We start from the raw sequence: 230,686 nt of genomic DNA, 5'->3' as shown, positions 1-230,686 counted from the left end.
TTTAGTGGTATGAAAGTTTATCTATTTACTACACAAATTGAATTTTGGCTGAGTTTACCTCACTACCAAAATCTTATTTTTAATACTGGCATTAGTATTGGTGCTATCAGCCTAGTTATTGGTGGTAGTTTAGACTACCTCGCCGTTCGCAAGACAGTACAACAATAACCCTTTCTATACTTTTCTCATTAACCCAACGATTACCTAAATAAAGTTTATTTATTTAGGTAATTTGATCTTTACCTATAAATTAGATCCAAATAACAAAACAAAGCGATAATGTCAAAATATCGTGATTGCGATCACTTCATACGTGCAAAATATTTCTTAATTGCAACTTTCAAGTCTAATATATCACAAGTTATAAATTGGTTAGCTAAAATGTTAATAACTAACGCTTTACTAAACCCCATTAATCTATAAGTGAAAATAATCTATATATGAAAAAAATCATTTACATTGCCACCTTAATTTCTCTAGCAGGTACGGCATATTCTGACGATATTATTGGCTATAAAAATGGCTTTGCTGATGTCAATGTAAACTATTTAGATTGGTCACATCGTACTGAAAATAAAACAGAAAATACGACACGTAAAAAAGACTTTGCCTATATTGAACTTGAAGGAGGTGCCAATTTTAATTGGGGGGAGTTATATGGTTTTTTTGATCTCGAAAACCCATTCCACAGCCAACACACCGATTCAGGACGAAATAAACGTTATACCATTAAAACAACAGGCCGCTTTTATTTAGGTGACACTGGTTTCAACCTATATGGCCATGTTTATGGTACTTGGTCATTACCTGGTGCCAAATATGGTGGTAATTTCCATGATGTGAACACTTTATATGGTATTGGCTATAACACGGCATTCGGTGACTTATGGTTTAAACCTTTTATTGCCCTTAATTACACCGACCAGACATTCTATTCAGGTAATAATGGATATGTCGCGGGTTGGGTAGCCGGCTATAATTTCAGCGTATTTGACGAAAATTTCATGATAACGAACTGGCATGAAATGGAGTTTGCTAGGAACAAACGCTATAACGGAGGCAAGAGTAATGGCATAAATGGCGCTCTCGCTTTTTGGTGGAATGCCACAAACCATGTTTCTGCTGGGGTACAATACCGCTATGCTGATAATAAATTAGGCGATACTTTCTACCAAGATGCAATCATTTATACATTAAAGTATACCTTTTAGCGCTCGATAGAGAATTGTATCAGAGTTAATAGTTTTCTTTTTTTTATCAGTAAAATAAGAATTTTTTTTATGATTTAGCCGATAAAGCAACCAAAATAGCTTTATCGGCAATAAAAACTGTAACTTCCCTTAGCATATTGCTAATCATTTATATCAGTTTCACTGTTTTTTCATTTCTTTTGTATATATTTTTCTTTGAAAAATTACTAAGATAATTTACTATTAATTGAGTTTTATCAATGCATACTTATAAATCTCATCAATTTTAACGTTTTCTTTATAAGCTCTTTACATGTGATCATATTAACATAAAGAGCTAACAATTCCGTTTCTTTGCCTTACAATCATTTACACTCGCATAACCTTACCGTAAAATGCCCGCACTGATGAAACGACAATTAGAATCTTTGTCATTTGGGGTCGTGGATGAGACTTATGAACTACAAAAAAAGCATTGGAGCAATCTCACTCGTTGTAGCTACCTTACTATTAGGTGGTTGCGATATGGTGTTGATGGATCCAAAAGGCGCCGTTGGCGTTAAACAAAAAGAGCTAATTCTTATTGCAATTGGCTTAATGCTACTTGTTGTTATTCCTGTTATTTTCATGACGATTATCTTCGCAAGAAAATACCGTGAATCCAACACGTCAGCTACTTACCGTCCTAACTGGGCTCACTCGAATAAAATTGAGTTAGTCTGCTGGACTGTTCCTATCATCATTATCATTATTCTGGGTGCTATCACTTGGAAGACGACACATGAGCTGGACCCGTATCAGCCATTAGTGAGTGATCAGGAACCTGTCACTATTGAAGTTATTTCCGCTGACTGGAAATGGATATTCATTTATCCAGAGCAAGGAATTGCAACAGTTAATGAAATCGCATTCCCTACAGGTGTGCCAGTTAACTTCAAAATCACGTCAGATTCGGTGATGAACTCCTTCTTCATTCCATCTTTAGGTGGCCAAATCTACGCGATGGCGGGTATGCAAACAAAGCTTCACTTAATCGCTAACGAACCAGGTACTTATAAAGGCTTCTCTGCAAGCTACAGTGGCCACGGTTTCTCTGATATGAAGTTTAATGCTATTGCAACTCCAGATCGTCAAGGTTTTGATGAGTGGGTACAAAAGGTAAAAGCTTCTCCTAAAACAATGGACACCATGCAGGCATTCGACGAAGTCGCTAAGCCAAGCATGAACGTTCCTGTTACCTACTTCTCTAGCGTGAAGCCTAAACTTTATGAAGATATCGTTCTGAAGTTTGGTCATGAGCACCATAAAGGTCACGCTCCTGTAGAAAATCAAAGTCATTCAATGAATGACCATAACGATGCTACAGGCAATTCAATGCAAATGAGCCACAGTGCTCATGCAGCAGGCGCTGAGGAATAAGGGCATGTTCGGAAAATTAACACTAGATGCAGTTCCGCTCCATGAGCCGATTATCGTTGTTACACTGATTGCTATTGTCCTTGGTGGGCTTGGCTTAGTCGGTGTGATCTCCTACTTCGGTAAGTGGAAATGGCTGTGGAAAGAATGGTTAACCTCTGTTGACCATAAGAAAATTGGTGTCATGTACATCATTGTGGCGATGGTCATGTTATTCCGTGGCTTCGCTGATGCAATCATGATGCGTGGGCAGCAAGTTCTAGCTTCTGCTGGCCAAGAGGGTTTCTTAAATCCTCATCACTATGACCAAATCTTTACCGCGCACGGCGTTATCATGATTTTCTTCATGGCAACTCCATTCGTTGTTGGTCTGATGAACTTAGTTGTACCTCTGCAAATTGGTGCACGAGATGTGGCGTTCCCATTCCTTAACTCATTGAGCTTCTGGTTCTTTGTTGTTGGTGTTGTATTAATCAACATCTCTCTAGGGGTAGGTGAATTCGCACAGACTGGTTGGTTGGCTTATCCGCCGTTATCAGGCTTGGAGTACAACCCTGGGGTCGGGGTCGATTACTGGCTCTGGAGTCTCCAGATATCCGGGATTGGTACACTATTAACAGGGGTTAACTTCATCGCGACTATTATCCGTATGCGTACGCCGGGTATGTCGATGATGAAAATGCCTGTATTCAGCTGGGCTGCGTTATGTACTAACGTATTGATTGTTGCTGCTTTCCCTATCTTAACTGTTACATTAACGCTTCTGACGTTAGACCGTTATTTAGGCACCCATTTCTTCACTAATGATATGGGCGGCAACATGATGATGTACATCAACCTGATTTGGGCATGGGGTCACCCTGAGGTGTATATCCTTGTTCTGCCTGTGTTCGGTGTATTCTCTGAAGTTGCAGCAACCTTCTCGAAAAAACGTTTATTCGGTTATACCTCATTAGTTTGGGCGACAATCGTGATTACCGTTATGTCCTTCATCGTTTGGTTGCACCACTTCTTTACGATGGGTTCAGGAGCGAACGTTAACGCCTTCTTTGGTATCGCCACAATGATTATCGCAATCCCTACAGGGGTTAAGATTTTCAACTGGTTGTTTACCATGTACCAAGGTCGTATCGAATTTAAATCACCTATGCTGTGGACTATCGGTTTCATCATCACCTTCTCTGTCGGTGGTATGACGGGTGTTCTGCTTGCTGTTCCAGGTGCAAACTTCGTTCTGCATAACAGTTTATTCCTGATTGCTCACTTCCATAACGTTATTATTGGTGGTGTTGTATTCGGATGCTTCGCGGGTATGACTTACTGGTTCCCGAAAGCATATGGCTTCACGCTAAATGAGAAATGGGGTGTTCGTGCCTTCTGGTTCTGGATCATCGGTTTCTTCATGGCCTTTATGCCACTGTATATTCTTGGCTTTATGGGTATGACCCGTCGTTTAAGTCAGAATATTGACCCGACTTACCACACAATGCTAGTTGTTGCTGCGGGTGGTGCTGCGTTAATCGCAATCGGTATTGCATGCCAAGTTATCCAAATCATCGTGAGTATCCGTGACCGTCATGAAAACCGTGATTTAACCGGTGACCCATGGGGTGGACGTACACTTGAGTGGGCGACATCTTCTCCACCACCATTCTATAACTTTGCGATTGAACCTCACGTTCAAACTCGTGATGCGTGGTGGGATCTAAAAGAAAAAGGCCTTGCTCACAAGAAACCGGCTTCATATGAAGAAATTCATATGCCGAAAAATACAGGCGCTGGCGTTATTATCGCTGCATTTAGCTTGGTTTTAGGTTTCGCAATGATCTGGCACATCTGGTGGCTCGCAATCATTGGTTTCGGTGGAATGATCGTAACTTGGATTGCAAAAAGCTTCGACGAAGATGTTGATTACTACGTACCTGTGGCTGAAATCGAAGAAATCGAGAATAAGCACTTTGAAGAATTGCGTAAGGCAGGTGTGAACGATGTCAACTAATACAATGACTAACCAAAATATCGCCCATGCTGAGCATGGGCACCACGATACAGGTGGAACAAAAGTATTCGGTTTCTGGCTCTATATTATGAGCGACTTGATTCTGTTTGCTTGTTTATTTGCTACCTATGTTGTTTTGGCCGATGGAACTGCCGGCGGACCAGCTGGTAAAGATATCTTCAGTCTGAAGTTCGTATTAGGCGAAACCTTCTTACTGTTAGTGAGTAGTATTACTTACGGCTTCGCAATGATCGCGATGCATAAAGGTAAGATTGCTGCCGTTAACTTATGGCTGTTTGCAACGTTCCTGTTAGGCCTTGGCTTCGTGATCATGGAAGTCTATGAGTTCCATGAACTGATCGCAGAAGGCTTTGGCCCTGACCGTAGCGGTTTCTTATCTGGCTTCTTTGCACTTGTTGCAACACACGGTCTACACGTAACAGCAGGTCTGATTTGGATTATCATTATGATGATTCAAGTGACTCGCCGTGGCTTAACTGATGTCAATAAAACACGTTTAAACTGCCTAAGTTTGTTCTGGCACTTCTTAGACGTTGTTTGGATTTGTGTATTTACCGTTGTTTATCTTCTGGGGGCTATTTAAATGAGTCATGCAAAAGATGCTCACACTGGAGCAAGCCACGGTAGCGTTAAAACATACCTAATTGGCTTTATTCTATCAGTTATCCTGACAGTGATTCCTTTCTGGATGGTGATGGAAGGTACAGCGTCAACCTCAGCAATCCTTTGGACTGTAGTAGGTATGGCTGTTGTGCAAATTCTAGTTCATTTGGTTTGTTTTTTACATATGAATACATCATCAGATGAGCGCTGGAATTTAGTTGCCTTCCTGTTCACGATGCTAATTGTTGGTATCGTGGTCATCGGCTCGCTGTGGATTATGTACAACCTGAACATCAATATGATGCTCGACTAAAGAGTTGCCGATATGTTTAAGCAATACCTGCAAGTGACCAAACCAGGAATTATATTCGGAAACTTGATTTCTGTGATCGGTGGTTTTTTATTGGCTTCAAAAGGGTCAATTGATTACCCACTGTTCGTTGCGACTTTGCTGGGTGTATCACTGGTCGTGGCTTCTGGTTGTGTTTTTAACAACTACATCGACCGTGATATCGACCGTATCATGGAGAGAACGAAGAATCGCCCTTTAGTTAAAGGGTTGATTGATCCGAAAGTTAGCCTGATTTACGCTGCTGCATTGGGTATTGCTGGTATGGTGCTGCTACTTGTAGCAGCCAATGCGCTGGCAATGCTGCTTGCAGTTATCGGTTTCATTGTTTATGTAGGTGTTTATAGCCTATATATGAAACGTAAATCCGTTTATGGCACGCTGATTGGCAGCCTTTCAGGCGCAGCACCACCGGTTATCGGTTACTGCGCTGTTACAAATGAATTCGATATGGGTGCTCTTATCCTGTTATTGATATTCAGTTTGTGGCAGATGCCTCATTCTTATGCCATTGCTATCTTCCGTTTTAAGGATTACAAAGCCGCAAACATTCCTGTGTTACCGGTTATTAAAGGAATTTCCGTCGCGAAGACGCACATTTTCCTGTATATTCTAGCGTTTATGGTCGCAACATTAATGTTAGCTATCAGCGGATACGCGGGCTATAAGTACCTCATCGTAGGTGCAGCAGTCAGCTTATGGTGGCTAGGTATGGCAATTTCGGGTTTCAAAACCGAAAATGACGACCGAGTCTGGGCAAGAAAACTATTCATCTTCTCAATCGTAGCAATTACTTCATTGAGTGTAATGATGTCAGTTGATCCTATAGTCTCAAGCGATACTGTTATAGCTCTCGTCAGATAACTTATCTGTTTACTGATGATAACAATGTCTAAACGGCGGGCCTTCCCCGCCGTTTTTATTTGTCTCTAACTGCTTTTACAACTCACTTTTACTTATTCTGCCTATCCTTATGAATCTATTTTATGGTTAAATAGCCGCTTGCCATTGATAAGCTAGATATTAAATGCACTATTAAAATTCTAATAGATTGATACTAAAAATATAACACCACAACGTACTGCATATTTGTTCAAGTTGTTGTATTTACTAATATGTGACCTAAGTAGCAGAGAGAAGCCAACACCGCTACAGCACGAAATATGAAGAATAAAAATGAATGATAACAAAATGACATCCGCAGAGCTTAGATCCACTTGGGGATTAGGCTCTGTTTTCTCCTTGCGAATGCTTGGAATGTTTATGGTATTACCTATTTTGACCAGCTATGGGATGCATTTACAGGGAGCTAACGAGTTCTTAGTAGGTGTCGCTATTGGTATCTACGGTCTTAGCCAAGCTATTTTCCAAATCCCTTTTGGTTTGATGTCAGACAAAATCGGAAGAAAGCCTTTAATTATTATTGGGTTAGTCATTTTTATTATCGGAAGTATCGTTGCAGCATTAAGCGATTCTATTTGGGGAATTATTATTGGGCGTGCTTTACAAGGCGCCGGAGCAATTTCTGCTGCTGTTATGGCGCTACTCTCTGACCTAACTCGAGAGCAAAATCGGACTAAAGCCATGGCATTTTTGGGTATTAGTTTCGGTTTAACTTTTGCCATTGCCCTAGTTCTTGGCCCAATACTCACCAACGTGGTGGGGTTAAGTGGCCTATTTTGGGGAATTGCACTACTTGCAGCTGGTGCTATTGCAGTGACTGTTTTTATTGTTCCTAGTACCAATACTCATGTTCTAAACCGTGAGTCTGCATTTGTGCAAAGTAATTTAAAAACGGTTTTAATGCACCCTCAGCTACTCAAATTAAATATAGGTATCCTCAGCTTACATACCCTACTGATGTCCAGTTTTGTGGCTCTACCTCTTATTATGACTGATTCTGGTTTTTTAGCGAAAGACCATTGGAAAGCCTATTTAGTCACGATGTTAATCGCCTTTGTTACCGTACTTCCTTTCATAATTTATGCGGAAAAATACCGCAAAATGAAGCAGGTCTTCTTATTTTGTATTGTCGTTTTGGCATTGGCTGAAATTACCTTATGGTTTTCTGGTAATCACTTATGGGTGATTTTCTTAGGTATCCAACTATTTTTTATTGCTTTCAATATTATGGAAGCCATTTTACCGTCACTCATAAGCAAAGAGGCACCTGCTGGCTATAAAGGAACTGCCATGGGCGTATACTCCACCAGCCAGTTTTTAGGTGTTGCCATTGGCGGTATTGTCGGTGGGTGGTTGTACAGCTTTGAAGGTGCTAATACGGTTTTTATTGGCGGACTAATATTAACCATTATCTGGTTTATCATTAGCTTAACTATGCAGCAACCTCCGTATGTCAGCAGTATTCGTATTGAATTACCCAATCATATTGGAGATACAAGGGCTCTTGAGAAGAAATTACAAGCCCAGAAAGGGGTGATGGAAGCACTCGTCGTTGACGAAGAATATAGTGCTTATGTTAAAGTTGATAGAAAAATCATCAATCGAGAACAACTTGAAGCATTAATAAATCAGTAAAAATTAGCCCGCTAGCGCGGGCTTTAAACGAATACTTGAAAAATAACTAGTCGCGGAAGTTATTAAACTGAAAAGGTTGGCCTAAGTTCCCGCCACGTACTAATGCCATAACCGATTGTAAATCATCACGGGCTTTGCCTGTCACACGCACTTGATCACCTTGAACTTGTGCTTGGACTTTCAATTTACTGTCTTTAATCAATTTAACGATTTTTTTGGCAATTGCAGCATCAATACCTTGTTTGAACGTAACTTCAACGCTATAGGTTTTTCCACTATGAATGATATCTTCAGGCACATTCAATACCGCACCATCAATACCACGTTTTGCCATTTTTTCTCTTAAAATATCAACTAACTGAAGTACCTGGAAATCCGATTCACTAGTGATTTTAACTGATTCATTTTTGTCATTGAGCTCAAAACTGGCTTCAACATTTTTAAAATCCCAACGGCTGGTTAACTCACGCTGCGCATTCTCCACAGCATTACGTACTTCATTCATTTCCACTTCAGATACAATGTCAAATGATGGCATAGCTAGAACCTCACTGATAATTTTTAGATTGTGCGCATGATAACGTTTTTACTCACATTACTTCAAGTTATCGGAGCCTATGATATTTCGTTAACTACAACTTCGTATGGTAAAAGGTTATACTGGTGATAAATCACTTCCGCCTTACCTTATAAGACGTTAAAGTCCCATATTCAAAGGGGAAACAATGAAAATAACTCTAATTGGTTGTGGTGCGATAGGTAAACTGTGGCTTGCTTCACTTGCAATACAAGGGCATGACATACAAGGTTGGCTACGTGTTGCACAGTCTGATTTATTCGTCGATGTTAATGAACCTGATGGACGTACTTTCCGAGAACTGATTCCTTCTAATAATATTAACCACTTACAAACCAGTGAATTAATCATTGTCTGTTTAAAAGCATGGCAAGTTTCTGATGCTTTATTACCTTTGATTAATGCTATCCCAGAAAATACGCCTATTTTATTACTGCATAATGGCATGGGAACGGTTGAAGAGCTGACGCCTTTACGCCATCCTATCTTAGCGGGCGTCACAACCCATGCGGCTTGGCAAGAAAATAACCAAGTATTTCATGTCGCAAATGGGATCACACATATTGGCGCTATCAATTCCCAAGCACAAGCATACTACCCAATAGCAGATATCTTGCATGAAGCCTTACCTGATGTGGCTTGGCATAATAATATTTTAACCACTTGCTGGCGTAAATTGATTGTAAACTGTGTCATTAACCCACTAACAGTAGAACATGACTGTAAAAATGGTGAATTAATCCAACATTCTGCACAAATATCTCGGATCATTGATGAAATATGTCATGTTATGGCGGCAGAAGGGCTGCATACGGATAAAGCAGAGCTAACAGAGTATATTTACGGCATTATTAATAATACCGCTGATAACTATTCTTCTATGTTACAAGATATACGAAACAATCGCCGTACAGAGATTGATTACATCACTGGCTTTTTAATCAAACAAGCACGAGCTCATGGGATCAGTACACCTGAAAACGATCGCCTTTACCATTTAGTCAAAAATAGAGAACAACAATATGACGACATCCGTTCTAATCTGCATCGCTCATGGTAGTGAAGAAATTGAATTTACCATTACTGCTGATTTATTAGTTAGAGCAGGTATTGATGTGACTATAGCGAGCGTGACGGAAGATGGTTCTTTAACCATTACCGCTTCACGAGGGCTAAAAATTAGTGCCGATACCCCATTGATTAAAGTTGCTGATGAACCTTTTGATGCCATTGTACTGCCTGGTGGTATGACTGGAGCGGAAACATTTCGTGATAGCCCACTGGTTGTGGAAAAAGTTCGCCGAATGCATCTTGATGGTAAAATTGTGGCGGCTATTTGTGCGGCGCCAGCGCTTGTACTTGAATATCACCAATTGTTTCCGCTAGGTAATATGACTGGTTTTCCATCAATGAAAGATAAAATTCCAGCCCATAAATGGGTCGATCGCCGAGTCTACTTTGATGAACGCGTTAATTTATTAACAAGTCAAGGGCCCGCAACGTCCTTTGATTTTGCCTTAAAATTGATTGAGTTATTGGTCGGGCGCGAAATTGCAGGCCAAGTTGCAGCCCAATTAGTTTTACCTAATGGTATTAATGATTATTTAGAGGATTAACGGAAAAATCCGCTATTAACAACTAATGATTAAAATCATTTAATCATTTGAATAATAAAGGATTAAAATAAAAACCCTCAACAAAAAACCTTTGTTTATCACCATTTTTTGCTATGATTGTCGCGGGTGCTTGGATCATTTTAGTTCAAGCATTTGTGAGAGCCAAAAAGACGAAAGCCCCGAATTTAGATGTTAATCTTAATCCGAGGCAGTTTCCAAATCTCAACAATTTGATTCTGTCTCCTTTTAGAAAAGGAGTCAAGAGGAATGGCCAAAATTGCCCTTCTGGGGCTAGTTACCGTGTGCCTTACGGTGTTGTGTTTTTCGTTATTGATGCAAGAAAGGCTGTGCTCTTTCAGTATCAGTAGCGGAAACACACTGGTTCAAGCTACGTTATCTTGCGATAACTAGTCTTGTGGGGGAAACTTTCCCCCACATTTCTCTTTAGTGATGATTTGGTGGTACAAGCACCCTGTTATTCTTCTACACGCTTTTTCATTGCTATCTCAGCTAAATCAACAATCATATTAATACCAATGATTATCAAAATATCTTAATTACATGAATTTAAACAATTTATTATCGAGACTTAGCTGTAATTAGATTTGTTTATCGCCATTTTTTGCTATGATTGTCGCGGGTGCTTGGATCAGTTTGGTTCAAGCATTTGCCAGAGCCAAAAAGACGAAAGCCCCGAATTTAGATGTTAATCTTAATCCGAGGCAGTCTCCAACTCACACAACTGGATTCTGTCTCCTTTTAGAAAAGGAGTCAAGAGGAATGGCCAAAATTGCCCTTCTAGGGCTAGTTACCGTGTGTCTTACGGTGTTGTGTTTTTCGTTATTGATGCAAGAAAGGCTGTGCTCTTTCAGTATCAGTAGCGGAAGCACGCTGGTTCAAGCTACGTTATCTTGCGATAACTAGTCTTGTGGGGGAAATTCCCCCACATTTCTCTCTGATTGTGAATTGGTGATACAAGCACCCTGTTTTAAGCTATGGGCGATAAACCTTTATATTTTCATAACCTTGCTCTTTTAAGTATAGCGCTTGCAAGCGGCTCATTACCCCACGGTCACAATATAATAAATAGGTTTTATCTTTTGGTAAGTCACCAAATTGCGTGCTCAACTTATAGAATGGAATATGCTTAACCTCCATTCCATCGACATTCAGTGGCTTGTCTTCAAATTCATCAATTGAACGAATATCTAAAATCACTTCATTTTCAATTGAAAGCTCACTCACCATTTCAATTTCAGGAACTTTTTCAAGGCTTTCTTGTGCAATTTGTCGAATATCAATATTTTGCGCTTGCTCAACCACCGACTCTAAGATACCAAAATCAAAATTGGCCTCTTCTGCTTCAATACGCGCTTTCACCGCTTTAACGGTTGGGCTTTTTGAAATCACACCGCAATATTCGGGCATGGTTTTTGCGAAATCTTCAGTGCCAATTTGGCGAGCTAGTTTGATAATGTGTTCTTTATCATGGGAAATTAATGGCCTTAATATTAAGGTATCAGACGCATTATCAATCAAACGTAAGTTTGTTAGGGTTTGGCTGGAAACTTGCCCAAGTGCTTCACCCGTGACAATCGCCTGCACGCCATAACGCTCTGCAACTTTAGATGCAGCTCTTACCATCATACGTTTGAGCACAACCCCCATTTGGCCATCATCAACTTTTTCTAAAATTTCAGCGACAACAGGCTCAAAATTTACAGCAATAAAACGGACTTTATGGGAGCTACCAAAACGGTTCCACAGATAATGTGCGATTTGCTTCACACCAATTTCATGAGCTGCGCCGCCTAAATTAAAGAAACAGTAGTGAACACGACAACCACGGCGCATCAACATATAGCTAGACACACCTGAATCAAAACCACCAGAAATGAGTGATAACACATCTTCTTGAGTCCCAATAGGGAAACCACCGATACCTTCAATACGTGCTTTAACTAAAATAAGTTTATCATCTTCGATTTCTAAGTGAATCGTGGTATCAGGGTCTTTAAGCTTAACTTTTGCAGAGGCAATGTGTTGATTTAACCCACCACCGATATACCGTTCAGCGTCGATAGATGAAAATTCATGTTTACCACGACGTTTTACCCGCACACAGAATGTTTTATTTTCTAATGATTCACCATAGGCTTCGTGTGTCATTTCGTAAATATGATGTAGACTGGTAAACGGTTTTTCTTCCACTTCGAGAATATGGTGAATACCTGGAATGCGCCCTAGCATGTCACAAATTTCGTCGTGTTTTGTTTCTCCCTTCACACGCACTTCAATGTTATCCCAATTACGGACAACCGAAATCTCTTCGCCAAGCGGTTTAAGCACGTTACGGATATTACTGGTCAAAATTTTAATAAAACGTAGCCTAACAGTTTGGCTTTTAATGGTAATTTCTGGGAATAACTTAATGATAAACTTCATAATAGCTGCATGTTCATGGTGGTTGGGGGCAAACGAATGTGCCTTAACAGAGACACATGACACGTTACCAATTGTCAATAAAGAGGCGTATTATAACACTATCTTGCGGGTTGAATCTAAAAACCCTAATAATAAATTGTAACCGTAGCAAGACTGCGTTAGTCTGCTGAATATTTAAAATCCCTCGAATTAACTGATTTCACATTAGTGGCTAAAGACTATGGCTAAAGAAAAAACTCAGCAAGTTCCGACTGTTAGTTTTGAAAACTCGCTTCAAGAGCTAGAGCAGATCGTCGCTCGCCTAGAATCCGGTGAACTTCCCTTAGAAGATGCCCTTAATGAGTTTGAACGTGGTGTTCAAATTGCTAAACAAGGTCAAAAAGTATTACAGCAAGCAGAGCAACGTGTACAAATTTTGCTAAGCGATGACGAAAATAAACCTCTAGCCGATTTTTCACCTGATACAGAATAAATTATGTCTGAACAACATTTAGATAGCTTTACGCAGCAACAAAAGCAAGCCTACGACAGAGTCAATCAATATCTATTAGATGCCTTAAATGCGCTGCCGTTTGCAGACCTCCCACTTGCTCAAGCGATGCGCTATGGCACATTATTGGGTGGAAAGCGCTTACGCCCATTTTTAACTTATGCCGTCGGTTCTATGTTTGGTGTTAGCCAAGAAAACCTTGACGCTCCAGCTGCTGCAGTCGAATGTATTCATGCTTATTCATTAATCCATGATGATTTACCTGCAATGGATGATGATGATTTGCGCCGTGGCCAACCGACTTGCCACATTAAGTATGGTGAAGGCAATGCAGTGCTTGCTGGAGATGCATTACAAACATTGGCATTCCAATTACTGTCATCTGCACCAATGCCGGATGTGACAGACAAAGACCGCATAGCGATGATTGCAGAGTTATCATACGCAAGTGGCTTAGCGGGAATGTGCGGCGGGCAAGCTCTTGATTTAGATGCAGAAGGAAAGCAAGTTGACCTTGAATCTCTTGAGCGCATTCATCAACATAAAACAGGGGCATTAATTCGTGCAGCAATCCGTCTTGGTGCTTTTGCTGCAGGTGAAAAAGGTCAAAAATTACTGCCTGTTTTAGACAAATATGCACAATCCATCGGTCTTGCCTTTCAAGTACAGGACGATATCCTTGATGTTATCGGTGATAGCGAAGTCACAGGTAAACGCCAAGGAACGGATGCCGAACATGAAAAAAGTACCTATCCATCGCTATTAGGGCTTGAAGTTGCTCAGAAAAAAGCACGTGAGCTATATCATGATGCGGTAGACGCTTTAGAGACTCTCCAGTCCCATGGATATAATATAGAAATGTTAAGCGCTTTAGCTAATTTCATTATTGAACGTAAAAGCTGACAATATGCTTTGCCTTTTGGCTACAAGAAGATCGATAATTACGGCAATTTATTACCCTAATGCATCTTCGAATCATTCCTATAACCAAAAAAATAGATGGATTACTTCTTAATCACTCGAGTTATAGGCAGACGATAAACGAAGGCAACCCAACAGCAGATAGAAGCTTTATGCTGCTAAATACTGAGAATAGTCATTTTACTGTGGCTAAGTAAGTTGGGTTTTTTATTAATTATAAGTGAGCAACTAATGAGTATTGATATCGCTAAATATCCCACGCTAGCCTTGGCAGAGACACCAGATGAGCTTCGTCTGTTGCCTAAAGAAAGTTTGCCTAAGCTTTGTGATGAACTCAGACAATTCTTGCTGAGTAGCGTGGGTCGCTCTAGCGGTCACTTTGCTTCTGGCCTCGGTGCTGTTGAACTCACCGTCGCATTACATTATGTCTATAAAACTCCATTTGATAATCTTGTTTGGGATGTCGGCCACCAAGCCTACCCACATAAGATATTAACGGGTCGCCGTGACCGTATTGATACCATCCGTCAAAAAAATGGTCTACATCCCTTTCCATGGCGCGAAGAAAGTGAATATGACATTTTAAGCGTTGGCCATTCCTCAACATCCATTAGTGCCGGTTTAGGTATGGCCATTGCTGCAGAAAAAGAGCAACAAAACCGTAAAACAGTTTGTGTGATTGGTGATGGCGCCATCACCGCTGGAATGGCATTTGAAGCAATGAATCATGCAGGGGATGCCGCACCTGACATGTTGGTTATCTTAAACGATAACGAAATGTCTATTTCAGAAAATGTTGGCGCACTAAACAATCACTTAGCTCACTTACTTTCTGGAAAGCTCTATACAACATTACGTGAAGGTGGGAAAAAAGTTTTTTCTAACATGCCACCTATCAAAGAATTATTGAAAAAGACAGAAGAACACATTAAAGGCATGGTCGTACCGGGGACCATGTTTGAAGAATTAGGTTTTAACTATATTGGCCCCGTTGACGGTCATGATGTTGTTGCCTTAGTTCAAACGTTAAAAAATATGCGTGACTTAAAAGGACCGCAGTTTTTACATATCATGACCAAGAAAGGTCGCGGTTATGAGCCGGCAGAAAAAGACCCAATTAGCTGGCATGCAGTTCCTAAATTTGACCCAAGTACATTCACTTTGCCCAAAAGCAAAGAGACCGGGCCGACATTCTCTAAAATTTTTGGTGATTGGCTGTGTGAAGAGGCTAAAGATGATGGCAAGTTGATGGCTATCACGCCAGCGATGCGTGAAGGCTCTGGTATGGTTCGGTTTTCTAAAGAATTCCCTGATCAATACTTCGATGTCGCGATTGCCGAGCAACATGCAGTCACCTTTGCCGCTGGCCTTGCTATTGGTGGCTATAAGCCTATCGTTGCTATCTATTCGACTTTCTTGCAACGTGGTTACGACCAAGTCATTCATGATGTGGCTATCCAAAAGGTGCCTGTCATGTTTGCGATCGACCGAGCCGGTATTGTGGGGGCTGATGGGCAAACTCACCAAGGTTCTTTTGATATTTCATTCCTGCGCTGTATACCAATCATGGTTATTATGGCTCCAAGTGATGAAAATGAGTGCCGCCAAATGCTACATACTGGCTACCATTATCAAGATGGTCCATGTGCGGTGCGTTACCCTCGAGGCACAGGAACAGGCGCTGAGTTACAGCCGCTATCACCGCTGCCTATTGGTAAGGGTATTGTTCGCCGCAAAGGTGAAAAAGTCGCTATCTTATGCTTTGGTACCTTATTAAGCCACGCATTGGTCGCTGCTGAGCAACTTAATGCAACTGTTGTTGATATGCGCTTTGTGAAGCCTTTAGACGAAGCGCTTATCCTTGAAATGGCCAATACTCATGATGTACTTGTCACTCTCGAAGAGAATGCCATCATGGGTGGAGCAGGTAGCGGTGTGAATGAATTCTTAATGCATGAGAAAAAAATCATTCCAACCTTAAACCTTGGCTTACCTGACTATTTTATTTCTCAAGGTACCCAAGAAGAACTTATTGCTGAACTGGGCTTAGATTCCACAGGTATTGTTAATTCTATTAATAACTACTTAGCCAAATAATTTTTATCTCTAGGAGGGCATTGCATCAACACGCAATGCCCTATTCAATCACAAAGCCAATCACTCTTATTCTCTTTCTTAATATATTAGAAAATTATTTAACTCTTTGTAATTGCTTACTCGCTAATATTCAATTAAAAAAATCACCCATGTCACATTTTTATTATATTTCAAGATCATTATAATCAAATATAAAACCAAATATAATCAGTTTATCTACAACGATATTCAGTTATTTACCTAGAATCTGAATATAAACAAAACTTTTGTCTTGAATGTAAATTTTCACAATAAAGGCATGCAAATCATTTTGAAATCCATTAATATGAAGTTTGTCACTGTATGACGGCGTAATTTAGGCTCTGAATTATATTCGACACCTATCATTATGAAATATAAGTTTTTATATTAAAATAATGATAATTAACATTAAAAACGAATATATTATTTTAACAATTTTAACCAGAAGTTAATAATTAATTATTTTGTTTTCTTAATTAACAAACCAGGAAACAAATAAACGCTATTCCAACTACAATTTGCATATAGTTTCTTTTTATTTAGCCAATTTTAATAAATAGATTTGGGAGCGCTTATGTGTGGACAATATATTAATGAACCCTTGTATTTATCTATCGCAAACTGGGTAATGAAACAAGGCCATTGGACTACAGCTAGAGAAATATCTAATCACTTTGATATTCCGCATCCTAATGCTGTCAATATTGTTTCTTATATTTTATCTGATGTTGCTGAAATTCAGTGTGAAGTAAAAATGATCCCAAATAAATTATCGGGACGAGGCTGCCAATGTCAGCGGCTTATTAAAGTTAAGAAAATTGATAACCAGCTTTATGCTCGTTTAAGAAGCCATCAAACTGAAAAAGTCACTATCGATTCCCCAATGAAAGCGGCCTCTATGCCACCAAGTGAATTAAATCGAGAGCAAAAATGGCAATGGATGCTATCAAAAGCACAACGTCGTTAAACTTATTTTTCAGTTTTATACCAATAAAAAACGCAGACTTCACCATCTGCGTTTTTTATTTTACGGCCTTTTAGTGAATCACTGGCCCTTAGGTTTTACATCTGTTGTACCAAATAATTTGGGTCGATTAACTTCAAGCTCTGTCAGCGGTTGGGTTTCCTGTAATTGTTGATGATATCGGCCTGCTAAGTCTTGATATTCTTTCGTATTTAACCGTTTCCAATGCAGTTCTTCATCAGTCACTGAGCGTAAAAAGCGCGCAGGACTTCCGACCAACATCTGACGATTTTCGCCTTGAAAACCGGCCTTAACAAAACTCATCGCAGCAACAATACTTTCCTCACCAATCACTGCGCCATCCATAACGACACTGTTCATTCCGACCAAAGCATCACGGCCAATAATGCATCCATGTAAAATAGCTCCGTGGCCTATATGCCCACATTCATGGACAATGGTTTCGACATCACTATAGCCATGCATAATGCAGCAGTCCTGAATATTTGCCCCTTTTTCTATGATCAAGCGGCCATAATCCCCACGTAAAGAGGCATTCGGCCCAACGAAAACCCCTTCACCAATAATCACATCACCAATCACTACCGCTGATGGGTGAACATATGCAGTAGGATGAACAACCGGGATAACACCTTCAAAAGCGTAAAAACTCAAAATTCACCTCACTGCTAGATTAATTAGCGACCTTTCCAGTTTGGAGAACGTTTCTCAGAGAAAGCCAATGGCCCCTCTGTGGCATCTTCGGAATGAAGAACCGCAGGATAATGAGTCAGTACACCACTGCGCATTAATTTATAGCCCTCTTCGACAGTAAGCTCTCCTGTCGCGCGGAAAATTTCTTTTAGAGCAGCAACTGCTAATGGCGCACTTTGCGTAACTTGTTCTGCAAGTTCACGGGCTTTATCCATCAGACTCTCAATAGGCACTACATCGTTAGCTATTCCCCAACGTAAAGCTTCTTGTGCATCCATTCTTCTGCCTGTCATCACCATTTCATTCACGATTGGCGCAGGTAAAATTTTAGGTAAACGTAAAACCCCCCCGCTATCTGGAACAATACCGAGCTGAGCCTCAGGTAATGCAAAACTGGCATTTTCAGAACAAATTATCATATCTGCCGCTAAAGCCAGTTCAAAACCGCCACCAAATGCATATCCATTCACCGCCGCAATAACAGGTTTGTTTAAATTAAAAATTTCAGTCAAACCGGCAAAGCCACCTGGGCCAAAGTCAGCATCAGGGGCCTCACCTTCTGCCGCCGATTTTAAGTCCCAGCCTGCAGAGAAAAATCGCTCTCCTGCCCCTGTGATAATTGCAACACGCAACGAAGGATCATCGCGAAAATTAAGGAAAACCTCCCCCATTTTGAAACTGGTTTTTGCATCTATTGCATTAGCTTTAGGTCTATCGAGTATGATTTCTAAAATAGCGCCATTTCGGGTAATTTTTAATGATTCGCTCATAATATAATCCTTTCTTCGTCGTGCAGTGACGCTTCAGGTTGCAGGTATGCAGCCCGAAATGTATGCAAAATTAATCACGTTTGTCGATTATTGCAGATGTTTTTTCAATACTTTTCCAGAGCAGTTACGCGGTAAATCTTTACGTACCTCAACACACGTTGGCACCTTAAATTTCGCCATTTGTTTTTCACAAAAAGCAAAGAACTCTTCCTGAGTTAAGGTTTCCCCTTCTTCAAGCACAATAAAAGCTTTAATCGCTTCATCTCGGATGTCATCCGCAACGCCGATCACTGCTACATCCACAATGGCAGGGTGTGAGGCAATAATATTTTCAATTTCACTGCAAGAGACATTTTCTCCACCGCGTTTGATCATATTGCTGCTTCTATCGACAAAATAGAAAAAGCCATCTTCGTCTTGGTAGGCAAAGTCCCCCGTGTGCATCCATCCCGCTTCATCAAAGGTTTTTGCGGTCGCTTCAGGGTTGTTGTAATACTCTTTAAAAAGGGTTTTACCACGCTCACCTTTCACACAGAGCTCACCAATAACCCCGGCACCAACACGCTGGTTATTTCTGTCCCGAATTTGAGCCTGATAACAAAAACCCGGGCGACCAATGGACGGCCAGCGACGCATATCGCCAGGCCGGTCACCAATCAAACCAACAATAGTCTCCGTCATTCCATACGAAGTTAAAAACCGCTTCACCCCAAAACGGGCCATAAACTGGTCGCGTTCTTCTTCACTTAAATTGAGGTAAAACATGGCTTCTCGTAAACAATGATCTTTTTCGTTATCCGCCAGCGGCTGGCTTAATAATGTGCGGATCATCATGGGGATAAGTTCGATGACAGTCGCTTTGTATTTCACCACTTGTTGCCAAAAACGGCGTGCGCTGTATTTCTCTAATAACACAAACGTTGCACCGACAGAAAATGCAGCCATAGAAGCTGTACATTGGCAGTCAATATGAAAAGCAGGCATGACTGTTAAATAAATATCATCAGAGCGTAAGCTGTTTTGCCAAGAAGAGTAATAACCGGCAAAGCGGAGGTTATAGTGGGTAATAATTACCCCTTTAGGCTTCGAGGTGGTTCCAGAGGTAAATAAAATCTCGGCCGTATCATCGACACTCAATTCAACAACCTGAGTCAATTGCGTATGTTGTTGTGACTGTTCAAACCAAAAGTCAGAAATATGCTCTACGGGTTCAATTTGTGTGTCTGTAATCAAAAAAATATGTTTTAGACTTGTCGCTACGTCAGCGAATACTTGTTGATAAATATCTAAGAAAGAGGAACGAGTGACTACCATTTTGGGTTGGCAGTTCTGCATGATCCAAGCACTTTCATTGTATTTATAACGCGCATTAATTGGGACCATAATCGCCCCAATTTTAGCCAAGCCAAACCAGCAAAAGAAAAATTCCGGGCAATTATCTAAATGTAAAGCCACTTTATCGCCTTTTTGAATGCCATAGGCTAAAAAGAGATTGGCGGTGCGATTAATGTGCTGGTTCATTTCTAAATAGCTGAACTTGCTAGTTTTTCCATCGCAGGATTCAAAGATAAGCGCCTGGCTGTTTCCATGGGTTAACGCTAAATCATCCCACATTTGACGCAAATTTTGTTTACCGATTACATCCATTAATTGTTACCCATCATTTCCCTGATGAATACTCAGCTCAATAGTCATCATTGACCTGAGTACCCATTCAATTAATCAACTATTTTGGCTAGCCCTTTATCGACTAACCCCCGAATATCAGTTTCGCTGTATCCAATATTTTTTAAGATATCTGTCGTGTCCATACCGTGTGATGGCATGCCTCGCCAAATTTGTCCGGGGTTATTTTTGAATTTAGGCATGACGTTAGGACCACGACAGGTTTTTCCTTCCATTGTTTGCCAACTGGTAATAGATTCGCGTGCAATGTATTGAGGATTGGTTTCTAACTCAGGAATAGTAAGGACTTTGGCGCTAGCAATATTCAATTCCGCGAGTCTTGCTAACACTTCATCAATCGAACGTGAACCTAGCCATTCATCGAGTTTTTCTTCAACTAAAGGCCCATAAGGGCATTCCACACGGTGAATTAACTGTGTGCCTTCCGGTATTTCTGGTGTACCTAACAGATGCGCCAACCCAATATCTTTAAAAATTTCCTGAATTTGCGTGATACCAACAATTTCCATCACGATATAGCCATCATTACAACTATATAGGCCACAACCTGCGTAATAGGGGTCTTTCCCTTTTGTCATACGTGGGCAGATCTCTCCACCATTGAAGTAGTCCATCATGAAGTATTGCCCCATACGCAACATCACTTCATACATAGCAACGTCAATGCTTTCACCTTTTCCAGTCTCACGTGCTTTATACAATGCAGCCAGTGCGGCAGTTGTCGCCGTCATGCCAGAAAAATAGTCTGCGGTATAAGGAAAAGCCGGCATTGGCTGGTCTTTATCACCGTTTTGAATCAGATAGCCGCTGAAGGCTTGAGCAATGGTGTTATACGCTGCGAGGTTGGTATATTGTGGGTCACCGTACTGCCCAAAACCGGATAAGTGTGCAATGACCAGTTTAGGGTTATGTTCCCAAAGTACTTCGTCCGTGATACCACGACGAGCAAATGCGGGGCCTTTACTCGCTTCAATGAAGATATCGGTTGTTTCCATCAGTTTTAGAAACGCGTCACGCCCCTCATCTTTGAAAATATTCAATGATAACGCACGTAAATTACGCCGTGATAGCTGTGGGTAGTTGGGTTGAACGCGAATAGTGTCTGCCCAGGCGACATTTTCTATCCAGATCACTTCAGCGCCCCATTCTGCAAACATTTGCCCTGCAAATGGGCCAGCAATTTCAATTCCTGAAAATACCACTCTAACCCCAGCTAGAGGGCCAAATTCTGGCATAGGTAGATGCTCTGCCATGTTCTTATCTCCTGTGAAGCAGGGTTGGCCTTCTCTTGAAAACCATCCCATTACGTTCAGTTATTAGCGGTATTGTTTCAGTACGCTACGGCCTAATGTCAGTATTTGCATTTCATCTGAACCACCTGATACGCGATCCACACGAAGGTCACGCCAGAAACGGGCGATCCGGTGCTCACCTGCAATTCCTACACCACCGAGTACTTGCATCGCAGAGTCCACGACTTCAAATGCCGCATTTGCACAGAAGTATTTACACATTGCTGCATCACCAGAGGTGATCAATCCGTTGTCACTCTTCCATGCAGTTTCATATAACATGTTGCGCATTGAATTGAGCTTGATCGCCATATGTGCAAATTTTTCTTGAATTAACTGAAAACGACCAATGGCTTCACCGAATTGAACACGCTGGTTAGCGTAACGCGCCGCATCTTCGAACGCACACATCGCGGTACCATAGTTAGTTAATGCCACTAAGAAACGCTCATGGTCGAACTCTTCTTTTACACGGTTAAAACCGTTACCTTCGCGGCCAAACATGTCTTTTTCATCCAGTTCGACATTATCAAAGGTAATTTCACAACAGCTATCCATGCGTAAACCCAGTTTTTCAAGTTTATTCACCTTGATACCTGGTTTGCTCATATCTAAGAACCATTCGGTGAAAACAGGTTTGTCTGGTGAATCCGCATCGCGACTCATCACCACAATGTATGGGGTGTAAGCACTACTGGTGATAAAACATTTGCTACCGTTCAAATACACTTTGCCATTACGGCGTTGGTAGGTGGTTTGTAGGCTACCAACATCAGATCCTGCACCCGGTTCAGTGATCGCCGAGTTCCACATTTGTTTACCCGTACCACGGAACGCCATGATTTTGTCAATTTGCTCTTGAGTTCCTTCTCTAAGCACCGTATTAAAACCGCCCGGTAATTGATACAACACATAGGTTGGTGCACCTAGGCGACCAAGCTCCATCCATACCGCAGCAACGGTGATAAACCCTGCATTTAAGCCGCCATGTTCTTCTGGGATCAGCAGGTTATCGATTTCCATATCCGCTAAGGCTTTGACAAAGCGTTCAGGATATTTACTGTCTCGGTCACATTCGGCGAAATAGCTTTCCCAGTTTTCACTGGCCATCAGTTCACGGATCCCTGCGACAAACAGTTCCTGCTCATCATTCAATCTAAAATCCATATCAATAACCTCTTACATGTTGTTTTTGAATAAATTAGTCATTTTTCCAATGCACTTTGGCATCTTTAATAAAGGAGAGCGTTACCATGATGTTGACGAAAAAAAGTGGGCATCCTCCGGCAATTATCGCGGTTTGAATTGGTTTTAATCCGCCTAAAGCCAGCAAGACAATGCCGATAACGCCAACTAAGACAGACCAACCAATGCGCACTAATAACGGTGGCTCATCGCCATCTTTAACTGCGCGACAAGTTGACATCGCAAGTGTGTAAGAACACGCGTTGATCAGTGTCACCGTGGCGATAAAGCAGAGGATGAAGAAGCCCCAAATTGTTACAGTGCTCAAAGGTAAAGCAGCCCATGTTTCAATGATGGCGCGTGCGACGCCGAACTCTTCGATCAGCTTTGGAATGTTAATAATGTTTTGGTCTACCAGTTGTAGGGTATTACTACCTAATATTGTCCAAATTAGCGTAGTTCCTGCCGTCAAGCCTGCTACCATACCGATACACAGCTCACGGACGGTACGGCCTTTAGAGATACGTGCGAGGAAAATACACATTTGGATGGCATAAATTACCCACCACGCCCAATAGAACACGGTCCAACCTTGTGGGAAACCGCCTTTGCCGACTGCATCTGTATAGAACAACATGCGTGGCATATACATCATTAGAACCCCGATAGAATCGGTAAAATAGTTCACAATGAAGCTAGCGCCGCCAACAATAAATACCCATCCCAGCATCAAGAAACTCAAGTAGCTACGGACGTCACTGGCGATTCTCACCCCTTTTTGCAAACCAAAAGCCACACAAATTGCATTCAGGATGATCCAGCAGAAGATAATGATGGCATCGAGCTCAAGAGTATGAGGAATTCCAAACAGGTATTGAATACATTCGGTAACCAGCGGTGTCGCTAGCCCTAAACTCGTCCCCATTGCTAAAATCAATGCGACCAAGTAAAAGTTATCAATAATGGTTCCAAACCAGCCATTTACGTGTTTCTCACCCACTAATGGAACCAGCGTACTACTTGGGCGAATAACATCCATTTTACGAACGAAGAAAAAGTAACCAAATGCGACCGATAAGAAGCTATAAGTCGCCCATGGGAGCGGTCCCCAGTGGAATAAGCTATAGGCTAACCCGATATTTTTCGCTTCATTTGAATAAGGCTCAAAACCAAATGGAGGCGCTGATACATAGTAGAATATTTCAATCGAACCCCAGAAAAGTACGGCAGCTGAAGTACAAGATGCGAACATCATGAAAATCCAGCTTGCTCGGCTAAACTCAGGTTTTTCTTCCCCTAAGCGCTTCTTCGCATAAGGCCCTAAAATCAACCAAAACCAGCCACCAAACATGACAACCATATACCACTCAAATGCCCAGCCCCACACATTGGTGACATAGCTGAAAACTTGGTTGATAACTTCATTTGACGCATCTAAATCACGAACAGTTAACCAACACAGTAGTCCAACAATGATCAACGGTGGAAAAAAAACCTTCGGTTCGATCCCACCTTTTTTATTTTCTTTGCTCATAGTTCGGTCCCAATTTATTATTTAATATATAAGTTTTAAAATAGATATTATTCTCATTACCTAATATCTATATGCATTTAAAACTTATATTTATTATTAAATCCCAACAAACCTAATTAAGTATTAATTCAAATTCTATCCAAATCATGTCTAGTCCCCATAAACAATTCTGTTATTAAGGTCACAATATTATTCGTGATAAATAATTGTTATTAACTTTAATAATTAAAACACCAATAAATACATAGAGATAAAATATTGTGTAACGTTAATGTTATTAAATACCTTCAGTATTGGTGATTCCAGTAGCAATATTGAACATTTCATTGATAACTAGATGATTTTTACAGTATTGGTGAGTAGGGTATCAGTATGAATATTTAAACCCACTTTAATTTAAGGTTTTCAATATTGGTGACTTAGGTTTTATTTTTAAATATCCAGTTCATGATAATTATATAATCCGAAACCGAAACGGATCATATTTATTAATATTATTTTAGGAGATGTAATGAATATTATTACATGCTATAAATCTGTTCCTGATGAACAAGATATTATTGTAAATAGCGCAGATGGTTCTTTAGATTTTTCACGTGCCGATACCAAAATCAGTCAATATGATTTAAATGCAATTGAAACCGCTAATCAAATAAAAGCACAGCAAGCTGACAGCAAAGTGATTGCGTTAAGTATTGGTGGTAAAGCACTCACGAATATGAAAGCACGTAAAGATGTGCTATCGCGTGGCCCAGATGAGCTCGTTGTTGTGATTGATGACCAACTTGAGCATGCACTTCCCCATCAAACTGCCATTACCCTTGGTGCAGCGGCACAGAAAGTGGGCTTCGATTTAATTATTTGTGGTGATGGCTCCGCAGATCTCAATGCACAACAAGTGAGCATTTTATTAGGTGAAACGCTGCAAATTCCTGCCATCAATGGTGTGAAAAAAATTGTTTCCATCACAGCTGATACGGTCATTGTAGAACGTGAGCTAGAAGATGAAATTGAAACGCTATCCATGCCATTACCGGCCATTATCGCTGTAACCTCCGACATTAACGTTCCTGTTATTCCTTCAATGAAAGCCATTTTAGGTGCCGCTAAAAAACCCGTCCAAGCCTGGACGATGGCAGATATTGGCTTAGATAACGTTGCCGCATTATCGTCTCAATCTATCGCCGCGCCGAAACAAAAAGTCCGCCAGCGGGTCATCATTGAAGGTGATGGCGATGACCAAATTGCGCAATTTGCTGAACATTTAAGAAAAATTATTTAATTGGAGGAGTTATGAGCAAATTATCAACCGTTTGGGTATTTAGTGATATGACTTCTCGCTTACCTGAACCTATCGGTGGTGCCCTCTCGCTTGGCGAGCAAGTGAATGTTTTTGCCCTTGATGAAGCACAAAGCGCACAAGCTTTCCAACTTGGCGCTTCGCAAGTCTTTCTATTAACAGGTAAACCCGATGACCGCATTATTGAAGACTATGCGGACACGATGGTTTCCACCATCAAACAACAAAGCGATAACGGTTTACTGTTGTTACCAAATACCCGCAGAGGAAAATTACTTGCAGCACGCTTAGGCGCGAAACTACAAGCCGCGGTTTCCAATGATGCCGCCGCAATCACAATTGAATCTGAAAAACCGCTGATTAAACATATGGTTTATGGTGGCTTAGCCTTCGGCCAAGAGACCCTAGATAGCGCATTTTCAATTGCAACCCTTACCTCTGGTACATTTGAAGCGGCACCGAGTGATGCATCACGTAGCGGCACAGCTCAAGCTACACAATGGGTCGAACCAAAACAATCTATTGTACGTACCTCGATTCAGAAAAAAGCAGGTAACTCAGTGGAATTAGACAAGGCACGCTTAGTTGTCAGTGTCGGGCGAGGTATTGGTAGCCAAGAAAACATTGCGATTGCCAAAACGCTTGCCGATACCATCGGTGCTGAAATCGCTTGTTCTCGCCCAGTCGCAGAAAATGAAAAATGGATGGAACATGAGCGCTATGTGGGTATTTCTAACTTAATGCTCAAACCTGAACTTTATCTTGCCGTCGGCATTTCAGGGCAGATTCAACATATGGTCGGTGCGAATGGCGCACAAACGATCGTCGCAATCAACAAAGATAAAAACGCCCCTATTTTCCAATTTGCAGACTACGGGATCGTTGGCGATCTGTTCAAAATCTTACCTGCGTTAACGCAACAACTGGCGAAATAAACTCAATAACAGTGAGGCATTTTCCTCACTGTTTTCGTGACCTTTGGAGAAACTATGTCCGATGATATTTTTGATGCAATCATTGTAGGCGCAGGTCTAGCTGGCTCTGTAGCTGCATTGGTGCTTGCCCGTGAAGGTGCGCAAGTTCTCCTAATCGAAAGAGGAAACTACGCGGGCGGCAAAAACGTAACAGGTGGGCGAATGTATGCCCATAGCTTAGAACGCATTATTCCAGGCTTTACCCAAGAAGCGCCTATTGAGCGCATGATCACACGCGAAAAACTGTCATTTATGACCGAAACTGGCGCTGTTACAGTTGATTTCCAAAATGGCTCAGAACAAAGCCCTGATGAAACGTCTTGGTCTGTACTACGCGGTAAATTGGATCCATGGCTAGTTGAACAGGCCGAAAATGCTGGTGCACAGTGTATTACGGGTATTCGAGTTGATAAGTTAGTTGAACGTGATGGCAAGGTAGTTGGTGTTGAGGCTGATGGTGATGTACTTGAAGCTAAAGTGGTCATTTTAGCGGATGGCGTCAACTCACTGCTGGCTGAACAACTTGGCATGACTAAACGCGTCAATGCAGAACATGTCGCTGTTGGTGTAAAAGAGCTCATTGAACTACCAAGAGATGTTCTAGCTAACCGTTTTAACCTTAAAGACAAAGAAGGTGTTGCTTGGCTATTTGCTGGCTCACCAACCGATGGCTTGATGGGCGGTGGGTTCCTCTATACCAATGAAGATACCGTTTCACTCGGCTTAGTTTGCGGCCTACACCATATTAAAGATGCTAAAAAATCTGTTCCGCAAATGCTTGAAGACTTTAAACAACATCCGGCTGTTGCACCTTTGATTGAAGGTGGAAAAATGGTCGAATATGCCGCGCACGTCGTCCCTGAAGCGGGTTTAAAAATGCAATCCGAATTGGTTCGTGATGGTGTATTAATTGCTGGTGATGCCGCGGGTATGTGTATGAATTTAGGTTTTACTATTCGTGGTATGGACTTAGCCGTTGCTTCAGGTGAAGCCGCAGCAAAAGCGGTACTTAGCGCAATGAAAACTGACGATTTCAGCAAGCAAAATTTAAATCAATACCTCGCACTGCTCAACGAAGGCCCATTACGGGACATGAAAATGTACCAAAAAATGCCTGAGTTTTTGGATAACCCGCGCATGTTTTCTGCTTACCCAGAAATGGCGGTTGGTATTGCAAAAAAACTCTTCACTATTTCAGATGAAACTCCTGTGCCTTTACGTAAGACCATGTTACAACACGCGAAAAAAGTGGGCTTTATGAACTTGCTCAAGGATGGAATTAAAGGAGTCAGAGCAATATGAGTAATCCAGTCAACGTTGATGTCAAACTCGGTATTAATAAATTTAATGTCGATGAAGAAAACCCACATATTGTGATAAAAGAGCATCCAGATATGAATGTGCTCGACACATTAACTAAAGCTTGCCCTGCGGGATTATATAAAAAACAAGAAGATGGCTCAGTACGTTTCGATTATGCCGGCTGTCTCGAATGTGGAACCTGCCGCATTCTTGGCTTAGATAGTGCATTAGAAAAGTGGGAATACCCACGCGGCACTTTCGGTATTGAATTTCGTTACGGCTGATTTATTTAGCATCGCTCTCGAAGCTAATAACTTCGAGAGTTTTCAAGCGTTTATTTGCGCTGATCAGGGACACACCCATAATGAAACCAAAAAGTTTTGATGATATTCAATTTTCCTCCGTTCACCGACGGATCATGCTGTGGGGTAGCGGTGGGCCTTTTCTGGATGGTTATGTATTAGTCCTGATCGGCGTTGCATTAGAACAACTCACCCCCGTATTAAGTTTAAGTAGTGAATGGATTGGCTTATTGGGCGCTGCAACATTGGCAGGCCTATTCATTGGTACTTCTCTATTTGGCTATATTTGTGACCAAGTCGGTCGTCGTAAAATGTTTTTAATTGATATTGTTGCCATTGGTGCCATTTCAGTCGCGACCATGTTTGTCTCAACACCGATGGAGCTGCTTATCATGCGGTTCTTAATCGGGATTGTAATAGGTGCAGACTACCCAATTGCAACGTCAATGATCACCGAATTTTCCAATACCAAACAACGTGCATTTGCTGTCGGGTTTATTGCAGCAATGTGGTATGTCGGTGCCACCTGTGCCAATCTCGTCGGCTATATGCTATATGACGTGGAAGATGGCTGGCGCTGGATGCTTGGTAGCTCAGTGATCCCCTGTATTATTATTTTGATTGGTCGTTTTGATTTACCTGAATCACCTCTTTGGCTGATTCGCAAAGGGCGCGTTAAAGAATGTGAAAAAATGATGGAAAAGTTATTTGGCCAACCCGTAATATTTGAAGCCGAAGAACAACAAAAAACACACTTTCTTCAATTATTCACTAAGAGGCATTTTTCTTTCGTCCTATTCACCGCCATTATTTGGACCTGCCAAGTGATCCCGATGTTTGCAATTTACACCTTTGGACCACAAATCGTTGGGCAGTTGGGGTGGGATCAAGGAAAAAACGCTGCACTCGGTAACGTAGTTATCAGCTTATTCTTTATGCTAGGCTGCTTACCTGCGATGTATTGGCTGAATAAAATGGGACGGCGACCATTATTGATTGGTAGCTTTGCCATTATGACCCTCGCACTTGCCATACTTGGGCTATTTTCAAACCTTGGTATTTGCCTTGTGATTATCATGTTTGGGATTTACGCTTTTTTCTCAGGGGGACCCGGTATTTTACAATGGCTTTACCCTAACGAACTGTTTCCAACCGATATTCGCGCATCCGCCGTTGGGATCATTATGTCTATCAGCCGTATTGGCACTATTTTTTCAACATGGGCATTACCGCTATTTATCACTAAATACGGTGTCAGTTCGGTGGTATTGATGGGTGCAGGCGTTTCTTTGCTTGGACTGATCGTTTCGATCCTATTTGCACCAGAAACCAAAGGCTTAACCCTAGCACAAACCTCAGTGATGGGTATTCGGCGCAAAAAGACATAAGAGAAGTAAAAGAAGTTACTACGATAAACAATCACATCAAATACACTAAATAATTCGTGCTGCACCAAGGCAGCAAGAGAAACTAATCCCTAGGAGCATAGGAGAGTATGTGACTAGGGTAACGCAGTGGCAGTAAGAAGTATAACGCGTATTTATACGCTAAATAGTTCAGATTGTAGGTAGGCGGCAAGCGAATAAGACCCTAGGAGCATACACAAGTATGTGACTAGGGCGAATAAGCGAAGCCAACACCCCTACAATTTGAAATATGACACGTATTTATACGCTAAATAGTTTGTGTTGTGGCTAGGCGGCAATCGAGGTTATCCCGATGAGCATACACAAGTATGTGATTCGGGTAACCAAGTGCGGCCAACAACGCCACAGCGCAAAATATGACGCGTATTTAGTTGGTAGAGAATGGCATGATGTCATACCATACCAACAACCAAATAGTCACATAAGCAAAAATTGCCGCAATAATATCGTCAATCATGATGCCAAAACCGCCGCTGACTTTTCGGTCAAAAATCCTTATCGGCCATGGCTTCCACATGTCATAAATGCGGAAAATAAAGAAGGCGGTGATGACCCATTCATAATCAACAACTGGGATCGCCATGAGAGTAATCCACATCCCGATAAATTCATCCCAAACAATGCTGCCGTGGTCATGAATTTTCATATCATCGGAAGTGCGCTGACAAATTAAGCAACCAATCCAAAAACCCGCGATAATAAGCACCCACAGGCTCCAAATTGGCATGTTGGCCATTAATAACCAGAAAGGTATCGCAGCAAGAGAGCCCATTGTGCCTGGCACAATAGGTGAAAGGCCGCTACCAAATCCTGTAGCCAATAAGTGCCAAGGATTACGCATATTCAGCCGTTTTTTTGCTTCTGCTTTTTCTTGGCGACTAGCCATTCTATGCACCTTCCGAAACAAAATGATCGAAACCTTTTAGGTTTACATCAACTTCTTGGTTATTGCAAAAGTAGCTAATTCCTTCAGACTGCGGCTTAATTTGCCCAATACACGTAAAGCCTGAGCCTGTGTGTGCAAGTGCCATCTCTAGCGCTCCACGGTTAATTTCAGGAACGGTAAAGCAAAGTTCGTAGTCTTCACCACCACTCAAAGACCATAAACGCCCTTGTTCGATACTACAACTTTGTTTCAACGCTTCTGATTGAGGCAATGCATCTAAATTAATGCGCGCACCACAACTGCTCGCTTTCAAGATGTGGTTGAGATCAGAAACTAAACCGTCAGAAATATCAATCGCAGAAGAAGCCAGGTTTCTCAATGCTTGGCCTTGTAAAATCCGTGGCTGTGGACGTAAATGGCGCGCAATTAGCCATTCTTGATGTTCTACATTTTTAACATTCAGTTTATCTTGTAAAATAGCAAGGCCAGCAGCGCTATCACCGAGAGTCCCCGTTACATAAATCCAATCGCCATTACGCGCCCCCGCACGGGACATCGCTTTGCCGTTTGGCACTAAGCCATGAACCGTGTAGGTCAAGCTCATAGGGCCTCGGGTTGTATCACCACCAATTAATTGCATGCCATAATAGTTAAGCTGTTCAAACAAACTATCACTAAAAGATTGTAACCAATCACAATCAACACAAGGCAATGTAATTGCCAAAGAAACCCATGCAGGGTCTGCGCCCATCGCTGCGAGGTCACTTAAATTAGATGCTAATGATTTATAAGCAAGATCAGCTGGTGAAATGGTTGGTAGGAAATGAATACCAGAAACGAGAGTGTCAGTGCTTACAGCAAGTTGCTGTTTTTCTGGAATGGTCATCAACGCACAGTCATCCCCAATACCGATATTAACATCACGTCGGTTAGTGGTTTGACGGTTAAAATAACGCGCGATGAGGTCAAATTCGCCATATGACATGGTAGATTTTCCGTTTTCGCTATATCTATTTTCGTTTAAGACGAAGCAAATAATTTACACCCTAATAATTCAATAATAGGTAAATAGCACTGAATTGCTAACCTGAAGAGTCTATCTAATTGGCTGCAATTATTCTTCGCTCACCGGCCATTGAAATATCGCGAGCATATAAACACAAAGGTAGACTGGAACCCAGGCTACCTATTTATTACCGTAGTGCTACAGGAGGGAACCCTGATATTATTATTTTTTACGGCGTACCGCAGGTGCAGCTTTGTCTAATACACCGTTAACGAATTTATGGCTATCTTCTGCGCCAAAAACTTTCGCTAATTCAATACCTTCGTTGATTGCGACTTTATAAGGTACATCTTCACGGAAACTTAATTCAAACATGGAGACGCGTAAAATCGCTTTTTCTACCTGCCCTAACTCTTCGAGCTGACGAGATAAATAAGGCGCCATCTGTTGATCTAGTTTTGTTGCGTTAGTCGCAACACCTGATAACAGTTCACGAAAATAGTTTACGTCGACGTCTGACATGTCCTGTTCAGCAATAAACTCATATTCGACTTCAGCAATTGGATTGCCAGATAATTGCCATGAATAAATGGCTTGTACAGCACACTCACGAGCGCGGCGACGAGCAGCAGGTTTCACAAGATTCCCCTTAAATTTAAAAACTGTACACAATAAATACTTGTTGCATTGCGTAATCTACACCGTAGTGGCGAAAAAATAGCAACATAGAGCAAATTGTGTATTATTTGCCTTTGATGGCCTTAATTACATTAATCATTTCAAGTGCTGTCAGTGCAGCTTCAGCACCTTTATTACCTGCTTTAGTACCCGCACGTTCAATAGCTTGTTCAATATTTTCAGTGGTTAACACACCAAAAGTCACTGGAACTTCACTGTTCATCGCAACATGAGATAAACCGGAGCTACATTCACCTGCAACGTATTCAAAGTGAGCAGTACCACCACGAATCACAGTACCTAATGCAATCACTGCATCATATTTATTCGTTTCAACCAATGCTTTTGTGGTCAATGGCAGCTCATAAGCGCCTGGAACCCACACAATTGTAATATTGTCATTTGAAACCTGACCAATGCGTTCTAACGCATCAACAGCACCTTCCAGCAGACTATCATTAATAAAGTTGTTAAAACGAGCGATAGCGATAGCAACACGCGCTTGTGGAGCAGCAACAACACCTTTAATTACGTTCATAGCCTTCCTCTAATATTAATTATAACCCGCGGGGCGCGGATTTTATCACATTCTTTCGTGTATCGTACGTATGATTTTCAAAAAAACCACTTACCATACGGGACGAAGCCTGACACGAAGGTCTGGCCCGACTTGCTTCACTTCTGTAAATTCAAATTTTGGCGCATCAACAAGGGCGTTAAGCGGCGGAAAGTCCACCAAACCTCGAGCGCTGTCACCTAATAATTTAGGTGCAATATAGACAATCAGTTCGTCAACTAAACCTAGCTTAAGTAATGAGCCTGCGAGTTTTGCTCCCGCCTCAACCCAAATGCTATTCACATTACGTTTAGCCAGCTGCATCATCAAAATAACCAGATCGGTGCCGTTTTCATCTGCTGGAATAGCGATTTGCTCAATTTTTCCTTGCCATACCGCATTTTCATCTGGGGTTGAGCGCACTAACCAACATTCACCATCTAATTGAGTAACTTTATGGTCAGGAGTCACTCGATTGTGATTATCTAGCACAATACGAATGGGTTGGCGTACTTGGCTTTCTGGATACACTTGTTGGATATCTGATGGGAGCTCATTCCAACGTACCGTTAAAGAAGGGTCATCAGCAACAACCGTGCTGCTCGTACTTAAAATAGCACTTGCCTCGGCTCGAAGAGCTTGTACATCTTTGCGAGCTGCCGGGCTGGTAATCCATTTGCTTTCCCCAGATTCAAGGGCGGTCTTGCCATCAAGCGAAGCAGCAAGTTTCAACTGGATATAGGGAAACCCGGTACGCATACGTTTTAAAAAGCCACGGTTCGCCGCTTCAGCATCGTCTAATAAAACATTACTACGTGTTTCAATTCCTGCTTGCGACAACATATACAGACCACGGCCTGCAACCTGAGGATTTGGGTCTTGCATCGCCGCTACAACTCGGCTTACACCTGCATTAATCAGTGCTTCTGCACAAGGCGGAGTGCGGCCGTGATGACTACAAGGCTCAAGGGTGACATAGGCCGTTGCCCCTTGCGCTTTTTCTCCTGCCATACGCAATGCGTGAACCTCAGCGTGGGGTTCCCCTGCTTTCTGATGATACCCTTCACCGACAATGGCACCATCACGCACAATCACACACCCGACATTTGGATTAGGTGATGTAGTAAAACGCCCTTTTCGTGCCAATTCAAAAGCACGAGCCATATACATGTTGTCTTGTTCAATCATTGGCGTTAATCCTGTAATTTAGCGATTTCTTCGCCAAATTCGCGCACATCTTCAAAGCTGCGGTAAACAGAAGCAAAACGGATATAGGCAACTTTATCGAGCTTTTTCAGTTCATCCATAACCAAACTACCAATCAATTTAGACGGAACTTCACGTTCCCCCGTAGCCCGAAGCTGAGATTTAATAGAAATAATAGCTTGCTCAATGTCATCAGAACTTACAGGCCGTTTTTCTAATGCCTTTTGCATACCTCGATTAAGCTTTTCTTCATCAAAAGGTTCACGAATATCGTCGCTTTTAATGACTCTAGGCATGACAAGCTCAGCGACTTCAAAAGTGGTGAAGCGTTCATGACAAAGTAAGCACTGGCGGCGTCTACGGACTTGGGACCCTTCACCGACCAGACGCGAGTCAATAACTTTCGTATCTACAGCTGAGCAGAATGGGCAGTGCATAGCGTTTCCTGAATCTATTTAGGGGGAGATAGTTTACCCTACTGTGCGAGAAAAAACACCCTAGAAGATGCCTCCTAGGGTGTTCTCGTTGCTCTTCATATTTCGCGTTGTAGGGGTGTTGGCATCGTTTATTAACCCTAGTCACATACTTTTGTATGCTCCTAGGGATTAATTACACTTGCCGCCTACCTACAACACGAACTATTTTGAGCACTAATTGGCTTAACTCTTTATTATTCCCGTTGTAGGGGTATTGGCATCGCTTATGAACCCTAGTCACATACTTTTGTATGCTCCTAGGGATTAATTACACTTGCCGCCTACCTACAACACGAACTATTTTGAGTGCTAATTAGCTTAGTTACTCATCATTTTTAAAACTAAGGCAGTAATGACTCTTGGTCTGCGCCTTCTTTTTCGACTTTCGCTTGCATCAAGTGTTCACGCTTCATACCCATCTTCAGTGCTAATGCAGAAGCCACATAAATAGATGAGATAGTACCGATAGTTACACCGATTAACATAACCAATGAGAAGCCTTCTAACATTGCGCCACCGAACAGGTATAGCATCAGAACCACTAATAATGTGGTGGCTGATGTCATGATGGTACGGCTCAATGTTTGCGTCAAAGAGACGTTCATGATTTCGTACGGTGTACCACGGCGTATTTTACGGAAGTTTTCACGGATACGGTCTGATACAACGATACTGTCGTTCAGTGAGTAACCAATAACTGACATCAATGATGCCACAATAGTCATATCTATCTCTATATGGAACAAAGACAGAATACCTAAAGTGATCACCACATCATGCGCAAGAGATAACACGGCACCCGCGGCCAAACGCCATTCAAAACGGAAACCAACGTAGACTAGGATACAAATCAACGCAGTTAACAGAGCCAAAGCCCCTGTTTGCGCTAATTCAGCCCCAACACTTGGCCCCACGAATTCAATGCGTTTTACGGTTGCTTTATCATCCACATTTTGGTTGATAATCGTGATAATTTCTTTACCGACTTCTTGACCAGCAGTGCCTTCAATTGGCGGAATACGGATCATGATATCGCGGCTGCTACCAAAGTTTTGGATTAATGGATCTTTATGATTCGAGTTAGACAAGCTATCACGAATTTTATCCAAATCAGCTGGCTGACTTAAGTTGATTTCAATTACCGTACCACCGGTAAAATCTAAGCCCCAGTTAAAACCTTTGACGCCAATAATCACAAAAGAAGCTATCAGTAATACGATAGAAATGCTAAAGGCAACGTTGTCCCAGCGCATAAAGTCATAAACTTTACGGCCATAGTTCAATTGTTCAACAGTATAATCCTGTGCCACAACGTGCTCCTTAAATTGACAGCTTGTTAATACGTTTACCGCCGTAAAGCAGGTTCACGATAGCACGTGTACCAACGATAGCTGTAAACATAGAGGTTGCGACACCAATCGCTGTCGTAATCGCAAAGCCTTTAATAGACCCAGTACCCACTGCATAGAGAATAATCGCAGTGATCAGTGTCGTTAAGTTTGCGTCTGTAATACTTGAGAAGGCGCCTTTATACCCTTCATGAATTGCTTGCTGAACAGATCGACCGTTCTTGAGCTCTTCTTTAATCCGTTCGTTAATTAGAACGTTCGCATCGACGGCAACCGCAAGGGTTAATACGATACCGGCAATACCAGGCATAGTCAGTGTTGCGCCCGGTAATAAGGACATCACCCCAACAATTAACACCAAGTTTGCCAACAGCGCGCTACTCGCAATCAGACCAAATTTACGATAGTAAATAATCATAAATAGGATAGAAGCTAACAGACCTGCGATACAGGCTTTCAGCCCTTGCTCGATATTTTGCATACCTAGTGTTGGGCCAATGGTACGTTCTTCAACAATTTGGATTGGCGCAATCAACGCACCTGCACGTAACAGTAATGAAAGCTGGCGAGCTTCAGTGCCGTTAGTAATACCAGTAATACGGAATTTGCTACCAAAACGTGCAGAAATACGTGCCGCATTGATGACTTTTTCATCTTTCACCAAAATTGAACGGCCCGTTACATCTTTCTTGCCACTGTCTTTGTATTCAACAAACAGCGTTGCCATCAGCTTGTCTTGGTTATCACGTGTAAAGTCAGACATGATAGAACCACCAGAACTATCAAGACTGATACTCACTTGTGGTTGACCGTTTTCATCCGCATCAGATGTTGAGTCGGTAATATGGTCACCCGTTAAGATCACACGCTTATATAAGACATAAGGCATGCCTTCACGGTCATATTTAACTTCTGAATCACCTGGTACACGGCCACTTTCCGCTGCAGAAGAATCCACAGCGGTATTCACTAGACGGAATTCTAATGTCGCAGTCGCACCTAAAATTTCTTTTGCGCGCGCGGTATCTTGAATACCCGGTAATTCAACCACAATTCGGTCAGCGCCTTGGCGTTGAACGAGTGGCTCCGCAACACCTAATTGGTTTACACGGTTGCGAATAATAGTAATGTTCTGAGAAACCGCGTAGTTACGTGCTTCACGTAAACGCTCGTCGGTCATCACTGCGATCATGGTGTTATCGCTGCCATCACTAAAGACTAAGTCTGGGTATTTACGAGACAATGCTTTTTCAGCTTGGCTACGATCATCCGCGTTACGGAAACGAACTTCCACGCTATAATCATTGCCTTTACGAATAGAAGAGTACGCAATGCCTTCTTGACGCAGGTCATTACGCAAACCATCCATGTTTTGTTCCTGCAATTTACCTAATGCAGTGTCCATATCAACTTCCATCAGGAAGTGAACCCCACCACGCAGATCAAGACCAAGCTTCATCGGTTCACCACCGATAGCTTCGAGCCACTTAGGCGTTGCAGGTGCAAGGTTTAATGCAACAACATACTGGTCACCCAGTGCATTCATGATCACTTCACGCGCACGTAACTGAACATCAGAGTTGTTGAATCGGGCTAAAATGGCCCCATTTTCTAGAGAGATAGATTTACTCTCAATTTTATCGTCTTTTAACGATTTCTGGACTTGGATCAGCGTTTGTTCATTGGCGGCGGTTCCCCGCACGCCAGTGATCTGAACAGCCGGATCCTCACCATATAGGTTTGGAAGTGCATAAAGCAAACCGATGAGGATCGCGAAGATCAACATCAGATACTTCCACAAAGGATAACGGTTTAGCACGGCAGTTCCCTTCGGGAGAATCAGAATTAAATTGCTTTCATTGTGCCTTTAGGTAAAACAGCAGCAACGAAATCACGTTTGATGGTTACTTCTGTGTTCTCACTCAGCTCAAGAACCACATAACCGGTTTCAGACACTTTAGTTACACGTCCGATTAAACCGCCAGTTGTTAAAACTTCATCACCTTTAGTGATAGATTCCATCAATTTACGGTGTTCTTTCGCACGTTTTTGCTGTGGACGCAAAATCATGAAATAGAAGATCAGCGCGAAAACAACAAGCATGATAACCATAGTGTACGGGCTACCTTGCGCTGGTGCACCTGCTGACGCCGCTGCTTCAGAAATAAAAAAACTCATTCAACTTTCCTCATTGTTTTATTGAAAGCAATTTTACATACAAAAAAGCTAAGTTTGATATGCTACACAGATTAATGGCATTTCGCACTTAAATTCATTCGATATTTAATGAAGGTTCAGGTTTACCAATCTTTTGGTAAAAATCTTTAGCAAACTCTTCAAAATTCCCATTTTCAATGGCTTGGCGAATACCGGCCATCAAGCGCTGGTAATAACGTAAATTATGGATGGTATTGAGCCTTGCACCAAGAATTTCATTACATCTATCAAGATGATGCAGATAAGCGCGGCTATAATGACGACAAGTATAGCAATCACACTCAGCATCCAGTGTTGATGTGTCTGATTTATACTTAGCATTACGAATTTTTACCACGCCATTTGTCACAAATAAATGCCCATTTCGCGCATTTCGTGTTGGCATCACACAATCGAACATATCGATTCCGCGACGAACCCCTTCCACTAAATCTTCAGGCTTACCAACCCCCATTAAGTAACGAGGTTTTTCCGCTGGAATTTGCGGGCAGACATGTTCTAAGATTCGATGCATATCTTCTTTCGGTTCGCCAACGGCTAAGCCGCCTACAGCGTACCCATCAAAGCCGATTTCCACCAGCCCCTTAACTGAAATATCACGTAAATCTTCGTAAACACTACCTTGAATAATACCGAATAAGGCATTTTTATTGTTAAGTTCGTCAAAACGTTGGCGGCTACGTGCAGCCCAACGCAGCGACATTTCCATTGATGTCTTTGCATAGTCCCAATCTGCTGGATATGGCGTACACTCGTCAAAAATCATGACAATATCTGAACCGAGGTCATACTGAATTTCCATCGACTTTTCAGGACTTAGGAAAACTTTTTCACCGTTGATTGGGTTACGAAAATGCACACCTTCTTCTTTAATTTTGCGCATCGCACCAAGACTAAAGACCTGAAAGCCACCTGAATCGGTTAAAATTGGGCCTTGCCATTGCATAAAGTCATGGAGGTCACCATGCAACTTCATAATTTCTTGCCCAGGGCGCAACCACAAGTGGAAAGTGTTCCCTAATAAGATTTGAGCACCAGTCTCTTTAACTTCTTCCGGTGTCATGCCCTTAACAGTACCGTAGGTTCCTACTGGCATAAATGCAGGGGTTTCCACCACACCGCGCTCAAAAACTAAGCGACCACGGCGTGCATTGCCATCGGTCGTTTGTAATTCATATTTCACGTTTGCCTCCTAGCAGCAGAAAAACAGTCTGTTGCTATTGATAATATTAATTTGCTAAGCAAGCAGCCGATGCCACCGCTTCAAACTGATTACTCACCAATTTTCTCGAATCGAGCATTTGTATTGGGGGTAATGAACATAGCATCACCATAACTAAAAAAGCGGTATTTTTGTTCAACGGCTTCTTTATATGCATTCATGGTGTTTTTGTATCCAGCAAACGCAGAAACCAACATAATTAATGTCGATTCCGGTAAGTGGAAGTTGGTGATCAGTGCATCTATCACCTGATATTCATACCCTGGATAAATAAAGATTTGGGTATCATCAAAAAATGGAGCAATTAAAGCATCTTGGCTCGCTTTTGCGGCACTTTCGAGCGACCGAACGGACGTTGTTCCAACAGCGATAACGCGGTTACCTCGTGCTTTACAGGCTAAAACAGCGTCTACGACCTCTTGTGGCACTTCTGCATATTCAGAATGCATAATGTGATCTTCGATAGTATCAACTCGTACAGGTTGAAAGGTACCGGCTCCCACATGCAATGTTACAAACGCCATTTCTACGCCTTTTTGGCGCAATGCTTCAAGTAACGGTTCATCAAAGTGTAAGCCCGCCGTTGGTGCTGCAACAGCCCCTGGTTTTTCACTATATACGGTTTGATAAAGTTCTTTATCTGATTCTTCATCAGGACGATCAATATAAGGCGGGAGAGGCATATGACCAATTTGGTTTAGAATGCTTAATACATCACGTTCATCGTCAAAACGCAGTTCAAACAATGCACCATGACGCGCGACCATCGTCGCATTCACGCTTTCATCTTCGCCTAGCAGTAATTCAGCCCCTTCTTTTGGTGCTTTTGATGCCCTAACATGAGCGAGCACGCGGTGTTCATCCAACATACGCTCAATCAGAACTTCAATTTTACCACCGCTAACTTTGCGCCCAAATAACCGTGCGGGGATCACGCGAGTGTTATTGAACACCAGCAAGTCACCATGCTCCAATTTTTCTAGAATATCGGTAAAAACACCATGCGTGAGCTGCCCTGAGCCGCCATCTAGGCTTAATAAACGGCAAGCACTACGCTCAGCCTGCGGATAATGGGCAATCAGTTCTTCAGGTAATTCAAAAGTAAAATCAGAAACACGCATTGTATTGACATCAATCTAAAAAAACAGGCGACTAGTCTAGTGCCGCACTGACTTTGGCGCAAGAAATAAGCGCAAGATCGGACAAAAAACCACCATTTTTTAACAAATAATTTGTTAGCAAAAAATTCTGCATACTATTTATCCATTCAAAGAATGAATGATTTCAATTTCAATAAACTTTTATAACAAATTGATTTCGACTTTTTTCTACTCGATAGGTATACCCATGAATTTCAAATTAGAGGAATTCTTTATTCCTCTGTCAAGTAATGTCCTGTGAGTTTCGAATTCAACATAATTACTGCTATAGTTTGAGCAATCAAAAAGTTAGCTAAGCTGCGTTGCATGTCCTATGGATTTCGAATCACAGGTAGGCAACTTACATAGATTCGAACTATCAAGAATATTTTTTCTTTTGTTTCTCAATGTTCATACCCCATGAATTTCGAATTAGAGCAAGGCAGCAAGCAAATTGATCCCTAGGAGCATACATCAGTATGTGACTAGGGTCGATTTGTGCAGCTAACACAGCTATAATTTGAAAGGCATCGGGTATATCATAGGAGGATGAATTACCTAGCTCACCTCCACCTGGCCCATCTCGCTGGCAGCTCCTTACTCGGCAACATCATGGCTGACTACGTCCGCGGTAACCCTGTGGGCCTTTACTCCCCCGAAATTGTCTCTGGTATCTTTATGCATCGAACTGTCGACCGCATTACAGATACTCACCCTTTAGTCAAAGAAGCTAAATTGTTATTTCGTGATGAATATCGCCGTGTTGCCCCCATAACATTGGATTTAGTTTGGGACCATTTTTTATCGCTGCATTGGTCAACTATTGAGCCATCAATACCGCTAGTAGACTTTGTACGTGACTGCCGAAAAATAATTGAGCCGCAGCTTTGTCATACCCCTGAAAAATTCCAGGAGTTAAATGAATATCTCTGGCCTCAACAGTGGCTAATACGCTATGCAGATAAAAATTATATTGGAAAATCACTGAGTGGGATGGCAAGAAGACGCCCCAAGCTCAGTGCGCTAAGTGGTTCATTTGATGATTTTTTATTGCAGTATGATGCGTTAGAAACTATTTTCTTTCAATTTTATCCGCAAATGATGGCTAATGCGCTGCAACATTTTTTTGTACAGACTGTCACAATTAACACAAAGGAATAAATTAAAGCTTGCACTTTAGTGGAATAAAACTATCTTATTGATATTAATTTGATAAATCAGTATTATTGATAGTTAAAACCTATCACAATAATCGGTTTAAATGACTTTATTGTCAAAAGATCTTTTTCTATTCTTTCAGAAGTCTAAATCCACACTATTTATCAGTGATTAAATAGACAGGACAAAAAACTTTAATTCAAACTCATAGGAGTAAATTATGGTTCTGGTAACACGTCAAGCCCCTGACTTTACTGCAGCAGCTGTTTTAGGTAACGGTGAAATCGTTGAAAACTTCAACTTAAAAAAACACATTGCTGGTAAACCTGCTGTCATCTTCTTCTGGCCAATGGATTTTACTTTCGTTTGCCCTTCAGAGCTGATCGCATTTGACCGCCGCTATGAAGAATTCCAAAAACGTGGTGTAGAAATCATCGGTGTTTCTTTTGACTCTGAGTTTGTTCATAACGCATGGCGTCAAACATCCGTAGATAAAGGCGGTATTGGTGAAGTTAAATACCCAATGGTTGCTGATATCAAACGTGAAATCATGGCAGCATACGGCATCGTGCACCCAGATGCAGGCGTTGCCCTGCGTGGCTCTTTCCTCGTTGACAAAGACGGTATTGTTCGCCACCAAGTGGTTAATGACCTACCATTAGGCCGTAATATCGACGAAATGCTGCGTATGGTTGACGCGCTGCAATTCCACGAAGAGCACGGTGATGTTTGCCCAGCTCAGTGGGAAAAAGGCCAAGAAGGTATGAATGCATCTCCAAAAGGCGTTGCTGACTACCTGACTAAAAACTCTGCAAAACTGTAATTCGTTACGCGAGTTTTAGAAAAGCGGGCATCAAGCCCGCTTTTTACTTTTGTGAACCAAGTCTATCTTTTCTCTTCCTACTCGCAATTATTCCACTCAGTTAACAATTCTTAACTCAAATACTCAATGTTTTGTATTATTGTGTGCTATACATTAAAAACACAAATAATTAACAAACTATTCATATTGAATATTTGTGCGATAGAACAACTCAATTAACCCTAACTGGGAGATACGAATGATAAAAACATCATTACGCCCTGCGGTTCTATTTCTTTCCTTACTTGTTTCTAATCAGCTGTATGCCGCTTCTGAACCTGCCGTTGAAGCAAAAAAAGGTATGGTTGTTTCCTCCCAACATTTAGCATCACAAATTGGGGCTGATATTCTAAAATCAGGCGGCAATGCTATTGATGCCGCTGTTGCGGTAGGATATGCACAAGCCGTAGTTAACCCTTGCTGTGGCAATATCGGCGGTGGTGGCTTTATGACTATTCATCTAGCCGATGGCAAAGATTTATTTATTAATTTCAGAGAAACCGCGCCCGGTGCCGCTAGTGCAGATATGTATTTAGACAAAGACGGTAAGTTAATCAAAGATGCGAGCCTATATGGATACCTCGCGTCAGGTGTACCAGGTACCGTTAAAGGCCTAGACTATGCCTTAGAAAAATACGGTACGATGAGCCGCCAGCAAGTAATGGCGCCGGCTATTAAATTAGCAAGAGAAGGCTTTGTGCTGACTAGAGCGGATACTGATGTCCTCGACACCACGACAGAACGTTTTAAACAAGACCCAGAAGTCGCACGTATCTTCTTAAAACCGGATGGTCGTTCTTTCCAACCCGGTGACTTGTTAGTTCAGACCGATTTAGCTAACACCTTAGAAAAAATTGCCCAAAATGGCCCTTCTGCTTTTTACAAAGGAGAAATCCCCAAAATTGTGGAAGAAGCCTCTAAGAAAAATGGCGGCATCTTAACCGCAAAAGATTTTGCAGATTTTACTATCACAGATACAGCGCCTGTTAGCTGTACCTATAGAGGCTATCAATTTATTTCTGCACCACCACCAAGTTCAGGTGGAGTGACTATCTGCCAAACGCTTAATATCTTAGAAGGGTATGACCTCAAAGAAATGGGCTTTAACTCCGCGGACTATATTCATACTCTAACGGAAGCGATGCGCCATGCTTATATGGACAGAAATACCTTCCTCGGTGATCCTGAGTTTGTCGATAACCCAACGGAAAAGCTACTCAGCAAAGCCTATGCAGAAGAGTTACGCAAAGAAATCAAACCCAACCAAGCAACGCCATCCACGCAAGTTCAACCAGGAATAGGGCCTCACGAAAAACCGGAGACCACGCATTACTCTGTCGTCGATGAAAAAGGAAATGCGGTTTCAACTACTTACACGATTAATGGTCGCTTTGGCTCTGTGGTGATCCCGCCCGGAACTGGCTTTTTCTTAAACGATGAAATGGATGACTTCACCACCAAAGTAGGTGAAAAAAACCTGTATGGTTTAGTACAAGGTGAACGCAATTCTATTGCACCAGGTAAGCGCCCACTGTCATCCATGAGCCCAACTATCGTGACGAAAGATGGCAAAGTATTTCTAGTTCTCGGTTCACCCGGAGGCTCACGAATTATTTCGATTACGCTGCAAACCGCTTTAAATATTATCGACCATGGTATGCCACCACAAGAAGCCGTTAATGCACCGCGTATTCACCACCAGTGGCTCCCTGATGAGGTTTATTATGAGCAAAGAGGCGTTTCTAAAGACACCTTAGCACTACTCGATAAAATGGGTTACCAGATGGTTGAACAAACACCGTGGGGTGCCGCCGAGCTGATTATGGTCGCGATCCCTGAAGGAGCTGGTGTTAGTGCCAAATCTTCGGGTAATGATTCCGCTGTTTCAGGGAAAGTTCGCGAAGGTTTCATTTATGGCTCTAACGATGTACGTCGCCCAGCAGGGAGTGCTGTCGGTGTTGATTAATGGCCTAATAAAATAGAAAAAGGAGCTATTTAGCTCCTTTTTTGTAATTTCAATTAATTACACTTGCTTATGCTGTGCAGCAGGTGACACAAACTTATCGCATAAAATAGCCACGACCATCACAACAACAGTTGGTAATACCCAGACTAAGTCTTGTTTATACAGTGGCATTGCTGTCATCCATTCAGGAATATAACCTTTAAGATGGTCTGACGCTTTTACGGCACCGATTAAACCGACGACAAAGCTAACTAACATTGTCGGCGCAATCACTATCGTTGGGTTTTTCCACCACTTCAAAGTAAAGCTTAATAAAATTAAGACAATACAAGGTGGATAAATTGAAACTAGCACGGGTAATGAGAAGGCGATTAACTTACTCAAACCTAAGTTTGAGATCACCATGGAGAACACACCCAAGATCAATACCAGTTTACGGTAAGAAATCGGTACATAGCGGCTAAAGAACTCGGCACAGGCACAAGTTAAACCCACGGCAGTTACCATACAGGCAACAAAGATTAATACCGCAAGGAAGAAGCTACCGTAATTACCAAAAGTATATTGAACATAGGTATGTAAAATATCAGCGCCATCAGCAGGGTTTGGAATTAACGAACCGCTATTCTCACCAAGCTTAAACAAGGACAAATAGACCAGAGTTAATAATACCCCTGCAATTAACCCTGCCCACATAGTGTAACGGGTTAATAGTGAAGAGTTTTCGATACCCCTTGAACGCGCCGCATTAACAATAACGATACCAAATACCATAGCACCAAGGGTATCCATAGTTAGATAACCATTGATAAAGCCATTCGAGAAAGCCATCTCACGGTATTCTATTGTAGAAGGGATCGGATCCCCCGCAGGCCACATGACAGCCGCAATACCCAAAATAGCCAAGGCTAACATTTTTACAGGTGCTAAAATGTGCCCAACGCTATCGAGCAGTTTTCCGGGATATAGTGAAATACCGATAACTAAAACGAAGTAAACTACGCTGTAGATAAGTAACAGCATATCGGACTCACCACCGAATAAAGGTGCGATACCGACTTTATAGGATACAGTCGCCGTTCTTGGCGTTGCAAATAGAGGCCCTACAGACAAATAAGCAACAACCGCCAATAGTAACCCTGCCGTTTTGCCAACGGGTGTACTGAGCGCTTCAATGCCCCCACCCACTTTAGCTAGCGCAATAACGGTTAAAACAGGTAAACCCACGCCTGTAACCAAAAACCCTAGTGCCGCAGTCCAAACTTGTTCCCCTGCCTGCAAGCCAACCATGGGGGGAAAGATAATGTTTCCTGCCCCTACGAATAACGCAAAAGTCATAAAGCCTAATGCGATGATATCTCTTGATGATAAACGATGAGCCATATTATGTTATTTTTAAGTGACAAAATAGAAAATTATGGGTTTACACTTAGCAACCCTTTGAAATATATATAGCGAGATAGAATTCTGATAAACATACTGTTAACAATATAAAAAAGCATGTTTGTTTGTATCATACGAAATGAAAAGTCAAAAAACAGAAAAATTCGCCAATAACTGACAACAAGTAGAACTTTTATAGGGCAAAAAGGCAATAGCAAACCGAAAAACAAGAATAAATAACTAAACTAATTTTCAGAACTAGTGATTACTTTCAGTAAAATCCCAATACTCGTTATATGCTTTGCTCGAAAAATGAACAACTCGTCTTTTTCTGGTGATTAAAATTGATTATTTAACAGAATATATAATTAATGTGATAGCAATAATCAGCATTAAATATATATGTTTTGAATTTAATACAGGTATGGATTGATAAATAGAAATAATCCACTTTATTAATATTTTGATTATATTAACAAAGTGGAATTATTTACCCATTTTTAAGTTTTTTGTCATCAACAATAAATACTGGCGGTAAAGTAAATGAAAACTCACTCCCTTTACCTAATTGACTTGTTACCACCAATTGGCTGCTATGGTGCTGTAATGCATGTTTAACAATAGCCAACCCAAGGCCGGTACCTCCACCGCCTTGGCGGGAGCGTGCTTTATCTACCCGATAAAACCGTTCTGTCAAACGAGGAATATGCTCTGTAGGTATCCCTTGCCCGTTATCTCTCACACTAAAACGAGCACCCTGACCATTTCTTTGCCATTCAACCCAAATTTTGGTGCCTTCTGGCGTATGGCTGATTGCGTTATAGACTAAATTCGCCACTGCACTTCGTAATTGTTCTTCATTACCATGGACACGCAATTTTTCATCAACATGAAATTCAAACTGGTGGCGCCCTTGGCTTAAACTTAACGCTTCTTGCTCAATCATTTTGAGAATGACAGGGATATTCACTTGCTCATCAAGGTTAATTTGAGGAGCAATTTCTATACGTGATAACTGCAAAAGCTGTTTAACCAAGTTATCCATACGATGAGTTTGCTCTTGCATGACATGCAGTGCTTTTTTATTGGCCGCAGTGACATTTTCTTGGTCATCCATGACTTCAAGGTAGCCTTGAATGACAGTAAGAGGAGTTCGTAATTCATGGCTTACATTCGCAAAGAAGTCCCTACGGGCCTTTTCCAAACGGCGTTTTTCTGTCACATCTCGAGCTACCATCAATAACTGCCCTTCGGTATACGGCAAGATACGAAATTCAACAATTTCACCACTATTGAGCTCGATAGTCAGCGCTTGGTCATAACGCTTAATGGTGAAGTATCGGCTAAAATCTGGGTAACGTAATAAATTAAAAATATGTTGGCCATTATCTTCAGGCCAACGGAAACCGAGTAAAGCCTGCGCATGACGATTACACCAGAAGATATTCCCTTCTGTTGTCATCATAACCACGGCATCAGGTAGTGATTCTGCACCACTACGAAACCGTTTAATTAACTGGCCTAGCTCACGACGGCGTTTACGATTACGTTGTTGCATCTGGTAGATGCCATAAAATATCGGTTCCCACCCTCCTTTCCCCTCGGGTGGTAACATGCTTTTATCGAGCCACAACCAGTAAGAAAGTTTAAGTAGGTTATACCCATGCCATGTCAGTGCAGCAAGTAGCGATATCACTAATAGCCACGCTAGGTGGCCAATAAAAACCGATAAGATAAGGGCGGGTAAGATAAATAAAAACAGCCCCCAAATCAGCTGCTTAATCGATAAACGTTCAAGCACGCATGCCTCTCCCTTTGTGGTTTTTAGTAACGGATAGAAAAACGATAACCTGTACCGCGTACAGTTTGTACCATTTTATCATGACCTTCCGTCTCTAGTGCCTTTCTTAACCGCCGAATATGGACATCAACGGTTCTATCTTCCACATACACATTGGCTCCCCATACATAATTTAGTAGCTGTTCTCTACTATATACGCGTTCAGGGTGAGTCATGAAGAAATGCAGTAATTTATATTCAGTTGGCCCCATATCGATAGGGATTTCATTGCTGGTCACACGATGAGAAGTAGGGTCTAACGTTAACCCATTCATTTCAATAATATCTTCCGTCGCCATTGGTGAAATACGACGTAAAATTGCCTTTACCCGAGCGATTAATTCCTTTGGTGAAAACGGCTTAATCAGATAGTCATCCGCGCCAACTTCCAAACCTTTTACGCGGTCTTCTTCTTCTCCTCGTGCGGTTAACATCATGACAGGAACGTCACGTGTTGCGCTATCACGCTTCATATGCTTAATTACTTGGATACCGGAGCCCCCTGGGATCATCCAATCCAGTAGTACGAGATCGGGTAGAGGGTCAACGAGTTGTGCAATCGCACTGTCATAATCATCAGCTTCAATAGGCTGAAAACCATTCTGTTCTAATACAAAACAAACCATTTCTCGGATGGGCGCTTCATCTTCAACAACTAGAATGCGTCTTGCCATGATTGTTCCTGTAAAATTAAGAAGACATTTAAAATGTGAAAGTATTATGCGTCACTTTTATGACAGAATTATGAATATCAATGAGCAAAACTCATATTAATCTTTATTTTAGCGGTTAAATGTCATTTAAGTGAAATATTTCCGCAACATGGTAATAAAGCCGCAAACATCCCTCAACGAGTTATCTGGATCAGGTATACTTAGTTATCGAACGCTCGTGCACATTATTGTTGATAGGAATTGATAGCTCATGCGCATTATTCATACTTCAGACTGGCACCTTGGTCAGTATTTTTTTACCAAAAGCCGTGCGCCTGAGCACCAACATTTCTTGAATTGGCTCGTTGAACAAGTGGAATTACATCACGTTGATGCAGTCATCGTTGCTGGTGATATCTTCGATACAGGCTCTCCGCCTAGCTATGCACGTGAACTGTACAACAAATTTATTGTTGATTTACAAAAAACAGGCTGCCAATTAGTCATTTTAAGCGGTAATCACGACTCAGTTTCTGTACTCAATGAATCAAGTGCTCTACTTCGTTACTTAAATACACAAGTCATTACGTCGGGAAGTGAGCCCCATGTTGTTACCTTAGTCAATAAACAGGCTCAACCTATTGGTTTAGTCTGTGCCATTCCTTTTTTACGCCCTCGAGATATTCAACTAAGTATTGCAGGACAAAATATTGAAGAGAAACAACGCTCGCTGCAAACAGCTATTCATGATCATTACCAAGCCAGCTACCAACTCGCGCTAGAACAGCGAACCGCTTTGGGGCTGGATATTCCAATTATTGCAACAGGCCATTTAACTGTTGTCGGCGCAGCCTTAACTGACTCTGTACGAGATATTTATATTGGTACGTTAGATGCGTTTCCTTCAGGGGCTTTTCCGCCTGCTGACTATATCGCCCTTGGCCATATTCACCGGTCCCAAGTGATTGGAGGACAAGAAAATATTCGCTACTGCGGTTCACCTATTGCATTGAGCTTTGACGAAACAACACAACAAAAAAGTGTCTGCCTTGTTGAATTCAGCGGAAGTGAATTGACTCAAATCACACCACTGGAAATCCCGACTATTCAGCCATTACAAAGTATTAAAGGCTCCTTAAACCAAATAGAACAGCAATTAGAGATATGGAAAGATTACCAAGGTGATAAACCGGTTTGGCTTGATATTGAAGTTGCTTCACAAGATTACCTCGCTGATATCCAACAACGTATTGAAGCTTTGACACAAGACCTCCCAGTCGAAGTCGTAATACTACGCCGTGCACGCAAGCAAATACAGGGACAAAGCCAAACCTTGGCCAATGAAACATTGAGTGAACTCACCGTAGAAGACGTTTTTTTACGCCGCCTTGCTCAAGAGTCTTTAGAAGATCCTGAGCGTGAACAGCGTCTATTCCAGCTATTTCAACAATCTTATGACGCATTGCAACTGAGCAAGGAAAGTTAATATGAAAATTTTAAGTTTACGTTTAAAAAATATTAACTCTCTTAGAGGTGAATGGAAAATTGATTTCACTGAAGAGCCATTTGCTAGCAATGGCCTGTTTGCCATTACGGGTGCCACCGGTGCAGGAAAAACGACCTTATTAGATGCGATTTGCCTCGCGCTTTATCACCGAACACCGCGTTTAAAAACCATTTCTAATGCACAAAATGAACTGATGACTCGCCATACAGGGGAATGCCTCGCGGAGGTAGAGTTTGAGGTCAAAGGTAAAGCTTATCGAGCCTTTTGGAGCCAACGACGGGCTGGAGGGAAACCTGATGGCAATTTACAACAGCCTAAAGCTGAGCTTGCAACGGTTGCTGATGGTAAAATATTGACCGTAAAAATCACAGAGATAAAAGAATTAGTGGCGCAAATAACAGGGCTTGATTATGAGCGTTTTACTAAATCCATTTTACTCTCCCAAGGGGACTTCGCGGCTTTTTTAAATGCCTCTGAGAAAGAACGCGCTGATTTACTTGAAGAAATTACAGGCACCGAAATTTATAGCCAAATTTCAATTTATGTTTTTAATCAACACAAGCAAGCCAAAATTGACTTAGATTTGCTAAAAGCAAAAGCGCAAAACATTAATTTACTCACAGAAGTAGAACATCAAGAATTATTGGTACAGCAAAACGATTTGCTTGAACAAGAAGCACAAACCAAGCAACAGCGTGCTCGCCACCAACAAGGGGTTAATTGGTGGCAACAATATCATCAACTCACCCAGCGCATGCAATCACTTGATGAAGAACTCAAAAAAAACGAACTTGAGTTCCAAGCCGCGCAACCTCAATTAAAAAGATTAGCTGATAGTGCCCCTGCGGAATCCCTTCGTCCATTATGGCAGGAAGTTGAACGACAACAGCAACAACTCACTGAATACACGAATAAACAACACCATTTGAAACTTAGCTTGCAAACCCAACAAACTGAGCGCACCCCACTGCAAGAAAAGTTGTTTAAATCGCAATCCGAGTATCAACAACACCTTGATTTTGCCAAACAACAACATCAATTGATTGATGAAACAGTCAGGCCTCTTGATAACCAAATTGCACAATTGAAACAGCAACAATCTGAAATTAAACAGCAAATTGAACAACAACAAATCACTCTTCAGCAAAAGCAATGCTTAGTTAGTGAAACGCAAAGTCAGATCCAAAATGCGTACATTGAGTTAAAAAAACACAATATATTCCTAGAAGAACACCCAAAAGACGCTGAGCTCAGTTCACAAATAGGCAGTTGGCAACAACAAGGCCATTTTATTTTCGAATTAGCTGATAAACTGGCCAGCTTGCCCGAAAAACAACAGATACTTTCAAATGAAGTCGAGCAGTTACAGCGGCAACAGCAGCAGCAAACAGAGAAATTATCCCAAAAACGTCTCGAGTTAGAGCACAGCACTGTAGCGTTCAAAAAACAAGAAGAAATCTACAAGCGAAACCAAGAAAAACATGACATTAACACCATCAATCAACACATTGAACAGCTACAAGCACGTTTGCAACATGCTAAGTTATTGCCATTAATATTATCTCAATGCCTTAATGCGCAAACGCAAAAACAGAAACAGCTCCAAAAAGATGTTGAATTAGCGCAAGATATCACCACTACGCAAAAAGCGTTGAGCCTTGCGGTAACACATATTAATGAATTGACCCCACTCATCAAACTAACCAATGACAAATTACAATTAGAACAAAAAATTGTCAGCCTAGAGCATGAGCGCCAGCAACTAATAGCAGGTAACCCCTGCCCATTATGTGGTTCAACAGAACACCCGGCAGTTAACGATTATCAATCAATCCATCTCAGTGAAACACAGCAACAACTCATTGAACTAACAAATAAACTCGACCAATTAAAACAACAACAAACTCAGTTAGAATCACAACTTCACACACAAAAACAACGTCAAAACGAAAATTTACAGCAACAGCAGCAAATCAATGAACAATTCGATGTATTTAACCAACAGTGGCAAAAGACATGTGAGCAAGCACTCACACCTGAGTTGGCCCAAAATGAACAAGCCGTTACGCTCTTTGTTAATCAATTAACAGAGCAATTGGCGACGCAACAGAAAATAGTTGTGGATATGGCTGCTCTTGAGCGTGAATACCAGCAAACCAAACATCATTTACACGAACAACAAGCAAGCTTTACCCAGTTGCAATCAGACCTGTTATTAGTCGAAGAACGCTTAAAAAACCAAACACAACAACATGATGAGTTGCAAAAAGAACAGAGCCAATTCCAACAACGTAAACAGAGACAAATAGAGCAGTGGCAATCTACCCTAGCGCCATTTAACTTAAATGTGCCAGATAAAGATAAGTTCGATGAATGGGTTCTCGATATTACTCAGCGAAGTGAGCGTTTTAATAACCAAAAAATGGCGGCGCAAACACTTAGCCAACAAATTGAGGTCAATAATGCCACATTAAAAGTTGAGTCAGAGCAACTCAATATTCTCAATCAACAAATTGAACAAGAAAGAAATCGCCTTAAACAAATTGAGTTAGGTTTAGAGCAAAAAACAGCGCAACGAAAAACACTGCTTTCTGGCTTAGCTATCAGCCAATTTATTCAGCAGTTGAATGACAAACAAACCATACTTTTCCAAACTCAGGAACAATTAAGCAAACAACTCAATGAGGTTGATAAAGCCATCGCATCTATGAATGGAAGTTATCAAGAGCTCATTGACGCCTGTGAAAAAACAAAACTGGCGCAAATACAAGCTAATACCCTGTTTACTCAAGCACTTATGGATAGCCCATTTCGTCATCAACAAGCTTTCCTTGATGCGTTAATCAGCCATGAAGAAAAACAACAATTAGAAGCACTAAAACAACATATTAACCAAGCTCGCATACAGTGTGAAACGCGTTATAAAGAGGGGGTGCAGGCTATTGAAGCACTGAATCAACAGCGTATCACTGATTTTTCAGCGCTTAATGAAACGCAATTACAAACAATTGTTACTCAGTTCGATGAAGAAATTAAGCAAATAAACCAAAAACAAGGCCAGATAATTAACCAGCTCAGTACAGACAAGCAACTGCGCCATCAACAACAAGATTTGCTGCAACAAATAGAAAAAAGCCAATTAAGTTATGATGACTGGAGCTATCTCAGCTTACTTATTGGTTCTGCTGAAGGAGATAAATTCCGACGTTATGCGCAAGGCTTAACTTTGGACTGTTTAGTTTCTTTAGCAAATCAACAGCTTGAGAAACTTCATGGCCGCTATTTATTACAGCGTAGCCACCAAGCAAACCTTGAATTACAAGTTATTGATGGCTGGCAAGCGGATAGCATTCGAGATATTAAAACCCTTTCGGGTGGGGAAAGTTTTTTAGTGAGTTTAGCATTAGCTTTAGCGCTATCCGATATGGTAAGTCACCGTACACAATTAGAATCGCTCTTTTTAGACGAAGGTTTTGGTACTTTAGATGCAGAAACGTTAGATATTGCCCTTGATGCATTAGAAAGTTTAAATGCATCTGGCAAAACTATTGGCGTAATTAGCCATGTGGAAGCAATGAAAGAACGTATTCCCGTCCAAATTGCAGTGAAAAAAGGCAATGGGCTTGGCTTTAGCGAACTTCCCGCACAATATCGCATCACCTAACTCAATTTAGTGACCATTCAGGGTGGGAAATTTCCCCACCCTGATGATTAAATCGCCTCTAATGCTAATTCCAATGCATATTTAAGGTCATTCACATTTTCAATACCTATAGATAGACGAACTAAATTATCACTAATACCGATTTGCTCTCTGACCTTTTGAGCAACACCTGAATGAGTTGTCGATGCCGGATGGCTAGCGAGCGACTCAGTTCCCCCTAAACTAACCGCTAATTTAAAGATTGCTAAGTTGTCTAGAAAACGAAATGCATCCGCCTCATTATTCCCTACATTGATAGAGAAAGTTGAACCCGCTCCTGTACATTGTTTTTGATAAACTTGATGCTCTACACTCGCTTTCGGAAAAAAAGCAGGAAAATGCACTTTACTGACTTTAGGGTGCTGATGGAGATATTCAGCTAATATTTTTGCACTCTCATTTGCCCTTTCCATACGTAATTGTAATGTTTCTAACGACCGCCCTAACATCCAGCTAGAGTGAGGGTCAAGCTGTGTACCGATGGCATTACGTTGAGCTTTTACTTTCTTGACTAGCTTCTGACTTCCAACCACCGCACCTGCGACTAAGTCTGAATGCCCTCCCACATATTTAGTTAGTGAGTACACACTCAAATCTGCACCTAACGACAAAGGCTTTTGAAACACAGGCCCTAGCAACGTATTGTCGCAAATGACTAACGGAGTTTGCCCATTTTGCTTCGCAGCTATCTGCTTAGCCACATGGCTAATTAATTCAATATCAACAAGTGTATTCAATGGGTTAGATGGTGTTTCAATATAGATAGCCGCAATTTTTTGCTCTTTCCCGACTCGATTAGCAACTTCTAAGATGGATTTCTGCTCGTACCCATTTTGAAATGGAACCGAAGTTATTCCGAAACGAGCCAACGTGTTTAAAAATAGGGTTTCAGTTCCACCATAGAGTGGCTGAGAGTGGAGTAGTACATCACCCGGTTGCAATACTGCCATTAAGCAAGTTGTAATTGCCGACATACCGGAAGAAAATAGTGCTGCGCTTTCTGCACCTTCATACAGGGCTAGTCTATCTTCAACAATCTCACTATTTGGGTGGTTAAAACGTGAATACACCAGTCCTTGTTTCTGGTTTTCGCTTGTTTGTGTGCGCCCACTAACTAAATTAAAAAAATCTTTTCCTTCCTGAGCAGTTTTAAATACAAATGTAGATGTCAGAAAAACAGGCGGTTTAATTGATCCTTCTGAAAGCTTAGGGTCATACCCATAACTCATCATTAAAGTTTCTGGGGATAATTCTTTACCTTGTAAGTCCTTTTTATAGCTTTGTTCTGACATTTTTAGCTCCAATACGGTTTATCATCATATCTCTAACGACTCGATTACTCAGATAATATTGTTATTACTTATTATTTGCTCATATTCCTTAGGATAAAAGCGACGAGTTACTGTTAAATGGGAACGCAATCGCCCTTTAATGACATTTTTTCCGAGATTGGTAAATAATGGGTTTAATGGATCGCTATCCGGCCCTAACGCTTGTTGTGCTAAATAATGGGGTAAATTTAATAATGGGACTTCTTCCGCAAAAATATTTGGTGTAATAAAATAAGCAATGGAATAGCGGGAATGACTATTTTTACGCCTAACAACTTGATGAACATTCGCACGTAAATATCCATTAGTGGCTAATTCAAATACTTCTCCAATATTTACCACAAATGCATTTTCCAAAGGTTCAACATCTATCCAACCAGCATCAGTTTCAACTTGTAGCCCCCCACTATTATCCTGCCATAATAAGGTTAAAATTCCCGCATCTTTGTGCGCTCCAACCCCTTGCTCCCCTTCATTATTATCTTCCCTTGCCGGATAATGAATAAGTTTTAATAAATGTTGGGCAGGGTCGGCAATAATTTCATCAAAGCTATTTTCAGGCAATTCTAATGCAACTAAAAATGCTTTAATTAATTTTACCGCAATGGTTCGCATTTCACGTTGCCACGCAAGTGCTTGGGGTTTAAGTTCAGGTAAGGATTGTGGCCATTGGTTTGGCCCATGTAAATTAAACCAGATAGGGTCATCTTGATTAAGTTGTAATGCCGGTAACTCTTCGCCAATATCAATCTGTTCACGGTAATCTGGCTGGCTACGAGTGCTCTCTTCAGTGGATGCCGTGTACCCTCGAAAATGCTTTGAGTATTCCATCGAGATACTTTCTTTTTCGCTTTGAGGTAAGGCAAAAAATTGCTTGGTTGTCGCTAATAATTGCTCTCGGGTGCCAACGGAAATATTATGCCCAACGAGATAAAAAAAGCCAATTTCCCTGGCAATAAAGCGCAATTTTTTATAGAAACTCTCTCGTGTTTCAGGGTTTTCAAGCTCATGTAAATCAATAATAGGTAATTGTGTGATAGACATATTAATCGGCCTTTTTAAATATTTATTTAAATAATGAATAAAATTCACGATATATTTATCACTCGATTAAATACCACATCTGATATTACTAAAAATAATTTAAAACTATATCGATATAACTTTTTGAATATTTTAGCCTCATATAACTAAAAAGAAAAAATGTGGAAAAAATATTATTTATAAAGCGTTATTTTTATTTGGTTAGATACTGATAACAAAACCAATTAGAGATCATCAAATGAAAAAACTACCTGCAGTGTTATTGTCTTTGTCGTTAACGGCCTTGGTGGCATGTTCCCAAGAAGAAAGCACTAACGAAACAACAGAGTCACAAAAAGCAGCATCACAAAAAATTGTTATTGGTAGCCACGGTAGTGATGCAGATATATGGCAATTTATTGCTCAATCACCGGAAGCTAAAAAAGCCAACCTCGATATTGATGTCAAAATTATTGATGATGGAATAACACTTAATGTCGCCACTATTGACGGAGATGTTGATGTTAATGCATTTCAATCTTGGGGCTTTTTAAAAGATTTTAATAAAAGTCATAATAACCAATTAACCGCAATTTCAACCACCTATTTTGAGCCAATGGGCATATATTCGGTAAAGCATAAAAAATTGGCTGATTTACCTCAGCAATCTATCGTTGCCATTCCTAACGATGCCGCCAACCATATACGTGCACTTAAATTACTTGAAAAGTCAGGGTTAATTGCATTAAAACCTGATTTCAACCAAGCCACAGGGTCTACTAATGATATTGTCTCGAACCCTAAGAACTTAGTGTTTAGGCAAATAAAATATGCTCATGGCCCAAGGGCATTACCTGATGTTGATATCGCAGTCATCGGTAATACAGCTGCACAAGAAGGTGGGTTAAATGTTTTAACTGACTCGTTATTTAGGGAAGAAAATGATGAGACTATTATCAATAATATCAATTTATTAGTCGTTAAAACAGATAACAAGGATAACCCCAAATTTGCCAAATTAGCAGAACTGTACCACACTGAAGCGGTAAGAAAGTACATCATTGATAATTTTGGCGGAACTAAAATCGAAATAACCAAAAATGTTAGTGAACTCAACTAAGTAAAACTAGTTATCATTCTTGCCTAGCAGGGTTACGCCTCTAGCTAGGCTCTTTCATTTCCCATATTCCTCCCCCTTTTATACTCAATTATTTTCTATGCATATTATTCATTAGTGTTTATTAATGTGGTTTTTTGCTATGAATCATCGCTAAAAATAAAAATAACCTATTGATTTTAAATCAATTAAATCCAACCCTTAACTTGGCGCAAAAATTTGAACCTTATCGTTAAATTTTTTTTCTATGATTTTTTATTCCCCACGTTATAGTAATAACCATTGAAACACACTACGGCTTCTAAGATTTATTCAATAACATGCCGTGCGCTAATGAAAAGCTAGGAGACTAAAATGTCTAACGCATTTATCGAAATGATTAAAAATCGTCGTACCATTTATAACCTCGGCGATGCTTTACCTGTATCAGAAGAACACGTCACGAAATTAATTAAAGAAGCAGTTAAACATTCACCATCATCATTTAACTCACAAACATCTCGTGTCGTAATTTTATTTGGTGCTGAACACAAAAAATTATGGAATATGACCAAAGAAGCACTACGTAAAATTGTTCCTGAGCAAGCCTTCGCTGCAACAGAACAAAAAATTGATAGCTTTGCTGCAGGTGCCGGTTCTATTCTGTTTTTTGAAGACCAAGACATCGTAAAAGGCTTACAAGAGCAATTTCCTTTATATGCGGATAACTTCCCAATTTGGTCTGAACAAGCCAGTGGTATCGCTCAATTCGCAGTCTGGACTGCATTATCACAAGAAAATATTGGTGCATCTTTACAACACTATAATCCACTGATTGATAATGACGTTCAAGCAGCATGGAATGTGCCTGCTAACTGGATATTACGCGCTCAAATGGTATTTGGTTCTATTAATTCACCAGCAGGTGATAAAGACTTTATGGACGATGATGTTCGTTTCAAAGTTTTCAAATAAGCTGAAATAATACTAAAATTTTAAATAATCCCCTCGTAATATACTTACGGGGGATTTTATTTATATCATATTATTAAAGTGCATAGCTTAATGTCATCACTTATGATTTCCACCATTTAAAATATAATAATAACTTATTCTAAATTAATCTGCGCTATCGACAAAACATATTTATTAAAAATACTTTATCGAAATAAATATAAATATTTACAATTACACTGTTATTATTACACTTTCATTACCACTTGATCATTAATTGATCAGAAGAAATTAAACAAATAGATAAATTGATACTTATCAACGAATTAATCAATCACCCCACTAAACTCTAAGTATATTTTCATTTTTAGTTTTGCATTATGGATATTTGAACTACACTAAAAGTGAAAGCACAAAAACACGCTTCATCGTGTAACGTGTTATTAAGGGGGTGGACTATGAAAGGTTTATCTTTACTAACATCTGTTGTTGCTATAATCATTTCAAGTTGTTCTTTCACCTATGCAGGCAATAATTCATCAGGAGGTACAATTTCATTTACAGGTTATATCTATGAGCCACAATGTTCAGTCAATGTTGAACATAAAGAGCAAGTTAATGTTAAGTGTTACCGGAAAGGTAAAGACATCTCAATAACCCGTTCTTTAAAAGAGGGTCAAAAGATAGAGTCTGAATATGTTAAAGTAGAATATGATAAATATTCTAAATTACCTATGTTGAATGTTTTTTATGAATAGTAATATGATGTCTACATTAAATTATAACCGCTCGGGGTATTAAACTTTAAAAGTGATGTTTATATTCCGAGCACTATTTTCCCTTATTATCCTCACTTCACGTTTTTTCCTCTAAAAAAATCGCCTCCCAAACCTATCAGTTAGCCATTAAAAAGCCCACCCGTAGGTAGGCTTGAATAATACAAATGCGTTAAGATTACTTCTCGGTTAAGTCTATTTGATAAATAGCAAAACCAATATCATCAGTACCGACTTGTTTCATCGGATACTGTGCATTTTCCTTGATGAAGTTTGCAGCTTTTTCACTTGGTGCAGTTTCAAAGCGAATATCCAGTTTTTTGTCTGTTTTAATTGGTGTAAATGACCAATTATTAGCCGCTTTAGTCGCAATTTGTCCTTTCTCTTTAGACTCTTTAGCAATATAAGCCGCTAAAATAGAACGGTTTTCATCCGGAGATGCAAATGCAACATTATTATCACCTGTTCCCGCAAATTTACCGCCGTAGCCACGGTAGTTATTCGTTGCCACTAAGAAGGTGGCTTTTGGATCAATCGGCTTACCTTGATAGGTGACATTTTTGATTCGGTTAGCATCTTTGTTGACAGTTTGGCAATCAACATCGTATTTCGCTGGTTGAGTCAAGTCGATTTGATAATTTACACCACTAATTGTATCAAAGTTATAAGTTCTGAAACCATTCCAATTCAATAAGCTTTGTGGTGCTGTTGATTGTGGGTTGATTTGATTGAACATTCCCGCTGAACATTCTAACCATTCGACGACATCCGCACCAGTCGCTTTAACCACAACCAATGTATTTGGATATAAATACAAGTCAGCAGCATTACGGAAGGTTAAATCACCTTTTTCGACTTCAATGAATTCAGTCGGTGAATTTTTACGACCGCCTGCCTTAAATGGTGCTGCGGCTGCAAGAACCGGTAAATCAGCCAGATCAGGGTCACCTTGAATAAAGTTTTTGGTGTAATCGATTTGGGCGTCATTCACGATTTGTACAGTTGGGTCGCTTTGAACCAATGCTAAATAGCTGTACATGTTTTCGGATGCTTTACCGATATGTTTCCCAACAAATTTACGAGTATCTTGGTGTTCTTGCTCAATAATTTTTGCGAGGTCGCCATCGCGTTCAACCAAGGCTTTCTTATTTGGTTTGTCATAGACAGGGCGTGCGTGAGCGGTTGCATCAACTACTTTCCAAGCACCATCATCATTATTGACCACTAAATCAACAACACCTAAATGATCACCCCACTGCCCTGGCATGACGGCTGGCACGCCATTAACAGTCCCTTTCGCAACATCAACACCCTTGATATCACTGAAATCTTTGCTTGGGAACACACCGTGTGAGTGGCCAAACATAATCGCGTCAATACCCGGAACTTCGCTGAGGTAATAAACTGAGTTTTCAGCCATTGCTTTATATGGCTCTTGCGAGAAACCAGAGTGAGGGATCGCAACAACTAAATCTGCTCCCTCTTTTTTCATTTGAGGTACAAATTTTTTCGCGGTTTCAGTAATGTCATTAACTAATACTTTGCCTTCTAAATTTGGTTTATCCCAAATGAGAATTTGTGGTGGAACAAAACCAATATAACCAATCTTGATGGTGTGTGTTTTGCCGTCTCTATCTTTAACCGGTGTATCGACAATAATGTATGGGTTAAAGTAGTTTTTACCTGTTTTCGCGTCGATAATATTGGCATTAATGTATGGGAATTTTGCGCCATCAATCGCTTTGTGTAAGAACTCTAATCCAAAGTTAAACTCATGGTTACCGAAGTTACCTACGGTGTAACCCATAGTATTTAAAAGTTTATGTGCCGGGTGAGATTCACCGTCTTTTAAACCTTCACCTACTATATAGTCTGCTAATGGGCTACCTTGGATTAAATCTCCGTTGTCCACTAATACTGAGTTTGTTGCTTCTTGTTTAGCGGCTTTAATTAATGTCGCGGTACGTACGTAACCAAATTGCTCTGTCGGCTTGTCTCTATAATAATCAAAGTCAACGAGGTTGCTGTGAACATCCGATGTTTCCATTACGCGTAAATCAACCGTTGCTGCGTTCGCATTAAATGCGACTAACATAGCAAGTGTTGAAAGTTTTAATACTTTATTCATGTAATCCCCTTAGTTGCCATTTTTGAGAGAAAATTGCCTCTCAAATTTGAGTACCTATCCTGTAAAATTGAACAAATAAACAACAAAAATAGCGTTAAAATTTTACACTATGTGCATGACGTCAATTTTTAATGATAATACACTGCAAACACTAACCATTTTTTGTGACTAAATCACGGTTTTCATCTTTTTATTGGGCTTGATTTTTATATAGCTCACAAAAATGAATTAATGATGACAAATTCACCCAAAATAATTGAAGTTATCTTGTCGAGGTATTGTGAATATTTTTTGAAGTAAAAAAAGAATTGTGATTTATATCACTTAATACAAAGTAAACTTATTTTGATTAAAAAACCACAATTCGTTACATAAATAAAATAATCAATCTTACTTATCAAATTTGATTTAATAAATATATTTATTAAATCATCTTCAATTAATTAAAATTTAATTTAAGTAAAAAAAAGATGATTATTTAAGCATTAAAATATCAATATTATTTTCTAACTTATGTGTACCATAACTAGGCGAAAATAAGATAATTTGTCGTTTTCTCCTCAAAGTAAACTACATTTTTTTTAAATAATTCAAGTTGTGGCAAGGCGGAAAAATGAGGTCATCTCAAGGAGCATACATAAATATGTGACTAGAGTGACTGAATGAAGCCAACGCAGCCACAGCTTGAAGTATGACGAAAAAATAGGAGCATACATTAGTATGTGACCCGAGTAGCCAACAACGCTACAGCGCAAATTAGGACGAAAACAACCAAGCGGCTCCGCGCACCCCACTCGAATCGCCATGCACCGCTTTACGAATAGGCGTATCACACTCCCCACCAAATACCCATTGGCGGATCCTTGCTGGCAACGCTTCATATAAGTAATCGACATTGCTCATTCCGCCCCCTAGCACTATCACGTCTGGGTCTAACATATTAATGGCTTGTCCGAGGGCTTTTGCGAGGCGGTTGAGGTAATTTTCCAGTGCGATCTTGGCATATTTATCACCTGATTGTGCTAATTCGACAATTTCCATTCCCGTTTTTTGGCTTCCTGACATTTTCGCGTAATCCGCCATAAACCCTGTGCCTGAGACAAACAATTCCGTGCAACCTGTCAGCCCGCAATAGCAGTTTTCTGTTACTAGAAATTGCCTATCTTGCTCATCTTGCCATGGTAGAGGGTTATGACCCCATTCCCCTGCAACGCCATTTCCCCCTGAGTGCACTTGCCCATTTATTGCAATTCCTGCACCACATCCAGTTCCGATAATTACGGCAAACACGACTTTCTCGCCTGCTCCTGCACCATCAACGGCCTCAGAGACGGCGAGACAATTAGCGTCATTTGCCATTTTTACTTTACGGTTTAATAAATAACTTAAATCGGCATCGAACGGTCTGCCATTAAGCCATGTGGAATTGGCGTTTTTAACTCTTCCTGTCACTGGAGACAAGGTTCCAGGGATCCCAACACCAACACTGCCTGACAACCCCGTCGCCGTTTCTGCATCCGCCACTAAACTCGCGATCGCTTTAAGTGTCGCATCATAATCACCACGAGGTGTTGGAATACGTTTACGAAACAAAGTATTACCACTGTCATCCAATGCAATAACTTCAATTTTGGTTCCACCAAGGTCAATACCTATTCTCATTATGATGCTCTCTACTATTCAAGGGTTCTATGGTTATCATGGCTTGATTTGAGGAGTATTATCAATAGTTAGCTAATGAAATGATAGCAGCCCTCAACGTCAACGTATTTTTTTTCGCTTAATAACAGACAATTCGCTATCATAGCCCCATGCTCTAACTGGCTATTTATCAACAAAGGTAGGTTTTTCATGTGGTTCAAGAATATATTGGTCTATCGCCTAAATCGGGATTTGGCACTCTCCGCAGATGATTTAGAGAAACAGCTTGCCGCCCTCGCCTATCATCCTTGTGGTAGCCAAGACATGATGCAAACTGGCTGGGTTTCCCCTATGAATGGTGGTGATGCATTGACGCATGCTGCGGGTAATCAAATTCTTATTTGTGCTAAAAAAGAAGAAAAAATGCTGCCATCTCCTGTAATAAAGCAAGAACTACAGGATAAAATTGAAAAACTAGAAGCTGAACAAGGGCGTAAGTTAAAAAAAACCGAAAAAGACTCCTTAAAAGATGAAGTCGTCCATGCTTTACTCCCTCGCGCATTTAGTAAATTTAGTAAAACCTACATTTGGATTGATACTGTAAATCAATTAATTATTGTTGATGCCGCAAGCGCAAAACGCGCTGAAGATAATTTAGCTTTACTTCGCAAAAGCCTAGGTTCTTTACCTGTCGTTCCTCTGACTTTTAAAGACCCTATAGAGCTAACACTTACTGAGTGGATCCGTTCAGGCTCATTACCACAAGGCTTTGCTGTCATGGATGAAGCAGAGCTAAAAGCTATCTTAGAAGAAGGTGGTATTATCCGCTGTAAGAAACAAGACCTAATTTCTGATGAAATCGCAAACCACATTGAAGCTGGCAAGCTCGTTACCAAACTGGCCTTAGATTGGGAAGAGCGTATCCAGTTCATGTTATCTGACGATGGTTCACTAAAACGCCTCAAATTTAGCGATACATTAAAAGACCAAAATGATGACATCGCCAAAGAAGACTACGCTCAAAAATTTGATGCTGATTACGTCTTAATGACCGGTGAACTCAGTGCATTAATCGCTCGCTTGATTGATGTCTTAGGTGGTGAAGCCGAACACTAAATTTGTTTCCATATCCTCTATTGCTCTCACAATGGCAACTAACACTTAAGTAAGTTGCCATCACTTTTTAGATCCCGCTTACATAGCCACAATTAAGTCATTGACTGGTTGTGAAATCTCTGGTTGATTGATTTATATCCATATCGCAAATTTCTGATATTTAATTATGTTCAACAACAATAATAAAAATAATCCATCACTGATGATTATGGTCAATATTCTGTCGAAGGAAATGTTATGAAAGAGCTCATCGAACCTGAATTAGATGAAAATTCACTGGTTACCCTACAAAAAGTCACTGCAGAAAATTTTTCTGAAATTTGCTTACTAAGTCATACACTTAGTGAGGCACAGCGTAATATGGTAGCAGATAACGCCTATTCCATGGTGGAAGCACAATTTTCTGATTGTGCATGGTATCGAGGCATATACGCTGATGATGTCCCTGTTGGTTTTATCATGCTGCATTCAGGGCTAGATGACGATGAGTTAGAATATGACGGCATTATGCTTTGGCGCTTTATGATTGCAGAACCCTACCAAAAACTGGGGTTTGGCCGAGAAGCTTTAGTTCAAGTCATCCAGTATTTAAAGAGAAAAGGTTATCCTCGCCTTTATAATAGCTGTGGTGAAGGGGAAGAAAGCCCATTTGAGTTCTACAAAAAGCTTGGTTTTGTTCCAACAGGCGCTTATATGGATGACGAATGTGAGTTGGTTCTAGATATTACTAATTGGCAAGAACAAGAAGAGTAATCGAACTACCACCTATACTAACCGTGTTCAATTTCCCGATTTACCGACCGCTTTAATATTTACAGGGTATCACTAAGATACCCTATATAATTCGGGTTGTAACTAGGCGACAAGCGAACCGAGCCTTAGGAGCATGCAGTGTGATTAGGGAATAGGCGTAAGCCTATAAGTGCAGTCAACAACGCTACAGCACGAAGCATGACCAATACCAATACGCTAAATAGTTTGTTCTGTCGCAAGGCGGCAAATGCGTTAGACCCTAGGAGCATACACAAGTATGTGACTAGGGCTAACGCATGAAGCCAACGCCGCGACAGTGCAAAATATGACGCGTATTCGTTATTTTTGGATAAGATAACGAATAGTCGGCCCATCTTGCTGAATATCCAACACAGTATAACCGTAGTTTTTCGCATCCAGAGGAATATTATTGATCGACTGCGGGCAATCACTTACTACCTCTAATATTTCACCTTTTTTCAACGATGGCATTGCTTCTAATGTTGCCACTGCTGGGTATGGACAAGGTTCGCCGACCATATCTAACCGGTAATCAGGGATAATGTCTTTCTTACTCATACAACCTCCACGGATACATTAGATGCTTTTTGAGAACGTTTACGGAAAAAATGTTTTTCCCAGACCAACATCAGTACAAATGCGACCGCTAATAACCCATAAGTGACCAGTAATCCACCTTCTGGTCCAAAGGTTTCAAGTAAATTAACTTTGTCAAAATCAGTCGCTAGCCAAGGGCCTAAGCCATCCCAGTAGTAAGCCAGTACTGTAGCACCAATAATATTACCAAAACCTACCCACCAATAATGAACCTGGCCTTCTACCGCACGGTACATCCAGCCCGTTTCACAGCCACCAGCGAGTACAATACCGAAGCCAAACAGTAATCCACCAATGACGGCATTCGGCCCAGCCCATAAAATTTTTGGCGTTGCACCTAACTGCACATAGCTGAAAATACCAATCGCACTGACCGCCATACCAATAATGATAGCTTTCGCCATATGGGTGCGTCCGGTGATCCACAGATCACGAAATGCAGAGGTAAAACAAATTTGTGCTCTTTCAATCAGTAACCCGAAGCCAATACCACATAAAATGGCAAACCCCATTACTGGGGAGTCTAATAAGGTATAAAAGCCCCAAGCCAGTGCTAAAGTGAAAATCACCATTCCCAGTTTAAAGCGCCTTTTCGCCACATTATGATTTTGTGTTAACGGCGATGCGGTGCTGACTTTTTTCAGTTTCACAGGAATGCGAAACATTGGCATTAGTGTGAATTTCGCACCAAAGTATGACCCTGCCGCAGTAGCAACAGCAAAATACCATGCGTGTAATGAAAATTGAGGGATACCAGTAAAGAATGCAGCTAAATTACACCCCATCGCCAAACGAGCACCAAATCCAGCGATAATACCGCCTAAAATAGCTTGAAAAATACGTATCCGATGCTGAGGCATTCGTAATTTAATATTATTGGCCCATAATGCAGCGGCAAAACACCCTGCAAACATACCAATGATCATCACGCCATCAATACGATCCAGAGGTGTACCCTCAAAACCAATAACTTTAAAATAGCCCCATGTCTCTGGCTCTGCACCAAATAATTGCATGATGTGCCCGCCCCAACGCGTAAACTCACCCGTGACCGCCCAGAATGTGCCGGTCAAGCCAAAGTAATAGGTTGATAAGATACCTGCGGCAATAACTGCAGGTAATGGTTTCCAAAAACCGATGAGATAGCGAGATTTAAAATCAGACCAAGTCATTGTTACTTCCAATTCATTCACGCCAGACCTTGGCAGAGAAATTCGCCGTTGTATAATTATCGTTATAAGTATTTATATCGATCCCCACAGCGAAGTGGCAACATCATACTCCGATAAATTTTTTCGTGAAGTTATTTCATCATAAAACGAGAGACAGATTGATCTTGAGCACACTCAGATTTAAAGAAATAGATGAGAATAAAAAAAAAGCGCTATCTCAATGATAACGCTGGAAGTGTAGTCTTATTTTATCTATAGAAGAGTATAATATGAAATTGCCGTATTACGGCGACGCTTGCTATGCGTAGTCTGTAGTCAGCCCATTTGACTCCAGTAATAACACTTATCTCACAGTATAAATACGTTCACTTAGCTGACCTACTTGTTAAGTAATTATAACTATTTTTAATACAAAGGCCTAAACGTTCACTAACTTTGTATTATTTCCAAATTAGCATTGGCCTTATTGATTCCCTAGCATAAGTAAATTATAAAAATAGATAACTCAGTATAATAAAGTATTTAAAAGTGTTTCTAAATGTTATTGGTTGCATTATAGCGCAACACTTTTGTTGCGCAAGTGTTTTTTTATTTTCATGATAAGCTACAAAAACCATGCAACAAAGCAATTAAAATCAAATAGATACATTGAAAAAACCGAAATCAGGCAAAATATTTAACCTATAGTTAAGATATTACAAACAATTTACATTTTTTATAGAAAACAATTTACTTAAAATTTAAAAGTAAATTTAATATTAATTAATATATATCACATAGCTTTACAAATATATTTTCTGGAATAATAAAACATTCTGAACATTAATAAAACTTACATATTTTTCAATTATAAATATTAATGGTATTTACGTAATTAAAATTTATTAACCTACGAATTAAATATAAAAACAATCAGGCTCATGATAAATAATAACTTTTCTGATGAATCCTTCCCTTACAAAATAACCACCAATCTGATAAGGAATTAGGTCAAATAGATTAAAAATGATCCCCACATAAATCCTTACTTATAATATGGTTTATTTTTCGTTAAGTTTCACATCGATATTACATTACTTTTGATAAAATAATCAGCATTAATATGCTATTTAACTCGCATTTAAAAATTAAAAAACCAAGAAAATGAATCAATGTAACTAATAGATAAATAGTAAAAAAGGTAAAATCAATAGACATTACTGTGATAATAAAGAAAAAACAAACAATGATTCATTATAAAAATTAATAAGATGTTTCATTGCTTATAGAAAATACAAGCAAAAATATCCTAAATAGAGTGAAACAATGAGTGCAATAGCCACCCCAGCCTATCAAATTACGAATAGAAAGCGTCAAATAAGAATAAAATTCTTAAAAAGAAATCTAATTAGCAAAATAAATGTGATGAGATAGACAAAAATAGTGCCAAAGGTAAATTAGATCGCCACAGGCTTACCTTAAGGCATAGTTAGATAATAAAAAAACGCGTTTTACCCTTAACGATAAAACGCGTTTATACGATGTAATTCGCTTATTTTGAAGTTGTTGCTTCCATACCCACTAAACCAATCTTCAAGTACCCAGATTGACGCAATGCATTCATTACATCCATCATAGTTTCATAATCAACACTCTTGTCCGCTTGGAAAAAGATTGTCGTTTCCTTATTAGAACTTGTTGCTTGGTCAAGTGTAGAAGCAAGCTGTTCTTTTGTCACAGCTTGGTCCCCAATAAAAAGCTGGCTGTCCGATTTCACCGTTAAAAAAACGGGTTTTTCTGGACGCGGCTGCGGCTTCGCTGTCGAGGCGGGTAAGTCGACTTTAATATCAACTGTTGCCAATGGTGCCGCAACCATAAAGATAATCAATAAAACCAACATAACATCGATAAAAGGTGTTACGTTAATTTCATGCATTTCACCGCTATCGTCTTGTTCGTCACCTAAACGCATTGCCATAATAATTACCTTGCTTTGCTATTTGCCAGATCAAGATCACGCCCCAGTAACAATGCGGACTGAGCAGCGACATCTCCTACTTGACCACGATAGTTGTTGATCATACGAGCAAAAATATTATAAATCACAACCGCAGGGATAGCGGCAATAAGACCGATTGCTGTTGCTAATAATGCTTCTGCAATACCTGGCGCAACAACAGCAAGGTTAGTGGTTTGTGAGTGGGCAATCCCGATAAAGCTATTCATGATCCCCCAGACAGTTCCAAATAAACCGACGAATGGAGAAATCGCACCAATAGTAGCCAAATAACCATTGCCACGCCCCATATAACGGCTAATAGCAGCAACAGCCCTTTCTAGGCGGAATGATGTGCGCTCTTTTGTACCTGATAAATCAGAGCTATTCGCTGATAAAGCTCGCTCAGTAACAGCTTCATTTAATAACATACGAGTAATGCTATTTGCTTTGAAGCCTTCTGCAATACTGACCGCCTCATCAAGTGATTTTACCTCAGCAATCGCTTTCGCTTCTGCTTTTAAGCGACGGCGAGCAACTAAAATCTCCAAACCTTTTGAGAAAAATAGCGCCCATGTAATAACAGAAGCAATCACCAAACCAATCATAACGGTTTTAACCACGTTATCTGCATTTTGGTACATTCCCCAAACAGATAAGTCTTGATCAAAACCTCCTGTTGGTGCTTCTGTTGCAATTTCAATGTTTTCATTAACAACTGTTGTGTTCACAGCTTCGCCTTGTACAGGCTCAGCGGGTACTGATGCAACTTCAGCACTTGGTGTTGTTGTTGGTGCAGCCGGGTTTACTGCCGGTTGTGTTGATGGTGTATTTTGAGACGCAGCTGGTGTTGTTGCAGGTGTGGTTTCAGCGACTGCCGTACCCATCAAGCCGAACGCCAATAGAATAGAAGCTGTTAGTTTACGCATCAGTTGGCCTTTACTCTCTTTTTAGTGTTGTATAATAAAATTCATATCGATGATTGTGCCATTCATCGACTAACCTTTAAAAGCGAAATTTGACTCGCGCTGTCCGTCTCTTTTCAAAAAGACGGTGCTGATGATATCAAACACAGCGCGAATTGATAGTAATTATCATTAGTATTCGCGATTTTTTTATATTTTTTTGCGTTTAGACAAACATGTCCTTCTCTATTATGCGGTTATTTTCCTTAATAATTCATAGCTCAATTAAGTGTTCATACGCAACCTGAGAAAATGAGACTTACCTATGAATTGAAAGTTGAAGAATACTCAGGTTACATTTCTATCAGGATCATTTAACGTCTTAGTATAAATCACCTTTGAGTTTAACTAGTTCACATCCTGTGTAGGGAAAAATCATGGCAGACATAAAACCTGAAACACAATTAGTTCATATTGGGCGAAACCCTAAATACACACAAAAAGGAGTAAACCCCGTTATTCAACGAGCTTCTTCTATTATTTTTGATACGCTTGAAGAAAAACGACATGCAACTCGCCATCGTGCAAATAACGTACTATTTTATGGACGCCGTGGTACGCAAACACATTTTGCTTTCCAAGAAGCCATGACAGAATTAGAAGCAGGTGCAGGTTGTGTCCTTTACCCTTCAGGTGCTGCCGCAATTACCAATGCCATTTTGTCCTTTATCTCTGCAGGCGAACATATCCTTGTTACCGGTTCAGCTTATGACCCAACCCAAAATTTTTGCGACAATATTCTCACTAAGTTAAATGTCCAAACCACGTATTTTGATCCCCTAATCGGAACGGGGATTGCTGATTTAATACAATCCAATACACGTATTGTATTCTTAGAATCCCCCGGCTCTATCACCATGGAAGTTCATGACTTACCTGCAATCGTAAAAGCTATACGTGCTAAATCGCCTGAAATTGTCATTATGATTGATAACACTTGGGCTGCGGGCGTCTTACTTAAACCATTATTATTTGATGTTGACGTTTCAATCCAATCAGCAACTAAATATATCAATGGCCATTCCGACGGAATGCTCGGCCTTGCTGTGGCAAACCAACGCTGTATTGAAACATTACGTGAAAATTCTTATCTCTTAGGTCAAACAGCTGACCCAGACACTGTTTATATGGCTAATCGTGGCCTGCATACATTACCGACTCGATTAAAACAGCATCAAATTAATAGCTTACAAGTTGCTAATTGGTTACAGCAACGTCCTGAAGTTGAACAGGTTTTTCACCCGGCACTTGAGAATTCTCCGAGTCATGAATTCTTTATTCGTGATTTTACAGGCTCTAATGGTCTGTTCTCTTTCCAACTAAAATCACGCTTAACCACGGAGCAATTTACCGCTTTTCTTGATAATTTTAATCATTTTAAAATGGGTTATTCATGGGGGGGTTTTGAATCGCTGATTTTGGGATACCAAAAAGAAGATTTGCTCAGTATGCGGCAGTATGATTTTTCACCAAAAGAAGGCACCTTCTTCCGAGTGCATATCGGTTTAGAGCACACCGATGATTTAATTCACGACTTACAATTAGCTTTTGAGCGAATTTAATTTGTAGCTTAAATCAAGATGTTAATTGCAGGATAATCATTAAATATTTCCTGCAATTTATCCACTCAATGATTAATTCATCAAACAAATCAAACTTGAACCCTTTTTTTCCTGTAATATAGATGATAAAGAAATTCGCTTTTACGCAGATACAGGAATGATTATGGAAGTCCTACGCGAAATCGTACTGGCACTTTGGCACCACGATTTCCTTAAACTCTCCAACCCTGAAGTGCTTTGGGTTATTTATACCGTACTTTTTGTTGTCATTGTTTTAGAAAATGGCGTTCTTCCCGCCGCTTTCCTACCCGGTGATACCTTGTTGATCCTTTCAGGTGCATTAATTGCCAAAGGGGTCTTACACTTTATTCCCACAATACTATTGCTAACAACAGCAGCCAGTTTAGGTTGCTGGTTAGGTTTTCTACAAGGCCGATGGTTAAGTGAAACCAAGGTTGTGAAACGCTGGTTAGCGCAAATTCCTGAGGAATATCACACCAAAGCAAATAATATGTTTAATAAGCAAGGATTATACGCCCTACTTATCGGCCGCTTCCTTGCATTTGTCAGAACAATATTACCTTTGCTCGCTGGGTTATCTGAATTAAGTCACCGCCGTTTCCAATTTTTTAACTGGCTAAGTGGCTTGTTATGGGTTGGCTTGATTGTCACCTTGGGGTATGCCTTAAACCAAATTCCTTTTGTGAAAGAACATGAGCAAATTGTTATTAGTGCGCTAATGATTATCCCTGTCATCCTACTAATTAGTGGGCTAATTGGTTCAATTGTAATGTATTGGAAACACCGAAAGGCACTCTCTGGTAGCAAAGAAAAATCATAGTATGACCGAGTAATGGCCGCTAATTAGCGGCCATTTGGTTTTATTGATCCATCAAACTTATTGATCCATCAAACTAATAGCAGAAAATAAGTACTGGCCAATTTCTGCTGTCATCCATGTTCCTTGCGAAGTCTTGGGTTCCTCACGATAAATTACCCGAATTCTCTCTTGTAGCTCAGGATCTCCCCCCGTAAACTGGTTGAACATCGCTAACCATGTTTTCGCTAATTGTTGTACTTCGGGTGAGTCTGGGGATTTATGTGCTTTTAATGCATTATATAAACCTGCGATTAATTCGGGCCACGCCTCACCTGAGGAAAAATAATGCTGCTGAACAAAAGCAAATTGCTCCGCGGTTAAATGTGGTTTAAACAGTGATAATTGGTACTCACTAAAACCCTCTGCTACATATTGGATCATTGCAACAGAAATACCTGATGAATAGGCTAACGTGTTATCCGATAAATGAATTCGATTCAATCGTGCAAAGAAATCCGGGTTGCCTCCGGTATCTCTTTCTAATGCCGTCATCCATTCATGTGCAATTTGTTGCACCTCGATAGATTGAGGTGTTACACCTTGTTCCATCAACTTATTTACCGTTGCTACGCGCTGTTGCCACTCTTGGTTTTTCAGCGTGTGCGCCGTATAGAGTGGCAATTGTTCCAATTCTTGAGGGGTAAAATATTTATCAAACATCGACATCATCTCCAATACAGAAAACCAATCAGCCTGAGTTAAACTATTACCTGTTTGCATTTGCTTGTGTAATTGCTCTAATCGATAACGTAATGTCGCCATTTGCTCCATTTGTTCCGTTAATAATGCAATTCGTTCTTGCAGCAAACTCGTCATATCTCCACTCTGGCCATCCAGTAATTCACCGATGTTTTTCAGTTTGACTCCAACCTGCCGTAGCAATTGAATTTGCGTTAAACGCTCTATGCATTGCATGTTGTAAAGCCGATAACCCGCATCGGTTCTTGCAGTTGGTACTAATAAGCCAATTTCTTCATAATGATGCAGTGTACGGATGGTTAATCCTGTTTTTTCCGCAATCTCACCAACTTGAAATAGCATAGGTTCCTCCTGTAATTGCGACCAAGGTTAGTGCCTCACGTTACGTGAGAGTCAATCTCAATTTTGCATTTTTTATTGGAATTATATTTTACCCACAATATCACCAGACAATTATTTTCTCGCTAGCGATAGTTTAAAAGTAGCCATAAAAAAGCCCCAGTAAATTGAATACTGAGGCTTACATAGGTGACTTATTAAATAATTACTTAATTAATGCATGCATTTCTTGTACAGAGATTACTGTATCTGTTGGATCTGCACTGAGCGACATCGTGGTGGCAAAACCGCCATTCAACGTCGTGTCATAGTGAACTTTGTAGCGCAATGCACTGCGACGAATTAATTTTGAGTCTTCAATAGCTTGACGGCCTGCGGTGGTATTCACAATGTAATCATATTCACCATTCTTAATTCTATCTTGAATGTGTGGACGACCTTCATGAACTTTGTTAACGAGGCGCGGATTAATCCCAGCCTCTCCTAACACAATCGCCGTACCGTGAGTAGCATCTAACTCAAAGCCGTGTTTTAACAGCTTAGCGGCTAAATCAACCACACGTGTTTTATCCCCTTCACGAACGGATAACAGTGCACGGCCTGATTTTTTCATCGTCGAGCTACTGCCTAACATCGCTTTAGCAAATGCTTCTGCAAATGTCCGGCCGACACCCATTACTTCACCTGTTGAGCGCATTTCAGGCCCAAGAATTGGGTCAACCCCAGGGAATTTATTAAATGGCAATACGACCTCTTTTACAGAGTAGTATGGTGGAATAACTTCTTCCGTTACTCCTTGCTGTGCCAAGGTTTGCCCTACCATCACTCGCGCTGCAACTTTCGCTAATGGTACACCTGTTGCTTTAGAGACAAAAGGCACAGTTCTTGCGGCACGTGGATTGACTTCAATTAAATAAACTTCGTTATTTTTGACGGCAAACTGCACGTTCATCAAGCCACGTACACGTAATTCGAAGGCAAGATTACGGACTTGTTCGCGCATCACATCTTGAATTTCTTGGCTAAGTGTATATGCAGGTAGTGAACATGCAGAGTCACCAGAGTGCACGCCAGCTTGCTCAATGTGCTCCATGATACCGCCAATCAGCACCATCTCACCGTCACAGATCGCATCTACGTCAACTTCAACTGCGTCGTCTAAGAAGCGATCAAGTAGCACTGGCGCATCGTTAGAAACGCTCACCGCCGTTTGGAAATAGCGACGCAAATCGATTTCATCATATACGATTTCCATTGCACGGCCACCTAACACATAGGATGGGCGAACAACCAGTGGATAACCAATAACAGCTGCTTTTTCAACTGCTTGCTCAATAGCAGTGACAGTTGCATTCTGTGGCTGCTTTAAGTTCAAGCGATTAACGGCCTGCTGGAAACGTTCACGGTCTTCTGCGCGGTCAATGGCATCTGGGCTCGTACCAATAACAGGAACACCCGCAGCTTCCAACGCTCTAGCTAATTTTAATGGTGTTTGACCACCATACTGCACAATCACACCTTTTGGCTGCTCGATGCGTACAATTTCCAGCACATCTTCAAGAGTGACAGGTTCGAAATAGAGACGGTCTGACGTGTCGTAATCGGTTGAAACAGTTTCTGGGTTACAATTCACCATAATGGTTTCATAGCCGTCTTCACGTAACGCTAGAGATGCATGTACACAGCAATAGTCAAATTCAATCCCTTGCCCAATTCGGTTTGGCCCACCGCCTAATACCATCACCTTCGGTTTAGCATTATTTGGGTTTGACTCACACTCATCTTCGTATGTGGAATACATATAAGCCGTGTCTGTTGCAAACTCTGCCGCACAAGTATCAACACGTTTATAAACGGGATGTAAATCATAGCCTTGACGTAGTTTGCGTAGTTCTGCTTCAGAAACACCGACTAAACTTGCCAGACGTGCATCTGCAAATCCTTTACGCTTAAGTACACGTAAGAAGTCCTTAGTTAGGCCATTGATGCCTAATTCAGCCACTTCTTCTTCTAAACGCACCAATTCTTCGATTTGCACTAAGAACCAGCGGTCAATATTGGTTAAATTGAAAACACCATCAACAGAAAGACCGGCACGGAACGCATCCGCGATAAACCAGATACGTTCTCCACCTGCATCTTTTAACTCACGACGGATGCGAGTTAGTGCTTCAGGGTCTTCTTGGGCCACTTTCGGGTCGAAGCCTGTTGCGCCTACTTCTAAGCCACGTAATGCTTTTTGCATTGATTCTTGGAATGTGCGACCAATAGCCATCACTTCGCCGACAGATTTCATTTGCGTTGTTAGTCGATCATTCGTGCCCGCAAATTTTTCAAAGTTAAAACGTGGAATTTTTGTCACAACATAGTCAATGGAAGGCTCAAATGATGCCGGAGTACGGCCACCAGTGATGTCATTCATTAGCTCATCAAGGGTATAACCCACTGCTAATTTTGCCGCAATTTTTGCAATTGGGAAGCCCGTCGCTTTAGAAGCAAGCGCTGATGAGCGCGAAACCCGTGGGTTCATTTCAATAACAATTAAGCGACCATCTTTAGGGTTTACCGCAAATTGAACATTAGAGCCGCCCGTTTCAACGCCGATTTCACGCAACACTGCCATCGATGCATCACGCATGATTTGATATTCTTTATCGGTCAATGTCTGAGCAGGAGCTACGGTGATAGAATCCCCCGTGTGGATCCCCATGGCATCGAAGTTTTCAATGGAACAAACGATAATACAGTTGTCTTTTTTATCGCGGACAACTTCCATTTCGTATTCTTTCCAGCCAATGAGCGATTCATCAATCAATAATTCGTTAGTAGGGGACAAATCTAAACCGCGAGTACAGATTTCTTCAAACTCTTCACGGTTGTAGGCAATACCACCACCGGTGCCTCCCATCGTAAATGATGGGCGAATAATACAGGGAAAGCCGACCGCATCTGCAACGGCATATGCCTCTTCCATATTATGTGCAATACCTGAGCGTGCTGTACCCAAGCCGATTTTTTTCATTGCTTTATCAAAACGTTGGCGATCTTCAGCTTTATCGATTGCATCTGCCGTTGCCCCAATCATAGTGACGCCGAACTCGGCTAAAACGCCTTTACGCTCTAATTCAAGCGCACAGTTCAGTGCGGTTTGGCCACCCATGGTTGGTAATACTGCATCTGGGCGCTCTTTTTCGATGATTTTACGCACAACTTCCCAGTGAATCGGCTCGATGTAAGTTGCATCTGCCATTTCTGGGTCAGTCATTATTGTCGCAGGGTTCGAGTTAACTAAGATTACGCGGTAGCCTTCTTCACGCAGTGCTTTACATGCTTGAGCACCTGAGTAGTCAAATTCACATGCTTGGCCAATCACAATCGGGCCGGCACCTAAAATCAGAATGCTTTTTATATCAGTACGTTTTGCCATTTCTTTTGCTCCCGATTATTGTGCGTTTTGACGAGGTGTGTTCTGACGGTATTCATTAATTAATTCAATGAAATGGTCGAATAAATTTGCCGCATCATGTGGCCCTGAACTTGCTTCTGGGTGGCCTTGAAAACTGAATGCTGGTTTATCCGTACGGTGAATACCTTGCAATGTTCCATCAAACAGCGACTTGTGAGTCACTCGCAGTGTGTCGGGAAGTGTCGATTCATCAACAGCAAAACCATGGTTTTGCGCCGTGATCATCACCACATCTTTATCTAAATCTTTAACTGGATGGTTAGCACCATGATGGCCAAACTTCATTTTCATGGTATTAGCGCCACTCGCCAGGGCAAGTAACTGGTGCCCTAAACAGATACCAAATACTGGAATTTCTGTGGTTAAAAATGTTTCAATGGCCTTGATGGCGTAATCGCATGGGGCTGGGTCACCAGGGCCATTCGATAAGAAAATACCATCGGGGTTCATCGCTAATACAGTTTCTGCGGGTGTTGTTGCTGGTACCACCGTTAAACGGCAGCCACGGTCAACTAACATACGTAAAATATTGCGCTTCGCACCGAAGTCATAAGCGACAACATGTAAAGGGAGTTCATCCGCAGTTTTTGCGCCTTGCTGGCCATTTTCCAGCGTCCATGAACCTTGGGACCAGTTATAAATCTCTTTAGTGCAGACTTCTTTTGCTAAATCCAACCCATTCAAACCTGAAAAACTACGCGCTTTTTCCAATGCCAGTGCAACATCTGGGTTATTACCCGCAATGATACAACCGTTTTGAGCGCCTTTTTCTCTCAGTAAACGTGTCAATTTACGTGTATCGATATCTGCAATCGCCACCACATTATGGCGTTTTAGATATTCAGATAACCCTTCTTGCCCGCGGAAGTTACTGTATACCAATGGTAAGTCACGAATGATTAAGCCTTGAGCATGAACATTTGGAGATTCTTCGTCATCAGCATTAGTGCCGACATTACCAATATGGGGATAAGTGAGAGTAACAATTTGGCGGGAATAGGAAGGGTCTGTAATTATTTCTTGATATCCGGTCATCGACGTGTTGAAAACGACTTCTCCAACAGCAGCGCCTTCTGCACCGATAGCACGCCCGTGGAATTGGGTTCCGTCTTCCAGAACCAATATAGCTGACTTAATCAAAACACCCTCCGGAGAATAATAAATCACGTTTTTTGCATATTAATTCAGATTTTGCGATCTAAATCAATGCCAAAATGAGTTTTTAAGCAAATTTTTGGCAAATTGCGCGCATTCTAATGATGAGATAGGGTCTTGTCTAGAAAAAAATGCATTTTTTTCACTTTTATCTTACTTTTTTACTCAACTACCTCGCTTTTAGTTGGATGAGTAGTATAAATCATAGTAAAAATGAATTAGTAAACGGTTGCAAAGTAAGATAACTAGTTTATTGATAATAACTCAGCTAAAAGAAGGAGGGAAGGATAATTAACGAGCAAAACCGAAGATAAAAACAATGAAAAGATAAGGTTATGTTGATTTGAATACAAATAATTCAAATCAACATAAAATAAATACTTATTGATCGCAATTAACTGATATGTAAACAAAAAAATAAATAATAAATACTATAAATCATCAAGATTTAACACATCTTTCATATTATATAACCCACTATTTCTAGCACAAACCCAACCTGATGCCTTAATTGCACCATTTGCAAAGGTCATGCGGCTAGAGGCTTTGTGAGTAATTTCAACTCGTTCCCCGATATCTGCAAACATGGCGGTATGTTCACCCACAATATCCCCAGCTCGGATAGTTGCAAAACCAATGGTTCCAAGTTCTCGCTCTCCTGTGTAGCCTTCACGGGTGTATACGGCACACTCTTTTAAATTTTTACCCAGCGCGCTAGCAATAGATTCCCCCATAGCTAAAGCAGTACCTGATGGCGCATCCACTTTATGGCGGTGATGAGCTTCAACAATTTCAATATCCGTGTAATTTCCCATTACTTTTGCTGCTTTTTCCAGTAATTTCAGTACGACATTGACGCCAACACTGAAATTTGCTGCAAAGACAATAGGAATAGATTTCGCAGCTTCGGCAATGGCTTGCTTCCCTTGCTCATCAAACCCTGTCGTACCAATGACCATGGCTTTTTGGTTGGCTTTACAAAATGCTAAGTAATGCAATGTGCCTTCTGGACGCGTAAAATCAATAACCACATCAAAATCATTAACAACTTGGTCAAGTGAATCAACAATGGAAATACCTAACTTACCGATACCTGCGAGTTCACCTGCATCGGTTCCGATAAGTGATGATCCTTCACGCTCAATCGCTGCCCCCAATTGAATTCCATCTTGTTGTTGTGCGGCTTGGATTAGCTGGCGTCCCATACGTCCACCTGCACCAACTATTGCGACACGTACCACTGAATTTGCCATGGTTTATCCTTTTTTAATTAATGCAAATATATAAATTTGAACTGTTGTTTAGGATAAAAAGGCTATTTTTACCCACAGTTTAGAAATGATTGTGATACAGATTAACTATCCTGACTGTATTCTGCTAGCAAAAATGCAGAGTTATTAACAAAAGCGTAGAAAGCATAGAGATTATCAGTAAAAGTTTTAATTGAGAGAAAACGCGAAGGGAACAACTTGAATAAAAAGGTTAAAACAGCCGCAAAGATAGGAATGGTAAAGCGGCTGTTCCTGTAATTAAAACCAAATGATTAATTAATCTCTTTAACCTCAACTCTTAATTCTTTAGGGACTTCAAAGACGATATTTTCTTCACGCCCTTGCAATTCAACAACCGAGTCGGCTCCTAACTCTTTAAGTCGATCAATGACTTGCCTAACTAAGATGTCTGGCGCTGATGCCCCCGCAGTTAAGCCGATAATGTTTTTATCTGCTAACCATTCCGTTTTAATATCTTCTGCACCATCAATTAAAAATGCAGGTTTTTGCATGCGCGAAGCTAATTCCGCTAGACGATTTGAGTTTGATGAGTTTTTAGAACCGACGACTAAAACAATATCAGCGCGTTCTGCAAGTTCTCTCGCTGCCTCTTGGCGGTTAGTCGTTGCATAGCAAATATCGTCTTTACGAGGTCCTACAATGCTTGGAAAGCGAGAAGTCAGTGCATCAATAACATCAGAGGTATCATCAACAGAAAGTGTTGTTTGTGTCATGAAAGAGAGATTATTTTCATCTTTCACTTTTAATTTCCAAACATCTTCTGGGCTCTCAACAAGATACATCCCACCTTCAGGGTTACTATATTGGCCCATCGTGCCTTCGACTTCTGGATGCCCGGCATGCCCAATTAAAATAGCTTCTTTGCCTTTACGACTCGCTCGTGCAACTTCCATATGGACTTTCGTCACCAAAGGACAAGTGGCGTCAAATAACATCGTTAGATCGCGAGAACGCGCTTCTTGGCGAATGGCTTGAGAAACGCCATGCGCAGAAAAAATCAAGATTGACCCATCCGGTACTTCTGAGATTTCTTCAATAAAGATAGCACCACGTTGACGTAAATCATCAACAACATAACGGTTATGAACCACTTCGTGACGAACGTAAATCGGAGCACCATATATTTCTAATGCCCTTTCTACGATGCTAATTGCGCGGTCTACGCCAGCACAAAACCCACGAGGGTTAGCCATTAATATTTGCATTGTGATTCTCCAATTGCGGGTCTACTTCAAGCACTTCGATATCAAAACTAATCTGCTGCTCAGCGAGAGGGTGGTTAAAATCAATAGTAATCGACTCACCTTCAATTGATTTTACTACACCTGGCATTTCACTGCCATTCATCGCGGTAAATAGCATTATCGTACCAATTTCAGGAATGCCTGTTTCTATAAAGTCACGCAATGAAAAATATTGAACTAAATCAGGATTATGTTTCCCAAAAACAGTGTCTCCGGGCAGCGAAAAACTTTTCTTTTCACCTTCATTAAGGCCAATCAATTGAGCTTCAAGTTCTGGCGATAAGGAGTCATTCCCTAAAACAAACAACGCAGGCTTTCCTTGTGCATGCGAGGAATCAGCCGTAGAGCCATCTTCCAATTTCAGTGTGAAATGCAGTAAAACAGAGCTCTGCGCCTGTATTTGAGTAGACATAAACCAAACCTATTTATCATAAAATTCAGCCCAGAAAATCTGGGCTGTGAGTTATTACATTCTAACCTAGTGCACTACCATTTTATTTGGCTTTTTCTTGCTTTGATTTATCTGGTAGGAAACCTTCTAAAATCACAAGAGCTGCACCAATACATATCGCCATATCCGCTAGGTTAAATGTCGGCCAATGCCAATTACCGACGTAAAAATCAAGGTAATCGATAACGAAGCCATGGACTAAACGGTCGCTTAAATTACCGATAGCACCACCAATAATCAATGCATATGCAATGTTAGATAGGCGTTTTTGTGCACTTTGGCGATACATCATAACCATTAAGATAACGGAGATCCCAATTGCAATACCTGCAAAGAACCAACGTTGCCATCCGCCTTCATCAGCCAAGAAACTAAATGCCGCGCCAAAATTTTGCGCATACATTATGTTAAAAAATGGCATGATCGGATGCGGTTCGTACAAATTTAGGTCACTAAGCACTAATTGCTTAATGCCTAAATCCGCAACGATGATCACAATGGTTAACCATAACCAACGCAAACCGGTAGAACAAACTGGCGTCTTCATTAAGCAAACTTACGTGTTTCGCCGTTACCGGCTACGTTAGTGACACAGCGACCACAGATTTCTGGTTGCTCGCTTGAAGAACCGATATCACTTGCATAATGCCAGCAACGTGGGCATTTTTCACCCGCTGCTTTACTGAAAGCAATTTTCAGGCCTTTCAATTCACTTTCTTGTGCATCTGCTGGAGCTGTTGCGATATCAGCGACATGGGCTTGTGATGTCAGTAAAACAAAGCGTAATTCATCACCCAAGCTTTGCAGTTTTTCGGCCAGAGCTTTATCCGCATACAATGTCACCGCAGCTTCTAATGAGCCCCCGATAAGCTTATCAGTACGCGCTTGTTCTAAGACCTTATTCACTTCACCACGAACAGCCAATAGCTCAGTCCAGAAGCTGTTGTTCATTTCATTTGATTCATCTAAACCAAACAAACCGTCATACCACTCTTCGGTAAGAACGAATTGAGCGCGTTTTCCTGGTAACTCATTCCAAATTTCATCGGAAGTGAAGGACAGAACTGGAGCCATCCAACGCACTAACGCTTCAACAATATGGAATAACGCAGTTTGGCAGCTACGACGCGCTAAACTATCACTTTTCGCCGTATACTGACGGTCTTTGATGATATCCAGATAGAATGACCCCATTTCAATGGAGCAGAAATGCATTAATCTCTGGATAACAGACAAGAAGTCATATTCATCATAAGCTTTGGCTATTTCTTGCTGAGCTTCTAACGCACGGCTCACCGCCCAACGGTCTAAAACCACCATATCTTCTGGTTTCACCATATCGGTTTCAGGATTGAAACCACTCAGGTTAGCCAGTAAGAAACGTGCAGTATTACGAATACGGCGATATGAATCAGCAGCACGTTTTAAAATTTCATCTGAAACCGCGATTTCGCCAGTATAATCCGTTGATGCAACCCATAAACGTAAGATATCTGCACCCAGTTTATTCATTACATCTTGTGGGCTTACTGTGTTGCCTAAAGATTTAGACATTTTGCGGCCTTGGCCATCAACAGTAAAACCATGTGTCAACACTTGGCGATAAGGTGCTTTCCCTTTCATTGCTGTTGATAACATCAATGATGACATAAACCAGCCACGGTGTTGATCCGACCCTTCAAGGTACATATCCGCTGAATTACCATGGAATTCAGGACGTGCATCAACAACCGCAAAATGCGTTGAGCCTGAATCAAACCACACGTCTAAGGTATCAGGTACTTTACGATATATTTCAGCTTCATCACCCAGAAGCTCGGCAGGGTCAAGATCCCACCATGCTTGGATGCCATCCACTTCAACACGCTTAGCCACTTCTTCCATTAATTCTAACGTGCGAGGATGTAGCTCTTCAGTGTCTTTATGAACAAACAACGACATTGGGGTACCCCAAGTACGCTGACGAGAAATACACCAGTCAGGGCGGTTTTCAACCATAGACTCAATTCGTGCACGTCCCCAACCCGGGATCCATTGAACAATATCAATTTCTTTCAGAGATTGTTCACGTAAGCCGTTTTTATCCATGCCGATAAACCACTGTGGCGTAGCACGGAAGATAACTGGAGTCTTATGGCGCCAGCAACATGGGTAGCTGTGTTGAATCGCTTGTTTGTACAGTAACGCACCTTTTTCGTTCAATAATTCAACGATAAGGTCATTAGCTTTAAAAATAAATACACCATCTAATGTTGGGTAAGTATTTGGTAAGAAGCAGCCATCTGGGCCCACAGGATTAGCCGTTTCTAAGCCATATTTCTGCCCGACAACATAGTCTTCAGGGCCGTGGCCTGGTGCGGTATGAACAGCCCCCGTACCTGCGTCTAATGTCACGTGATCGCCCAAAATAGCAGGAACATCAAAGCCCATAAATGGGTGCTGGAAGCGCAACAATTCTAATGCTGAACCTTCGCATTCACCAAGAACTTCCCATGCGGTGATACCCGCAGTTTTCATCACGTCTTCAACAAGGTCAGCAGCTAAAATGACTAACTCACCATTTGCATCGACCAAGTTATATTTGAATTCAGGATTTAATGAAATTGCACGGTTTGCTGGCAATGTCCAAGGTGTCGTTGTCCAAATAACCAGCGACGGAGTTTTGTCACTTGCCACACCAAATTTTTCGCACACGGTTTTGCCATCTACCGCAGGGAATCGAACATAGATAGATGGCGAGGTTTTATCATAATATTCGACTTCAGCTTCCGCTAATGAAGAACCGCAAGCTGTACACCAGTGAACAGGTTTTGCCCCTTTCACTAAATGGCCGTTTGCAATAGTTTTCGCCAATGCTCGAATAATGTGAGCCTCGGTTTTAAAATCCATTGTTAGATAAGGTTTATCCCACTCACCTAAAACACCAAGACGCATGAAATCAGCTTTTTGACCTTCAATTTGCTCTTTAGCGTATTGACGGCATTGTGCACGAAATTCAGCGGCAGAAACTTTTTCCCCTGGCTTACCGACGATTTGTTCAACTTTATGTTCAATCGGTAATCCATGGCAGTCCCAACCTGGGATGTATGGGGAATCATAACCCGCCAACCCTTTGGACTTAATAATAATATCTTTGAGAATTTTGTTAACTGAGTGACCAATATGAATACTGCCGTTAGCATACGGAGGACCATCGTGCAGAATAAAGGTTTTCTTGCCCGATTTTGCTTTACGGATTGCCTGATACAAACCTTCTTTGTACCAGCGCTCTAACATCTGTGGTTCGCGTTTAGCGAGATCGCCACGCATTGGGAACCCTGTTTCTGGTAGATTCAGGGTATTTTTATAGTCACTCATCGATTCTCAGTTCCAATTTTCCGCTAAATTATCTGATTCCTATTGCAGTAAGATACTCTCTCGCTGCAATTACATCATTAGCAATTTGCTCCTTAAGCGCTTCCAACGAAGCAAACCGCTGCTCATCACGTAATTTCTTACGTAACACTACATCGATATGACGCCCATATAAATCCATATTTGCATCAATCAGATGAACTTCTAACTGTGTTCCTTTTCCAGATACAGTCGGACGTGTGCCAATATTTGCCACACCAGGTAGAGGCTTATCACCTAAACCGTAAACTTCTACAGCATACACACCAGTAACTGGTGTGACTAAACGTTTTAACGGTAGGTTTGCTGTTGGAAAACCTATTGTTCTGCCAAGTTGATTACCATGAACCACTCGCCCGCTAATACGATAAGAATGCCCTAATAGGCTTTCAGCTAATTCAAGATTGTTTTCTTGAATCGCTTTTCGTATCGCCGTACTGCTAATACGAAGCCCTGAATCACAGAAGCTTTCTGTATCTGCAACTTCAAAACCGAATTCATCACCCGCCTGTTGTAAAAAAGTAAAATCCCCCATGCGATTTTTCCCAAAGCGGAAATCATCACCTATAGCGAGATACTTTACCCCAAGCTTACTGACAAGTAAGTCAGCAACAAACTCAGCGGGTGTTAATGATGCAAAGTGCTGGTTAAATTCAACACATAAGAGGTAATCAATACCACTGTCTGCAAGATATTTAACTTTGTCTCGCAAGCGTGTCAAACGCGCAGGCGCTTTGTCACCAATAAAAAATTCAAGGGGCTGTGGCTCAAATATCATCACGACAGTTGGTAACCCTAACTGCGCTCCCTTAAGTTTCAAATTTTGAAGCAAAACCTGATGCCCACGATGGACACCATCAAAATTACCGATAGTCAGCACGCAACCATGATGGCACGCCCGGATATTCTGTATACCGCGAATTAGCTCCATAACAGGCTCAATACCGAGGAAATTGCAGGATTATACCTTGTACGACGCATAAGGTTAACCTTAGTTCGCAAAAGGTTTCATTAAACCCTATTTTTTTGATCTCTACACGATTTATTAACCACTATTTTTATGCAATTAGTGGGTTATTACGCTCCTCAAACAGAGCAATTAGATTCGAACATCAAAAACTTTGGGGTAACCAATGGATTATCAATACAACAAATTTGTTCCAAGGTCTCTAAAAATATTATATTTTTATGTTTTATACTTCAATGGTTATAACCTCGTGGTCAAAAAGAACAAAAAACAACCATAACATGCTTGGTTTTCATACTACCCACTGATTGATAAACTAAAAAATATTTTTCGCCTTAATTCTTTTTAAATTTCTGCCATCAATTACGCATTTTTTCACGCTAAGATCTGTATTCTTCTTATATTTGCTGATAGAATCTTGCACCATTCACAGCGCATGAGCATCGAAGTACACGATGTTTATTTGCACAAATCCATTGACAAATGAAGGGCGAAAGGGCATATTCCTCGACCTTTGAATTGTCCTCAATAGAATACATTTGGGAGTTGGACCTTGGCTAATATCAAATCAGCTAAGAAACGTGCCGTTCAGTCAGAGAAACGTCGCCAGCATAACGCTAGCCGTCGCTCTATGGTACGTACTTTTATCAAGAAAGTTTACCTTGCTATCGCTGCAGGCGATAAAGAAGCTGCTCAGAAAGCATTCAATGACATGCAACCTATTGTTGATCGCCATGCTACTAAAGGCCTGATCCACAAAAATAAAGCAGCACGTCATAAAGCTAACTTAGTTGCTCAAATCAAAGCAATGTAATTTTGCTTCTTGATTAGCTTAAAAAACCGGCTTATGCCGGTTTTTTATTTGTCGTTATTTTTTATCTAAGCTATCAAGCGGAACTGAAAATAAATCTGAAAAATCTTTATTACACACTCGCTGTACTGCTGGGTGCTGTATCATTCTCTCTGCAAAAATAACGTAATATTCTTCTTTTACGCTCTCTAAACGGCCTAACTCTACAATGTCTTCGCCACCTAGAAGATCAGGTGTATACTGCGATGGAGCTACAAAAATCGCGTTATAATGCATACCAAATGCTTTCATAAGCGCCGCATCATCAAACTCACCTAACACTTCAACTTGCAGATTTTTATTTCGTATCCAAGCTAAGATATGCCTACCTAACAAATATCGCCGCCCAGGAATTAATAAACGACGTTCCTCTAAACATTCAGGGAATGGCTTTTTAGGGATTGGCTGACGACAAAAGAAACTCATATTACACTCGCCCAATTTCACCGAAAATAAGCCTTCTTGCTGCGATGAGTCAACTGGGCAGTCAGACAAAATCATGTCCAATTTATGTTGGCTGAGCTGTTCTAATAGCAATTCATGTGTTGATTCAAAACAACGCAAATGAATTTGTTCATGCTCTACAACTGTAGTTTCTAATATTTTACTAACTAACTGTTTTGATAGGGTATCCGCAACCCCGACGTCAAACAGTAAATTAGATTCGCGGCTGTAATTAACGATATCTAGCATTTCTTGGCTAAGCATGAACATTTTATCTGCATAGCGAAAAATTAATTGCCCAAGCTCAGATGGCACCAAACCTCGCCCCTGCCTTTTGAATAATTTTCCACCTAATCGTTCTTCCAATGCTTTTATTTGCCCTGTAATTGTCTGAGGAGTCAGGTAAAGCGCTTCTGCTGCTCCGACGACAGAGCCTTCTTTACATACATGCCAGAAGTAGTAAAGATGGTTAAAATTAAGATGTGAAACCCGCATATCGATTCCTTTTGTACCGTCACTAGCTAGAAAAACCACTATTGACCATACACATTTACCCGCAGCTCATATTTCTCAGAGCCTTTAAAATGAATACCGTAGTGTATTTATAAACACACTACGGTATATCATAGATTATTAGTTCGGAAATTCTTACTAATAATTTGCAAAATTAAATATTGAGCTGGTACTAAGTTAGTCTTTTTGTTTCGGTAACACGACTCTTAACATAAAGTAACCTAAAAATGCAGCTAACGTAGAACCAAGCAAAATACCTAGACGTGAATAGGTACTATACACCTCATCAAGCCCATCAAATGCGAGGCCGGTTATAAAAATAGACATAGTAAAACCGATCCCACACAATACAGAAACGGCAAAAACCTGTTTTAAGTTAATCGACTCAGGCAACTTTGCAAACCCAAGTTTTACCGAAACCCAACTAAATAGAAAAATTCCGATAGGCTTACCAAAAATTAGCCCTGCAGCGACACCTAATGGCAGTGGGCTTAATAAACCTTCTAATGTTACACCTTGAAGCTGTACACCCGAATTAGCAAACGCAAAAATAGGTAGAATTAAGTAAACAACCCATGGGTGTAAGACGTGTTCCAATTCTTCTGAAGGCTTGGTCTGGTTAGTACCATGTAAAGGAATCAAGAAGCCAACAATGACCCCTGCTAGTGTGGCATGAACCCCAGATTTCAAAATACACACCCATAATATTAACCCAATAACTAAGTAAGCCGCTGTATTCTCTACTCTACGCCAATTCATCATACAGAGAATAGCGATGCACAATGCTGAAAGCCCCAATGCAACCAAAGAAACAGAACTTGTGTAGAAAAAAGCAATAATTACGATAACACCAAGGTCATCAATAATAGCCAATGCTAATAAGAATACCTTAAGTTCTGTTGGAACCCGCTTACCTAATAAAGCCATCACCCCCAAAGCAAACGCAATATCTGTCGCTGCAGGTATCGCCCAACCTTGCTGAGTAACTGCATCTCCCCCATTAAATAACAGGTAAATTAGTGCAGGGGCAATCATTCCCCCTAATGCTGCAATTGCTGGAAATATCGCTTTATCACGCCCGGCAAGAGATCCCTCTAATAATTCACGTTTTACTTCAAGGCCGACCACCAAAAAGAAAATCGCCATTAAGAAGTCATTAATCCATAATATCAGAGGTTTATCTAAACCAAACTCTGATATTTTAATTGATACAGGAATATCTAAAAATTGCTGATAAGCCCCTTGTAATGGCGAATTAGCCATCATTAAAGCGACTATGGCAGCAATAATCAGGAGTAAGCCCCCTGCTGCTTCTAACCTTAGAAATTTACGAATAATTGCTGTCATATAGTTAACCCCAATATATTTTTGAATGTTAATACTATGCTAATCATCAATTCGCAAAAAGTCGTTTATTCATCAGAAATAAATCGGAATTATCGAGTAATTTAAGTTAAGCATCACAGAGAATGATAAAGAAACGTTAATTTTACTATAGACAACTTTTATAAAAACAAATAACAAATTTTGTTAAAAATGGACTTTATAATTTCAATTTCTTATTACAGTATCCAACCTACATTTTTCAACCACCACAGAATAATTATATATCTTCTTTTCTCGATACCTTTCGTGAAGATTTTAAATGTGGGAAACTGCTTGCAAGATATTTGCAAAGCGCTTCGCAAATAAAATGCGATTAGATTGCCAATAAAAAACTCAAGATTACAATTTACTAATGACAACTCACGTACTATTTGCCGTGCTTTTTGCTGCTTTTTGCCATGCAAGCTGGAACGCCATTGTTAAATTTGGCAATGACCGCTTTTTCGGTCTAGTCATGATTTCTGTTTTTTCTGGCATCTTAACGCTACCAGCAATATTCTGGTTAGGCCTACCATCACCAGAAGCTATCCATTGGTTAGCTTTATCGGTATTATTTCATATTGGCTATACCTATTTTTTAAGCCAGGCTTATACACATGGTGATTTAAGCCAGATATACCCCATATCACGTGGGTCTGCGCCATTAATGACTGCACTACTCGGCGCTTTGCTATTTAGTGAGCTAATTCCATTAATGGGCCTTATTGGTGTTTTATTTATCATTAGTGGCGTAGTGCTCATTGCCTTTGCAGGAAAAAATTTCACCTTAAATATCAAAGGAAAAGCACTGGCTTTTGCCATATCAACTGCCTTTTTTACTGCCTGTTATACCTTATCTGATGGCTATGGTGCTAGAGCAAGTGAAGACCCTGTAGTGTATACACTTTGGTTATTTCTATTGAATGGGATTGTGTTAGCTGTACCTGGCTTTATCAAATATCGTGGTACCCTAATTGTTGGAATTCAACAATACTGGCGCTCTGGGTTACTAGGTGGGTTAATGCAACTGATTAGCTATGGTATTGCCATATGGGCGATGAGCCAAGCACCCATTGTCATGGTCGCTGCAATTAGAGAAACTAGTGTACTATTCGCTATGTTCCTATCTATTGCTTTTCTTAAAGAGAAATTCAACGTCATGCGAGTCGTTGCCTGTGTTGTTATTGTTTTTGGTGTTTTATTAGCAAAATTAAGTCATTAATAAAATTATTATTATTTAAATGTTCGGTTACCAAGCAATCAATTTTGTTTTATTAAAAATAGTATTATTTTTTTATTTACCTATAGTTTTTATATTTTCTCACCAGATATGAGGCCAAAATGTCGCTTTTAAAATCTTTACTGGCTATTTCCATTATTAGTGCTTCTTTTTCTAGCTTTGCTGCTACACCCGCTGACATCATAATTGTAGATGGCACCATCTTAACTATGGATGCTCAAAAACAGGTTATTGACCATGGTACGGTTGTCATCAAAGGCAATAAAATTATTGCCGTTGGTGGCCCTGAGCTTACTCAACATTATCAAGCACCTAATGTACTGAATGTTGATGGTGATATTGTCATGCCAGGTCTAATTAACACGCATACACATGCATCTATGACCGTATTTCGTTCTTTAGCCGATGATGTACCAGACCGTTTACACCGTTATATTTTCCCATTAGAAAATAAAATGGTCTCCCGTGAAATGGTACGAGTTGGGGCAAACCTTGCTAATGTTGAAATGATTAAAGGGGGTGTCACAACATACGTTGATATGTATTATTTTGAAGATGAAGTGGCTAAAACCGTTGATAAAATTGGCTTAAGAGCTGTCCTTGGTGAATCTGTTATTCAATTTCCTGTCGCTGATGCAAAAAATGCAGATGAAGGCATCAATTATGCCGTAAACTTTATTAATCAATACAAAGATCACCCACGTATCACTCCTGCTTTTGCTCCCCATGCCCCTTATACCAACACAACAGAGCATTTACAAAAAATAGCAAAATTATCTCAAGAACTTGATGTTCCCGTGATGATCCATCTAGCGGAAACAGATCGTGAGCAAGAAGAAATCGCCAAACGCACTGGTGGCAAAAGCCCGGTACAATATATGGCAGACATAGGTGCACTGAACAATAAAGTAATAGCTGCCCATGCCATTATGGTTGATGAAAAAGATATAGATTTGCTCAAACAATATGATGTCGGTGTTGCACATAATATCAGTGCGAATACTAAGTCCGCTAAGGGTGTTGCCCCTGTGACAACCATGCTTGAAAAAGGGATCCGTGTTGGCTTGGGAACTGATGGACCAATGTCGAGTAATACGTTGACGACGTTAAATGAATTGAATTTAGTGGGTAAGATTCACAAACTAGCAAATAAAGATAGAGCAGCGATGCCACCAATCACTGTTGTTGATATGGCAACAATGGGCTCTGCTCGTGTATTACACATGGAAGATAAACTGGGCTCTCTCGAACCAGGGAAATTAGCTGATATTATTGTTATTGATACTAAATCACCTAATATGGTTCCTATGTATAGCCCATATGCTGCGCTGGTATATGGGGCTAATGGAGCCAATGTTCGTCATACCATAGTTGATGGCAACGTATTGATGAAAGACCGTAAAATACTGACTGCGGATGAAAATTCAATCATCAAAGAAGCTCAAGATTTTGCCAATAAAGTCCGAGAAACTGTGGTTGCTAACGGTGAAGTTGTAAAATAAGATAAAAAAAATGGCTGACTTGGCAATATGCTCAGTCAGCCATTCTAACTTTACCAACTATTAACTAATTATTTATTAGTTAAATCATCAAAGAATTTCTTCACACCATCTAAAAAGCTTTTAGAGCGCGGGCTGTTCTTCTCACCGCTCTTTCCACCTAATGATTCACCAAATTCTTTGAGTAACTCTTTTTGTTTCTCATTGAGTTTAACAGGGGTTTCAACAACGATGTGGCACATTAAATCACCTTGCAGGCCACCACGTACCGATTTCACACCTTTTCCTTTCATACGGAAAATTTTACCGGTTTGAGTTTCTGCTGGGATTTTCAGTTTTACACGCCCATCAAGGGTTGGCACTTCAATTTCGCCACCCAGTGCTGCATCAGCAAAGTTAATCGGCACCTCACAGTGCAGGTTATTACCATCACGCTCAAAAATATTATGAGGCAATACATGAACCTGAACAAATAAGTCTCCTGCTGGTGCTCCGTTTTCTCCGGCTTCACCTTCCCCTGACAAACGAACACGGTCACCCGTATCTACGCCAGCTGGAATTTTAACTGACAGTGTTTTATATCTTTCAACACGGCCATGACCATGACATTTGTTGCATGGATCTTTGATAACTTTACCGCGACCATGGCAAGTTGGACAAGGCTGCTGTACAGAGAAAAAGCCTTGGCGCATATGGACTTGGCCCATACCGTGACAGGTTGAGCACGTATCCGCACTGGTTCCCGGTTTCGCACCATTACCATGACAAACGTCACAGGTTTCTAAGGTCGGAATACGGATTTCTTTGGTCACTCCACGGACAGCCTCTTCAAGAGTCAGTTCCATGTTGTACTGTAGGTCAGAACCACGGCTTGGGCGCTGCTGTCTGCGGCCACCTCCAAAAATATCACCGAAGACGTCACCAAAGATATCACTAAAGTCAGCGCCACCACCAAAGCCGCCGCCTCCGCCCATTCCGCCTTGCTCAAACGCTGCATGACCATATTGGTCATAAGCGGCGCGTTTTTGCTCGTCAGAAAGAACTTCGTAAGCTTCTTTAATTTCTTTAAATTTACCTTCTGATTCTTTATCCCCCTGATTACGGTCGGGGTGATGCTTCATCGCTAAGCGCTTATAAGCTCGCTTAATATCTTTATCTGAAGCATTTCTTTCGAGGCCTAGCACCTCATAAAAATCTCTTTTCGCCATTCTATTTACCCTTAACATGCGGAACGGGCGTAGAGTTCCCTCGACGCCCGTATCCGGTATCAGTAACCATTAACTAGCATTTGCTACAGCTACTGCGCCCGCTAAGGGCATTATTTTTTATCTTTGTCGTTAACTTCTTCGAATTCAGCATCAACAACGTCATCATCTTTCTTCGCTTCTGCGCCAGCAGCACCACCCGCTTGCGCTTGAGCTTGTTGCTGTGCGATTTCCAGAAGTTTTGCAGATGCAGTGACTAAAGCTTGGATTTTCGCTTCAATATCCGCTTTATCTTCACCTTTTGCTGCCGCTTCTAATTCAGAAGTTGCTTTTTCAATATTCGCTTTATCTTCAGCTGGTAATTTATCACCGGCTTCTTCAATTTGTTTACGAGTACCGTGAACTAATTGGTCAGCTTGGTTACGAACCTGAACTAACTCTTCAAATTTACGGTCAGCTTCAGCGTTTGCTTCTGCGTCACGTACCATTTTTTCGATTTCCTCGTCATTCAGACCTGAAGAAGCCTTAATGGTGATGTTTTGCTCACGTCCGCTATTTTTATCTTTCGCAGAAACATGCAAGATACCATCAGCATCGATATCAAAAGTCACTTCAATTTGTGGCATACCGCGTGGGGCAGGTTGAATACCATCTAAGTTAAACTGACCCAGTGATTTGTTGTCACTTGCACGTTTACGCTCACCTTGCAGAACATGGATAGTTACCGCTGCTTGGTTATCTTCCGCTGTTGAGAATACTTGGCTATGTTTCGTTGGGATAGTGGTGTTCTTCGAGATTAACGAAGTCATCACACCACCCATGGTTTCGATACCTAAAGACAGAGGAGTTACGTCAAGTAACAGAACGTCTTTAACATCACCCGCTAAAACACCACCTTGTACTGCCGCACCCATTGCAACTGCTTCGTCAGGGTTCACGTCTTTACGTGGTTCTTTACCAAAGAAATCAGCAACAACTTTTTGAACCATTGGCATACGTGTTTGGCCACCAACTAAAATAACGTCGTTGATTTCGCTCACGCTTAAGCCCGCGTCTTGCAGAGCAACTTTAACTGGCTCCATAGAACGCTTAACTAAATCTTCTACCAGTGACTCTAATTTCGCACGAGTCACTTTAATATTCATATGTTTAGGACCTGTTGCATCCGCTGTAATGTACGGCAGGTTAACGTCTGTTTGTTGTGCAGAAGACAGCTCAATTTTTGCTTTTTCTGCAGCTTCTTTCAGACGTTGCATCGCTAACGGGTCGTTACGTAGGTCAACACCTTGTTCTTTCTTAAACTCTTCAACTAAGTAGTTGATTAAACGAGTATCGAAGTCTTCACCACCTAAGTGAGTATCACCATTGGTTGCCAAAACTTCATAGGTTTTTTCGCCATCAACTTCATCAATTTCGATGATTGATAAGTCAAATGTACCACCACCTAAGTCATAAACCGCAATAGTACGGTTACCCACTTCTCTATCTAAACCATATGCTAATGCCGCAGCTGTTGGTTCGTTAATGATACGTTTTACTTCTAAACCAGCGATACGACCAGCATCTTTAGTCGCTTGACGCTGAGCATCGTTAAAGTAAGCAGGTACAGTAATAACTGCTTCTGTTACAGGCTCACCTAAATAGTCTTCAGCTGTTTTCTTCATTTTTTTCAGAACTTCAGCTGAAACTTGTGGCGGAGCCATTTTTTGGCCTTTCACATCTAACCAAGCATCGCCGTTATCAGCCGAAATGATTTTATATGGCATGATAGAAACGTCGCGCTGAACTTCTTCGTCTTGGAAACGACGACCAATCAAACGTTTGATTGCAAATAAAGTATTTTCTGGGTTAGTCACAGCCTGACGTTTTGCTGGCTGACCTACTAAAATTTCACCATCTTGAGTGTACGCAATGATGGAAGGAGTCGTTCTATCACCTTCGCTGTTCTCCAGAACACGAGCTGTAGTACCATCCATAATTGCAACGCATGAGTTAGTTGTACCCAAGTCGATACCAATGATTTTACCCATCTAAAACGCCTCCAAAGGAATTCTTTTCACTATGATTTCGATATCAATCTATATGAGGCTCAATATTTCATTTTCAAGGGAGTTTTCACTCTGAGCCTAAATTATTTTTCAATACGCAATAATTTGGATTGATATCAGTTGATGCTTTTAAGATGGGGTCACAAATTCATTCATCAAGGGGGAGAATCAAAAAAATTTGCATTTATTGCAAAAAAACCTGTCTTGTGATCATGGTTTAAACAATCAAAACTGCGTATGATGCGCCGCCGCTGTCACTTTGGCAAAACTTTCTGTTTTTTATCTATTTGAATTTTATATATTTTACCAGAGGTTATATGCAGTCTAGCTCTCTTGCAAATCCAGGCCCACTTGGTTTACTAGGCTTTGGTATGACAACCATCCTGCTAAACATTCATAACGCAGGTTTTTTCCCTCTTTCATCCGTTATTTTAAGTATGGGCATTTTTTATGGTGGTATTGCTCAATTTATTGCGGGCCTGATTGAATACAAAAAAGGCAATACATTCGGTGCAACCGCATTTACTTCTTACGGGATGTTTTGGATTGCATTAGTTGGTCTATTATTTTTACCTTCAATGGGATTAGCTGAAGCAACTTCACCTGAGTTTTTAGGTGTTTTCCTCGCTATTTGGGGAATTTTTACCTTTTTTATGTTCTTGGGAACATTCAAAGCTAATTTTGTTTTGCAATTTGTCTTTGGTAGCTTAACTGTATTATTCGCTTTATTAGCGATTGGTAATATTACGGGAAATGCGGCATTACTAAAATTTGCAGGTTTTGAAGGAATTATCTGTGGTGCTAGCGCATTTTATTTAGCGGTTGCGGAAATCTTAAATGAGCAATATGGCAAAACTGTATTACCGATTGGTCAACGTGGTTAAGTTTGACTAACGTATGTGATTTTATGCATTAAATATTATTAATCAGGTGAGTCAATGCTCACCTGATTATATTGAAATACTACTCAGAACGAATTGCTGATTTAGGTCTAAATGCCTTCACAACCGTAGGGTCTGTTTCCACATATGGGCCATCAAGCAATTGAATACAATAAGGAACACTGGCGAAAATACCAGAAACGACTACATTCCCTTCTTTGTCCTTTAAGCCTTCCAGAGTTTCCGCAATTGCTTTAGGCTGCCCTGGTAAATTTAAAATCAGAGCCTGATTGCGTATTACTCCAACTTGGCGTGATAATATCGCAGTAGGCACGAACTTTAGGCTAATTTGGCGCATTTGTTCGCCAAACCCCGGCATCTCACGGTCTGCAATCGCGAGGGTTGCGTCAGGTGTAACATCGCGACGAGCGGGGCCTGTGCCCCCGGTAGTTAGGACTAAATGGCAAGCAAACTCATCCACCAGCTCACATAATGTTTGCTCTATCATGATTTGCTCATCAGGGATCAGGCGAGTTTCGATGCGAAAAGGTGTTGTCAGCGTTTTTGCTAACCACTCTTCTAGTGCAGGAATACCTTTGTCTTCATAAATACCGCTCGAAGCACGATCAGAAACAGAAACCAGACCTATGCGCAATTCATCCATACAAACCTCAAAGAAATTATTCAATCAAAAACTGTTCACTTAAGAATAAACAGGAGCGATATCATATCATGATGAACGACTGCATACAGTGTCGAGGTGTTTTTATCTTCAAATTGAGAACTAACTCAATGAAAAATGGATATAAAAAAACCCAACCAACCGGCTGGGTTTTAAAGAAAAAACGAAATAAATTACAGTAAATCTGCAATCATTTTTTCCAGTTTCTCTTGGTCTACTGCAAACTTACGAATACCATCAGACAGTTTATCAACCGCCATTGGATCTTGATTGTGCTGCCAGTAGAACTCTGCTTCCGTCAACTTAGCGCCTGGCTCTTGAGTTTTACCTGAATCTGTCAGTTTACGTACTAATTCACCTTGTGATTCTGACAGCTCTTTCAATAATCCTGGAGAGATAGTTAAGCGGTCACAACCGGCTAATTCAATGATTTCACCCACATTACGGAAGCTTGCGCCCATTACCACAGTTTTATAACCGTGAGCTTTGTAGTAGTTGTAGATTTCAGTAACAGAAACCACACCTGGATCTTCATGTGGCGCGAATTCTTTCTTATCTGTATTCGCTTTGTACCAGTCAAGAATACGACCCACAAATGGAGAGATCAGGTATACACCCGCTTCCGCACAAGCACGTGCTTGAGCAAAAGAGAATAATAAAGTCAGGTTACAGTTAATGCCTTCTTTTTCCAGTTTCTCTGCAGCACGGATACCCTGCCAAGTCGAAGCCAGTTTAATCAGAATACGGTCATTACTGATGCCTGCATCGTTGTACATTTTGATTAAGTGACGCGCTTTAGCAATACAAGCTTCTTCATCATAAGAAAGGCGCGCATCAACTTCAGTAGAAATACGACCCGGAACTAATTTCAGAATTTCCAGACCGATATTAACAGCCAGCTTGTCACAAGCATCAACAATTTGTTGCTCGCGATTATTGCTTTGCTTACGTGCCCATTCTACCGCTTCATCAATTAATTTACGGTACTCAGGAATTTGTGCAGCATTTAAGATCAGCGATGGATTTGTGGTCGCGTCTTGTGGCTTGTAAAGCTTCATTGCTTCGATGTCGCCAGTATCAGCAACAACAGTTGTCAGACTACGTAATGAGGTTAGTTTATCGGTCATTTCTTTAATCTCGTTGTTATACCCGTCATATTCCAAGTTGTAGCGGTGTTGGCTACCTACAATTCTTGCGACTCTTGTGGTGTAGGCTAACAAACTGCAACTTGAATTACTTTGCGTATTATAAAGGAATTGTGGCTATCGCCGCACCGTCTACAGATAATATCATGCATCCATATTGCTGCAAGCAAGTAAATCTAGTCAAAAGCAACTATTTGATTGGCAATCGATTTCGCTAGCCAATTAGAAACTGAATCCTTTTAGCAAGTTATATCGTGCTGTTATTGTAATAAAGAATAATATTGGTTTGGCTTATCGTATCAATTAGCCAATTAGGCAGAATTTTTGCTAAAGTAAGTAGTATCATTCTTTATTAAGGGTCAAGTCATGCTTATTACAATTTCACCTGCAAAAACATTAGACTACGAAAGCCCACTTGCAACACAGCAATTTACTCAGCCTGAGTTACTCTCTGAGTCTCAAAAATTAATTAATGTCTGTCGTAAGTTAACCCCCGCGGATATCGCCAGTTTAATGAAAATTAGTGACAAACTTGCAGGGCTCAATGCCGCTCGTTTTGCAGAATGGCATGCGGACTTTACCCCAGAAAATGCACGCCAAGCGATCCTCGCCTTCAAAGGTGATGTATATACGGGTATGCAAGCAGAAACGTTTTCTCAAAACGATTTTGAGTTTGCTCAATCCCATTTACGTATATTATCAGGCCTTTATGGTGTTTTAAGACCGCTAGATTTAATGCAGCCTTATCGCTTAGAAATGGGAATTCGTTTAAAAAATACCCGTGGAAAAGATTTATATGAGTTTTGGGGAGACATTATCACCAAGCAATTAAATCATGCATTAGCCGAGCAAAAAGACCCAATATTAGTCAATCTTGCCTCAGATGAATATTTCAAATCAGTGAATACAAAAAAACTGGATGGCCAAATTATCAAGCCTATTTTCTTGGATGAAAAAAATGGTAAATATAAAGTTATCAGTTTTTATGCAAAAAAAGCTCGAGGTTTAATGAGCCGTTTTATTATCCAAAATAAATTAACGAAAACAGACCAACTGGCTGATTTTAATTTAGAAGGCTATCAGTTCGATGAAAGCCAATCTAAAGGTAACGAGTTGATATTTACTCGCCCAGAGCAAGCTTAATGCACAAAACGTGGGGACTGGCGCACAGCAGATACCCACGTATTTCAAAATACTTCATTCTTTTTTCGGGCTCAATCACAATTTACTCATAAACCTTCTTGCTAAGCACGAATTAGCATTGATTCCTCAGCCTACTTTTTAGCTTTATGACAGTATAAATTGAGTTTTACCCACTATTTTGGAGGTGAAGTATGCCTTATGTCGCATCATCAAAACGCTATACTGAAATGGAATATCGTTTATGTGGCCGTAGCGGATTACGCTTACCACTGATTTCATTAGGGTTATGGCACAACTTTGGCGATAACAAACCCTTTGATAATTGCCAAGCCATGCTTCGCCACGCTTTTGACCTTGGGATCACCCATTTCGATCTTGCGAATAATTATGGGCCACCGCCAGGATCTGCCGAAAGTACATTTGGCAGGATCATGCAACAGGATTTTCTGCCTTATCGTGATGAAATGATCATTTCATCGAAAGCCGGTTTCACTATGTGGGATGGCCCTTATGGCGACTGGGGAAGTAAAAAATATTTGGTTGCAAGCCTAAATCAAAGTTTGAAACGCATGGGTTTAGATTATGTAGATATCTTTTATCATCATCGACCTGACCCCAATACTCCATTAGAAGAAACTATGGGAGCACTAGATCTCATTGTTCGCCAAGGAAAAGCTCTGTATGTGGGAATTTCTAATTACCCAACAAATTTAGCTAAAGAAGCCATTAATATTCTCAATGAATTAGGAACCCCTTGCCTGATTCACCAACCTAGATATTCCATGCTAGAACGCACTCCTGAAGAAGATTTACTTGATTTACTGGAAGAAGAAGGTGTCGGCTCTATCGCATACTCTCCGTTAGCAGGTGGAATTTTAACCGATCGCTATCTTAATGGTATTCCTGCGGATTCACGCGCTGCGGGTAATCCTTCTTTACCGCCAGAAAGACTCACATCCAACGTTTTATCAAAGGTTAAACAGCTGAACGAGCTGGCGGTAAAAAGAGGACAGAAGCTAAACCAAATGGCCTTAGCATGGTTACTGAGACATGATAGGATCACTTCAGTGCTCATCGGAGCAAGCCGTATCAGCCAAATTGATGATGCGATGGGGATCCTAAAAAATCGTAATTTTACGCAAGAAGAGCTCAAAGCTATCGAATTAATATTAGAAAGCTAATGAAATACACAAGTTGCAGGAAATCCTGCAACTTACTGAAATACAGCTTAATTAACGATATTCCCCATTTGCTTTAAACTGCACCACAGAATAAGGCTGAGTACGGCCATCTGGCTGCTCCATACCTAGGCTACCAATTGGCATGCCCGGAACAGAAATTCCCACCACATCTGCCGGTAAAGCATCAATCGCATCAAGGCTACTCACAGGAACATGCCCAACAATCACTTTGCCTTTGTATTTCGCTATGTGGCAGCTGCGTAAGTTATAAGGGACCTTCAATTCATCATTGAGTTGATTTAATTCATCATAACTAATTTCGTTCACTTCAACGTTATATCCCGCTTTTTTAACCCCTTCTCCCCACAATTCACAGCAACCGCAATTTGCATCTTTATACAATTGCACGCTCTGGCTTTGAGAAAATGCCGAAAATGACAGTAATAACATTCCACTCAACATTAATTTTTTCATTTTTAATTTACCTTCAAAATAGTCATGGTGAATATTCATCATTATTTATTATGACGTAACTGGCAGATTAATTTATAAGCTGCAGGAATAATAAATAGGGATAATAACGGTGCGGTGATCATGCCGCCAATCATCGGCGCCGCAATACGGCTCATCACTTCCGAACCAACGCCTGTTCCAAGTAATATGGGTAATAAGCCCGCTAAAATTACAGCAACCGTCATGGCTTTAGGACGAACTCGTAAAACAGCGCCTTCATATAATGCACGGTCTAAATCTTGATCTGATAAGCTGCTTATTCCTTGCTGTTTTTCTTTATCTTCGATTGCATGGCGTAAATAAATCAACATTACCACACCAAATTCAGCGGCTACACCTGCTAATGCAATAAATCCAGTTCCTGTCGCAACCGATAAATTAAAGTTCATCCAGTAAAGGAACCAAATAGCCCCAACCAAAGCAAAAGGTAAGCTTAATAAAATCAGCAAAGCTTCACTAAATCGTCTGAATGCTAAATAAAGCAAGACAAAAATAATCATGATGGTAGCGGGAACCATTAACATTAACTTTTGATTAGCCCTTTCAAGTAATTCGAATTGCCCCGTAAAGGAATAGCTAAGACCCGGCTTCATTTGGATGTTATCTTTTATTGCTGCATCAATATCTTTAATAACAGAGACCATATCGCGATCGCGCGCATCAATATAAATCCAACTAGTCGGTCTTGCATTCTCAGTTTTCAACATTGGAGCGCCCATATTCACGAATACATCCGCAACATCACTAAGCACAATTTGCTGTTTACTCGGCGTTAAAATTGGCAACAATTTCATCGCAGATACACTATTTCGGTAATCTTGAGGATATCTTATGCTAATTGGATAACGCTCAATCCCTTCAACCGTTTCCCCAACCATTTCCCCGCCAGTCGCCATTGAAATATAAACTTGTACGTCACTGATGCTCATACCAAAACGAGCTGCTTTTTCTCTATCAATTTTGACATCAATATAGCGCCCACCAACCAATCGCTCGGCTAAAACAGAAACAACTCCAGGCACCGATTTGGTGACTTTTTCAATTTCTTGGGCTAATGCATCAATTTCTTCGAGATCTCTGCCGGATACTTTGATACCTATAGGGCTTTTGACTCCCGTAGATAACATATCAATACGATTGCGAATAGGAGGAACCCATAAGTTCGCAACTCCAGGTAAACGCACCGTTTCATCAAGCTCATCAATAATTTTTTCGAGAGTCATACCTTCTCGCCACTGTGTTTGCGGCTTCAAACGTATCGTTGTTTCAATCATTTCCATCGGGGCTGAATCCGTAGCTGTTTCAGCTTTACCGACTTTTCCAAATACCGTATCCACCTCAGGAATAGTTTTGATTAACTTATCTGTATTTTGTAGTAAAAATGCTGCTTGTGCAGGAGAAACCCCCGGTAACGTTGAGGGCATATAAAGTAAGTCACCTTCATTAATCGCAGGAAGAAATTCACCACCTAAATGTTTTAATGGCCATATCACGGTAAATAAAGATAAGAAACCAATTAACAAAGTTGTTTTTGGCCATGCCAATACCTTAGTTAAAATAGGGCTGTAGAGTGAAATCAACCAACGATTCAGTGGGTTTTTATTTTCATTTGGAATATTACCGCGGATCCAATACCCCATTAGAATTGGAATAACAATTAATGCTAACGCTGCAGCCCCCGCCATGGCATAGGTTTTTGTAAATGCGAGTGGACCGAATAAACGGCCTTCTTGCCCTTCTAACGTAAAGATAGGAATAAAAGACAATGTGATAATTAATAAGCTGATAAATAATGCGGGTCCAACCTCAACAGCCGAGTCCGTAATAACTTTCCAACGCTGGGCATTATCAATGACTTTACCTTCATTTTCATGCTGCCACTTTTCTAATTTTTTATGTGCATTTTCTATCATAACAATGGCAGCATCCACCATGGCTCCGATCGCAATTGCAATACCCCCTAATGACATAATATTTGCATTTATTCCTTGGTAGCGCATGACGATAAAGGCAATAAATAATCCAAGAGGCAAGGAAATAATAGCCACGAGAGCAGAACGGAAATGCCATAAAAAAACAGCACACACTAATGCGACAACAATAAATTCTTCCAGTAACTTATAACTTAAATTATCAATCGCGTTATCAATAAGAATACTTCTATCATAAGTCGTGATAATTTCGATGCCTTCCGGCAAGCTAGCACTTAAATCTTCAAGCTTCTGTTTTACATCATGAATCACATTACGTGCATTTTCACCTGAACGAAGCAAGATAATACCACCCACGACCTCGCCTTCTCCATTTAGCTCTGCAACCCCACGGCGCATTTCGGGCCCTTCCTGTATTCGAGCCACATCTTGTAAGTAAATGGGGACGCCATTTTCCGAGGTTTTTAGGTAGATTTTATTAAAGTCATCAATAGATTGAAGGTAGCCACTTGCTCTAACCATATATTCAGCTTCAGCAATTTCAATCGATGACCCACCCGCTTCTTGGTTAGCCATTTCAACTGCCTGTTTTATTTCAGGTAATGTCACTGAAAATTGGCTAAGTTTGAGTGGGTCAACTAAGATTTGGTAAGATTTAACCACACCGCCAACGGTTGCAACTTCTGAAACATTTGGCAACGCCTTCAATTCATATTTCAAAAACCAATCTTGTAATGAACGCAGTTCCGCTAAATTATGCTTTCCCGTTTTATCCACTAAAGCATATTCAAAAACCCAACCAACACCTGTCGCATCAGGTCCAATGGATGCCACTGCACCTTTAGGTAATTGGTTTTGGACTTGGTTTAAATATTCTAAAACTCGTGAACGAGCCCAGTATAAATCTGTATTATCTTCAAAAATAACATAAACATATGAGTCGCCAAAGGCAGAAAAACCACGCACCGTTTTTGCTCCCGGCACAGATAACATTGTGGTTGTTATCGGGTATGTGACTTGGTTTTCGACCAATTGTGGCGCTTGCCCTGGGTAAGTGGTTTTGATGATCACTTGTACATCAGATAAGTCAGGTAATGCATCAACAGGAGTACTGCGAATGCTCCAAATACCCGCAATAACTAAAAATACGACCCCCATTAGCACTAAAAACCGGTTAGCAACTGAGCGTCTTATAATCCATTCCAACATACTCTACTCCTGATATTTATGTGATGAATGATTAGATGACGCCGATGGTTCGGGAAGCGCTTCCATCTTGGCTAATGCCCCGGCAATATTCGCTTCAGAATCAATTAGGAAAATCCCCTGAGTCACTATATGCTCGCCCACTTGTAAGCCTTCAGATATTGCCGTCATTTGTTGGGATTCACTCAGCACTCGAACCCTTTTCGGAATAAATTCACCATTCTCACCAATAGCAATAACATGCTGTTTTTTCCCTGAATCCACAATGGCTTGTGATGGGATCAACAAACTTTCCTTACCTTCTGCAACTAGATTTAAATATGCAGTCATACCCGGTTTTAATAAATGGTTAGGATCCGCAATTTCTGTACGAATATTAATTGTACGACTTGCTTGATCTGCACTGGGTAATATCAACCAGTTTTTTACATTAAATAACTGCGAAGGGTAGGCAGGAATAGAAACTGTAAATTGTGTTTGTTGATTAAGTAATTCAGCAACTGACTGAGGAACAGATGCATTAATCCACAATGGATCTGTTCCTTGAATTTGTGCAATAACGACTTCTTTGGATACGTTCATCCCTAAGCGCAAATTAAGTGCAGTAATTACCCCAGAAATAGGGGCTTGAACGGTAAAACGTGTTTGCACTTTTCCTGTTTTAATAAACTGGGAAAGCGCACCTTCTGGCATGCCATTTAAACGTAAACGCTCAATGACGCTATTAAGATCTTGTTGGCTCGCATTCATTTGCTTAAGTGCGAGATATTCGCTTTGTGCTTCAACCCATGCTGGGATCGTTAGCTCCGCAATAGGAACGCCTTTTTGGATCCTCTCACCGACTGTGAATGGATAAACTTTTTCAACAAAACCATTTTCTCGTGCTTGTACGATCGCAAATTGGTGATCATTAAACACAATTTCAGCTGGAAATGTTAAGTCATAGTTTAATTTTCCCCACTTTACATCCACCGTTTTAAGCCCTAAATTTTGTGTCTGTGTTGGGTTAATTGTTATTCCTTTGCTATCCGCTGAAGCCAAGTTTTCATCCGCATATTTAGGAACAAGGTCCATGTCCATAAATGGGGATTTTCCTGGTTGATCAAATTTAGTATTGGGATACATTGGGTCATACCAATACAATACGGTGCGTTCTTGTTTTTCAACTGATTGGCTATTATTTTCTACAACGAAAAAATAACGATAAAATAAAATTGAAATAACGCTCGATAAAATAATTACCAATAGCAATTTGGTCAGGTTAACTAATGACATAACATCTCTCTACCTATTTAGTTTATCTTTTCGATGGATTTCAACATTGAAAGATTACCTTGTTGTACAAAGGAAAATTTTAATTCATCATTTTCTTGTAAACCGTTGATCATATTTTCATTTTCATAAGTAAAACGCATAGTCATTGGTGGCCAGCCAATACTTTCAATTTCTTTATGGTTAATCGTTAATTTCTTGTTCTCTTTATCAATCGAAATGAGCTTTCCTTCCGTATTGATTGTCGGTTCTGCGACTTTTTCTGGATAAATAGAGTGGTTATGTTCAGCGCCGTTTGCATAGCCAGTTGCTGCTAACATCGCCATTGAAATTGCAAAAAATACCGTATTTAATTTTTTCATTGTTACCCTCATGATTTTATTAATCCGCCACCTAGTGCAGAGAATAAATTTATTTCATTCTTCTGCTGTTCTATTTTCAACATCAATAAATTTTGCTGTTCGGTAAATAAGCTACGCTGTGCTTCAAGAACATCGAGATAGCTCAAGCCACCATATCGATAACTAGCTTGTTTCTGTATTAAGACGTTTTGCAGCGTGTTGACATATTGCTCTTGGGATATAAGTTGTTTTTCTAAACTCGATTTGATCACTAGGGCATCTTTCACTTCACGAAACGCCACCTGAATGCTTTTTTCATAATTAGCAATCGCTTTATTTTTTCTAATATTTGCCAACTCTAAATTTCGGCTATTTGATCCTCCAGTAAAAATAGGTAACGTGATTTTAGGAATAAAATTCCAGATACCATTTGAAGAATCAAATAGCCCAGTTAAAGACTCGTTATTATTTGCGATACCCGTATTAAAGGAAATTGAAGGAAAAAAAGCAGCTCTCGCTACACCAATATTGGCATTCTCAGAAACAATATTTTGTTCCGCTGCCATAATATCTGGGCGTTTTAATAATATTTCAGAGGGAATATTTGAAGGTGTTGTAATCAAGGGATAATTCGGTTCGTAGTGCCCTAACTCTGAGTTTATCTTTGTTACATAATCATTCGTCAAAAAATTCAGTAAATTTTCATTTTTTGCAATTTCACTTTTAATTTTTTCGATATTAATAGAAATAGACTGAACTTGTCCTTTAGCTTGTTCTAAGTCTGATAGCCCCGCTTTTCCTGCCGCCACTTTTTGTATTACTATCGATTGACTATTGAGGTAGCTTTGTTTCGTCTCTTGTGCAATTAATAATAGTTTTTGGTTATACACCACATCTAAATACGCTTCTGCTACCGTTTTGATTGTTATAATTTGTGTCGCACGGTTCATCTCTTGAGAAGCGATAAATTTTGCTTTATCTGCATCAGATAAATTTTTAATACGTCCAAAAAAATCCAGTTCATAGCTGATATCAATACCCGCACTATATTTCTTATTGAACGATGTGCCAGACTCTAATGATTGGCTGTAGTCAGCACTCATTGATGAATTAACTCGAGGATATTTTTCAGCTTCCGCTAACCCAAAACGCACACGAGCTTCTTCTACATCTAACGCAGCAAGATATAAATCACTGTTTTTCTCAAGCGCAATTTCTATCGCTCTTTTCATTTGTGGATCTTGAATAAATTTGTCCCAACTAGGAATCGATAATTCTATTTGAGCCTGCTTTACTGCATCAGGAATATTGCTACTGAATTGCTGAGGTACATTAAGATTAGGACGTTGATATTCAGGGGCTAGCGAAACACAACCCGTCAAAATTAAGGCATAAGCTATAATTAATATTTTTGGGGAATACATGGTATAGTCATGCCTCTAGTGATTAAAATTGAGGCTATAGTAAAAAAGAACAACTGTTAGATTCATGACATGAAAATGACAAATTTGTCATTTTACATTTCGTTACTGTAGTGCTTAGAATGGCAGTATTGTTTACCTGTCTGCTAGGTCTAAGATGAAATTACTTATTGTTGAAGATGAACATAAAACGAGAGAATACTTATCTAAAGGCTTAAGTGAGTCCGGGTTTATTGTTGATGCAATCGAAAATGGCATTACAGGCCTGCATATGGCCACAACTGAAGACTATGATTTAATTATTCTTGATGTGATGTTGCCGGATATTAACGGCTGGGAGATTGCAAAAAAATTACGCAGTGTAGGAAAAAATACACCAATACTCATGCTTACTGCTTTAGGTAATGTTGAACATCGAGTCAAAGGGTTAGAGTTAGGTGCTGACGATTATCTCGTTAAACCATTTGATTTTTCTGAGCTACTTGCCCGAGTGAGAACTTTATTGCGCAGAGGCAATAACAGCATCCAAAAAACACAATTTACCATCGCTAATTTGCATGTTGATCTGATCAAACGGCGCGTTACCCGTGAAAATGATAAAATTATACTCACCAGTAAAGAGTTTTCTTTATTGGAATTTTTTATTCTTCACCAAGGTGAAGTTCTTTCTCGTTCTCTAATAGCCTCAAAAGTTTGGGATATGAATTTTGATAGTGATACCAATGTCATTGATGTTGCAGTTAAAAGACTGAGAGCTAAAATAGATCAAGGCTATGAACCTAAATTGATTCATACCATCAGAGGAATGGGCTATTTACTTGAGATCCCTGAAAATGATTAAGTTATTTCGATCTCCTGTCTCTATTTCAATTCGTCTTATTGTTTTAATCAGTATTACCCTCTCCCTCGCTTTATTATTATTTAGCTCGATCATGATCAATTCAGTTATGTTACATTTCAAACAGCAAGATGAATATACATTGAGCCAAATAAATCTCACTATTCGCAGTTTATTAAGTGAAAAAACTAACTCACAAGATGAACAATTTTCACGTATCAGAACTATTTTGAATGAACACCAAGATTTGGTTGTCTACCTCATAGATCAAAATGGGAATGTCCTGACTTCCTCAAATGCAACTGTAGACCTCATTTCTCGCCTAAAAAATTATGACTCGACTAAAGATAATGCGGATCAATATCTTGAAAGTTATCGATTAGCCGAAAGTAAAATTAAGGTATATCGCTCCAATGATATACAGCAATACCGCCTAGTAACGGCTCTTTCTCTTAATTTTCATCATAATTATCTTAGCTCTCTCATATATAACCTGATAATCAGTGCGATTTTACTGTGTTTATTTACTATTGCAGTTGTTTATTTTTTAGTTATCAAAGGCCTCAAGCCACTTAAAGAAGTTAGCGATGAAATAAAGAATGTAACCTCTGAAAATTTAAGTGTTCGTTTAGACCCTGACTCTGTGCCTAATGAATTAAAGCAATTAACTAAATCATTTAATCAGATGTTAGTAAAGATTGAAGATGTTTTTGTAAGGCAAACGAATTTCTCTGCAGATATTGCCCATGAAATGCGTACGCCAATTACTAATTTAATGACTGAAACTCAAATATCTCTGAGTAAAAACCGCAGTAAAGAAGAGCTAGTTGAGGTGTTATATTCTAATTTGGAAGAATATAACCGTCTATCACGAATGATATCTGACATGCTTTTTCTTGCTCAAGCAGATGATAATAGGCTTATTCCAGAGAAAAAAATGATTAATATTAAAACTGAAATAGAGCTTATATTTGATTATTTTGAATATCTCGCAGAAGAGAATGAAATAAAACTCAAGCTGATTGGTGAAACAACCTCTATTATGGCCGATAAAGACATGTTAAGGAGAGCGATTACTAACTTAATCTCAAATGCTATCCGCTATACCCCAAAAGGCGATTCTATCAGTATTAATATTTCAAATGTAAAAGAGGGAATTGAATTAATCATCAGCAACCCTGGTATAAAAATACCAGAAGAACATTTAGCTAAACTTTTTGATAGGTTTTATCGCGTGGATAAATCAAGACAACGAAAAAATGAAGGAAGCGGTATCGGATTAGCTATCGTCAAATCGATTGTATCAGCACATAAAGGCAGGATCACTGTAACATCAGATGATTTTTCAACACGTTTCACTGTATTTTTACCTATAAAATAAAATTAAAAATTTCGTTATAAATGGCAATTTTGTCATTTTGTTGTCAGTATTCAGACAGAAATAAAGCCTTATTATAGTTATAAGATAAATTATTTAACTTAATAAGGATTCACAATGAAAAAAATTATTTTTGCTTTAGCGATTTCTGCTGTAACAACACATGTAACAGCAGCCCAAACAGAAAAAGAAATTCATTATAATGCAGCAACTGCTCTCAGTTTCACTGAAAATAATACCTCTTATTCCAATCTAAAATCGATTAATAACCATTTAAAGCAAGCGGGTATTTCTGGCAATAATATAATTAACTCACCTCAGTCATTTCTTCAATTAGATGAACATACTCAAGCTGCTACTGCATTGAATTTTACTCAAAATAACACATCTCCAGTAATACTGAATATGATCAGCCGCCATCAAAAGCAATCACCTAACTATAAAAAACCGATAGTAAAAACGGCTAAATTATTTTCCGATATGAATGAAAGTGAGAAGGCTATTACTATGCTAAGTTTCAATAAAAATAGCTCTTCGGCACCAATTCAAAATGAAATTATGAAAATATCAAAAGATAACAAATAATTAGTTTTAAATAAAATTATTTAGTTCAATTAAATAAAACAAAAGTCTATTTTAATCGGAAAATCATTATAGTAAGTTTAAAGCTTATTATAATGATTTACCCTATTACATTTTTTATTACCTAAATAAATAAATCCTTTATTGATTATTCGAATCTGTGAATTACAATTCACTTGCAGTACACATTCATTTAAACTTTTCAATGAGGATTTATTATGTACAAAGCATCTATTATTATCGCATCATTATTATTTTCAACACTAGCATCTGCAACTTCCTTAGAGTCTCAATTATCATCAAAAAATATAATGACTTTTTCTGCCGAATATTCACTACATAATGGTGGAAACGGTGGTAAGGTGGTAATGGTGGCAACGGTGGTCATGGTGGCAATGGTGGTAACGGCGGCAATGGCGGACATGGTCATTAATTTATCTCAATATTAAATTTCTCCCCCTTCTTTTTGGAGGGGGAAAGGAGAAATACATGAATCATAAGGTTTGCATTTCATTAAGTCTGTTATTAATTAGCACTTATTCCATCTCAAGTTATTCTCATTCCTTATTTAATACTACATCTAACTGTTCATTAAAAAATGAACTTATTATTAATGACGTTAATAATAAAATATGTTCGATATTAAATGGTCAATATTATTATTCTAAGATCCTTAGCTTTGCAAGCCATGGGCAAAACGGAAATCATGGCCAAAATGGAAGTCATGGTCAAGGTGGATTAGGTGGTCAGGCCGGGCAAGGTGGTGATGGTCAAAATGGTGGAAATGGCGGAACAGGTTCAAATAACGGCAACGGTAGTAACGGTGGAAATGCAGAAGCTGGCAGTAATGGTAACGGTGGAAATGGTGGCCATGGTAGTGTTACCGGTGGTGACGGTGGCCATGGGGGAGATGGTGATGGAACCGGCAATGGTGGTAATGGCGGCAATGGCACAATGAATGGGAATGGAGGAAACGGGGGGAATGGGGGAAGTAATGGTGGGAATGGCGGCAATGGTGGAAATGGTTCTGGAGGTGGAAATGGCGGCAATGGTGGCAATGGCAGCCAAGGCGGTAAAGGGGGACGCGGTGGTTCAGATGGTGGTAGAGATGGCCTCGACGGCATCAGTACACTCTAATAGGCAAATTCATTAGCTGTGAATAAGTGATGTGGCAATATGAAACCATATAATTACCTTAACAATAAATGGTCTTATCATTAAAAACGGAAGCTTCTGCTTCCGTTTTTCGTATCCACATATTCTTTATTGCTTAGGTGCTAATTTCATTAAAAATGTGCGTAATTGGGTAAAGTCAGATGGTAAAAAGTGTGAAAGTAGCGGTAGCTCTGCACGCTCAGCTAACTCTTTTGGTAAAGGTATGGCCTTATTAAGGATCTCTTCAACACTTTCCTTAAACTTAGCTGGATGTGCCGTACCTAAAAACAGCCCGTATTCGCCTTCTTGCAACTGGTCACGCAGCACACGATAAGCAACCGCAGCATGTGGCTCAGATAAATATCCTTTTTTATCTAATTCACGTACTGTTTCTTTAGTCACTTCATCACTCACAACCCCATGGCCTAATTCATCAAGGGACCAACCTTTACGGCGGAATAACTCCTCAATACGAGGCCAGTTGTTCGGCTGACTAACATCCATGGCATTCGATAATGTAGCCACAGTTTGCTTTGGTTTCCATTGTCCATCAACAAGGTAACGCGGCACAGTATCATTTACGTTAGTCGCTGCAATAAAGCGTTTGACAGGTAAGCCCATTGCTTTGGCTAATAAACCTGCCGTAAGATCCCCAAAGTTCCCACTCGGAACCGAGATCACTAGTTGATCGCGTTTTTCTGCTGGGATCTGCGCGACCGCTTCAAAGTAATAGCAGATCTGAGCAAGTAAACGACTGATATTGATCGAGTTCGCTGAATTTAAGTACAGCGCCTTTTTCAACTCTTCGTCATCAAATGACTGTTTTACTAATGCCTGACACGCATCGAAGTCATCTTTAATCGCAACCGTATGAATATTTTCACCCAGTGTACAAAAGAGTTTTTCTTGCAGCGGGCTGATTTTCCCTTCTGGATAGAGAATAACAACTTGCACGTTATTAAGACGATAGAATGCGTGAGCGACTGCCGCTCCGGTATCCCCTGAAGTTGCCGTCAAAATGGTCACAGGTTGCTCACCAGCGACTTGACCTAACGCCTGAGCCATAAAGCGGCCACCGAAGTCTTTAAATGCGAGGGTTGGCCCATGATATAGCTCCAACGTTGCAACATCATCTTCAACTTTAGAAACTGGCACAGGAAAAGCAAATGCGGCTTTAACTCTCGCTGCTAGCTCTTCTGATGGAATTTCATCACCAATAAAAGCACTTAAAATACGGCTGCTACGTGTGACAAAATCTAATTTTAATAATTCGTCGATTTCAGCCGCACTAAATTCAGGCAGATCTTGGGGAAAGAATAAGCCTTGTTGCTTCCCTAACCCTTGCTTAACCGCTTGCGCAAAACTTACTTGTTCATTGTTATCTTTTAAATTATACAGTTTCATTATTTACCCTATTGTCCTTGCCCCGGCCAGATCCAAACGGCAGATATGCACAAAGCCTTCATCATTCTGAATATAATGTTGTTGCAAGTAGCTCGCCATATTTTCAGCGATATGTTTCTCATCGCAAATAGCAAATAGTGTTGGCCCAGAGCCAGAGATACCACACGCCAATGCACCTATTTCTTTTGCGTTCTGGCGCGCTGCCGCAAAACCCGGTAATAGTTGTGTACGATAAGGCTCAGCAACAACATCTTGGATCATCGTTGCTGCAAGTAACGGCTGGTTTGTATGACATGCATGAATGAACCCTGATAAGTATCGACCATGGTTTACAATGTCGTGACGTGGGTAGCTATCAGGCAGGATCGCACGTGCTTCCGCTGTTGATACTTTAATTCCTGGATAGGCCATAACCCAATACCAATTTTCAAATGCAGGTACAGGCTGTGAAATAATACCATTTTGCTCGATAATCAGTTGTAAACCACCTAAAAAACACGGTGCGACATTATCATAATGCACACTACCAGAAATACGCCCTTCCAGTTCCCCCATCATGCCAAGCAGTTGGGTATCATCAAATGGTTTCTCTGCAAATTCGTTTAGCGCCATCAATGCGGCGACAACAGAGCAGGCACTAGAACCGAGCCCTGAACCAATTGGCATATTTTTTTCAAGCGTCATCGCAACATTTAATGGCTGACCAAGACGCTCACAAAACAGCTGCCAACATTGGTAAACAATATTGTGCTCATTCTTTTTCGGAAGTTTAGCAACGAATTTGCCTTTATTCGTCAACGAAAAGGTGTCTGCCGCTTCAACTGTTACACAATCACCTAATAGTGAACCGTCTGCAGGCGAAACTGCTGCCCCTAGGACATCAAACCCGACGCTCACATTACCAATTGAAGCCGGTGCATAAACTTTAATCACTTATTAAACTCCCAATTTCCATGAAAGGGTACGCAGCATATCCGCAAATACACCAGCCGCAGTAACATCATTACCTGCGCCATAACCTCTTAATACTAAAGGAATTGGTTGGTAATAGCGTGTATAGAAAGCTAGTGCGTTTTCGCCATTTTTAACTTTGAAGAGAGGGTCATTACCATCTACGGCAACAATCTTAACCTGACAGCGTCCTTCTTCAATCAATCCAACATAGCGTAACACTTTTTGTTCTGCTTCTGCGGCTTTTATACGTTGCGCAAATTGTTCATCCAATTGTGGTAGGCGTGCCATAAATTCAGGCACTGTGCCACTACTGTCAAAATCCGTTGGTAAAACAGGTTCAATTTCAATATCTTGTAACTCTAAGTCATAACCTGCTTCACGGGCTAAAATTAACAATTTACGCGCCACATCCATACCCGATAAATCATCACGAGGGTCTGGCTCCGTAAAACCTTTTTCTTTAGCGAGTGTTGTGGCTTCGGATAAAGACATGCCTTCGTCTAACTTACCAAAGATGAATGATAAAGAACCGGATAAAATTCCGCTGAAATGAACCAGTTCATCCCCTGCATTCAATAAATTTTGCAGGTTCTCAATAACCGGCAAGCCCGCGCCTACGTTAGTGTCATAGAGGAATTTACGTTTCGATGTTTCACTTGCCGCACGTAACTGATGGTAGTAATCCATCGACAAAGTATTGGCTTTTTTATTTGGTGTGACCACATTAAAACCATCTTTCAAGAAATTGACATACTGCTCTGCAATTTCCTGATTTGATGTGCAGTCAATAATGACAGGGTTCAAGAAATGGTATTCACGCTCTAAGCGAATTAAACGGCTTAAACTAAATGGCTCTTTCGCTTCCGCTAGCTCCGCTTTCCAGTTATCTAAATCAATCCCTTGCATATCCGTTAACATTGCCCGTGAATTAGCAATACCACATACACGCAAATCAATATGCTTTTGTTTTAACCATTGTTGCTGGCGGTGAATTTGCTCAATTAATGCATTACCAACCCCACCAACACCAATGATAAAGGCCTCGATAACTTGTTCCGCATTAAATAGCATTTGGTGACATAAGCGTACCGCCGTTGTGGCTGACTCGTTGGCAATAACAGCAGAAATAGAGCGTTCGGAAGACCCCTGTGCGATAGCGACAATGTTTATGTTACCGCGAGTTAAAGCGGAGAAGAAACGCGCGGAAATGCCTTTCAACGTGCGCATGCCGTCACCCACAACTGAAATAATCGCCAACTGCTCCATCACATCCAGAGGATCAAGTACGCCATCTTTCAGCTCTAAGTAAAACTCTTCTTCCAGTGCGGCACGTGCTCTCACTAATTCATTTTGCGGGACACAAAAGCTAATACTGTATTCTGATGAAGACTGCGTGATCAGGACGACCGAGATCCCTTTACGAGACATGACTGAGAAAATGCGTGCAGCCATACCCACCATTCCCTTCATACCGGGGCCAGATACGTTAATCATCGCCATGTTATTCAGGTTGGTGATCCCTTTCACTGGTGTGCTATCGTCAGTTTGGCCATCACCAATTAAAGTCCCCGGAGCGCTTAAGTTAGTGGTATTTTTTATCAGGCAAGGGATTTGGAATTGAGCAATTGGGGCGATGGTACGAGGATGGAGAACTTTGGCACCAAAGTAGGATAACTCCATGGCCTCCTGATATGACATACCTTTCAACAAGCGTGCATCGGGTACTAAACGCGGGTCACAAGTATAAACCCCATCTACATCAGTCCAGATTTCACAACAATCAGCCCGTAAGCATGCCGCTAAAACTGCAGCTGAATAATCAGACCCATTACGACCTAATACCACTAATTCACCTTTGTCATTACCTGCAGTGAAGCCCGCCATTAAGACAAAATGATCTTTCGGTATATTTAAATCAGCAATGCGTTTTGTTGACTCATTTATATCAACGGTAGACTCAAGGTAATGGCCTTTCGCGAGTAAGCTCTCTACAGGGTTAATTACAGTCACATTATGGCCGCGTGCTTTTAGCACCGACTCCATAATGGCGATAGAGAGTTTCTCGCCACGGCAGATAATGGCTGCGTTAATGCTGTCAGGACATTGTCCGAGAAGAGTAATACCATGCAGTACTTGTTTGATTTGTGCGAATTCTTGCTCTGTCAATTTTTTTAAACGGTCATATTCAAAACCGGGTTGTTTTTCTTTTAATCCTTTTAAAAGGTTAGCAAAAATCATTTCAGCATCATTAACATGCGTGATGACATCTTGTCCTGCAACCGTTTTTTCAATCATAGCAACCAGATGGTTAGTGATTTTTGCTGGCGCGGATAACACCAAAGCCACTTGTCCATCTGCTAGTTTACTTTCAGCGATGTCGGCAACATTCAGTACTCGTTCGTCATTTGCAACCGAAGTACCGCCAAATTTAAGCACACGCATGGTATTTCTCTCCTGAATTAACACCAAAAAAAAGCCCGCATCGGTTAAGTATGCGGGCTTTTTCATTTTTATTTTTTGGATGCGTCAGCCCGCCCCGTTTCCTGTGGTTACGGTGGTGGTGGTAATAATAATAGTCAGGCTGATATTACGCATAGATTCTGTCTGTCTCTTAGATTCTTTTAAGTTTCTCCCTATACGGTTAAAGCAATTGGTATATTTTGTCAAATTTATTTGCAAAACATCCCTTTTAAAACTCTTTTTTTATTTGATAAATTATCTATCAGCGCGAAAAACACATTCACAAAAAGATACCTATCACACCAATGATGGTATTAAAAACCAAAAAAACTTAAATTTTAAGTTAAATAATTTTTTACCTAGCCAGAAATGAAATTGCCTATTAAATAGGCAAAACAGATAGCCTTTAGCGATTTCTTGTGAAGAAAATCAAAATGAAAATATGAACAACAATGACCCACTTAATCAATGCATTTAGCAGCTATATTTCTTATCATTTGCCCCATGTTCATCAATACATAGGCACCATTACACAAGTCAGTATTGATACTTAATTTTATGATTTTTTCATTCGTTTAAATTACAAACAAATGCTATGAAATTGTTAAAAAATAGTCACAGCAAAATAAAATAAGTATTTTTCCTAATTAAATGAAACAAAAAATCACAAACTAAATATTTACACCCCGTTATCTCTAGCAAGATAAATTTTTCACCTTTTTCTGTAGCAAAATAACATTTCGAAATTGGAGGTAAGTCACAAATTAAACATTATTTATAATGGTATATTTAACTCATTGAAGACTATATTCATTGATACCAAGCCGAAGCATACCCTATGCATCAACTACTCCCCTTTTTTAGACGCTATCTGATTCCTAAACACCGCATTAATTTATATAATTATCTGCCTAACAATTTTTGTTAACGTGCTACAATTGATTTTGATATGTATCAACAAAAGTTAGTTTTTTAGGTGGTAAATGCAGTATTAGCTGTTATATTGCTGTTAACAGTACAATATTGGGAAAGTGCTTACATTTTGACTTGCAGTTAAAGTCTTTTGCCTAAAATGGCAACATAATGTCACTGTTGAATTTCAAAACAAATTTATACTCATAAACGTTTTTTCCAGAGAACAATATCAATAACCACCTAACTGGAAACGGCTTGTGAGTTCAGTATTTTTATTTTAATACTTTAGGTAGCAACTATGCAGACCCCACACATTTTGATTGTTGAAGATGAAATTGTCACACGCAATACGCTTAAAAGCATCTTTGAAGCGGAAGGCTATGTGGTTCATGAGGCAACTGATGGCGAAGAGATGAATAACGTTCTCTCTGAGCACGACATCAATTTAGTCATCATGGATATTAATTTACCAGGAAAAAACGGTTTATTACTTGCTCGTGAGCTTCGTGAACAAGAAAGCATTGCGTTAATGTTCCTAACAGGACGTGATAACGAAGTCGATAAAATCCTTGGCCTTGAAATTGGTGCTGATGACTATATCACTAAACCATTTAACCCACGCGAACTGACTATTCGTGCACGCAATTTACTGTCCCGTACAATGAATTTAGCGGGTGGTACGGAAGAGCGTCGTTTAGTGGAAAGCTATAAGTTTAATGGTTGGGAATTAGACATCAACAGCCGTTCATTAGTCAGCCCTGCCGGTGAGCACTACAAATTACCCCGTAGTGAATTCCGTGCGATGCTGCATTTCTGTGAAAACCCAGGAAAAATTCAGACTCGTGCAGACCTGCTGAAAAAAATGACTGGCCGTGAATTAAAACCACACGACAGAACTGTTGACGTAACGATCCGTCGTATTCGTAAACATTTTGAATCGACACCTGACACACCAGAAATTATCGCTACTATCCACGGTGAAGGCTATCGTTTCTGTGGTGATTTAGACGAATAATTAGAAAGCTAATTATTTACTGGTTATCGAAATCCGTTGTCTTTCAGGCAACGGATTTTTTATTTGCGAGTGATTTTTATTGCGAGTATAGCGGCTCAACTATTTTGTGATCACCAAGGCATAATCGGTACTGCGCTCAGCGCATTCTTTGGAGAACCATCGATCATCTTATCTGAATAAGTCAAATAAATTAATGCATTACGCTTAGGATCATAAAAGCGTACAACTTGCAATTTCTTGAAAACTAAAGATGTTCGTTTTTGAAAAACAACCTGCCCTTTCGTTGGTTTGCGTTTGACACGGTCATTTAACTCAATCGGCCCAACTTGCTGGCATGAAATTGCAGCATCAGAAGTATCTTCTGCTAAACCTAAGCCACCTTTGATTCCCCCTGTTTTTGAACGGCTTAAATAACAAGTCACATTCTCAACATCGGGGTCATCAAATGCTTCAACGACAATTTTATGGTCAGGGCCGAAAATTTTAAAAACAGTATCGACTGAACCAATTTCTTCAGCAAATGTGATGCCCGGCAACACTGATAATAATGCTGCAAGTACGATATTTTTTAATCTGGAACGACGCATACTGAATTCCCTATTCAACTAAAAATCGGTAAAACTTCGTAGTAAAACGAGACTTATTATTCACTTTCTTAACTAATTATCAAATACAACTCATTTACTATAAACGAAAAAGATAACTTGATATAGAATAGCAATTCATTGATAGATTATATCTGTTCTATAAGTCGCATTGGCTGGGGATATACATGGATCAAACTAATATTATTCGCGACTTGCTTCGCTGGATAGATGACAACCTAGACAAACCACTCTCACTGGATAATGTTGCAGCAAAAGCTGGCTACTCTAAATGGCATTTACAACGAATGTTCAAAGAGGTGACTGACCAAGCGATTGGTGCTTATATTCGAGCCAGAAGGCTTTCTCGTGCAGCTGTGGCATTGCGGCTAACAAGCCGACCAATTCTTGATATTGCGTTACAGTATCGTTTTGATTCGCAACAAACTTTTACTCGAGCCTTTAAAAAGCAATTTAACCTAACCCCTGCTTTTTACCGCCGAAGTGAAGAATGGTGTGCAGCAGGAATTTGCCCACCGATTATTTTAGATAATCACACGAATATTGAACATGAATTCTTGCAAATGCCAGCGCAAGAGCTGGTTGGCTTGGAACAAAGTTGTTCTTATGCGTTAGAAGAGTGGTCAACGGCCTGTTCGCAAATGCGCCAGACATTTTGGCACTACTATTTGGATAATACGACGACTATTGCGTCAGAAGTTTTTGGCTTGCACCATGCCATTCATAATCCAGAAAAAGAAGATGAACAAACGGTGTTTTATACCACTGCGGTAAGACCCGAAGATGCAAGTTTTAACACTGACCAATACACAAGTTTAACGTTGCCAAGTGGCCATTATGTTAAATTTTCGTTCAACGGCACACCAACTCGAGATGCATTACAAGAGTTTTTATACCAAATTTATGGTGTATATCTGCCTAAGCTGAATTTAACGCGTCGTCCTGGTTATGACATCGAACATTATCGATTAAAAAATATCGATTTACGTCATATCACCCCAGAAAATGATGACCCAAAAACACATATCGATACCTTTGATTATTATGTCCCAATCAAAACAGGTTCGACCGCAACACCTTAAAGTAGAGGAGTTTCAGTTTGTTGAAACTCCTTTTTCTAAATCGTTAACCTTGCTGTTCATCGAGAGCAGGCTGCGACAAGTGTGTCACCTCACCAGCTGTTTCAACTATCCAACCATTCGCCAACCATGGGCTGTTTTGGTAATCAACACGAGATAGTGAACAATTACGTAAACGCAAGCGGCGTTCTGAATAGGCAGGAACCCCCATAATACGGCTAATTAACGTACTTAACGCAATACCATGACTAACAATCAGTGGGCGACTCCCTTCAGGCAAATCTAAACAACTATTTAGTGCTGCAAACATGCGTGTATACAGCTCCTCCATCGATTCACCCTCTGGAATTCGTCCTCCACGAGTGCCATCAATTAAGCTTTTACGCCACTGTTCTTCCTCTGGCGTTAACGACTCTATTGCTCTTTGCTCAAGAACGCCCATATTTAGTTCACGTAGACGCGGTTCTGTGGTAATTTCACACCCGCATACACTTGCAATTATTTGTGCAGTTTCCAGTGTGCGTCCCATATCACTAGTGATAATATGGGTAATGCCTTCTGACTTTATCCTCTCAGCCACCTGCCTTGCTTGCAGTCGTCCAGTGGCGGTCAGAGGGCTATCGGATTGTCCCTGGATGCGACGAGCTAAATTCCATTCAGTTTCGCCATGGCGAACAAGATAAACCTGTAACATAGATGTGTTCCGTTATTACTTTTCGAAGTATGTGTTCAAAGGAAAATAATTAATGTACCAAGTTATAGCTGCAACGACTAATCCTGCCAAAATTAAAGCGATCCATCTTGCTTTCGATGCTGTTTTTGGGGCTGGCAGTTATCAAATTGAAGATATTAATGTCGATAGCAGCGTTCCACAGCAACCTATCGGTAATAATGAAACCCGTACTGGGGCTAGACAGCGCGTCATGGCCTCTCGGCAAGTTCGCCCTGAAGCGGATTTTTGGGTTGGTATTGAAGCGGGTATCGAAGACGATATGACATTTGCTTGGATAGTGATTGAGCATAAGCAAATACGCGGTGAGTCTCGCTCTGCCAGTATTATGATCCCAGAAAAAATTCTGGCGGGTATTCGTGAAGGCCGTGAACTCGGTGATGAAATGGCCTTTTTAACAGGCATCGATAATATCAAACAACAAGGTGGTGCCATTGGTTTTTTCACTGACGGGGTATTAACTCGCACCAGTGTTTACCAACAAGCCTTGATATTGGCCTTGGTTCCCATTAAGCATGAAATTTATAAAGAGCTAAACCAAGTAGAAGATTAATTATACTTAAAATAATTAAAATTGCATGTGCGATTAAACACCACTCTTTTCACACTAAAGTATGGGAAACCATACTTTTTTTATGCCTATTTATTTGAAATATGACCAATACCAATACGCTAAATAGTTCGAATTGTAGGTAGGCGGCAAGTGGCGCTAAGCCCTAGGAGCATACACAAGTATGTGACTAGGGTTAGCAAACGCAGCCAACACCCCTACAATTTGAAATATGACGCGTATTTATATTCTAAATAATTCGTGTTGTGACTAGGCGACCAACGAGGATAGCTCGGGGAGCATACACAAGTATGTGACTAAGGCTCCCTCATGAAGCCAACACCGTGACAGTGCAAAATATGACGCGTATTTATATTCTAAATAATTCGTGCTGTGACTAGGCGACCAACGAGGATAGCTCGGGGAGCATACACAAGTATGTAACCCGAGTAGCCGAGAGCAGTCAACAACGTCACAGTACGAAGTATGACGAATAGGAGCATACATAAGTATGTGACCCGAGTAGCTGAGAGCAGTCAACAACGTCACAGTACGAAGTATGACGAATATTTTAGAGGAGTTGTTGCTCCAACCACTCCTTCACAGGAATAGGCGCTGACTTCAAACTATTTGACCCGCGCGTAATAGTCGCAATTCCCACGCCTAGCTCATTTTTCAGTTCTCTTTGGCTCATTTCGCCGCGCATCAGTTCTTGCACAATTTTAACGCGAGTCGCTAACGCTGTACGCTCATCTGGCGTGAGTAATAACTGAAGAATTGGCAGATGAATATCTTGTTCAAATGCCAATTGTAATAAATTCACAAAGCGCAGCCAGTCAGCGTTCTCATCGGCTGTTAGAGCCGGATCTTGGTGTTGATTTGCTGTCATCGTTTATCCACCCATACTATTTAACTAGTACAAATAATAACACACTCTTATTAGAAATCATCAACCAAACGCTTTTCAAGCTTCAATAATACAAAAAATAACCAAATTTCATTTAGTTAGCTAATAACGCTTTAGATAGTTTGAATAATATCTAATCGACCGATGTGGAAAGTTAGAAATAAACATTTCCCATACCCACCAACACGCTAAAGCATTCGTGCTGTAGCAAGGCGGCAAAAGAGCTAGGCCCTAGGAGCATACATAAGTATGTGACTAGGGCTAGCGAGTGCAGCCAACACCGCTACAGTGCGAAGGATGACGCGAATTAGTATTTCATATTCCACTCATTAGAAAGCAACACCTTACTATTTTTCTGCCCCATAAAGTGCCGATAGAATAAGTCATATGACAACACGTTTTTCACATAGCCGCGAGTTTCTGAGAACGGAATACTTTCCACAAAGGCGACCGCATCAATACGCCCACCACTATTACCTAACCAACGAGTCACACGAGATGGGCCTGCATTATAAGCCGCACTGGCTAAAATGCGGTTATTACCAAACTGCTGATAAACATCTTCCAAATATGCTGTTCCCAGCTCAATATTGGTCGTAGGATTAGTTAATTGACTAGCATTTACGTAGTTAATACCTTGTTTTTGCGCGGTATGTTTTGCTGTTGCTGGCATCAATTGCATCAAACCTGTCGCTCCGACAGGTGAGCGAGCTTGTGGATTCCACGCACTTTCTTGGCGAGCGATTGCCATTGCATAGCTCTTTTGAATATCTTTCGATTTGGTATATAAATTGAATTCTTTATCCCACGCTAATGGGAAACGTTCTTCTAGGTGATCCCAAAGTTTAGCAGTGATAGTCGCCTGCACGCTGAGATCCGCCCACTTATTATCAAACGCATAACGCGCTAATTGCTCTTGCTGGTTGGCAGGTAGCGATGCCACTAAACTCACCCATTCAGAACGAGCAAGGTTGTCTAGCTCCCAATACATTAACTCTCTAACTCGCTGAACTTCTGGGAGTTGACTGACGCTTGAGTCTGGTTTAACAGCCGTTTTAACGTATACAGGGTAATCTACTTCTAAAACTTGTGCTGCAACCATTGGGTAGAAACCGCGTTTTTCAGTTAATTGGCGAAGTAACGTCTCACCTTCTGCTTTTTTACCTGCATCAATTAACGTGATGGCCTGCCAATATTGCCACTCTTCTTTATTTTTCACTTCCGCTGGCAAGCGATTTAACCATGAAGCGACACCTTTCTTATCGCCAGCCCCTAATGCCAAACGAACACGACGCTCTCTCAATGAAGATGAATTGCTTTCTTGAATGGTCTCATCACGCCATTGAGCCTGTTCAGGGGTCACATCTCCCATATATTGCCAAGCAATACTGTCTTTAAGTAATTGCTTTTCTGCCATGTTCATTTTTTGTGCAGAACTTATGCTATTAAGTACCGTACGAGCCGCATCAGGGGATTGACGTGCATAACGACTAAAAGCCGCGATGGTGGCTTGGCGAGTAAAATCCGTTGGCGTCATCGTTTTGGCGAATGTCACAACTGAGGCTGGGTCATTTTGTAATTTCACTAACGCATCACCAATCGTTTTATAACTTGGTGGTAAACGTTTAGCTAAATAACTCGCAATCGAAGTATTACCCTCTTTTATGGCTAAATTAATGCGCTCAAGAGTCATTTCAGGGGTTAAATAACCCGCTTTTTCCCATTCATTAAATAACTTATCACAAGCACTCGGCATTGAACGGCCATTTAACCAGGCTTTTTCTGCCCCTTGCCATGCAACTTGTTTATTTCCCACAGCCCAATTAGCAAAATAAAAATTACATTGTGCTTCTGCAGGTTTTGGGGCTTCAGGGCTAAACTCCAGCAATGATTTCCACTCTTGACGACGGGCTAACTCATTCACAAATCGAGTTTTTAAGTTTTTAGCAACGGGTAGCGTCGGGTAAGTATTAATAAACTCCTGAACTTGGCGAGGTGATACAATATCTAAGTCTTGAGTTAGCTCACGATAAGCGAGATAAGGGTAAAGTGGATAATCATGCAAGGTCGGCAGCAAGCGCTCGACTTCATCCATTTTATTGGCATCCCATGCAACCTTAATTGCTTGATAACGCTCCCGCTGTGCCTGTAAGGAATCCGCCCATACTGTGCTGGAAACCAGCAACATTGTTACAGGTACTGCCGATAACCAACCTTTCATATTCACTCGCTCCATCGCTAAACTAAAGTCAAAATACAGGAAAACCTTAACCTATATATACCCCAAATAATTCGAGTTGCAGGTAGGCGACAAGCGAAGATAGACGGGGGAGCATAGATAAACTATGTAACTCGGCTAGCCTAGTGCTGTCACTTACACCTCAACGAAAAGCGCTGCAACTTGAAGGATTACGGGTATATTAAACATATATCAATACTATGAATGCTACCGAAAGTTTTTATTTAGTAACAGCGGAGAGTTCTTGAATTTTTCGACTTTACAGTCTTTTACTTTATATTTATTAGGTTTTTACTCTCGAGTTAACGCAGATAGCCTAGACCATCACATACGCAATCAGGTATAGTTCATACCAAAATATTTATTGTTGTTTATCCAATCGCAGTAGGTCATGTATTCCTACTGCATAGAAACAGAAAATTAAAATTCCCTTTATAAATCAAAAGGTAAATAAATTGGCTCAATACGTTTATAGTATGTATCGGGTTGGAAAAATTGTTCCACCGAAACGTCATATTTTAAAAAATATCTCTCTGAGCTTCTTTCCGGGGGCTAAGATCGGTGTTTTAGGTCTTAATGGTGCAGGTAAATCAACATTACTGCGTATTATGGCAGGTATTGATACCGATATCGAAGGCGAAGCACGTCCACAACCTGGTTTGAAAATCGGCTATCTTCCGCAAGAACCTAAGTTAAATCTTGAACATACTGTCCGTGAAGCCGTTGAAGAAGCGGTTAGCGAAGTCAAAAATGCATTAACTCGTTTAGATGAAGTTTATGCAGCTTACGCGGAAGAAGGTGCAGATTTCGATAAACTCGCGAAAGAGCAAGGCGAGTTAGAAGCGATTATTTCCGCACAAGATGGCCATAATTTAGATAACCAATTAGAGCGTGCGGCGGATGCACTGCGCCTACCCGCTTGGGATGCTAAAATCGAAAACCTCTCTGGGGGTGAACGCCGTCGTGTGGCAATTTGCCGCTTACTACTCGAAAAACCCGATATGCTACTGCTCGATGAGCCAACCAACCACTTAGATGCTGAGTCTGTTGCTTGGTTAGAGCGTTTCTTACACGATTACGAAGGGACTGTTGTGGCTATCACGCATGACCGTTACTTCTTAGATAACGTTGCGGGTTGGATCCTCGAACTTGACCGTGGTGAAGGTATTCCTTGGGAAGGTAACTACTCTTCTTGGCTTGAGCAAAAAGATGAGCGTTTGGCGCAAGAAGCCTCTACAGAAGCCGCTCGCCGTAAGTCTATCGAAAAAGAACTTGAGTGGATCCGCCAAAATCCAAAAGGCCGTCAAGCTAAAGGTAAAGCGCGTTTGGCTCGCTTTGAAGAACTCAATAGCGTTGAATATCAAAAACGTAACGAAACTAGCGAACTGTTTATTCCACCTGGACCGCGTTTAGGGGATAAAGTTATCGAGGTTGAAAACCTAAGTAAATCTTATGGTGACCGCGTTCTGATTGATAACCTGAATTTCTCAATCCCGAAAGGGGCAATAGTCGGGATTATCGGCCCTAACGGTGCGGGTAAATCCACCCTGTTCCGTATGATTTCAGGCCAAGAGCAACCGGATTCCGGCTCAATCACGTTAGGTGATACCGTAAAAATTGCCTCTGTTGACCAGTTCCGTGATGCGATGGATGACAGCAAAACTGTCTGGGAAGAAATTTCTAACGGCCAAGATATCATGCGTATTGGTAACTTTGAAATTCCAAGCCGTGCCTATGTGGGTCGTTTTAACTTTAAAGGCGTGGACCAAGGTAAACGTGTTGGTGAGTTATCAGGTGGTGAACGCGGCCGTTTACACTTAGCTAAATTACTGCAAGTGGGCGGTAACGTCCTGTTACTCGATGAACCAACCAACGACCTCGACGTTGAAACTTTACGTGCCCTGGAAAACGCCCTGTTAGAGTTCCCAGGCTGTGCCATGGTTATTTCCCATGACCGTTGGTTCCTTGACCGTATTGCAACCCATATTATTGATTACCAAGACGAAGGTAATATTACGTTCTTCGAAGGTAACTTCTCTGAATATGAAGATTACAAAAAACGGACGTTAGGCGCGGAAGCGTTGCAGCCACATCGTATGAAGTATAAGCGTATGACCAAATAATCCCTGTCATAATTTAGAATTATAGCGGTGTTGGCTGCGCTCGTGAGCCCTAGTCACATACTGGTGTGTGCTCCTAGGGACTCACTCTCTTGCCGCCTACCTATAATTCAAATTATTTAAGGGATCGATATCATATAGATAGAATAAAAAACGGCATCATTCGATGCCGTTTTTTATTGGGTGACTTTATTTATAAGTCATCCAACATCAGTAACTGCTGAACAAGGGTGACACACTCTAAGAAGCGTTTGTCATAATCTGAGGATTCTACACGCACAAATTCAATATTGTTTTTCTTCAGCATTTCAATGAGTAGGCCTTGGAACGCTTTCCGGTCTTTATCACTCCCCAAGCTTCTTAAACCATCAGCTACCCAAGGAGTGTTATTCTCTAAAACTATGACTAAATCGAATCGGTATTCGTCTATCAATGCCTGAACAAATGGATGCTCTTTGCCTTCATAGCGCAAACAAAAGGCTTGAGTCGTGACAAAGTCGGTATCAATAAATGCGACTTTATTAGCATATTTTACTGCAAAATCAATATATTGAGCGTGTCCTAAGGCGATTTTGTCGTAGTCAGAATATTGCAATGCCATCTCATCACCACCTAAGTGGCTAAACACATAGTCACGGCCATATTCCCATGCGCTGGATGTATTGAAAATATTCGCTAACTTATTGACTAACGTAGACTTACCACTCGATTCACCGCCTAAAATCGCCACTTTACGCACAAAGAAGGGTTTAACTTCCGTTGGGATATATTCCCAATAACGAAACGGCGCTTGGCGAATTTGGTTACCGCTAATATTCATAAACGTACGTTCAGGGTCAATCAAAATGGTTTCGATACCTAAATATTTTTTATAGCGCGGAGCGTCATTCGCTTCCCCTGAATAAATAAAACTTGGGTTAATATTATGCTTTTTCAAAAAGCCTTTCATTCCATCACTCCACACTTCCCAACCGTGTGGATACGGCTCTATGCCATTTTCATCAAATGAGTGAATATGAATATTTTTTTGATATTTAAAGGTTTGTAATAACCACCGTAAACGGTCGCTTACTGTGGGCTGTTGAGACATAGAACTGTTAATAAACAAGTCCTTATCACGGGGTTCATCGTGGCAGAGAATGACATGAAGCTCATCCACTTGGCTGCACGCCCGTTGAATCAAATAAATATGCCCAGTATGTAATGGATAAAATTTGCCGAACACCACACCAATCGTTTTTGGCTGGTTGGGGTATTCAAGACCTAAAAAGCGATGAAGAGCCGCAATTTTTTGTGCGCTAGGGCTTTTAATTTTGTCGTTAATCAACTGGCTGAGATAGCCTTTGGTCATATCTGTCGCATCCGCAACTTGCTGGAGCGTGTAACCCGCCCGTTTAATTGCGTTTTTAAGATAGTCAAATTCAGCCATGTATTTTCCTTTTACCCTAAATTAAAAGCTTATAATTCATCCAAAATACTTAATGCGTCTGCTAATTTCTTCACGCCATACACTTTCATGTCCGGAGGTGATTTTTTGGGCATATTCGCATGAGGGACAATAGCGCGTTTAAAACCATGTTTTGCTGCTTCAGAGATACGTTCTTGCCCACTTGGAACTGGACGAATTTCCCCTGCCAGCCCAACTTCACCAAATACCACAAGGTCTCTAGGTAACGGACGATCACGAAAACTAGAAACAAGGGACAGCAATAGTGCTAAGTCAGCACTGGTTTCGGTGACTTTAACGCCCCCCACGACGTTAACAAAAACGTCTTGGTCTGACATTTGCAAACCACCGTGGCGGTGTAATACGGCCAATAAAATGGCTAAACGGTTTTGTTCAAGCCCGACCGCAACACGCCGTGGATTCGACATCATAGAATGGTCGACAAGCGCTTGGATTTCCACCAGCAGCGGTCTTGTCCCCTCCCAAACTACCATTACCGAACTACCTGATGTGATTTCATCACCACGGCTTAAGAAGATTGCTGAGGGGTTACTGACTTCTTTAAGCCCTTGTTCTGTCATGGCAAACACACCTAATTCATTGACTGCTCCGAAACGGTTCTTATGACTACGCAAAGTACGGAAGCGGTTATCCGCATCGCCATCTAGCATAATAGAGCAATCAATACAGTGTTCGAGGACTTTAGGGCCTGCCAATGAGCCATCTTTGGTGACGTGACCGACCATAATGATGGCCACACCACGGGTTTTCGCAAAACGGGTAAGATAAGCCGCGGTTTCCCTAACTTGTGCCACACTGCCCGGGGAAGATTGGATATCCGCCATATGCATCACTTGGATAGAGTCAATCACCATCAATTTGGGCTGCTCTTGCTCCGCAGTTAAGCAAATTTGCTCAATACTGGTTTCTGACAGCATATTGAGTGAGTCGGTCGGTAGCCCTAAGCGGTGCGCTCGCATCGCCACTTGTTGAAGAGACTCTTCTCCTGTGACATACAGAGTTTTCATTTCACGGGACAACAAACACATGGTTTGCAACAATAAGGTACTTTTACCCGCTCCGGGGTTCCCCCCAATGAGGATGGCACTCCCAGGTACGACTCCGCCACCGAGCACGCGGTCAAACTCTTTAAATCCTGTAGTAAAACGAGGCAGTTCTTCGAGGCTGATTTCAGATAATTTCTGAACCTTACTGACCCCAGCCGCATTTCCTGCATAGCCCGTTAAGCGGTCAGTACGCGATGAAGAGCTTGTTGAGGCCAGACGCACTTCCGTAATGGTATTCCATGCATGGCACGCACTACATTGCCCTTGCCAACGCGGATAATCTGCCCCGCAATCATTACAGACAAACGCCCTTTTAACCCCTTTTGCCACAGCAAACTCCTCTTAAAATTCAATTTTGTTCTTATTTCTTATTTTTATAACATTTCAACCCTATACGCTAAATAGTTCGATATTGTAGGTAGGCGGCAAGCTTAGTTATCCCTAGGAGCATACATCAGTATGTGACTAGGGTGATTAAGTGCGGCCAACACTGCCACAGCACAAACCATAAAATATCGATATCAATATTCAAAATAGTTCGGGTTGTGGCTAGGCGGCAAAAGAGGATGTCTTGGGGAGCATACACAAGTATGTGACCCAAGCAGCCGAGTGCAGCCAACACCGCCACAGCACGAAATATGAAGAATATTTAGCGTTCTTCGTGTTTGAGGCCCCCGCTCAACACACACATCACCCCCATCAGATCTGCATGACGAATAGCGACCTTCGCCCTTGCGTACACCTTTGGTTTCGCATGATACGCAATACCCAGCCCCGCTTTACGGATCATCTTCAGGTCATTTGCCCCATCACCGATCGCCACCGTTTGTTCAATGGGAATTTCCAGTTTTTCAGCCAATTTAACCAAGGTTTGCGCTTTATATTTCGCATCTATAATTGGGCCTTTAACTTTGCCCGTTAACTTGCCATTTTTGACTTCAAGTTGATTAGCAACCGCCGCCACAAGTTTCAATCGCTGTTGCAAGTTATTAGCAAAGAAAGTAAAACCACCGGATGCTATCGCAATGTGCCAATTCATTGCTTGTAACTTACGTACGAGATTCGTTAAGCCTGGCATTAAAGGCAATGTTTCCATCACTTGATCAAGAATAGCGGCATCAGCGCCTTCAAGTAAGCTAACTCTTGCTCGTAAACTTTCCGTAAAATCGAGCTCCCCTAACATGGCTCGCTCGGTCACTTCTGCAACCTGCTCTCCCACCCCTGCTAAGCGAGCAATTTCATCGATACATTCAATCTGAATGGCTGTCGAGTCCATATCCATCAGTAATAGGCCCGGTGAACGCAAACGTGGTATTTGCCCTAATGGCACCACATCTAATAAACATTCGTCAGCAAGTTTTTTAATTCGCGGTGTAATACTCCCGGCAATTCTGACCACTTGGTAGTCATCAATACGCCACGAGGAGACAATTACGATAGCGATCCCTAATCGCTGTTGGAAATTACTGATCCGCGCTTTATCTAAGCCACGGCCATATAGTAACCACCCACTGTCACCTGCACGATAATCCAATGGCATCACTTCTTCACCACTTAACGACAATGGCAACCCCGGCCATTTTTGGATTTCGTCGGGTAGATAACAATAGGTCAAACTCGTTGACATGAAAATTAGCTCCTGTAATCGAAAAAACTTTTTTATAATGATAAGTTGCGAGCAGCCGAACGAAGCCACTATACTCAATTTTAAGGCTTTGTGACCTTATGTGTTTACTGCTAAAACTGAAGATAATCCCATACTACCTGAAGTATAACGACATTTTTATACTCAAAATAAGTCGAGAGCACCAATAAAGCAATGAAACTTACCTTTAGGCTCCACAAAACAGTGATTATCGTTATCTGCATTGCGCTGGTAACCTTACTGATGCATGGTATTTCTTATTTAGGAAATAGCCAAAACCAAGGCAGAATTGAGCAATTTAAACAATTGACCTATGTTCTTGCTGAACAAGTCGCCTTCAGCTTATCTGATTATATTGTTCCAGGCAGTAAAGATTTTAACTTAGAGCGCATTAATGCCAATTTAAATAACGTGGTGAAAGATAGGTATATTTTAGATGCCAGTATCTATACCGCTAGCGGCACATTGGTCACTCAAGTTGGTGAACCTACCACGGTAAAAGAACGGCTCGCGATAGATGACAGCTCATCACTACAAAACTTTCAATACCAGCTTGTTGTTCCCATTCAAGGAACAAAAGAGCCAAAAGGCTATTTACGCTTGACGATTGATACAGAGCTCCTTTCAGCCGAAATTCAACAAGCAGATAACAGTACCAATGTATTACGAATTTTTATTCTACTCTCCTTGTGTATTGGTTTCGTTTTAGCAAATACATTACTGCGTTTAAAGAAAAAGAAAGGTCACAAACAAGCCCCTCCGTTAGTCATTAATACAGCGGAAAATCAAGATGATAATGGAGATGACAACAGTAATGAAGATGGCAAGCAAGAGAACAAAGGGACGCCAGCTACTAAGCCAGCACGTTTGAAACGAAAGAAAGAACCTCGACCTTATCGCCCTAAACGGCCTGCCTCAAAAAATAAGCCAAATTCATCTGATAAATAGCCCTAAAAAGGGCTATTGAGTTAAATTTAAATAGAAGTTGTGTCGAACACGATTGGCGCAATAAACTCGACCCGACCATCGACTAGCAATGTTTCTGGCGGGGTAGGAAAAGGCGCAGCACGTGAAATTGTCGCCAACGCTTCTTTATCCAATATTTTCGTACCGGATGAATTCAATAAACTGGCGGCAATCACTTGACCCCGACTATCCAAAACTACTTTTATATGAGAAACCCCTGTTGAGCGGTAACGCAGTGCAGCACGCGGATAGCGTTTGGTTTTAGCTATCCGCTGATGAACCTCACTTTGCCAACCTTGGTGCCCACTCACTGCCGCAGACGCATTACTGGAAAAATTCGCACTGCTACTGGATTCGCTCCCTGATGCGGGGGCGGAAGTGACCGTCGACTCCTGCGTGGTAACAGGTGCTTCGTCGATGACTTTTTTCTCTTGTGGAATTTTCTTTTTCGGTGGTCGTTTTTTCTCACTGACTTTCGTCAATGTGCCATTATCTACAATCGCAGTTTCAGGTAATTTATCCACCTTTTCAACGACTTCAGGTAATGATTCCTCACGTGTCGTCATTTGTTGTTTAGGGGCATGATTGATTTCAGGCTCAGCCTGCTGTTCAAGCTGATAAACACCCAGCTGCAACGAGATTGCTGGTGGTAATACCCCGGTCTTAGGAATTGAAGAGGTAAACCATCCAATAAAAATGATTGCCAGTGTTCCATGGAAAAGACAACTTAAAACCAAACCGCCTAGTGGACGGAAAATCGGGCGCTCTAACTGACCCGTCATACTGCTCATATTCTGCCTCACGACTTTATTTTTTGCAGATTATAGGCATAATACAAACAAAAATGATATTCATTATTATTAGTAAAAACACAATTATTAAAATAAATTATTGATTTAAATAATAAAGTAATCTGAGCAGATTATTAATCAGCACAACTGTGCTCTTTTATGACATTAACACCAGTAAAATGACTATTGATAAATCTCTTGCCCGTAAAATTAGCGGTGCGTATCAGTCAACATATAGCCAACTTGTGCGCTTTTTCCGCAATCGGCTAGATAACAGCAACGATGCTGATGATTTATCACAGGATGTGTTTACACTATGGCTAAACCGTAAAGAACAAACGCCTGTAAAAGAGAGCCGCGCTTATCTGTTTAAAATTGCGAATCATGTTTTGATTGACCATTGGCGACGAAACCAACGCCAAACTAAATCAGAGACATCCATTGATGACGTTACTCATGAGCCACATTTTGAACAGAGCCAAGCTGATCCCAGTGAAATCTTGGAACATCAGCAACGGATCCAACGGCTGAGCGAAGCACTTGAAACGTTACCCCCCCGTCGACGAGAAGCATTTTTGCTGTATCGTTTTGATGGCTTATCTCAAAGCGAGATTGCTGAGCGAATGGAAATTTCAATCAGTATGGTGGAAAAACATATTGCAGCAGCACTTGTTCACTGTAAAAAACACCTTGATAATCAGGGCAATAATTCGTAATGACACACGACTCTTTGCAAACATCAGATGATGAAAGCCGCATTGATGAAGCCGCCGCGCTGTGGTTTACCCGCATGCATAGCCAACGCATTAGTGCTCTTGAAACTGAGCAATTCAAACAATGGGTTGCAGCATCACCTGAACATGCAAAAGCGTATGATGCCATTGCTGAGCTATGGCGCGATTTTGATGATATGCCGCGCCCTGCTAGCACAATACTTCCGAAGGAAAAACGCCCTTTTTTTCGCTTATGGCGCCCTTTGGGCAACACTTTAGCGGCATTTTTTATTGCAGCTATTTTGTTTTTGCCTTACAGCCACTTGCCTGCGATGTTACTCAATAATATGACCTTAGTAGCAACGGATACGCCTAAAGAAGTCACATTACCCGATGGTTCTCAGCTGTTTCTTAACCGCAATACCCGTATTCATGTCGCCTATGAAACTCCAGTGCGTAATCTGTACCTAGAACAGGGAAATGTTTACTTTAAAGTCAAATCCAACCCTTATCGGCCTTTTATTGTTCAAGCTGATAACCGGCGTATTCAAGTGGTAGGAACCGAATTTGAAGTTAACAAAGTGGCTCAGCAAGTTGCTGTGAATGTCAGCCAAGGCATTGTCAGCTTTGAAGATGCCGCAAGCAAACAACCCGTTTTCCTACTTGCTGGTGACAGTGCAGTCAGTCAATCGCCGAACAGCCCAATCGCTCGCCAACACATCAACCCGCTAGATGTGGCTCGTTGGCGTTTTGGTGAATTTGTTTTTGTTGATAAACCACTTTCAGAAGTCCTCGACGAACTTAAAAACTATTCATCGATAAATATCGAGCTTTCTCCCGCTCAATTAGCGAAGAGTAAAATCTCAGGTCGCATCAATACCCATCAGCCAGAACAGTTTTTTCAAGCCCTTCCTTCATTACTTCCGGTACAAGTCGTCTATCGAGATAAAAATAACGTATTGATTATTCAAAATAAAAAAAATAAATAAAAAATATTTTCATTTGCAGGTGAGGATAATTCTCATTTCACCCTCTTCTTAACTAGTCATCATTTTGCTGACCTATTTTCGCACACTTTTTGTGCAGCTTAAGAATAAGGGATAACCATGTCTATTCAGTTTACTCAAAGCCGATTAAGGCCGCTCGCCCTTGCTATTGCAGTGAGTAGCGCCATTGTTTGTCAAACTGCCTTCGCGCAAGAAATGAATTTTTCATTACCAGAACAATCACTGGCTGCCTCAGTGGCTGAAATTAGCCGCCAAGGTCAAATTCAATTGATTTATGATAAAGGTCAGTTAAATGGCTTACGAGCACCTGCCTTGTCTGGTAACTACTCCGCACAAACCGCATTACAAAAAATACTCATCGGTAGCGGCTTAGAGTTAGTCAATGAAAATGGTGTTTTCGTTATTCGTCAGCAAAATTTAAGCCAAGGCACATTGGTATTACCGGAAACTCAAGTCTCTGGCGTTGTTCAGAATCACCCCGCAACAAATGTTATGTCAGCACCGCAATATGTGACGTCTGAAGAGATTAGCCAGAAAAATACCGGTGATGGCAATATCACCGATTTAATGAAAACTAACCCTGCTGTCCAATTTGCTAACAATGACAGCAACTCGATGAACCAAGGAGAAATCAAGCCTTCCCGCATCTCAATCCACGGCTCAAGCAGCTATCAAAATGCTTATCGCCTTGATGGTGTTAGTTTTAATAATGATTTTGACCCCGCAGACAGTGGTCTCGGTGAAACAGCGACCCGTCTGAGCAGTAGCGACCAAGGGATCTACATCGATAGCCGTCTGATCGACAGCATGACAGTGTATGACAATAACATTCCTGTCGAATTTGGTGGGTTTACAGGGGGAACCGTTGAAGTCAATAGCCGTCGCTGGCAAGGGGAAAATAGCGCCCATGCCTATTACCGCTTAACTCGCTCCGGTTGGAACAACTTGTTCCATGACTCCACACAAGGTATTGATACCACAAAAAATGATACCGCCAACCCTGCTCGCTTTCAAAACCGCTACGATAAAAATGACTTTGGTGGCTGGTTTGAATTAGGGGTGAGTGAAAATTCAGGGCTCGTATTCTCGGCCTCACGTCGTAGCTCGACTATCCCGATGACAGTGACGGGTGGCGAAGCATTTGTACTGGAAAACAACCAAATCGAACCTATTTTTTCTGATTCAGGTAAAAAAAATCAGCGCCGTACCTCAGATAATTACTTTTTAAAATATTCACTGGATTTATCGGATAAAAGTTCATTAGATTTATCTGCTAACTACGCCTCTTACGATAGCCGCTTATTTTCTTCGTCCGTCAGCAACTCGGGTTATGATTCAACCCATGATGGATTAGGTTTTACCGCTGTATTTAAACATCAGCTGGATTTAGGCCAATTTGAAATCACTGCTAATACTCAAGACTTAAAAGATAACCGTAGCAACGACCAAAAATACTCACTAACCGTTAGAGCGATTGAGTTTGATGAGGATTGGAATTACCTCGGCATGACAGAACGTAATAGTGGTGGCCTTGGTGATTTAGAATCGAAACAGAAAAGTCATGGTCTAAAAACAGTGATGAGATTTAATTCTCTCGAAGATAGCTTAGGGATAACTCATCAACCAACGTTAGGGGCCGAAATAAACTATACCAAAGGGACGTATGTCCGTGATCATGATTATCTCCGCTACACCTATTCAGGTAATCTAATCAAAGATGATTATAATGGTAGTCTGACAAATATTAACCGATTTAAAAAAGGGTCATATTCCGCAGACTACACTAACTATGCAATTTTCTTGGATGATAACATCCAGTATGGCAATTTAACGCTACGACCAGGTATTCGTCTTGATCGTGATGATTTTGTAAACCGCACTAATATCGCACCACGTTTATCCGGTAACTATGATGTATTCGGTAATGGTAAAACGCAAATTATAGCAGGTGCGAACCGCTACTATGGCCGCTCCATGCTGACTTATGCACTGTACGGTGCGCAAAATGGCGGAATGCAAAATTGTAATGGTAGTGAATGGGATCCTTGCTCCCTAATATTAGAGAATAACAATTGGGATAACCAAAAAGATTACGAAGGCATAGATTCACTAAAAACGCCATATAATGATGAGCTTACTGTTGCTCTGCAACAAGAAATCCTTTCAACCACATGGCGTCTACAATACGTACACCGTGAAGGGTATGACGAAGTCAGAACTCGTACCAAATATGACACTCGTGATGCCGATAAACGTAGCATTCGGATGTACGACAATGGCGGCCGTAGCTCACACGACACCGTAACCCTTTCAGTTAATAACAGCCAACCTTGGGAGTGGGCAGATGCTTCCCATGTAATGACAGCATCACTTACATGGCAGCAAAGTGAAAGTAATACCCCGAAAGATTCAGGTTATAACTCATTTGACCCAGCCAATAAAGTCAATCTAAACAAAGTTTGGTATGACGGCAAAATTATTGATGCATCAAAATTGCCTTCAACCAGCTTTAACTCTCCGTTCAAATTTAACTTAGAACTGACCAGTGTTTGGGATGATTATGACCTAACTTGGTACAACCGCCTACAATGGTGGGGAGCTCGAGACCAAGCAGTTCGCTACGATAACGCCTACGCAGTCGACCCTGAATATGGACAAGTTCGTAAGTACACCAAGCAGCATTTCTCCAGTAAATATACGTGGGATACTCGCCTAGGCTGGAAACCTGAATTCGCTCACGGTTTTGGCTTCTCAGTCGAAGTGAACAATATCCTTAACAATAAAAATGTTGCTGACCGCTTTGTCTTTGAAGACCGAGTATTGAAGTCCTACGACCCGGGCCGTCAGTTCTGGTTACAAGTCAATTACGACCTGTAATCCACCAGCAATGTGAGCAATTTAAAAAATATAAGCCATTAAAATAAAACAACAAATGAATAAAACGTCATGAAGACACTGAAACAATTTTTCTATTTAGTAAAACCTTTTTGGGGGCAGCGTGCTGCCCTTTTGTGCTGGATACTGCTGTTTGCCTCACTCGGGCTCACGTTGTCCTCGGTTTGGTTCAACGTCAAAATGAACATGTGGAATGGGGATTTTTATAACGCCCTACAAAAACTCGACGGCCAAGCGCTGTATGGCTTATTGCAATACTTTGTGATTTTAGTCAGCGGGCTAATTTTTGTCGTTGTTATGGGTAATTACCTAAAACAAATGCTGATTATCCGCTGGCGCAAAGGCATGACGGAGCAAGTACTTAGCCGTTGGTTATCCCCAAATAGCAAACATTACCTATTAAGGCTGACATCACAAGAGCCAGATAACCCAGACCAACGTATTGCCGAAGATATTCGTTTACTGATTGAATCGACATTAAATTTAGTGGTGACATTCCTCCACTCAATGTTAACTCTGATTTCATTTGCGGCCATCCTTTGGACACTTTCCGGTAGCCTGTTGTTTAATTTTGCCGATAGCGACTGGACCATACCCGGCTATATGTTCTGGGCCTGTATCATTTACACCTTGATTGGTATCGCCCTCACCCAATGGATAGGTTTTCCACTACGTCGCTTGCATATGGATAAACAGCGCCGCGAAGCGGATTACCGTAGCTCATTAATTAATTGCCGCCAACACGGTGATGCCATCGCAGGGCAGCGTGGTGAAACTCAAGATAGAAAAGAACTGATGGGGCGCTTTGGTGAAATTATTAGCAACTGGAACCGCTTGATCCGTTGTGAGCGGAACCTCTCTTTCTACACAGTGGGTTACCAACAAGTTACCGCCTTAGCGCCTGTATTACTCGCATTACCTAAATTCCTTGCGGGTGAAATCATGTTGGGTGGCTTAATGCAATTGCGCCAAGCCTTTACCAGTGTTGCCACTTCACTCGGCTGGTTTATTTTTGCCTATAAAGAAATCGCCGCATGGCAAGCCACAGTTTCCCGTTTATACAACTTTGTGGTTTTATTGGAAAACGATAACAAAGCGGTGGTTACTATCGACGAAAAATCGCCACCTCTGATCGCTAAATTATCCGTTTCTACCGCAGACAACCGCTGCTTAATTAATTCCGTGAATATAACCGCCAAACAAGGCGAATTAACCTTGATTCGTGGCCGTTCTGGTGTTGGTAAGTCCACCTTATTACGCACGCTAAGTGGGCATTGGCCTTTCTTCAACGGCACTATCAGCCGAACAGAAAAAGTTATGTGGATCCCACAACGCCTCTATTTACCAATTAGTCGGCTTGATAGCTTATTGGCTTATCCCAAAGCGACATCCCAATTTAGTCAGCAAGATTTTCAATATGCATTGATGTTAGTCGGGTTAGAAAAGCTGCATCACCAACTCGCACTCGAAACCGATTGGAACAACCGCCTATCTGGTGGAGAACAGCAGCGCATTATGTTTGCGCGTTTATTGCTCAACCGACCAAAACTACTGTTATTGGATGAAACCACCTCTGCCCTTGATGAAAACAGCGCATTAGAACTCCTCGCTCTATTGAAAGCTGAGTTACATGACAGTGCCATTATTTTGGTTAGCCATCAGAGCTTCGTTGCTCAATTTGCGGAACAACAAATATTGCTCGTTGAACCTGCGAGTGAAAAATCCTTAAATACAGGAACACCTGAATATGCTTCGTAAAATTACCTTCGCCACACTGGTAAGCATTCTGCTCGGTGGCTGCGCAGGCAGCACATCTGTGAGCCAAAATTCAACCTCACTGTTGCCCGTACGCGGTGACCTGCAACACTATCAACTCGAAAATGGACTGCAAGTTTACCTTCTACAACGCAATCAACCTGGAGTTGAACTGCGTTTGTTGGTCAGTAGCGGTTCATTGCAAGAAAATGAACAGCAACTTGGTCTCGCGCACTTTACTGAACATATGGCGTTTAAAGGCACCAAACATTTTCCGGGAACCACGGGGTTCAAACAGCTTGAACACCAAGGGCTTAAACTCGGTAGCCATGTTAATGCGATCACCAGTTTAAATTCCACACTATATAAATTATCACTCCCTGAAGCCACGACAGCACAAGTCGCCACGGGCTTACAAGTGATGGCTGATTGGGCATCAAATATGACATTTGACCAAGACGCCTTTGAAAAAGAGCGTCCTGTCATTGTTGAAGAGTGGCGCTTACGCCAAGGGATGGGCTATCGCATCAACGATAGTTTAGAAAAATTACGCTACCACGGTAGCCGATACGTCGATCGCAACCCAATTGGTTCATTAGATGTGGTACGCAATGCCCCGATTGAGCAAGCGAAAAGCTATTACCAAACATGGTATCAACCTCAGCGAATGTCACTATTAATTATTGGTGATTTCAATAGTTCATCAGTACGCAATCAGGTTGATAATTTATTTGCGCTCCCTAAACCCGAAAAAGTGGCAGAAGATAACCCGCAATGGAAACAATTTGCCCACTCAACCAATATGTTAGTGCAAGGCGTGTTTGATAAAGAGCAAGGGGCGCGTTATGTGCAATTTGCCTTACAAAAGGATGTTAGCGCACCGCTAAATACGCGCTTAGGGCAGTCCGAAGATTTACTCGATAACCTCTGGTTAGCCATTTTAAACCAGCGTTTCTCCGTCATGGTGGATAACGGTATTTTGCCGTCGATTAGCATCAATGAACAAGGGGCAATGTTAGATAATCAGCGCTTACAACAGTTGATGATCATCCACCCGAAAGGCAATGATTACCAAGGTGCGACTGAGATTTTATTTACAGAGCTACAACGCCTTGCTACTGAACCGGTTACCCAAGAAGAACTTGATTCTGCAAAGCAAGCCATGCTGAAAAAATTTAGCCTGCAAGCCGCTTCAGAACAACGTTATAGCAATGAATATTTAGCGGGGCAACTCACTACGGCACTTGAATACGACATGCCGATGTGGAATAAGCGCCAGCAGTTAGATAATAGCTACCAGTTGATAAAATCTGTCAAACCGCAGGATTTACAACAACATGTCGCTAAATTCCTACAAACCGCCTCCCCACGTTTAGCATTAATTGGACCGGATACAGATGCCGCGACAATGGATAAGTCCGCATTTAATCAACAATGGCTTAAAATACGCCAAAGTACACCAGGGCCATTTACGCTGCGCTCCAAAGCAATTCAACTACAACTACCTCAAGTTCCCAAAGGGGATATTGTTGAGCAATCTAAGCTACCGGTTGAAAAAACAGATCGTTGGACATTAAGCAATGGTATTCAGGTCATTGTTAAAACAGATAAAAATCTGAAAGATGATATTCAATTTAACTTGCAATTACCCGGTGGTCGCTCGTTAGAAACGCAACAAACGGCAGGTTTAACCGATTGGGCATTGAAACTTCCTGAAAGCAGCGGTTATGGGAATTACAGCGCTCGTGATCTGGCTTTACTGGCAAAACAAAATCAAATTAGCGTTCGCCCATACAGTGAATTACTCACGCATGGTTTTCGGGGAAAAGCCCCTGTCGATAACCTCGAAACGGCTCTACAACTACTCAACTTGAAGCTAACAGCGCCTCAATTTAGTGGCGAAAAGTTAGAGCAACAAAAACAATCTTTTGCTTTAAACTTATCCAAAACTCCCGTAGAGCGCACGTTCCTTGATAATATCAATAAAGAAAGCTATACCCATGGTGAATTTTTAGTGATCAATCCACAGGGTAGCTGGCAACAATTTACTGCTCAACAGTTGCAGCAAGCCAACCGCCAATTACTCACGTCAACAGCAGATATGACACTGGTCATTACAGGTGCAATGAATAGCCGTGAGCTAAAACCGCTGTTAGAGCAATGGGTTGCATCACTGCCGCAAAGTAATCAAAAACTGGTATCTCGTGACCAAGGGATCATACCAAAAATGGCCAGCTTTAATAAAACATATCCCATCAGTAGCAGTGATAAAAGCATGGTCAGCATTCAATTCGCCTCACCCGCCGTATGGAGCCAACAAGATAGCTTAGCAATTCAACTTATTGATACCATTGTGAGCCAACGTCTGCGCGGCGAATTACGTGAAAAAGCCAGCGGGATCTATGCATTAGGTTTTTCACAGATGTTAGCAAAAAAACCGCAACCTTATTACCTCGCTCGCTTGAATTTCACCACGTCACCTGAGCGCGCTGAAGAAATGACGCAAATCGCCCAAAAAACGATTGGGCAAATTCGTCAAACAGGTGTGAGTGAAAAAGAGTTAACTGAAGCAAAAAATATTTGGCTCACTGAAAATTCACAAGTGACGGATAGCTCAAGCTATTGGACCGAAGCTTTGGCACAGATTGCTGCAGATGATGGGCAATATCAGCGTTTAAATCAAGAACAAGATATTATTCGGCAACTCACGGTTGAGGATATTAACCGCTTGGCTCGTCAGTATTTAGGGCAGAATTCAAAAGTGTTTATGATGACGCCTTAATTACTAAATCAAGGTTAGAAAGCCAACAATATATTGTTGGCTTTTCTATCCCGAACTATCATTATTGCTATTCAAAAACGAAAAAATTTTTTCATCTCTAAATAAACTTCTTTTGCTTTTTTTATAAAGAAAAATAATTTCCATTCAATAGCATTTAATAATCGCTCCCGTAAGCTTTTAGGTTTCATTTTGATATCATCGAATATATGGATAGGCTTGACTATTTCAGTATCTATTTTTATATAATCAGCAAGATTACTCTCAATTCTACCTAACGTTGCCTGTGATAAGATATCAAATCCATATTCGAATAGGGAATTTAGTTTTTTAATAAATATCTCTGGTTTCTCATTTTCCTTCAATTTTAAAATATTATCTTTAAAGTGAATAAATAGTTCATCGGGAACATCCTTTAATCTACTCATTTTAGAAATGGTTTTAGTTAATTCCTTATATAACTCATCAGCAACATCAATCGGTTCTGGTGTTGTTATAGTTGCTTGTGATGGTAGCGGAGGAAAAGATTCTAAATTAGTACATTGCGTATCTTTAGCTATCCCCATTGGTTCTTCTAAATAGTTAACAATAAATTTATTTGTAACATATTCTTTATCTAAAAAAAGCTCATAAAAATCATAAAGTTTAATAACAATGTCATCCGATGATTTCGTTTTTTTCATTTCGCTAATTATTTCTTTAATTAAATCAACATCTCTCTCATCTACTTTATTATTTTTCAATAAGCTATAGAAGCTTTTTTCCATTTCATTTGGAATGGCAATCGCTTCCATTAATGGTGGCCATTCCGGCTTCTCAATGACTCTTATTCTATATTCGTTTCTTTCAAGTCCAACTTGGGGTAGATTACTACCTTTCAATACACCGTGAAGAGGGGCCTCTGCATATTTAATCTCATCAATATTATTTTTATTCTTTCCTCTTAGATTTATAGGCGATAACGTTCGAGTCTGCTTAATATTTTTTATTTGCTTAGTAACATATTTTTTAATTTTTTTTGGGGCATTTTTTATATGCTCCTTGCTCGCTGTTAAGTTAACTAAAATGTTTTTCCTACCCATTGATTCAAGCATAATAATTCCTCTGAATAAATTACTGAACGCTATATAGCCAAAATCGTATATCTATTTATTATGTTGTGATATCAGATAGCGATTTTGTCTATTTTTAGTCACTCAATTTGTAATGCCTTTCATGACGTTGATGACTATCGATTGACAGGTCATCGTTTTAATGTGATTAATATTCTTATAATAAATAACGATAAAGAGACTCGATGTGAACAACGTAACCATCCGCAGAGCAACACTGGACGATGTGTCTGCAATCACCCAAATGCACGCTGACTATTCCGCGTATGCGAATACTTTACAACTGCCATACCCAACAACAAATACGTGGGAAGCTCGCCTAAGTGCTAATGACCCGCTAGTCACACAGTTTGTGGCCACTATTGATGATGTCGTTGTCGGGTTACTCGTTATCCATCAACCCAGCCAAATACGCCGTCGCCATGTTGCGACTTTCGGTATTACCGTCAGTGAAGCCCACCAAGGCAAAGGTATTGGCTCACAACTGATGCAAGTGATGGTGGATTACTGTGACAACTGGCTGAATGTCCATCGCATAGAACTAGAAGTATTCGCCGCAAATGGTAGTGGCGTCGGGCTGTATGAAAAGTTTGGTTTTGAACTAGAAGGCCGCATGAAAGATTATGCATTTCGTGATGGGCAATATGTTGATGCGGTGATGATGAGTAGGATCAAAAAATAGCGATAAAAAAATGCCACACAATAGGTGGCATTTTAGCGCATCATGAAAACGTCTAACGACTATTTGTCGCCTAACAGCACGGAGTCCAGTGCAATTTCAATCATCTCATTAAACGTGGTTTGACGTTCTTCTGACGTTGTTTGTTCGCCAGTTTTGATGTGGTCAGAAACGGTACAAATCGTTAATGCACGTGCACCAAACTCAGCGGCAACACCATAAATACCCGCAGCTTCCATTTCAACACCTAGGATGCCGTATTTTTCCATCACTTTGAACATATCAGGATCTGGTGAGTAAAATAGGTCTGCTGAGAACAAGTTACCCACACGCACATTCACGTTTCTTGCTTTTGCCGCTTCAACCGCATTATGGACTAAGTCATAGTCTGCAATCGCTGCAAAATCATTTTCTTTAAAACGTTGACGGTTAACACGTGAATCAGTACAAGCACCCATACCAATCACAACATCACGCAATTTGACGTCATCCATTACTGCGCCACATGAACCCACACGAATAATCACTTTTACACCAAAATCAGTGATCAGTTCTTTCGCATAAATGGAGCATGAAGGGATCCCCATACCGTGACCCATAACAGAAATTTTACGACCTTTATAAGTCCCTGTAAAACCTAACATGCCACGCACATTATTGACTTGGCGAACATCCTGAAGGAAGGTTTCAGCGATGTATTTTGCACGTAATGGGTCGCCTGGCATCAGAACGACATCAGCGAAATCACCCATTTCTGCATTAATATGTGGAGTTGCCATGATTATTTCCCTTTAAATGATTAAATTTTTTTAAATGAATAAGGTGGTTCCCCACCTTATTCTTAAAAAAGATGACGGCAAAGCCTTGCCCATTACCTTTAACTGCGCACAATTACCCTAAATAATTTGAGTTGTCGCTAGGCGGCAAAGAAAATCATCCCTATGAGCATACATAAGTATGTGATTAGGAGGATTTTATGCAGCCAACACCGCGACAGCTCAAAGAATGACGGCAAAGCCTTGCCCATTACCTTTAACTGCGCACAATTACCCTAAATAATTTGAGTTGTCGCTAGGCGACAAAGAAAATCATCCCTATGAGCATACATAAGTATGTGATTAGGGGGATTTTATGCAGCCAACACCGCGACAGCTCAAAGAATGACGGGTAATGGGTGTTAGAGCATTGGTTTACCATACTCCATCGGCGACAAATCAAAGTACTTAGCGACTGTCTGCCCAATGTCCGCGAACGTTTCACGGTGACCTAATGAGCCAGGTTTAACTTTTGGTCCATAAATCAGTACTGGGATGTGCTCACGGGTATGGTCTGTACCTGGCCAAGTTGGGTCACAACCGTGGTCAGCGGTTAAAATCAGAATGTCATCTTCTTTAACTAATTTCATTAGTTCAGGTAAACGACGGTCGAACAATTCTAATGCTGCGGCATAACCAGCCACATCACGGCGGTGGCCGTATGCTGAGTCAAAGTCCACAAAGTTAGTGAAAACGATGGTGTTATCACCCGCCAGTTTCATTTCTTCTACCGTTGCATCGAACAGTGCATCAATACCTGTGGCTTTAATTTTCTTAGTGATACCAACATGAGCGTAAATATCAGCAATTTTACCGATAGAAACCACTTCACCTTGTTTTTCATCAACTAATTTTTTCAATACTGTTGGTGCTGGTGGCTCTACCGCTAAGTCATGACGGTTACCTGTACGTGTGAAGTTACCGGCTTTATCACCAACAAATGGACGCGCGATAACACGGCCAATGTTATAACCACCTTTGGTTAACTCTTCACGTGCGATTTCGCACAGCTCATACAGTTTATCTAAGCCATAAGTTTCTTCGTGGCACGCAATTTGGAATACGGAGTCAGCAGAGGTATAGAAAATCGGTTTACCGGTTTTCATGTGCTCTTCACCCAGTTGATCGAGGATAACTGTACCGGATGAATGGCAGTTACCTAAATAGCCCGGCAAGTTTGCTTTCTCGACTAAAGTATCCAGCAGCTCTTGTGGGAAGCTGTTTTCTTCATTAGAGAAATAACCCCAATCAAATAGCACAGGTACACCCGCAATTTCCCAGTGACCTGACGGGGTATCTTTACCCGAAGAAATTTCGCTCGCATAAGCGTATGCGCCAATAATTTCTGCATTAGGATCAAGGCCTGCAGGGAATGAACCGCTTGATTCTTCTCCTGCTTTACCTAAACCTAATTTTGTTAAATTCGGTAAATGCAGAGGCCCTTTACGACCAATATCCGCTTCGCCACGTGCGCAAGCATCTGCAATGTGACCCAGTGTGTTTGAGCCTTCATCACCAAATTTATGTGCATCGTGTGCAGCACCGATCCCAAAGGAATCCAAAACCATAATAAATGTGCGTTTCATATTTTTCTCCTGCGGTATTTTTAAATACGATATACCACTAAAATCTTGTGTATTACTCGCTGATTTGGCGATAAACCATTGGTGTAGCTTCAGGTGCTTTATCACCAATCACCATCGCTTCACGCACTTCCTTCGCGGCTTCTTCCCACGCTTTTTCACTATTTGCATGGATAATTGCCAGTGGCGTTTGGGTATCCACTTTGGCACCTAACGCAGCGATATCACTCAAACCAACACTATAATCAATTGGGTCTGTCGCTTTACGACGACCACCACCTAAAGTCACGACAGACATTCCCAGCGCACGTGTATCCATTTGCGTGATAATGCCGTCTTTTGGTGCATAAACCGCTTTGCTCAGCACTGCAGTCGGCAGGTATTTGTTGTAATTTTCAACAAAATCAGCTGGCCCTTTTTGCGCTGCAACCATACGGCCAAACACTTCTGCCGCTTTACCATTGTCTAATACTGCCTGTAATTTTTGACGTGCTTCTTCGCGGTTTGCGGCTAATGAGCCAGACACTAACATTTCTACGCATAGCGCCATGGTGACTTCATAAAGACGTGGATTACGGTATTCACCTGTCAAAAATTGTACAGCTTCACGCACTTCAACGGCGTTACCGGCACTGGATGCCAGTACTTCATTCATATCAGTTAATAATGCGGTGGTTTTACACCCTGCGCCATTCGCGACTTTAACAATAGACTCAGCTAGCTGTTCTGACTTCTCATAAGTTGGCATAAATGCACCTGAGCCAACTTTAACGTCCATCACCAGAGCATCAAGGCCTTCTGCCAATTTTTTACCTAAGATTGAAGCCGTAATTAGCGGAATAGAATCTACTGTCGCAGTGATATCACGGGTCGCATAAAAACGTTTATCTGCAGGTGCTAATGAATTGGTTTGCCCAATAATTGCTACCCCGACATCTTTGATAATGTCACGGAAACGCGCATCATCTGGGAAAATATCGAAATTAGGGATCGCTTCGAGTTTATCTAATGTGCCACCGGTGTGGCCTAAACCACGGCCTGAGATCATCGGTACATAGCCACCACACGCTGCGACCATTGGGCCGAGCATTAATGAAGTGACATCACCCACACCACCAGTTGAATGTTTATCAACTAATGGGCCATTGAGATTGAGTGATTTCCAGTTCAGCACCGTTCCTGAATCACGCATAGCTAGCGTTAATGCAACACGCTCAGGCATGGTCATATCATTAAAATAGATAGTCATTGCCAATGCAGCAATTTGACCTTCTGAAACTGAGTTATCGCGAACACCATTGATAAAGAAACGAATCTCTTCTTCGCTTAATGGCTTACCATCACGTTTTTTACGGATAATTTCTTGTGCCAGAAACACAATATGCTCCTTTAAAGTCGAATTTATCGGCTAACAATATTGCGAAAATTAATAGCTACTGCTTGATTTTTTAACGTCAAAACCCAGCGTATTTAATAAATTTGCTAATAAACTAGAAGCACCAAAACGGAAATGACGGCTATCTGCCCAATTATCACCTAAAATTCGACCTGCTAACGCTAAATATTCTGCCGCTTCTTCTGCGGTACGTACGCCACCAGCAGGTTTAAAACCAACAGTTTTTTCCACACCCATATCATGAATGACTTGCATCATGATTTCTGCGCTTTCTAATGTTGCATTAACAGGCACTTTACCTGTTGAGGTTTTAATAAAATCAGCACCCGCTTTAATGGAAATTTCAGAAGCTTTACGGATTAATGCCGCATCTTTTAACTCACCGGTTTCAATGATCACTTTCAACAGCACATTGGCTGCCGCGCAAGCGTCTTTACAGGCTTTCACTAAGTCAAAACCAATTTGCTCATTACCGGCAATCAATGCGCGATAAGGGAATACCACGTCAACTTCATCCGCACCGTAAGCAATCGCCGCTTTAGTTTCAGCTAATGCGATATCAATATCATCGTTACCGTGAGGGAAATTTGTGACCGTTGCAATACGTACATCTGGAGTGCCTTGTTCACGTAATGTTTTACGTGCAATTGGAATAAAACGAGGGTAAATACAGATTGCTGCTGTATTGCCTGCAGGGCTTTTCGCCTGATGGCACAGTGCGATGACTTTCGCATCAGTATCGTCATCATTTAAAGTGGTTAAATCCATAAGGGACAGCGCGCGTTGTGCGGCCGCTTTTAAATCAGTCATATAACTCTCCAACGTTGTTAATTCTTCAGAACGACACGTTCTTTGTTGGCGAGCGGGCTTGGTTCCTTAAAGATGCTAGTCGGATGCTTTCCGAACTGAGCAGCTGAGATCCTTCTCACCGCATCATGCCCTAGAGTCCTAGACTCTGAGAACTAGCAGTTCCATAGCAGCTTACTAATGCCTATTTGACCATGGAATGATGCCATTTTATGTGCTACAAATCACATTAATCGACTGAATGTTACATTATTAAAATAAAAAATGTGATCACAATCTAATTATAACATCTCTCGCCATCCATTTTTCTCTCAAATGGCTTTTCAATATATTCTTCATCATTAATTGACTAAGTTAAGAATAGTTGAAAATTTACGATTGATATAAAAAGTCACAAAAGAATATAGCGAATCAAAATGAAAACGGAAGGACTATTGCCCTTCCGATTGACTTATTTGAGTTTGAGATGATATTAATCTTACCACCAAATACATAAACTAAATGACTGCTGCTGCGCCTAATGTCAAGAAAAAGCCAGCAATCGTTGCACTCATTAAGTTAGACAGGGTACCGGCCATAACCGCTTTCATACCTAAACGAGCAACATCACCACGGCGATTTGGCGCCATTCCGCCTAAGCCACCGAGTAAGATAGCGACGGATGAAAGGTTAGCAAAACCACATAATGCAAACGAAATAATCGCTTTAGTATGGTCAGAAAGTACTTGTTTACCTGCCGCCAGAACTTCTGCATCCGCTTTCATGTATTCACCAAAATTCATGAATGCAACAAACTCATTCACGACAATTTTTTGGCCGATGAAAGAACCGGCAATTGTCGCTTCACTCCACGGCACACCAATTAAGTATGCGATTGGGGCAAATAACCAACCTAACAATAATTCAAGTGATAATTGTGGATAATCAAACCAGCCACCAATGCCACCTAAGATACCATTGATCAATGCAATCAAAGCGATAAACGCCAATAACATTGCACCCACATTCAGTGCCAGTTGCATCCCTGATGATGCCCCAGAAGCGGCCGCATCAATGATATTAGCAGGGCGTTCATCTTCAGCGACTAAATCTGTCGCATCAACCCTATCTTTTACATCTTCTGTTTCTGGAACCATCAGTTTGGCGAATAACAAACCACCTGGAGCGGCCATAAAGGAGGCCGCAATCAGGTATTCCATCGGTACACCCATTTGTGCATAGCCCGCCAAAACTGAACCCGCGACAGAAGCTAAACCACCACACATAATGGCAAATAACTCTGATGTCGTCATTGTTGCAATATAAGGACGAACAACCAATGGCGCTTCCGTTTGCCCAACGAAGATATTTGCTGTCGCAGATAACGATTCTGTTCTTGAGGTTCCCAATATTTTTTGCAGGCCACCACCAAGTACTTTAATCACTAACTGCATGATCCCTAAGTAGTAAAGGACAGCAATCAATGAAGAGAAGAAAACAATGATTGGCAAAACGCGGAAAGCAAAAATAAAACCACCGCCGCCAAACAGTTCAAACATTTTATCGGAAACCAAACCGCCAAAGATGAAGCTCATCCCATCTTGACCATATCCAATAACTTTAGAAACCGCGTCAGACATCCCTTGGAGCACACTACGCCCCGCAGGAACATAAAGAACAAATGCACCAATGGCTAATTGAATTAAAAATGCGCCGCCAACTGTGCGTAGCCTAATTGCTCGGCGATTGCTGGAAAATAGAATAGCTATCGCGATAAGTACCGCCATTCCGATAATACTCATAATGAGCTGCATGGAAGGATCCCTGTTCACTTTATTTTAGGTTGATATATAAGGAAACGTGTAAGTCGCCTTGACTCTTAGTTTAATGATTATACCTAGTCATCACCAATAACCCGCAACACTCATCACAAATACATACTGCAATAAACAACAAAAATTCAAGTAATGTGATAAAAATCACAAAATCAACTCAGTTTAGTCTGGAAAGACACTAAAATCCCAATTAGCCACAATAAAAACTAAATAGATTTAAATAGCTAATTAATGAAATTATATAAATATTATTTATGATTATGTATACGGTTTTACTGAGGAAGATTAAATAACGACAAACTATTGTTGTAAAGTTGTTGGGCTATTTCTGCAGGGGATTCGTGGCGAAGCTCACATAATGAACGAAAAACCCACTCAATACGCTCAGGTCGATTTGGCTCGCCTTGGAAACCTGAAACAGGCATATCGGGGGCATCCGTTTCGAATAATAATGAAGTCAAAGGAAGTTCTGACATCACATAGCGAGTTTTATTCGCTCTTTCATAGGTAATTGTCCCACCCACACCAATATAATAACCCAGCTTAACAAAGGCTTGCGCTTGAGATAGGCTACCAGCAAAGCCATGTACGACTCCACGAGCAGGAACATCAAAACGACGCAACATCGCCGCTAATGGGTCATGACTTTTACGTGAATGCAAAATAACTGGTAAATCAAACTGTTTCGCTAGCTTTAATTGGGCGGACAATACCACTTGCTGGCGTTCAAACTGAGGGTTTTGCATATAGAGGTCGAGCCCTATTTCCCCTATCGCCACACACTTTTTATTTTTTTGGTTAAGATAATCAACCAAAATATCAATGTGTTGCTCTTGAAACTGGCTCAAATATAACGGATGAAACCCCATAGCAGCATGCAACTGCGAATACCGCTGTGCCAGTTGCCAAACTCGTGCAAAATTATCCACACTCACGGTAGGAATAACAATATCACTCACGCCACTTTGTCGAGCAAGCTGCAAACTTTCAGCGAAGGAATCACTAAAAGGAGGGAAATCAAAATGGCAATGGGTATCGATAAATTGATGTTTAGCCATCACGGTTTTCATTTGCTGATATTGCGGCCAAAGGCATTGACGTGACAGGCTCTGCCACCAATTCCGGAATGAGTTCGTTCGGTACTTGTGGCTCAAGCTGAATATCTAATGGGTTAGACTCAATTTTTTGTGCCAAGGTATGGCTAAAGCGATTTGTGTTGTGCTCAAAGGCATTACCCAGTGCAGCAATAAAATAACGACCACACCGGCGCCCCGTATGGTAATCTTGATTAAGCGAAGACACCTTACTACCCAGTGCACTGCTTTTCAGTGGAACAGGTGGATAAATCTCAAAGACCTGTACATCTTTTGGTGGGTTTTCAATAAATTCTTGTGTTCTACGGTAGCTTTTCAGATGAACTTTCAGCATCGCAGCCATACGTTGTAGGCCATTCTTATCCCCTTCCAGCCACCGAGTCATTCTTTTCACCCATTCAGGGGTAAAATACATTTGGGAAGGCACGGTACGGATCACCACAATAGTCTCTGCACCGCGGCGGTATGCCTCTTCAACTGGGATAGCTGCACTAATGCCACCATCTTGGTAAAGCGTGCCATCAAATTCGACACCTGCCCGGTAAAAGCCAGGGATAGCGCTGGATGCGCGAATAATATCGAGCCAATTGTCAGCGTCAGGTTTTAGAAAAGCGGCTGAAAAATCATCACTGCGGCTTGCACCCATATAAAATTCACGACCTGAATTTAATAAATCGAGCCCTGCTTGTATACGTAATGGGAATTCTTTTGCTGTGGTGTCGACGAGCCAATCTAAATCAATCAGATGGCCTCCACGGATAAAGCGTAGTGGATTAAAAAATGCCGAATTGGTCGTATAGCGAGTGATCACACGGCGCGCATAACCCGCTTGCCCACAAATATACGCAGAAAGATTTTGAGCCCCTGCTGAAGTACCTATCATCAGATCAAAAGGGTTGAAGTCAGAAATAAGAAACTCATCCAGTACACCCGCTGTAAAAATCCCTCGTTGGCCGCCACCTTCACAAATCAGGGCAGTTTTACCCGAGTTGATATTATCAAAGAATGCTAGCGGCTCAATCGTGCCGAGTGTAACTGAAACGTGTTTTCCCATAATGCCTCTGAATAGCAGAAGTTCATTTTAAATAGCTCAAAAGCAGAATGAGCTTCCTTTTGAAAGCCCATTCTATCGAGATTGTACAATAAATACTCAGCAATATGAGCTATTGAGACATTTATTTATAGATTAGTTAGCAATCACTAAACCATTTTGTACTGATTTCACCCCGTTAACTTGGGATGCAACTTGGGTAATTTTATCCATCTGATCGGCTGATTTTACGAAACCGGATAAGTAAACAACACCATTGACGGTTTTGACTGATACACTGTTACTCGAAATGCCTTTCGTACCCAGTAATTTTCCTTTTACATCCGCAGTAATCGCTGAGTCATCAATGTACTCACCGGTATTTTTAGCGCCACTCGAAATGGCATTCCCAGTGTCTTTACCGGCCATTTCCACTGTCTTAGATGCACTGTCCCACGTTTCTGAAGCTTGTTTTTTCAAAGCACTATCCGATGATGAGCTACAAGCTGCTAGCGTCCAGCTCAACCCAATAACTCCTAACACGCTCAATAGTTTTGCTTTTTTCATAAAAACCTTCCTTTCACTGCAATGGACAACGAATAATATAGCCTAAGTAAAAAAATATAAAAAATAAAGAGAAAGGTAATAAAGACAGAATATTCTTGATGATAAGCACCAAAAAACAGAAAAAGAAGCTTTAAATGAAGTTCGAAATAAGATGACCCACTGACTATTGTTAGCCGTGGGCCATCAACGCAATTAGTGTTCGCGTGTTTTGCGGAATTTAACGTCAGGGTAACGTTCACTGGTGAGGTTAAGATTCACCATAGTCGGTGCGATATAAGATAAGTTATCGCCACCATCAAGGGCTAAGTTTTGCTCATTTTTGCGTTTAAACTCTTCGAATTTCTTCGCATCATCACACTCAACCCAACGCGCAGTAGAAACGTTAACGGCTTCATAGATAGCTTCAACGTTATATTCGCTTTTCAAACGCGAAACTACCACGTCAAACTGCAGCACCCCTACCGCACCAACAATTAAATCATTGTTAGTTAACGGGCGGAAAACCTGTACCGCCCCCTCTTCAGATAACTGAACGAGGCCTTTTAACAGTTGTTTTTGCTTTAATGGGTCACGTAAACGAATACGGCGGAATAATTCAGGGGCAAAGTTAGGAATCCCCGTAAACTTGAGTTCTTCACCTTGCGTGAAGGTATCACCGATTTGAATCGTGCCATGGTTGTGTAACCCAATGATATCCCCTGCATAGGCGTTTTCGACCTGAGAGCGATCCCCCGCCATAAAGGTTAAAGCATCAGAAATAACCACATCTTTTTTGATACGCACTTGGCGTAGTTTCATGCCTTTTTCATAAGTACCTGAAACAATACGCATAAATGCAACGCGGTCACGGTGTTTCGGGTCCATATTCGCTTGAATTTTAAATACGAAACCGGTGAATTTTTCTTCTGTCGCATTCACTTGGCGTAAATCTGTTTGGCGTGGCTGCGGCTGTGGAGCCCATTCAACTAAGCCATCTAACATATGGTCAACACCAAAGTTACCTAATGCAGTGCCGAAAAAGACAGGGGTTAATTCACCCTGCAAAAATGCATCATGGTCAAATTCATGGGATGCCCCTTGAACCAATTCCAGCTCATCGCGTAACTGCGCGGCTAGTTCCTCACCAACAGCGGCATCGAGATCGGGGTTGTTTAACCCTTTAATTATACGGACTTCTTGAATCGTATGCCCTTGGCCTGTTTGGTATAGGATTGTTTCATCACGTAATAAATGATAAACACCCTTGAATAATTTACCGCAACCGATAGGCCATGTGATTGGACAACAAGCAATTTTCAGCTCATTTTCCACTTCATCCATTAATTCCATTGGATCACGAATATCACGGTCCAATTTATTCATGAAAGTTAAGATTGGAGTATCACGTAGACGGGTAACTTCCATCAGCTTACGTGTCCGGTCTTCAACCCCTTTACCGGAGTCAATCACCATCAAGCAGCAGTCAACCGCCGTTAATGTACGGTAAGTATCTTCGGAGAAGTCTTCGTGCCCTGGGGTATCCAGTAAGTTAACAAGACAATCATTATAAGGAAACTGCATGACAGAGGTAGTAATCGAAATACCACGCTGCTTTTCCATTTCCATCCAGTCAGATTTAGCGTGTTGATTAGAGCCACGGCCTTTTACCGTACCTGCACGTTGAATAGCATGCCCGAACAATAACACTTTTTCAGTGATTGTGGTTTTACCCGCATCGGGGTGGGATATGATAGCAAACGTTCTGCGTGTGCTAACTTCATGGAGAAAGTTCTGATCTGTCATTTAACCGTTCTTTTCGTTTATATACAGATTTGTATAAGCATTCGAAGAGGCTCAATGTGGCTCTTGGCGTCGCAAATCCGTCTTGTTAATCAAAATTGGCGGATATTTTCGCAGATCTTGGGGGTATTAACAATCAAAGCATCGAGGAACAGGCAAAACAGTCCCCCGATAGCTCACTAAATTGGCTCAATAAATACCGCCTTTAGGCACTGACTAAACGGGTAATTTCATCCCCTAGCGCCTGTGTACTAGCATTGCCTCCCATATCGCGAGTCAAATGTTGACGTTGTTTAATCGCTGTTTCTACTGCGGACATGATAGAATCATGCATCTCGGGACATCCCAAATGCTGCATCATCATGGCGGCTGCCCAAATCGTACCAATCGGGTTGGCAATATTTTGCCCTGCGATATCAGGTGCTGACCCGTGAACAGGCTCAAACATCGATGGGAATTGTTTTTCTGGGTTAATATTGGCCGATGGCGCAATCGCAATAGTTCCCGTACAAGCAGGCCCTAAATCAGACAAAATATCACCAAACAGGTTTGACCCGACAATCACATCGTAGAACTCTGGCATTCTCACTAAGTTTGCTGCAAAAATATCAATATGGAATTGGTCAACTTTGATATCTGGGTATTGCTTCGCCATTTCGGCTACACGGCTATCCCAATAAGGCATTGAATGAAATAGCCCGTTAGATTTCGTCGCTGAACTTAAATGTTTTTTCTCGCGTGACTGCGCCAAATCAAAAGCATATTTTAAGATACGGTCGGTACCTTTACGGGTAAAAATACTTTGTTGCAATACCATTTCTTCATCCGTACCTTCGTACTGAATACCGCCAATCGCAGAGTATTCCCCTTCAACGTTTTCACGCACGACATAAAAATCAATATCTCCCGGTTTTTTATCTGCTAGTGGGCATTTAATGCCATCAAATAAGCGTACAGGGCGTAAGTTAACATATTGGTTAAAAGCGCGGCGGATGGGTAATAGCAGCCCCCATAATGAAATATGATCAGGAACACCAGGGAACCCTACCGCGCCGAGGAAAATCGCATCAAATTTTTGCAACTGTTCTAAGCCATCTTCAGGCATCATGCGCCCAGTACGGTGATAGGTTTCGCACGACCAATCAAAATGGGTAAAGTTAAGTTTTACATTGTGTTTATTGGCTGCTGCTACTAATACTTTTAATCCTTCAGGGATCACTTCGGTACCAATACCATCACCAGGAATAACCGCTATATTAAATTGTGACATTGTGAAAACCTCTGATAAATGAATTATGTCTGTTTGTTCTCCAGTTTAGGGGTTGCTGTGATAAAGTATAGATATGAAGTGTAATCCTTAGGTTTACAAACTATGAACAAGCTTCCTTCGTTAGAGGATATCCGCGTTTTTGTCACAGTTGCCCGCTTGATGAGTTTCTCTCAAGCGGCTTCACAGCTGTTAGTGTCCCCAGCTTATGTTTCTAAACGCATTAAATTGCTAGAAGAAAATTTAGGACAAACTTTATTTTTTAGGACTGCTCGCTCAATTAAGCTAACTCACGAAGGGCAAATTATTTTACGTAGCAGTGAAGTGATGCTAGCTGAATTGGAACAGATGCAACAGCAACTCAACGCCTGTCGCGGCTCACTGCGTATCAGTTGTAGCACAGGGTTTGGCAGTACTTATATTAACCCGTTTATCCTCACACTACGGGGAAATTATCCTTTATTAGGTATTGATCTCACTTTAACCGATAAGTCTGTCGATATTATTAGTGAAAACATTGATGTTGATATCTGTATTGGCGGTGCAATAGCAGAGCAATTTATTGCAAGGCGAATTGCACAAAACCAACGAATTTTGTGCGCTTCACCAGCCTATTTAGCAAAACACGGCTACCCAAAATATCCACAAGAGTTAGAACAAAAACACTTTTGTATTGCGATTAAAGAGCGCAACCAAGCCCCCGCCGTATGGAAGCTTGAACAACAGCAAGAAAGTATGACGGTCACCCCCAATAGCAAATTAACCGTCAACAATGGTGAAGTCGCTAAACAATGGTGTTTAAGTGGCGAAGGGATCTTATTGCGCTCCCAATGGAGTGTGCAGCCTGAGTTACAGTCTGGCCAATTAGTACGAGTGTTACCGCAATGGCACCAAACCGCAGATGTTTATGCTGTATATTCGAGAAGTCTCCGAACGAGTGCTAATCTTAGAGTCTTTATCGAAAATCTAGAGCAATACCTTGCTACTCACTTATCACATGGTTTTTAGTTAACCCCATAAGTTATAAGGTAAACATGAATTGATGACAGAAACAGAGACATTCAAAGAACGTTTGTTGAAATTGCTAAAACAGAAAAAAATGAGTCAATTAAAAGCAGCTGAAGCCCTTGGGGTTTCCCGAACGGCGGTTAATAAGTGGACAAAAGGCGGTATGATTGATGAAGATAATCTTGAAAAGCTCGCCACGTTATTGGATGCCGACAAAATATGGTTGAAATACGGTGAATATACCAATAACCAAGTTACTGTTAGCAATTCAGGTGTCATGCGCAACATCAACGAAGTTCATCTTCAAGAGTCGGCAGATATCGTGACATGGGAGTGGGACTTATTAACGGGAGAATTGAACTACTCGGACAACGTTGAAGCCGTTTATGGCATTAAAATCACCAGTAATGAAGATTTCTGGGCCTTAATGAGCCATGACTCCAAAGAAAAACTGGTCAATGGATATTCTAAAATTATCCGTGAAGGTGGTGCCCATGAAATGGATTTTAAAATTAACTGGGAAGGCGATTACCGCTGGATCACCTCCCGAGCGACAGGGGTTAAAGGCCCGAATGGCAAAGTGACAAAACTGGTTGGGATCAGCTTAGACAACACAGAACGTAAAAATACCGAACTGCGCCTGCGTAAAATCAAATGCTATTTCGACGTCTTATTGTCCCATTTCAATCATTTAGTCGTATTTACCGATAAAGCAGGTGAAATATTAGCCAGCAACTTACACAACCAATCGACTGAAATAGATTACCTTGAACTACAACGTTTATTGTATCAATTAGTGATCAACCATAAGCCATGGTTAGATGAAGTATTTCGCACTGGGCGGGGGCAAATCGTATTTCAAGATAAGCAAATTACGGCTTATCAACACTTTAATGATGAAAAACAGCCTTTTTTAATGTTTGAATTAAAAGATATTTAAAACCAGTATCTTGCCCCACTTATGGCTAAAGCGGGGCAGCTTTGATTATAAATCAAGAACTAATCGTTTAGATTTAGCTCGCGAAACACACAACATCATCGTTTTTTGCTCGGCTTTTTCATCATCATCAAGGTAGTGGTCACGGTGGTCGGCCTCTCCCTCAAGTATCGCCGTCTCACAAGTCCCACAAACTCCATTACGGCATAAACATTCCACGTTAATGCGCTTATCAGCTTCGATTACCTGTAAAATAGACTCGTCTTTACCCACTTCCAAACTAAAGCCTGAACGTTGAAAATAGACCTCAAATGAATCCCCTTCACTGGCAATTTCACCAAAATTTTCAAAATGAACCTGTGATTCACCAAGGTGCTGATGACCCTTTTCAATCACCTCATTAATTAATGATTGAGGGCCACATACATACAGATGGCTATTACTCGCTTGTGCTTTAACCAATTGTTCTACAGACATTCGCTGCCCTTGGCTGCTGTCATAAAGAAATAACCGCGAGCCAATACGCTGTTGTAAATGTTCAAGAAATGCCGCTGTTGCACTATCACGAAAACAGTAATGAAGCTCAAAATCCATTTCATTTTCTTCTAGCTCATAGAGATAAGAAAGAAAAGGCGTGATCCCAATCCCACCTGCGATCAAAATATGCTTACATTGGTTATCCGCAGCTAATGAGAAAAAATTCTGCGCTGGGGACAAATATAAACTATCCCCAGCAGATAGGTGCTCATGCATAAATGCCGAACCGCCTTTCGAATTTTCATCACGTAAGACTGAAATACAATAGCTTCCACATTGCTGTGGGTCACTGATTAATGAATATGCACGTTGCAAACCAGCCTGCTCACCCATATGAACGGTGACATGACTACCTGCGCTAAAAGGCATTAGCGCGCCCTCTTGTGCAACAAACTCGAACATTTTGATATTTGGGCTAATTTGCTCAATTCGACTGACATTGACTGCAATTTTTTGTTGGTTCATCACAGTGCCCCTCTCATTATTCAATATCTAAACACAGATACTTAGTACTTAAATAATCCTCAATGCCATATCGAGAGCCTTCTTTTCCTAAACCTGATTGTTTTACTCCTCCAAAAGGAGCAACTTCATTAGAAATTAAGCCTGTATTGATACCGACCATGCCACTTTGCAGTTTTTCAGCAACGCGGTAAACACGGCTAACATCACGAGAAAAGAAATAAGCCGCTAAGCCATAAATCGTATTATTGGCACGAGCAATCACTTCATTTTCATCACTAAAACGAATCAATGTTGCAATAGGACCAAAGATTTCTTCATGAACAATCCTCATTGAGTCATCAACATCAACAAGAACTTTTGGATTAAAGAAATTGCCATACTCCGCCACTTCGCTACCTAAGGTTAATTGGTGTGCCCCTTTCGCGAGTGCATCTTGCAGTAACTCATTCATACCATCAATGGCACGTGTTGTTATCATAGGCCCAATATCCGTTCCTATTTCAAGGCCATTACCGACTTGCAATTTGGCGACTTCTGCAACGAACTTGGACTGAAATTCATCGAAAATAGCATCTTGAAGATAAAAACGGTTCACACAAACACAGGTTTGCCCGCCATTACGAAACTTCGCTTGCACCGCACTTTTTACCGCTTTATCAATATCTGCATCATCAAAAACAATAAAAGGCGCATTTCCCCCCAGTTCGAGTGATGTTTTTTTAATTGTCGATGCACACTGCTCAGACAATACTCGGCCAACTTGCGTTGAACCGGTGAATGAAAACTTACTAATAAGCTCATGTTTAGTTAGACGTTCACCTAGAACACGAGAATCCCCAGTAATGATATTGAATATCCCTGCGGGAATGCCCGCTTCATCGGCCAACTGAGCGAGGGCAAGTGCCGTAAAAGGCGTTTCAGTCGCTGGCTTGATGATAATACTACAACCCGCAGCCAGTGCTGGAGCCGCTTTACGAGTGATCATCGCTGCGGGAAAATTCCACGGAGTAATCGCACTGCAAACACCGATCGGCTGCTTGATTGTCGAAAGACGGTTACTTCCCACCGTTTGAGGGATGGTTTCCCCATAAACACGTTTCCCCTCCTCCGCAAACCATTCAATAAAGGAAGCCGCATAGCGAATTTCACCTTTTGCCTCATGCAACGGCTTACCTTGTTCAAGAGTCATTAAACGCCCAAGATCATCAACATGGGCTTCAATCAGCTCAAACCAGTGGCGTAAAATGATAGAACGCGCTTTAGCAGTAAGCTTACTCCAATCTTCCATTGCGACATGCGCTTGTTCAATAGCGTCATCCACTTGGGTGACTGACAGGCTGGGAATTGTTCCCAGCACAGATTGGTCAACAGGATTAGTCACAGGGATTTTTTTATCTGAATCAACCCATTGCCCATTGATGTAGCATGACTGACGAAATAGCGCAGGGTGAGTTAAATGATGCATTTGTGACTTCTCCTTTTGTTTTTTTATGGATAACGTGATTACTCAGTGTGTGCGCCAGCAACAATTTTGTGGAAATGGGCAACACCATGTTCACTAATTCCACTACGCTGTCTGTCAGCCATAATGCGCCCTTGGCCTCGGTAACCTCGTGATCGCAATCCTTTTTGTACACTTTCCACCAAGCGCAGATCTTCTGGGCGGAATACGGTACGATACCATTCAACTAAGTTTTTCTGATATTCAGTCAGTTCTTCATTGAGGAAATAAATATCATAGTGCTGCAAGGTTTCCCCTGCGTTCACTGGAAACTCATAAATCACCGTCATGAAATCCCCGCCAGGAGGCATATTGAACATGGTGCTTGGCCAAATCCAAAAACCAAAGAAACGAGGGTCTAAAACAGATTCATCAAACTGATAAGAGGACTCAGAGGGTTTTGCTTTACCAATTTGAACAGTCCAATTATCCAATAATTGGTGTTCGTATACGTTAACATCTACGGAACTTGCAAAGCTCACATGGTTAGTTGGACAGTGATAACACTCAATATAGTTATCAACGATGGTTTTCCAATTGGCTGGTGTATGACTAACAAAACGTGCAGCCAATTTTAAATCGCTAATCACCGCACATGCTTCTTGCATTTTTTCGGCTAAGCCTGGAAGCTGCTCTTCAATAGGTTGTGGTTCACCAACTGTCATATTTACATAGATAAACCCTGCATGTTCAATAACATGGAAGCTACTCAATGACATTGCATCTGCTTCAAAATTGTTCACATTCTCACAATTGGTCGCATGTGCTAGTTGACCATCTAACTTGAATGCCCACGCATGGTAAGGGCAAGTAATCACATTTTTGACTTTACCACTTTCACCGCTGATCAACTGGTGTCCACGGTGCGGGCAGACATTATAAAAACCACGCAATACATCATCACGACCACGAACAATCACGAGGCTTTCGCCAATGAGCTCACGAGTGATATACGAATTTTTTTCTTTTACCTCACTAACATGAGCGACACAAACCCATGAATTAGCAAATATTTTTTCTTTTTCATACTCAAAAACATCATTAGACGTGTAATAACGAGCAGGGATTGTCCATGCGTTATCAATATCAAGGTGATCATTAATCGAAATGACTTTAGCTGCATTGCTCATAATTGCCCTCACTTATGTAAACTTATAGTTAACATATTTTTCAGGAATGTTAATGCAGATCGCATTAATGATCAAATGAAATATTGATAAAAATTTAATCAATAACATTTATTTGTTTTATAACAATGAATTGCATTAACAATAATTATTGTAACTGTTAATAATTAGTTAATTACTTGTTGACTACGTAATCTTTGCATGGCTATTCTCTGTAAACCAAAAGTAGCATTTAACAAAAAAGTACCCTTAAAAACAAAACGAGTATTCCCTGCAAGCCAACTCTCATAAAAGAAAAAAATAAGTGAGCAACTGGAGAAGAGGTATGATGAATCACAAAAAATCCGTATTTTACGTGTCGCTAGCCTTTAGTCTGGCGTTAATCAGTTTTGGGGCATTTATTCCTGATAAACTGGAAGCTTTTTCACATTCCGCCTTAAGTTTTATCTATAACAATCTAGGTTGGTTTATCCTAGGTTCCGTTTTTATCTTTTTCAGCTTTTGTATGTTTCTTGGATTTTCCAAATTTGGTCACATACGTCTTGGTGATGACAATGATAAGCCGGAATACAGCACAGTCACTTGGATTGCGATGTTATTCAGTGCCTCAATTGGTATCAGTTTGATGTTCTGGGGAGTGGCAGAGCCTGTTTCCTATTATATCAGCCCACCAGTTGGTCAAGGTTCAACAGAACAGTCGGCCAAAGCAGCCATGCAATATGTCTATCTACACTGGGGGGTTTCCGCATGGGCGTGTTATGCACTCGTCGGCGTGGCTTTGGGCTATTTCCAATTTAGGAAAAAGCTCCCGTCGTCACTTAGTTCTGTTTTCTATCCCTTAATTGGGGATCGGATCTACGGCTCTGTCGGGAAATGGATCAATATATTGGTGATGTTATCCGTCGTTATTGGTATCGCCACATCATTAGGTTTTGGTACACTACAAGTTAACAGTGGTATGAATTACTTATGGGGATTGCCCATTAGTATTTATGTACAAATTGGTTTGATTGCTATCATTACTGTTGTTTATGTTGCTTCGACAATTTCCGGGCTACAAGGGGCAATAAAACACCTATCAAACTTAAATATCATACTTGCTCTAGGATTGATGGCATTTATCTTTCTATCTGGCCCAACCCAAACTATCTTAAAAGTCTTATTCCAAGGCATTGGAGACTACGTCCAAAATTTTGTCAGCATGTCATTTCGCACTGAACCCTATAATGACGGTACTTGGATTGCTAACTGGACACTGTTTTACTTTGGTTGGTGGATAGCATGGGCACCGCTAGTTGGCAGCTTTGTGGCTCGTATATCGAAAGGAAGAACAATCAAAGAATTTATGATTGGCGCAGTATTTATTCCTGTATTAAGTGCTTTTGCTTGGTTTGCAGTCATGGGTGGGTCAGCAATCCATCTTATTCAAAATCTAGGCCAAACAGCACTGGCTGATGCCGTAAAAACCGATGTCACATCCGCATTGTTTAAGTTCTTAGACTATTTCCCTGCATCAACATTTATCAGTATTTTAGCCATTGCCTTAGTGCTGATTTTCTTTATTACTTCTGCTAACTCAGCGGTATTTGTACTGGGAATGGTCAGCGAAAATGGGAACCCAAATCCTTCTCATGTCACTAAAACCATTTGGGGAGTCATTATTGCAGCAATCGCGATCGTGCTAATTATGACAGGTGGATTATCAGGTTTGCAATCCGCACTGGTTGCTATGGCGGTGCCATTATCCATCATGATGCTAATTATGTGTTACTCCACCTATAAAGGCCTCAATGAAGAAGTCAATGCACAAGCTGCAGCCAAAAAAGAGTTAAAAGATAATATCCAAATAATTAGTAAACCTATCCTTCCTGAAATTGAAAAATAATCGTCACTAAAAGCACAAACCCCAGTATGTCTGACAACATATTGGGGTTTTAATTATATTAGTAATAAATTATTTATTACTTAAATTTATTCATCGGAAAATAGAGTTAAAGCAAGTACTAAAGCATCTTCTCGGCCTTTTTTGGCAGGGTAGTAATCTTTACGTACCGTTACTTGGTGAAAACCTAGCTTATCGTATAGATGCAAAGCAGATGCATTTGATTCTCTCACTTCTAACCATAATGTGAGAATGCCTTTCTTTATGAGTTCCTTGATAAGCTCTTCTAGCAACAAGCGGCCATACCCTTTCCCTTGGTAATCAGGGTGGAGAGCAATATTGAATAGGGTCGCCTCATCAAGAACACATTGTGTTATCGCATAACCAATAATTTGATTATTAACAGAAATTTTTAAGTTATGATACTTTTCCCCTTGATTTCCATAAAAAACTCGCTCAGTCCATGGAAAGTCATGGCTTAACTTCTCAATTAAGTACGCAGTTGCAAGATCAGATTGCTTTAGTGTTGAAATTTTCATCATATTGATAAATTTGTTTCCATAGTGCCCGTTTAGCGCTACAGCTTGTACTTAGCTCAGACAAAACAGGTGAAGTAAACATGACTTTTGAACCTTCAGGCTGGATTTCATCACCTAATACCCAACATGGTGTTATTATTGGTGTTGGGATTAAACCTAATTGCTCTGAATTGACACAAACCACATCGTCCTGTGCAATATTCATGGAAAGAAAAACATCTTTTAGCAATTGGCTATTTAAATCAAGGTTCTCATCAGTAATAATAATAAGCTTAGTCGACGCTGGGATCCTTACACCACGTTCACCACGTAACACAGCAGGATTTCTCACCATCCATTGAGTGATCCCCATTTGTTCTAAAAGCCTGTCACGTCGTGTCATTTGATTTTCCAGTCGCAATTTTACAACCACATCTTATCAAAGGGGATTAATAGCGCCAACAGAGCAATGCTATTTCTCTTATCTTTGGTAAGATGTCATCGGTTTTTTTATTATTTTAGGAGATTGACAGAATATGTCATTACTGACACCTGCCAGCGAAGTTATTCAACGCCATCTCGAACATTTTATAGATCGTCATGTCATTTTGGCTGGTGACATTCAGGATGAGCTCGCTGCAACCTTAGAAGCAGCTAGTGTTCGCGTCATCACCAACCAGTATCATCACTGGCAACGCTTACAACCGTTAATGGGTGATATGGCGTTATTCTCTGCCATAACCCCAGCAGAATTTATCCAGCCTTGCGATACTCTCATTTATTTTTGGCAAAAAAACAAGCAAGAAGCCTGCTTCCAACTCGATGACCTTTGTACTCACCTTGCTGCAGGTAGCCAAATTTTTATCGTCGGCGAGAATCGCAGTGGTGTTAAAAGCGCCGAATCTATTATGGAAGGGATCGCTAACTTACAAAAAATCGACTCTGCACGCCGTTGTGGCTTGTACTATGGTGAATTAGAACAACCCACAACCTTTGATATTGCTCGCTGGTGGCGTCATTATCAAATTGATAATGTTAGAATTAATGCATTACCTGGGGTATTTAGCCATAATGAGCTGGATATCGGTAGTGATCTACTATTGTCCACGCTAACTGACCCAATGAGCGGTGATCTGCTTGATCTCGCCTGTGGCAATGGCGTGATCGCTGCGGTGATCGGCTCACAAAACCCAGAGATCAAACTCACCTTAAGTGATGTCAGTGCATCTGCGCTTGATTCCGCAGCATCCACTCTTGAGGCCAATAAACTGGTCGGTAAAGTCATCGCAAGTGATGCTTACTCTGATATTAACGATAAATTTGATTGGATTATTTCAAATCCACCATTCCATGATGGCCTAAATACCAGTTATCGTGCGGTTGAAAATATGATTTACCAAGCCCCTAAATACCTGAAAAAAGGTGGACGTTTGCGCATCGTAGCTAATGCTTTCTTACCATACCCTGATTTGCTCGATAAAGCTTTTGGTAGTCACGAAGTACTTGCCAAAACAGGAAAATTTAAAGTTTACCAAGCAGTTAAGCGTTAATTTAATCGCTAATAATTTAACTAAAGCACAATTTATCATACTACTCATTGGCTGGTGATCCTTTACCGGCCATTTTTTCATCAATCGAAAAATACTTCATAAAAAAATTATTGACGTTCGTCGAAATTAGCCTAAAATCCGCACCACATTATTGCTGGTTAGAAGCATTGATGAATCAAAGTTTAGTTAGGTATTGCGAGGGTGGCGGAATTGGTAGACGCGCTAGCTTCAGGTGTTAGTGTCCTATGGACGTGGGGGTTCAAGTCCCCCCTTTCGCACCACTAACTTTGTATAAACCACAATAATTTAGTATTGACGAGACAGTATTGCGAGGGTGGCGGAATTGGTAGACGCGCTAGCTTCAGGTGTTAGTGTCCTTCGGACGTGGGGGTTCAAGTCCCCCCTTTCGCACCACTGGTCAGTCATTGTTTATAACACCCTGCCCATTTTGACCTTCCTTGTACGACTAGCGCTGCCCTAATTCTCTATTTTGTTCTGTTACTTACTGATTATAGAACTAACTTTGTAGAACAAAGGCCATCATAAAACATGCGAGTGAAATAACTGCGGGGACAATCAATAAACGACGAGAACCGCGATTAAATAGCATCCCAGCGGTTGCTACCATCATGGTAATCATAATGATTTTTAGATTATCTAAGCCCATATTATTGAGTATATAAGCAATGCTCAGCAATATCACAGCAAAAACACCCCAAAGGCCAGCACCTATTCGCCTTAAACCTGTGGTTTTTGATATGCTAGTTGGCATAGTGACCTCAACACCCTTAAATGATAATGATTATCAATCATATCTAGTTTCTAGTAAATTTCAATGCTTTTTTATTTCACCACGCTATAAATTAACACTTATTTTACAAAATACAAACTTACGAAAATAGATAAATAAAATGAATATCTTCGGGCTCCAATGCAAATAATTCAGGGTCAGGCTGGGCAATTAAGGAACAACCGAGATGTTGATAAAAGTGCACCGTATTTTCTGAAGGTGTCGCAGAAATATATAAGCCTTTTGCACCTTTTTGTATCGCCATTTCAGCGCATTGTTGGAATAACATCCCTGCTAAACCTTTACCACGATGTGAGTGGCTCACATGCAGGAAAGACAATTGCAGTAAATTTTTTTGTTCGCCGCGCCACACATTATCTAAACTTGCGGCAGCAATTAGCTTGCCCTGCTCAAAAATACCAAGAAATACCGCTCCTTGGTCATAACTTTCCAACAAATGAGGGGTATAAGCTTCAGGTTCGCCTTCTGGCCAACCTTTCATATCAAACCGCTGCTTGGATAGCACCAACTCACCATTTCGATATAGATAAAGGTTTTCAATTAATTCAGTGCGGTCGATAGACCAAACAGATGGGATTTCCTCTCGTTGCAGTTCGCGAACTTCTCTCATAATGTCATTCTCATTATTCGTGCCTATGAATAAGCACATTTATTGTTATTTAATAAATCAATTTATCAAGATAATGAATAAAAAAAGAAGTGCAAATGTTTAGTACGTTCATTGAGGCATGGTTGAAAAATAAGAAAAAAAAGGGCTAGAAATAAAAAAACTCCCCGCAACATCCTATTGCGGAGAATTTTTACTACAGGGTTGGTTTATTGCTTCAATCCCATTGCATCGCGCATGGTAAAGAACAAATCAGTTTGGTCAGTCAGACCCATTACGTTTGCCGCATGTGGACCATAAGCCGCTACACGTAACTGAGCACCCGTGTGCTCTTGAGAGTCATCTTCTTCAGAGTTACCGTAATTTACCACCATCACAGAACCGTCTTTAGTAATCAACGCCTGCGTTAAACCCGTTGACTTAGTGCCTTCAGGAATAATTTGGCTTGAATGTGAATGGTCAGCGGTCACGATAACTAATGTATCACCATGTTTTTTAGCGAAATCTAAGCCGACTTGTACAGCTTGGTCGAGAGCGACAGTTTCACCAATTTGACCACATGGGTTTGCTTTATGGTCTTGCTTATCGATAGAAGCACTTTCAACCTGCAAGAAGAAACCATTTGGGTTGACTTCTAACAGCTCAATCGCTTTTTTCGTCATTTGAGCCAATGTTGGTGCATTCGGGTCTAACTTAGCATTCGGTTTACATTCTAACGGCGCATTGTTGATATTACCGTAATGAACTGCTTTCGGGCCTTCCCATGCAACAGTCATGTTGCCATCATGGAATAAGCCCAGAACAGGTTTATCTTGATTTGCAACAGTAATGCTGTCTAATGACTTAGCGTCACGCACAATATTATACCCACGCTCAATCGCCTGTTGCTCCAACGTTTTACCTTTGTAGTCACCCGCCTTTGCTTCTTGCTTGAAGCTCTTAGCTCCACCACCAAGGGTGACATCTGGGCGAGTTACCAACAGTTGCTCTGAAATTGAACCTCGACCGCCATTTTCTAGCGCGTTAGCCGCACATTTTTCTGCTGTTTCCTCAGGGCCATAACATTTACGCGCACTCACATGCGAAAACTGTGCAGCTGGCGTAGCGTCTTGAATCTCAGAGGTTGTGACGTTACCCGTCGCTTTACCATTACGTTTAGCTATCTCAATTAATGTCTCATGATCGTTGCCAAATACATCAATCCCTAATGCGCCATTGTAGGTTTTTACACCAGAAGACCACGCCGTGGCAGACGCTGCAGAGTCAGTCACATAGTCTGGTTTTTGGGTTTTCTTATCTAACGCATAATGGGTATATTGGCCTGTAATTGGCAAGGCATCGATTCCTTTAAAGAACCCTGAAGCACCTTCTGCATAGTTACGGGCAACGGTTATCTCTGAGTCACCCATACCATCACCAATAAACAGAATCACATTTTTGGCTTGGCCATTGTGAAGTGCCGCTTTCATGATATCAGTTTGCTCTGTCGCTAAACGACGCGCACCACCAAATTTTGTGATATCACCTTGTGCCGCACGGTTTTCTGACACCGCATCATTTTTATCAGCCGCGTAGGCAGGGACTGCACTTCCTAAAATTAAAGTACTTACCGTGACAGCTAAAAGGGATTTCATAAAATTACCAGTCATAACTGTTTCCTTGCCAATCAATAATAAAAAGAGAAAATGTGTATTTCAAATAATGACAGGCATGCTAAAGGAGCTAGATGACAGTTGAATGACGCTTTTATGGCGAAATGAAGACGTTTGTCATAAATGTGAAAAAGCAGCTAAATATAAGCTGCTTGTTGTGAATCAACGTTATGGCTATTTACCATTGTGACACAAGTTGATTTGTTCCCTCATAAAGCGTTTCACACCAAGAAACATAGTCGTGCCCGCTAGGTAACTCAATAGCATCAACTTGATAACCTTTGTGTTTTAGAACATCCAGTAATCGGTAGTGGTTCTGAATAATTCCCCCCCAACTACCGCGTTGTTCGAATAAGCCGGCCTCAAGGAAAAAACGGATAGGTTGCGTTGGTATAATTTCGATTTCACGAATTAACCACTCAGGGTCTTTATCTTTTGGAGCCCACCAATAAGATCCTGACATACTGATAACATTACCGAAGATTTCAGGATGTTGTAATGCATTCCATGTCGCGCCAATCCCACCATAACTGGAACCCGCAATAATCGTATGGCTTGCAGGCGCTTGAATTCCCATTTGTGCTAATTGAGGCATAAGCTCATCCGCCAGCAACTTAGGAAAGACATCATTAGGGGGAAGCTCATCCCCACGACGCTCTGAATTTATGCTATCAACAAATATAATATTCATCGCTGGAAAACTCCCCTGATTCATCCACTTATCAAAGAATTTCTCCATTTGATAGTTTTGCAGGTAAATTTGCCCATCCAATAGCAACAATAACGCCGGTGTTTCCATTGGTACATTAGGCTGATAAACCGTTATTTTTCTTTCGTTTTTTAATATTTGACTCACCAACGTAAAAGTCTCTAAACGGCCTTTAATCTGCCGATTTTCTACATCAGGAAAGTGACACTGGCGTATGTTCGGTGCCAATGATAACAACGAAAAACGATTATATTTATCGACATTTAGGGAAGGAATAACGTGAGAATTATATGGGTCAGACTGCGCGGTGACTAGAATTGCTTTACGTTGAGCAAAACCGCCTTCCGGTACAGAAGGGATATCTGGTGCAATTTTATATTGCGATAACGTATCATTAGGGATGATAAAAGAACGATACCAAATATCCGTTCCCGCCAAATGGGCCATTCTTTCGTGATTACCTGACGGCGCACCTAAAATATAGGCGTTTGCTTTCGCGCCACGCCAAAGGAATGTCACCCGTTTTTGTCTATTTGAAAAATCTTCAACCAGTGGCGTTCCTTGCGCGGCAACGGCTTGCCAAAATGCGCTTGTATCACCATTTTGATAATATTCATCCAATAAACTTTGCAGCTTAGGAGTAACCGGTTCATTATCCTTTTTAATGGCTAAAGGCTGGTACTGGGTGACATCAAACTTTAATTGCCAAGGTTTACCCGGCTCACCATTCAACGCTAAATAATAAACCCCATTTTTTGATACTAAATAATCCGCACTATGAGGTTCTTGTACTGAACCGTACTCATGCAATGCACGCACTGGCTGTTTATTGGAATCCAATAATAGAACCTTGGAAAGACCTTCACCGCGTTGTTTTATAAAATCTTGCTGCGATACTTCAAAAGATAAGCAGCTATGACCTTCGCTATCATGTACCCCTTCAGCAAAGGAAAGCTCAGATAAACGTATACAGTCAGCGTGTGTTGCCATCACCGCAGAAGAAAACAACATACAACCTAAAAGAGGCAAAGATTTCACATCAAATTCCAGTGAGTCAATTGATAATAATTATTACTATCAAAAAACTCTTTTAAACTCAATGGCTCACAGCACGTTTTTCCACCAGTTGGTTAATTAACTGCAGCGCACTCAATAAATAATAGCGTTGTTTTTTTATTAATCTCAAATAACGGCGAGTCGCGGGAATGCGGCTCACCATTTCTGATGCCGTGTAAGGCTCAATTTCACAACGCCAACGACCTCGGCTAAACTCTATCTCGCAATGATTAAATTCCAGCTCTTCTAATGTTTGCCTAATAATTGGGTACTCATTCAGCCATTCAATAACTTTCTGCCCATCCATCTGCTTCGAAACAAAATGGATATGCTTCTTCTTTATAGTCCCACGGGTTTTTACTTCAATTTTTGCATTGATACTATCTGTACATTGGCCAGATACCGCAAAACGGCTATACACAATAAAAGCGAGAAACAATTTTCTTGGCCGTTCAGTCACCTCAATCGTTAATTCGGGTTGAGGATGCACATGAAGCACTCCGGGAGCCCCCCACTCACATGGATAAGGCGCCATGTCCTTCTCAGCACGGTTAAGAGTCAATCCTGTTTGATATCCGGCAGGCAAACGTTGCTGGGTAAACTTACCGATTTTCTTCCACAAAGACGGTTTAGGCGAGGTTACGTAATGGCTCAAGTTGGCCTCCTTCCATTTCTTCATCAGAGAAGGAATTAGATAAAACGTATTCAACATCCACAGGTTTAAATGGGTTCACTTTCTGTACAAAAACGGTCCAAATTAATGCATATCCGGCTGTTAAACCTAACATAATGGCAAAAGGAATATAGATATCCGATTTATTCATGCCTGGTGGAGTGATATACACAATCGCTAAAATAATCCCGACACTCGAAATAATTTGCGGTATAGGGAAAAAAGGCGAACGATAGGCTCGATGTAAGTCAGGTCGACGAATACGCAATAACACTACTGAAATCGTTACCAGCAAGTAAGCCGTACCCCAAGAACACACCGCCGCCAGTACCAATGGAATGATACGATCAAGGTCGCCTTGAATAGCAAAAGCGTGCAAACATGGGATCATCACAGCTACTAAAATACCGAATACTGGAGTTTTAAAACGAGGGTGCAAATAAGCAAAGATGCGTGGTAATGCCCCATCAAGAGCCATTCCATAAAGAATGCGAGGAACCGCTGCCATTAACGTATTGATGGTCGCTCCACCAGCCAGTAATAACGCGATACCTATCCAGTATTTACCAAACTCACCCATAACAATTTCGGCGAATGCAGGGATTGCCATCGGTGTTTCAAGTAAACGCGTACCTGTCAGCGGGTCAACGACCACATTTTCCACTTGGTTCGCTAGCGCTGCACCGAATAACACCATACAGAGTGCGACACAAAATAAACCTGTTGTCATCGCACGGGGAATCACTTTCGCGGAATTTTTAATTTCAGGAGCCATTGGGGTTACTAGCTCACAACCAACAAACATGAACATTGCCATACCAACAAAGCTCAGTATTAGTGTTGGGTCCGTATTGAGTGGCTGACCAAACCAGCCGTCCATATCCACATGAAATGGCAACAACAAACCACTCACACTAAAAATTACTAACGTGGACCACATGGCAAATGTCAGTACAACCTCGACCTTACCAAAGGCTTCAATACCAAATGCATTTAAGATACCAAACGTGACAACCAACCCAACACCAACCATCCAAGATGAGTTACTGGTCTCTAAGACCGTGTTGAGATGCTCAAAATTAACGAGAGCCATAATCCCTGACAGAATAGTTTCGGCAGTTCCTGCAAACACATGCACAATCAAGTAAGCCGAAAGCGCACCTGTTATCGCCCAAAAGCGTCCCATCCCACAAGAGATATAGTCATATACTGAGCCTGACGTTGGGAGAATGGCCGCAGCCTCCGAAAATGTAGTTAACTGAGCTTGCATCATGATGAAACTGAGTAGCACCGCTAAGGCAAACGTATCGCCACCGATGCCGAATCCACTCGTGACGGTTAAAATAACAGGACTGGCCATAATCAAACCAGCAGAACTCGCCAAGGTGGTCGGAAAGCCAACTTTCCCTTTTTCTAAATGTGTCGACAATTTTGAGGATAAATTCATCTTGCTTCCCTCTCACTCTCTACCTAGCTATTAATGTGAATTTTTTGTAAAAATAAAGTGGTTTCATATCCACTATAGAAATAAGCTTAAATCCACTGCTATCGTTCTAAAGGACGATACCCAGAGAGAGGGGAAATAAAGTATAGCTCGCGAAAAGTACCCATATTTTTAAAAACAAAAAAAATAATTAAAGTAATATCAATATGTAACAAACAAACCACTTGTTAATATATTAATAAATATCTTTCTAAAGATACCAAAAAGCAGCAAATCAATATTCATGAGGTTTTCATGAGTTTTAAATACTGCTATCAACTTCACGTTATTAATATGTTTATTTTATGTTAAATCCATTAAGAGGCATGATAATAATTCGATTAGTACACAAGGGAATATGATGAATTCACCATTATTCGAGCCTCATCAACAAACATTGATTGATTGCTGCCTAAATACCATTGCGCATATTATTCCGGTTTCTGCATTGGTGTATTACCTCGTGAATGATCATTGCCAACCAGATAACTACGTTCTTCACGGGATACCGGCAAAAATGCATGAAGAGTATCTCGCTTATTTTCACCAATTAGATCCTTTACACCCTGACCATTTTCGCAGCGATGATTTACGCTTAGTGAGAATGGATTCTGAAATACGCCAGCAGAATCAAGCTTTTTTCCATGATTTTATGCAGCCAAATAACATGACTGATATGGCGGAAATATTTATTCGTCGTAAAAATAAAATTATTGCGGGGATTTCGGTGCTGCGAGACAGCCCATTTAGCCAACAAGAAATCATGCGATTAAATACTATTTTACCTGTCGCTGAGCTGATGACATTTGATGTACTACCTGATTCCTTAGTGGCTTATACCCCCAAAGAACAAGAAATTATCCATTTAGTACGAGAAGGCGCGAGCAATAAGCGAATTGCATTATTACTGGGGGTTTCGCTATCAACAGTGAAGACTCACTTACGCAATATCTTCACTAAAGCAAATGTGACTAACCGAACCGAGCTTGTTTCATCCGGGTTTATCATTCACCAAGAAAAATGACAGTAAATCTAACGACCACCCGCCGTGGATGAACATCCACAATAGCTTTGTCTTTGAATTGATTAATAAGCCATAGTATCTATCAAATATAAAAAACCCGGCACGATGGCCGGGAAATGTTGATTAATTGAATATAAATTGAACACTAATAACGCACCATGACAGACTTTAACTCTGTGTAATACTCAATAAAGGCACTACCAAATTCACGACCAATACCTGATGACTTAATGCCACCAAATGGCACTGCGGGGTCAAGGAAGGTATGCATATTCACCCATACCGTTCCCGCTTCAATGCGTGAAATCATACGCATTGCTTTACTAAGATCATTTGTCCATAAACTCGCAGCTAAACCAAACGGAGTGCTATTCATCATCTCAATAAGTTCTTCTTCGTCATCGTAACTCAAGAAAGTCCCTATTGGCCCAAATGTTTCCTCTTTCATCAATACATCATCTGGGCTATTAGCACGAATAATGGTTGGAGGCACAAAGTACCCAGCGCCTGCAACGGGTTGGCCACCATAAATAATTTCACTACCCTCTTGGCGAGCTTTTTCAAACAAACCTAAGATTTTTTCGTAATGCGCTTTATTGGCCAGCGGCCCCATCTCGGTTGTTTCATCCAATGGAGAACCGACTTTCATCGCAGACAAACGCGTTTTTAGTTGCGCTAATACTTCATCCATCAATTTAGATGGAATATAGAACCGCTCAGCAGCCGCGCAAATTTGCCCTTGATTTAGATACCCCGCTTCAATAATCCCATTAACAATTTTTTCAACCGGAAGGTCAGCTAAGAATGCAGCACCATTTTTCCCACCAAGCTCCAGTGTTACTCGGGTTAATTTACCTTCCATTGCTGAACGCCCTACCGCCAGCCCAGTCGGTACAGACCCCGTAAATGTCACTTTAGAACAAAGTGGATGATGAATCAGTGCTGGCCCAACTTCACGACCACCACCATTTACGATATTAATTACACCGTCAGGAATTCCCGCCTCTTTTGCCAATTCCACCACTCTTAGCATAGTTAGTGGAGTAAATTCACTTGGTTTCAACACAATCGTACAGCCACATGTTAAAGCAGCCGCTAATTTCCAAATGGAAATCATAATAGAAAAGTTCCAAGGAATAATACCAGCCACAACACCAACAGGTTCACGCTGGGTAAATGCAGAATATTTCTCACCATTAAAAGAAGGCAATGAAACATTCAATGTTTCCCCGCTGATTTTAGTCGCCCAACCGGCAAAATAACGCAAAAACTGCGCAGATGACCCCACTTCAAGAAAACGAGATAATTGAATGGTTTTACCTGAGCATAACGTCTCTAACTGGGCTAATTCTTCAAGGTGCTTTTCAAGCAAGTCAGCAAGGCGGTTTAAGCAATTCCCTCTTTCCATTGGTGTCGTGTTTGCCCAAACTCCTTTAAATGCAGCATGAGCCGCATCCATTGCGGCATCAACTTCCGCTAAAGTTCCTTCTTTTACTTTAGCAATAACCTGTTCAGTGGCTGGGTTAACAACATCAAAAAAAGTATCGCCTTTGCCAGAAACCGGTAACCCGTTGATAAAATGACCGTGCTGACGCTTCAAAAACTCACTGACTTCTGGTAATAGGGTTAACTCGCTCATTGTTATCACTCCACTCAATAGAAATTAATTAGGCATTTACACAAGCTAAGTAATGTTTTACGAAGCGTGGTGTATCAATTTCCCATAAAACTTCGGTACCTTTCGCGGCAAACCAGGTATCGCCTTTATGGTATTCAACCGTCACACCGGTTTTCACATCCGTTAACTTCACCGAACCTTCGTGGACTGTCGCCATTTCATCAAATGGATATACCATTTTGAACTTGCCTTTAGTACAAGCAAAAATACCGCAGGTCAGGTTATCCGTTGGTTCACCGTGGATCATTGCAACACTCGCTTGAGGATCGCCTTCAACAACCACAGAGCCTAAATTTGTCACGCTACCAACATTCAATAACTCAGGTAGTGCTTTATTTAACAGTAATGGACTAATCATAATTTTTACCTTTAATCGATTTTAATAAACTAATTAGGTGGATAACGAATTAGCGACGACCTTGCCAATAACCGGATGTCTGATGCATTATTTTTGCCAACGAAACAATCACATTACGCAGACTATCTTTACCAATAATATTGGCGTGCGGGATAGAACTCATTAAGTCATAACGATGAGAACCTTCCACCATCCCTTCAGCAAGAACTTTGCACACAATCTGGCTTGGCGTAACACCAAAACCTGAATAGCCCTGTGCATAAAACACATTTTTGTGTTGTGGTAATGAACCAATTTGTGGAAATAAATTTGCACTACATGCCATTGGTCCACCCCAAGCTAATTCAATTTTGACGTCTTTGAGGTAAGGAAAGACTTTTAGCATTAAATTACGATTCCATGCTTTAAGATCAGACGGAATATATTCAAGAAAATGAGTGGAACTGCCAAATAATAGGCGATTCTCATTCGTCACCCGGTAGTAATCTATTACAGGACGAATATCACTATAAGCACCACGAATTGGGCTAATTTGCTCGATTAATTCATCAGGTAGCTCTTCCGTCATTAATTGATATGCGTAAGTATTAATAGTTTTAGGGTAAATCGTCGGCTCAAGGCCATTTAAAAATGAATCGCAAGCCCACAGCATTTTCTGTGCTTTAACTGTTCCCATCGCAGTTCTGACTTTGATGGTATTACCATATTCCACATTTAATACTTGGCTATTTTCAAATATTTTAGCGCCATATATTTCACTAATCGCTTTCGCTTCACCCAATAATAAATTCAATGAATGAACATGCCCGCCACCCATGTGTTTGATCCCACAGGTATAAGCATCAGAACCAATAATCTGTTTTAGTTCTGAGCCACTGTAAAACTCAATTTCTTCATCAGGATCAACTGACTTAAAATCTTTTAGCCAACTGCGTAAGGTTTTTTCTTGGCGCTTATTACTACCTAAGTATGCGTAACCACGGCAAAAATCTGCATCAATATCATATTTAGCGATACGATCACGCATGATCCCTGCGCCCATATTACTGAGTTTAAAAATCGTTTCTAAACCCTCTGGCCCGACATATTTTTTGATTGCATCGATATCATGGCCAATGCCTGCCATTACTTGCCCGCCATTACGCCCTGAACCACCGTAGCCAAGGTGCCGTCCTTCCAAAATAGCGATATTGGTAATCCCTTTCTCACACAGCTCAAGCGCAGTATGGATCCCAGAAAAACCACCACCAATAATCACCACATCAACATCAAGATCTTCCTTTAGCGTAGGAAAACGTAAGTCATACTTTTTAGTTGCTGCATAGTAAGTCAATGATTCTACTTGGTTATTCATTATGGATACCCTATTTAGTATCTTTCGATAACTCGATTATCTTAACCTTACATTAACAATTACATAGCCCTTTAGGGACATTCGAAACATAAAATTAACAATTGTGACGCAAGTAGAATATTTAAATAATAATAAAATTTTAAAAAAATAAAAAAACAATCTAAAAATCAAATAATTAATAAACCATTCTCATATTAATAATAATGATTATTAATTTAATTTTAGTTCATACAAATCATCTAGACAAAAATAAAAAAAATAATGCAGCAATAAAAAAGATAACAAGCTATAAAATGCTATTAAATCATTAGGTTAAAATAAATATAAAAACACATTATACTTAGCTTAACCTATTCATTAATAAGTTAAATAATTCAACCTGTGAATTAATATTTAGTTTTTGATAGATATTTTTACGATGATTTTTCACTGTTCCTAAACTAATGAAAAGCATCTGTGCAATTTGTGGTGAACCTTTACCTGCTAAGATTAATTCGACAACTTCACACTCTCTTGGTGTCAGCCCAAATCGTGTTTGCATATCAGTATTTTGATGGTGGTTCGACACCGAAGAAGGAGAAACATCTTTATGAAGTTTCACCATACTACGAATGATATTGAAGGCGTCTTTAAGGGGCGCTTGCGTATATTTTCCCGAGAAAAAAGGCCTATCTTCATTACCAAAAAAAATGCCTAATTGCCTGTCAGTTGAAATATCTAATAACAACCCAGCTTCATCACACCACCCTGTCTTACGATAAAAATTGAGATAATAATCTGTATGATAAAATCCTTTAGGTGCGAGTTCTTTTAGTGTTAATACTTTGGAAGCGCCTCCCTTTTGGATTTCTTGGTAGAATGGATCCATTAAATAAGCACCTCGTTGATAGATTCTGTTAATACTATCGCTATTACGGCGCTCTACTTTGGAAAGAAATCGGGGTGGAGCTCCTTTTTCAAAGGAGTAAACAATCGCATTATCGAATGCAATAAGTGAAGATAACCATGATAATAAATTAGGATAAAACTGGTTAGTTGCAACAGAATCAATGACATCAGGTAATTTTTCCAGATAGTTCTCCATTCTGCCTCCACAATTATTAACTAATTAATAAACCCCCTCTAGGCGGCTTCATTTATATTGCTTAAAACTTCATAAAGAACACATTATCTTTATAAACTCAACACGATTGTTATTAATATGTTAATCACATCACTCTATATTAGTAACCCTAATGAATAATTTCATTACATTAGCATTCATAAAAATAGAACTTACATCACATAAAAATAAATTTATCCATATATTATGTTAATTAAAAGTAAATAACCTAATAAAAGGAGAAATAATGTCTAGCAATAAAATTATTATCGATTGTGACCCTGGCCATGATGATGCAATGGCAATTTTCTTAGCATTAGGAAATTCAAATGTAGAGTTACTTGCGGTAACGACGGTTGTCGGAAACCAAACTTTAGACAAAGTTACTTATAATGCACGCGCAATTATGGAATTCGTTAGTGCAAATGATATCCCTATCGCTGCTGGTTGCTCTAGGCCATTAGTGAGAACAATACAGACTGCCCCAGAAGTTCATGGAACAACAGGACTGGACGGCACTCACCTCCCTGAACCCAAATTACCTATTGACCAACGACACGCTGTGGACTTAATTATTGATACGCTGAAGTCACATCCCTCTAAAACGGTTACTCTCGTACCTATCGGAGGACTCACAAATATTGCTTTAGCCGTGAGGAAAGCACCTGAAATTGTAGAATTAGTAAAAGAAGTTGTTTTAATGGGAGGAGGCTACCATACGGGCAACCGTACTGCAGTCGCCGAATTCAATATCCTTATAGACCCTGAAGCTGCTCATATCGTGTTTAATGAAACTTGGCCTATCACTATGATTGGGTTAGACCTTACACACCAAGCAAGGCCAGACGACCAAATAATGGAAGCAATTGCAGCGTTAAATACACCTGTAAGTGACTTTGTTGTTGAATCTCTAAATTACTACACGGCAGGTTACCGTAGACGTAATGGCTATACTGACCACGCCCCGGTTCACGACCTATGCGCTGTTGCTTATGTTATCGACCCATCCATAATGGAAACGATTAAGGCTCCAATTGATATCGAGCTACAAGGCGCTCTAACAACAGGTATGACAGTGACTGACTTTCGCCATCCAGCTAAAGCAGATTGCCACACACAAGTCGCCACAACATTAAATAACCCTCAGTTATGGGATATGTTTATTGCTTCTCTAAAGCAACTAGAAAAATAAAAACAAAAAGGTAGCCTATAAAAACAGCTACCTTTTCAGAAGATTATGATTTGATAATTTCTTTTAACTTAGTGTAGCGTCTAATTAATCGCCATTTTAATTTTACTGTTGTTGCATGCGCCCACACTATTTGCCAATAACCCTTATCAAAAAATAGTTGTACCATTTCCTTCTGTACATCGGGTGATTTAATGGCTAATAGCGCTTGAATCACCCCCAAACCTTCCTTTCCTACCTGCCATAAGCAAGCTGGTGCCTGTTTAACTTGTTCAGGATAACGCTGGTAAATATTTAGCAGCATATCAATAATCTTCAAATACGTTTTTATCTTGCGGACAGAGCGTTCATCACCACTTAATGAATGCGAAACAGATTGGTTATGGATTAAATATCGGTAGTATTGTTCATTAATAAATTGCACGCGCTTCGCCACGAGTAAGACTTCCGTCGTCCAAGGAATGTCTTGATGATGTAACTTAGGCTCAAAGAAAAATTTGTGTTGGCGCAACATGTCCAAACGATATAAATTCAGCCAAGTTACATGCAGAAACTTGCGTGAACTTAAGCCAATTTCAAGCCATTCAGGGCCTGAAATTACCCCAGTTGACGGGACTTTATTCGGTGGGAAAATTGCCTTTGGTGCATCACCATTAGTATAAACATAAGTTCCATTACAGGTTGCAACATCGAGGTCATTTGATAATGCTATTTCTAATAAACGCCCATACATTTGAGGGCTAATTTCATCGTCAATATCAGGGAATGTAATATATTTTCCCGTAGCCTCTACCATCCCCGTATTACGGGCAACTGATACGCCTTGGTTCTCTTGATAAAGCACTTTTAAATGTACAAATTTATCTGCGTAAGACTTAATGATGTCTTCACTTTTATCTTTAGAACCATCATTAACAACGATCAACTCCCAATTTTCTAACTTTTGCGCGATTAAGCTATCAAAAAACTGAGGTAGAAATTTTTCACCATTATATACAGCAACGACAATACTCAAAACTGGCTGAGAAGACATGTATTAACCCTATACCAATCTATTAAAAATTATTCATAAGCTAAATAATTAAACCAAATATAAAGCAAAGTAGCAGATAGCAATATGTCACTTCATGTTACTTCACTAAAATTAATAAGTTAGAAAAGAAAAAATCACATTGGTTCCATTGTCATAAAAATTTAATAATTTAAAATTCAGATTTATCAATCTGCAATGGAATTATCTTATTTGTAAGTATGATTTATATTGTAATGAACTAATTATCCATTAATTGACCTAATAAACATTAATGACACCTTAAAAAATATTGAGGATATTCTTGTGGCTGGAAGTAGCTTACTCACATTACTTGATGATATTGCCGCTGTACTAGACGATGTTTCCGTCATGACAAAAATGGCTGCCAAAAAAACATCCGGAGTTTTAGGTGATGACCTCGCACTAAACGCCCAGCAAGTCACAGGCGTTCGTGCAGAGAGGGAAATTCCTGTTGTTTGGGCCGTCGCTAAAGGGTCATTTGTTAATAAATTAATACTTGTTCCTTTAGCGTTGTTAATCAGTGCGTTTATCCCTTGGGCTATCACACCTCTACTCATGATTGGTGGAGCCTATCTTTGTTTTGAAGGAGCAGAAAAAATCACTCATAAGCTATTGCATTCTAATGCAAAAGATTCTACTCCCCAACACCAATTGCAATTATCAGCAGAAGAACTTAAGGAATTTGAAAGTAAAAAAATCAAAGGAGCTATTCGTACCGATTTTGTTTTATCAGCTGAAATTATTGCCATCACACTCGGCATTGTTTCCACTACCTCTTTTATCAACCAAGTAGCCGTACTCTCTATCATTGCTATCGTGATGACTGTCGGTGTGTATGGCTTAGTTGCAGGTATTGTGAAATTAGATGACTTAGGCTTTTATTTACAGAAGAAAACCTCTTCTTTATTAAAAAAATGTGGTAATGCCTTAATTTATGCGACTCCTTATCTCATGAAAACATTATCTATTGTAGGAACAGCTGCGATGTTTATGGTCGGTGGAGGTATCCTAACGCACGGTATCAGCTATATTTCAGAATGGATTACCGAAATATCATTTACCGCAACCTTAACACCTATCATTGGTAGTACTATGCAGTTTGTCTTACCGACTATAATTAATTTATGTTTTGGGCTAGTAACCGGCCTAATCCTTGTCTCGATAATCTCACTATTCAAAAAATTTAAAAAAGCCTAAAACAAAAAGATAGCTCTATCGATTAGAGCTATCTTTCTTCCTGCCATTCGATAGTTTTTCAGTAACATTTTTCGGTGTATATTATTTTACACATTGATTTTCATCGATATTTAAACTGATCTAAATCAAAGGAAATTCATCTTTAATTTAAGCTATAATACGTATCCCCATTCCAGACTAAACCAAATTTAATCTTATATATCAATAAATAAAAGTACAAAACTTAAAGAGAAATTTTATTTTCTATTTTCTATTTTGTTATAACACCAGAAAATTACTACCAAAGTAGTATATTTAATGTTCGCCCCTTTATGAACAATACTAGAACTATGCATTTTAAGTTCGCTAGCGCGACTCTTTAAGGAAGTGACACATGCCCACACTGTATCGTCGATTTTCAATTATTAACCAAGTGATCGGCCTTATGCTACTTATTGCGATCTTAGGAATTATTGGGATGACGATTTCTAATCGAATGATTATAAGTGTACAAGGTAATGCTCACGCAATAAATAAATCAGGTTCACTACGAATGCAGAGCTACAGATTGCTTTCTCTCGTCCCTCTGAACACTCAAAATCAGCGTTATCTCGACGCATTAGAATCTGACCTCATTAGCCCAGAACTGACCCAAGTTGTAAAAATTGAAAGCTTAACGCCTCAATTTGATGAGCTCTATAATTACTGGTTACATATCTTACGACCTTCATTAATGGAAGCAAATACGCCTAACGATGCAAGGTACGAAGTTATATCATTTGTAAGTAAACTTGATGAATTGGTTCATAATATTGATGAGAAAACAGAAAGAAAGATTGCTTATGTAGCTATGACACAACTGATTTTTATTAGCTTAGTATTCTTATTACTTATGGGAACCATCTGGCACTTAAGAAGAAAAATTTATTACCCATGGGTTAAATTATTATCAATGGTCAATGCGATTGGGCGAAAAGATTTTAGCCAACGCTACCCTAAAAATAATAGGCAAGATGAGTTAAACGCATTAGGAGAAACGCTGAATCAAATGTCAGATGAATTAGCGCTAAGCTATCATCAACTTGAAGAAAGAGTTGCAGAAAAAACTGCAGATTTAATCACAAAAAATAAAGTGTTATCTTATTTATATCAATCAAACCAAATTCTTCATTCATCAGATCCCCTCTATTTGCGATTACAAAAAGTCCTTATTGAACTAGAAAACATTACCATACTCAAAAATCTAAGTTTACGGTTGTATGAAGAGAGTAATGAAGCTTATTTTCATGAAATATGTTGCTATTCAACCGGATTATCTGAAGCGAAGACAACGAAGCTAAAACAACAAATTTCAATCGATAAACCTCTCAGCTTACAATGGGATTTATCAGACAATATGCATCGTTATGGCGTTATTATTGGTGAGATTGAAGATAATCAAATACTTTCAGACGAACAAAACAACCTCGTTTCTGTTCTAGCAAAACAAATCTCTGGTATGCTCGCGATGGAGCACCAAATAGAACAACAACAACAGTTGCTTATCATGGATGAACGCTCTGCAATTGCACGCGAGCTTCATGACTCTATCGCTCAGTCTTTATCTTGTTTGAAAATGCAAATTAGCTATCTGCAATTACAGCCTGAGCCATTACCAGAAAAACCTCAACAGCTTTTAACAGAAATGCGCAGCGAAATTAATACCGCATATAGCCAACTGAGAGAGCTATTAACCACATTTAGGCTTAAATTAATGGAACCTGGCCTACTTCCCTCATTAGAAAGTACCATTAATGAATTTAGCGAACGTATGGGGTATACAGTAACCTTAAACTACGACCTACCCGCAAAGAGTATTTCACCACACCAATCTATTCATATTATACAAATCGTCCGAGAAGCATTAACTAATATTCTAAAACATGCTAATGCAACATCGGCTGAGGTTTCATTAAACCAGTATGATGGTATTGTTACTATTACCATTATCGACGATGGTGCAGGGATCACGTCAAACACTGATAAACTTAATCATTATGGGCTTATTATTATGAGAGAAAGAGCATTAAGCCTTAATGGTAATTGTTGTATTACACCTAGGCCTCAAGGTGGAACAGAGGTAAAAGTTACCTTTCCTTTATCTGACGCTTAACATACCGGAAAATCATCTATGGAAAATACAAATATAGTAAACGAAAAATCAACCATTCTACTTATTGATGATCATCCGATGCTAAGAAATGGAGTCAAACAATTGATTAGTTTGGAATCTTCATTACAAGTTATCGGTGAAGCAGGAGATGGTAAAACAGGTATACAGATCGCTGAAGAGCAAGATCCTGATCTTATTTTACTGGATCTCAACATGCCTGGAATGAATGGTTTTGAAACTCTTGATGAACTTAGAAAGCGAGAACTATCCGGTAGGATTATTCTTTTTACTGTTTCTAATTATAGTGATGATTTAGTCAATGCACTAAAAAGAGGTGCTGATGGCTATTTGCTTAAAGATATGGAGCCTGAAGAGCTTATAGTCGCCCTAAAAGAAGCCGCTAGCGGTAAGTTAGTTGTTAGCCCAACATTAGCATCTGTACTTGCTGAATCACTCAGAGACAATACCACACAGGATGATAATAATATAACTTCATTAACACCAAGGGAAGCCGATATTCTAGAGCTGATATCACAAGGCTTATCAAATAAAATGATAGCTCGTAAACTAGATATCGCAGAAAGCACAGTAAAAGTACATGTTAAACATTTACTTAAAAAGCTCAATTTAAAATCAAGGGTTGAAGCCGCTGTTTGGGTGTTACAACAAAAATAATTTTTAATCTCACAGCTATATAAGCTTATGATAGCTGTGAGCTTTGAAAAAATCATGTTAACTAATAAACAGCTCTAATATGCAAACTTATATTTTTAATTATACTAAACTAGTGTAATAATTTTTATGATGGAAAATAGTATAAATGGAAGATGAATTAATTTTAGTTAATGAACATGATGAACCTGTTGGTGTTATGTCAAAATTATTGGCACATCAACTCGGTTATCTACATCGAGCATTTTCAGTATTTATCTTTAATGAGCAAAATGAGCTATTAATTCAACAACGGGCACTTCATAAATATCATTCAGCAGGGCAATGGGCAAATTCTTGCTGTAGTCACCCTAAACCTAATGAGGATACTCAGAAAGCTGCTGAACGTAGGCTTCAAGAGGAGCTAGGCTTTGTCACCCCATTAACATATGTGGGTTCCTTAATTTATAAAGCTGATGTTCAGGGAGGCTTAATTGAACATGAATATGACCATATTTTTATTGGTTATTACAACCAATATATTCAACCAAATAGGGATGAAGTTTCATCTATACGGTGGGTAAGTCTTCCTCAATTAAAACAAGAGATCGTTCTTACGCCTGAAATATTTACACCATGGTTTAAAAAAATATTGGAAGAATTTCCTTTATTAAATATTTTAAATAAATGAGTTTGTAATATTTTAATTTTTAAGACACCATTCAAATCATAAAAAAATTTATATAATATTACATATCATAAAGATATATTATAGATGAGAAAATAATTTAATTATCAGTTTCATATAAATAAATAGTGCTAGTTTAATCTCAATTCTCAACGTAGGCTAACTAATCTTTTCCATTGAATTATTTTCAATACTAAATATTGTCATTATTATTTATTCATTGAATATAATTACATTATTAATAAACTTTACTGGTATATTTCTATAGTAAGTAATCACTTAAAACTTACTGCGGCCTTATTCACTATATTTTATTCCTTCTTTTACCCGATATATTTTTAATCCTATAATAAGTGAGCTATTACTCACTACCTTATCCCCTCAATCGCATTCCCCCCTGAATACTCAGAGTGCAACGCGTTGATTTAATTCTTCCCTCTTAACTCACCATCCTCTTTGCAGCTCAAATAGAAGTGAGCTGTTACTCACTACTTTGCATCGTGAGCTTCCATTAGCGATAGTTATATTCATGACTAATGGCTCTGCGAAGAGGAATAAAATCAAATAAATTAAGCGAGTCGTTAAAAGCAGTTGGGTAGTTGGGTAGTTGGGTAGTTGGGTAGTTGGGTAGTTGGGTAGTTGGGTTCGAAAAATTCTCGCAAGTGTTTTTTTGATTTATTTCATCAAGCGATGATTTATTAAACAAATCACACAAAATAACTACGTTTTGTTGAAATTGTGAACTACAAATCATCAAATTCAACTGTGAATTCAGCAACCTTTTCCCAGTTAGTATATTCAATCTCTGTTTTTGGATCGGTTGGGCCATCTGTCATTTTCATTATTAGACGAATCATCATTCTATCAAACCATGTATAACGTGGATAAAACAGCGCTCCGGCAAAAACAGACTTCAATGTAGGCTTCCAAGGACATGCTTCTAAAAATTTTCGCGTATATGCGTTGGTTTCTACCGTATTCTTGCCTTCTTTTCTTGCCGTCAAATTTACAGCAAAAAAACCCGTCTTCATTGAGTTCAATTGATTTTGATGAGAAAGCACGAAGCGTTGTAGTTTTTTATTGAAATGCCCATAACGAATGGATGCCCCTACTAATACTTTATCGTAGCCTGATAAATTAAGCTGTTGGTCAGTATTTAAATCACGAATATCACATTCACGACCTGAGTTTCTCAGTTGCTCCGCCATTTTTAGAATAATTTTTTTAGTTTGCCCATCCGTACTGGAGTGTAAAAGTAAGTAGCTCATTATTGTTCCTAAATTAATATCATTTCTATATAGGTAATATTATTTATTAATTGTACCCAACTATTCACGCCAAAAAGTGGGAGTCAGTAGCACTAATAAAGTGAAAACTTCCAAACGCCCAAATAACATCGTGACAACTAATATCCATTTGCCTGTAGGGTTCATCGTTGTGAAATTATCAGCCACAGTCCCTAACCCTGGCCCTAAGTTATTCAGTGTCGTTGCAATTGCTGAAAAAGCAGAGAATTCATCAACTCCTGTAGCAATCAGTAATAATAAGCTGACGACAAAGACCAGTGCATATGCAGAAAAGAAGCCCCAAACAGCTTCGATGATCCTTTCAGGTAATGCGCGTTGTCCTAATTTGATTGTGTAGACTGCATTTGGGTGAACTAGGCGCTTTAACTCACGCGAGCCTTGTAAGAAAAGTAACAATATACGAATAACTTTTAACCCACCACCTGTCGAGCCTGCACATCCACCAACGAATGCGGCGCACAATAGCAGCATAGGTAAAAAAAGAGGCCAACCAGAAAAGCTATCTGTCGTAAATCCAGCCGTTGTCGCCATGGACACGACTTGGAAGAATGCCTGATCAAGTGTTTGACCAAAGCTACTATAAACAGAATGGAACATAAGTACTAAGGTACAAATAACCACCAAGACAAACTGGAAGCTAATAAACATTCTAAATTCAGGATCGCGCCAATAAATCCCTAAACTACGTCCAGTTAATACTGCAAAGTGCAAACCGAAGTTACAACCAGAGATAATCAGGAAAATACCAATGATAGTGTTAATCGCAGGACTATTGAAATAACCAATACTAGCATCATGAGTTGAAAACCCACCAATAGCGATAGTCGAAAAGCTGTGAGAAATAGCATCAAAAACATCCATACCGGCTATCCATAGAGCAACCGCACAGGCAATAGTTAGCAGTACATAGATAAGCCATAATGTTTTTGCTGTTTCTGCAATACGAGGCCGCATTTTATTGTCTTTCAAAGGACCCGGCATTTCTGCACGATATAGCTGCATTCCCCCGACACCCAAAAGTGGTAAAATTGCAACGGCAAGTACAATAATCCCCATCCCCCCAAGCCATTGAAGCATCTGCCGATAAAATAAAATAGCTTTGGGTAGGGAATCAAGCCCTGTTAACGTTGTCGCACCTGTCGTCGTCAATCCTGAGAACGATTCAAAAAAAGCATCAGTTACCGAAAGATTAGGTCTTTCAGAAAAAATAAAAGGTAATGCCCCTACGCTTCCCAGTACCGTCCAAAATAAAACAACGATAAGAAAGCCTTCTTTTGCTTTCAGTTCGTGCCGGCTATTACGGGTTGGTAGCCACAAAAAAAGGCCAATTAGCAAAGCAGTAATAAAAGTCTGGCTAAAAGCTCGCCCTGCACCATCACGATAAATTAGCGCGACAATACCAGGAATAACCATGGTAAAAGAAAAGATGATGACAAGCAGCCCGACTATACGGGTTATTGCACGAAAATGCATTCGGCAGGTTCCTTGATAAAACTGTTTACTATTGTGATTCTGACGTGAGCGTTAAGGCTCCACGGCTTATATCGCGTAATTTATCATTGACTTCCTGCTCAAGAGTGGCAGGAATTGCAATTTGTAAAGAGACAGTTTCATTATAATCACTGTGTAAAACTGTGCCATTCACTTGGACAAGCAGTTGTTCAATCGCATTAATCAATGAATAGTCGCACACTAAATTAAAGATTTTTTGTGGTACTTTTGTCTTTGTTGGTAATATTTTTAATGCTTGCTGGGCACCATTTCCATAAGCTTTAACTAGCCCACCAGTGCCTAGTTTTATCCCACCAAAATAACGTACAACAACACAGGTAACCTCCCCTAGATTGCTACCTAATAGTTGCGCCATGATGGGTTTTCCTGCTGTTCCTGTCGGCTCTCCGTCATCAGAGAACCCCAATTTTTGTGAATCATCAGGCCGACCAGCAACAAATGCCCAGCAATGGTGCCGGGCATCTGGGTATTGAGCTTTAATCGATTGAATGTAATCTTTTGCCGCTTCAATACCATCTGTATGAGCTAAATACGTAATAAATTGGCTTTTTTTGATTTCTTCTGTAAAAGAAATGGTTTCAGCCGGTATTAAATAAGGTTTCATTAACGTAAATGTAAGTCTCGAGTCATATTCTCAATACGATTTGCATGGATCACGATATTATCTTCAATGCGGATTCCACCGTAAGGTTTGAAGAACTCGATTTTATCCCAATTAAAGTGTTGGCTGAACTCCCCATTTCTCCATTCAGATAACAGAGATTCAATAAAGTAGAGCCCAGGCTCAATAGTTAACACCATTTTAGGTTCTAAAACACGAGTACAACGCAAGAATGGATACATTTTAGGAGCTGCGAGATGAGTACCACTATCATCTTGCATAAAACCTGCAGCATCATGAACTTGTAACCCAAGTGGATGGCCTAAACCATGAGGTAAAAATGGCGTTGTTAAGCCACTTTCCACCATCGACTCTTCGCTAATATCTTTAACAATATCATGTTTAATCAGTATCTTAGCAATCCTATGATGCATATCCACGTGATAATCAGTATAGCGGACACCTGCCTTAATCGTATCAATTAAAGCAAGCTGCTCTGTGTTGACATCTGCAACCAATTCAGCAAATTCGTCTTTACCTTTCGCCGCATAAGTTCTCGTAATATCAGCAGCATAGCCATTATATTCAGCGCCTGCATCAATAAGAAAACTGCGTAATTCGTTCGGCACAGTTTGCTGTAGTTTCGTGTAATGTAATACCGCCGCATTTTCATTCAGCGCAACAATATTACCATAAGGCACATTGGTATCTCGATGACCGGTAGATTGTAAGTAACTGACATTAATATCAAATTCGCTCATACCTGCACGGAATGCTTCGAGAGCAGCGAGGTGCCCATTTACAGCCATTTTTTGAGCTTCTCGCATACAGTAAAGCTCATAATCTGTCTTATAAGAACGATGATAATGATAGTAATCTAAAACCGATTTGGGATTGATATTATGCAAAGAAATCCCTAAAGATTCTGCTCGTGCCGTTGCTGAGCCTATATAGGCAACATTTTCTTTTGATAAGCTTGCGAGAAGCGTTTTGATGTCATCCGCATTTTTTAAGTGGATTAGCTCAATATCTTTGGTCCAAAAACTGTTCGGTAGTGGCTCAACACTATGCCAATAGTCAACGGGGGAATAAAACCATAGCTTAGGCTTATTTATACCATCAACTAATAACCATGAATGTGGAACATCGGTAACAGGTACCCACGCTTTGAAATGAGGGTTAACTTTAAACGGATAGTCGCTATCATCAAGAAAGATGCGTAGGGGTTCACCTGAATGAATCAATATGGCATCTAATTTGCTGCGCTGTAAAACTTGCTGAGTTCTGTTTTGTAACGTTTTAATGTGTTCAGCGTAGAGTGCAGTCAGTTTTTCCATTTCCTTCAACCTTTCAGCATTAATTAGAAAAATTAAGCTTACCACGTTCTGTTATTAACGGATATGCACTCTGTTGCAAACCCTAATTAATTAATTGATATATAATACATTTATCATTTAAATCATTAATTATTTCACTTAATTGCTGTGACCAACCTTCCATTTTTGTCATTAATCATTTGCAATTAATTAACATTCTAGTCACACTCTTTTCATCTGGTCGTACCAGATAACACTACCACGTAGAGGAGAGCAGAATGCTTTATCAAAGTGACACTATCTATATTCAATGGTTGAAACAAGGGATTGCAGAACTGGTTTTTAACTCACCAGGGCCAATTAATAAATTGGACACCCACACCGTTGCTTCACTTGATGAAGCCGTGTCTGTTCTTGAGCAACAAACCGAGCTGCAAGGTGTAATTTTCCGTTCTGATAAACCCGCTTTTATTGTTGGCGCTGATATCAAAGAGTTTCTGTCACTCTTTGAAGCATCAAAAGAAACACTAAGTGATTGGTTACACTACGCTAACAGTATATTTAATCGTATTGAAGACCTGCCTGTTCCAACGATTTGCGCCATTAATGGCTATGCACTAGGTGGTGGTTGTGAATGTGTTTTATCCACTGATTTTCGTATCGCCTCCCCTGATACCCGAATTGGGCTTCCTGAAACGAAACTTGGGATCATGCCTGGCTTTGGTGGGTCTGTTCGGCTACCTCGATTAATTGGTTTGGATAGCGCATTAGAAATTATTACTGCGGGTAAAGATATCGATGCCTCTCAAGCTTTAAAACTTGGCCTTATTGATGCCGTTGTTAATACAGAAGCTCTCGCACAATCAGCGCTACAACTCATTGAATCTGCAATCACCGGAGCCTTCAATTGGCAGCAAAAACGCCAACCTAAACTTAGCCCTCTGCAATTGAAACCTATTGAGCAAACGATGAGTTTCAATGTCGCTAAGGGAATGGTGTATAAGGTTGCAGGCAAACACTATCCAGCCCCTATGGCGGCTGTGAATACAATAGAAAAGGCAGCAAATTGTACCCGCGATGAGGCCTTAAAGCATGAAACAGCAGCATTTGTTCCTCTAGCGCATAGTGATGTTGCACGTGCGTTAGTGAGTATTTTTCTAAATGACCAACAAGTTAAGTCAAATAGTAAAAAGATCGCACAACGTATTGAGATTCCAACACATGCCACCGTATTAGGTGCAGGAATTATGGGCGGAGGCATTGCTTATCAGTCTGCCAGCAAAGGCGTACCTGTTTTAATGAAAGATATTAATGTTAAGTCATTAGAATTAGGGATTGAAGAGGCACAAAAGCTATTAAATAACCAATTTGAGCGTGGAAAAATTACAGCTGTAAAAATGGCGGCGACCTTATCATCTATTCATCCTTCATTATCTTACAATGGCATAGAAGATAGCCAAATCGTCGTTGAAGCCGTTGTTGAGAACCCTAAAGTCAAAGCTGCTGTATTAGCTGAAGTTGAGTCCTTAGTAACAAGTGAAACTATACTGGCTTCAAATACATCAACTATTCCAATTTCAACCCTCGCTAAATCACTAAAGCGCCCAGAAAACTTCTGCGGAATGCACTTTTTTAACCCTGTGCATCGAATGCCATTAGTCGAAATTATTCGCGGAGAACAAACTTCTGATAACACTGTTGCTAAGGTTGTTGCCTACGCCAATAAAATGGGGAAAACCCCTATTGTTGTCAATGACTGCCCTGGCTTCTTTGTTAACCGAGTACTTTTTCCTTACTTTGCTGGCTTTAACTTACTGTTACAAGATGGGGCTGACTTTAGAGAAATAGATAAAGTCATGGAAAAAGAGTTTGGCTGGCCAATGGGGCCCGCTTATCTTCTTGATGTGGTTGGTATTGATACTGCTTTTCATGCAGAACAAGTTATGGCTCAAGGTTTTCCTGAACGAATGGGAAAAAAAGGCAAAAATGCCATTGATGTGATGTATGAACAACAACGTTTTGGCCAAAAAAATGGCCACGGGTTTTATCAATATGAAAAAGATAAAAAAGGGAAACCGAAAAAAGTTGATGATCCGCGGACGGATGAACTACTTGCTACTATTTGCTCAACAAGACGCTCATTCACCAAAGAAGAAATTATTGCTCGAATGATGGCTCCAATGATCAACGAAGTTGTTCGTTGCTTAGAGGAAGGCATTGTCCAAAGCCCTTCGGATGCAGATATTGCTTTAGTTTACGGTTTAGGCTTTCCACCATTTAGAGGGGGAGTATTCTGCTATTTAGATACCTTAGGTAGTCAATCTTACTTAAAAACAACGGAATCTTTGCAGCACTTGAGTCCTCTATATCACGCGCCTAGCGGCTTAAAAGAAAAAGCGGCTACTAATGCAAGATATTACCCACAGCCACCAGTAGTGGCGATTGATGTCAAAAAAGTTGCGAGAGGTTAATTCTATGGAAAATGTCGTCATTATTGATGGAATACGTACACCAATGGGCCGTTCAAAAGGTGGGGTATTTCGCCATGTTAGAGCTGAAGACCTTTCTGCGCACCTCATGAATGCGATTTTTGAACGTAATCCAAACTCAAGTAAAAAAGAATTGGATGACATCATCTGGGGTTGTGTTCAGCAAACACTAGAGCAAGGGTTTAATGTTGCTAAAAATGCAGCATTACTCACAGATATACCTCATACGGTTCCTGCCGTTACAGTAAATCGCCTTTGTGGTTCATCAATGCAAGCGATACATGATGCGAGCCGGTTAATTATGACAGGTGATGCAAAATCAGTACTCATTGGTGGAGTTGAGCATATGGGCCACGTCCCAATGACTCATGGTATAGATTTCAACCCTAAACTGACTTTACGTGTTGCTAAAGCCGCTGGAGCGATGGGATTAACCGCTGAAATGCTTGCCAAAATGTATAAAATTAGCCGAGAAGAGCAAGATGCATTTGCATTAAGGTCTCACCAACTTGCAGCTCTAGCAACGGAAAAAGGGAAGTTCAATAACGAGATCGTTCCAATTAGTGGCCATGATGCCACTGGTAACCTCATTTCGGTAAATTATGATGAAGTGATTCGCTTTGATGCAAGCCTTCAAGGTTTGGCTGCTCTTCGCCCCGCCTTCGATCCTGCTAGTGGTACAGTGACCGCAGGTAATTCATCTGCTCTATCTGATGGTGCATCTGCGATGCTGCTAGCCAGCGAAAGTTATGCCACACAGCAAGGCATTAAGCCTCGAGCTAAAATACGCTCAATGGCAGTTGTTGGCTGCGATCCATCGATCATGGGATTTGGCCCGGTGCCAGCAAGTGAACTCGCTTTAAAGCGCGCAGGACTAACTTTAAATGATATTGATATTATTGAATTAAATGAAGCTTTTGCAGCGCAATCTATTGCATGCTTAAAAGGCTTAAAGCTATCAGAAAATCAACTAGATGATAAAGTAAATCTCAGTGGTGGGGCCATTGCGCTAGGCCACCCTTTGGGATGCTCAGGAGCAAGAATTTCAACAGCATTGCTTAATCAATTAGAACAAAACGATAAACAATTTGGTTTAGCCACCATGTGCATCGGGTTCGGCCAAGGTATTGCTACAATTATTGAGCGTGTTTAACAATTTAGTTTTAGTTTTCGCAAACATTGTATTTTGTCGATGTTCCCGCCTAGTCAGGGGCGGGTTTTTTTTGCCTTTTTCTGGCCAAATAGCCACGAAAAATTTAAAGATTATCGATAGGCGGTAAGTGAATGAGACCCTAGGAGCATACAAAAGTATGTGACTAGGGCGAATGAGCGAAACCAACACCCCTACAATTTGAACAGATCTGATTTTACGCAAAAACCATGACGAGTTTAACCCTCATAGTTCAGATTGTAGGTAGGCGGTAAGTGAATGAGACCCTAGGAGCATACAAAAGTATGTGACTAGGGCGAATGAGCGAAACCAACACCCCTACAATTTGAAGTAGGACGGGTTAAATGAATTCGTAAGCATCTCCAAAGAGTTGTTCTGCCTTAGCTCCTCGCTCACTACAAAACCGCTCTCTCGCTATTTTAGCCATTTCAAAGCGGCCTGCGATATAGATATCATGACTGGACAAATCACCAAAATCTTCTAATACTGCGCTCAGGACTGTTCCTGTTCTACCACGCCATAGTTCGTCTGGTTGCTCTACAACTGGAATGATCTTCAAATTAGGGTAATTTTCACTGAGGGCCTGCAATTCACCAAGGTCATATAAGTGTTCCAATTGGCGACCACCCCAATAGAAAGTGATATCACGATCCGAGTTTTCAGCTAAAGCTGCAAGTAATACAGAGTGGGTATAGGAAAAACCGGTTCCACCTGCAATTAAGATCATTGCGTTTCTGCTATTTTCCCGAAACCAAGCTTTACCGTGAGGAATGTCAATATTTATACGTTTCTGGTCTAAAATTCTATCCATGACAGCCATTGCGTATAAATTAATCTCAGAAGCACCAATATGTAATTCAATAGTTTCTTTATTATTCGGTGTAGAAGCCATTGAAAATGGTCGCTTATCTCTCTCATCCATCACGACCATTAAATATTGACCTGCTTTAAAATGAAAAGGACCATCTGGCAACAAAATCACCCGATAAACCGTATCCGTGATAGATTCAACAGATGTTACTTTACAGCTTAAAGTTGCCATGGTTTCCCTCTTATTTTGTGTCAAAAATATTTAACTGTTCCCAAATATCATCAATGCGAGATTTAACGCTCTCTGTCATTACAATAGGACGCCCCCACTCACGATCTGTCTCACCCGGCCATTTGTTGGTGGCATCAAGCCCCATTTTTGAGCCTAATCCTGATACAGGAGAAGCGAAGTCGAGATAATCTATGGGCGTATTTTCCATCATTACTGTGTCACGAGCTGGATCCATACGGGTTGTAATTGCCCAGATGACATCTTTCCAGTCTCGTGCATTAATATCATCATCACAAACAATAACAAACTTAGTGTACATGAATTGGCGCAGGTATGACCAGACTCCCATCATGACTCTTTTAGCATGTCCTGCATATTGTTTTTTCATTGTCACAACGGCAAGACGATACGAGCACCCTTCAGGAGGAAGATAAAAATCAACAATTTCAGGGAATTGTTTTTGAAGAATGGGAACAAGGACTTCGTTTAAGGCTTCCCCTAATACTGCGGGCTCATCTGGTGGCCTTCCCGTATAAGTTGAATGATAAATTGCATCACGACGCTGAGTCACATGAGTTACAGTAAATACTGGGAAATTATCTATTTCATTATAATAACCAGTATGGTCACCATAAGGGCCTTCAGGGGCCATTTCACCCGGTTCAATATACCCTTCTAAAATAATTTCAGCGCCAGCAGGAACTTCGAGGTCATTCGATATGCATTTAACAACCTCGGTTTTATTACCACGCAACAACCCCGCAAAAGCGTACTCTGATAATGTGTCAGGAACTGGTGTTACCGCACCTAAAATGGTCGCAGGATCTGCACCAAGGGCAACTGCAACAGGAAATTTTTCACCGGGATGTGCTTGGCACCATTCTTGAAAATCCAAAGCACCACCGCGATGAGATAGCCAACGCATAATAACTTTATTTTTTCCAAGAACTTGCTGACGATAAATACCTAAGTTTTGCCTTTCTTTATGTGGGCCTTTAGTCACCGTCAGACCCCATGTAATTAGAGGGGCAGCATCTTCTGGCCAACAATGCATAACAGGTATTTTTGTGAGATCAACGTCTTCACCTGCCCAAATTTGTTCCTGACAAGCCGCTGAGCTTAACCGTTTAGCTGGCATATTCAACACTTGTTTAAATTTTGGAAGCTTATCAAAAAGGTCACGGAAACCTTTCGGTGGATCAGGCTCTTTCAGAAACGCCAGTAATTTGCCTACTTCATGTAAAGCTTTTATATCTTCTTGCCCCATCCCCATCGCAACACGTTTAGTTGTTCCAAACAGGTTACACAAGACAGGCATGTTATAGCCTTTGGGATTTTCAAATAATAGGGCCGGTCCCCCTGCTCTTAGTGTACGATCTGCAATTTCTGTCATTTCCAAATAGGGGTCGACTTCCATTGTAATGCGTTTTAGCTCGCCTTGTTTTTCAAGTTGCGAGATGAAATCTCTAAGGTCACGGTATTTCATTATCTTCTTTTACTGTTACAGAGGGAGTCCCATTATAAGACGTCCGGCCAAGGTTACAAGTTACTGTCTAAAGCACTTAAAAATCAATCTTTTTCTGGTTTAGTATACCATTTTACTGGCAATCAAAAGGGACTAATTTTTCTAATAGTAATGTATTAAATTGCTCTGAGAATGTTTTATTATGCTGAAATAGTTTAAAACCTTCATCTTTTCCACTGAAATAATGAAGTTCATTACCTTTAATTTGTAACCCACTTCCTTCCCTGAGCGCAACAACAACTTCATGAGGATTAATCACACAAAATTCTTGTAATCGCTCATCACGAGTTTCTCCCATATGACCAGAGATGTGAGCATCAATATAATGAGGATTAATTTGTAATGGGAATAGCCCTAAAGATGGCATAATTGCTGCGTTACTCACAGGCATATCATTCGTAGTACGAATACTTGGTGTCGCTACATTACATCCTGCGCTCCAGCCGATATATGGCACGCCACGTTCACGAACTGCGCGTTGAATCGCAACGATCAACCCATTCTCATGTAGGCATTTATTCAACCACCAAGTATTGCCGCCACTTACAAGAATGCATTCTGCCTGCTCAATCGCGTCCACTGGACTAGAAAAATGCTCAATTGATGTAACTTTTATTCCCAACGCTTCGGAAAGCTGCTCTGCTCTTTCGTCATGTGAGCCACGAAGAACTGCATAAGGAACCAAAACCGCTGACTTTATGTTCTTACGAGCAATCATTTCTTTGATTCGAGGTAAAGCGTAGCTTAGCCATACAGGGTTGCCTGGTAGCTTGCCGTTACTCAACAAAAAGATATCCATTATGTCTCCTACTGATTTGGTTTTTGCATTACAGTTATCATAAGACTATATTCGATTAATATAGACTGATGAATATCAATGATATGGTGCTGTTATTCATTAGTCACATTGTTATGTCGTAATTTGTTATCATAAACATAGTTTTGTCAGATGGAATTCAAAAAAATGGAAAAATGGTATTTGCTTTATTGCAAACGAGGCCAAATTGAACGCGCTATGGAGCATTTAAATCGACAGAATGTTGTTTGTATGACGCCCATGACTGAAATGGAAAAAGTGGTTAGAGGAAAAAGAACGACTGTGCAAGAAGCTCTGTTTCCAAATTACTTATTTGTGAAATTTGATCATAATGAAATTCATACGACAACAATCCAGTCAACGAGAGGGGTCAGCCATTTTATTCGTTTTGGCCAATTGCCGACGGAAGTCCCTGAAGAGATTATTGAACTCCTACAACAAACCCCTATTAGTTATTCTGTCGCGCCAGATATACCAAAGCATGGTGACCAAGTGACTATTACCGAAGGTATTTTTGCGGGGGTGCAAGCTATTTTTGCTGAACCTAATGGTGAGTACCGTTCTATTCTTTTGCTGAATATTTTAAATAAAAGCGTCCCCAAAGTAGTTGATAATACACAGTTTAAAAAAAATACAGATTAAGCATTGAAGTAATAAAAAAGCCCTTCTTAGAGGGCTTTTCATCATTCTGTATTGAATAACGATAGGTTAACGCAAATTAGGACTCTTCTTTTTCTTCTTCCTCTACGCCTTCTTGTCGATTTCTACCTTTGCCAACATAGAAATTGGATAGTAAAACACCGAGCTCAAAGAGCAAATACATAGGAACAGCAAGTAAAGTTTGAGAGAGAACATCAGGCGGCGTTAAAAACATCCCAACGATAAATGCCCCGACTAAAATATAAGGACGTTTACGTTTTAGGGCTTCAGGTGTAGTGACGCCTGTCCAACACAGTAAAATAATTGCAATAGGGACTTCAAATGCAGCACCAAAAGCCATGAATAATGTCATGACGAAACTAAGGTATTTACTGATATCTGGGATAAAGTTAACGCTATCTGGGGTTGTTTTAACAAAGAAACCAAATGCGAGCGGAAAAACAACGAAGTAGGCAAATGCCATTCCCAAATAAAACAAGAAACTACTTGAAACAAGCAAAGGCAACATGAGTTTACGTTCATGCTTGTATAAGGCAGGTGCAATGAAAGCCCATATTTGATAGAGAATAACTGGGATCGATACAAAAACCGAAACCATCATTGTCAATTTAATTGGGGTAAAGAATGTAGACGCCACATCCGTCGCACTCATTTGCGAACCTACTGGCAGCTTATCAATCAAAGGAGCTGCAACCAGCCGATAGATATCATTTGAAAAATAAGCAAGCGCAGCAAAAACAATTAAAACTGTAATTAAACAGTTGAGTAGCCGTTTACGAAGTTCAATGAGGTGGCTAATAAGTGGTTGTGTATCATTTACAGCCATGTGTTATTTTTCACTTTCAGTTTGATTAGAGTTTTTTACATTAGCATCGAGTGATTCTACTGTTTTCACAGCGGCTGAATCTTCCGGTTTCTGCTCCTCCTCAACAACTGCCGCCATTTTAGCTGCATGTTCAGGGTTTGGATCAGACTCTTCAGGTTGCTGAGTATTATCTTTCGCTTCCTTTACAGCACTATCGTAACTGTCAGTGATCTCTTTTGCTTTGTTTAACTCTGTTTCAATATCATTAGTTGTCGCTTGGTAATCGCTTTTAAGCGATTGTGCCGCTGTACGCAGTTCTTCCATAGACTGCTTAAGTTCCGGAGAAAGCGCTTCTAAATTAGCTTTTTCTTCCACCTTTTTCAGCGTTTCTTGTAGCTCCTGCAGCTTTAATTCTTGCGATAACTCGTTTTGTACATTTGCAGCCATAGAGCGCATCGCACGGATCCACCCAGCGACAGTTCTCACTGCCACTGGTAACCGCTCAGGGCCTAATACAACGAGACCAATAACTGCAACAAGCAACAGTTCACTAAAACCTATGTCAAACACGGTTTAACCCTGCTCTTTGTTTTTGCTCTCAACTGGGCTTTCTTTCTTTTCAGCAGCCTGTTGTTCAGTAATATTTTTAGGTGCGAAGTCAGCATCTTGCTTTTCTTGTTCTGCTTTTGCTTTTTCGTCATCATTCATTGCTTTTTTAAAGCCTTTGAGTGACTCCCCCAAATCCGAGCCTAAAGAACGCAATTTTTTGGTGCCGAAAATTAAAATAATAAGCAAAGCAATGATAATGAGTTGCCAAGGACTACCGAAAGCAGCCATTGCAATAGTTGATTCCATTGTTAATACCTCTATAGTTTTGGGATCAATTGTTGTTAGATCTATTATATACAACCAACACAAAATACGGAAATGTTCACAGCCTTATAAACTTGTCGCAAAACAAAGTTTACTTAATTTCCGCCAGTTTTACACCAACCAAACAACCAAGACAGTGCTCCTGCCACCATAAACACAATACCAAACGGGGTGAGATTCGAAATAAGGAACATACTCCCACAGAGAATAAATGTGGCACCTATACCTAAAAGGTACTGAGATTTACGTTGTTTATTACGCTGACTTTTCAGTTGTTGCGTTAGTTGGTCTATGTTTGATTGTAAGTACTTATGTTGCCGTAATGCACCATAAATTAAATCAGGAATTTCAGGCATTTTTTCTGCCCAATACGGTGCCTTTTCTTTTAATGCTTGAGTAATTGCAGGTATCCCTACTTGGCTATGAACCCAATCCTCAAGGAATGGTTTTGCTGTTTTCCAGAGATCAAGCTGCGGGTAAAGCTGCCGACCTAACCCTTCAACATACAATAATGTTTTTTGTAATAATACCAACTGTGGCTGAACTTCCATGTTGAAACGACGTGCTGTATTAAATAAATTCAATAACACTTGCCCAAATGAAATTTCAGCCAATGGTTTTTCAAAAATAGGTTCACATACCGTACGGATAGCAAACTCAAAGTCTTCCACATTCGTGTCTGAAGGAACCCAGCCTGAGTCAACGTGTAGTTCTGCTACTTTGCGGTAATCACGATTAAAAAACGCAATAAAGTTTTCTGCCAAATAACGTTTGTCTTCTTTGTTCAATGAACCGACTATTCCACAGTCTATCCCTATGTATTGAGGATCTTCTGGATGATCGTAGCTAACAAAGATATTTCCTGGATGCATATCTGCATGGAAAAAACTGTCGCGAAAAACTTGTGTAAAGAAGACTTTAACACCACGCTCTGCCAGCAGTTTCATATTGGTTCCTTGCGCTTTAAGCGCAGCAATATCAGAAACTGGGATCCCGTAGATACGCTCCATGACCATCACATTTTCACGACAATAATCTGGATAGACCTCTGGCACATACAGCATGGCGCTGTTTTCAAAATTACGACGAAGCTGAATGGCATTTGCTGATTCACGGAGCAAATTAAGCTCATCAATCAACGTTTTTTCGTATTCACGCACGACTTCTTTTGGTCTTAACCGCCGCCCATCTGGCAACAACGGAACCCAATTGGCAATGCGGTACATTAATTTAATGTCAGCTTTAATAATTGGCAGAATATCAGGGCGAATAACTTTGATGACAACATCTTTGCCATTTTCTTTTAACGTTGCGGTATGAACCTGAGCAATAGATGCAGAAGCTAAAGCTTGTTCATCAAAATCATCAAACCATTGTTCTAAAGGGCCTTCGAGGGATTCTTCAATATAGCTTCGTGCCAGTTTGCCATCAAAACTCGCCACTTTGTCTTGCAATAGCGAAAGTTGATCTGCGATTGCGGGTGGGAAAAGATCTCGACGAGTCGATAGCATTTGGCCAAATTTGATCCAAACCGGCCCGAGTTCTTGTAGGGCGAGACGAAGCCTTTCACCTAATGCTTTGTCTTTATGCTTATTTCTGATCCAAAAGAAACCTAAGCGACCAATTCTTAATGGTAACGTTAGTTTAATTTTGGGGATTAACTCATCTAATCCGTAAGAGAGAAAAACCCGAATAATGAAGTAAAGTCGTTTTATTTCACCGGGTGTCATGCTTCTCCTCCAACTGGCTTAACCGTTGCTCAAGCGCACTCATTGAATATTCCACTTGCTCAACCTCATCACTAAAATGAGCGAGTTCAAGCTGGCTAGGTGCCATTTTCCATTCTTCAACAATGGCGTCTTTGATATACGTTTTTTGCCGTTTTACTAAATGAGATGCAAGACAAACACCTTTATTCAGGAACTTACTAAGGCCCTCTGCTGCAACATCACCAATGTAAGGAGACAGATAATGAGCAGGGTTCCAAATAGCTAAGTCAAGCAAAGAAGACCAGTGCTGTACAATTTGCATATCCCCTTCAATCACGATATCACCACGATTGATAAGTTGAGATAATTGCTGTTTGTCTTTCAATTTAACGAGCGTGAAGATGGATGTTTTAATGGTACAGTCCGCAGGCTCAACCCACTGGCTTAACACATCAACATGATTTTCAGCAAAAACGAGCGTCAACGTTTTATTCAGTTCTTTAAGTTCAATTGCCATAACTTTGCCTGCCAAACGCATCCTAGCTGGCTGTAGAACTTTTTCTTTGAACAACATGTGGTTAAGAGAGGTTTCCATCAATGCTGTGATCAAAGAATACAAAACTGTATTTTGGTTTTCGGTATGTGTTGATGGTGCTTCCATCTTAGAATTTAAACCCTTTATGCAATGCGACAATTCCACCTGTCATATTGGTGTAGGAAACCTGTTCAAACCCTGCATTTTCCATCATACCTTTTAGTGTTTCTTGGTTTGGATGCATGCGGATTGATTCAGCTAAATAGCGATAGCTATCGGGATCATTAACGATCGCTTGACCAATACGAGGGAGTATATGGAATGAATAGGCATCATAAGCTTTATTCAGTGGCTCAATAACTGGTTTTGAGAACTCTAATACCAATAAACGCCCACCTGGCTTCAACACTCGGAACATAGAGCGTAGCGCTTTGTCTTTATCGGTGACATTACGCAGACCAAAAGAGATAGTAATGCAGTCAAAATAGTTATCAGGGAATGGCAGCTCTTCCGCATTGGCTTGCACGTAATTAACATTACCGACAATACCAAGATCACGTAATTTCTCACGCCCCATTTTTAGCATTGAATCATTAATGTCTGCGAGTATGACTTCGCCTTTTTCGCCCACTAAACGTGAAAATTTAGCGGTTAAGTCACCCGTTCCACCCGCAAGGTCAAGTACTCGCTGATTACGACGTACTCCGCTCGCCTCAATGGTAAAACGCTTCCAAATACGATGAATACCAAATGACATCAAATCATTCATTAAGTCATATTTTGATGCTACTGAGTGAAAAACATTCGCTACTAGGCCAGCTTTATCTTCTTTGCCGACAGTACGGAAACCGAAATCAATGGTTTCTTTAGTTGGTTCAGTCATTTCTCTTATGCCTGCTTATCATTCAAACTTTTGTAGGAAGTGTAACAGTCTTTGAGCCAAAACCCTATCAGAAGTCTAAGATTCCGCACAATTAGGCGTCTCAGACCGCTCAACCAATTGAGGCGGGATAGGTTGCTTAATTTCGACCCCTAGCTCTTTAAAACTTTCCGCCTGGCTAATTAAATTTCCACGCCCTTGAGCAAGACGCTTCATTGCCGATAGGTAAGTATTATTTGCTTTATCAAGACTGGTGCCTAAAACCTGCATATCATCTACAAACAAACGCAGCTTGTCATACATTTTTGCTGCTCTATTTGCTATCTCCTGAGCATTTTGCCCTTGGCGTTCATACCGCCAAATATTATTAATCGTTCTCACTGCGACTAGCAATGTTGAAGGACAAACTAACATAATATTCTGTTTAATTCCTTCATCAAGTAACTCGGGAGCTTCTTTCAAAGCCAGTAAATACGCAGGTTCAATAGGGATAAACATTAAAACGTAATCCAGTGAACGAATTCCCGGTAACTGGTGGTAATCTTTACGACTCAACATACGCATGTGATTACGGATAGATGCCACATGATTTTTTAACGCTTGTTGCTGTTCATGTGGATCTTCGCTATTGAAGTAATGTTCATAGGAAACCAGCGACATTTTTGCATCAACAACCACATCTTTCCCTTCTGGAAGATGAATAATCACATCCGGTTGATAGCGGCTATTATAGCTTGTATTGATACTAACTTGAGTTTCAAATTCACTTCCCTCACGTAAACCTGAGACTTCGAGGATCCGAGTAAGAATGGTTTCCCCCCAGTTCCCTTGAATTTTGTTATCCCCTTTCAGCGCTCGTGTCAGGTTAACGGCCTCTTTGGTCATTTGATTATTGAGCTGCTGTAATTGCCGAATTTCATAGGCTAAAGTGTGGCGCTCTTTGGCTTCCTCACCAAAACTTTGTTGAACTTGCTGACGAAAACCTTCTAATTGCTCGCGAAAAGGTGACAACATCGCCAATAGGCTTTTTTGTTGTTGCTCAGATGCACGACGCTCATTCTGTTCAAAAATACGGTTAGCTAAGTTTTCGAATTGTGCTGTCAGCCGTTGTTCACTATTTTGTAAAATACGCTGTTTTTCTTCGTTGGCTAGCTGGTTCTGTTCAAAACGAGTGATTACCTCGCGAAGCTCTGCTTCTTGTTCTCGGTTAATATCCCTTTGAGTACGCAGCTCTTGATCTAGCCTTTCGTATTCTTCTTTCCATTGCGCAAGGTGAATATTTTTTTCGTCACTTGCCGCAAGTTGGCGGTTGAGTTGTTGCAGTTCCTGATCTTTTTGCGTAATTTTTTGGGCAATAGAGAACCACGTTGCCAAGCCACCAACTAAAACGCCACTCAACGCACCAATAACAGCATATAAAAGAGAGGTATCCACGGTTAAATCCTTACTTTACAAAGTCTAGTGTAAGGTAATGGGATACTGTATAAGTGTCCAGAGGTAATTTAGCCATTGAAGAAAATTTTGCGAAGCGCTTCGCAAGCTTAGCCTATCCAGCTCGCAAACCATTTCAAGCCTAATGCCCCAGGCGCTAGAATACCAAATGCCCAAATCATCGCAGAAGCGATATTAGCGAGTTGGAAATGCCGTTGTGGCATGGCGCAAATCCCTGCAACCAAGGGAACAATGGCTCGCAAAGGCCCGAAGAAGCGCCCAAAGAAAATGCCCCAAATACCCCATCGGTCAAAGAAACGCTGCCCTTTATCAATCATTTGCGGGTTACGAGAAATCGGCCACATATGGCGTACATTTTCTTTGTAATGATAACCAAACCAATAAGAAAGCCAGTCCCCAAAGAAAGCACCAAGTGCTGCTGCTAACCATATTGGCCAGAAAGTAATATTACTTTCACCAATCAAAGCACCGAGCGCAAGTAAAATAACCGTTGCAGGTAACAGAAGCGACAAAAATGCCAGAGATTCCCCAAAAGCCAGAAAGAAAATAATAGGAAGCGCCCATACTTCATGTTCGCGTGTAAAGTCCGTCACTATGGTGACAATTTCATTGAGTGTCACGGTCAGTTCCTTTCATTAGGGGATAATCAGAATACTGTAACGAAAAAGTGGTAAATCAAAGTTAAACAAAGCAAAAACACCTTTGGGAAAACCGAGTTGTGGATAAAGAAAAACGGATTATCCGACAACTCATATTCCAATTAGAGCAACTTAGTCCAGAAACTGGCTTTGCAGTACTTCTCGTTGCTGCCTTCCTAAACCAAAATCTTTTTCTAGCCATTGGTCAACATTGCCATACTGGCTTTCAATACTGTTTAGTGCTGTTCTCAAGAAGTCTTCACGTACCGAATAGACATACTCAAATTTTTTCACGATGCTTTCGTCCATCGTTTTTGCATGCTCTTCAAGTAAGTGTTTGCGGTAAGGTGCAAGTGTTTCATTAGTCAGTAAGTAATCTTCCATTACGGTGTCTAAATCTGCACCTAAAGCAAATAACACCAATGCGGACCCGACGCCCGTACGGTCTTTTCCTACAGCACAGTGTTGTACTATGCCACCTTTTTCTGGTTGTTTGAGTAAATTGACCAATTGATGATAAGCGGGGTTGTTCAGTGGTAACAATTCATATAAACGAAACATAAAGGCTTGCGGATCAAATTGTTCCAATATCTCTGGCGTTAATTTATCTAAATTTGCGGTGACTTCTTTGGCTAACGGATTTGCTGGCGCATGCACATAATGCGCTCCTTGCCAAATGACATCAGGCTTATCTAAGATTTCAGCTTCATCACGATAGTCAATGATTTGGAAAAGATTTTGTGAACGCAAAACCGCTTCGTCTTCCTGTGTTAATCGGTCTAACGCACCGGAACGAAACAGGACACCGGGCTTAATTTTGCCACCGTTAGCAAGTTTTTTACCACCGAGATCACGAAAGTTAATACCGCCCTTCAAAGGCAGAACAGAAGGATGAAGATAAGGTGTTGTTGACATAATAATTCCTTTTCGCCCTATAGCTTTCATTCCAGTTAGCCATAAAATAAACGTAACCTGAATAATTTAAGGGCACATAATATTGATAATTGTTTTTATGACAATAACAGATCTAGCAAATAAGAGGATCAGAATATTTCCTGTAAATTGATTAGTAATTGCCAAATCTATCGAGGAAATAAAGAGAAATGAAAAGTGGATAAAGGGACTAAGCCCGCTTACTTTTTGTCCACAACCGAGTGAAAGTCAAGTAAACGGGCCAGTAAATCAGGGACTACAGTAAGCGGCGAGCAGCTTCAACCACAATACTTAATACGTTACCTTCCGTTTTCTTCAGTAACGCTTCATTTGGAATTTCTTGTTGGGTACGATTCACGATAACACCCGCAACCATACCAGCACGTAACCCTTTACTACTAGAACACATAGTCAGCAATGTGGCTGATTCCATTTCATAGTTCATTACGCCCATGTCTTGCCACTCTTTCATCGAACCTCTGAAATGACGCATCACACGGCCAGTATAGGTATCATAACGCTCTTGACCTGGGTAGAAGGTATCAGATGATGCAGTAACACCAACATGAACGGTCGCACCTGCATCTTTCGCTGCGGCATAAAGCGCATTAGTACAGTCAAAATCAGCAACAGCTGGGTATTCTAATGGTGCGAAGTGTTGGCTAGCACCGTCTAGGCGCACTGCCCCAGTTGTCACCAGAACATCACCGACATTGATATCTTCTTGGATTGCACCTGTTGTACCAATACGTAAGAAAGTACGGATACCAAGCTGTGCAAGTTCTTCAACTGCAATTGACGTTGATGGACCACCGATACCGGTTGAACAAACAATGACAGCTTTTCCGTCAAGCTCACCACGCCAAGAGGTGTATTCACGTAATGACGCAAGGTGTACAGGGTTATCCATCAGACGTGCAATTTTTTCAACACGGTTAGGATCCCCAGGAACAATCGCTACGGTCGCACCCTGTAAGTCACTTTTCTTTAAACCTAAGTGGAAAACGTCAGACATTTCAAACTCCTTTACACAATGGCATCATTAAATCAGTCAATACTGATTAATCGTTATTTGTAATATAGCGAGAAAACGATATTTTTTTAGTGATGAATATCACTTTTAATGAAAGCAATAAAGGATTGATTTCATTGTTTAGTGACTTGAATCACATAAATTCATGAATTTTATTTCTCTTTGAATTCCATTGCCATCAGTATAGATGAAAGTTTGGCATAACGACAAAAGCGCCCCTAATTGCTGGGCGCTTTGATTATTTGGCAGAACTAAAACTGATAACGCTATGTTAGAGAATCACATCAAGAACGAGGACACCAACTAGGCCTATCGCCCACGCAATGGTGGTCGGAATAGACCAAACAATCATTTGTTGTTTAACGTCCTTAATTCCCATCATTCTGTTCACCACCCAATACAGGCTGTCGTTGAAGTAACCGAAGAACAGAGACCCCATGGTTGCCGCTTGCGCCGCGACCAATAAGTTAATATCCGGTATTTGGCTAATGATTGGCGCAGAAATAGATGCTGCGGTAATCATTGCTACCGTACCTGAACCTTGAATCAAACGAACCAATGTCGCGATGATAAACGGAATCAATACTGGTGTAATCGGCAGATTTGCAACATGTTCAGCAAGAATATTTCCTGTGCCACTATCACGCAGTACCGCACCTAATGCACCACCCGCTCCCGTAACTAGCAGGATAATACCCGCTGCTTGTAAGCCTTCTTCCATACGGTCGATGACTTCTTCTTTTGTTGCTTTTGGCATTAATGTGTAAACAGAGATCAACACACTAATTGATAATGCAATAATTGGTGCGCCTAAGAATTCAAATGTTTGGAAATACCAATTACTTTCCATACCTTGGAAAGATTCTGTTTTGAGAATTAATCCATTGATAGCATTGATAAAAATTAACAAAATAGGTGTGATAATCGGTAAAAGCGATAAGAACAGGCTTGGTAATGGCTTATTCGCTTTTTCTTCCATATAACGAGCGTGAACTTCTTTCAGGTCTTCACTGCCCGTTTCATCTGGCATAAATTCAGGGTACTTAGTCCCTAACCATTTTGCGTAAAACACAATACCGATAACACAAGGGATAGCCAGGCTCATACCCGCTAGGATCATGGCGCCAACATCGACACCAAAAATCCCTGCCACGCCTAAAGGCCCTGGTGTTGGTGGAACGGTATGGTGTGTCACCACTAGCCCACCAGCGAGTGCAACGCCTAAAGTTAGTATGCTACGTTTACCATTTTTGGCTAATGCTTTTGCCAATGGGTATAAAATCACAAAAGCAGAGTCAACGAAGATAGGAATACTAACAATATAACCCGTAATCGCTAACGCCCATTCTTCACGCTTTTTACCTAACCATTTGATAAAGCTATAAGCGATTTGTTCAGCAGCACCTGAAACTTCCAGCACCCTTCCCATCATTACCCCGAGTCCGATAACGATACCGATGCTACCGAGTGTTGACCCAAAGCCTTTTGTAATGACTGTCACTGTCTCTGCGGCAGTCAAACCACCAGATACACCAGCGATTGCCGCAGCAATTAGCATAGCTAATAACGCATGAACACGCGTTCGTAATACTAAAAAGATCAGGACAAATATGGCCACTGCGAGGCCAATAACAGGAATATAGGACATAGGCTATCTCCTACTTAGACGAGCCGTGGTGAGTGATAAACGAACGGATCGCATCACCAAACGAGCCATCTGCACGGAAACCGAGATCCAATGCACGGCTAATATCAAATTTACCCGGCCAGCTCGCCACAATGCGGTTAATAGCTTCATCTGGTTCAAAACGAATAAGATCCACCGCTTCTTTGCCTGCAACATCACGCAGGGCATCAATCATGCCTTGAACAGTAACCGTAATACCTGGTAGGTTCACAGTGCGAGATTTACCGAATTTCTCAGCAGGGATACTGACCGCATGAATAAAGTTGTTAATCACGGTTTCAGGGCTAGATAACCATAGCGCAAGGTCAGGGGAGACAGGGCAAACACTTTCAACCCCATTTAATGGCTCACGAATAATGCCACTTGCGAATGAAGACGCCGCTTTATTGGGTACACCAGGACGAATACTAATGGTGGGTAAACGCATCACACGGCCATCAACAAAGCCTTTACGTGAATAGTCATTGACCATCAGTTCACACATCGCTTTTTGAGCGCCATAGGATGACTGTGGGTTAACGACACACAAGTCTGTGATGACATCCGGTAGCTCACCACCAAACACGGCAAGAGAACTGGTGAACATAAATTTGATTGCTGGGTTCTTGGCTCGAGCGACTTCCAATAATTGGCGAGTAGCTTCGAAGTTAACCTTCATACCCAAGTCAAAGTCACTTTCAGCGTGACTACTTACGATAGCGGCAAGGTGGAAAACCACATCGGTTTGTGCATCGATCAGTTTATCAGCCGCGCCTGCTTGCGTTAAATCTAACGCAACGCAACTGACTCTGGCATCTTCAACCGGTGATGTAGGGCATTGAATATCGGCTAAAACAAGGTGGTCAAATTTTAAACCCTGGCTATTTTTAAGCAAAGCAGCGGCTAGCTGCTGGCCCAGAAAGCCTGCGCCACCAGTAATAATAACTTTCATTGTAATTCTCCTTGCTATAGCCTTTTAGCTGGCTATGCAGTTTTAGGTAAGATTATTTATGTTTTATGTCTTGATTAAATGAAGTTTTATGTTTTGTTCTGTTATCCGCTGCACCACATCAGCTGGCAACTGGTCATCGCAAATGATGTCGTGCAATTGATTCAATGGGCAAACACGAAACATGCCATATTTGCCGAATTTGCTACTGTCTGAAACCAGTACACAGCGACGGGCAACATCCAATAGCGTTTGTTTTATCTGAACTTTTTCTTCATGTGGGGTAGAAACCCCGTGCTGTAAATCCCATGAGCTAGTGCTGATAAAAGCAATATCAACATTGAGTGTTTTCAGCATCATCGCAGCCGTATTTCCTACACTAGAATGGTTACGTTTATCCACCAATCCCCCGGTGTGGTATAGGTTTAGCTGCGACTTATTCATTAAGTACTGCATAATCGAAAAATCATTAGTGACAATCGTTAAATTAAAACGCTCACCGAGTACGCGCGCTATCTCAAAAGTGGTGGTTCCTGCATCGAGATACACCACTTGCCCATCTTCAACTAATGAGCTGGCAAACTGACCAATTTCACGCTTATGGCGATGATGCAACCGCGCCTTTTCACTCCAAGGTAGCTCTTGGCGCAACACATCATTTAACTTAACGCCACCACTGATACTGAGTACCTTCCCTTCTTCTTCTAACATCCGAATATCACGTCGCACTGTCATATGAGAAACATTCATTAGCTCAACCAAATCACTGATCGATACGGTTTGATGTTCATGCACGTAACGGTAAATAAAATCACGACGCTCAGAAGGGAGCATAGGTTCTCCTAATTATGAATTTGCTTGTTTAAGCCAGCCTAATCCATCTTCGGTGCGGCCTGCAGGATGGTATTCACATCCTAACCAACCCTCATAACCCATTTCATCCAACTGCTTAAAAATCCATGGGTAATTGACTTCACCGCTATCCGGTTCATGACGATATGGGACTGACGCTATCTGAATGTGACTAAATTTACCCCATAAACGCTCAATTGTTTTCAATAAATCACCTTCCATAATTTGGCAGTGATATAAATCCAACTGGATAAATACATTTTCACGATTAATTTCAGGTAGTAATGCTTCCGCTTGTTTTTGCGTCGTCAAAAAATATCCAGGCATATCGCGGGTATTGATGGGTTCGATAAGCACACGAATACCGTGCTCAGCCATCACATCTGCCGCATATTGAATATTTTTGATATAGCACGCAGTTTGCTGTTCAAGTGTATAATTTTCATTCACTTTCCCCGCCATCGCATGAACTTGTTTACAGCCTAATGCTTTTGCGTATTTCAATGCAGTTTGTACGCCCTCGGCAAATTGGCTCTCACGACCCGGGAGCGAAGCCATACCACGCTCTCCCTGAGCCCAATTTCCCGCAGGCATATTAAACAGGGCCTGTGTTAAATGGTGTTTGCTCAGTTCACCCGCAATGACATTGGCATCTTCTTCATAAGGGAAGAGATATTCAACACCGTTAAACCCCGCATTCGCAGCACGTTCAAAGCGCTGTATAAAAGGCACTTCGGTAAACATCATGCTTAAATTTGCAGCAAATTTAGCCATTTTCGCCTCGCTACTTTTGTGGATAACGACTTTCGAGCTGTTCAACTTGCTCTTGCGTTAATGTTGTAAAGCCATGTGGGCGTAATGTGATATATAAACGAGCGGTATCTTCTAACTCTTCTGCATTGAAGAACGCTTGTCTTAACGTTTTGCCACCCACGACCGGACCATGATTCGACAGCAATACCGCATTATGTGTCGGTGCTAATTTTGCAATTTCCTCACCAATTCGGTCATCCCCCGGTGGCAAGTATTCAATCAATGGCAGTTTCCCCACTCGCATCACATAATAAGGTGTGATTGGAGGTAAACAATTTTTTGTATCTAACCCCGGCAAGCAAGACAACGCCGTTAACCAAGGTGAGTGAAGATGAACAACCGCTTGGCAATCAGGGCGTTGCAAATACATCGCCATATGCATAGAAACTTCTTTTGTCGGTTTATCTCCCCCAATCCAATTTCCTTGTGCATCGAGTTTACTCAGTTTGCTAGGGTCTAAATCACCAAAACTGGAATTTGTCGGTGTCACAATAATCGAACCATCAGGTAACCGAGCACTAATATTTCCTGCACCACCGCTGCTGTAACCACGGTTAAACATTGATTTAGCCCAATCGACTAACTCTTGGCGCAGCACCTTTTCATCACTCATTAAACATCTCCTGTGCAAACTGGAAGAAATTTTCTTGGCCGAAATTACCTGATTTCAACGCTAACCAGTTACCGCTTGCTAAGTCCTGTACCCATGGCACACCTGGGGCGATTGGTGAGCCAATACTTAATTGTTCTGTCCCAAGGCTTTGAACCACTTTTCCGGAGGTTTCACCACCCGCAATAATAAAGGTGTCATACCCTTTCGCTTGCAACAGCGCGACGACCTCACCAAATACCTTCTCGACCGCGAAACTCGACTCCGCAGCACCGTATTTCTCTTGTGTTTTTTTCAGTAATTCAGGTGATTGAGTGGCATAAAGCATTGGCGCCAAACCCGTTAGTTGCTGTGCTTGCACCCAATCTGCCAATGTTTTGGCATACTCAGGGTTATTTAAACACTCACCCACATCCAACATTTTTACAGGAGCAACTTGCTGATAAGCCTGAACTTGTTTGTTAGTCATTACCGAGCAACTTCCCGATAAAACAACTGTTTTCCTGTTTTTCCCTGTTGGCTTTTCACCTCGTTGCGTTGTACCGCCCCATGGACATTGGCTATCCACATTGGCCAGTGCAGCACCGAGACCGGAACCCCCTGTCAACAATGGCATCGCTTTAACCGCTTGTGCGATAGGGAGCAAATCATCCATTGTTAAGCTATCAACAACCGCGTAACTCACACCTTGTTGGGCTAACTCGGTCAGTTTTTGGCTAACAACCTCACTGCCTTTTTGAATATCTTCAAGTTTGATTAGACCGGCTTGACCTTTTGATTGTTTTTCCATCACACGCAATAAATTTGCGTCGGTCATTGGCGTTACAGGATGGTGCTGCATGCCACTTTCATTAAGTAGCTGGCCATTCACAAATAAATGTCCATGAATCACCGTTCTACCGTTAACGGGTAGCGCGGGGCAAACTAATGCTAAGTTTGTACCCAGTTGCGCCATTAATGCATCCGTAACGGGGCCAATATTGCCTTTTTCGGTTGAATCAAACGTCGAACAATATTTAAAGAAAATTTGCTGGCAATGCGCTTTTTGTTTCAGCCAATTACCTGCATTGGTCGATGCACTGACGGCTTCATCGACAGGACAAGAGCGGCTTTTTAAACTAATCACTATCGCATCAACATCTTGTGGTACTGGTGTGCTCTCATTGGGTTCATTCAATAACTGAACAACCTTCCAACCGTTTTGCACCATAAAGCCTGCAATATCTGTCGCACCGGTAAAATCATCTGCTATTACGCCTAACTTCACTGTCATGCTTTTTTCTCCGGTAAAGTAATACCTTTAAATGTTTTAATCACCGCGCTGTCATCCTGTTGACCAAAGCCTTCATTGCTCGCTGAAATAAACATTTGATGAGCTGTTGAAGCAAGTGGTAATGGGAAATTTAGTGCTTTTCCAGTTTCCATCACTAGCCCTAAGTCTTTGACAAAAATATCTACTGAGGATTTTGGCGTATAATCACCGTCTAAGACATGTTGCATACGGTTTTCAAACATCCATGAATTTCCAGCTGCATGAGTGACAATGTCGTACATCACGTCAAGCTCAATACCCGCTTTGGCGGCTAAAGCCATACTTTCTGCCGCAACAGCAATGTGTACCCCAGCTAATAACTGGTGAATCGTTTTGACGGTTGAACCTAAGCCAACTTCATTCCCTACTCGATACAAGCGCTCAGAAATAGCGTTAAATACGGGTGAAAGCTGCTCAAATAGAGCTGGTTCACCTGAAGCCATGATGGTCAACTTCCCTTCAGCGGCTTTAATTGAGCCACCTGAAATAGGCGCATCTACAAGGGGTAATTGATATACAGCAAGTCGCTGAGCGATATTTTTAGTTTGTTCCGCAGCCAAGGTACTGTGCAGCACAATAACTGTGCCGGGGCGTAATTGTTCAACTAAAGGCTGTTCACCCGAAAACAAAATGGCTTCAACTTGACGACCATTAACCACTACCAGCAACAAAGCATCAATTTCATGGGCAAATTCCGCTGCATTTTGCCCCACTGCAATTGCTCCTGCATTAAATAGGCTTTTGCATGCATCTTGGTTTAAATCAAATCCATAGGTGGGAATGTTATTTTTTATAAGAGATTGTGCGATCCCCATTCCCATAGAACCTAGGCCAATCACGCCAATTTTATTAACGAAATTTCCCATAATGACCCCTGATGTTGTTAATCTTCGTGACTGTTGTGAATTTTCACACAATAAAATTCACAAACACATGACTAACATCACATTTGAGATAATATAAAAAACCAACAAATAAAGCATAATTAGTTGAATTAAAACAAAATAAAAAACACCGCACCTCAAACACACTTTCACAGGATAATGTGATAAAAAATGTGATGCACATTATGTTTATTCACGTTTAATTCACAAATGCCAAACCGTGGTTTTTTTACTGGGCTATATTCAATGCATCATTTCTATTGACCTAAAACTTAAATTGCTGAAAATAGCCGACTACAATTTTTTGAATAATGCTCCATACTATGAATGAGAGCATAAATTGGCAGATTGCCTAGGAGATAACATGGGGTTGTTTGAGCAAATGATGGGTATGGTTGCAGGCGATAAAATGCAACAGTTTCAATCAGTAATAAACTGGGTTGAGAATCAAGGTGGCCTTCAAGGTGTTATCGAAAAATTTAATGAACAAGGCTTAGGTGGTGTTATTGCCTCGTGGATCAGTGAAGGGAATAATTTACCTATCGATGCCAGCCAATTAATGCAAGTTTTTGGAAATGCGAATATCCAAGAATTGGCTCAACAGGTAGGCTTAGAACCTCAAGCAACCTCAGAAATGATTGCTAAATATCTTCCTCAGTTAGTTGACAGCGCCACACCAAATGGCGAAGTTCCAGAAAACCTCGATTTGGCTTCTATCGGTATGAACTTACTGAAATCCAAATTATTTGGTTAATATTTTCTAAAAAGGCAGGTTTCCCTGCCTCAGACTGCTGAAAACATATTATGTTTGGCGGCAAGTCGAATAGGTTTTGAAAATAAACGAGGAAAATCAATTTATTGATTTTCGGCTGATAACACAAAGCGGGAAAAACCACGCTTTTATCCCGCTTTGTCAACAACCTCAGGCAGGTTTCCCTGCCTTTTTGACACACTAACTAGTCGCCATTTTACTGCTCATTTCTAAGCTGTTTCGCTGCCTCAACCATGTTGGCTAATGCTTGGCGAGTTTCTGGCCAGCCGCGAGTTTTCAAGCCACAATCTGGGTTTACCCATAAGCGCTCAACCGGAACACGCTTCGCTGCCTTTCTTAATAGCGCAACAATCCATTCCACATTAGGTACATTTGGTGAGTGAATATCGTACACTCCTGGACCAATTTCATTTGGATAATCAAAATCTTCGAATGCATCTAACAAATCCATATCTGAACGTGATGTTTCAATCGTGATCACGTCGGCATCCAATGCCGCAATGGAATCCATGATGTCATTGAATTCGCAATAGCACATATGGGTGTGAATTTGTGTGTCGTCATCCGCAATCGCAGCACTGAGTTTGAAAGCATCAACCGCCCATTTGAGGTAAGCCGCCCACTCGTCTCGACGCAATGGCAACCCTTCACGCAGTGCAGGCTCATCGATTTGAATAATACCGATACCTGCTTTTTGTAAGTCGTCGACTTCATCACGCAAGGCTAGCGCAATTTGTTTCGCAATCGTTTCACGGCTCACATCTTCACGCGGGAATGACCAACATAGAATAGTGACTGGGCCGGTTAACATCCCTTTGACCGGTTTTTCCGTTAAGGACTGAGCATATTTTGCCCACTCTACTGTAATCGCTTCTGGGCGACTAATGTCACCAATGATCACTGGGGGTTTTACACAACGCGAACCATAACTTTGCACCCAACCATTTTGGGTAAATACATAACCATCAAAGTGCTCACCGAAGTATTCCACCATGTCATTACGTTCAGCTTCACCATGCACAAGGACATCGATATCTAAAATTTCTTGTTCTTTAATGGCTTGCTTAATATGCTCACTAATATTGGTGCGATAGTAGGTTTTATCCACATTCCCTTTTTTGAAGTCTAAACGTAATGTTCTGATTTCACTTGTTTGAGGAAATGAGCCAATCGTGGTTGTCGGCCATAATGGTAAGTTAAAGCGTTGACGTTGGCGTGCTGCTCGCTGTGGATAGGGGCTATAACGTTCTGTATCCCCTTCGCTGATTGCTGCTAAACGCTGAGCTACTGATGCATTATTCACACGAGCTGATGTTCTACGCGCTCGAATAGGTGCACTGTATGTATCTAATTCAGCAATATGGCTGTCTGTTGGCTGATTTAACGCTTTTGTTAACAGAGCAAGTTCTTCACATTTTTGGATAGCAAAAGCAAACCAGCTTTTCACCTCAGCATCTAAACGTGTCTCATCATTTAAGTCAATTGGGCTGTGTAGTAATGAACATGACGTTCCTACCCATATATCACGCTGGCCTAAGAACGGCTTCACCTGTAAGAATTTTTCCCCTAAGTCAGCCTTCCATACGTTACGACCATTAATAATTCCTAGTGATAATACCCAGTCTGCTGGCAGTATTTGGTGTAATTTTTCAATATCATCAGCGCCTGCAACCACATCAACATGTAGACCTTGCACAGGGAGTTGCTTAATCAAGTCTACATGGTGACTAATGCCATCGAAATAGGTGGTTAACAGTAATTTTATTTGGCCTGACAGCGCTTGGTAAGCCTGCTGATAAGCTTGCTGCCATTGCTCTGGTAAATCTAACACTAATGCAGGCTCATCAATTTGCACCCACTCAAGACCTTTTTCTGCTAAGCGCGACAGGATCTCCTGATAAACAGGTAATATTTCATTCAATAATGATAAGCGGTCAAACGGTTCACCTTTCACTTTACCTAACCAAAGGTAAGTAATAGGACCAATGATAACCGGTTTCACATTATGGCCTAATGCTAATGCCTCATCGACTTCATCAAACAGTTGTGTCCAAGACAGCGAAAATTGTTGCCCTTTTTGAAATTCAGGCACGATGTAGTGGTAGTTAGTATTAAACCATTTCGTCATCTCGCCTGCTGGAGCAGGTTTGCCCGTTGGTGCGCGACCGCGAGCAACACGAAATAAAGTATCCAAATCAATCGAACCATCTTCATTTTGATGGCGTGGCGGTACATTGCCCACTAGCAAACTGGTTGTCAGCACTTGGTCATACCAAGCGAAATCACCAACAGGTAATAGCTCAACGCCCGCATTTTTTTGTTGCTGCCAATGGCGCACACGTAACTGATAACCGGTTTCTAATAGTGTGGCCTGATCAATTTTACCTGCCCAATAATCTTCTTGTGCACGCTTGAGCTCTCTTTTTAGACCGACACGTGGAAATCCAAGTGTATGATTTATAACAGACATATTGCCCCCTTAAAATATTTAGCCGTCTAGATGTTTACACATCCATAATCAACAGGTACTGTATAAAGCACAAGCGCAAATTATTCATTGTCACCGTGAAGGTTTCTCATGATCGAATTAAAACATCTAAAAACATTGCAAGCGCTCAGCCAATACGGTTCATTAGCGGCAACAGCAACACACTTGCACCAGACACAATCTGCTCTATCACACCAATTTAGTGATTTAGAGCATCGATTAGGTTTCCGGTTATTTGTTCGTAAAAGCCAACCATTGCGCTTTACGCCACAAGGGGAAGTCTTATTACAATTAGCACAACAAGTTCTGCCATTAGTAAAAGATGCCATTCGAGTATGTAATGAGCCTGGGGTTTGTGCGTTACGCATCGCTATTGAATGCCATAGCTGCATTCAGTGGTTGACCCCTGCATTACAGCAATTCAGACAAACTTGGCCTCAAGTTAGCATCGATTTTAAATCTGGGGTGACGTTCGACCCACAGCCTGAGTTACTTTCAAGGGAATTGGATATTGTGATGACCTCTGACATTTTGCCAGATCAAGGCATCCACTATACGCCAATGTTTGATTATGAAGTGAAGCTGATTGTGGCGAATGACCATCCGCTAGCCAAAAGACCGCATATTGAGCCCCATGATTTGGCGGATGAAACGTTGCTTATCTACCCGGTACAACGGGATCGCTTCGATGTTTGGCGCCATTTTCTGCAACCTGCAGGCGTGTCACCTAATGTGAAAAATGTTGATAACACATTAATTTTAATTCAAATGGTCGCAGCTAAAATGGGCATTGCCGCACTGCCTCACTGGGCAGTTGATTCATTTGAAAAACAAGGGTTGATCAAAACCAAAACCTTGGGTAGCGGTTTGTGGAGCCGGCTGTATGCCGCTTGCCGTGAAGGAGAGCAGCGCCAGCCAGCTATTGAGGCGTTTACTGAGACGACGACGGATCACGCTGTGGAGAACTTGTCTTATGTGAAGGCCGCGAAAGGATCCAACGCTTATGCACCCAAAGAGAAGCAACTATTAGGCTCGATCCTATGGTAAAACTCAGCCAATCCGGATGTTGTTGCCAGATAGCAAAATTAACTAATAACCCCGCTGGGACCATCATGTTATTCATAATAGCAAGGGTTCCAGCATCCACTTTGGTTGCGCCATAGTTCCACATAAAGTAGCCAATGCCTGAAGCTGCAATCCCCAACCACAGTAAGACACCCCACTGGAGAGTTGTTGTCGGCATCATCGATTTATTACCAAATAGCAACCACCCTAGTAATGCAATTAACGTTGCACCAAGGTAAAACCATGAGAAAGCCTGATGTTGAGGGATTGGATGCACCTCCATCAGACGCTTATACCCCACCTGCCCAATCGCAAAAAAGATATTTGCTAGCTGCACAAAAAGCAAACCTAACCAAAAAGATTCGCTCAAGTGGTCATAACGAATAATTGCCGCGCCAATTACCGCCAATAGTGAGCTAAACAAATAACCTTTACGCAACTTTTGCCGTTCTAGTAAGTCATAAATTAACGTGACATATAGTGGTGTTAATACTGTAAAAAGCAAAAATTCGGCAACGGTAAGGTATTGATAAGCATGGAATACAAATAGGTACATGATGCCAAGTTGGCAAGCGCCCACTAGCATATAAAGTGCAATCACTTTAGCGCTAAACTGGCGCCAACGTAGGAAAGGTAAAAAAACTAGCGAAGCCAGTGCCACCCTTACAAGTACTGAAAACCAACTATCTACTTGGCCCGCAAGGTATTCGCCGATAAGACTAAACGACGCTGCCCAAAGCAGCGTCGTGATAACAAGTAACCACATAATGCTGTATTTCGCCCCAAACTTTACAATGTCGGCTAGAATACTCGCTTTTTGGTTTTAATGCTCTTTTTCGATCAAAACGGCTTCTAATAAATCCAGATCAACCAACAGCGTTTGTAACGTTTCATTACTGATTTTCTTGGTTGCACGTAAGTGATAAAGCTCACCACGCTCCGCACGTAATGCCGTCAAACGAAAACGTCGTTCAAGGTCTTCAACCAGCAAATTATGATCAATTTCATCTTGCCCTGCCGTACGTCGTCTTAGATAACCTGTCACACGGGAAGCGACTTCACTGATATCTTCTGAATCGAGTTTTTCATCAACGTCAGCAGATAAACGTTCCTGCATCTTATTTAAGCTAACAATTGCCACTTCTGCCATTGCGGCTTTTGCCATTCGAATTTCATTGGCATCGGCTTCTTTGTCTCCCACGGTAAAATTACGTAGCAGAAGCGGTAAAGCGACCACACCTGCAAAAATGGAAAATAAGATAACCCCTGCGGCAATAAATACTAGCTGATAACGCGCTGGGAATGGTGAACCATCGGTTAAAAATAACGGAATAGAAAGCACACCCGCTAAGGTAATCGCACCGCGTACCCCTGCAAAAGAGGCTAGCCAAAGCTCACGTACGGTATAGTTAGCAAATTGCAGTGGTTTTTTCTTTAAGAATAAACGGCTAAACCTTTTCATCAGCCATAGCCAACAGAAACGCAATAGCAGTAGAGCAAAATAGATAATGGCTACTGCCGCAAATAGCATCCAAGTTTCTACGCTTGGGTCGAGATCCGCTTGGATAACAGACGTTTCCCAAATACCGGGCAATTGAAGCCCTAACATGATGAAAACCAACCCGTTAAAGACAAATTCAAGCATAGACCAAACGCTATCAGCGCGTAGTCTCATCGCTAATGGAGCGTTACGGATAACCCCAGACTTTGTGATAGTCATACCGGCCGCAACAGCGGCTAAAATACCTGAAAAACCAATATGTTCCGCTATCATGTATGAAGCAAATGGTAGCAATAACATAAACACAATTTGGGTTGCTGGGTCATCACCGCTCCAACGGCTCATTAGACGTAATGATTTACTGTATAACCAAGTCACGATAATACCCGCGAGTAGCCCACCAATCGCGACCTTGAAAAATTCAATGGTGACGCCAGAGGCACTAAATACCATCGTCCCCATGGCAATTGCTACTGCAAATTTTAATGCTACCAGACCAGAGGCATCATTCATCAATGCCTCCCCTTCTAGCACACTCATCATTCGTTTAGGGATACGCCCCTTTCCGACAATGGATGATAAGGCAACGGCATCGGTTGGTGATAACACCGCCGCTAGAGCAAATGCTGCAATCAATGGAATACCTGGCATCAGCCAGTAAATTAAATAACCAATCCCAATCACTGTAACCAGTACAAGAACCAATACTAAAATAAAAATTTCTCGACCGTTTTGAAAGAATTCGCGTGTTGGCGTTTTCCACCCATCAACAAACAACAAAGGTGGAATTAACAGAACCATAAAAAGTTCTGGGTCAAAGGTGACATGTAGGCCGAATTGAGGCCATGCTAATAGCGCACCAATAGCAATTTGAATGAGAGGAAGAGGAATACGAATAGGAAGAATTTTAGCAGCAACCCCTGAAACAGAGACAGCTAAAATCAAAATAAGAATAGTAAAGAAAATTTCCATGTTGCCCTTACTGAATTAACCTAGCGACTAGAACCTAAAATATTGCCTGCCGCCGCATAGTAAGAGATAGCACCGTCCAGACCATGATTATTAAAACCCAGCCATTCACCAGTGGAAATCATGCACATCCACTTGATTAACCGCCTTCTCTCTATTTTATCCTTAGCCATCCATTTTCGGGGAAAAAATTGAGACTTTACGATTAATTAATACAATAAGTTAAAAAGGTGGCAACATTAGCCACCCTATTGAAATAATATACTTTAGATTGCCAATCCTGAAGCGTAAAACGCCACTAAAAGTACCGCAATAATGACTGTGCCAATATTCAATTTGCGCCATTCACCTGCACAAATACGGCCGATAACCAAAGCAGCAAAGCCCAACATGATACCCGTGACGATATTACAAGTCAGAACAATGAATACCGCACACAATAAACCAGACATTGAATCTACAAAGTCATCGAAATCAAGCTTAGAGACATTACTTAACATTAAAAGCCCAACATACATCAATGCCGGCGCCGTTGCATAGGCAGGTACCAAATAAGAAAGTGGCGATAAAAAGAGAATGAGTAAAAACAGTACGCCGACAACCACTGCGGTTAAGCCTGTACGACCACCAGCAGCGGTACCCGCTGCAGATTCAATATACACAGCAGCAGGAGATGCGCCAATCGCCCCCGCAAAGATACTGCTCACGGAGTCTGCGGTTAACGCTTTACCACCATCAATAATTTGGCCGTCTTTATCCAATAAATTGGCTTGTCCCGCCACCGCGCGAATAGTCCCCGTTGCATCAAAAACAGCGGTCATCACTAATGCAAGTAAGCTTGGCAATACCATTGGCTGTAATGCGCCCATGATATCCATATTGAAAACTAATGAAAGCCCATCATCACCCAATGAAGGCAACTTGAAAAAGCCTTGATATTTAACCGCAGGATCAAAAATTAAACCAATAATTGAAATTGCAATAATAACAAGTAATACGCCACCCGGAACGCGGCGTTTTTCTAAACCAAAAATGACCGCTAACCCAGCTAATGACATTAATACAGGGAAAGATGTAAATTCACCTAGAGCAACAGGCAGGCCTGCATTTGGGTTTTTGATCACTAAACCCACCCCATTAGCAGCTATTAACAGTAAAAATAAGCCGATACCAATACCTGTGCCATGAGCAATACCCATTGGCATATTGCGTAAAATCCAACTACGAATACCTGTCACAGAAATGATGGTGAACAAACACCCCATTAAAAAGACAGCGCCCAATGCCACAGGAATACTAATTTGCTGCCCTAATACCAAACTAAATGCGGTAAATGCAGTCAGTGAAATAGCACAACCAATCGCCATCGGTAGATTGGCCCATAACCCCATCAATAAAGAACCAAAACCAGCCACTAAGCAAGTTGCAATAAAGACCGCTGTTGGTGGGAACCCTGCTTGCCCTAACATGCCAGGTACAACGATGACAGAATAAACCATCGCTAAGAATGTGGTTAATCCTGCAATGATTTCACGGCGAACTGAAGAGCCGCGCCCTGTTATCTTGAAAAATGAATCCAATTTGCAACTGGATGAAGCCTGTTGGCCTGACATGGTATACCTCTGCTGTTTAATGGAAAACGACGACTTTCAAATACTGCTAACGACTAATTTATACGTTGACGTAAACGATTACGTTTTTAAGAAAAAACAAACTGGCTGAGAAAAAATCCCAATAAAAACAGTTGCGCAATCGTTTGGTTTTTAAAATAGAATAAAACGTATCGTGAGGGGAGCAATTATCATTCTAAACAGGGGGAATGATCAAGCATTTTTAGCATTTCTTACCCGATTGTTCTTTCCCCCGCTCCCAAATATATAGGCTCTTAAGCAATGAACATTATTTTCAAATAATGATTCTTTTTAGTTACATTTATTTTACGTAAAAATAGCTAAATACCTTTCATATAATGTCTGTTTAAAGTGGAAGGTTATTTTTTTGATACAATCCAAGAATATTTGCTTACAAAACCAATAGCTAAAAACTTATTTACTGGTGGTAATATGCGTCTGTTAAAAATGTGGCTAAAAATACATTTCTTATTGTTTTTCATTAAAAAAATATCATTCACTGAGTAAATATATATTTAAGTACATAAGCTCAATTATTATCAACCGCAGTTATAGTTTCAATTTAATCAAGTAAAAAACACATAAAACGTATTAAAATGTCAAATAAGAATGCACCATTAATCATATTACAGCGGAGTATTTTACTGCTTTTTATTAGTTTTCTTGCTCTGTATTTATTACCAGGAATATATAGCCATAGCCCTTGGAAGCAAGATGAAAATTATAGTTTTGGTATTATTCAAACTATGTATGAAACTGGTAAATGGTTAGTTCCCACAAATGCGGGTGAACCATTTATGGAAAAACCTCCGCTTTATTATTGGGTTGCTACGATTACCTCTCATTGGTTATCAAGCTTTATGCCACTTTATGATGCAGCCCGTAGTGCAAGCTTAATTTTTTCGGTTATTAATTTTTCATTTTTTATCCTTTTGGCGCGTCGTTTTTTCCAAGCCACAGACTTCACTGATACTCGGATTTGGGTCGCTTTTGCACTGTATGCCTGTGCTCCCGGTATTATCAGGCATAGCCATGATATGTTTACCGATGTTGCACTAATGGCAGGAACAACTATTGGCTTATATGGGTTATTGGGGCTGATACAACAACAAAAAATGCGCATGTCTGCACTTTGGTTATCTCTTGGGACCATCGTCACCATGTTGTCAAAAGGCGTTTTTATTCCTGGCGTTCTCTGGATTTGCCTTTTTTTATCACCTATTTTTCTTGCTCAATGCCGAACTAAGCAGTTTTGGTTATACAGTTTAACGGCGGGGTTAATCGCGCTTATCGCCATTTTACCTTGGCCTATCCAACTGTATCTTCAGCATCCCGATTTATTTCTTGTGTGGTTTTGGGAAAATAATATCGGCCGCTTCTTTGGTTTTTCGGTTGAAAAATTAGGGGCAAAAGCTAATTTAACTCGCATTCCAGCGGCAGTTTCCTTATTTGCCTTTCCTTCCGGTTTACTGGCTGTCGCTTATTTTCTAAGGCACCCGATTAAACGTTTATTTAATTCAAATGAGTTTCTGCTGGCGCTATTTCCTTTATTAGGTATCATTTTTTTACAGATTTCAGCTTCTGGTCGCGCGCTATATTTACTCCCTTTTGTTGCCCCCATGGCCATATTAGGAACCCTAACACTACTCAGTTTCCCTGAAAAAATTCTTAATGGTATCGCTCGCTTTGCGGCTATTTTATGGTCTGTACTCATTCTTTTTTTATGGGTCTGCTATCTTATCGCCTTGATTGGCCATCAACACGAATGGCTAACCCCATTTAGTCGCTGGCTTCCCATGAGCTACCAAATGCCCTTTTCTTCCATTGCATTTATCAGTGGTTTGTTGATTACATTAGTGTGGTTTTTACGCAATAAAATTATTCCAAACTTTATCTCACCAGCTTTTCACATGATGAAAAATTGGTTATTAGGCCTATGTGCCGTTTGGGGGATAATTTTAACCTTGTTTTTGGGCTGGATAGACTACGCAAAAGGTTTCGAAGGGGTTTTTGTCGATTTAAACCAGCATTTAGCAGGCCAGTTTACAAAAAACGATTGTATGGCTTCTGATAATATTGGCGAATCTGAAGCACCGATGCTCTACTATTACACTGGCGTATTACACCAACGCCAAGACCGCTTTGAAAAACCTGAACAATGCCGCTGGTTAATTGTACTCTCGAAAACAATCAAACCTGCACCGCAAGGCATGGAATTATTCTGGCACAATCATCGGCCAGATGAATTCCGAGAAAACCTTGTTGTGTATAAAGTTATTGAATAATCTATTTGTGGTGCTCTCTAGCTTAAGTAGGGCACCACAAATGCGCTTTATGGGCTGACTTGTTCAACCATTTGAGCGCTATATTTTTCTCGTGTGAACCATAAAAATACTGCCACAGACAGAACCAATAGCACCGGTAAGCCCACTGGTGAGATTGAAGTCGCCACTCCCGCCAATAATGGCCCTGATAAATTACCAATTCCCCATAGCATGGCCGCCGCTGCATTAGCGATGATCAATTCATTCCCTTTGAAATATTGGCCAATTTGTACCAAGGCAATCGTATAAATTGCCCCTGCCGTGGCTCCTAAGATAAATAACAGAACCCAAATCAGATAAGGTTGAGTAATAAGGAAGGGTAATAATAAGCTAGCTGCGAGTGTGATAATACCACAAATTCGGTACAGTTTTTCTCTATTCATATGGTCTGCAAGCCAGCCAAAAGGTAACTGCATAATGGCATCTCCAGCAAGGATGGCGCTAATCATTAATGCAGCAACCGCCTCTGTATGCCCCATTCCCATACCATAAATTGGGAACATCGATAAAATGGTTCCGTCAAAAAAAGCAAAAAATAAAATTCCACTACAAATACCCGGTGCAATTTTTACAAATTGAATAATTGAAAAATTAGATTGCGCGGCATTTTCAGCTAAACGGTCACCAACTTTTTGATCCATTAAAATAAATAGCACTACAGAGATTAAATGGATCAACGTACAAATCAATAAAGGCGATTTATCTTCCACACCATAATAAGCAATAAATGAAGGCCCAAGTAGCTGACTTACTGTGAACACGGTAGTATAGATTGCTAAGATCCGACCCCGCTTATTTTCAGGGGATAATTCATTAATCCACGTTTCTCCCAAGCAAATCATCACGCCACTCGCTAAACCCGTAACTAACCGTAATGGAAATAACAGCCAAAGTGGTAACGTACTCAATAATGGCAATAGGCTAATGGCAGAAACGAGGGTTGCCAATAGCATTGCCTTTCGCTTACCTGACCAACGCACAATACGTTGAACCATAGGGGCAATTAAAAACATACCTAATGCAGGAGCCGCAGAAATAATGCCAATATACAACTCATTGAAACCATAATTATTTAGCCTAAGAGCCACCATTGGAATACTTAGCCCAATAACGATACCAATGACAGCAATACTCATTGTAATGGTAAAAATAGCAAAAGATGGGGAACGTCGAAAATTTTGTAAACGCTGATTATCAGAGCTCATGTTGAAATTAACCCGTTTCTTTTTAGCAAAAGAACAGATTTTAACTCCATAAAATAGATTATTATGAAAAATAAAAAACCGCATCATTACTAGTAAAACTAATAATGTTCGTGGTGATTGTAACACGACTCATATATTCTGCTATTTATCTTTATAAAACTATTTTTAATATTCTAAATACTTAAAGGACGAAAAAATATCGATAAAGCAGCACAATACCTGATAATAAAATTATGACGTTAATAACTTTTAAAAAACTTTCACGTGAAATTTTTAATGTTATATGCCGACCAACCCACGTACCAATTAACATGGCAGGGGAAAATGCTAAAGCAATCAATAAAATATCTAGATTGAGATACACACCCATTACTAAAAATATCACCACTCGAGTCAGCGTGCTAAAGCCAATTAACGTCATTTGAGTGACACGAAAACGCTGTTTATCTTCAATTCGGCTAGATAAATACATGGCATAGATAAAACCACCACTGCCAAATAAAGCACTAAAAACACCGCCCACTAAACTAAATGGGACAACCAACGCTTTTGAAAAAGGTGATTTTGATTTTTTAGAAAAAAAAGCATGTAAGACATAACCGACAACAAATAACCCAAGTAATAATACGAGTATATCGGGACGCGTTTTTAATAAAATCGCAGCACCAACTAAACTCCCGATTATCATTAATGGAATTATCCATTTAATTTCCTGATAATCCGCATTTTTACCATCTTTAAGTAAATTTAAAACTGCAGCGGTTAGATCTATTAATGCAAGGATTGGAACAATCATGTTTAACGGCAAATACATGGCTAATACAGGGGTTGCAATAAGAGCAGAACCAAAACCCGCCATGCCAAAAACCAAATAAGCAAACAACAATGTCGAGAAACAAATCGCCATTTCTGGTGATAACAATTCAAACGGCATGACCTTAACTCCAGAAGTTTTTTAACGTCCTCACTATAGATTTTTTCAAATACAGAAAATAGTTTTATTTTTGTAGGGTTTTAAATTTCAAATCTATATCAAAAAACAAAATAGCCACTTTAAATACAATATATAACTAAGAGTGTATAATTTACTTCTCTGAGTGATACAGAACTAGCACAATAAATTAAAATTCAGGTAAAGACACATTGTGGATAAAAAAATTAATTTAAAAATAGGGCAGAAAATTCGTTTACTTAGGCAAGCAAGGGATCTCTCGCTAAACGAACTATCTCGTTTATCAGGGATTTCGAAAGCCGCTTTATCCAAACTGGAATCTGGTGATTCAAACCCACGCATCGACACATTAGAGTCGATCGCCATTGCTCTACGCTTTCCTCTCAGCGATTTGTTTACGCGGCAACATGAAGCTTATCCCTACTTGCTTAAAGCCACTCCCAGTGAAAAAGAGTATTCACAACAGTTTAAATTTCGCATTAGCATGGGAAATATCTCTGAAATCTGGCAATTAACCATGAAAAGAGGCGCTATCATTAATAGCCCCGCCCATATGAGTGGAACTCACGAGCACATTATGGTGAATTCTGGCTCACTCATGTTGCGGTTGCATAACGACCAAAATATCCTTTTGGAGGCGGGGGATTTCTATGCTTTCAGTGGTGATTTCCCACACAGTTATCTATGCATGGAAGGGGAGCTCCAAGCCACCGTCGTCATGACTTACTCTCATCTTAGTGATAGTGTTTAAATTAAGGCATGTTGTGCATCATAACTAATGCGCAATGTTCCCTTTTTAAATTTCATCGACTTAATTGAAAAATGCTGAATATTATCTAGCGAAGAAACATGCGTTCCACCACAAGGCATTTCTTCAGTTTGGTCGATATAACTGATCCGCAAATCACCCTTTTGCTTTATTGCAACGGACCGCCCACTGCGAATGCTTTGGTTAACAATATCTTCGATATATTGGCTATCAAGTTTATCAAAAGGAGTGACATCCCCTTCCATCATGCTAAATTCCACTCGAGATTCATCAGGAAAATGATGGCCTTTTTGTGCCAGCCAGCCAAAGCGACGTAATTCCCAATTCAGCAAATGACCTGCGGTATGTAGCGCAGCGTAACGCTGACGTTTTTCCTTATCTACCCTTGCAACCACATTATTTTCTTGACTAAAAGTAACGCCTTCAGGAAGGTATCCTACAATTAAACCATTCGGTTGTTTCCTAATACGAACAGCAATATCATTCACCCAAGCTGTATCCATGGGTTGCCCACCACCTTGTGGGTGGAAAATATTGTCTTTTAGAGCCACCCAATGACCTTCATCATCATTCCCTTGTGCCAGTATGGTTGTTTCAATTTCATATTGATAAGTGTTCGATAAATAGATGTTATTTTGCATAAATTTATACCTGTTTATTATTCAATTTACCAAATGCAAACCTGTAATGCGTTCAAAAAATCATTATTCAGTAACTGAATTTATACCACTTTCGTTCGGTTTAGGAAACCCTAATTATCGCTATGATTAAACATAAAAGAAAATAGCCCATACTGTTGGTATGGGCTACTAGGTCATAAAATTTACCTCAGAATTACTGCAAATAATTTTGCATTGTTTCGAAAAGACGCAAATCATCACTAAAGCGTACTTCCCGAACATCTTCTAATTTTTCAACTTGGTTAATCATTTGCGGCAAACGCTCATCTTTTTGTACTAATAGCCATATACGGCTTTCATCTTTATCTTTAATCGGCATACATAGAATGCCATCAACATTAAATGCTCTGCGTGCAAATAAACCACAAATATGTGACATTACACCTGGGTGATTACGAACAATTAGCTCTAAAGCAATCGGATGATGTTCAAATACCATAATTACGCTCCAATCATATCAATGTTAGCTGCACCCGGTGGAACCATTGGATATACCTTCTGATTCACATCAATCAAGGCATGGATCAAACATGGACCTTTGGTATTCATTATCGCTTCTAATGCCATTTCTGGGTCTGCTTCATTATTTAAATCGCAAGTTTGCAAACCAAACCCTGCAGCAATCTTAATAAAATCGGTTTGATACGGATAAGCTGCAGCAAATATGCGATTTTCAAAAAATAAATCTTGTTGTTGATGTACCATCCCTAATGCTTGGTTATTCATTAAGATAATTTTGATATTCAGTTGGTGCTCCGCTGCGGTGGCCAATTCCTGAATATTCATCATCAAACTGCCATCACCGGAAAAACACACAATGGTTTTTTCGGGTTTTGCCAACGCTGCACCAATGGCAGCAGGCAGCCCAAAGCCCATGGTACCTAACCCACCTGATGTCAGCCATTGACGTGGTCGAGACAAGGGGTATGCTTGAGCCGCCCACATTTGGTGTTGCCCAACATCCGTTGTCACAATCGCATCTTCACCAGCCGCACGTGCCGTAGACAGAACCAAGCCATAATGGTTCAGCGGGTTATCAGCCTCGCTAAAATTCAATAGATATTGCTCTTTTAATTGATTCACTTTCGCCATCCAATCTGTGCGTTCATTGCGTTCTACTAAAGGCAATAATAATTCCAATATTTGCCCTGCATCTGCATGAATAGCGATATCTGGACGCTTAATTTTGCTGATTTCTGCTTTATCAATATCCACATGGATAATTTTTGCGTTAGGGCAAAATTTCTCTGCTTTACCTATCGCTCTATCATCAAACCGTGCACCAATCACAATCAATAGATCCGATTCTTCCATGATCATATTAGTACTTGCGGCAGCGTGCATACCCAACATTCCTAAATATAATGGATGGCGCATTGGAATAGAGCCAAGTGCCATTAATGTCATGGTTGTCGGTAATGAAGCCTTTTCCGCGAATGCGATCGCTGTTTCTGTCGAATCAGAACTAATTACCCCACCACCAAAATACAGTACTGGACGTTTCGCCTTATTAATCATTTCAGCCGCTTGCAGAACTTTTTCCATATCAAATGCAGGTGCTTTATCTTTCGGTAATACTTCTGGTATTTCAGTTAGTTCAATAGTGGCAGTTTGCACATCTTTTGGAATATCAATCCAAACAGGCCCAGGGCGGCCTGATTCTGCAATACGAAAAGCATCACAAATCACTCGTGGCAATTCATTGATATTACGAACCAAATAATTATGTTTGGTGACTGGAATCGAAATACCATAGGTATCAACCTCTTGAAAGGCATCTGTACCAATCATTGACGAAGAAACTTGAGCCGTAATACAAACCAGCGGGATAGAATCCAATTTTGCATCAGCGATAGCAGTCACTAAGTTTGTTGCCCCAGGACCACTTGAAGAGATACAAACCGCGGCTTTCCCCGTGGTACGTGCAATTCCCTGAGCAATAAAACCTGCACCTTGCTCATGGCGAGCCAATATATGACGGATTTTCTGGCTTTGACCTAATGCGTCATAAAAAGGTAAAGCCGCTCCACCTGGAATGCCAGAAACGATGGTAATACCGTGTTTTTCCAGTAAATGTACGATTAATTCTGCGCCCGTAAAGCGGGTTTTATGTGGTGTTGTGGTGCCCGATTCGCTCATCATAATTATCCTTTGCTAGCCTGCGGATCCGAGCGAGAGGTGATAAAAAACCCCGCTCGGTTTGCGCCGGCGGGGTTTCTAAATCTGCGTTGATTTGTACCCGTTACGGCGCTAAGCCCACGACCACCACCACACGCACGACCACCGCGGCACGTGGCGCGGTTAGTAGTAGGTTTAAGTGATTAGTCGTCATGTTCACGGGTTCTTCCTGTTTAGTCTGTCTAATTTATTGATTATTGTTTTTCAGTTTCTTTTATTAAAAGAACATAAATTTCCCAGCATGACAATCATTTTTTCTTGTTTTATCCCAAAGGAATAGTAATTGCGACACTCATCACATCTCGCACCAGCAGCGACATTATCCATTAAAATAAAAAAATATAGCATTAATCACTACTTAAAATACCATCGCAGACCTTGACTTAAAGTCAACTTTAAGTTGTATCCTTTGCCGCATTCAGAGGGATTATTCCCTCAATGTAAGAAATATAACCAATTGATTTTTAATTAATAGACAGAGGGATATATGCCAAAATCCGTTTGGTGGTTAACTATCACACTTGCATTATTTATCACAGGAAATGCGATTGTCCTTTCTGTAGCAGTAGTTATTGGCGAAAAATTGGCTACCAACCCAACTTATGCAACTATTCCACTGGTAAGTCAGTACGTTGGCTTAATCTTAGCAACTATTCCGATCGCATTTTTAATGCAAAAATATTCGAGAAGGGTGGGCTTTATTATTGGTAACATCGGTGGGTTAATCGGTGCAGGCTTCTCTATTCTTGGTGTGATAGAAAGTCATTTAGTGTATTTTTCCATCGGGTTGTTTTTCACTGGGATTGCTATTGGTACTGCACAACAATTCCGTTTTGCCGCAATTGAAGAAGCACCTATTTCTTTACGAGCAAAAGCTATTGGCCTTGTTATGAGCGGAGGTATTGCTGCGGCCTTAATCGGACCAACATTAGCCATTACCACCCAGCGCTTTTTTACAGAATACCCGTTTGCAGGGCCGTTCATCACGTTAGCCGCCATTTATGTGATCGCATTTATTCTATTACTCGTTGTGCCTTTAAAGAAAATAGTGAAAACACCATCGGATGAAGTGTTAGTCAAACGCAACTACAGTGCATTGTATTCACAACCTATTTTAAAATTAATCGCTATTGTCAGTGCCGCTGGGTATGCCATTGTAGTTTTTACTTTTGCCTCGATACCGTTATCTATGAAACAACATGACTTCGCCTTTTCCTCTATTGCGATTGTATTTCAATTCCATGTATTAGGTATGTTTGCACCGTCATTCTTCACTGGAACATTAATTCATCTTTTAGGGGCAAAACGCATTATTTCCTGCGGTATCGTACTGTTAATTTTATCAGCAACTATGAACCTGCTAGGTAACCATTTTTACAATTATTTGTTGGCGGGTATATTTGTGGGTGTTGCTTGGAATTTGCTTTTAATCAGTACCACCAACCTACTGCCCCATACATATAAAATGCATGAGCGAGCTAAAGTACAAGGCATGACTGATTTTCTTATCTATTTTTTCGGTGGAATAGGCAGTTTAGGAGCAGGCGTTCTTTTCTTCACTCTCGGATGGCAAGCGATGAATATTCTATCTGTAATCATTTCCGCTACAATTTTAATGAGTTTTTGGAAGCTAAAAAAATATATCCCCAAACACCAATGAAAAGTGATATCACTGTGCGATGGTTTTATATTCAGAGAGCGTAATAATTTCATCTATTGTTAATCGATATGATGAATATATCTCCTTAAGATAAACTCTACTGGCTATAAACTAATTAAAAATCGGTATTTTGTCTGTTTTGCCAATTAACAAACTGAATTCAACTTTGTTTACTATTTATTTATTGGCTATTGACTGAATGAGGGATAAGATTAAAAAGTAACTAATAGGAAGATATTATGTATAAAGAAATCCCTGTTCCCTATAATGGGAAGTACACAGAATTTCAATCTACAGTTGTTAATGAAATATTAGTTTGGATTGAAATGAACTTAACCAGTCGTCTATTACTTGATGATATTGCACTAAAATCAGGATATACAAAATGGCATTTACAAAGAGTATTTAGAAAAGTTGTTGGTATGCCTTTAGGTGAATATATTCGCCGAAGAAGGATCTGTGAAGCTGCTAAAGACCTATGCTCCACTGAACTTCAGGTTATTGATATTGCATTAAAATACCAATTTGACTCCCAGCAATCTTTTGCAAAGCGATTTAGAGCTTATTTAGGTACGTCACCGTCAATCTACCGCCTGTCCGGTGAAAGCCAAAATGACCCATTACTACTGGAACCTAAAGTAGCTTGATATGCTAATATGAAAATAAAATTTATATTTCTTTTTTTTATAACACTACCAATACAAAGCCCCATGTAATTTAATTGCTGGGGATTTTTTATTTATTTAAGAAATTCTTAATTTAGAATTAATAAACTCTTAATGTTTCGGTTCTGTATTTGTTTTATCATTCCAATAAAAAATAATATTTTCTAGATATATATTATTAGCATTTATATTTATTAAAAAATAAAGACTTCACAAGGAAGCCTTTATTTTATTTATATATTCTAATCAGTAAGAATTAGAACGGAATATCGTCATCAAAATCCATTGGTGGTTCATTGGTTTGTGGTGCAGGTGCTGATGAGCGTGCGGCTGGCGCTCCACCACCACTGAATTGTTGTGCTGCTTGAGGCTGCTGTGGTTGGCCCCAACCACCTTGACCGCCTTGACCTTGTGATGGTGCATCACCGCCACGGCCACCTAACATTTGCATTGAGCCACCGATATTCACAACAACTTCTGTCGTATAACGATCTTGACCACTTTGATCTTGCCATTTACGTGTTTGCAGAGAACCTTCGATATAGACTTGTGAACCTTTTTTTAGGTATTCACCTGCTACTTCAGCAAGTTTGCCGAAAATAACGACTCGGTGCCATTCGGTTTTTTCACGCATCTCACCGGTTTGCTTGTCACGCCAACTTTCAGAAGTTGCCAGAGTCAGGTTTGCCACAGCTCCGCCGTTAGGCATATAACGGATTTCTGGATCTTGTCCTAGGTTACCGATAAGAATTACTTTGTTTACGCCTCTGCTGGCCATTTATTACTCCTGATGCATTGAATTTTAATCTCTGGATTAGCCGTGAAGTTTACCACGACAGAGCTGATTTGCACCAATATTTGAAATTGAGCTTGTTAATTTGCGAAACGCTTTCCAACTTTTGGTGAAATTCTACCGTGCCAATTTTCAGTATAGACACAAAATAATTCGCACAGCATCTATCTTTTCGATAAATGCAGATCGCTGTTTTTCTGTTTTTCTGTTTTTCTGTTTTTCTGTTTCACCATTAAAATCTTACTCTAAATAGTTCAAGCTGTGGCTAGGCGGCAAGCGAAGATATCGTAGGGAGCATACAAAAGTATGTGACCTGCGTAGCTGAGAGAAGCCAACAACGCCACGGTTTGAAA

198 protein-coding genes, 2 tRNA genes and 1 other annotated feature (1 of these 201 only partly in view) are annotated in these 230,686 nt (G+C 40.7%); of the genes, 76 read left to right on the top strand and 124 right to left on the bottom strand.

Going from position 1 to position 230,686, the window contains the following annotated elements:
* The 8 genes from ampG to ACU696_RS05695 form a co-directional block, all read left to right on the top strand.
* A protein-coding gene (gene ampG, locus ACU696_RS05730) for a muropeptide MFS transporter AmpG (RefSeq protein WP_004914530.1) crosses the window boundary here: on the top strand, nucleotides 1–168 show its 3' end. Its footprint begins 1,335 nt before the window's first position; the window shows 168 of its 1,503 coding nt (coding positions 1,336–1,503); its start codon lies off the left edge, out of view; the stop codon is at nucleotides 166–168.
* Between the two features lie 272 nt (nucleotides 169–440).
* Nucleotides 441–1,211, top strand: a complete 771-nt coding sequence (locus tag ACU696_RS05725; protein ID WP_004914534.1) for a nucleoside-specific channel-forming Tsx family protein — start codon at nucleotides 441–443, stop codon at nucleotides 1,209–1,211.
* A 426-nt stretch (nucleotides 1,212–1,637) separates the two neighbouring features.
* A complete protein-coding gene (gene cyoA / locus ACU696_RS05720) occupies nucleotides 1,638–2,609 on the top strand; it encodes a cytochrome o ubiquinol oxidase subunit II (RefSeq protein ID WP_209102243.1) in 972 nt (323 codons plus the stop codon).
* 4 nt (nucleotides 2,610–2,613) lie between these two features.
* Complete coding sequence (gene cyoB / locus ACU696_RS05715) at nucleotides 2,614–4,605, top strand: cytochrome o ubiquinol oxidase subunit I (protein ID WP_004914540.1); 1,992 nt, start codon at nucleotides 2,614–2,616, stop codon at nucleotides 4,603–4,605.
* On the top strand, nucleotides 4,595–5,209 hold the full coding sequence (locus tag ACU696_RS05710) for a cytochrome o ubiquinol oxidase subunit III (protein ID WP_109911890.1): 615 nt from the start codon (nucleotides 4,595–4,597) through the stop codon (nucleotides 5,207–5,209). Before cyoB ends, ACU696_RS05710 begins: the two co-directional genes overlap by 11 nt.
* Nucleotides 5,210–5,542 (top strand): cytochrome o ubiquinol oxidase subunit IV, encoded by a 333-nt coding sequence (locus ACU696_RS05705; protein ID WP_004905459.1) that lies wholly within the window; start codon nucleotides 5,210–5,212, stop codon nucleotides 5,540–5,542. It abuts the gene before it with no gap.
* Nucleotides 5,543–5,554: 12 nt separating this feature from the next.
* A complete protein-coding gene (gene cyoE / locus ACU696_RS05700) occupies nucleotides 5,555–6,442 on the top strand; it encodes a heme o synthase (protein WP_004914545.1) in 888 nt (295 codons plus the stop codon).
* A 312-nt stretch (nucleotides 6,443–6,754) separates the two neighbouring features.
* Nucleotides 6,755–8,116, top strand: coding sequence for an MFS transporter (locus ACU696_RS05695; protein WP_117162855.1), 1,362 nt, complete (start codon nucleotides 6,755–6,757; stop codon nucleotides 8,114–8,116).
* Between the two features lie 46 nt (nucleotides 8,117–8,162).
* Here ACU696_RS05695 and ACU696_RS05690 read toward each other — a convergent pair whose 3' ends face one another.
* The gene (locus tag ACU696_RS05690) at nucleotides 8,163–8,654 is read right to left on the bottom strand and encodes a YajQ family cyclic di-GMP-binding protein (RefSeq protein WP_109911888.1); all 492 of its coding nucleotides are present in this window, start codon (nucleotides 8,652–8,654) and stop codon (nucleotides 8,163–8,165) included.
* A 187-nt stretch (nucleotides 8,655–8,841) separates the two neighbouring features.
* Between ACU696_RS05690 and panE the strand changes: the two genes are divergently transcribed.
* The 4 genes from panE to ACU696_RS05670 all read left to right on the top strand — a co-directional run bounded on the left by panE (nucleotide 8,842) and on the right by ACU696_RS05670 (nucleotide 11,233).
* On the top strand, nucleotides 8,842–9,753 hold the full coding sequence (gene panE / locus ACU696_RS05685; protein WP_209102245.1) for a 2-dehydropantoate 2-reductase: 912 nt from the start codon (nucleotides 8,842–8,844) through the stop codon (nucleotides 9,751–9,753).
* Nucleotides 9,716–10,309 (top strand): protein deglycase YajL, encoded by a 594-nt coding sequence (gene yajL, locus ACU696_RS05680; protein WP_209102247.1) that lies wholly within the window; start codon nucleotides 9,716–9,718, stop codon nucleotides 10,307–10,309. Before panE ends, yajL begins: the two co-directional genes overlap by 38 nt.
* A 267-nt stretch (nucleotides 10,310–10,576) precedes the next feature.
* On the top strand, nucleotides 10,577–10,720 hold the full coding sequence (locus ACU696_RS05675) for a Hok/Gef family protein (RefSeq protein WP_004905468.1): 144 nt from the start codon (nucleotides 10,577–10,579) through the stop codon (nucleotides 10,718–10,720).
* Between the two features lie 369 nt (nucleotides 10,721–11,089).
* Nucleotides 11,090–11,233, top strand: coding sequence for a Hok/Gef family protein (locus tag ACU696_RS05670; RefSeq protein WP_004914564.1), 144 nt, complete (start codon nucleotides 11,090–11,092; stop codon nucleotides 11,231–11,233).
* Nucleotides 11,234–11,302: 69 nt separating this feature from the next.
* On the opposite strand, the gene thiI is transcribed toward ACU696_RS05670, so the two are convergent.
* Nucleotides 11,303–12,754 (bottom strand): tRNA uracil 4-sulfurtransferase ThiI, encoded by a 1,452-nt coding sequence (gene thiI / locus ACU696_RS05665; RefSeq protein WP_004914568.1) that lies wholly within the window; start codon nucleotides 12,752–12,754, stop codon nucleotides 11,303–11,305.
* A gap of 220 nt (nucleotides 12,755–12,974) precedes the next feature.
* On the opposite strand from thiI, the gene xseB reads away from it, so the two are divergent.
* The 4 genes from xseB to caiF all read left to right on the top strand — a co-directional run bounded on the left by xseB (nucleotide 12,975) and on the right by caiF (nucleotide 17,250).
* Nucleotides 12,975–13,226, top strand: coding sequence for an exodeoxyribonuclease VII small subunit (gene xseB, locus ACU696_RS05660; protein WP_004914571.1), 252 nt, complete (start codon nucleotides 12,975–12,977; stop codon nucleotides 13,224–13,226).
* Between the two features lie 3 nt (nucleotides 13,227–13,229).
* On the top strand, nucleotides 13,230–14,147 hold the full coding sequence (gene ispA / locus ACU696_RS05655) for a (2E,6E)-farnesyl diphosphate synthase (RefSeq protein ID WP_004914574.1): 918 nt from the start codon (nucleotides 13,230–13,232) through the stop codon (nucleotides 14,145–14,147).
* Nucleotides 14,148–14,396: 249 nt separating this feature from the next.
* Nucleotides 14,397–16,262, top strand: a complete 1,866-nt coding sequence (gene dxs, locus ACU696_RS05650; protein WP_209102250.1) for a 1-deoxy-D-xylulose-5-phosphate synthase — start codon at nucleotides 14,397–14,399, stop codon at nucleotides 16,260–16,262.
* A gap of 595 nt (nucleotides 16,263–16,857) precedes the next feature.
* Nucleotides 16,858–17,250 carry a carnitine metabolism transcriptional regulator CaiF gene (caiF, locus tag ACU696_RS05645; RefSeq protein ID WP_004914580.1) on the top strand — a complete coding sequence of 131 codons (393 nt, stop codon included), beginning with the start codon at nucleotides 16,858–16,860 and terminating at the stop codon, nucleotides 17,248–17,250.
* A gap of 78 nt (nucleotides 17,251–17,328) precedes the next feature.
* Here caiF and caiE read toward each other — a convergent pair whose 3' ends face one another.
* From caiE to caiT, 6 genes are all read right to left on the bottom strand, one after another.
* A complete protein-coding gene (gene caiE, locus ACU696_RS05640) occupies nucleotides 17,329–17,922 on the bottom strand; it encodes a carnitine operon protein CaiE (protein WP_109911885.1) in 594 nt (197 codons plus the stop codon).
* A gap of 23 nt (nucleotides 17,923–17,945) precedes the next feature.
* Nucleotides 17,946–18,731 (bottom strand): crotonobetainyl-CoA hydratase, encoded by a 786-nt coding sequence (caiD, locus tag ACU696_RS05635; RefSeq protein ID WP_115166640.1) that lies wholly within the window; start codon nucleotides 18,729–18,731, stop codon nucleotides 17,946–17,948.
* A gap of 87 nt (nucleotides 18,732–18,818) precedes the next feature.
* A complete protein-coding gene (gene caiC / locus ACU696_RS05630; protein WP_004914587.1) occupies nucleotides 18,819–20,378 on the bottom strand; it encodes a crotonobetaine/carnitine-CoA ligase in 1,560 nt (519 codons plus the stop codon).
* A gap of 71 nt (nucleotides 20,379–20,449) precedes the next feature.
* A complete protein-coding gene (gene caiB / locus ACU696_RS05625) occupies nucleotides 20,450–21,670 on the bottom strand; it encodes an L-carnitine CoA-transferase (protein WP_004914591.1) in 1,221 nt (406 codons plus the stop codon).
* A gap of 63 nt (nucleotides 21,671–21,733) precedes the next feature.
* A complete protein-coding gene (gene caiA / locus ACU696_RS05620; protein ID WP_004914593.1) occupies nucleotides 21,734–22,876 on the bottom strand; it encodes a crotonobetainyl-CoA dehydrogenase in 1,143 nt (380 codons plus the stop codon).
* Nucleotides 22,877–22,910: 34 nt separating this feature from the next.
* Nucleotides 22,911–24,428 carry an L-carnitine/gamma-butyrobetaine antiporter gene (gene caiT / locus ACU696_RS05615; protein ID WP_117162857.1) on the bottom strand — a complete coding sequence of 506 codons (1,518 nt, stop codon included), beginning with the start codon at nucleotides 24,426–24,428 and terminating at the stop codon, nucleotides 22,911–22,913.
* 511 nt (nucleotides 24,429–24,939) lie between these two features.
* On the opposite strand from caiT, the gene fixA reads away from it, so the two are divergent.
* From fixA to ACU696_RS05590, 5 genes are all read left to right on the top strand, one after another.
* Nucleotides 24,940–25,710: a putative electron transfer flavoprotein FixA gene (gene fixA, locus ACU696_RS05610; protein ID WP_109911882.1), complete on the top strand. Its 771-nt coding sequence runs from the start codon at nucleotides 24,940–24,942 to the stop codon at nucleotides 25,708–25,710.
* A gap of 11 nt (nucleotides 25,711–25,721) precedes the next feature.
* Nucleotides 25,722–26,663: an FAD-binding protein gene (locus ACU696_RS05605; protein ID WP_209102253.1), complete on the top strand. Its 942-nt coding sequence runs from the start codon at nucleotides 25,722–25,724 to the stop codon at nucleotides 26,661–26,663.
* A 54-nt stretch (nucleotides 26,664–26,717) separates the two neighbouring features.
* A complete protein-coding gene (gene fixC, locus ACU696_RS05600) occupies nucleotides 26,718–28,004 on the top strand; it encodes an FAD-dependent oxidoreductase FixC (RefSeq protein WP_109911880.1) in 1,287 nt (428 codons plus the stop codon).
* Nucleotides 28,001–28,288, top strand: coding sequence for a ferredoxin-like protein FixX (gene fixX, locus ACU696_RS05595; RefSeq protein ID WP_004914610.1), 288 nt, complete (start codon nucleotides 28,001–28,003; stop codon nucleotides 28,286–28,288). The genes fixC and fixX overlap by 4 nt, the downstream gene beginning before the upstream one ends.
* Before the next feature lie 80 nt (nucleotides 28,289–28,368).
* Nucleotides 28,369–29,694, top strand: a complete 1,326-nt coding sequence (locus tag ACU696_RS05590; RefSeq protein WP_249743592.1) for an MFS transporter — start codon at nucleotides 28,369–28,371, stop codon at nucleotides 29,692–29,694.
* 406 nt (nucleotides 29,695–30,100) lie between these two features.
* On the opposite strand, the gene pgpA is transcribed toward ACU696_RS05590, so the two are convergent.
* The 11 genes from pgpA to queA all read right to left on the bottom strand — a co-directional run bounded on the left by pgpA (nucleotide 30,101) and on the right by queA (nucleotide 40,450).
* The gene (gene pgpA, locus ACU696_RS05585) at nucleotides 30,101–30,619 is read right to left on the bottom strand and encodes a phosphatidylglycerophosphatase A (protein WP_109911879.1); all 519 of its coding nucleotides are present in this window, start codon (nucleotides 30,617–30,619) and stop codon (nucleotides 30,101–30,103) included.
* A 1-nt stretch (nucleotide 30,620) separates the two neighbouring features.
* Nucleotides 30,621–31,604 (bottom strand): thiamine-phosphate kinase, encoded by a 984-nt coding sequence (gene thiL, locus ACU696_RS05580; RefSeq protein WP_004914616.1) that lies wholly within the window; start codon nucleotides 31,602–31,604, stop codon nucleotides 30,621–30,623.
* A gap of 243 nt (nucleotides 31,605–31,847) precedes the next feature.
* Entirely contained in the window at nucleotides 31,848–32,264 is a 417-nt protein-coding gene (gene nusB / locus ACU696_RS05575; RefSeq protein WP_004914619.1) for a transcription antitermination factor NusB, read from the bottom strand.
* 103 nt (nucleotides 32,265–32,367) lie between these two features.
* Entirely contained in the window at nucleotides 32,368–32,841 is a 474-nt protein-coding gene (gene ribH, locus ACU696_RS05570; protein WP_004905531.1) for a 6,7-dimethyl-8-ribityllumazine synthase, read from the bottom strand.
* A 90-nt stretch (nucleotides 32,842–32,931) separates the two neighbouring features.
* Complete coding sequence (ribD, locus tag ACU696_RS05565) at nucleotides 32,932–34,047, bottom strand: bifunctional diaminohydroxyphosphoribosylaminopyrimidine deaminase/5-amino-6-(5-phosphoribosylamino)uracil reductase RibD (RefSeq protein WP_004914622.1); 1,116 nt, start codon at nucleotides 34,045–34,047, stop codon at nucleotides 32,932–32,934.
* Nucleotides 34,048–34,052: 5 nt separating this feature from the next.
* Nucleotides 34,053–34,502: a transcriptional regulator NrdR gene (nrdR, locus tag ACU696_RS05560; RefSeq protein WP_004914623.1), complete on the bottom strand. Its 450-nt coding sequence runs from the start codon at nucleotides 34,500–34,502 to the stop codon at nucleotides 34,053–34,055.
* A 380-nt stretch (nucleotides 34,503–34,882) separates the two neighbouring features.
* Nucleotides 34,883–35,851 carry a protein translocase subunit SecF gene (gene secF / locus ACU696_RS05555; protein ID WP_004914625.1) on the bottom strand — a complete coding sequence of 323 codons (969 nt, stop codon included), beginning with the start codon at nucleotides 35,849–35,851 and terminating at the stop codon, nucleotides 34,883–34,885.
* A gap of 10 nt (nucleotides 35,852–35,861) precedes the next feature.
* Nucleotides 35,862–37,709, bottom strand: a complete 1,848-nt coding sequence (secD, locus tag ACU696_RS05550) for a protein translocase subunit SecD (RefSeq protein ID WP_209102255.1) — start codon at nucleotides 37,707–37,709, stop codon at nucleotides 35,862–35,864.
* Between the two features lie 26 nt (nucleotides 37,710–37,735).
* A complete protein-coding gene (gene yajC / locus ACU696_RS05545) occupies nucleotides 37,736–38,068 on the bottom strand; it encodes a preprotein translocase subunit YajC (RefSeq protein ID WP_004905542.1) in 333 nt (110 codons plus the stop codon).
* A 94-nt stretch (nucleotides 38,069–38,162) separates the two neighbouring features.
* Entirely contained in the window at nucleotides 38,163–39,290 is a 1,128-nt protein-coding gene (gene tgt / locus ACU696_RS05540; protein WP_004914630.1) for a tRNA guanosine(34) transglycosylase Tgt, read from the bottom strand.
* An 89-nt stretch (nucleotides 39,291–39,379) separates the two neighbouring features.
* On the bottom strand, nucleotides 39,380–40,450 hold the full coding sequence (queA, locus tag ACU696_RS05535; RefSeq protein WP_109911878.1) for a tRNA preQ1(34) S-adenosylmethionine ribosyltransferase-isomerase QueA: 1,071 nt from the start codon (nucleotides 40,448–40,450) through the stop codon (nucleotides 39,380–39,382).
* Between the two features lie 567 nt (nucleotides 40,451–41,017).
* On the opposite strand from queA, the gene ACU696_RS05530 reads away from it, so the two are divergent.
* The 3 genes from ACU696_RS05530 (at nucleotide 41,018) to ggt (ending at nucleotide 44,454) form a co-directional block, all read left to right on the top strand.
* A complete protein-coding gene (locus ACU696_RS05530; protein ID WP_196719803.1) occupies nucleotides 41,018–41,629 on the top strand; it encodes an acyl carrier protein phosphodiesterase in 612 nt (203 codons plus the stop codon).
* Between the two features lie 217 nt (nucleotides 41,630–41,846).
* Nucleotides 41,847–42,449 (top strand): peroxiredoxin C, encoded by a 603-nt coding sequence (locus ACU696_RS05525; protein WP_209102257.1) that lies wholly within the window; start codon nucleotides 41,847–41,849, stop codon nucleotides 42,447–42,449.
* A gap of 238 nt (nucleotides 42,450–42,687) precedes the next feature.
* Entirely contained in the window at nucleotides 42,688–44,454 is a 1,767-nt protein-coding gene (gene ggt / locus ACU696_RS05520) for a gamma-glutamyltransferase (protein ID WP_209102259.1), read from the top strand.
* Between the two features lie 57 nt (nucleotides 44,455–44,511).
* Here the strand turns inward: ggt and brnQ are convergent, their stop codons facing one another.
* The 3 genes from brnQ to phoB form a co-directional block, all read right to left on the bottom strand.
* Entirely contained in the window at nucleotides 44,512–45,837 is a 1,326-nt protein-coding gene (brnQ, locus tag ACU696_RS05515) for a branched-chain amino acid transport system II carrier protein (RefSeq protein WP_004914636.1), read from the bottom strand.
* A 490-nt stretch (nucleotides 45,838–46,327) separates the two neighbouring features.
* On the bottom strand, nucleotides 46,328–47,638 hold the full coding sequence (gene phoR / locus ACU696_RS05510) for a phosphate regulon sensor histidine kinase PhoR (RefSeq protein ID WP_004914637.1): 1,311 nt from the start codon (nucleotides 47,636–47,638) through the stop codon (nucleotides 46,328–46,330).
* Nucleotides 47,639–47,661: 23 nt separating this feature from the next.
* Entirely contained in the window at nucleotides 47,662–48,351 is a 690-nt protein-coding gene (phoB, locus tag ACU696_RS05505; RefSeq protein WP_004914638.1) for a phosphate regulon transcriptional regulator PhoB, read from the bottom strand.
* A gap of 250 nt (nucleotides 48,352–48,601) precedes the next feature.
* Here phoB and sbcD point away from each other — a divergent pair, with 250 nt between their 5' ends.
* A complete protein-coding gene (gene sbcD / locus ACU696_RS05500) occupies nucleotides 48,602–49,816 on the top strand; it encodes an exonuclease subunit SbcD (protein WP_164528429.1) in 1,215 nt (404 codons plus the stop codon).
* Between the two features lies 1 nt (nucleotide 49,817).
* Nucleotides 49,818–53,501: an AAA family ATPase gene (locus ACU696_RS05495; protein ID WP_447343046.1), complete on the top strand. Its 3,684-nt coding sequence runs from the start codon at nucleotides 49,818–49,820 to the stop codon at nucleotides 53,499–53,501.
* A gap of 47 nt (nucleotides 53,502–53,548) precedes the next feature.
* Here ACU696_RS05495 and ACU696_RS05490 read toward each other — a convergent pair whose 3' ends face one another.
* The gene (locus ACU696_RS05490) at nucleotides 53,549–54,832 is read right to left on the bottom strand and encodes a cystathionine gamma-synthase family protein (RefSeq protein ID WP_109911872.1); all 1,284 of its coding nucleotides are present in this window, start codon (nucleotides 54,830–54,832) and stop codon (nucleotides 53,549–53,551) included.
* Between the two features lie 48 nt (nucleotides 54,833–54,880).
* Nucleotides 54,881–55,915: an isopenicillin N synthase family dioxygenase gene (locus ACU696_RS05485; protein WP_109911871.1), complete on the bottom strand. Its 1,035-nt coding sequence runs from the start codon at nucleotides 55,913–55,915 to the stop codon at nucleotides 54,881–54,883.
* Nucleotides 55,916–56,153: 238 nt separating this feature from the next.
* Here ACU696_RS05485 and ACU696_RS05480 point away from each other — a divergent pair, with 238 nt between their 5' ends.
* The 3 genes from ACU696_RS05480 to ACU696_RS05470 all read left to right on the top strand — a co-directional run bounded on the left by ACU696_RS05480 (nucleotide 56,154) and on the right by ACU696_RS05470 (nucleotide 58,702).
* Complete coding sequence (locus ACU696_RS05480) at nucleotides 56,154–57,014, top strand: MetQ/NlpA family ABC transporter substrate-binding protein (protein ID WP_004914646.1); 861 nt, start codon at nucleotides 56,154–56,156, stop codon at nucleotides 57,012–57,014.
* A gap of 351 nt (nucleotides 57,015–57,365) precedes the next feature.
* On the top strand, nucleotides 57,366–57,965 hold the full coding sequence (locus tag ACU696_RS05475) for a nitroreductase family protein (RefSeq protein WP_004914649.1): 600 nt from the start codon (nucleotides 57,366–57,368) through the stop codon (nucleotides 57,963–57,965).
* Between the two features lie 437 nt (nucleotides 57,966–58,402).
* Nucleotides 58,403–58,702: a hypothetical protein gene (locus tag ACU696_RS05470; RefSeq protein WP_004914650.1), complete on the top strand. Its 300-nt coding sequence runs from the start codon at nucleotides 58,403–58,405 to the stop codon at nucleotides 58,700–58,702.
* A 196-nt stretch (nucleotides 58,703–58,898) separates the two neighbouring features.
* On the opposite strand, the gene ACU696_RS05465 is transcribed toward ACU696_RS05470, so the two are convergent.
* Both ACU696_RS05465 and mak read right to left on the bottom strand, forming a co-directional pair.
* The gene (locus tag ACU696_RS05465; RefSeq protein ID WP_164528425.1) at nucleotides 58,899–60,848 is read right to left on the bottom strand and encodes a bifunctional 2',3'-cyclic-nucleotide 2'-phosphodiesterase/3'-nucleotidase; all 1,950 of its coding nucleotides are present in this window, start codon (nucleotides 60,846–60,848) and stop codon (nucleotides 58,899–58,901) included.
* A 756-nt stretch (nucleotides 60,849–61,604) separates the two neighbouring features.
* Nucleotides 61,605–62,510: a fructokinase gene (mak, locus tag ACU696_RS05460; protein ID WP_196718564.1), complete on the bottom strand. Its 906-nt coding sequence runs from the start codon at nucleotides 62,508–62,510 to the stop codon at nucleotides 61,605–61,607.
* A 189-nt stretch (nucleotides 62,511–62,699) separates the two neighbouring features.
* Here mak and rdgC point away from each other — a divergent pair, with 189 nt between their 5' ends.
* Together rdgC and ACU696_RS05450 are read left to right on the top strand one after the other, a co-directional pair.
* Entirely contained in the window at nucleotides 62,700–63,605 is a 906-nt protein-coding gene (rdgC, locus tag ACU696_RS05455) for a recombination-associated protein RdgC (protein WP_004914657.1), read from the top strand.
* Between the two features lie 237 nt (nucleotides 63,606–63,842).
* The gene (locus ACU696_RS05450) at nucleotides 63,843–64,358 is read left to right on the top strand and encodes a GNAT family N-acetyltransferase (protein WP_004914659.1); all 516 of its coding nucleotides are present in this window, start codon (nucleotides 63,843–63,845) and stop codon (nucleotides 64,356–64,358) included.
* Between the two features lie 339 nt (nucleotides 64,359–64,697).
* On the opposite strand, the gene yedF is transcribed toward ACU696_RS05450, so the two are convergent.
* From yedF to exbB, 4 genes are all read right to left on the bottom strand, one after another.
* Nucleotides 64,698–64,937 carry a sulfurtransferase-like selenium metabolism protein YedF gene (gene yedF, locus ACU696_RS05445; RefSeq protein ID WP_004914660.1) on the bottom strand — a complete coding sequence of 80 codons (240 nt, stop codon included), beginning with the start codon at nucleotides 64,935–64,937 and terminating at the stop codon, nucleotides 64,698–64,700.
* A complete protein-coding gene (gene yedE / locus ACU696_RS05440; RefSeq protein WP_209102264.1) occupies nucleotides 64,934–66,148 on the bottom strand; it encodes a selenium metabolism membrane protein YedE/FdhT in 1,215 nt (404 codons plus the stop codon). Before yedE ends, yedF begins: the two co-directional genes overlap by 4 nt.
* Nucleotides 66,149–67,679: 1,531 nt before the next feature.
* Nucleotides 67,680–68,105, bottom strand: a complete 426-nt coding sequence (gene exbD, locus ACU696_RS05435) for a TonB system transport protein ExbD (protein ID WP_004905603.1) — start codon at nucleotides 68,103–68,105, stop codon at nucleotides 67,680–67,682.
* A gap of 5 nt (nucleotides 68,106–68,110) precedes the next feature.
* Nucleotides 68,111–69,052 carry a tonB-system energizer ExbB gene (gene exbB, locus ACU696_RS05430; protein ID WP_004914664.1) on the bottom strand — a complete coding sequence of 314 codons (942 nt, stop codon included), beginning with the start codon at nucleotides 69,050–69,052 and terminating at the stop codon, nucleotides 68,111–68,113.
* A gap of 413 nt (nucleotides 69,053–69,465) precedes the next feature.
* Between exbB and metC the strand changes: the two genes are divergently transcribed.
* Nucleotides 69,466–70,650: a cystathionine beta-lyase gene (gene metC, locus ACU696_RS05425; RefSeq protein ID WP_209102266.1), complete on the top strand. Its 1,185-nt coding sequence runs from the start codon at nucleotides 69,466–69,468 to the stop codon at nucleotides 70,648–70,650.
* 163 nt (nucleotides 70,651–70,813) lie between these two features.
* Nucleotides 70,814–71,491: a DedA family protein gene (locus ACU696_RS05420; RefSeq protein WP_004914669.1), complete on the top strand. Its 678-nt coding sequence runs from the start codon at nucleotides 70,814–70,816 to the stop codon at nucleotides 71,489–71,491.
* A 57-nt stretch (nucleotides 71,492–71,548) separates the two neighbouring features.
* Here ACU696_RS05420 and ACU696_RS05415 read toward each other — a convergent pair whose 3' ends face one another.
* The 9 genes from ACU696_RS05415 to ribF all read right to left on the bottom strand — a co-directional run bounded on the left by ACU696_RS05415 (nucleotide 71,549) and on the right by ribF (nucleotide 84,500).
* Nucleotides 71,549–72,571, bottom strand: coding sequence for a MerR family transcriptional regulator (locus tag ACU696_RS05415; protein WP_109911864.1), 1,023 nt, complete (start codon nucleotides 72,569–72,571; stop codon nucleotides 71,549–71,551).
* 202 nt (nucleotides 72,572–72,773) lie between these two features.
* Nucleotides 72,774–75,995, bottom strand: coding sequence for a carbamoyl-phosphate synthase large subunit (gene carB, locus ACU696_RS05410; RefSeq protein ID WP_109911863.1), 3,222 nt, complete (start codon nucleotides 75,993–75,995; stop codon nucleotides 72,774–72,776).
* Between the two features lie 15 nt (nucleotides 75,996–76,010).
* On the bottom strand, nucleotides 76,011–77,174 hold the full coding sequence (carA, locus tag ACU696_RS05405) for a glutamine-hydrolyzing carbamoyl-phosphate synthase small subunit (RefSeq protein WP_209102268.1): 1,164 nt from the start codon (nucleotides 77,172–77,174) through the stop codon (nucleotides 76,011–76,013).
* A 446-nt stretch (nucleotides 77,175–77,620) separates the two neighbouring features.
* A complete protein-coding gene (dapB, locus tag ACU696_RS05400; RefSeq protein ID WP_209102270.1) occupies nucleotides 77,621–78,442 on the bottom strand; it encodes a 4-hydroxy-tetrahydrodipicolinate reductase in 822 nt (273 codons plus the stop codon).
* Nucleotides 78,443–78,732: 290 nt separating this feature from the next.
* Nucleotides 78,733–79,686: a 4-hydroxy-3-methylbut-2-enyl diphosphate reductase gene (gene ispH / locus ACU696_RS05395; RefSeq protein WP_004914678.1), complete on the bottom strand. Its 954-nt coding sequence runs from the start codon at nucleotides 79,684–79,686 to the stop codon at nucleotides 78,733–78,735.
* Nucleotides 79,667–80,137, bottom strand: coding sequence for an FKBP-type peptidyl-prolyl cis-trans isomerase (fkpB, locus tag ACU696_RS05390; protein WP_004905629.1), 471 nt, complete (start codon nucleotides 80,135–80,137; stop codon nucleotides 79,667–79,669). Before fkpB ends, ispH begins: the two co-directional genes overlap by 20 nt.
* Nucleotides 80,138–80,219: 82 nt before the next feature.
* On the bottom strand, nucleotides 80,220–80,723 hold the full coding sequence (lspA, locus tag ACU696_RS05385) for a signal peptidase II (RefSeq protein ID WP_109911860.1): 504 nt from the start codon (nucleotides 80,721–80,723) through the stop codon (nucleotides 80,220–80,222).
* Nucleotides 80,723–83,533 carry an isoleucine--tRNA ligase gene (gene ileS / locus ACU696_RS05380; protein ID WP_004914683.1) on the bottom strand — a complete coding sequence of 937 codons (2,811 nt, stop codon included), beginning with the start codon at nucleotides 83,531–83,533 and terminating at the stop codon, nucleotides 80,723–80,725. Before ileS ends, lspA begins: the two co-directional genes overlap by 1 nt.
* A 28-nt stretch (nucleotides 83,534–83,561) precedes the next feature.
* Nucleotides 83,562–84,500 (bottom strand): bifunctional riboflavin kinase/FAD synthetase, encoded by a 939-nt coding sequence (gene ribF, locus ACU696_RS05375; protein WP_109911859.1) that lies wholly within the window; start codon nucleotides 84,498–84,500, stop codon nucleotides 83,562–83,564.
* Between the two features lie 589 nt (nucleotides 84,501–85,089).
* Here ribF and rpsT point away from each other — a divergent pair.
* Nucleotides 85,090–85,350, top strand: a complete 261-nt coding sequence (rpsT, locus tag ACU696_RS05370) for a 30S ribosomal protein S20 (RefSeq protein ID WP_004914688.1) — start codon at nucleotides 85,090–85,092, stop codon at nucleotides 85,348–85,350.
* Between the two features lie 54 nt (nucleotides 85,351–85,404).
* Here the strand turns inward: rpsT and nhaR are convergent, their stop codons facing one another.
* Both nhaR and nhaA read right to left on the bottom strand, forming a co-directional pair.
* A complete protein-coding gene (nhaR, locus tag ACU696_RS05365; RefSeq protein WP_004914690.1) occupies nucleotides 85,405–86,325 on the bottom strand; it encodes a transcriptional activator NhaR in 921 nt (306 codons plus the stop codon).
* A 195-nt stretch (nucleotides 86,326–86,520) separates the two neighbouring features.
* Nucleotides 86,521–87,690 carry a Na+/H+ antiporter NhaA gene (gene nhaA, locus ACU696_RS05360; protein ID WP_004914692.1) on the bottom strand — a complete coding sequence of 390 codons (1,170 nt, stop codon included), beginning with the start codon at nucleotides 87,688–87,690 and terminating at the stop codon, nucleotides 86,521–86,523.
* Between the two features lie 391 nt (nucleotides 87,691–88,081).
* On the opposite strand from nhaA, the gene ACU696_RS05355 reads away from it, so the two are divergent.
* Both ACU696_RS05355 and ACU696_RS05350 read left to right on the top strand, forming a co-directional pair.
* Entirely contained in the window at nucleotides 88,082–88,930 is an 849-nt protein-coding gene (locus ACU696_RS05355; protein WP_164528421.1) for an EamA family transporter, read from the top strand.
* Nucleotides 88,931–89,049: 119 nt separating this feature from the next.
* The gene (locus ACU696_RS05350; RefSeq protein WP_196718567.1) at nucleotides 89,050–90,450 is read left to right on the top strand and encodes an amidohydrolase; all 1,401 of its coding nucleotides are present in this window, start codon (nucleotides 89,050–89,052) and stop codon (nucleotides 90,448–90,450) included.
* A gap of 68 nt (nucleotides 90,451–90,518) precedes the next feature.
* Here the strand turns inward: ACU696_RS05350 and dnaJ are convergent, their stop codons facing one another.
* The gene (dnaJ, locus tag ACU696_RS05345) at nucleotides 90,519–91,655 is read right to left on the bottom strand and encodes a molecular chaperone DnaJ (protein WP_109911858.1); all 1,137 of its coding nucleotides are present in this window, start codon (nucleotides 91,653–91,655) and stop codon (nucleotides 90,519–90,521) included.
* 110 nt (nucleotides 91,656–91,765) lie between these two features.
* Nucleotides 91,766–93,682, bottom strand: a complete 1,917-nt coding sequence (dnaK, locus tag ACU696_RS05340) for a molecular chaperone DnaK (protein WP_109911857.1) — start codon at nucleotides 93,680–93,682, stop codon at nucleotides 91,766–91,768.
* Between the two features lie 335 nt (nucleotides 93,683–94,017).
* Here dnaK and satP point away from each other — a divergent pair, with 335 nt between their 5' ends.
* Nucleotides 94,018–94,584: an acetate uptake transporter gene (satP, locus tag ACU696_RS05335; RefSeq protein ID WP_004905651.1), complete on the top strand. Its 567-nt coding sequence runs from the start codon at nucleotides 94,018–94,020 to the stop codon at nucleotides 94,582–94,584.
* 79 nt (nucleotides 94,585–94,663) lie between these two features.
* Here the strand turns inward: satP and mog are convergent, their stop codons facing one another.
* Nucleotides 94,664–95,245: a molybdopterin adenylyltransferase gene (mog, locus tag ACU696_RS05330; protein WP_004914701.1), complete on the bottom strand. Its 582-nt coding sequence runs from the start codon at nucleotides 95,243–95,245 to the stop codon at nucleotides 94,664–94,666.
* Between the two features lie 191 nt (nucleotides 95,246–95,436).
* Nucleotides 95,437–96,390 (bottom strand): transaldolase, encoded by a 954-nt coding sequence (gene tal / locus ACU696_RS05325; protein ID WP_004914703.1) that lies wholly within the window; start codon nucleotides 96,388–96,390, stop codon nucleotides 95,437–95,439.
* Between the two features lie 384 nt (nucleotides 96,391–96,774).
* Between tal and yaaA the strand changes: the two genes are divergently transcribed.
* Nucleotides 96,775–97,551 (top strand): peroxide stress protein YaaA, encoded by a 777-nt coding sequence (gene yaaA / locus ACU696_RS05320; RefSeq protein ID WP_109911856.1) that lies wholly within the window; start codon nucleotides 96,775–96,777, stop codon nucleotides 97,549–97,551.
* Between the two features lie 191 nt (nucleotides 97,552–97,742).
* A complete protein-coding gene (locus ACU696_RS05315) occupies nucleotides 97,743–98,732 on the top strand; it encodes an aldo/keto reductase (protein WP_004914707.1) in 990 nt (329 codons plus the stop codon).
* A 51-nt stretch (nucleotides 98,733–98,783) separates the two neighbouring features.
* Here ACU696_RS05315 and ACU696_RS05310 read toward each other — a convergent pair whose 3' ends face one another.
* The 5 genes from ACU696_RS05310 to ACU696_RS05290 are packed head-to-tail and all read right to left on the bottom strand — an operon-like array spanning nucleotide 98,784 to nucleotide 105,419.
* Entirely contained in the window at nucleotides 98,784–99,206 is a 423-nt protein-coding gene (locus ACU696_RS05310) for a DUF411 domain-containing protein (RefSeq protein WP_042851912.1), read from the bottom strand.
* Between the two features lie 41 nt (nucleotides 99,207–99,247).
* Complete coding sequence (locus tag ACU696_RS05305; protein WP_110731401.1) at nucleotides 99,248–102,385, bottom strand: efflux RND transporter permease subunit; 3,138 nt, start codon at nucleotides 102,383–102,385, stop codon at nucleotides 99,248–99,250.
* 3 nt (nucleotides 102,386–102,388) lie between these two features.
* Nucleotides 102,389–103,657: an efflux RND transporter periplasmic adaptor subunit gene (locus tag ACU696_RS05300; RefSeq protein WP_209102272.1), complete on the bottom strand. Its 1,269-nt coding sequence runs from the start codon at nucleotides 103,655–103,657 to the stop codon at nucleotides 102,389–102,391.
* A 17-nt stretch (nucleotides 103,658–103,674) separates the two neighbouring features.
* On the bottom strand, nucleotides 103,675–104,016 hold the full coding sequence (locus tag ACU696_RS05295) for a copper-binding protein (RefSeq protein ID WP_226537944.1): 342 nt from the start codon (nucleotides 104,014–104,016) through the stop codon (nucleotides 103,675–103,677).
* 8 nt (nucleotides 104,017–104,024) lie between these two features.
* The gene (locus tag ACU696_RS05290) at nucleotides 104,025–105,419 is read right to left on the bottom strand and encodes an efflux transporter outer membrane subunit (protein ID WP_196718571.1); all 1,395 of its coding nucleotides are present in this window, start codon (nucleotides 105,417–105,419) and stop codon (nucleotides 104,025–104,027) included.
* Between the two features lie 154 nt (nucleotides 105,420–105,573).
* Between ACU696_RS05290 and ACU696_RS05285 the strand changes: the two genes are divergently transcribed.
* The 5 genes from ACU696_RS05285 (at nucleotide 105,574) to ACU696_RS05265 (ending at nucleotide 109,351) form a co-directional block, all read left to right on the top strand.
* Complete coding sequence (locus tag ACU696_RS05285; protein WP_109911851.1) at nucleotides 105,574–106,257, top strand: heavy metal response regulator transcription factor; 684 nt, start codon at nucleotides 105,574–105,576, stop codon at nucleotides 106,255–106,257.
* Nucleotides 106,250–107,635: a Cu(+)/Ag(+) sensor histidine kinase gene (locus tag ACU696_RS05280; protein ID WP_004914721.1), complete on the top strand. Its 1,386-nt coding sequence runs from the start codon at nucleotides 106,250–106,252 to the stop codon at nucleotides 107,633–107,635. The genes ACU696_RS05285 and ACU696_RS05280 overlap by 8 nt, the downstream gene beginning before the upstream one ends.
* A gap of 114 nt (nucleotides 107,636–107,749) precedes the next feature.
* Nucleotides 107,750–108,217: a hypothetical protein gene (locus tag ACU696_RS05275; RefSeq protein ID WP_109911850.1), complete on the top strand. Its 468-nt coding sequence runs from the start codon at nucleotides 107,750–107,752 to the stop codon at nucleotides 108,215–108,217.
* 215 nt (nucleotides 108,218–108,432) lie between these two features.
* Complete coding sequence (locus ACU696_RS05270; RefSeq protein ID WP_245211133.1) at nucleotides 108,433–108,663, top strand: hypothetical protein; 231 nt, start codon at nucleotides 108,433–108,435, stop codon at nucleotides 108,661–108,663.
* Between the two features lie 40 nt (nucleotides 108,664–108,703).
* Nucleotides 108,704–109,351, top strand: coding sequence for a hypothetical protein (locus tag ACU696_RS05265; RefSeq protein WP_209102274.1), 648 nt, complete (start codon nucleotides 108,704–108,706; stop codon nucleotides 109,349–109,351).
* A 126-nt stretch (nucleotides 109,352–109,477) separates the two neighbouring features.
* Here ACU696_RS05265 and thrC read toward each other — a convergent pair whose 3' ends face one another.
* The 4 genes from thrC to thrL all read right to left on the bottom strand — a co-directional run bounded on the left by thrC (nucleotide 109,478) and on the right by thrL (nucleotide 114,322).
* Nucleotides 109,478–110,773, bottom strand: coding sequence for a threonine synthase (gene thrC / locus ACU696_RS05260; RefSeq protein ID WP_209102276.1), 1,296 nt, complete (start codon nucleotides 110,771–110,773; stop codon nucleotides 109,478–109,480).
* A gap of 3 nt (nucleotides 110,774–110,776) precedes the next feature.
* The gene (gene thrB, locus ACU696_RS05255; protein WP_109911848.1) at nucleotides 110,777–111,706 is read right to left on the bottom strand and encodes a homoserine kinase; all 930 of its coding nucleotides are present in this window, start codon (nucleotides 111,704–111,706) and stop codon (nucleotides 110,777–110,779) included.
* A 3-nt stretch (nucleotides 111,707–111,709) separates the two neighbouring features.
* Nucleotides 111,710–114,169 carry a bifunctional aspartate kinase/homoserine dehydrogenase I gene (gene thrA, locus ACU696_RS05250; protein ID WP_196718574.1) on the bottom strand — a complete coding sequence of 820 codons (2,460 nt, stop codon included), beginning with the start codon at nucleotides 114,167–114,169 and terminating at the stop codon, nucleotides 111,710–111,712.
* A 24-nt stretch (nucleotides 114,170–114,193) separates the two neighbouring features.
* Nucleotides 114,194–114,315, bottom strand: a sequence feature (Thr leader region).
* Nucleotides 114,254–114,322, bottom strand: a complete 69-nt coding sequence (gene thrL / locus ACU696_RS05245) for a thr operon leader peptide (RefSeq protein ID WP_071548816.1) — start codon at nucleotides 114,320–114,322, stop codon at nucleotides 114,254–114,256. (Overlaps the previous feature by 62 nt.)
* 1,078 nt (nucleotides 114,323–115,400) lie before the next feature.
* Between thrL and arcA the strand changes: the two genes are divergently transcribed.
* Nucleotides 115,401–116,117 (top strand): two-component system response regulator ArcA, encoded by a 717-nt coding sequence (arcA, locus tag ACU696_RS05240; RefSeq protein ID WP_004905684.1) that lies wholly within the window; start codon nucleotides 115,401–115,403, stop codon nucleotides 116,115–116,117.
* 110 nt (nucleotides 116,118–116,227) lie between these two features.
* Here the strand turns inward: arcA and creA are convergent, their stop codons facing one another.
* Nucleotides 116,228–116,704, bottom strand: a complete 477-nt coding sequence (gene creA / locus ACU696_RS05235) for a protein CreA (RefSeq protein WP_004914737.1) — start codon at nucleotides 116,702–116,704, stop codon at nucleotides 116,228–116,230.
* Between the two features lie 185 nt (nucleotides 116,705–116,889).
* On the opposite strand from creA, the gene robA reads away from it, so the two are divergent.
* Nucleotides 116,890–117,804, top strand: a complete 915-nt coding sequence (robA, locus tag ACU696_RS05230; RefSeq protein WP_004914738.1) for an MDR efflux pump AcrAB transcriptional activator RobA — start codon at nucleotides 116,890–116,892, stop codon at nucleotides 117,802–117,804.
* A gap of 43 nt (nucleotides 117,805–117,847) precedes the next feature.
* On the opposite strand, the gene gpmB is transcribed toward robA, so the two are convergent.
* The gene (gene gpmB, locus ACU696_RS05225) at nucleotides 117,848–118,495 is read right to left on the bottom strand and encodes a 2,3-diphosphoglycerate-dependent phosphoglycerate mutase GpmB (protein ID WP_102138956.1); all 648 of its coding nucleotides are present in this window, start codon (nucleotides 118,493–118,495) and stop codon (nucleotides 117,848–117,850) included.
* A gap of 52 nt (nucleotides 118,496–118,547) precedes the next feature.
* Between gpmB and yjjX the strand changes: the two genes are divergently transcribed.
* Entirely contained in the window at nucleotides 118,548–119,084 is a 537-nt protein-coding gene (yjjX, locus tag ACU696_RS05220; protein ID WP_004914743.1) for an inosine/xanthosine triphosphatase, read from the top strand.
* Nucleotides 119,085–119,652: 568 nt separating this feature from the next.
* Here the strand turns inward: yjjX and trpR are convergent.
* Both trpR and sltY read right to left on the bottom strand, forming a co-directional pair.
* A complete protein-coding gene (gene trpR, locus ACU696_RS05215) occupies nucleotides 119,653–119,970 on the bottom strand; it encodes a trp operon repressor (RefSeq protein ID WP_209102726.1) in 318 nt (105 codons plus the stop codon).
* Between the two features lie 325 nt (nucleotides 119,971–120,295).
* A complete protein-coding gene (sltY, locus tag ACU696_RS05210) occupies nucleotides 120,296–122,209 on the bottom strand; it encodes a murein transglycosylase (RefSeq protein WP_164528416.1) in 1,914 nt (637 codons plus the stop codon).
* Nucleotides 122,210–122,682: 473 nt separating this feature from the next.
* On the opposite strand from sltY, the gene ettA reads away from it, so the two are divergent.
* Nucleotides 122,683–124,350, top strand: a complete 1,668-nt coding sequence (ettA, locus tag ACU696_RS05205; protein ID WP_004914750.1) for an energy-dependent translational throttle protein EttA — start codon at nucleotides 122,683–122,685, stop codon at nucleotides 124,348–124,350.
* A gap of 190 nt (nucleotides 124,351–124,540) precedes the next feature.
* On the opposite strand, the gene nadR is transcribed toward ettA, so the two are convergent.
* The 3 genes from nadR to serB form a co-directional block, all read right to left on the bottom strand.
* Nucleotides 124,541–125,776 (bottom strand): multifunctional transcriptional regulator/nicotinamide-nucleotide adenylyltransferase/ribosylnicotinamide kinase NadR, encoded by a 1,236-nt coding sequence (nadR, locus tag ACU696_RS05200; protein WP_209102724.1) that lies wholly within the window; start codon nucleotides 125,774–125,776, stop codon nucleotides 124,541–124,543.
* A gap of 29 nt (nucleotides 125,777–125,805) precedes the next feature.
* Nucleotides 125,806–127,191, bottom strand: coding sequence for a DNA repair protein RadA (radA, locus tag ACU696_RS05195; protein WP_004914753.1), 1,386 nt, complete (start codon nucleotides 127,189–127,191; stop codon nucleotides 125,806–125,808).
* Nucleotides 127,192–127,510: 319 nt separating this feature from the next.
* Entirely contained in the window at nucleotides 127,511–128,488 is a 978-nt protein-coding gene (gene serB, locus ACU696_RS05190) for a phosphoserine phosphatase (protein WP_209102721.1), read from the bottom strand.
* A 192-nt stretch (nucleotides 128,489–128,680) separates the two neighbouring features.
* Between serB and ACU696_RS05185 the strand changes: the two genes are divergently transcribed.
* Nucleotides 128,681–129,454 carry an AhpA/YtjB family protein gene (locus tag ACU696_RS05185; protein ID WP_196723287.1) on the top strand — a complete coding sequence of 258 codons (774 nt, stop codon included), beginning with the start codon at nucleotides 128,681–128,683 and terminating at the stop codon, nucleotides 129,452–129,454.
* A 26-nt stretch (nucleotides 129,455–129,480) separates the two neighbouring features.
* Here the strand turns inward: ACU696_RS05185 and ACU696_RS05180 are convergent, their stop codons facing one another.
* Nucleotides 129,481–130,263, bottom strand: coding sequence for an energy transducer TonB (locus ACU696_RS05180; protein ID WP_109911845.1), 783 nt, complete (start codon nucleotides 130,261–130,263; stop codon nucleotides 129,481–129,483).
* A gap of 179 nt (nucleotides 130,264–130,442) precedes the next feature.
* Between ACU696_RS05180 and ACU696_RS05175 the strand changes: the two genes are divergently transcribed.
* From ACU696_RS05175 to ACU696_RS05155, 5 genes are all read left to right on the top strand, one after another.
* The gene (locus tag ACU696_RS05175; RefSeq protein WP_096864546.1) at nucleotides 130,443–130,979 is read left to right on the top strand and encodes an RNA polymerase sigma factor; all 537 of its coding nucleotides are present in this window, start codon (nucleotides 130,443–130,445) and stop codon (nucleotides 130,977–130,979) included.
* On the top strand, nucleotides 130,979–131,965 hold the full coding sequence (locus ACU696_RS05170) for a FecR family protein (protein WP_196719793.1): 987 nt from the start codon (nucleotides 130,979–130,981) through the stop codon (nucleotides 131,963–131,965). Before ACU696_RS05175 ends, ACU696_RS05170 begins: the two co-directional genes overlap by 1 nt.
* A gap of 117 nt (nucleotides 131,966–132,082) precedes the next feature.
* A complete protein-coding gene (locus ACU696_RS05165; RefSeq protein WP_209102719.1) occupies nucleotides 132,083–134,860 on the top strand; it encodes a secretin and TonB N-terminal domain-containing protein in 2,778 nt (925 codons plus the stop codon).
* Between the two features lie 69 nt (nucleotides 134,861–134,929).
* A complete protein-coding gene (locus ACU696_RS05160) occupies nucleotides 134,930–136,636 on the top strand; it encodes an ABC transporter ATP-binding protein/permease (RefSeq protein ID WP_164528372.1) in 1,707 nt (568 codons plus the stop codon).
* On the top strand, nucleotides 136,626–139,415 hold the full coding sequence (locus tag ACU696_RS05155) for a M16 family metallopeptidase (protein ID WP_209102717.1): 2,790 nt from the start codon (nucleotides 136,626–136,628) through the stop codon (nucleotides 139,413–139,415). Before ACU696_RS05160 ends, ACU696_RS05155 begins: the two co-directional genes overlap by 11 nt.
* A gap of 71 nt (nucleotides 139,416–139,486) precedes the next feature.
* On the opposite strand, the gene ACU696_RS05150 is transcribed toward ACU696_RS05155, so the two are convergent.
* Nucleotides 139,487–140,506 (bottom strand): hypothetical protein, encoded by a 1,020-nt coding sequence (locus ACU696_RS05150; protein ID WP_209102715.1) that lies wholly within the window; start codon nucleotides 140,504–140,506, stop codon nucleotides 139,487–139,489.
* Between the two features lie 205 nt (nucleotides 140,507–140,711).
* Here ACU696_RS05150 and ACU696_RS05145 point away from each other — a divergent pair, with 205 nt between their 5' ends.
* Nucleotides 140,712–141,206, top strand: a complete 495-nt coding sequence (locus tag ACU696_RS05145) for a GNAT family N-acetyltransferase (protein ID WP_209102706.1) — start codon at nucleotides 140,712–140,714, stop codon at nucleotides 141,204–141,206.
* A gap of 59 nt (nucleotides 141,207–141,265) precedes the next feature.
* Here ACU696_RS05145 and deoD read toward each other — a convergent pair whose 3' ends face one another.
* From deoD to ACU696_RS05095, 10 genes are all read right to left on the bottom strand, one after another.
* Complete coding sequence (gene deoD / locus ACU696_RS05140) at nucleotides 141,266–141,982, bottom strand: purine-nucleoside phosphorylase (RefSeq protein WP_004914779.1); 717 nt, start codon at nucleotides 141,980–141,982, stop codon at nucleotides 141,266–141,268.
* 398 nt (nucleotides 141,983–142,380) lie between these two features.
* On the bottom strand, nucleotides 142,381–143,604 hold the full coding sequence (gene deoB, locus ACU696_RS05135) for a phosphopentomutase (RefSeq protein ID WP_004914781.1): 1,224 nt from the start codon (nucleotides 143,602–143,604) through the stop codon (nucleotides 142,381–142,383).
* Nucleotides 143,605–143,656: 52 nt separating this feature from the next.
* Nucleotides 143,657–144,979, bottom strand: a complete 1,323-nt coding sequence (gene deoA / locus ACU696_RS05130) for a thymidine phosphorylase (RefSeq protein ID WP_004914783.1) — start codon at nucleotides 144,977–144,979, stop codon at nucleotides 143,657–143,659.
* Nucleotides 144,980–145,027: 48 nt separating this feature from the next.
* Nucleotides 145,028–145,807, bottom strand: coding sequence for a deoxyribose-phosphate aldolase (deoC, locus tag ACU696_RS05125; RefSeq protein WP_102138938.1), 780 nt, complete (start codon nucleotides 145,805–145,807; stop codon nucleotides 145,028–145,030).
* Between the two features lie 494 nt (nucleotides 145,808–146,301).
* Entirely contained in the window at nucleotides 146,302–147,585 is a 1,284-nt protein-coding gene (locus ACU696_RS05120) for a NupC/NupG family nucleoside CNT transporter (RefSeq protein ID WP_181937082.1), read from the bottom strand.
* Nucleotides 147,586–147,890: 305 nt separating this feature from the next.
* Nucleotides 147,891–148,676 (bottom strand): TatD family hydrolase, encoded by a 786-nt coding sequence (locus ACU696_RS05115; RefSeq protein ID WP_226537941.1) that lies wholly within the window; start codon nucleotides 148,674–148,676, stop codon nucleotides 147,891–147,893.
* A complete protein-coding gene (locus ACU696_RS05110; protein ID WP_004914789.1) occupies nucleotides 148,669–149,766 on the bottom strand; it encodes a patatin-like phospholipase family protein in 1,098 nt (365 codons plus the stop codon). The genes ACU696_RS05115 and ACU696_RS05110 overlap by 8 nt, the downstream gene beginning before the upstream one ends.
* A gap of 132 nt (nucleotides 149,767–149,898) precedes the next feature.
* On the bottom strand, nucleotides 149,899–150,309 hold the full coding sequence (locus ACU696_RS05105) for a BON domain-containing protein (protein WP_196718583.1): 411 nt from the start codon (nucleotides 150,307–150,309) through the stop codon (nucleotides 149,899–149,901).
* A gap of 192 nt (nucleotides 150,310–150,501) precedes the next feature.
* Nucleotides 150,502–152,091 (bottom strand): peptide chain release factor 3, encoded by a 1,590-nt coding sequence (gene prfC / locus ACU696_RS05100; protein ID WP_004914793.1) that lies wholly within the window; start codon nucleotides 152,089–152,091, stop codon nucleotides 150,502–150,504.
* A gap of 202 nt (nucleotides 152,092–152,293) precedes the next feature.
* A complete protein-coding gene (locus tag ACU696_RS05095) occupies nucleotides 152,294–153,358 on the bottom strand; it encodes a tartrate dehydrogenase (protein WP_004914795.1) in 1,065 nt (354 codons plus the stop codon).
* A gap of 102 nt (nucleotides 153,359–153,460) precedes the next feature.
* Between ACU696_RS05095 and ACU696_RS05090 the strand changes: the two genes are divergently transcribed.
* Both ACU696_RS05090 and ACU696_RS05085 read left to right on the top strand, forming a co-directional pair.
* Nucleotides 153,461–154,363 (top strand): LysR substrate-binding domain-containing protein, encoded by a 903-nt coding sequence (locus ACU696_RS05090; protein ID WP_447343045.1) that lies wholly within the window; start codon nucleotides 153,461–153,463, stop codon nucleotides 154,361–154,363.
* 34 nt (nucleotides 154,364–154,397) lie between these two features.
* Complete coding sequence (locus ACU696_RS05085) at nucleotides 154,398–155,303, top strand: helix-turn-helix domain-containing protein (RefSeq protein WP_196718584.1); 906 nt, start codon at nucleotides 154,398–154,400, stop codon at nucleotides 155,301–155,303.
* Between the two features lie 45 nt (nucleotides 155,304–155,348).
* Here ACU696_RS05085 and ACU696_RS05080 read toward each other — a convergent pair whose 3' ends face one another.
* The 3 genes from ACU696_RS05080 to ACU696_RS05070 are packed head-to-tail and all read right to left on the bottom strand — an operon-like array spanning nucleotide 155,349 to nucleotide 158,933.
* Entirely contained in the window at nucleotides 155,349–156,302 is a 954-nt protein-coding gene (locus ACU696_RS05080) for a PDR/VanB family oxidoreductase (protein ID WP_004914802.1), read from the bottom strand.
* Nucleotides 156,303–156,318: 16 nt separating this feature from the next.
* The gene (locus ACU696_RS05075) at nucleotides 156,319–157,767 is read right to left on the bottom strand and encodes an NAD-dependent succinate-semialdehyde dehydrogenase (RefSeq protein WP_109911833.1); all 1,449 of its coding nucleotides are present in this window, start codon (nucleotides 157,765–157,767) and stop codon (nucleotides 156,319–156,321) included.
* A gap of 38 nt (nucleotides 157,768–157,805) precedes the next feature.
* Complete coding sequence (locus ACU696_RS05070) at nucleotides 157,806–158,933, bottom strand: aromatic ring-hydroxylating oxygenase subunit alpha (RefSeq protein WP_004914806.1); 1,128 nt, start codon at nucleotides 158,931–158,933, stop codon at nucleotides 157,806–157,808.
* A 322-nt stretch (nucleotides 158,934–159,255) separates the two neighbouring features.
* Here ACU696_RS05070 and ACU696_RS05065 point away from each other — a divergent pair, with 322 nt between their 5' ends.
* Nucleotides 159,256–160,815 (top strand): BCCT family transporter, encoded by a 1,560-nt coding sequence (locus ACU696_RS05065; protein ID WP_196718585.1) that lies wholly within the window; start codon nucleotides 159,256–159,258, stop codon nucleotides 160,813–160,815.
* Nucleotides 160,816–160,901: 86 nt separating this feature from the next.
* On the opposite strand, the gene rimI is transcribed toward ACU696_RS05065, so the two are convergent.
* Both rimI and ACU696_RS05055 read right to left on the bottom strand, forming a co-directional pair.
* The gene (gene rimI, locus ACU696_RS05060) at nucleotides 160,902–161,354 is read right to left on the bottom strand and encodes a ribosomal protein S18-alanine N-acetyltransferase (protein WP_109911832.1); all 453 of its coding nucleotides are present in this window, start codon (nucleotides 161,352–161,354) and stop codon (nucleotides 160,902–160,904) included.
* Nucleotides 161,323–161,733, bottom strand: coding sequence for a DNA polymerase III subunit psi (locus tag ACU696_RS05055; protein ID WP_004914814.1), 411 nt, complete (start codon nucleotides 161,731–161,733; stop codon nucleotides 161,323–161,325). The genes rimI and ACU696_RS05055 overlap by 32 nt, the downstream gene beginning before the upstream one ends.
* A gap of 133 nt (nucleotides 161,734–161,866) precedes the next feature.
* Here ACU696_RS05055 and rsmC point away from each other — a divergent pair, with 133 nt between their 5' ends.
* From rsmC to ACU696_RS05040, 3 genes are all read left to right on the top strand, one after another.
* The gene (gene rsmC / locus ACU696_RS05050; RefSeq protein WP_164528364.1) at nucleotides 161,867–162,880 is read left to right on the top strand and encodes a 16S rRNA (guanine(1207)-N(2))-methyltransferase RsmC; all 1,014 of its coding nucleotides are present in this window, start codon (nucleotides 161,867–161,869) and stop codon (nucleotides 162,878–162,880) included.
* A gap of 195 nt (nucleotides 162,881–163,075) precedes the next feature.
* Nucleotides 163,076–163,161, top strand: a tRNA-Leu gene (locus ACU696_RS05045).
* A 47-nt stretch (nucleotides 163,162–163,208) separates the two neighbouring features.
* A tRNA-Leu gene (locus tag ACU696_RS05040) sits at nucleotides 163,209–163,294 on the top strand.
* Nucleotides 163,295–163,397: 103 nt separating this feature from the next.
* Here ACU696_RS05040 and ACU696_RS05035 read toward each other — a convergent pair.
* The 6 genes from ACU696_RS05035 to ACU696_RS05010 all read right to left on the bottom strand — a co-directional run bounded on the left by ACU696_RS05035 (nucleotide 163,398) and on the right by ACU696_RS05010 (nucleotide 169,835).
* On the bottom strand, nucleotides 163,398–163,652 hold the full coding sequence (locus ACU696_RS05035) for a DUF1435 family protein (RefSeq protein WP_115166586.1): 255 nt from the start codon (nucleotides 163,650–163,652) through the stop codon (nucleotides 163,398–163,400).
* 118 nt (nucleotides 163,653–163,770) lie between these two features.
* A complete protein-coding gene (locus ACU696_RS05030) occupies nucleotides 163,771–164,301 on the bottom strand; it encodes a GNAT family N-acetyltransferase (protein ID WP_117162881.1) in 531 nt (176 codons plus the stop codon).
* A gap of 206 nt (nucleotides 164,302–164,507) precedes the next feature.
* Nucleotides 164,508–165,947 carry an alkaline phosphatase gene (gene phoA / locus ACU696_RS05025; RefSeq protein ID WP_004914820.1) on the bottom strand — a complete coding sequence of 480 codons (1,440 nt, stop codon included), beginning with the start codon at nucleotides 165,945–165,947 and terminating at the stop codon, nucleotides 164,508–164,510.
* Nucleotides 165,948–166,128: 181 nt separating this feature from the next.
* A complete protein-coding gene (locus tag ACU696_RS05020) occupies nucleotides 166,129–167,697 on the bottom strand; it encodes an alpha/beta hydrolase-fold protein (RefSeq protein WP_227024221.1) in 1,569 nt (522 codons plus the stop codon).
* Between the two features lie 58 nt (nucleotides 167,698–167,755).
* Nucleotides 167,756–168,370 (bottom strand): DUF3156 family protein, encoded by a 615-nt coding sequence (locus ACU696_RS05015; RefSeq protein ID WP_447343044.1) that lies wholly within the window; start codon nucleotides 168,368–168,370, stop codon nucleotides 167,756–167,758.
* On the bottom strand, nucleotides 168,345–169,835 hold the full coding sequence (locus ACU696_RS05010) for an APC family permease (RefSeq protein WP_196724076.1): 1,491 nt from the start codon (nucleotides 169,833–169,835) through the stop codon (nucleotides 168,345–168,347). Before ACU696_RS05010 ends, ACU696_RS05015 begins: the two co-directional genes overlap by 26 nt.
* 397 nt (nucleotides 169,836–170,232) lie before the next feature.
* Between ACU696_RS05010 and ACU696_RS05005 the strand changes: the two genes are divergently transcribed.
* The gene (locus ACU696_RS05005) at nucleotides 170,233–170,895 is read left to right on the top strand and encodes a helix-turn-helix domain-containing protein (protein WP_109911828.1); all 663 of its coding nucleotides are present in this window, start codon (nucleotides 170,233–170,235) and stop codon (nucleotides 170,893–170,895) included.
* 145 nt (nucleotides 170,896–171,040) lie between these two features.
* On the opposite strand, the gene ACU696_RS05000 is transcribed toward ACU696_RS05005, so the two are convergent.
* The 4 genes from ACU696_RS05000 to ACU696_RS04985 form a co-directional block, all read right to left on the bottom strand.
* Nucleotides 171,041–172,534 carry an aldehyde dehydrogenase family protein gene (locus tag ACU696_RS05000; RefSeq protein ID WP_123382522.1) on the bottom strand — a complete coding sequence of 498 codons (1,494 nt, stop codon included), beginning with the start codon at nucleotides 172,532–172,534 and terminating at the stop codon, nucleotides 171,041–171,043.
* 28 nt (nucleotides 172,535–172,562) lie between these two features.
* Nucleotides 172,563–172,931, bottom strand: coding sequence for a cupin domain-containing protein (locus tag ACU696_RS04995; protein ID WP_209102702.1), 369 nt, complete (start codon nucleotides 172,929–172,931; stop codon nucleotides 172,563–172,565).
* Between the two features lie 49 nt (nucleotides 172,932–172,980).
* Nucleotides 172,981–174,285: an NAD(P)/FAD-dependent oxidoreductase gene (locus tag ACU696_RS04990; RefSeq protein WP_115166582.1), complete on the bottom strand. Its 1,305-nt coding sequence runs from the start codon at nucleotides 174,283–174,285 to the stop codon at nucleotides 172,981–172,983.
* Nucleotides 174,286–174,625: 340 nt separating this feature from the next.
* The gene (locus ACU696_RS04985; RefSeq protein ID WP_209102700.1) at nucleotides 174,626–175,369 is read right to left on the bottom strand and encodes a helix-turn-helix transcriptional regulator; all 744 of its coding nucleotides are present in this window, start codon (nucleotides 175,367–175,369) and stop codon (nucleotides 174,626–174,628) included.
* A 265-nt stretch (nucleotides 175,370–175,634) separates the two neighbouring features.
* Between ACU696_RS04985 and uriH the strand changes: the two genes are divergently transcribed.
* On the top strand, nucleotides 175,635–176,579 hold the full coding sequence (uriH, locus tag ACU696_RS04980; RefSeq protein ID WP_004914829.1) for a uridine-preferring nucleoside hydrolase UriH: 945 nt from the start codon (nucleotides 175,635–175,637) through the stop codon (nucleotides 176,577–176,579).
* Nucleotides 176,580–176,622: 43 nt separating this feature from the next.
* On the opposite strand, the gene ACU696_RS04975 is transcribed toward uriH, so the two are convergent.
* On the bottom strand, nucleotides 176,623–177,609 hold the full coding sequence (locus ACU696_RS04975; RefSeq protein ID WP_004914830.1) for a glycosyltransferase: 987 nt from the start codon (nucleotides 177,607–177,609) through the stop codon (nucleotides 176,623–176,625).
* A 303-nt stretch (nucleotides 177,610–177,912) separates the two neighbouring features.
* On the opposite strand from ACU696_RS04975, the gene ACU696_RS04970 reads away from it, so the two are divergent.
* From ACU696_RS04970 to idi, 4 genes are all read left to right on the top strand, one after another.
* A complete protein-coding gene (locus tag ACU696_RS04970; RefSeq protein WP_109911823.1) occupies nucleotides 177,913–178,827 on the top strand; it encodes a DUF808 domain-containing protein in 915 nt (304 codons plus the stop codon).
* A gap of 373 nt (nucleotides 178,828–179,200) precedes the next feature.
* Complete coding sequence (gene narX, locus ACU696_RS04965; RefSeq protein ID WP_004914834.1) at nucleotides 179,201–180,958, top strand: nitrate/nitrite two-component system sensor histidine kinase NarX; 1,758 nt, start codon at nucleotides 179,201–179,203, stop codon at nucleotides 180,956–180,958.
* Between the two features lie 18 nt (nucleotides 180,959–180,976).
* Entirely contained in the window at nucleotides 180,977–181,633 is a 657-nt protein-coding gene (gene narL / locus ACU696_RS04960; RefSeq protein WP_004914835.1) for a two-component system response regulator NarL, read from the top strand.
* A 145-nt stretch (nucleotides 181,634–181,778) separates the two neighbouring features.
* Nucleotides 181,779–182,300: an isopentenyl-diphosphate Delta-isomerase gene (gene idi / locus ACU696_RS04955; protein WP_004914838.1), complete on the top strand. Its 522-nt coding sequence runs from the start codon at nucleotides 181,779–181,781 to the stop codon at nucleotides 182,298–182,300.
* A gap of 740 nt (nucleotides 182,301–183,040) precedes the next feature.
* Here idi and hemG read toward each other — a convergent pair.
* From hemG to pepQ, 4 genes are read right to left on the bottom strand one after another with little or no spacing between them, the layout of a single operon-like run.
* Nucleotides 183,041–183,565 (bottom strand): menaquinone-dependent protoporphyrinogen IX dehydrogenase, encoded by a 525-nt coding sequence (gene hemG, locus ACU696_RS04950; RefSeq protein WP_109912565.1) that lies wholly within the window; start codon nucleotides 183,563–183,565, stop codon nucleotides 183,041–183,043.
* Nucleotides 183,566–183,625: 60 nt separating this feature from the next.
* Nucleotides 183,626–185,077 (bottom strand): Trk system potassium transporter TrkH, encoded by a 1,452-nt coding sequence (gene trkH / locus ACU696_RS04945; RefSeq protein ID WP_109912566.1) that lies wholly within the window; start codon nucleotides 185,075–185,077, stop codon nucleotides 183,626–183,628.
* A gap of 28 nt (nucleotides 185,078–185,105) precedes the next feature.
* Nucleotides 185,106–185,720, bottom strand: a complete 615-nt coding sequence (locus ACU696_RS04940; protein WP_109912567.1) for an IMPACT family protein — start codon at nucleotides 185,718–185,720, stop codon at nucleotides 185,106–185,108.
* Complete coding sequence (gene pepQ, locus ACU696_RS04935) at nucleotides 185,720–187,054, bottom strand: Xaa-Pro dipeptidase (RefSeq protein ID WP_109912568.1); 1,335 nt, start codon at nucleotides 187,052–187,054, stop codon at nucleotides 185,720–185,722. Before pepQ ends, ACU696_RS04940 begins: the two co-directional genes overlap by 1 nt.
* 257 nt (nucleotides 187,055–187,311) lie before the next feature.
* Between pepQ and fadB the strand changes: the two genes are divergently transcribed.
* Nucleotides 187,312–189,504 carry a fatty acid oxidation complex subunit alpha FadB gene (fadB, locus tag ACU696_RS04930; RefSeq protein ID WP_209102679.1) on the top strand — a complete coding sequence of 731 codons (2,193 nt, stop codon included), beginning with the start codon at nucleotides 187,312–187,314 and terminating at the stop codon, nucleotides 189,502–189,504.
* 4 nt (nucleotides 189,505–189,508) lie between these two features.
* On the top strand, nucleotides 189,509–190,675 hold the full coding sequence (gene fadA / locus ACU696_RS04925; protein ID WP_004914870.1) for an acetyl-CoA C-acyltransferase FadA: 1,167 nt from the start codon (nucleotides 189,509–189,511) through the stop codon (nucleotides 190,673–190,675).
* Nucleotides 190,676–191,033: 358 nt separating this feature from the next.
* Here the strand turns inward: fadA and fre are convergent, their stop codons facing one another.
* The 3 genes from fre to pepE form a co-directional block, all read right to left on the bottom strand.
* Entirely contained in the window at nucleotides 191,034–191,735 is a 702-nt protein-coding gene (gene fre / locus ACU696_RS04920) for an NAD(P)H-flavin reductase (protein WP_209102677.1), read from the bottom strand.
* 10 nt (nucleotides 191,736–191,745) lie between these two features.
* Complete coding sequence (ubiD, locus tag ACU696_RS04915; RefSeq protein WP_004914873.1) at nucleotides 191,746–193,221, bottom strand: 4-hydroxy-3-polyprenylbenzoate decarboxylase; 1,476 nt, start codon at nucleotides 193,219–193,221, stop codon at nucleotides 191,746–191,748.
* A 112-nt stretch (nucleotides 193,222–193,333) separates the two neighbouring features.
* Nucleotides 193,334–194,059 carry a dipeptidase PepE gene (gene pepE, locus ACU696_RS04910; RefSeq protein ID WP_109912570.1) on the bottom strand — a complete coding sequence of 242 codons (726 nt, stop codon included), beginning with the start codon at nucleotides 194,057–194,059 and terminating at the stop codon, nucleotides 193,334–193,336.
* 165 nt (nucleotides 194,060–194,224) lie between these two features.
* Here pepE and rfaH point away from each other — a divergent pair, with 165 nt between their 5' ends.
* Nucleotides 194,225–194,719 (top strand): transcription/translation regulatory transformer protein RfaH, encoded by a 495-nt coding sequence (rfaH, locus tag ACU696_RS04905; RefSeq protein ID WP_004914877.1) that lies wholly within the window; start codon nucleotides 194,225–194,227, stop codon nucleotides 194,717–194,719.
* 76 nt (nucleotides 194,720–194,795) lie between these two features.
* On the opposite strand, the gene tatC is transcribed toward rfaH, so the two are convergent.
* From tatC to ltnD, 17 genes are all read right to left on the bottom strand, one after another.
* The gene (tatC, locus tag ACU696_RS04900; protein WP_109912571.1) at nucleotides 194,796–195,563 is read right to left on the bottom strand and encodes a Sec-independent protein translocase subunit TatC; all 768 of its coding nucleotides are present in this window, start codon (nucleotides 195,561–195,563) and stop codon (nucleotides 194,796–194,798) included.
* A 3-nt stretch (nucleotides 195,564–195,566) separates the two neighbouring features.
* A complete protein-coding gene (gene tatB / locus ACU696_RS04895) occupies nucleotides 195,567–196,112 on the bottom strand; it encodes a Sec-independent protein translocase protein TatB (protein WP_004914882.1) in 546 nt (181 codons plus the stop codon).
* Between the two features lie 3 nt (nucleotides 196,113–196,115).
* Complete coding sequence (gene tatA / locus ACU696_RS04890) at nucleotides 196,116–196,397, bottom strand: twin-arginine translocase TatA/TatE family subunit (RefSeq protein ID WP_004260812.1); 282 nt, start codon at nucleotides 196,395–196,397, stop codon at nucleotides 196,116–196,118.
* Between the two features lie 113 nt (nucleotides 196,398–196,510).
* Complete coding sequence (gene ubiB, locus ACU696_RS04885; RefSeq protein WP_004914885.1) at nucleotides 196,511–198,145, bottom strand: ubiquinone biosynthesis regulatory protein kinase UbiB; 1,635 nt, start codon at nucleotides 198,143–198,145, stop codon at nucleotides 196,511–196,513.
* Nucleotides 198,132–198,785 carry a ubiquinone biosynthesis accessory factor UbiJ gene (locus tag ACU696_RS04880; RefSeq protein WP_004914888.1) on the bottom strand — a complete coding sequence of 218 codons (654 nt, stop codon included), beginning with the start codon at nucleotides 198,783–198,785 and terminating at the stop codon, nucleotides 198,132–198,134. Before ACU696_RS04880 ends, ubiB begins: the two co-directional genes overlap by 14 nt.
* Nucleotide 198,786: 1 nt before the next feature.
* On the bottom strand, nucleotides 198,787–199,542 hold the full coding sequence (gene ubiE, locus ACU696_RS04875) for a bifunctional demethylmenaquinone methyltransferase/2-methoxy-6-polyprenyl-1,4-benzoquinol methylase UbiE (RefSeq protein ID WP_047756010.1): 756 nt from the start codon (nucleotides 199,540–199,542) through the stop codon (nucleotides 198,787–198,789).
* Nucleotides 199,543–199,617: 75 nt separating this feature from the next.
* Nucleotides 199,618–200,973 (bottom strand): DNA recombination protein RmuC, encoded by a 1,356-nt coding sequence (gene rmuC / locus ACU696_RS04870; protein WP_109912573.1) that lies wholly within the window; start codon nucleotides 200,971–200,973, stop codon nucleotides 199,618–199,620.
* Between the two features lie 107 nt (nucleotides 200,974–201,080).
* Nucleotides 201,081–201,611, bottom strand: coding sequence for a DedA family protein (locus ACU696_RS04865; protein WP_004914898.1), 531 nt, complete (start codon nucleotides 201,609–201,611; stop codon nucleotides 201,081–201,083).
* A gap of 150 nt (nucleotides 201,612–201,761) precedes the next feature.
* Nucleotides 201,762–202,544, bottom strand: a complete 783-nt coding sequence (locus ACU696_RS04860) for a tyrosine-protein phosphatase (protein WP_109912574.1) — start codon at nucleotides 202,542–202,544, stop codon at nucleotides 201,762–201,764.
* Between the two features lie 274 nt (nucleotides 202,545–202,818).
* Complete coding sequence (gene udp / locus ACU696_RS04855; protein ID WP_004914901.1) at nucleotides 202,819–203,577, bottom strand: uridine phosphorylase; 759 nt, start codon at nucleotides 203,575–203,577, stop codon at nucleotides 202,819–202,821.
* 289 nt (nucleotides 203,578–203,866) lie between these two features.
* Complete coding sequence (locus ACU696_RS04850) at nucleotides 203,867–205,243, bottom strand: GntP family permease (RefSeq protein WP_004914902.1); 1,377 nt, start codon at nucleotides 205,241–205,243, stop codon at nucleotides 203,867–203,869.
* A 10-nt stretch (nucleotides 205,244–205,253) separates the two neighbouring features.
* Nucleotides 205,254–206,213, bottom strand: coding sequence for a D-erythronate dehydrogenase (gene denD / locus ACU696_RS04845; RefSeq protein ID WP_196724066.1), 960 nt, complete (start codon nucleotides 206,211–206,213; stop codon nucleotides 205,254–205,256).
* A 63-nt stretch (nucleotides 206,214–206,276) separates the two neighbouring features.
* On the bottom strand, nucleotides 206,277–207,044 hold the full coding sequence (locus ACU696_RS04840; RefSeq protein WP_004914906.1) for a DeoR/GlpR family DNA-binding transcription regulator: 768 nt from the start codon (nucleotides 207,042–207,044) through the stop codon (nucleotides 206,277–206,279).
* 12 nt (nucleotides 207,045–207,056) lie between these two features.
* Nucleotides 207,057–207,836 (bottom strand): 2-oxo-tetronate isomerase, encoded by a 780-nt coding sequence (gene otnI / locus ACU696_RS04835; RefSeq protein WP_004914909.1) that lies wholly within the window; start codon nucleotides 207,834–207,836, stop codon nucleotides 207,057–207,059.
* Between the two features lie 10 nt (nucleotides 207,837–207,846).
* Nucleotides 207,847–208,488 (bottom strand): 3-oxo-tetronate 4-phosphate decarboxylase, encoded by a 642-nt coding sequence (gene otnC, locus ACU696_RS04830; RefSeq protein WP_209102675.1) that lies wholly within the window; start codon nucleotides 208,486–208,488, stop codon nucleotides 207,847–207,849.
* Nucleotides 208,481–209,758, bottom strand: coding sequence for a 3-oxo-tetronate kinase (gene otnK, locus ACU696_RS04825; protein WP_110731420.1), 1,278 nt, complete (start codon nucleotides 209,756–209,758; stop codon nucleotides 208,481–208,483). The genes otnC and otnK overlap by 8 nt, the downstream gene beginning before the upstream one ends.
* Entirely contained in the window at nucleotides 209,755–210,663 is a 909-nt protein-coding gene (ltnD, locus tag ACU696_RS04820; protein ID WP_004914916.1) for an L-threonate dehydrogenase, read from the bottom strand. The genes otnK and ltnD overlap by 4 nt, the downstream gene beginning before the upstream one ends.
* 382 nt (nucleotides 210,664–211,045) lie before the next feature.
* Here ltnD and ACU696_RS04815 point away from each other — a divergent pair, with 382 nt between their 5' ends.
* Nucleotides 211,046–211,435 carry a YidB family protein gene (locus ACU696_RS04815; protein ID WP_004914918.1) on the top strand — a complete coding sequence of 130 codons (390 nt, stop codon included), beginning with the start codon at nucleotides 211,046–211,048 and terminating at the stop codon, nucleotides 211,433–211,435.
* Nucleotides 211,436–211,649: 214 nt separating this feature from the next.
* Here ACU696_RS04815 and metE read toward each other — a convergent pair whose 3' ends face one another.
* The gene (gene metE, locus ACU696_RS04810; protein ID WP_209102673.1) at nucleotides 211,650–213,923 is read right to left on the bottom strand and encodes a 5-methyltetrahydropteroyltriglutamate--homocysteine S-methyltransferase; all 2,274 of its coding nucleotides are present in this window, start codon (nucleotides 213,921–213,923) and stop codon (nucleotides 211,650–211,652) included.
* Nucleotides 213,924–214,031: 108 nt separating this feature from the next.
* On the opposite strand from metE, the gene metR reads away from it, so the two are divergent.
* Entirely contained in the window at nucleotides 214,032–214,988 is a 957-nt protein-coding gene (gene metR / locus ACU696_RS04805) for an HTH-type transcriptional regulator MetR (RefSeq protein WP_004914926.1), read from the top strand.
* Here metR and ACU696_RS04800 read toward each other — a convergent pair.
* From ACU696_RS04800 to ACU696_RS04790, 3 genes are all read right to left on the bottom strand, one after another.
* Nucleotides 214,873–215,772: a carboxylate/amino acid/amine transporter gene (locus ACU696_RS04800; protein ID WP_117163035.1), complete on the bottom strand. Its 900-nt coding sequence runs from the start codon at nucleotides 215,770–215,772 to the stop codon at nucleotides 214,873–214,875. The two genes, metR and ACU696_RS04800, sit on opposite strands and share 116 nt — an antisense overlap.
* A 57-nt stretch (nucleotides 215,773–215,829) precedes the next feature.
* Nucleotides 215,830–217,479 carry a Na+/H+ antiporter gene (locus ACU696_RS04795; RefSeq protein ID WP_004914931.1) on the bottom strand — a complete coding sequence of 550 codons (1,650 nt, stop codon included), beginning with the start codon at nucleotides 217,477–217,479 and terminating at the stop codon, nucleotides 215,830–215,832.
* Between the two features lie 263 nt (nucleotides 217,480–217,742).
* Entirely contained in the window at nucleotides 217,743–219,089 is a 1,347-nt protein-coding gene (locus ACU696_RS04790) for an NCS2 family permease (protein ID WP_209102671.1), read from the bottom strand.
* Between the two features lie 614 nt (nucleotides 219,090–219,703).
* On the opposite strand from ACU696_RS04790, the gene ACU696_RS04785 reads away from it, so the two are divergent.
* On the top strand, nucleotides 219,704–221,392 hold the full coding sequence (locus ACU696_RS04785) for a hypothetical protein (RefSeq protein ID WP_209102669.1): 1,689 nt from the start codon (nucleotides 219,704–219,706) through the stop codon (nucleotides 221,390–221,392).
* Between the two features lie 47 nt (nucleotides 221,393–221,439).
* Here ACU696_RS04785 and ACU696_RS04780 read toward each other — a convergent pair whose 3' ends face one another.
* Complete coding sequence (locus ACU696_RS04780) at nucleotides 221,440–222,723, bottom strand: MFS transporter (protein WP_209102681.1); 1,284 nt, start codon at nucleotides 222,721–222,723, stop codon at nucleotides 221,440–221,442.
* Between the two features lie 94 nt (nucleotides 222,724–222,817).
* Complete coding sequence (locus ACU696_RS04775; protein WP_004914942.1) at nucleotides 222,818–223,570, bottom strand: sulfite exporter TauE/SafE family protein; 753 nt, start codon at nucleotides 223,568–223,570, stop codon at nucleotides 222,818–222,820.
* Nucleotides 223,571–223,781: 211 nt separating this feature from the next.
* Here ACU696_RS04775 and ACU696_RS04770 point away from each other — a divergent pair, with 211 nt between their 5' ends.
* A complete protein-coding gene (locus ACU696_RS04770) occupies nucleotides 223,782–224,339 on the top strand; it encodes a helix-turn-helix domain-containing protein (RefSeq protein ID WP_109912583.1) in 558 nt (185 codons plus the stop codon).
* Here the strand turns inward: ACU696_RS04770 and ACU696_RS04765 are convergent.
* From ACU696_RS04765 to ivbL, 4 genes are all read right to left on the bottom strand, one after another.
* A complete protein-coding gene (locus ACU696_RS04765) occupies nucleotides 224,336–224,998 on the bottom strand; it encodes a hypothetical protein (protein WP_109912584.1) in 663 nt (220 codons plus the stop codon). The two genes, ACU696_RS04770 and ACU696_RS04765, sit on opposite strands and share 4 nt — an antisense overlap.
* Before the next feature lie 193 nt (nucleotides 224,999–225,191).
* The gene (ilvN, locus tag ACU696_RS04760) at nucleotides 225,192–225,476 is read right to left on the bottom strand and encodes an acetolactate synthase small subunit (RefSeq protein ID WP_004914949.1); all 285 of its coding nucleotides are present in this window, start codon (nucleotides 225,474–225,476) and stop codon (nucleotides 225,192–225,194) included.
* A gap of 2 nt (nucleotides 225,477–225,478) precedes the next feature.
* The gene (ilvB, locus tag ACU696_RS04755; RefSeq protein ID WP_447343225.1) at nucleotides 225,479–227,176 is read right to left on the bottom strand and encodes an acetolactate synthase large subunit; all 1,698 of its coding nucleotides are present in this window, start codon (nucleotides 227,174–227,176) and stop codon (nucleotides 225,479–225,481) included.
* Nucleotides 227,177–227,279: 103 nt separating this feature from the next.
* Nucleotides 227,280–227,369 carry an ilvB operon leader peptide IvbL gene (gene ivbL, locus ACU696_RS04750; protein ID WP_109912586.1) on the bottom strand — a complete coding sequence of 30 codons (90 nt, stop codon included), beginning with the start codon at nucleotides 227,367–227,369 and terminating at the stop codon, nucleotides 227,280–227,282.
* Between the two features lie 333 nt (nucleotides 227,370–227,702).
* Between ivbL and ACU696_RS04745 the strand changes: the two genes are divergently transcribed.
* Together ACU696_RS04745 and ACU696_RS04740 are read left to right on the top strand one after the other, a co-directional pair.
* Nucleotides 227,703–228,875: an MFS transporter gene (locus ACU696_RS04745; protein WP_209102665.1), complete on the top strand. Its 1,173-nt coding sequence runs from the start codon at nucleotides 227,703–227,705 to the stop codon at nucleotides 228,873–228,875.
* 239 nt (nucleotides 228,876–229,114) lie between these two features.
* Nucleotides 229,115–229,522, top strand: a complete 408-nt coding sequence (locus ACU696_RS04740; RefSeq protein WP_117163030.1) for a helix-turn-helix domain-containing protein — start codon at nucleotides 229,115–229,117, stop codon at nucleotides 229,520–229,522.
* Between the two features lie 274 nt (nucleotides 229,523–229,796).
* Here the strand turns inward: ACU696_RS04740 and ACU696_RS04735 are convergent, their stop codons facing one another.
* Nucleotides 229,797–230,318 (bottom strand): single-stranded DNA-binding protein, encoded by a 522-nt coding sequence (locus ACU696_RS04735; protein WP_096864666.1) that lies wholly within the window; start codon nucleotides 230,316–230,318, stop codon nucleotides 229,797–229,799.
* Between the last annotated feature and the right edge of the window lie 368 nt (nucleotides 230,319–230,686).

It is taken from the genome of Providencia sp. PROV_01 (assembly GCF_053098325.1).
Note: the sequence above shows the minus strand (reverse complement) of the source record. Positions and strands in the feature narration are given on the sequence as shown.

What these genes read in the sequence shown, in the direction of transcription:
- ACU696_RS05725 (WP_004914534.1), top strand. Translation starts at nt 441, where the DNA reads ATGAAAAAAATCATTTACATTGCCACCTTAATTTCTCTAGCAGGTACG.
- cyoA (WP_209102243.1), top strand. Translation starts at nt 1,638, where the DNA reads ATGAGACTTATGAACTACAAAAAAAGCATTGGAGCAATCTCACTCGTT.
- cyoB (WP_004914540.1), top strand. Translation starts at nt 2,614, where the DNA reads ATGTTCGGAAAATTAACACTAGATGCAGTTCCGCTCCATGAGCCGATT.
- ACU696_RS05710 (WP_109911890.1), top strand. Translation starts at nt 4,595, where the DNA reads ATGTCAACTAATACAATGACTAACCAAAATATCGCCCATGCTGAGCAT.
- ACU696_RS05705 (WP_004905459.1), top strand. Translation starts at nt 5,210, where the DNA reads ATGAGTCATGCAAAAGATGCTCACACTGGAGCAAGCCACGGTAGCGTT.
- cyoE (WP_004914545.1), top strand. Translation starts at nt 5,555, where the DNA reads ATGTTTAAGCAATACCTGCAAGTGACCAAACCAGGAATTATATTCGGA.
- ACU696_RS05695 (WP_117162855.1), top strand. Translation starts at nt 6,755, where the DNA reads ATGAATGATAACAAAATGACATCCGCAGAGCTTAGATCCACTTGGGGA.
- ACU696_RS05690 (WP_109911888.1), bottom strand. Translation starts at nt 8,654, where the DNA reads ATGCCATCATTTGACATTGTATCTGAAGTGGAAATGAATGAAGTACGT.
- panE (WP_209102245.1), top strand. Translation starts at nt 8,842, where the DNA reads ATGAAAATAACTCTAATTGGTTGTGGTGCGATAGGTAAACTGTGGCTT.
- yajL (WP_209102247.1), top strand. Translation starts at nt 9,716, where the DNA reads ATGACGACATCCGTTCTAATCTGCATCGCTCATGGTAGTGAAGAAATT.
- ACU696_RS05675 (WP_004905468.1), top strand. Translation starts at nt 10,577, where the DNA reads ATGGCCAAAATTGCCCTTCTGGGGCTAGTTACCGTGTGCCTTACGGTG.
- ACU696_RS05670 (WP_004914564.1), top strand. Translation starts at nt 11,090, where the DNA reads ATGGCCAAAATTGCCCTTCTAGGGCTAGTTACCGTGTGTCTTACGGTG.
- thiI (WP_004914568.1), bottom strand. Translation starts at nt 12,754, where the DNA reads ATGAAGTTTATCATTAAGTTATTCCCAGAAATTACCATTAAAAGCCAA.
- xseB (WP_004914571.1), top strand. Translation starts at nt 12,975, where the DNA reads ATGGCTAAAGAAAAAACTCAGCAAGTTCCGACTGTTAGTTTTGAAAAC.
- ispA (WP_004914574.1), top strand. Translation starts at nt 13,230, where the DNA reads ATGTCTGAACAACATTTAGATAGCTTTACGCAGCAACAAAAGCAAGCC.
- dxs (WP_209102250.1), top strand. Translation starts at nt 14,397, where the DNA reads ATGAGTATTGATATCGCTAAATATCCCACGCTAGCCTTGGCAGAGACA.
- caiF (WP_004914580.1), top strand. Translation starts at nt 16,858, where the DNA reads ATGTGTGGACAATATATTAATGAACCCTTGTATTTATCTATCGCAAAC.
- caiD (WP_115166640.1), bottom strand. Translation starts at nt 18,731, where the DNA reads ATGAGCGAATCATTAAAAATTACCCGAAATGGCGCTATTTTAGAAATC.
- caiC (WP_004914587.1), bottom strand. Translation starts at nt 20,378, where the DNA reads ATGGATGTAATCGGTAAACAAAATTTGCGTCAAATGTGGGATGATTTA.
- caiB (WP_004914591.1), bottom strand. Translation starts at nt 21,670, where the DNA reads ATGGCAGAGCATCTACCTATGCCAGAATTTGGCCCTCTAGCTGGGGTT.
- caiA (WP_004914593.1), bottom strand. Translation starts at nt 22,876, where the DNA reads ATGGATTTTAGATTGAATGATGAGCAGGAACTGTTTGTCGCAGGGATC.
- caiT (WP_117162857.1), bottom strand. Translation starts at nt 24,428, where the DNA reads ATGAGCAAAGAAAATAAAAAAGGTGGGATCGAACCGAAGGTTTTTTTT.
- fixA (WP_109911882.1), top strand. Translation starts at nt 24,940, where the DNA reads ATGAATATTATTACATGCTATAAATCTGTTCCTGATGAACAAGATATT.
- ACU696_RS05605 (WP_209102253.1), top strand. Translation starts at nt 25,722, where the DNA reads ATGAGCAAATTATCAACCGTTTGGGTATTTAGTGATATGACTTCTCGC.
- fixC (WP_109911880.1), top strand. Translation starts at nt 26,718, where the DNA reads ATGTCCGATGATATTTTTGATGCAATCATTGTAGGCGCAGGTCTAGCT.
- fixX (WP_004914610.1), top strand. Translation starts at nt 28,001, where the DNA reads ATGAGTAATCCAGTCAACGTTGATGTCAAACTCGGTATTAATAAATTT.
- ACU696_RS05590 (WP_249743592.1), top strand. Translation starts at nt 28,369, where the DNA reads ATGAAACCAAAAAGTTTTGATGATATTCAATTTTCCTCCGTTCACCGA.
- pgpA (WP_109911879.1), bottom strand. Translation starts at nt 30,619, where the DNA reads ATGGCTAGTCGCCAAGAAAAAGCAGAAGCAAAAAAACGGCTGAATATG.
- thiL (WP_004914616.1), bottom strand. Translation starts at nt 31,604, where the DNA reads ATGTCATATGGCGAATTTGACCTCATCGCGCGTTATTTTAACCGTCAA.
- ribH (WP_004905531.1), bottom strand. Translation starts at nt 32,841, where the DNA reads ATGAACGTAATTAAAGGTGTTGTTGCTGCTCCACAAGCGCGTGTTGCT.
- ribD (WP_004914622.1), bottom strand. Translation starts at nt 34,047, where the DNA reads ATGATTGAACAAGACAACATGTATATGGCTCGTGCTTTTGAATTGGCA.
- nrdR (WP_004914623.1), bottom strand. Translation starts at nt 34,502, where the DNA reads ATGCACTGCCCATTCTGCTCAGCTGTAGATACGAAAGTTATTGACTCG.
- yajC (WP_004905542.1), bottom strand. Translation starts at nt 38,068, where the DNA reads ATGAGTTTTTTTATTTCTGAAGCAGCGGCGTCAGCAGGTGCACCAGCG.
- queA (WP_109911878.1), bottom strand. Translation starts at nt 40,450, where the DNA reads ATGCGTGTTTCTGATTTTACTTTTGAATTACCTGAAGAACTGATTGCC.
- ACU696_RS05530 (WP_196719803.1), top strand. Translation starts at nt 41,018, where the DNA reads ATGAATTACCTAGCTCACCTCCACCTGGCCCATCTCGCTGGCAGCTCC.
- ACU696_RS05525 (WP_209102257.1), top strand. Translation starts at nt 41,847, where the DNA reads ATGGTTCTGGTAACACGTCAAGCCCCTGACTTTACTGCAGCAGCTGTT.
- ggt (WP_209102259.1), top strand. Translation starts at nt 42,688, where the DNA reads ATGATAAAAACATCATTACGCCCTGCGGTTCTATTTCTTTCCTTACTT.
- brnQ (WP_004914636.1), bottom strand. Translation starts at nt 45,837, where the DNA reads ATGGCTCATCGTTTATCATCAAGAGATATCATCGCATTAGGCTTTATG.
- phoB (WP_004914638.1), bottom strand. Translation starts at nt 48,351, where the DNA reads ATGGCAAGACGCATTCTAGTTGTTGAAGATGAAGCGCCCATCCGAGAA.
- sbcD (WP_164528429.1), top strand. Translation starts at nt 48,602, where the DNA reads ATGCGCATTATTCATACTTCAGACTGGCACCTTGGTCAGTATTTTTTT.
- ACU696_RS05495 (WP_447343046.1), top strand. Translation starts at nt 49,818, where the DNA reads ATGAAAATTTTAAGTTTACGTTTAAAAAATATTAACTCTCTTAGAGGT.
- ACU696_RS05490 (WP_109911872.1), bottom strand. Translation starts at nt 54,832, where the DNA reads ATGTCAGAACAAAGCTATAAAAAGGACTTACAAGGTAAAGAATTATCC.
- ACU696_RS05485 (WP_109911871.1), bottom strand. Translation starts at nt 55,915, where the DNA reads ATGTCTATCACACAATTACCTATTATTGATTTACATGAGCTTGAAAAC.
- ACU696_RS05480 (WP_004914646.1), top strand. Translation starts at nt 56,154, where the DNA reads ATGAAAAAACTACCTGCAGTGTTATTGTCTTTGTCGTTAACGGCCTTG.
- ACU696_RS05475 (WP_004914649.1), top strand. Translation starts at nt 57,366, where the DNA reads ATGTCTAACGCATTTATCGAAATGATTAAAAATCGTCGTACCATTTAT.
- ACU696_RS05470 (WP_004914650.1), top strand. Translation starts at nt 58,403, where the DNA reads ATGAAAGGTTTATCTTTACTAACATCTGTTGTTGCTATAATCATTTCA.
- ACU696_RS05465 (WP_164528425.1), bottom strand. Translation starts at nt 60,848, where the DNA reads ATGAATAAAGTATTAAAACTTTCAACACTTGCTATGTTAGTCGCATTT.
- mak (WP_196718564.1), bottom strand. Translation starts at nt 62,510, where the DNA reads ATGAGAATAGGTATTGACCTTGGTGGAACCAAAATTGAAGTTATTGCA.
- rdgC (WP_004914657.1), top strand. Translation starts at nt 62,700, where the DNA reads ATGTGGTTCAAGAATATATTGGTCTATCGCCTAAATCGGGATTTGGCA.
- ACU696_RS05450 (WP_004914659.1), top strand. Translation starts at nt 63,843, where the DNA reads ATGAAAGAGCTCATCGAACCTGAATTAGATGAAAATTCACTGGTTACC.
- yedF (WP_004914660.1), bottom strand. Translation starts at nt 64,937, where the DNA reads ATGAGTAAGAAAGACATTATCCCTGATTACCGGTTAGATATGGTCGGC.
- yedE (WP_209102264.1), bottom strand. Translation starts at nt 66,148, where the DNA reads ATGACTTGGTCTGATTTTAAATCTCGCTATCTCATCGGTTTTTGGAAA.
- exbD (WP_004905603.1), bottom strand. Translation starts at nt 68,105, where the DNA reads ATGGCAATGCGTTTAGGTGACGAACAAGACGATAGCGGTGAAATGCAT.
- exbB (WP_004914664.1), bottom strand. Translation starts at nt 69,052, where the DNA reads ATGCGTAAACTAACAGCTTCTATTCTATTGGCGTTCGGCTTGATGGGT.
- metC (WP_209102266.1), top strand. Translation starts at nt 69,466, where the DNA reads ATGGCAGACATAAAACCTGAAACACAATTAGTTCATATTGGGCGAAAC.
- ACU696_RS05420 (WP_004914669.1), top strand. Translation starts at nt 70,814, where the DNA reads ATGGAAGTCCTACGCGAAATCGTACTGGCACTTTGGCACCACGATTTC.
- ACU696_RS05415 (WP_109911864.1), bottom strand. Translation starts at nt 72,571, where the DNA reads ATGCTATTTCAAGTTGGTGAGATTGCGGAAAAAACAGGATTAACCATC.
- carB (WP_109911863.1), bottom strand. Translation starts at nt 75,995, where the DNA reads ATGGCAAAACGTACTGATATAAAAAGCATTCTGATTTTAGGTGCCGGC.
- dapB (WP_209102270.1), bottom strand. Translation starts at nt 78,442, where the DNA reads ATGGCAAATTCAGTGGTACGTGTCGCAATAGTTGGTGCAGGTGGACGT.
- ispH (WP_004914678.1), bottom strand. Translation starts at nt 79,686, where the DNA reads ATGCAAATATTAATGGCTAACCCTCGTGGGTTTTGTGCTGGCGTAGAC.
- fkpB (WP_004905629.1), bottom strand. Translation starts at nt 80,137, where the DNA reads ATGTCTACTCAAATACAGGCGCAGAGCTCTGTTTTACTGCATTTCACA.
- lspA (WP_109911860.1), bottom strand. Translation starts at nt 80,723, where the DNA reads ATGAAGACGCCAGTTTGTTCTACCGGTTTGCGTTGGTTATGGTTAACC.
- ileS (WP_004914683.1), bottom strand. Translation starts at nt 83,533, where the DNA reads ATGAGTGACTATAAAAATACCCTGAATCTACCAGAAACAGGGTTCCCA.
- ribF (WP_109911859.1), bottom strand. Translation starts at nt 84,500, where the DNA reads ATGGAGCTAATTCGCGGTATACAGAATATCCGGGCGTGCCATCATGGT.
- nhaR (WP_004914690.1), bottom strand. Translation starts at nt 86,325, where the DNA reads ATGCGGGTTTCACATCTTAATTTTAACCATCTTTACTACTTCTGGCAT.
- nhaA (WP_004914692.1), bottom strand. Translation starts at nt 87,690, where the DNA reads ATGACAGCAATTATTCGTAAATTTCTAAGGTTAGAAGCAGCAGGGGGC.
- ACU696_RS05355 (WP_164528421.1), top strand. Translation starts at nt 88,082, where the DNA reads ATGACAACTCACGTACTATTTGCCGTGCTTTTTGCTGCTTTTTGCCAT.
- ACU696_RS05350 (WP_196718567.1), top strand. Translation starts at nt 89,050, where the DNA reads ATGTCGCTTTTAAAATCTTTACTGGCTATTTCCATTATTAGTGCTTCT.
- dnaJ (WP_109911858.1), bottom strand. Translation starts at nt 91,655, where the DNA reads ATGGCGAAAAGAGATTTTTATGAGGTGCTAGGCCTCGAAAGAAATGCT.
- dnaK (WP_109911857.1), bottom strand. Translation starts at nt 93,682, where the DNA reads ATGGGTAAAATCATTGGTATCGACTTGGGTACAACTAACTCATGCGTT.
- satP (WP_004905651.1), top strand. Translation starts at nt 94,018, where the DNA reads ATGCAGTCTAGCTCTCTTGCAAATCCAGGCCCACTTGGTTTACTAGGC.
- mog (WP_004914701.1), bottom strand. Translation starts at nt 95,245, where the DNA reads ATGGATGAATTGCGCATAGGTCTGGTTTCTGTTTCTGATCGTGCTTCG.
- tal (WP_004914703.1), bottom strand. Translation starts at nt 96,390, where the DNA reads ATGACCGATAAACTAACCTCATTACGTAGTCTGACAACTGTTGTTGCT.
- yaaA (WP_109911856.1), top strand. Translation starts at nt 96,775, where the DNA reads ATGCTTATTACAATTTCACCTGCAAAAACATTAGACTACGAAAGCCCA.
- ACU696_RS05315 (WP_004914707.1), top strand. Translation starts at nt 97,743, where the DNA reads ATGCCTTATGTCGCATCATCAAAACGCTATACTGAAATGGAATATCGT.
- ACU696_RS05310 (WP_042851912.1), bottom strand. Translation starts at nt 99,206, where the DNA reads ATGAAAAAATTAATGTTGAGTGGAATGTTATTACTGTCATTTTCGGCA.
- ACU696_RS05305 (WP_110731401.1), bottom strand. Translation starts at nt 102,385, where the DNA reads ATGTTGGAATGGATTATAAGACGCTCAGTTGCTAACCGGTTTTTAGTG.
- ACU696_RS05300 (WP_209102272.1), bottom strand. Translation starts at nt 103,657, where the DNA reads ATGTCATTAGTTAACCTGACCAAATTGCTATTGGTAATTATTTTATCG.
- ACU696_RS05295 (WP_226537944.1), bottom strand. Translation starts at nt 104,016, where the DNA reads ATGAAAAAATTAAATACGGTATTTTTTGCAATTTCAATGGCGATGTTA.
- ACU696_RS05290 (WP_196718571.1), bottom strand. Translation starts at nt 105,419, where the DNA reads ATGTATTCCCCAAAAATATTAATTATAGCTTATGCCTTAATTTTGACG.
- ACU696_RS05285 (WP_109911851.1), top strand. Translation starts at nt 105,574, where the DNA reads ATGAAATTACTTATTGTTGAAGATGAACATAAAACGAGAGAATACTTA.
- ACU696_RS05280 (WP_004914721.1), top strand. Translation starts at nt 106,250, where the DNA reads ATGATTAAGTTATTTCGATCTCCTGTCTCTATTTCAATTCGTCTTATT.
- ACU696_RS05275 (WP_109911850.1), top strand. Translation starts at nt 107,750, where the DNA reads ATGAAAAAAATTATTTTTGCTTTAGCGATTTCTGCTGTAACAACACAT.
- ACU696_RS05270 (WP_245211133.1), top strand. Translation starts at nt 108,433, where the DNA reads ATGTACAAAGCATCTATTATTATCGCATCATTATTATTTTCAACACTA.
- ACU696_RS05265 (WP_209102274.1), top strand. Translation starts at nt 108,704, where the DNA reads ATGAATCATAAGGTTTGCATTTCATTAAGTCTGTTATTAATTAGCACT.
- thrC (WP_209102276.1), bottom strand. Translation starts at nt 110,773, where the DNA reads ATGAAACTGTATAATTTAAAAGATAACAATGAACAAGTAAGTTTTGCG.
- thrA (WP_196718574.1), bottom strand. Translation starts at nt 114,169, where the DNA reads ATGCGTGTGCTTAAATTTGGCGGTACTTCGGTTGCAAATGACGAACGA.
- arcA (WP_004905684.1), top strand. Translation starts at nt 115,401, where the DNA reads ATGCAGACCCCACACATTTTGATTGTTGAAGATGAAATTGTCACACGC.
- creA (WP_004914737.1), bottom strand. Translation starts at nt 116,704, where the DNA reads ATGCGTCGTTCCAGATTAAAAAATATCGTACTTGCAGCATTATTATCA.
- robA (WP_004914738.1), top strand. Translation starts at nt 116,890, where the DNA reads ATGGATCAAACTAATATTATTCGCGACTTGCTTCGCTGGATAGATGAC.
- gpmB (WP_102138956.1), bottom strand. Translation starts at nt 118,495, where the DNA reads ATGTTACAGGTTTATCTTGTTCGCCATGGCGAAACTGAATGGAATTTA.
- yjjX (WP_004914743.1), top strand. Translation starts at nt 118,548, where the DNA reads ATGTACCAAGTTATAGCTGCAACGACTAATCCTGCCAAAATTAAAGCG.
- trpR (WP_209102726.1), bottom strand. Translation starts at nt 119,970, where the DNA reads ATGACAGCAAATCAACACCAAGATCCGGCTCTAACAGCCGATGAGAAC.
- sltY (WP_164528416.1), bottom strand. Translation starts at nt 122,209, where the DNA reads ATGAAAGGTTGGTTATCGGCAGTACCTGTAACAATGTTGCTGGTTTCC.
- nadR (WP_209102724.1), bottom strand. Translation starts at nt 125,776, where the DNA reads ATGGCTGAATTTGACTATCTTAAAAACGCAATTAAACGGGCGGGTTAC.
- serB (WP_209102721.1), bottom strand. Translation starts at nt 128,488, where the DNA reads ATGTCAACGAGTTTGACCTATTGTTATCTACCCGACGAAATCCAAAAA.
- ACU696_RS05185 (WP_196723287.1), top strand. Translation starts at nt 128,681, where the DNA reads ATGAAACTTACCTTTAGGCTCCACAAAACAGTGATTATCGTTATCTGC.
- ACU696_RS05180 (WP_109911845.1), bottom strand. Translation starts at nt 130,263, where the DNA reads ATGAGCAGTATGACGGGTCAGTTAGAGCGCCCGATTTTCCGTCCACTA.
- ACU696_RS05175 (WP_096864546.1), top strand. Translation starts at nt 130,443, where the DNA reads ATGACTATTGATAAATCTCTTGCCCGTAAAATTAGCGGTGCGTATCAG.
- ACU696_RS05170 (WP_196719793.1), top strand. Translation starts at nt 130,979, where the DNA reads ATGACACACGACTCTTTGCAAACATCAGATGATGAAAGCCGCATTGAT.
- ACU696_RS05165 (WP_209102719.1), top strand. Translation starts at nt 132,083, where the DNA reads ATGTCTATTCAGTTTACTCAAAGCCGATTAAGGCCGCTCGCCCTTGCT.
- ACU696_RS05160 (WP_164528372.1), top strand. Translation starts at nt 134,930, where the DNA reads ATGAAGACACTGAAACAATTTTTCTATTTAGTAAAACCTTTTTGGGGG.
- ACU696_RS05155 (WP_209102717.1), top strand. Translation starts at nt 136,626, where the DNA reads ATGCTTCGTAAAATTACCTTCGCCACACTGGTAAGCATTCTGCTCGGT.
- ACU696_RS05150 (WP_209102715.1), bottom strand. Translation starts at nt 140,506, where the DNA reads ATGCTTGAATCAATGGGTAGGAAAAACATTTTAGTTAACTTAACAGCG.
- deoD (WP_004914779.1), bottom strand. Translation starts at nt 141,982, where the DNA reads ATGGCAACTCCACATATTAATGCAGAAATGGGTGATTTCGCTGATGTC.
- deoB (WP_004914781.1), bottom strand. Translation starts at nt 143,604, where the DNA reads ATGAAACGCACATTTATTATGGTTTTGGATTCCTTTGGGATCGGTGCT.
- deoC (WP_102138938.1), bottom strand. Translation starts at nt 145,807, where the DNA reads ATGACTGATTTAAAAGCGGCCGCACAACGCGCGCTGTCCCTTATGGAT.
- ACU696_RS05120 (WP_181937082.1), bottom strand. Translation starts at nt 147,585, where the DNA reads ATGAGTATTATCGGAATGGCGGTACTTATCGCGATAGCTATTCTATTT.
- ACU696_RS05115 (WP_226537941.1), bottom strand. Translation starts at nt 148,676, where the DNA reads ATGGCTAAACATCAATTTATCGATACCCATTGCCATTTTGATTTCCCT.
- ACU696_RS05110 (WP_004914789.1), bottom strand. Translation starts at nt 149,766, where the DNA reads ATGGGAAAACACGTTTCAGTTACACTCGGCACGATTGAGCCGCTAGCA.
- ACU696_RS05105 (WP_196718583.1), bottom strand. Translation starts at nt 150,309, where the DNA reads ATGAAAAAAGCAAAACTATTGAGCGTGTTAGGAGTTATTGGGTTGAGC.
- prfC (WP_004914793.1), bottom strand. Translation starts at nt 152,091, where the DNA reads ATGACAGATCAGAACTTTCTCCATGAAGTTAGCACACGCAGAACGTTT.
- ACU696_RS05095 (WP_004914795.1), bottom strand. Translation starts at nt 153,358, where the DNA reads ATGTCACAATTTAATATAGCGGTTATTCCTGGTGATGGTATTGGTACC.
- ACU696_RS05090 (WP_447343045.1), top strand. Translation starts at nt 153,461, where the DNA reads ATGAACAAGCTTCCTTCGTTAGAGGATATCCGCGTTTTTGTCACAGTT.
- ACU696_RS05085 (WP_196718584.1), top strand. Translation starts at nt 154,398, where the DNA reads ATGACAGAAACAGAGACATTCAAAGAACGTTTGTTGAAATTGCTAAAA.
- ACU696_RS05080 (WP_004914802.1), bottom strand. Translation starts at nt 156,302, where the DNA reads ATGAACCAACAAAAAATTGCAGTCAATGTCAGTCGAATTGAGCAAATT.
- ACU696_RS05075 (WP_109911833.1), bottom strand. Translation starts at nt 157,767, where the DNA reads ATGCATCATTTAACTCACCCTGCGCTATTTCGTCAGTCATGCTACATC.
- ACU696_RS05070 (WP_004914806.1), bottom strand. Translation starts at nt 158,933, where the DNA reads ATGAGCAATGCAGCTAAAGTCATTTCGATTAATGATCACCTTGATATT.
- ACU696_RS05065 (WP_196718585.1), top strand. Translation starts at nt 159,256, where the DNA reads ATGATGAATCACAAAAAATCCGTATTTTACGTGTCGCTAGCCTTTAGT.
- rimI (WP_109911832.1), bottom strand. Translation starts at nt 161,354, where the DNA reads ATGATGAAAATTTCAACACTAAAGCAATCTGATCTTGCAACTGCGTAC.
- ACU696_RS05055 (WP_004914814.1), bottom strand. Translation starts at nt 161,733, where the DNA reads ATGACACGACGTGACAGGCTTTTAGAACAAATGGGGATCACTCAATGG.
- rsmC (WP_164528364.1), top strand. Translation starts at nt 161,867, where the DNA reads ATGTCATTACTGACACCTGCCAGCGAAGTTATTCAACGCCATCTCGAA.
- ACU696_RS05035 (WP_115166586.1), bottom strand. Translation starts at nt 163,652, where the DNA reads ATGCCAACTAGCATATCAAAAACCACAGGTTTAAGGCGAATAGGTGCT.
- ACU696_RS05030 (WP_117162881.1), bottom strand. Translation starts at nt 164,301, where the DNA reads ATGAGAGAAGTTCGCGAACTGCAACGAGAGGAAATCCCATCTGTTTGG.
- phoA (WP_004914820.1), bottom strand. Translation starts at nt 165,947, where the DNA reads ATGACTGGTAATTTTATGAAATCCCTTTTAGCTGTCACGGTAAGTACT.
- ACU696_RS05010 (WP_196724076.1), bottom strand. Translation starts at nt 169,835, where the DNA reads ATGAATTTATCCTCAAAATTGTCGACACATTTAGAAAAAGGGAAAGTT.
- ACU696_RS05005 (WP_109911828.1), top strand. Translation starts at nt 170,233, where the DNA reads ATGAATTCACCATTATTCGAGCCTCATCAACAAACATTGATTGATTGC.
- ACU696_RS05000 (WP_123382522.1), bottom strand. Translation starts at nt 172,534, where the DNA reads ATGAGCGAGTTAACCCTATTACCAGAAGTCAGTGAGTTTTTGAAGCGT.
- ACU696_RS04995 (WP_209102702.1), bottom strand. Translation starts at nt 172,931, where the DNA reads ATGATTAGTCCATTACTGTTAAATAAAGCACTACCTGAGTTATTGAAT.
- ACU696_RS04990 (WP_115166582.1), bottom strand. Translation starts at nt 174,285, where the DNA reads ATGAATAACCAAGTAGAATCATTGACTTACTATGCAGCAACTAAAAAG.
- ACU696_RS04985 (WP_209102700.1), bottom strand. Translation starts at nt 175,369, where the DNA reads ATGGAGAACTATCTGGAAAAATTACCTGATGTCATTGATTCTGTTGCA.
- uriH (WP_004914829.1), top strand. Translation starts at nt 175,635, where the DNA reads ATGTCTAGCAATAAAATTATTATCGATTGTGACCCTGGCCATGATGAT.
- ACU696_RS04975 (WP_004914830.1), bottom strand. Translation starts at nt 177,609, where the DNA reads ATGTCTTCTCAGCCAGTTTTGAGTATTGTCGTTGCTGTATATAATGGT.
- narX (WP_004914834.1), top strand. Translation starts at nt 179,201, where the DNA reads ATGCCCACACTGTATCGTCGATTTTCAATTATTAACCAAGTGATCGGC.
- narL (WP_004914835.1), top strand. Translation starts at nt 180,977, where the DNA reads ATGGAAAATACAAATATAGTAAACGAAAAATCAACCATTCTACTTATT.
- idi (WP_004914838.1), top strand. Translation starts at nt 181,779, where the DNA reads ATGGAAGATGAATTAATTTTAGTTAATGAACATGATGAACCTGTTGGT.
- hemG (WP_109912565.1), bottom strand. Translation starts at nt 183,565, where the DNA reads ATGAGCTACTTACTTTTACACTCCAGTACGGATGGGCAAACTAAAAAA.
- trkH (WP_109912566.1), bottom strand. Translation starts at nt 185,077, where the DNA reads ATGCATTTTCGTGCAATAACCCGTATAGTCGGGCTGCTTGTCATCATC.
- ACU696_RS04940 (WP_109912567.1), bottom strand. Translation starts at nt 185,720, where the DNA reads ATGAAACCTTATTTAATACCGGCTGAAACCATTTCTTTTACAGAAGAA.
- pepQ (WP_109912568.1), bottom strand. Translation starts at nt 187,054, where the DNA reads ATGGAAAAACTGACTGCACTCTACGCTGAACACATTAAAACGTTACAA.
- fadB (WP_209102679.1), top strand. Translation starts at nt 187,312, where the DNA reads ATGCTTTATCAAAGTGACACTATCTATATTCAATGGTTGAAACAAGGG.
- fadA (WP_004914870.1), top strand. Translation starts at nt 189,509, where the DNA reads ATGGAAAATGTCGTCATTATTGATGGAATACGTACACCAATGGGCCGT.
- fre (WP_209102677.1), bottom strand. Translation starts at nt 191,735, where the DNA reads ATGGCAACTTTAAGCTGTAAAGTAACATCTGTTGAATCTATCACGGAT.
- ubiD (WP_004914873.1), bottom strand. Translation starts at nt 193,221, where the DNA reads ATGAAATACCGTGACCTTAGAGATTTCATCTCGCAACTTGAAAAACAA.
- pepE (WP_109912570.1), bottom strand. Translation starts at nt 194,059, where the DNA reads ATGGATATCTTTTTGTTGAGTAACGGCAAGCTACCAGGCAACCCTGTA.
- rfaH (WP_004914877.1), top strand. Translation starts at nt 194,225, where the DNA reads ATGGAAAAATGGTATTTGCTTTATTGCAAACGAGGCCAAATTGAACGC.
- tatC (WP_109912571.1), bottom strand. Translation starts at nt 195,563, where the DNA reads ATGGCTGTAAATGATACACAACCACTTATTAGCCACCTCATTGAACTT.
- tatA (WP_004260812.1), bottom strand. Translation starts at nt 196,397, where the DNA reads ATGGAATCAACTATTGCAATGGCTGCTTTCGGTAGTCCTTGGCAACTC.
- ubiB (WP_004914885.1), bottom strand. Translation starts at nt 198,145, where the DNA reads ATGACACCCGGTGAAATAAAACGACTTTACTTCATTATTCGGGTTTTT.
- ACU696_RS04880 (WP_004914888.1), bottom strand. Translation starts at nt 198,785, where the DNA reads ATGGAAGCACCATCAACACATACCGAAAACCAAAATACAGTTTTGTAT.
- ubiE (WP_047756010.1), bottom strand. Translation starts at nt 199,542, where the DNA reads ATGACTGAACCAACTAAAGAAACCATTGATTTCGGTTTCCGTACTGTC.
- ACU696_RS04860 (WP_109912574.1), bottom strand. Translation starts at nt 202,544, where the DNA reads ATGTCAACAACACCTTATCTTCATCCTTCTGTTCTGCCTTTGAAGGGC.
- udp (WP_004914901.1), bottom strand. Translation starts at nt 203,577, where the DNA reads ATGTCTGACGTTTTCCACTTAGGTTTAAAGAAAAGTGACTTACAGGGT.
- ACU696_RS04850 (WP_004914902.1), bottom strand. Translation starts at nt 205,243, where the DNA reads ATGTCCTATATTCCTGTTATTGGCCTCGCAGTGGCCATATTTGTCCTG.
- denD (WP_196724066.1), bottom strand. Translation starts at nt 206,213, where the DNA reads ATGAAAGTTATTATTACTGGTGGCGCAGGCTTTCTGGGCCAGCAGCTA.
- ACU696_RS04840 (WP_004914906.1), bottom strand. Translation starts at nt 207,044, where the DNA reads ATGCTCCCTTCTGAGCGTCGTGATTTTATTTACCGTTACGTGCATGAA.
- otnI (WP_004914909.1), bottom strand. Translation starts at nt 207,836, where the DNA reads ATGGCTAAATTTGCTGCAAATTTAAGCATGATGTTTACCGAAGTGCCT.
- otnC (WP_209102675.1), bottom strand. Translation starts at nt 208,488, where the DNA reads ATGAGTGATGAAAAGGTGCTGCGCCAAGAGTTAGTCGATTGGGCTAAA.
- otnK (WP_110731420.1), bottom strand. Translation starts at nt 209,758, where the DNA reads ATGACAGTGAAGTTAGGCGTAATAGCAGATGATTTTACCGGTGCGACA.
- ltnD (WP_004914916.1), bottom strand. Translation starts at nt 210,663, where the DNA reads ATGGGAAATTTCGTTAATAAAATTGGCGTGATTGGCCTAGGTTCTATG.
- ACU696_RS04815 (WP_004914918.1), top strand. Translation starts at nt 211,046, where the DNA reads ATGGGGTTGTTTGAGCAAATGATGGGTATGGTTGCAGGCGATAAAATG.
- metE (WP_209102673.1), bottom strand. Translation starts at nt 213,923, where the DNA reads ATGTCTGTTATAAATCATACACTTGGATTTCCACGTGTCGGTCTAAAA.
- metR (WP_004914926.1), top strand. Translation starts at nt 214,032, where the DNA reads ATGATCGAATTAAAACATCTAAAAACATTGCAAGCGCTCAGCCAATAC.
- ACU696_RS04800 (WP_117163035.1), bottom strand. Translation starts at nt 215,772, where the DNA reads ATGTGGTTACTTGTTATCACGACGCTGCTTTGGGCAGCGTCGTTTAGT.
- ACU696_RS04795 (WP_004914931.1), bottom strand. Translation starts at nt 217,479, where the DNA reads ATGGAAATTTTCTTTACTATTCTTATTTTGATTTTAGCTGTCTCTGTT.
- ACU696_RS04790 (WP_209102671.1), bottom strand. Translation starts at nt 219,089, where the DNA reads ATGTCAGGCCAACAGGCTTCATCCAGTTGCAAATTGGATTCATTTTTC.
- ACU696_RS04785 (WP_209102669.1), top strand. Translation starts at nt 219,704, where the DNA reads ATGTCAAATAAGAATGCACCATTAATCATATTACAGCGGAGTATTTTA.
- ACU696_RS04780 (WP_209102681.1), bottom strand. Translation starts at nt 222,723, where the DNA reads ATGATGCGGTTTTTTATTTTTCATAATAATCTATTTTATGGAGTTAAA.
- ACU696_RS04775 (WP_004914942.1), bottom strand. Translation starts at nt 223,570, where the DNA reads ATGCCGTTTGAATTGTTATCACCAGAAATGGCGATTTGTTTCTCGACA.
- ACU696_RS04765 (WP_109912584.1), bottom strand. Translation starts at nt 224,998, where the DNA reads ATGCAAAATAACATCTATTTATCGAACACTTATCAATATGAAATTGAA.
- ilvN (WP_004914949.1), bottom strand. Translation starts at nt 225,476, where the DNA reads ATGGTATTTGAACATCATCCGATTGCTTTAGAGCTAATTGTTCGTAAT.
- ilvB (WP_447343225.1), bottom strand. Translation starts at nt 227,176, where the DNA reads ATGAGCGAATCGGGCACCACAACACCACATAAAACCCGCTTTACGGGC.
- ivbL (WP_109912586.1), bottom strand. Translation starts at nt 227,369, where the DNA reads ATGACGACTAATCACTTAAACCTACTACTAACCGCGCCACGTGCCGCG.
- ACU696_RS04745 (WP_209102665.1), top strand. Translation starts at nt 227,703, where the DNA reads ATGCCAAAATCCGTTTGGTGGTTAACTATCACACTTGCATTATTTATC.
- ACU696_RS04740 (WP_117163030.1), top strand. Translation starts at nt 229,115, where the DNA reads ATGTATAAAGAAATCCCTGTTCCCTATAATGGGAAGTACACAGAATTT.
- ACU696_RS04735 (WP_096864666.1), bottom strand. Translation starts at nt 230,318, where the DNA reads ATGGCCAGCAGAGGCGTAAACAAAGTAATTCTTATCGGTAACCTAGGA.